This window comes from Diaphorobacter nitroreducens (assembly GCF_002214645.1).
GTDB lineage: Bacteria > Pseudomonadota > Gammaproteobacteria > Burkholderiales > Burkholderiaceae_C > Diaphorobacter > Diaphorobacter nitroreducens.
The window spans coordinates 1,352,155-1,578,623 of sequence record NZ_CP016278.1; the positions used below are offsets into that span (position 1 = coordinate 1,352,155).

Genomic DNA, 226,469 nt, shown 5'->3' on the forward strand with positions numbered 1-226,469 from the left:
TTGACGCTGTACGCATCGCCCCCCGAGGGCACGCCCACGTTGAACCAGCGCGACAGCACGGGCACGCTGCCCAGCGGCTTGTGCACGGAAAGCGCCGGATGCGCCGCGCCCCACGCCCAGCGCTCGGGCTGGTTGCCATAGCGCGCGGCCAGGCGCTGCACGGTGCGCTCCAGCGCCGCGCCGGCATGGGCGGCGCAGCCGTGGGGCGCGCACCACCAGGTGTCGCCGCGCTCCAGCATGCCTTCCAGGCCCGCACGGAAGTCCCGCCGGCCGTAGGTGGCGGCAAAGCGCTCCTCACCCACGCGGGGCACGACCAGTGCGCGCGTGAGCTCGTCGGCCCACACCGACAGGATGAGCGGCGCCGCGCGGTCGGCGCGCATGTCGCCGTCAAAGCCGCGCAGCAGCGCCTGGGCCTGCCGCGCCAGCGGCTGCGAGACCGGAGCCGCCAGCAGATGAGGCAGCAGGCGCAGCGCGGCGGGGGACACCGTGTCGCCCTGTAGTGCGCGCAGGGACGGCAGGTCGTGCAGGCGCCGTGCCTCCAGCTGCTGCTCTATGCGCTGGTAGCGGTAGGGCAAGGCCCAGTAGTGATGAACGACGCGCTGTCCCCCAACCCGACGACTCCACCGGCCGGCGCCGCTGCGCCGGCTTCTGCTTCCGTGCCCTCCACCACACCTGCCAACGCACGCATCATCGCCATCACCAGCGGCAAGGGCGGCGTGGGCAAGACCTTCGTGTCCGCCAACCTGGCGGCCGCCCTCACCCGCCGCGGGCACCGCGTGCTGGTGCTGGACGCCGACCTGGGCCTGGCCAACCTGGACGTGGTGCTGAACCTGCACCCCAAGGTCACGCTGCACGACGTCTTTACCGGCAAGGCCCAATTGGAAGACGCCGTGATCAAGGCACCCGGCGGCTTTTCGGTCCTGCTGGCCGGCTCCGGCATGGTCGAGTACTCGCGCCTCACGCCCGAGGTGCGCAACGAATTCCTCAACGTCATCCACACGCTGGCACCCCGCTTTGACGTGGTGCTGCTGGACACCGGCGCGGGCATCTCGGACGTGGTGCTGTTTTCCGTCTCGCTGGCGCACGAGGTGCTCATCGTCGCGACGCCCGAGCCCACGTCGCTCACCGACGCCTACGCCGCCATCAAGGTGCTGGCCACCCAGCAAAAGCGCCAGCACGTGCGCCTGGTGATCAACCAGGCCGCGCGCCCGGGCGATGGCCGCGCCATCACCGGCCAGCTGCAGCAGGTGCTGGACCGCTTCGTCACCACCGACTCCGGCCGGCCCATGCGGCTGGTGCACATGGGCGACATCCCTGCCGACCTGTCGGTGCGCGACGCGGTCATGCGCCGCCAGCTGCTCACCCTGCACATGCCCGGGTGCCCGGCGGCGCTGGCCATCGCCCAGCTGGCCAGCAAGGTGGACGCGACGCTGCTGTCGATCAGGAACACCTGAGCTTTCTTAGCTCCTGAAAAGATAGCTGCCAGCGCTTGCCGCGCAAGCGCTGGAGCCAATTTTCATATCAATTTTCTGATGATGAGGCCGTGCTACGCCAGCCGCAGGGTGCGGCTGTCGCCCCCGGCCACGCGGAAGCGGTCCACCGTGCCGGCCAGCACCTGGGCCTGCTGGCTCAGCGACTGGGCGGCGGCGTAGGCCTCTTCCACCAGTGCGGCGTTTTGCTGCGTGCCCTGGTCCATCTGGGCCATGGCCTGATTGATCTGGGCGATGCCGGCGCTTTGCTGGGCACTGGCCGTGCTGATCTCGGCCATCATGGCCGTCACGCGCTGCACGCCCTCGACGATCTCGTCCATGGTGGTGCCGGCATTGCGCACCAGGGCCGTGCCCTCGCCCACCTTGGCCACCGAATCATCGATCAGGGCCTTGATCTCCTTGGCGGCGCCGGCGCTGCGCTGCGCCAGGGTGCGCACCTCGGCGGCCACCACGGCAAAGCCGCGACCCTGCTCGCCGGCGCGCGCCGCCTCCACGGCCGCGTTCAGCGCCAGGATGTTGGTCTGGAAGGCGATGGAGTCGATCACGCCGATGATGTCGACGATCTTGCGCGAGGAGGCGTCGATGCCGCCCATGGTCTCCACCACCTGCTGCACCACGGTGCCGCCGCGCTGGGCCACCTGCGAGGCCGCCTGGCCCAGCTCGTTGGCGCGGCGGGCGTTCTCGGCGTTTTGCTGCACCGTGGAGGTAAGCTGCTCCATCGACGCCGCCGTTTCCTGCAGCGCGCTGGCCTGCGCTTCAGTGCGCGAAGACAGGTCGCTGTTGCCCGCGGCGATCTCGGCCGAAGCCGTGGTGATGGAGTTGGTGCTGTCGCGCACCTGGCCGACCAGGGAGGCCAGGCTGTCGCGCATCATGCGCACGGCGTGCAGCAGGCTGGTCTGGTCGCCGGGCCGGGTCTGCACGTCGATGGTGAGGTTGCCCCCCGCGATCTGCTGCACCACCTCGGCCGTGTACTGCGGCTCGCCGCCCAGCTGGCGCGTGAGGGTGCGCAGCATGCCCCAGGCCAGCGCGCACACGGCCAGCAGCAGCGCGGCGCCGATGGACAGCAGCACGGCGGTGTTGCGCCAGAAGGCGCTTTCGATGTCGTCTACGTAGTCGCCGTAGCCGATGATCCAGTCCCAGGGCTGGAAGTGGATGATGGCGTAGAGCTTGTCCACCTCCTGCTTCACGCCCGGGCGCGTGCCCTTGGCCATGACGGTGGCGACTGGCTGCTGCTCGCGCAGCGCCGCGCGGTAGCGCTCGCCGGCGGCGCGGCCGACATTGGCGTCCACGATGCCCACGCGCTTGGGGTTGGGGTGCACGTAGTTCACGTCGTCGCCGTAGCCGCGCACGAAGAAATACTTGTCGTCCTTGTGGAAGCTGGCGATGGCGGCCTTGGCCTGGCGCAGGGCCTCCTCGTGCGACAGCTCGCCGGTTTTCTCGCGGTCATGGGCCTTTTGTGCAGCCGCATGGGCCAGCAGCACCAGGTTGGACAGTTCAGTGGTGCGCTCCTTGAGCAGGGTCTGGCGGAGCGTGGTCACCGCTACCAGGGACAGCACCACCAGGCCCAGCAAGGTGGTGCCGCACAGCAGCAGGATTCGGGTACGGAGCTTCATGGGTTTCTTAGTTCGCATACAGCGATGACGGGAAACCCATTATGTACAAAAATTGTAAAAATGTGTATGGAGTGGAAAATTCCCGTACGCCCTCCACTACCCTGCCTCACGCCGCGCAAGGGCGCCACCGTGCCAGGTCAGTGCGCGTGGCCCCAGTAGATGAGCGCGTCGCGCCCTTCCACCGACAGCGAAACCTGCGCGCCCACGGGCAGCAGCACCTTGGTGGGCACATGGCCGAACGGCAGGTTGGTGAGCACGGGCGCCTTGATCTGCGTGCGCAGCCAGTCCACCAAGCTCTGCAGCTTGAAGCCCTTGTCGTGCGGCGTGAGCTTGTATTCATTGAACTGGCCCAGCACCACGGCCTTTTGCTGGGCCAGCACGCCGGCGTGCAGCAGCTGGGTGAGCAGGCGTTCGACGCGGTAAGGGTGCTCGCCCACGTCCTCCAGGAACAGCACGCCCCCCTTGACCTGCGGGAAGTACGGCGTGCCCACCAACGAGCACAGCACGGCCAGGTTGCCGCCCCACAGGGTGGCCTTCTTCACGTAGATGTCGCGCACGGCGGGCTGGCCGTCGGCGCGGGGTTTCTCGGCGTTCATGCGCCAGCCGCTGCCCTCGCCGTGGCCGGTGAGCAGATCGTCCAGGCAGGCCAGCATGATGTCGTCGGGCTCGCCCGGCACGCCCAGGTCTCCCACCAGCGCCGGGCCGGCCCAGGTGGTGGCACCGGTCTTGGCCAGCAGCGCGGACTGGAAGGCCGTGAAGTCGCTCACGCCCACGAACTGGGTTCCGCGCTCCACCGCCTTGGCCACGGCCTTGTACTGGATGCCCGGCAGGATGCGCGTGAGGCCGTAGCCGCCGCGGCTGATCAGCGCCACGTCGGCGCCGCTGGCGGCCGCGCGGTGGATGGCGGCCAGGCGCGTGGCATCGTCGCCGGCAAACCGCGTGTGGGACGCAAGCGCGTCGGGATCCACCTCCACCTCGTGGCCCATGGCCTGCAGGCGGGCAATGCCGCGCTTGAACGCGGCCTTGTCGCGCACCGCGCCCGAGGGGGAGTAGATGTAGATGTGCCGGGGGCCGTGAGGGTGATCGCAGTGATCGTGGCCGCAGTCGTGGGGGTGGTTAGGCATAGCGGGTGAAGTATTCCATAGCGCGCAGCGCCGAGGCGGCGCTGGCGTCCGGCACGGTGAGGAGCGGCGCGGCATCGGCATCGGCAAAACGGGCAAAGGCGCGCGGCCCGGCGCGATGGCCGGCATCAGGGAACGGCGCGGCGTCGCAGGGCGCGCCACGCCGCACATGCAGCACGCGCACCAGGGGCGCCGACGCCGCATCGGGCAGCAGCGGCGCACCGGGCTGCGCCACCTGCACCACGCCGCGCAAGGCCAGGCGCTGCACCAGCTCGGCCAGCACCTGTCGATGCCAGTCGAGGCGGTGGGCGGCTTCTTTCTTGGGTTTGTCGCTGCGGCCGAAGCCGATCAGGTCCGGCGCTACCACGCGGTGGCCGGCCTGCGCGAAGGCCGCCAACATGGGCTGCCAGCCATGGCTCCAGCCAGGGCTGGCATGCAGCAGCAGCCAGGTGCGGGCGGCGTCGCGTGGGCCTTCGTCCAGGTAGTGCAGGCGCAGGCCGGCCAGCGCGGGCAGATCGCTCACGTAATGCGGCGCGGGGCCGTCCAGATGGGCGAACGCGGCATCGGGCGTGCGCAGCGCGTCCTGGCGCAGCGGGTGGGCGGCCAGTTGCTGCGCCCGCTGGGCGCGGCGGCGGTCGCGGAAGAAGTCGCTGAGCAGCGCACCGCATTCATCGGCCAGCACGCCGCCTTGCACCGCGGTCTGGTGGTTGAGACGCGGCTCGGCGAACAGATTGACCACCGAGCCCGCCGCGCCGGTCTTGGCATCCGCCGCGCCGTAGACCACGCGCGGCAGGCGCGCGTGCAGCATGGCGCCGCTGCACATGGCGCACGGCTCCAGCGTGACGTAGAGCGTGCAGCCGTCGAGCCGGTAGTTGGAGAGCTGCGCCGCGCCGGCGCGCAGCGCGGCCATCTCGGCATGCGCCGTGGGGTCGTGCCCGGCGATGGGGGCATTGCGCCCGGTGGCGATCACCTGCCCATCGCGCACCAGCACGGCGCCCACGGGCACCTCGCCCGCCTGCTGCGCGGCGCGCGCCTGGGCGATGGCCTCGCGCATCCAGTGGGCGTCGTCGGATTCGCTCATCTTTCAATAGCTGCTCGCGCTTGATGGATAAGCGCTAGAGGCCATTTTTGCCATCAATCTTCGGGCAGGGTGCGTGGCTGCTGCATCAGTGCGTCCATCTGCTGCTTCACCTGCTGCTGCACCTGCTGGCTTTGCGCGCGCACCGTGGAGGCAGCGCCCTCCGCCGGCGCCGGCAGCCCCTGCACGGCGGGCGGCACGGCGACGCGCGTGGCGCCCATCTGCTTCTTGACCAGCACGGCCACGAGGGCCAGGGCCAGCAGCAGCCCGATCAGTCCGAATCCTGTACGCACCGCCTGCCCTCCGCGCCGTGGTGGGCGCTTAGCCGAACACGTTGATGAAGACCTGGATGGCCACGGCATTGACCAGGTCGATGAAGAACGCGCCCACCATGGGCACGATCAGGAAAGCCTTGTGCGACGCGCCGTACTGGTTGGTAATGGCCTGCATGTTGGCCACCGCCGTGGGCGTGGCGCCCATGCCGAAGCCGCAATGCCCCGCACAGAGAACGGCCGCATCGTAGTTGCTTCCCATCAGGCGGAAGGTGACGAAGCCCGCGTAGGCCGCCATGACCAGCGTCTGCACGCCCAGGATGATGACCAGCGGACCCGCCAGCCCGGCCAGCTCCCACAGCTTGAGTGACAGCAGCGCGATCGCCAGGTAGACGGACAGCCCGGTGTTGCCGAACACGTCGATGGCGCGGTCGAACACCTCGAAGTTGAAGACGTAGTCCAGCACGTTGCGGATCAGCACGCCCCCGCCCAGCGCCCACACGAAGGTGGGCAGTTGCAGCGCCGTGCCCTTCGTCAACTGGCTCATGAACTCGGCAAAAGCCAGGCAGCCGGCAAACAGGGCCATGGTCTCGATGGCCGCGTCCGCGGTGATCAGGCGCGTCTTGTGCGGGAACTCGAAGTTGGGCGTGCCCGCCTCCAGCGCGCCGGCATCGCCCGTGCCCTGCGGGTGCTTCAGCCCGTGGCGCTGGATCAGCCATTTGGCCAGCGGCCCGCCGATCAGCCCGCCGATGACCAGGCCGAAGGTGGCACAGGCAATGCCCAAGGTGATGGCGCCAGGGATGCCGTGGTCGTTTTCCAGCACCGAGCCCCAGGCCCCGGCCGTGCCGTGTCCGCCCACCAGAGTGATGGAGCCCGCGATCAGGCCGATCAGCGGGTCCAGCCCCAGCGCGGTGGCCAGCGCCACGCCCACGCTGTTCTGCACGCCGATGAACACCACCACGACCAGCAGGAAGACGATCAGCCCCATGCCGCCCTCGCGCAGCTTGAGGAAGTTGGCGCTCAGCCCGATGGAGGAGAAGAACACCAGCATGAAAGCGGTCTGCAGGCCGGTGTCGAACGACGCACGCACGTCGAACGCGGCGTTCAGCCCCAGGAGATGAGCGCCGCCACCAGGCCGCCCGCCACGGGTTCCGGAATGTTGAATTCGCGCAGCCAGCGGATGCGCTGCACGAGGAACTTGCCCACCAGCAGCACGATGGCCGCGAAGATCAGTGTGTAGTAGGTGCTGAACTGTATATCCATGTGATCTCAAAGGAAGAACCACGCCGGCGGACGCAACCCGGCCGTGCCGCTGGCGGTGGAAGCGGCAGGCGCACAAACCACACGCGCGCTAAGCGCCCTGTCCATGAACCATCCGGGAAAACCCGCAATTTTGCCAGACGCGAACCTGCCGCCGGGTACCCCCGCCCCGGCACGGCCGGGCGCAGACCGGGATAATTCACGCCCTATGTCCCTCCTGCCCCACCAGCTCGAACTGCTCTCCCCCGCGCGCGACGCCGACATCGGCATCGAAGCCGTGAACCACGGCGCCGACGCCGTCTACATCGGCGGCCCCGCCTTTGGCGCGCGGGCCACGGCGGGCAACGACATCCGCGACCTGGAGCGGCTCATCCAGCATGCGCACCGTTTCAACAGCCGCATCTTCATCACGCTGAACACCATTCTGCGCGACGACGAGCTGGAGGGCGCCCGCCAGATGGCCTGGCAGGTGTACGAGGCCGGCGCCGACGCGCTCATCATCCAGGACATGGGCCTGCTGGAGCTGGACCTGCCGCCCATCCAGCTGCACGCCAGCACGCAGACCGATATCCGCACGCCCGAGAAGGCGCGCTTTCTGCAGGACGCAGGCCTGTCGCAGATCGTGATTGCGCGCGAGCTGGATCTGCAGCAGATCCAGGCCATTCGCGAAGCCACCGACCCCAGCCGTACCACCATTGAATTCTTCGTGCACGGCGCGCTGTGCGTGGCGTACTCGGGCCAGTGTTTCATCAGCCATGCCCACACCGGGCGCAGCGCCAACCGGGGCGACTGCAACCAGGCCTGCCGCCTGCCCTACGAGGTGCTGGACGGCGCCGGCCGCATCATCGCGCACGAGAAGCACGTGCTGTCGATGAAGGACAACAACCAGAGCGACAACCTGCGCGCGCTGATCGACGCCGGCGTGCGCAGCTTCAAGATCGAGGGCCGCTACAAGGACATGGGTTACGTGAAGAACATCACCGCCCACTACCGCAAGCTGCTGGACGAAATCATCGAGGAGCGCGAGTTCACGGGCGAGCCGCTGGCGCGCTCGTCCAGCGGCCGCACCACCTTCACGTTCGAGCCCGATCCCGACCAGAACTTCAACCGCGAGTTCACCGACTACTTCGTCAACGGCCGCAAGGAGGACATCGGCGCCTTCGACACCCCGAAGACGCCGGGCCGCGCCATCGGCTGGGTGACGCAGATCGGCGACAACTGGTTCGAGCTGGAGGTGAGCGACAAAGCCACCGCACTGCACAACGGCGACGGCCTGTGCTACTACGACCTGCAAAAGGAACTGGTGGGCGTGCACATCAACCGCGCCGAATGCGTGGCGCCCAAGAAGGGCATCTGGCGCGTGTTCCCCAAGAACGAGATCACCGAGTTCAAGGACCTGCGCAAGGGCCTGGAGATCAACCGCAACCGCGACATGGACTGGGTGCGCACGCTGGAGAAGAAATCCAGCGACCGTCGCATCGGCCTGTGGGCCCATCTGGCCGAGACCGCCGACGGCTTTGCGCTCACGCTCACCGACGAAGACGGCTTCGTGGGCAATGCGTCGGTCATCCAGCCCCACCAGCCAGCCACCGATGCGGTCAAGGCCGAGGCCACGCTGCGCGATCAACTCGGGCGCTTTGGCGCCACCCGCTTCGCCGTGCACGCCATGGCGCTGCAGCTCTCGCAGCCGTGGTTCGTGCCCGCATCGGCACTGAACCAGTTGCGCCGTGACGCCGTGGTCGCGCTGGAGGACGCACGCACCGCCGGCTTCGTGCGCCTGCCGCGCGCCGTGCCGGTGCAGCCACCCGTGCCCTTCCCCGAAGACACGCTGACCTACCTGGCCAATGTGTTCAACCACAAGGCGCACGACTTCTACGTGAAGCATGGCGTGAAGGTGATCGACGCCGCGTACGAATCGAAAGAGGAAGAAGGTGAAGTCAGCCTGATGATCACCAAGCACTGCGTGCGCTTCTCCATGAGCCTGTGCCCCAAGCAGGCCAAGGGTGTGATCGGCGTAAAGGGCACCATCAAGGCCGAGCCGCTGCAGCTCATCAACGGCAAGGAAAAGCTCACCCTGCGCTTTGACTGCAAGCCCTGCGAGATGCACGTGGTGGGCAAGATGAAGAAGTCGGTGATGAACCAGCATCTCAAGGACATGCAGGCCCAGCCGCTGCAGTTCTACCGCACGCGACCGGCGCCCACCTCCGCCTGATCCTGGCCTGCTGCCCAAAACATGGGCATCGCGTGCCAGGCCATGACTGGCGCGGCTTCGCGCAGTTGCCCACGGGGTTTTCCACAGCACAGCCCACAGGCTGCGGGGATAACGCAACGCCCGCCCGGCGCCGCGCGGGCGCATATCGACATTGCCAATGCATCGTTGGCCTGTGGAGGGTGGGCCGCCATAATCGCGCGGCTATCTCCGCCCCAGGGCGCCCAGGGGCTCGCACTAGGAAGCGCCCCAGGACGCCGGGCCCCGCCCTCCCCTTCACCCGTAAAGGAAGCACATGCGCATCGAGACATTGGCCGTCCACGCCGGCTATTCGCCCGACCCCACCACCAAGTCCGTGGCCGTGCCCATCTACCAGACGGTGGCCTACGCCTTCGACAGCGCCCAGCACGGCGCGGACCTGTTCGACCTGAAGGTGCCCGGCAACATCTACACGCGCATCATGAACCCCACCACCGACGTGCTGGAAAAGCGCGTCGCGGCGCTGGAGGGCGGCATTGCCGCCGTGGCCGTGGCCTCGGGCATGGCGGCCATCACCTACGCCATCCAGGCCATCGCCGAGGCGGGCGACAACATCGTCAGCGCCAGCACGCTCTATGGCGGCACCTACAACCTGTTTGCCCACACCTTTCCCCAGCAGGGCATCGAGGTGCGTTTTGCCGACGCACGCGATCCCGCCAGCTTCGGCCAGCTGATCGACGCGCGCACCAAGGCCATCTTTGTCGAATCGATCGGCAACCCGCTGGGCAACGTGACCGACATCCGCGCCCTCGCCGACGTGGCCCATGCGCATGGCGTGCCGCTGATCGTGGACAACACCGTGCCCAGCCCCTACCTGCTGCGCCCCATCGAGCACGGCGCCGACATCGTGGTGCACGCCCTGACCAAATACCTGGCCGGCCACGGCAACAGCATGGGTGGCGCCATCGTGGACAGCGGCAAGTTCCCTTGGGCTGAGCACAAGGCACGCTTCAAGCGCCTGAACGAGCCCGACGTGAGCTACCACGGCGTGGTCTACACCGAGGCCCTGGGCCCGGCCGCCTATATCGGCCGCGTACGCGTGGTGCCGCTGCGCAACACGGGCGCTGCCATCTCGCCGCACAACGCCTTCCTGATCCTGCAGGGCATCGAGACGCTGGCGCTGCGCATGGACCGCATTTGCGAGAACACGCAGAAGATCGCCGAGGCGCTGCAGGGCCACCCCAAGGTGGAGTGGGTGCGCTACGCGGGCCTGCCGGACCACCCGGACCATGCCCTGGTGCAGCGCCAGATGAAGGGCCGCGCCTCGGGCATCCTGTCGTTCAGCCTGAAGGCCAGCGGCGACCCGCGCGCCGCCGGTGCGCGCTTCCTGGACGCGCTGCAGCTGTTCACGCGCCTGGTGAACATCGGCGACGCCAAGTCGCTGGCCACGCACCCGGCCTCCACCACGCACCGCCAGCTCAATCCCGAAGAACTGGCCCAGGCGGGCGTGACCGAGGGCATGGTGCGCCTGTCCATCGGCATCGAGCATATCGACGACCTGCTGGCCGACCTGCACCAGGCGCTGGACGCGGTTTAAGCGATTTTCGGCTCTAGCGCTTTCCTGGCAAGCGCTAGTAGCTCCTGATTCAGGAGCATACCCACTGCTCAGCGGGCATCGCGTGCCAGCCGCAGGCCCGTGAACTGCCAGCGCGCCGTGGCGGGAAAGAAGTTGCGGTAGCTGGCACGCACATGGCCGGGCGGCGTGGCGCAGGAGCCGCCGCGCAGCACGTACTGGTTCACCATGAACTTGCCGTTGTACTCGCCCACGGCACCGGGCGCGGGCGCGAAGCCGGGGTACGGGGCGTAGCTGGACTGCGTCCATTCCCAGACCTCGCCGCCCATCGGCTGGAAGGGATCGGCGCCGACCGCCGGTGCCGCGGGGCGGGGATGCAGCCGGCTGCCGTCGTCCAAGACATCGGCATCTGCGGGATGGTCCACGCAGCCCGCGGGCCCGGCACAGGCCGCCGCGGCGGCCACCTCCCACTCGGCTTCCGTGGGCAGGCGCGCGCCGGCCCAGCGGGCAAAGGCATCGGCCTCGTAGTAGGACAGGTGCACCACCGGTTGCGCAGGATGCAGCGGGCGCTCGCCTGATAGCGTGAATTCGCTCCACCCGCCTGGCCCGCCACCTTGGCCGCACTCCCCATCACTGCGCCAGTAGATGGGGTACTCCAGCCCTTGAGCACGCCGCCAGTCCCAGCCCTCGGCCAACCAGTGGGCCGGCTCGCGGTAGCCGCCGGCCTGCACGAAAGCCAGGTACTGCGCGTTGGTCACCGGTCGGGTGGCGATCTCGAAGGGTTGCAGGAAGACGGTGTGGCGCGGCGTCTCGTTGTCGAAGGCGAAGCCCTCGCCATCGTGGCCGATCTGCGCCAGGCCGCCTTCCAGGCGCCGCCACGCGGTGTCTTGTGCCGCAATGGCGTCCGCCACCACGGCCGCGGCTGTGCCCTGGTAGGCCGGCCACAGCGGGTTGCACCAGAGCAGGTGCTTGACGTCGGTGAGGATCAGCTCCTGGTGCTGCTGCTCATGCTGCAGGCCCAGTTCCACCAGCGCCAGCACGTCACCCGGAACTTCGGGCTGCGACAGGAGCTGCTGCATGCGCGCATCCACGTCGGCGCGGTAGGCCCGCACAGTGGCCAGGTCGGGCCGCGTGATCAACCCACGCTGCGGGCGCGGGTGCTGCCGCCCCACGCCGTGGTAGTACGAGTTGAACAGCACGCGGAACGCCGGATCGAATGCTCGGAAGCCGCTCTCGTGCGCCTCCAGGACGAAGGTCTCGAAGAACCAGCTCGTGTGCGCCAGGTGCCATTTGACGGGGCTGGCGTCGGGCATGGACTGGGCGCAGCAGTCCTCGGCCGAGAGGGGCCGCGCCAGCGCCTCGGTGGCCGCGCGCACCGCGGCGTAGCGCAGCGCCATCGAGGGCTGCGACTGCTGCGGCGACGACGGCAGCGTGGGAGTCGAGGGTGGCAAGCGCATGTGGTATCCCCTGGCGGCATCACGCCTGGGCATGCACCAAGGCGAACCAGCCGCGATCGTCCGTCCAGGCCTGCGTGCGCGTGAAACCCGCTTCGTGCAGCAACGCGGTGAAATCCGGCAGCGGGTACTTGTAGCTGTTCTCGGTATGGATGCGCTCGTCCGCCGCAAAGTCGCGCCCGCCGCCCGGCCAGCGCACACGCTGCGGCCCCGCGGCCTCCAGGTGCATCTCGATGCGCGAGGCATGGGGGTTGAAGAAGGCGCGGTGGCGCCACTGCGCGGGCACGAAGTCGCTGCCGACCAGGCGGTTCACGTGGGCCAGCGCGTTGCGGTTGAAGGCCGCGGTCACGCCGGCGGCGTCGTCGTACGCGGCCTCCAGCACGGCCACGTCCTTGGGCAGGTCGAAGCCGATCAGCAGGCCGCCATCGTCCAGCGCCAGTTCGCGCATGTGCCGCAGCAGGGCCAGTGCCTGGGGCGGGTCGAAGTTGCCGATGGACGAGCCAGGGTAGAAGACGAGGCGGCGCGCACCGGGAACGTCCGGCGGCAGGTGCACACCCCGGGTGATGTCCGCGCCCACGGCGCGGGCATGCAGGCCCGGCAGTGCCACACGCAGGCGCGCGATGGCATCCCGCAGGTAGTCGGCGGAGATGTCCACCCCCACGAAGTGCGTGGCCCGTACCAGCGCGCAGAGCTCGCGCGCCTTGTCGCAATTGCCCGCCCCGGGCTCGATCACCACACGCTCCGGGCCTACGGCCTGGGCAATGGCGTGCCCGTGGCGCCGCAGCAAGGCACGCTCGGTACGCGTGGGGTAGTACTCGGGCAGGCGGGTGATGGCCTCGAAGAGTTCCGAGCCCCGCTGGTCGTAGAAATACTTGGGTGAGAGCGCCGCCTGCGGCTGCAACAGGCCGGCCAGGATCTCGCCGCGTTCGGCGGCCGAGGCCACACCCGCGGGCGGCTGCGGCGTTGCCAGGCCGAGGTGGTGAAGGACGCCGTCAAGCCGAGCAAGGGGAGAAACTGCAGACATAGCGCTGCAGCGTAGGCCACCTGCCAACGCGCCCCTGCAGTCCAACGACACCTCTTCAGGTAGGACGTACGCGCGATCTGCAGGGCAATCCACAGTGCACCTCTTGTGCCGGATTGCCCGCTGTGGTTGGCTTTTTCGCCGCCCAGCCAATAAAGGATCAAATCAGGCGGAAGCGCTTGCCCACCAAGCGCAAATAGCTCCTTCAATGAGAGCATCAATTTACCGTCCGCCGAGGATAAAAAAAAGGGCCGGCGCATGCGCCGGCCCACCCCACCATGAAGAACGGAACTTGCGTGCTTAGAAGCGGTAGCCCACGCCCACGCCGAACAGCACCGGGTCAACCTTGAAAGTGCCCACGCCGCGCACGTCGGTGTCGATGTACACCTTCTTCACGTCCACGTTCAGGGACCAGTTCTTGTCCAGCGCATAGTCGAAGCCCACTTGCAGGGCACCGCCCCAGCTGTTGCGCTTCACGTCCAGGCCTGCGGGCAGCTTCACGCTGGAAAAGCGCGTGTAGTTGACACCAGCGCCCACGTACGGCTTGAACGCGCCGAAGTTCGTGAAGTGGTACTGCAGCAGCAGCGAGGGCGGCAGGTGCTTGAGCGAGCCGATCTTGTCGCCGTTCAGGCGCACGTCGTGCTTTTGCGGGTAGGTCAGGACCAGTTCGGCAGCGAGGTTGGGCGTGAAGAAGTACGAGACGTCGACTTCAGGAATCCACTTGTCGTTGATGCTCACACCCGCGTCGCCGGCGGCACCGTTGTTGGCGCTGTCCAGATGCACCGCGCGTGCACGCACCAGCCAGGAACCTTCCGCAACCTGCTGCGCGAAGGCAGCGCCGGAGGTCATCGCACACAGAACGGCCAGGGCCAGAAGATTCTTTTTCATGTTGACTCGATACGTTGGGTTGACCGGGGACGACCCCCGTGCACGTATTAAGCCCACGAGTAATATGGTCAATATTGCTACAGATCAAACCCAGAATCTGTGTGTCTATTCGTATGTGTCTATTTCGTCACAAACGGCGGCATATGGCCTCACTCAATGCGTGCCATTGGCAGCCGCCTTGCCGCGCAGCCGCCCCACCAGCGTCCACACCGCCAGCACCACGGCGCCCGCCACCAAGCCCACCACGGCATTGAGCAGGTTGGTCACCAGCACCGACCACAGTCCGCCCAGCGGCCAACCCTGCACCGCCGCGCCCACGCCCTCGACGGCATGGTGCAGCGCCGGCACGCCATGCACCAGGATGCCCCCGCCGACGAGGAACATGGCTGCGGTGCCGACCACCGACAGCGTCTTCATGAGCCAGGGAGCGGCCGCGACGATGCCGCGGCCCAGGGCCTGTGCCGCGTTGCTGGCCTGGCGGCTGAGCCACAGGCCCAGGTCGTCCAGCTTCACGATGCCCGCCACGAGGCCATAGACCCCCACCGTCATCAGGACGGCGATGCCCGCCAGTACCGCCACTTGCTGCGCAAAAGGCGCGCCCGCGACGGCGCCCAGGGTGATGGCGATGATTTCAGCAGAGAGGATGAAGTCGGTACGCACGGCCGCCTTGATCTTGTCCTTCTCCACCCGCGCCAGGTCCACATTGGGATTGGCGTTGGCCTGCGCATGGATCGCGTGTTGCACGGCATCTTCCTCGGGCGTGTGCAAAAGCTTGTGCGCGAGCTTTTCGCAGCCTTCGAAGCACAGGAAGGCCCCGCCCACCATGAGCAGCGGCGTCACGGCACACGGCGCGAACGCGCTGATGAGCAGCGCCGCCGGCACGAGGATGGCCTTGTTCACCAGGGACCCGCGGGCGACGCCCCACACGACGGGGATCTCGCGCTCTGCCCGCACGCCAGTGACCTGCTGGGCATTGAGCGCCAGGTCGTCGCCCAGCACCCCTGCGGTCTTTTGCGCCGCCACCTTGGTCATGACGGACACGTCGTCGGCCATGGCGGCGCTTTTCTTGGCGGCCACCTTGGTCATGAGGGCCACGTCGTCCAGGATGGTGGCGATGTCGTCAAGCAGGGTCAGAAGGCTGGCGCCGGCCATGGGTGAGTTCCTTTCAAGAAGCCGCCATTCTGAATGAAAACACCCCTAACGCATGTGGGACAAGCGCTGACAGCTATTGTTTTTGTAATAGGCGGGCAGGCGTACCATGGCGGCATGCCCTCTCGCACTGCGTCCTCGCGCCCCGTGCGCACCGCCGCCGCGCTGGCCGCGCTGGTGCTGTCCGCCTGCGCCGGCCCGTCGGCGCGCCTGGGCGTGGGCGTGCCGGTGGGGCCGTTCAGCGTGGGCGTCGGCGTGGGTTCGGGCGGCGTATCAGCCGGGGTGGGCACCGGCGTGGGGCCGGTGGGCGTCGGAGTGGGAGTGCACCCAAGCGGCCAGGTGACTGGCGGCGTGGGCGTGGGCGTCTCGGTTCCCATGGGCGGCGCACACGTCGGAGCCGGCGTGGGCTCATCCACCGTGCTGCACGATCCGTACCGGCCGCCGCAGCCACCCGCGCCGGCGGCGCCGTCTTCCGACGGCCCGCCGATGCAGTGGCGCGATGCGCACGGGCGCATCGTGCCCGAGTGCCAGGTGCGCGGCGGCTGCTAGCCGCGCGCCGCGGCGCCAATCACACCCGCGTCACCCCACCCACTTTCGCGCGTTGCGCCACACGCGCATCCAGGGGCTGAACGCGTCCTTGCCCCCCGTGGCGGCCAGATCGGTCCAGCTCATCTGGATGTTGCGGAACACACGCTCGGGGTGCGGCATCATGGCCGTGAAGCGGCCATCCGCCGTGGTCACGGCCGTGAGCCCGCCGGCGCTGCCATTGGGGTTGAACGGGTAGCGCTCGGTCGGCTGGCCATGGTTGTCCACGAAGCGCATGGCACGCACCACCTTGTCGGCATTGCCACGGTACTGGAAGTTGGCATAGCCCTCGCCGTGCGCGACGGCGATCGGCAGGCGGCTGCCGGCCATGCCCTGAAGGAAGATGCTGGGCGATTCCAGCACTTCGACCATCGACAGGCGCGCCTCGAAGCGGTGGCTCTGGTTGGTGGTGAAGCGCGGCCAGTCCTGCGCGCCAGGGATGATGTCAGCCAGTTCGGCAAACATCTGGCAGCCGTTGCACACGCCCAGGGCGAAGGTGTCGCCACGCGCGAAGAACTGCTGGAACTGGGCCGACAGGCGCTCGTTGAACGTGATGGAGCGCGCCCAGCCGATGCCCGCGCCCAGCGTGTCGCCGTAGCTGAAGCCGCCGCAGGCCACCACGCCAGCAAACTGCGCCAGGTCGGCACGGCCGGTCTGCAGGTCGGTCATGTGCACGTCGAACGCCTCGAAGCCCGCCTCGGTGAAGGTGTAGGCCATTTCCACGTGCGAATTCACGCCCTGCTCGCGCAGCACCGCCACACGCGGGCGCGCGCCAGTGGCGATGTACGGCGCGGCCACGTTGTCCAATGGGTCGAACGTGAGCTGCACGTGCATGCCGGGGTCTGCGGGATCGCCGGCCGCGGCGTGCTCACTGTCAGCGCAGGCGGGGTTGTCGCGCTGCTGGCAGATCTTCCAGCTCACCGCGTCCCACACCTGGTGCAGGTCCGGCAGGCTGGCGCTGAACACGGCCTTGGCATCGCGCCACACCTGCAACTCGCCCTTGCCCGCATCGATGGGCGAGGACAGCGGGCGCGTCTTGCCCACGAAGTGGCTGCAAGTGGACAGTCCGTGCGCGCGCAGCGTCTGCATGACCTCGTTGCGCTCGCTGGTCCTCACCTGCAGCACCACGCCCAGTTCCTCGTTGAACAGCGCGCGCAGCGTGCGCTCCTCGCGCCGGCCGCTGATCTGGGCGCCCCAGTTCTTGCCCTCGCCGCTGTCCATGCGGCTGTCGGTGATGCCGTCGCCCTCGGTGATGAGCATGTCCACGTTCAGCGCCACGCCCACCTGACCGGCAAAGGCCATCTCGGCCACGGTAGCCAGCAGGCCGCCGTCGCCCCGGTCGTGGTAGGCCAGGATCGCACCTTTAGCCCGCAGCGCGTTCACGGCATCCACCAGGGCGATCAGATCCTTGGCGTCGTCCAGGTCGGGCGTCTCGTCGCCGGTCTGGTTCAGCACCTGCCCGAGGATGGAGCCGCCCATGCGCATCTTGCCGCGGCCCAGGTCGATCAGCACGAGGGTCGTGTCCTCTTCCTTGGCGTCGAGCTGCGGCGTGAGCGTGCCGCGCACGTCGGCCAGCGTGGCGAACGCGGTGATGATGAGGCTGACGGGCGAGGTGACCTTCTTGGTCTCGCCGCCCTCGCTCCACTGGGTGCGCATGGACAGGCTGTCCTTGCCCACGGGGATGGAGATGCCCAGCTGCGGGCACAGCTCCATGCCCACGGCCTTCACGGTCTCGTACAGCGCGGCGTCTTCTCCGGGCTCGCCGCAGGCCGCCATCCAGTTGGCCGACAGCTTCACGCGCGGCAGTTCGATGGGTGCCGCCAACAGGTTGGTGATGCTCTCCGCCACCGCCATGCGGCCCGACGCGGGCGCATTGAGCGCCGCCAGCGGCGTGCGTTCGCCCATGGCCATGGCCTCGCCGGCAAAGCCACGGAAGTCGGCCAGCGTCACGGCCGCGTCGGCCACGGGCACCTGCCAGGGGCCCACCATCTGGTCGCGGTGGGTCAGGCCGCCCACGGCGCGGTCGCCGATGGTGATGAGAAAGCGCTTGGACGCCACCGTGGGGTGGGCCAGCACCTCGATCACAGCCTTCTCCAGCGGCAGGCCGTCCACGTTCAGCGGCGCGAAGCTGCGCTGCACGCTGGTCACGTCGCGGTGCATCTTGGGCGGCTTGCCCAGCAGCACATCCATGGGCATGTCCACGGGGTACTTCTGCTCGCCGGATGCGACGGCCGTGTCTTCCAGCACGAGTTGGCGCTCCTCGGTGGCCGTGCCGATGACGGCGAAGGGGCAGCGCTCGCGCTCGCAGAAGGCCGTGAACTGCGCCAGCGACTCGGGCGCGATGGCCAGTACATAGCGCTCCTGGCTCTCGTTGGACCAGATTTCCTTGGGCGCCAGGCCGGACTCCTCCAGCGGCACGGCGCGCAGGTCGAAGCGCGCGCCGCGGCCCGCGTCATTCGTCAGCTCGGGGAAGGCGTTCGACAGGCCGCCCGCGCCCACGTCATGGATGGCCAGGATGGGGTTATCCGCCCCCTGCGCCCAGCAGTGGTTGATGACCTCCTGCGCGCGGCGCTCGATCTCGGGGTTGCCGCGCTGCACGGAGTCGAAGTCCAGCTCCGCCGCGTTGGTGCCCGTGGCCATGGAGCTGGCGGCGCCGCCGCCCATGCCGATGCGCATGCCGGGGCCGCCCAGCTGGATCAGCAGCGTGCCGGCGGGGAACAGGATTTTTTGGGTGAGCCGCGCGTCGATCGTGCCCAGGCCGCCCGCGATCATGATGGGCTTGTGGTAGCCGCGGATGATGGCGCCCTCGCCCGTTCCGACCACCTGCTCGTATTCGCGGAAGTAGCCCGTCAGGTTGGGCCGGCCGAACTCGTTGTTGAACGCGGCGCCGCCCAGCGGCCCCTCGGTCATGATCTGCAGTGGGCTGGCGATGTGCTCGGGCTTGCCCACCTCGCTGCCCCAGAGCTTGGACACGGTGAAGCCCGTCAGGCCCGCCTTGGGCTTGGAGCCGCGGCCGGTAGCGCCCTCGTCGCGGATCTCGCCCCCCGCACCGGTGGCGGCACCGGGGAACGGCGAGATGGCCGTCGGGTGGTTGTGCGTTTCCACCTTCATCAGAACATGGTGGGTTGCACTACGCTTTTGATAGCTTGGAGCGCTTACCTGTTGGGCGAAAGACTCGAATTTGGCGATGAATTGCTCGACCTCACTGCCTTCCATGATGGAGGCGTTGTCGGCATAGGCCACCACGGTATGCTGGGGCGACACGGCTTCGGTGTTGCGGATCATGCCGAACAGGCTCTTGTCCTGCGCCACGCCGTCGATGGTGAACTGGGCGTTGAAGATCTTGTGGCGGCAGTGCTCGCTGTTGGCCTGGGCGAACATCATCAACTCCACGTCGGTGGGGTTGCGCGCCAGGCCTGTGAAGGCGTTGACCAGGTAGTCGATCTCGTCGTCGGCCAGGGCCAGGCCCCAAGCCTTGTTCGCAGCCTCCAGCGCCGCACGCCCGCCCTGCAGCACATCCACGAAGGCCATGGGCTCGGCCTGCAGCTCGGTGAACAGGCGCTGCGCCTCGTCCAGCGTGGTGACCACCGATTCCGTCATGCGGTCGTGCAAGAGCGCCGCAACCTGCTGCAGCTGCTCGGTGCTCAACTCGGGCTTGCCACCCAGCAGGCCGCCCTTGAGGCTGATGCGGTATTCGGTGATGCGCTCGATGCGGCGCACCGCCAGGCCGCAGTTGTGGGCGATGTCCGTGGCCTTGGACGCCCAGGGCGACACCGTGCCCAGGCGCGGAGTGACATACAGCACCATGCCGTCCCGCGGGCCGGCGTATGGGTCGCCGTAGGTCAGCAGCGCGGCCAGGCGCTCGCGCGCGGCGGCATCGGGTGCGGCGTCGCCGGCCACCAGGTGCACGAAGCGCGCCGCAATGCCGTCGATCTTGGGATGAATGGCCGCCAGGGCGGGTTGCAGTTGCTGGGCGCGGAAGGTGCTGAGGGCATTGCCGCCCTCCAGCGGGGTGATGTGCAAGGTCACGGTAGCGGCCTGTGTGGTGGCAGAAAGAGGCGTTTCGCCCGCTGGTTGAGGCAGCCGCTGAATGGGGCCGCCGCGCCGGCAGCGCGTGTTGGTGAGAGCCCGCTATTTTAGCCGGCGGCACCCGCCCTTGCCCGCCCCGCGCCCACAGGGGGCAAAGGCCGATGGGATAATTTGCGCCATGAGCATCACCATCAAAGACGCGCAGGGCATCGCCGGCATGCGCGAGGCCTGCCGCCTGGCGTCCGAAGTGCTGGACTACATTGCCCCACACATCAAGCCCGGCATCACCACCGCAGAGATCGACCGCCTGGGCGCGGAATGCATGGCCGCCCAGGGCACCGTGTCCGCCACCATCGGCTACCAGCCTCCGGGCTACCCGCCCTACCCCGGCCACCTGTGCACCTCGGTCAACCATGTGGTCTGCCACGGCATTCCCAACGACAAGCCGCTCAAGAAGGGCGACATCGTCAATGTGGACGTCACCGTGATCACCAAGGACGGTTGGTATGGCGACAACAGCCGCATGTACCTCATCGGCGAATGCTCCATTGCCGCCAAGCGGCTGTCGCAGCTCACGTTCGAATCCATGTGGCTGGGCATCCAGCAGGTCAAGCCGGGCGCGCGCCTGGGCGACATCGGCCACGCCATCCAGAAGTTCGCCGAGGGCCACGGCCTGTCGGTGGTGCGCGAGTTTTGCGGCCACGGCATCGGCCAGAAATTCCATGAGGACCCGCAGGTGCTGCACTATGGCCGCCCCGGCACGGGCGAGGAGCTGGTGCCCGGCATGACGTTCACCATCGAGCCCATGCTCAACCTGGGCAAGCGCGACATCAAGGAGCTGGGCAAGGACGGCTGGACCATCATCACCAAAGACCACAGTCTGTCGGCGCAGTGGGAACACACCGTGCTCGTGACCGAGACCGGCTACGACGTGCTGACCCTCTCCGCCGGCTCCCCCGCGCTGCCGGCCTTCGTCACCGCCACCACGACCTGAGCCAGGCCGCCGCGCCCAGAGCGCCGCAAGGCATGCACGGTTCTTGCTAAATGTCCTCCATGCCTTCCATCCCCCCCTGCCCCCCGCCACTGCACCGGATCTCGCGCAGCTGCATGCGCTGCGCGACGCCTACCGCCAGGACAAGGCCGCCCTGCTGGCGACCCTGCGCGCGCCCGGAGCGTCCACGCGCGGCGTGCGCAGCCTGCTGCATCGCCTCTCGTCGCTGACCGACGGCCTGCTGTGCCGGCTGTGGGACCGCGCGCAGTTGCCTGAAGGCATGGCGCTGGTCGCCGTGGGGGGCTACGGACGCGCACAGCTGTTCCCTTATTCCGACGTGGACGTGCTGCTGCTGCTGCCGGACGGCATGAGCGTGGCCGCGGGCCATGCAGGTGCGGCGCCCTGCACACCGATCGAGACCTTCATCGGCAGCTGCTGGGACGCGGGGCTGGAGGTTGGGTCCAGCGTGCGCAGCGTGGCCGAATGCCTGAGCGAGGCCGCCGCCGATGTGACGGTGCAGACATCGCTGCTGGAAGCGCGCCTGCTGTGCGGCAACGCCGCGCTGTTCGATGCGTTCCGCCAGCGCTACGACGCGCAGATGGACCCGCGCGCCTTTCTGGTCGCCAAGACGCTGGAGATGCGCCAGCGCCATACGAAGTACGAAAACACCCCCTACGCGCTGGAGCCCAACTGCAAGGAGTCGCCCGGCGGCCTGCGCGACCTGCAGCTCATCCAGTGGGTGGCGCGCGCCGCGGGCCTGGGGCGCAATTGGCGCGAGCTGGCGGCCAGTGGCCTGGCCACACCGTTCGAGGTGCAGCAGATCGAGCGCAACGAGGCGTTGCTGTTCCTGATCCGCGCACGCCTGCATGCGCTGGCCGGCCGGCGCGAAGACCGCCTGGTGTTCGATCTGCAGACCGCCGTGGCCGAGACCTTCGGCTACCGCTCCACCGCACCGGACGGCCAGCGCCTGGCGATGCGTGCCAGCGAGACGCTGATGCGCCGCTACTACTGGGCCGCCAAGGCCGTGTCGCAGCTGTGCCAGATCCTGCTGCTGGGCATCGAGGAGCGACTGAACCCCTCCACGCATGAACTGCGTCCGATCAACCCGCGCTTCTTCGAGAAGGCCGGCATGATCGAAGTGGCCAGCGACGACCTGTACGAAAGAGAACCCCACGCCGTCCTGGAAACCTTCCTGCTCTACGAGACCACCGTAGGGCTCAAGGATCTGTCGGCACGCACGCTGCGAGCGCTCTACAACGCGCGTGGCGTAATGGACAGTGAATTCCGGCGCGACCCCGCGAACCGCGCGCTGTTCATGCAGATCCTGCAGCAGCCCGCAGGCATCACGCACGCCATGCGGCTCATGAACCAGACCTCCGTGCTGGGCCGCTACCTGTGGCCCTTCCGGCGCATCGTGGGGCAGATGCAGCACGACTTGTTCCATGTCTACACGGTGGACCAGCACATCCTGATGGTGCTGCGCAACGTGCGGCGCTTTTTCATGGCAGAGCACGCACATGAATACCCGTCGTGTTCACAGCTCGCCGCAGGCTGGGACAAACCGTGGATTCTCTACATCGCTGCGCTGTTCCACGACATCGGCAAGGGGCGCGGCGGCGACCATTCACAGATCGGCGCGCAGGAAGTGCGGCGCTTTTGCCGCCAGCACGCGGCGCACGGCATCACGCGCGAGGACGCGCGGCTCATTGAATTCCTCGTGGCCGAGCACCTCACCATGAGCCAGGTGGCGCAAAAGCAGGATCTGTCCGACCCCGACGTGATCGCCGCCTTCGCTCGCCGCGTGGGCAACGAGCGCTACCTCACCGCCCTGTACCTGCTCACCGTGGCCGACATCCGCGGCACCAGCCCCAAGGTGTGGAACGCCTGGAAGGGCAAGCTGCTGGAAGACCTGTACCACGCGACGCTGCGCACCCTGGGCGGGCGCGCACCCGACGCCGCCGCCGAGATCGAGGCGCGCAAACGCGAGGCGCTGGTGCTGCTGGCATTGGCCTCTCAGCCCCACGAGGCGCACAAGAAGCTGTGGGATACGCTGGACGTGAGCTATTTCATGCGCCACGAGGCGGCGGACATCGCCTGGCACACCCGCCACCTCTCGCGCCACGTGGGCGCCGGCAAGCCGGTGGTGCGCGCACGCCAGTCGCTGGCGGGTGAAGGCCTGCAGGTGCTGGTGTATGCGCCCGACCGAAGCGACCTGTTCATGCGCATCTGCGGCTACTTCGACCGTGCGGGCTTTTCCATCCTGGATGCGCGCGTGCACACCGCCAACAACGGCCATGCGCTGGACACCTTCCAGGTCGTTGCCTCCAGCCAGCCAGGCGCCTACCGCGAGCTCATTCACATGGTCGAGAACGACCTGCTGCGCGCCATCGAAGACCCGCGGCCCCTGCCCGAGCCTACGCGCAAGCGCGTGTCGCGTCGCGTCAAGAGCTTCCCCATCGCGCCGCGCGTCACGCTGCGCCCTGACGAAAAGGCCCAGCGCTGGCTCATCAGCATTTCCGCCAGCGACCGTGCCGGCCTGCTGTACCTGGTGGCGCGTGTACTCTCGCGCCACGGCCTCAGCGTGCAGTTGGCCAAGGTGAGCACGCTGGGCGAACGGGTGGAGGACGTGTTCCTGGTGCAGGGCCCGGAGATGCAGAACAACGCGCGACAGATCCAGATCGAGACCGAGCTACTGCAGGCGCTGGCCGATCAATGACTATGATTTCGATAGCTGCTTGCGCTTTCCACAAGGGCGCTACAGCCTGATTGAGCGCTCAATCGTCTTCTACCGCACCAATCTCCGGAAACAACACCTCCGTGTAACCGAACTGCGTGAAATCGCGCACGCGCATTGGGTAGAGCTTGCCGATCAGGTGGTCGCACTCGTGCTGCACTACCCGCGCGTGGAAACCTTCCGCCACACGGTCGATGGGCGCGCCCAGCAGGTCGACGCCGCGGTAGTGGATGCGCGCAAAGCGCGGCACCTTGCCGCGCAGGCCCGGCACGGACAGGCAGCCTTCCCAGTCGTCCTCCTCTTCGGCGCCCAGCGGCGTGATCACGGGATTGATGAGCACCGTGGGCGGCACGATGGGGCGGTCGGGGTAGCGCGGGTTGCGCTCGCCGGAGCCGAAGATCACCACCTGCCAATCCTCCCCGATCTGCGGTGCTGCCAGGCCCGCACCGTTCACGGCCTGCATCGTCTCGCGCATGTCGTTCACCAGTTGGTGCAGCGCGGGCGTATCGAATGCGGTAACGGGTTGGGCGACCCGCAACAGTCGCGGGTCGCCCATCTTCAGGATGGTGCGGATGGTCATGGTGGGTCTGCGGGCTGCAGCCGCCAAGCGCAGGGCATGGCGAAAGGCATGGCGGCGTCCCTGCCTTGGAGCATAACGCCCGGCAACACCTGCACAATGGCGGGCATGTCCCCGCCGCCCGAGCCACTGCCGCCCGTCCCTGAGCAAGCGCCCCTGCCAGCGCTGGCGCGCTGGCTCTTGCTGGTGTTTGCCGCACTCTGCCTGGCGCTGGGGGTGATCGGCATCGTCGTGCCGGGCCTGCCCAGTACGGTGTTCATCCTCATGGCGGGCTGGGCGGCCGCGCGCAGTTCGCCGCGCCTGTACCGCTGGCTGTGGTTCCACCCGCTGTTCGGCTCCATGCTGCGCAACTGGGCCAACGGCGGGCGCGTGAGCCGCCATGCGAAGTGGAGCGCCACCTTCCTGATGGCCCTGTGCGCGCTGGTGCTGTGGGTGGTGCATATCCCGCGCTGGGCGTCCATCAGCGCGGTGGTCAGCATGGCCTGCGTACTGGTGTGGCTGTGGCTTCGCCCTGAGCCGCAGCGCTGACATTGCCCTTCGCATCCCTTGCACAGCACAGCGTCAAGGCAGCACTTTTTTATGTATATAATCTAAGTCTTGTTCCTCGATAGCTCAGTCGGTAGAGCGACGGACTGTTAATCCGCAGGTCCCTGGTTCGAGCCCAGGTCGAGGAGCCAAATTCCAAGCCTTGCAATTGCACAAGGCCTGCCAAAAACAAACACCGATCATTCCTCAATAGCTCAGTCGGTAGAGCGCCGGACTGTTAATCCGTAGGTCCCTGGTTCGAGCCCAGGTTGAGGAGCCATTCAAGGCCATTCCAGCATCTGTTGGGATGGCCTTTTTGCTGGGCGCTGACCTTGCGCTAGGGCAAAAAAAACCCGCCGACCAGCGGCGGGCCCAGTCACGCACCCGTGGTTGCCGGGGCGCTTACATGTGGTCGATCATCACCTGCCCGAAGCCCGAGCAGCTCACCTGCGTGGCCCCGTCCATGAGGCGCGCAAAGTCATAGGTCACCTTCTTGCTCTGGATGGCCTTCTCCATGGAACTGATGATCAGGTCGGCCGCCTCGGTCCAGCCCATGTGGCGCAGCATCATCTCGGCCGAGAGGATCTCGGAGCCCGGGTTGACATAGTCCTTTCCCGCGTACTTGGGGGCCGTGCCATGGGTGGCCTCGAACATCGCCACGCTGTCGGACAGGTTGGCACCCGGGGCGATGCCGATGCCGCCCACCTGCGCCGCCAATGCGTCGGAGATGTAGTCGCCATTCAGGTTCAGCGTGGCGATCACGCTGTACTCGGCCGGGCGCAGCAGGATCTGCTGCAGGAAGGCGTCGGCGATGCTGTCCTTGATGGTGATGTCCTTGCCGGTGCGGGGATTCTTGATGCGCATCCACGGGCCGCCGTCGATCAGCTGCGCGCCAAATTCCTGGGCTGCCAGTTCATAGCCCCAGTCACGGAAGCCCCCTTCGGTGAACTTCATGATGTTGCCCTTGTGCACCAGGGTCACGCTGGGCCGGTCGTTGTCGATGGCGTACTGGATGGCCTTGCGCACCAGGCGCTGCGTGCCCTCGCGCGACACCGGCTTGACCCCGATGCCCGACGTTTCAGGAAAGCGGATCTTCTTGACGCCGAACTCCTCCTGCAAGAACTTGATGAGCTTCTTGGCCTTGTCCGACTCGGCCTCGAACTCGATGCCGGCATAGATGTCCTCGGAGTTCTCGCGGAAGATGACCATGTTGGTCTTCTCGGGCTCACGCACCGGCGAAGGCACGCCCTTGAAGTAGCGCACCGGGCGCAGGCAGACGTACAGGTCCAGCTCCTGGCGCAGCGCCACGTTCAGCGAACGGATGCCGCCGCCCACGGGCGTGGTGAGCGGCCCCTTGATGGAAACCACGTAGTCGCGCACGGCATACAGCGTCTCTTCGGGCAGCCACACGTCGGGGCCATAGACCTTGGTGGCCTTCTCGCCGGCATACACCTCCATCCAGTGGATCTTGCGCTGCCCGCCATAAGACTTTGCCACAGCCGCATCCACCACCTTGAGCATCACGGGCGTGATGTCCATGCCCGTGCCGTCGCCCTCGATGAACGGGATGATGGGCTGGTGGGGCACGTTCAGCGACATGTCGGCGTTGACGGTGATCTTCTGGCCCTGGGGCGGAATCTGGATGTGCTGGTAGCTGGTCATGAAGAAGGTCTCCTGTAGGTGCGTGCGCAAGGCGGCCGGTTGCTCGCGCCGGAATGGGGCCCAAAGATTCTAGGGCAAGGCTGCAGGGTGGCCCGCCCCGCAGCGCATGTCGGCCCGGCATGGTGACCCGCGAAGGGTCGCTGTCAACGCGCGCTCCGGGAAGCCGTTGAGACAGGGCGTGCAACAGGCTCCGCGGCCGACGCACGCATCCGTGCCATGCGGCCTGGCCGCCTGGCGTATACCGGTATACCGACCCTTCCAAGGAATTGGCACATATGAAAAAACACCTCGCTATCCTGGCCGGCGGTCTGCTCGCAACGGGGGCCTTCGCGCAAGCGACCCCTGCCACGCCCGCAGTTCCCGCCACCCCGGCCGTTGTGGCCGCCCCCGACACGGCCGCTCCTGCGGCCGCCGCACCGGCTCCGGCCGCCGCCACCAAACCCGCCAAGCTGCGCAACCACCACGCCAAGGCGCCCGCCAAGCACAAGAGCGCCAAGGTCGCCAAGAAGACCGCCAAGCGAAGCAAGACGGCCGCCTGATCGCCGCGGCCACTGCTGAACAGCCCGCTTCGGCGGGCTTTTTGTTGCCTGCTACGCTCCGGGGTTCCGCATTGCCCCTGCCAACCCATGTCTTCCATGCCCATGTTTTCGCTCACCGCACCTGCCATGCCCATCGCGCGCGTGCTGCGCAGCTTTCTGTCTCCCCTGCTGCCATACGGCGTGGCCTTAGGCCTGTGCGCAGCCGCGGCGGCGCAGGGTGTTCCGCAAATGAACCTGCCGCGCGTGGAGTTGCAGGCCGGCATGCACCGCATCGACGCCCAGGTCGCCACCGCGCCGCAGGAGCGCCAAGTCGGCCTGATGCACCGCCGCGACATGCCCATGCACGAGGGCATGCTGTTCGTCTTCGAGCAGCCGGCCACGCAATGCTTCTGGATGCGCAATACGCCGCTGCCGCTCACCGCGGCCTTCGTGGCCGACGACGGCACCATCGTGAACCTGGTGGACATGCAGCCGCTGTCCGAAGAATCGCACTGCTCCAAGCGGCCGGTGCGCTTCGTGCTGGAGATGAACCAGGGCTGGTTCGCCAAGCGCGGGCTGAAGGCGGGCAGCAGGCTCAGCGGAAGACCGTTTGCGCAGCGGTAGCGCGCTATTTATTCAGGAGCTGGCAGCGCTTTCCCCGCAAGGATTTCATGAAATATTTACCTTGAAACCATTGCGTATCAAGCGCGAACAGCTTCATTTTTCATAGCAACCCTGTCCGCGATTGCGAGGGTCCACCCCACCCAAAGGCCGGACAAAAAGAAACCGGCCTCCCCTTGCGGGAAGGCCGGTCACGGCCGGGTGCCAACGGCCGGGATGACACCCAGCCGGTGCTCCGTCAGGCGAGCGCTGCGATGGCCGCGTTGAACGTGGCGCTGGGGCGCATCACGGCGTCCAGCTTGGACACATCGGGCAGGTAGTAGCCACCGATGTCGGCGGGCTTGCCCTGCACCACACGCAGTTCCTCGACGATCTTGGCCTCGTTATCGGCCAGGGTCTTGGCCAACGGAGCGAACTTGGCGGCCAGCGCGGCGTCCTCGGACTGCGCGGCCAGGGCCTGGGCCCAGTACAGCGACAGATAGAACTGGCTGCCGCGGTTGTCGATCTCGCCCACCTTGCGCGAGGGCGACTTGTTCTCGTCCAGCAGCTTGCCGGTGGCCTGGTCCAGCGTCTTGGCCAGCAGCTTGGCGCGGGGGTTGTTTTCCTTCAGGCCCAGGTCTTCCAGCGACACGGCCAGCGCCAGGAATTCCCCCAGCGAGTCCCAGCGCAGGTAGTTCTCTTCGACCAGCTGCTGCACGTGCTTGGGAGCGGAGCCGCCCGCGCCCGTCTCGTACATGCCGCCGCCGGCCATCAGGGGCACGATGGACAGCATCTTGGCGGAGGTGCCCAGTTCCATGATCGGGAACAGGTCGGTCAGGTAGTCGCGCAGGATGTTGCCGGTCACCGAGATGGTGTCCAGGCCACGCGCCACGCGCTCCAGCGTGAAGCGCATTGCACGCACCTGGCTCATGATCTGGATGTTCAGGCCGGTAGTGTCGTGGTCCTTCAGGTACTTCTCGACCTTCTTGATCAGCTCGTTCTCGTGCGGGCGATAGGGGTCCAGCCAGAACACGGCGGGCATGCCGGAGTTGCGCGCGCGGGTCACGGCCAGCTTCACCCAGTCGCGGATCGGAGCGTCCTTGACCTGGCACATACGCCAGATGTCGCCGGTTTCCACGTTCTGCGACAGCAGCACTTCACCCGTGGCGATGTCCACGATGTTGGCCACGCCGTCTTCGGCGATCTCGAAGGTCTTGTCGTGCGAGCCGTATTCCTCGGCCTTCTGCGCCATCAGGCCCACGTTGGGCACGGTGCCCATGGTGCGGGGGTCGAAGTTGCCGTGCCACTTGCAGAAGTTGATCATCTCCTGGTAGATACGGGCGAAGGTCGACTCGGGCATCACGGCCTTGCAGTCGTAAGGCTTGCCGTCGGCGCCCCACATCTTGCCGCCCTGGCGGATCATGGCGGGCATGGAGGCGTCCACGATGATGTCGTTGGGCGAGTGGAAGTTGGTGATGCCCTTGGCGGAGTCCACCATGGCCAGCGCCGGACGGTGCTCCTGGCAGGCGTGCAGGTCGCGGATGATCTCTTCACGCTTGGAAGCCGGCAGCGTCTCGATCTTCTCGTACAACGTGGCCATGCCGTTGTTGACGTTGATGCCCAGCTCGTCAAACAGCGCGCCGTGCTTCTCGAAGGCTTCCTTGTAGTAGATCTTCACGCAGTGACCGAACACGATCGGGTGCGAGACCTTCATCATCGTGGCCTTCACGTGCAGCGAGAACAGGATGCCGGCTTCCTTGCAGTCGGCCAGTTCCTTCTCGTAGAAGGCGCACAGGGCCTTCTTGCTCATGAACATGGAATCGATGATCTCGCCGTCCTTGAGCGCGACCTTTTCCTTCAGCACCACGGTCTTGCCGGACTTCGTCTCCAGCACCATCTTTACGTCGCGGGCCTTGTCCAGGGTCATCGACTTTTCGCCGTGGTAGAAGTCGCCCTCGTGCATGTGGGACACATGCGTCTGGGACCACTGCTTCCACTCGCCCATGGAGTGCGGGTGCTTCTTGGCGTAGTTCTTCACCGCGGCAGGCGCGCGGCGGTCGGAGTTGCCCTCGCGCAGCACCGGGTTCACGGACGAGCCCAGGCATTTGCCATAGCGGGCCTTGATGGCCTTTTCCTCTTCGGTGGTGGGGTTCTCGGGGTAGTCGGGCAGGTTGTAGCCCTTGCCTTGCAGTTCCTTGATGGCGGCGATCAACTGCGCCACGGACGCGCTGATGTTGGGCAGCTTGATGATGTTGACGTCGGGCTCGAGCGTCTTCTTGCCCAGTTCAGCCAGCGTATTGGGTACGCGCTGCTCGGGCGTCAAGAAGTCGGGGAACTCACCCAGGACGCGCGCCGCCACGGAGATGTCGCTCTCGGCCACTTCGATACCGGCCACCGACGCGAAGCTGCGCACGATGGGCAGGAAGGAGGCCGTGGCCAGGCGGGGAGCCTCGTCGGTCAGGGTATAGATGATGGTGGGTTTCTGGGTGCTCATCTCGTCTCTCAGGTAAACAAAACAGAGGTCTTGCGCCGCCGATCCGCGGCCTCGCGCGCAGTCATCCGATGTGACAGCCCGGATTGTGCGCGAGTCGTTGCGCGGAAATCGTGTAATTTGCAATCGAATATCGCATTGCAAAAAATTGACAGAGGAACTGGCACTTTTTTTTGCAAGTCTTCTACAAGACTGTCGTCCCGCTGCCAAATTACCCAGTGAGGCCGTACCCAGTGAGGCCGTACCCAGTGAGGCCGCCACCCGGCCCGTCAAGCCAGACAAAAAAACGGCCCGCAGATTCCTCTGCGGGCCGTTTGTCTTTGGGTCGCTCAACGCCGCAGGGCGCGGCGTTCGCTTTCGGCTCAGGCGAAGTTGGCTTCGGCGAACTTCCAGTTCACCAGCTTGTCCAGGAAGGTCTCGACGAACTTGGGACGCAGGTTGCGGTAGTCGATGTAATAGGCGTGTTCCCATACGTCCACCGTCAGCAGCGCCTTGTCGGCCGTGGTCAGCGGCGTGCCGGCGGCGCCGGTGTTCACGATGTCCACCGTACCGTCGGCCTTCTTGACCAGCCAGGTCCAGCCGGAGCCGAAGTTGCCCACGGCGCTCTTCACGAACGCTTCCTTGAACGCGGCGTAGCTGCCCCACTTGGCATGGATCGCCTGGGCCAGCGCGCCGCTGGGCTCGCCACCGCCGTTGGGGGCCATGCAGTTCCAGAAGAAGGTGTGGTTCCAGATCTGCGCGGCGTTGTTGTAGATACCGCCGGACGACTTCTTGACGATCTCCTCCAGCGTCATGTTCTCGAACTCGGTGCCCTTTTGCAGGTTGTTCAGATTCACCACGTAGGCGTTGTGGTGCTTGCCGTGGTGGTATTCCAGCGTTTCCTGGCTGTAGTGCGGGGCCAGGGCATCAATCGCGTAAGGCAGCGGAGGCAGGGTATGTTCCATGGTCAAGTCCTTCGTGGGTTGGGATGGGGGAGATCGCGGCCACCAGGGCGCGGCGAAGCAACGGGCATTGTAGGAAAGTAATAGCACTCGCCGCTGTAGGCGGGCGGCGACTCCTGCCCTCTGGTACGGGATTGACCCGCGCCGCGTTCACAGCAAGCGGCGCTGCGATACCGTCAGGTCCAGTTCACCCTCGGCCAACTGGGCATGCACGGCGTCGCCCAGGCGCACCTGGGCGGGGCGCGTCACGGGTTGCCCCTGCGCATCGGTCAGCAAGGCATAGCCGCGCTGCAGCACCAGGCGCGGATCCAGCAGTTGCAGCCGCAGCGCCGCGCGCTCCAGGCGCTCTCTGCGCTGCACCAGGCTGCGCTGCACGATTTGAGGAAAATGACTCTGCAGCGCTTGCCCCGCATGCGCAAGCCGCTGCGTTTTCAATAGCAATCCGTGGCGCAGGCGCTGTTCCAGACCGCTCAGCCGCAGTTGCTGCCGCCCCACGAAACCCGAGGGCCGGCCCAGCCGCTGCGCCGCCTGGTCCAGCCGTTGGTGCCGCAGGTCCACCTGGCGCTGTACGCCGTCGGCCAACCGTTGCGCCAGCAGGTCGAGTGCCCCCTGCCACACGGCACGCGGCTGTGCCACCAACTCGGCGGCGGCCGTGGGCGTGGGCGCGCGCAGGTCGGCGCAGAAGTCGGCGATGGTGAAGTCGGTCTCATGCCCCACACCGCTGACCAGCGGCACCGGGCTCTGCACGATGGCGCGGGCCACGCGCTCGTCATTGAACGCCCACAGGTCTTCGATGGAGCCCCCGCCGCGCACCAGCAGGATCACGTCGATGGCTGGCGGCGCCCCGGCATTCAGAGTCAAATCACCGTCCAGCGCCCGCCCCTCCTGCGCAAGCAGATACATTTTTGATAGCGCTTCGGCAATCGATGCCGGCGCCTGCGCCCCCTGCACGAGGGCCGGCACCAGCACCACGGGAATGTGCGGCACGCGCCGGCGCAGTGCCGTCACCACGTCATGCAGTGCTGCAGCGCCCGGCGACGTGACCACGCCGATGCCACGCGGCATGGCCGGCAGCGCGCGCTTGCGCGCCGCGTCGAACAGGCCTTCGGCCTCCAGTTGCGCCTTGAGGCGCATGAACTGCTCGAAGAGCGCCCCCTGCCCCGCGCGCTGCAGGCTGTCGACGATGAGTTGCAGGTCGCCGCGTGCCTCGTACACGCCCAGCCGGCCGCGCACTTCGACCAGTTCGCCGTCGCGCGGGGTGAAATCCAGCACGCCCGCCGCACGGCGGAACATGGCGCAGCGGATCTGACCATTCCCATCCTTCAGCGTGAAGTAGCAGTGCCCGCTGGACGCGCGCGAGAAGCCCGTGATCTCCCCGCGCACCGCGACAGGATTGAACCGCGCCTCCAGCGCATCAGCAATGGCGCGGCATAACGCGCCAACCTCCCAGATTCGCGGCGCCACGCCTGTATCTGCATGCTCAAACACAGGCCGCTCCACGCTTGTAGGCGCACCGGGCCGGTGCACTAGTCCACAGATCCGGGCATCCGGCGCCACGGCGGAGGGCCATGCGCCAACCCGGCCCCATACCACAAGAGTACGTGCAACCCGTTGATTTCAAAGGTTTTTTTGATGCGCAGTTTTTCATCAAACTAAGCAAACCACGTAACGGCGCCGCTTCGCGACGGGTATGCACGTGGTTTCCCACAAAGTTATCCACAGAAAATGTGAGTCTCCCGGGCGACTCTACGTGCCCCGGCCCTGTGCTCCGAACGGGGGTGGCGTAAAGCAGACGATGCGCCCAAAGGCCGGGTTGGAAGCTGCGCCATAATCCCCGCTGCTTTTTACGTGAGCGGAGTGAGAATTGCTGTCGATCATACAAGCCGCGGGCTGGCCGATCTGGCCCCTGATTGCCTGTTCCATCCTGGCGCTGGCGCTGGTTTTTGAGCGCTTCGTCGCACTGAAAACCGCCCGTGTGGCCCCCCCGAAGCTGCTGGACGAGGCCATCTCGGTCTCCTCCAAGTCCATTCCCTCGCCCGACGTGGTGAACCAGCTGGCGCAGAACTCGGCCCTGGGCGAAGTGCTGGCCAGCGGCCTGCGCACGCTCAACAGCAACCCGCAGAGCACCGAGGCCGACGTGCGCGCCGCCATGGAGGGCGCGGGCCGCGCCGTCGCCCACCGGCTGGAGAAGTACCTCAACGCCCTGGCCACCATCGCCTCGGCCGCACCCCTGCTGGGTCTGCTGGGCACGGTGATCGGCATGATCGAGATCTTCGGCTCCCAGGCCGGCACGGGCGCCGTGGGCGCGACGGGCGGCGGCAACCCCGCGCAATTGGCGCACGGCATCTCCATTGCGCTGTACAACACCGCCTTCGGCCTGATCGTGGCCATACCGGCGCTGATCTTCTGGCGCTACTTCCGCAGCCGCGTGGACGCCTACCTGCTGACGCTGGAACTGGCGTCCGAACAATTCGTGCGGCACATCAACCGCCTGCGCAAGTGAGCGGCGCCAGCGCACAGAGGCACGTTTCGCCATGAACTTTCGCCCCCGTCAAAAGGAAGAGCCGGAGATCAACCTGATCCCCTTCATCGACGTGCTGTTGGTGATCCTCATCTTCCTGATGCTGACCACCACCTACAGCAAGTTCACCGAGCTGCAGCTCACCCTGCCCGTAGCGGACGCTCAGCAGTTGCGCGACCACCCCAAGGAAGTCATCGTGGCCGTGGCCGCCGACGGACGCTACGCCATCAACAAGACCACGCTGGAGGGCCGGCAGGTCGACCAGGTGGCGCGTGCGCTGGCCGATGCCGCCACTGCGGGGCCGAACAGCGTGGTCATCATCAGCGCCGACGCATCGGCCCCCCACCAGTCCGTGGTCACGGTGATGGAGGCCGCGCGCCGCGTGGGTCTGTCGCAGATCACCTTTGCCACCCAGTCGTCGGCCACGGCCGGCAAGTAAGCCTGCGCCGATGGCCGCGCCCGGCCGCCCGTCCCCCCTGGCCGAGCGGCTGCGCGGCGCCTGGCAGCACCGTGGCGCGCTGGCCCTGGCGCTGTGGCCGCTGTCGCTGCTGTACGGCGTGCTCACGGCGCTGCGCCGCGCGCTCTATCGCACGGGTCTGCTGCGCAGCGAGCGGCTGCCCGTGCCCGTCATCGTGGTCGGCAACGTGATCGCCGGCGGCGCCGGCAAAACGCCCGTGACCCTGGCCGTGGTGCGCCACCTGCAGGCCCGCGGCTGGCGGCCGGGCGTCATCTCGCGGGGATACGGCCGCGCCACCGTTGACTGCCGCGAAGTGCTGCCCGCCAGCAGCGCGGCCGAGGTGGGCGACGAGCCGCTGCTCATCGCCCGCGCCAGCGGCGCCCCGGTCTTCGTGGCGCGCAGGCGTGCCCAGGCAGGGCGCGCGCTGTTGGCCGCCCACCCCGCCACCAACATCCTGGTTTGCGACGACGGCCTGCAGCACCTGGCCCTGGCGCGCGACCTGGAAGTCTGCGTCTTCAACGACGAAGGCGCCGGCAACGGCTGGCTGCTGCCCGCCGGCCCGCTGCGCGAGCCCTGGCCGCGCGCGGTGGACCTGGTGCTCCACGCCGGCTCCTCGCCCGGTGGGGGCGCGCCGCAATTCGCGCTGTCACGTGAACTCGCCACCCATGCCGTGAATGCCAGCGGGCACCAGCTGCCGCTGGAGCAATTGCAGGGCGAACCCTCGCACGCACTCGCGGCGATCGCGCGGCCGCACGACTTTTTTGCGATGCTGCACGCTAGGGGCATTCAGCCCGAGAGCGAGGAAGCACTGCCCGATCACTATGATTTTTCTAGCTGGAAGCGCCCGTCGAATAAGCGCTTACGGCTGATTTGCACCGAAAAAGACGCCGTCAAGCTCTGGCCCGCGCACCCGGACGCGCTGGCCGTGCCGCTGGCCGTGCGGATCCCGCCGGCCTTCTTCGACGCGCTCGACGCCCGCCTGGCGTCGCTATCATCGTCCGGCCATTGAGGAACACCATGGATCCCAAACTGCTTGAACTGCTGGTCTGCCCCGTCACCAAGGGCCCGCTGACCTACGACCGCGAACGCCAGGAACTCATCTCGCGCAGCGCACGGCTGGCCTATCCCGTGCGCGACGGCATTCCCGTGCTGTTGGAAAACGAGGCCCGCCCCTTGAGCGACGAGGAGCTGGAACAGTGAGTCGCGCCGCACCGTTCACGGTGCTGATACCGGCGCGCCTGGCCTCCACCCGCCTGCCCAACAAGCCCCTGGCCGATATCGCCGGGCTGCCCATGGTGGTGCATGTGGCCCGCCGCGCCAGCCAGAGCGGCGCCCTGCGCTGCGTGGTCGCCGCGGACGACGCGCGCATCGTCCAGGCCTGCCAGGCGCACGGGGTGCAGGCTCTGCTGACGCGGGCCGACCACGCCAGCGGCAGCGATCGCCTGGCCGAGGCCTGCGAGCTGCTGGGCCTAGCGGGCGAAGACATTGTGGTGAACGTACAGGGTGACGAGCCCCTCATCGACCCACGGCTGATCGACGCCGTGGCCGCACTGCTGCATGCGCGCGGCGATGCCAGCATGGGCACCGCCGCGCACGCCATCGACAGCGCGGAGGACTTTGCGAACCCCAACGTGGTGAAGGTGGTGCTGGACGCGCAGGGCCTCGCGCATTACTTCAGCCGCGCCCCCATCCCCCACGCACGCGACCACGCGCCGGGCAGCCTCTGGTGGCAGCCGGGCCAAGCGGGGGTGCCCGTGGGTTTCGCACCGCTGCGGCACATCGGCATCTACAGCTACCGGGCAGGCTTTCTGCGCCGGTTTCCACAGCTGCCAGCGGCGCCGACCGAGCAACTGGAAGCGCTGGAGCAGCTGCGCGCCCTCTGGCACGGCCACCGCATCGCCGTGCACGTGACCGGCAGCGCACCCGGTGCGGGCGTGGACACGCCAGCCGACCTGGAGCGCGTGCGCACCCTCCTGGGCGGCTAGCGCGGCCGTCAGCTTGGCGCATGGCCCGCGTGCTATCCTTGTTCGCAACAAGAGCACCTGTCCCGCGCTGGCGCGCCGACGGCAAGCGTGCCCGCTGATTTCAAAACACTTGAGGACATCCATGAGACTGATTCTGCTCGGCGCTCCCGGCGCCGGAAAGGGTACGCAGGCCGCGTTCATCTGCCAGAAATTCGGCATCCCCCAGATCTCCACCGGCGACATGCTGCGCGCCGCCGTCAAGGCCGGCACGCCGCTGGGCCTGCAGGCCAAGGCCGTCATGGATGCGGGCCAGCTCGTCAGCGACGACCTGATCATCAACCTGGTGAAGGAGCGTATCGCCGAGCCCGACTGTGCCCAGGGTTTCCTGTTCGACGGCTTCCCACGCACCATCCCCCAGGCAGACGCTATGAAAGCCGCGGGCGTGAAGCTCGACTATGTGCTGGAGATCGACGTGCCGTTCGACGCCATCATCGAACGCATGAGCGGCCGCCGCTCCCACCCGGCTTCGGGCCGCACCTATCACGTGAAGTTCAACCCGCCCAAGGTCGAAGGCAAGGACGACGTGACGGGCGAGCCCCTGGTGCAGCGCGAGGACGACAAGGAAGAAACCGTCAAGAAGCGCCTGCAGGTCTACAGCGACCAGACCCGCCCGCTGGTGGACTATTACTCCAGCTGGGCCAAGACCGATCCCGCCAACGCGCCCAAGTACCGTGCCATTCAAGGCACCGGCAGCGTGGAGGAAATCACCCAGCGCGCCCTGACGGCACTGTCAAGCTGACGAACCCGCCGCCGGCGCCCGCCAACGCCCCGCAACGCGGGGCGTTGTGCTGTGTGCCCAGGCAAGCGCCTCGGCCCATGACGGTGCTTATGAATTAGCGGACTGCATCAACTCCAGCAGCAGGCTGACCCGTGCCTTCACAGGGCTCAGCCCATCCGCATCGCGCCAGGACGTACCCGTCAGGTCCATCATCCGCCCCTGCGGGCAGCGCGAAGCCACGCGCACCTGCACCCCGGCCGCCACGGCACGCGCGAGCGCGGCCTCCAGCGCATGGTGCAGCGTGCCATTGCCGGTGGCGGCCACCACGATGCCGCGCACGCCCTTCTCCACCAGCCAGTCCACCAACGCGCCATCCGCGCCGGCGTGGCTGAGGACGATCTCCACGCGTGGCCAGGCTGCATCTGGCAGGATCGGCACCAGCGCGCCATGCGCGGGCTGTTCCACCTGCGGCGCAAGGCCGCGGGCCCAGCGCACGCGCCCCGCTTCCATCCAGCCCAGAGGCCCGGCATCGCCGGAGTCGAACGCGTCCAGCCGCAGCGGGTGCACCTTGCTCACCTCGCGTGCCCCGTGCACCACGCCAGCGGCCGCCATCAGAACCCCCCGCGCTGAGGGATCGGCCGCCAGCGTGACGGCATCCAGCAGGTTCTGCGGCCCGTCCGGCGCGAGCGCCGTGGCCGGACGCATGGCACAGGTCAGTACCACCGGCTTGGCGGTGGTATCGAGCAGGTTGTGCAGCAGCCAGGCGGTTTCCTCGAGCGTATCCGTGCCGTGGGTGATGACGACGCCGGCCACGGCCGGGTCGGCCAGGTGTGCGGCGCAGCGACCGGCCAGGCGCGCCCACACGTCAAAGCCCATGTCCTTGCTGTCCAGCTGCACCACCTGTTCAGCCACCAGCGCGCCGCCCGCGGCCTGCACCAGCCCGGGCACCGCGGCCAGCAATTGCTCCACGCCGATCTGCCCGGCCGTGTAGCCCACGTTCGCGCCTTGCACCGCGGAAGAGCCCGCAATCGTGCCGCCGGTGCCCACAACGACGATTTTTCTTGCAGCTGCCACTTGCATCCCTCCAAAAACTGTTCAAAAATACAGATACTGGATTAAAAAACAGTAACCCACTCAACCACCGACCGCATTGGATCGCACCATGCTCGACAGTCCCAAGCTCACCGCCCGCCAACAGCAGATCCTGGACCTGATCCAGACCGCCATCGCGCGCACCGGCGCCCCGCCCACCCGCGCCGAGATCGCGGCAGAGCTGGGTTTCAAGTCCGCCAACGCGGCCGAGGAGCACCTGCAGGCGCTGGCCCGCAAGGGCGTGATCGAACTGGTCAGCGGCACCTCGCGCGGCATCCGCCTGCGCGGCGAAACCGTGCGCAACATCAATGCGGCGCGCGGCGCCCAGTTCAACCTGCCGATACCCGGCCTGTCGCAGCTCACGCTGCCGCTGGTGGGCCGCGTGGCGGCTGGCTCGCCCATTCTCGCCCAGGAGCATGTGGACCAGACCTATACGGTGGAAGGCAGCCTGTTTGCGCACAAGCCCGACTACCTGCTCAAGGTGCGCGGCATGTCCATGCGCGACGCGGGCATCATGGACGGCGACCTGCTCGCCGTACAGGCAACGCGCGAGGCGCGCAACGGGCAAATCATCGTGGCGCGCCTGGGCGATGACGTCACGGTCAAGCGCCTGCGCCGCACAGGCAGCGCCATCGAACTGCTGCCCGAGAACCCCGACTACCCGGTGATCCGCGTCGAGCCGGGCGAACCTTTCGAGATCGAAGGGCTGGCCGTGGGCCTGATACGCAACACCATGCTCATGTAGTCCGTTGAATGCAGCGCCACCGCAGGTGGCGGGCGTCTGGCAGGCGGTAGCCCGGGCATGCCCCGTAGCTGCGGCATGCCAACCCTGCGGATGCGCGCTTGACGTCCTTGGCAATCCTGCCTGTGTTCCACCTTCATGCCCTGGCATGCCGGAGTCTTCACATGGGATTTGCCCTCTTTGCCTTTGCCACCCTTTCCCGCCCCTTGCGCCGCCTGCGCCGATGGGGACTGGCCGCACGCCATATGTCGCGCGGCGCGGCACCCTCTGCCTGCACCACGCACGGACGCACCGATGCACTCCATGGAGCGACGCCCAACGCCGGCCCTCCCGATAGCCCCGCCGTGGCAGGCATGGCGCAAGAAATTCCGGCCCGCCACCGCGCCTTTGCCATGCCTGCCGCGGATGCGGCCACGCAGCACACAGGTCTGCGGCCTGCGATCTCCACCCGTTCGCTCCCCCTGCGCGTGATCCTGCGCCATGACACCGACGACGCCTGCAAGCTCGTGATTTCCGGCCGCATGGCCGATGTGTGCGCGGAACTGGAGCGCCTGGCCCTGCGCTGACCGCGGGGCACTGCTGCGACCACTTCTGACACTTTTCGAAGGCGTCACGGCCGCAGCGCGTTCATCGCAGGTCCGTTTCTACAATGCACGGCACTTGCAACTGCCCGCCCCCAAGCACGCCATGACCCACGAGTCCCGCCTGGACCGCTTGCTGCGGCAACTGCTGTGGGGCCGGCGCACGGCCGCGCTGGCAACGCTGCGAACCCTGCCCGGCGCGGAATCGGTGCCATTCACAACGCCGGCGGTGTCGTTCGTTCCGTATGCCATCGACTCCACGGCCCAGGTGCTGGTATTGCATGTCAGCGCCCTCGCCGCCCATACCCGCAACCTGCGGCAATCGCCCGCGGTTTCTCTCCTGATCACGGCGCCCGAGGACGCGGCCCAGCCCGTGCATGCGCTGGAGCGCGTTGCCATCCAAGGACAAGCCGTACTGCTTGCGCCCGAGGCAGCCGCCAGCGCGCGCGCCGCCTACCTGCGGCGCTTCCCTGACGCAGCGCCCATGACGGCGCTGGGCGACTTCCAGTTCGTGCAAATCATCCCTTCGGTGGGCCGCCACGTGGCAGGGTTTGGCGCGGCGCGGGATTTATCTGCCGAGGAGCTGAAGGCGCTGCTCACGTCTTGACGCTGGGGCGATCGGCGCCGCCAGCAGTTGGATGGCAAGGGCCGTTCCGCCCAGGCGAGCGCTGGCGGCCGCTAGCCCGGTGCCCGGGAAGGCCACACACAGGTCGCGGCCAGGGCCGGCTGGGTGACGGGTTGGCGGACGCTCGCGGTGCGCGCCAAAGCATGAACGGCCCCGCCCACGGCAGCCGGTGGCGGCACATCTGCCCCGAAGGCCTGTCCCCGCGCGAGAGCCCCTCAAGACACCAGTTGCGACCAGACCTTGTCCAGCCGCTTGCCGCTGACCGGATACGGCGTGCGCAACTCCTGCGCGAAGAAGCTCACGCGCAGTTCCTCCAGCATCCAGCGGTACTCCTGCATGCGGGCGTCCACCTGGCCCTTGCGCTCGGCGACCAGGCGCCAGTACCGCTGCTCCAGCGGCTGCAGTTCCTTGAGCTTGGCGGCATCGCGTGCCGGGTCGGCGCGGTACTTGTCCAGACGCGTGGTGATGGCCTTGAGGTAGCGCGCGTAGTGCTGCAGCTGCGCCCAGGGCGCGGCGGCGATGAAGTGCTTGGGCATCAGGCGCTGCAGCTGCTGTAACGCGTCGGCCGTGGCCTCGGGAGCGTTCTTGGTGTCTTTGATCTTGCGCTGCGTGGCGGCGTATTCGATGAGGATGGCCGCCGCCATGCGCGCCACCTCGTTGGCGATCAGCGTGAGGCGCCCGCGCCCGTCCTGCACACGCTGCTTGAACTGTGCCTCGTTGCTGGGCAGCGGCTCTTGCAGGAAGGCGCGGTCGATGGCCACGTCGATGATTTGTGCGCGCAGCTCCTCCTGCGTGCCCAGCGGCATGAAGGCCACAGCCATCTTCTGCAGATCGGGGATGTTCTTTTCCAGGTACTTGAGCGCGTCCTTGATCTGCAGCGCAAACAGCCGGCGCAGGCCCACGCGGTGGCGCGCGGCGGCGACTTCGGGTTCGTCGAACACCTCGATGCCCACCGCATCGCCGTGGTCGATGAGCGCGGGGAAACCGATCAGCGTCTGGCTACCCTTTGCGATTTCCATCAGCTCGGGCAGTTCGCCAAAGCTCCAATCCTCGTAGCGGGCATCGGCCTTGCGGGCCGCGGGCGCGCCGACGAGTGGTTCTTTTTTTATAGCTGCTGGCGCCCGGTTTTCCTTGGTTTCAGATGGTTTTCCACCGGAATCTGGCTTCTGGTGAGCGCCACCAGCTATCTTTAATGAAGCAAGCGCCTGGAACGCCCCCCGTGCCTTGCTCCCCCACTCCGCCTTGAGCGCGCCCAGGTTGCGTCCCTGGCCGAGCTGGCGGCCGTGCTCATCCGTCACGCGAAAGTTCATGAACAGGTGCGGGCTGAGCATGTCCAGCTTGAAGTCCGCGCGCTTCACGTCGAGCGAGGTTTCATCGCGCACTTGCTTGAGCAGCGTGTCGATCAAGCTGCCCTGGGCCCAACGCTCTTCCTCGGTGAACAGCGACGCCAGCCGCGCAGCACTTTCCGGCAGCGGCACGAAGCGGCTGCGCGGGCGCTGCGGCAGGCTCTTGAGCAGCGCCTGGATCTTGTCCTTGAGCATGCCGGGCACCAGCCATTCCGCACGCTCCTCGCTCACCTGATTCAGCACGAACAGCGGCACAGTGACGGTGACCCCGTCGCGCGCGTCACCAGGGCTGTGCAGGTAGCTGGCCGTGCAGTCCACGCCGCCCAGCTTCACCGTCTTGGGAAAGTTGTCGGTGGTGATGCCCGCGGCCTCATGGCGCATCAGCTCGTCGCGCTTGAGAAGCAGCAGGCCGACGTTCTCCTTGCCGGCACTGCGGAACCACTTGTCGAACGTGGCACCGCTGAACACGTCTTTGGGAATCTGCTGGTCGTAGAAGGCGAAGATCAGCTCGTCGTCCACCAGCACGTCCTGGCGGCGGCTCTTGTGCTCCAGCTCCTGCACCTTGCGCACCAGCTTGAGGTTGGCGCCCAGGAACGGCCAATGCGTCTCCCACTCGCCCTCGACCAGCGCCTGGCGGATGAACAGGTTGCGCGCCTCGTACGGATCCACGCGGCCATAGCTCACGCGGCGGCCGTTGTAGACCACCAGGCCGTAGAGCGTGGCGCGCTCGAGCGCCACCACGTCGGCCTGTTTCTTGGACCAATGCGGGTCCAGCAGCTGCTTCTTGAGCAGATGGCCGCCCACCTCTTCCAGCCATTGCGGTTCGATCGCCGCGATACCGCGGCCGTACAGGCGCGAGGTCTCGACCTGCTCGGCCGCGACGATCCAGCGGCCGGGCTTCTTGGACAGGTGCGCGCCCGGGTGCGGGTGGAACTTGATGCCGTGCGCGCCCAGGTAGGCCTCGCTCTCCTCGGCCTTGTAACCAATGTTGCCCAGCAGGCCCGACAGCATGGACAGGTGCACGGCCTCGTAGCCCGCGGGCTCGGTGTTCACCTGCCACTGGTGCTCCCGCACCACGGTGAGCAGCTGCGAATGGATGTCGCGCCACTCGCGCACGCGGCGGATGTTGATGTAGTTCTGGCGCAGCAACTGCTCCCACTGCCGGTTGCTGAGCTTGTGGGTGGCCTCCTCCGCATCGGCGGGGTGGAACTGCGCCAGGCGCTCCTCGCCTGCGGCCTCCGCTTGCGCGCCGCTGCTGCGCTGGCTCACGGGCAGGAAGGCCGTGTTGCGCGCTTGGGCCGCGGGGGCGGTCTGGGCCGCCATCTCCTTGCGCGTCTTGGCGACGATCTTGCCGCCGCGCGCATCCTGCAGCCACTTCCACAGGCGCAGGTAGCCGGTGAACTCGCTTTTCTCGTCGTCGAACTTGGCATGCTGCTGGTCGGCCTGCTGCTGCGCCTCCAGCGGCCGGTCGCGCACGTCCTGCACGCTGAGGGCCGAGGCAATGACCAGCACCTCGGCCACGGCGCCGCGGGTGCGGGCCTCCAGAATCATGCGGCCCACGCGCGGGTCCAAGGGCAGGCGCGACAGTTCGCGGCCCATGGGCAGCAAATTGCCGCGCTCGTCCACGGCGCCCAACTCCTGCAGCAGTTGATAGCCGTCGGCGATCGCACGGCCCGAGGGCGCCTCGAGGAACGGGAAGTTCACCACGTCGCCCAGGCCCAGCGACTTCATGCGCAGGATGACGCCCGCCAGGGACGAGCGCAGGATTTCGGGGTCGGTGAAGCGGTCGCGCTGGTGGAAGTCCGCCTCGTCGTACAGGCGGATGCAGATGCCGTTGGCCACGCGGCCGCAGCGCCCGGCGCGCTGATTGGCCGCCGCCTGGCTGATGGGCTCCACCAGCAACTGCTCCACCTTGCTACGGAAGGAATAGCGCTTCACGCGCGCCGTACCTGCGTCGATGACGTAACGGATGCCCGGCACAGTGAGCGAGGTCTCGGCCACGTTGGTGGCCAGCACGATGCGCCGGCCGGTGTGGCCGTCGAAGATGCGGTCCTGCTCGGCCTGCGACAGGCGCGAGAACAGAGGGAGTACCTCGGCGTTCCGCAGCACTGGCGAGTGCTGCAGGTGCTTGCGCAGGTGGTCCGCCGCCTCGCGGATCTCGCGCTCGCCGGGCAGGAAGACGAGGATGTCTCCGCCCTTGCCGCCCGCCCACAACTCGTCCACGCCGTCGGCAATGGCATCGTTGAGGTCGAAGTCCTTCTTTTCTTCAAAGGGCTTGTAGCGCATCTCCACGGGATAGGTGCGCCCCGACACCATGATGACCGGCGCCGGACCGGCCTTGCCCTCGAAGTGCTTGGCGAAGCGCTCCGCGTCGATGGTGGCCGATGTCACGACCACCTTCAAATCGGGCCGCTGCGGCAGGATCTGCTTGAGGTAGCCCAGCAGGAAGTCGATATTCAGGCTGCGCTCGTGCGCCTCGTCGATGATGAGCGTGTCGTAGGCCTTGAGCAGCGGATCGGTCTGCGTCTCGGCCAGCAGGATGCCGTCGGTCATCAGCTTGACCGAAGCGCCCTTTTGCAGCGTGTCCTGAAAGCGCACCTTGTAACCCACCACCTCGCCCAAGGGGGTGTTCAGCTCCTCGGCAATGCGCTTGGCCACGCTGCTGGCGGCAATGCGCCGCGGCTGGGTGTGGCCGATCAGGCGCCCGCGCGTGCCCTCGGGCGCATTGCACTTGCCGCGTCCCAGGGCCAGCGCTATTTTTGGCAGTTGCGTGGTCTTGCCCGAGCCCGTCTCGCCGCAGACGATGATGACCTGGTGCTCGGCCATGGCCGCCATGATCTCGTCGCGGCGGCTGGAGACGGGGAGTTGCTCGGGAAAGGTGATCGTGAGGGGCATAGGGGCGGGAATTATCCCAGCCCCCAGGCACCCGTGCCGCACCAGGGTCAGGCGGGGAACATGGCCTCCATCTCCCGGCGCACCCGATAGGCGTGGGTGGTGGTGTCCATCTCCACATCGTCCCAGGACAATGCCTGGCCTTTTGCCACCGGGCGCACCACGCGCGCGCTGTGCGCCAGGCCCAGCGGCAGGCCCCTGAGGCTGCGCGACGTCGCAGCCGGCAGCAGCTTGCCCCAGACGGTGTAGCCGCCCTCGCCATCCAGCAGGTCGCCCGGGCGCAGGTCACGCTTGGCCGTGGCCACCACATCGGCGTTCCAGCCCTGGGGCACGCCGGTGGGCTCGCCGCGCAGCGCCACGCTGGCCACCGACATGCCCACCTCCAGCCCGATGAGGTGCCAGCGCTTGTACAGCGTGAAGTAGCGGCCCGTGGGGTCGGTGTGGGCGTTGTATTCCTCGAAACAGTGGCGGATGTAGTCAGTCTCGCCCTCCACCGTGACCCACACGCCCATGCGGATGTGGTAGGGGATCCGGCGGCCGTCCTTCTCCAGCGACGAGATCACTTCCACCATGCCTTTTTTCTCTAGCACTCCGCCCTCGCCCACCGGGCGCGTGACGTAGGGAATGTCCTCCACACTGGCGGGCGGGTACTGCAGGCCGTTGCTCGGCACGGCCAGGCCCGTGGCGTTGGAGACGGCCGTGCTCTCGATGCTGGGCTTGGACCCGTCCAGGAAGCTGTTGAACATCTTGGGGTTCAGGCCGCCACGCTGCGCCTGCTCGGGCGTCAGGCCGTAGTAGCCCCACACCGTCTCGGGCGTGGATTCGCAGAAATGCGGCAGCCACTTGTGCCCGCGCCCGGCCGCCACCACCGGAAAGCCGCAGGTGCGGGCCCAGTCCACCAGCTCGCAGATCATGGCGGGCTGGTCGCCGTAGGCCAGCGAATAGACCACGCCCGCGGCCTGGGCCTTGCGCGCCAGCAGCGGGCCGCAGAAAGCGTCGGCCTCCACGGTCACGTTCACCACATGCTTGCCGTGGGCGAAGGCGTCGAGAATGTGGTCCACCGCCGCCAGCGGGTTGCCGGTGCATTCGACGATCAGCTCGATCTGCGGGTGGCGCACCAGGGCCTGCCAGTCCTCGGTGATCCAGGTCGTACCGTGCTCCAGCGCCTGCTGGGCAGAGGCGGCCTCCGACTGCTCGGGCGCCCATCCCACGCGCGCCAGGCTGGCGCGGGCGTTGGCCGGCGACAGATCGGCAATGCCCACCAGGTGCACGCCCGGCATGCGCGGCACCTGCGCCAGGTACATGGCGCCGAACTTGCCCGCGCCGATCAGCCCAATGCGGATGGGACGCCCTTGCCGGGCACGCTGCAGCAGTTTCTGGTGAAGGTTCATGGGTATGGCAAACGATGGAAGTGCGCCGCTGCGGCGCGAAACCCCGGCGCCTGCTGGCGCGCGGGCCGGTGGGAATCCCACGGCCACCGTAGCGCAGGGTACGCCCCACGTCTCTTGGGATACGCCCTAGGCCGGGACACCGCCCAGTACCCCACCGCCTGCAAGGCATTGAAAAGGACCGTTATCCTGCGCACGCTCTCGGCCGGCGGGGCGCAACCCCTGTCGCCGCGACCACCCCCACGCCGGCCCCGTACGCCGGTGCTGCTTTCTTCTTTGCATCTCCGGCTTTCCATGGTGTCTCTTGCTGCGTTGGTGATTCCGCTGCTGGCGGTCTGGCTCTGGGGGGCCGTGCGCGGCATGTCGCGCCGGGCGCGCCTGGTGGCCATTGCGCTGACCGCCCTGCTGGGCGTGACACCGGCCCTGCTGCTCAAGCTCTTGCAGACCGGCGCGATGGATTACGCCACGCTGGCCTATCTGCAGGTGCCCGGCGGCTGGGTGTTGGGCACGTTGGTGCTGATCATTGCTTTTCTTCTGGCGCGTGATGGCGCGTGGCTCGCGGCGCGGGCCGCCGCGCTCATGGGCCGGGGCGACACATGGCACCTGCGGCTGCGCGGCAGGCGGTTGACCGGCACCGCCGTGGCACTGGCGCTGGGCGCGGCGGGCTTTGGCACGGCGCAGGGTCTGCAGCCACCCACGGTGCGTGAACAGGTGGTGCACCTGCCGCAATTGCCCGAGGCCCTGGATGGCCTGCGTGTGGCCGTGCTGGCGGATATCCACGCGAGCCCCATCAACCATACCGCCTACGTGCAGAGCGTGGTGGAGCGCACCCACGCGGCGCGGCCCGACCTGATCGTCCTGCCCGGTGACCTGGTGGATGGCGGCGTAGGCAGCAGCGCCGCCTTCGTGGCTCCACTGGCGCAACTGCGCGCACCGCACGGCGTATGGGCCGCGCCCGGCAACCATGAGTACTACGGCGGCTACAACGCCTGGATGGCGGAATTTCGCCGCCTGGGCCTGGGCGTCTTGGCCAACCAGACCCAGGTGCTGCAGGTGAATGGCGCGCGTCTGGCACTGTCCGGCGTGGGCGACCCGGTCTACGGCCGCACCTCTCACCACAATGCCGACCCGCGCGTGCCCGAGGGCGTGCCCCCCGATGTACCCGCGGTGGCCCGGCAGGCGCGCGCGGCGCAGGCCGACTTCCACCTGCTGCTGGCGCACCAGCCCAAGCTCGCACGCGACAACGCCGCGCACGGCGTGGACCTGCAGGTCTCGGGCCACACGCACGGCGGGCTGATCAGCGGCATGGACCGCTGGCTGGTCGCTCCGTTCAACAACGGTTTCGTGCGCGGGCAATACGACGTGGACGGCATGCGCCTGTTCGTGAGCGCGGGCGCGGGCCTGTGGGCCGGCTTCGCAGTGCGGCTGGGCGTGCAGCCCCATATCGACCTGTTGGTGCTGCGCCGTGGCACAGCGTCGTAAGACCGCGCGACGGCCCGGCGCCGTCAAATACTGAATAAGTCGGCACGAGGGTACGCCCTGCGCTGCGAGGGGACGCACCTCGCACGCAAAGCCCCGCCATCACCATCGCGACCGTTATGCAACGCAGCAGGCCGCAGAAAAGGTGGGGCTCACGACACGCGAGGGAACGTGTTCCGCATTGCCTCAGCGCAGCACGGTGAAGTAGCGCTCCAGCGCCTCGCGCTCGGTGCGCGTGCGGTTGACGGGTGCGCCCGCGTCTTCCCAGCCCAGCGCCATGCCGCAGACGACCACCTCGCTGGCAGGCAGGCCCAGCGCGTCGCGCACGACCTGCGGGTAGCTCGCCAGCGCACCAATGGCACAGCTGGCCAGCCCCTGGGACTGCGCGGCCAGCATCAGTCCGTGCAGACACATGCCCAGGTCCATGAAGCCACCTGCGCCGAAACCGCGGTCGATGGTGACGATCAGCGCCACGGGTGCATCAAAGAAGCGGTAGTTGCGCTCGAACTGCGTGGCCCGACCCGCGCCGTCGCCGCGCGCCACACCCAGCGCCCCGTACAGCGCCTGCGCGGCTGCCACCTGGCGTTTGCGCAATGCCAGCGGCATGGGGCGGGGGAAATAGCCATAGTCCTCGGCCTCAGGCACCTGATCGCGCCACGCCTGGCACAGCGCGGCACTCAGGCGTTCGCGCACCGCGCCCTCCACGGCCCAGAAGCGGCCCGGCTGCAGATTGGCCCCGCTGGGCGCCAGCCGCGCCGCAGCCAGCAACCGCTCCAGCAGCACGAGGGGCACGGGCCGCGGCAGGAAGGCGCGCACGGAATGGCGCGCCTGCGCCAGCGTCTCGAAGGCGTCCTGCGCCACAGGCATCGTCAGGGGTTCGGTCATTCTCACTCCGGCATTTCCACCCAGGTGGCCGCACCCAGGCCACCCGCACCCGCAATGCACGCCATGCCGCGCAGCGTGCGGTCGGTGCGGTCGGCACCCTGCCGCTGCGCCATCTGCGCCAGCACGCGCACCAGCGCAATGGCGCCCGATGCACCGATGGGGTGCCCGCGCGCCAGGCCACCCCCGCCCCGGTTGATGGCACCGAGCGGCAAGCCCAGCGCATTGCAGAACGCCAGGCCTTGCGCCGCAAAGGCGTCGTGCAGTTCCAGCGCCTCCAGCGCCGCCCAATCCCAGCCACAGCGTTGCTGCGCGGCGCGTGCCACGTCGACGGCGCAGAGCATGGGCGACTCTGGCGCGCCACCCACGCTGACGCTGCCGCGCCACTGCGCACGCGGCCGCACGCCCCAGCGCGCGCAGGCCGAGGGCGTGGCCAACAGCAGCAGGGCCGCGCCGTCCGCCTTGGGCGACACGGCGACGGTGCTGAGGCTGCAATCCTGGCCGTCCACCGACTGACCGCAGGCCACCGCAGGCATGCGCGCCACACGCGCAGCGCTCAACAGGCGCGGATAGGCGTCGTGCGCCAACCCCCACAGCGGCACGATTTCGTGGGCCATGGCAGCGCGCGCCGCCACGCTGCGCGCGTGGCTGGCCATGGCGTACGCATCCTGGGCGTGGCGCGTGAGCCCCAGGCGCCGCGCGCCGTCCAGCGCGGCCAGCAGCATGTCGGGGTCGCGCGCGGGCCAGGGCGTGAAGGGTGGCCGGTCATAGGGCACGGGTGCCTCCTCCGCCTGCCGAGGCCGGTGCATGCGCAGGGGTGCGCGGCTCCACGCCTCGGCCCCGCCGGCAACCACGACATCGGCCTGGCCCAGCGCCAGCAGACCGCAGGCATGGGTGACGGCATCCAGCCCCGCGCAGCACTGGCTGTCCAGCGTCACGGCGGGAATGCCCTCGGGGAGGCTGGCCGCCAGCGCCAGCATGCGGGCGGGGTTGCCTCCGGCGCCCAGGGCGTTGCCCAGCACCACGGCATCGACGGCCTCGGCCGGCAATCCGGCATCTGCCAGCATGCGCGCCACCAACGGCGCCGCCAGATCGTGCGGCTGGCAGGCCGCGAGCGCCCCGCCGACCGGCGCCACGGGCGTGCGCGCCCAGGCCAATATGGGAATAGCGTTCACCGCCAGCGCTCCAGCGAGGGCGACGGCGCCTGCAGCGCGCGGGCGATGGCTGTGTGGTCGGTCTTGCCGCTGGCCGTCTGCGGCCAGTCGCCCACCCACACCCACCAGTGGCGCGGCGCCTTGTAAGGCTCCAACACCGCGCGGCACCAGGCCGCCAGCTCCAGCGCTCCGGGTGGCGGCGCGTCGCCCTGCCACTGCAGCACCGCCTGCACACGCAGGCCGCGCAGGCCGTCGGCCACACCCTGCAGGCTGGCCTGCGCCACCTGTGGGTGGGCCAGCAGGCGCGCCTCCACTTCCTCAGGGAACAGGTTTTTGCCTTGGGTGACGAGCATGCGGTTCTCGCGACCGCACAGGTGCAGCAAACCGCTGTCGTCCACGTAACCCATGTCGCGCACCGAGAGCCAGTCGCCCTCGCGCAGGGCGGCGGTGCCGTCGGCGGCGTTCACGTAATCCATGAACAGCATGGGACTGCGCACCCAGATCAGCCCCGGCACGCCCTGCGGCAGCGCGGCGCTGCGGGGATCGGGGCCGATGTGCAGGTCCACGTTGCTGAACGGCCGGCCCACGGCCTGGGCCGGTGCGCCCGGCTCTGCATCCATCCACGCGACGTAGCTGGCCTCGGATGCACCGTAGAACTCCACGATGCGTGCGCGCGGGAACAACCGGCGCAGCGCGGGTGTGCGCTCGCGCAGCCAGCGCGCGCCGCTGATCAGCACCAGTTCCACCCCCTCGATAGGTGCCAGTTGCCGCCGCTCGGCCCACTGCAGCATCAGTACAAGCTGGCTGGGCACCGCCACCAGCAAGGGCGCGCCGCCCGCGCGCAGGGTGTCCAGCGCGCGCGGCGCGGAAAAGCGCTCCTGCAGCACCGCGCCAGCGCCCGTCCACAGGCCCAGCAGCGCGCCGAACAGGAACAACGAATGCGACATGCGGCCCGGCGCCAGCACACGCGTGGCCGCCGCGACACCAAAGTCCTGCAGGCTGACGCGAAAGCTCTCCACCCAGGAGCGGTGGTGGCGCATGAAGCCCTTGGGCAGGCCCGTGCTGCCCGAGGTGAAGCCCACGTAGAACGGCGACTGCGGCGTGGCCGCTGCCGGGCCGCCGGAGCCCAGAGGCAGCCGCCCGGCAACCGCCCGGGCCACACCCGCCGGCCACTGGGGATCTCCCATCGCCGCGCAGCGCCCGCTGGCGATCACGCCCAGAAATTCCACCACCCCCTCCAGCGTGCCGGCATCACCGGGCAGCAGCACGGTGGCCGGCGCGCCTTGCGCAACCCAGTAGCGCGCCCGCGCCTGCACACGGTCGTGCAGCGTCGCAAAGTCCCACTGGGTGGTTTCATTGGCCAGCGCCAGGGAGTGCGGCCGCGTGCGGGCCCAGTGCGCCAGGGGGCCATGTACCCACTCGAACAGATCGGGCAGCGCATCGCCCGTCAGCAGTTGCGGCAGGGGCGCCAGCGCCTGCCGCTTGCAAGGGTGGGTGTTCAACGTTCGCGCCCACCAAATGGCCAGTCTGGCAGCGCCTTGGCCACGGTATGCACCACCACCGCGCAGAGCGCGCACTTGACCAGGTCACCGGGCACGAAGACCAGGTCCGCCAGAAAGGCCTTGTCCAGCGGCATCTGCGCCAGCAGCACGAGGCCGGCAATGCCCATGGCGTGCAGGAAGACCAGCCCGCCGAGCACGGAAGCGATGAACGCGCTCGTGGCCGTGCGCAGCGGCGTGCTCTGCGGCAGCACACGCATCAGCGCGCCTGTCACCCCCGCCGCCAGCGCGTAGCCCACCAGGTAGCCGGCCGACGGCGCCATGAACACCCCCAGCCCGCCCCGCCCGCCCGACAGCAGCGGCAGGCCGGCCGCCACGGCCGCCAGGAACAGCAGCATGGACTGAAAGCCCCGGCGCGCGCCCAGCAGGCAGCCGGCCAGCATCACGCCCAGCGACTGCAGTGTGATCGGCACGCCCAGCGGTAGGTCGATCTTGGGAATGAGCCCCATCACGGCCATGAGCGCGGCGAACAGCGCCACCAGCGCCATGGAGTGAGAGGCTTTGCGGGATATGGCAGCAGTCATACAACTCCTTGGGTCGACAAGAAAAAACAGGAATAGTCAGCCGCCCAAACGGGCGTAGAGGGCATCGGCCACACGCTGCGCCCCCTGCAGCATCTGCACGGTGAGCGGCGCGATCAGCCGCAGGCCGCCGGCGCGGCCGGTGCGCAGGCGGTGGGCTTCGTCCAGCTTCTTCCACTGCACGAAAAAATGTTCGGTGAACCGCAGCATCAGCGCCAGTTGCAACGACACGCGCTCCGGCCGCAGGCCAAGGTGCGCCAGGGGCCGCAGCAGCGCATCCAGCACCTGCAGCAAGTCCGTGGGACGCGTGCTCACGGTGAGCGCCACCCCCAGTGTGGAGGCGCAGGCCAGGCGCAGCGCGCTCACCACCGCCACCTCGGGCCGGCCCATCCACAGGTGAAAGCCCGCCACCAGCCCCGCTGCGACGAGCACCGACACGATGAGCCGGCGCGCCACGCGCGTGGCCGGCCCCAGGCTCCACCACAACAGTGCGCACGCCACGCCCGCCGCCGCCAACGCCCCCGGCGCCGACAGCACGAACAGCAACGTGCCCAGCACCGCCATGCCGGCCAGCTTGCACCCCGCGGGCCAGCGGTGCAGCCAGGTGAGGTGTTCGCTGTAGAGGCTACCCATGACGGTGCATCCTTCGCTCAGGCCGCGGCGCGCATATGGGCATGTGGCATGCCCGCCGCGGCGCGGGCCCGCGCCACCTGTTGGGCAACGGCGGCTTCATACGCCGCGCACACATCGTGGCCGCGGCCGTCCGCCTGCACCCGGCCTTCATGCAGCCAGACCACGCGCGGGTAGTCGCGCACATGCTCCAGCACATGGGTGGACACCACCACCTGCCGCCCGCAGGCGGCAATGTCATCGGCCAGCCGTGCCTGCCCCGGCAGGTCCAGGCTGGCGAAGGGTTCGTCCAGCAACAGCGTTCGCGGCCCGGCGAGCAGCAATGCAAGCCAACAAACGTGCTGGCGCTGGCCCTGGCTCAACGCCCCGACCGCGCGCGCGGCCCAGTCGGCAAGGCCCCGTTCGGCCAGGAAGGCGCGGGCGCGCGCCAGCGCATCACGCCGGGACAGGCCCTGTGGTTGCAGGCCCAGGGCGAGTTCCTCTTCCACCGTGGGAAAGATGATTTGATCGTCGGGGTTCTGGAACATCATGCCCACGCGCTGGGCCCGCAATTGCCCTTGCGGCAGTGCCTGCAAATCCTGCCCGTGCGACAGCACCTGGCCGTCGTCGGGCACCTCCAGCGCGCACAACAGCCGCAGCAGGCTGGTCTTGCCTGCGCCGTTGTGGCCGATCAGTCCAATGCGCGGCTCGGCCAGCATGAGATCAAGCCCGTCAAAGACCTGCGTGACACCGCGGCGCAGGCGCACCTGCCGCACTTGCAGCACTGGAGCGTCAGGGGGGTGAGAGGAACAGGAGGGGAGCATGCCAAGAAAGCCAAGCAAATTCGCCGCGGATTCTACGCCCCTTAAAAATCCTTTTCTTTCAGCAAAAAGTATCTATTGCCAATCAATTTCCGCCAATAAGCAGAAAAATCACATCCGCAACCTTCAGCAAAAGAGCACAAAAATTCGGCCCTTTCAACGCAGTTACCTTCAACTGGGCTCATTTGCGACAACCCACCTTCTTCATGCCACCATCTGCATCCTTTATCGCGTCATCTACCGCGAAAAATGATGCATGGTCTATCCCGGAACCGTACATCCAGCGAAGACAATAGGTGTCCTGTTCGCCGCCTCCCGCCCATGAAGACCTCTTCCACCGCTCTTGAACGCCGCAATCTTGGCCTGCTGGTCGCCGCCCAGTCATTGGGTGGCGCCTCGCCCCCCATCATCATTTCGCTCGGGGGCTTGGTGGGCCAGATGCTGTCGAGCACGCCTACCGCCAGCACGCTGCCCGTGAGCCTGTACCAGCTGGGCCTGGCCCTCTCTACCCTGCCCGCGGCATGGCTCATGCACCGCGCGGGCCGCCGCACGGCCTATCTGCTGGGCGCGGTGCTGGGCGTGCTGTCGGGCTTGATCGCGGCCTGGGGCATCAGCCAGTCGGACTTCCTGCTGTTCTGCCTGGGCACGACGCTGGCGGGCTTCTACGGCGCCTGCGTGCAGAGCTACCGCTTCGCCGCGATCGACGCGGTGGGCGACACCACGCGGCACGCCAGCGCCATATCGCGGGTCATGGTGGGCGGGCTGATCGCGGCCATCATTGGCCCGCAGGTGGTGATCTGGACGCGCGACAGCCTGCCCGCCACGCCGTTCGCCGGCAGTTTCTACAGCCAGGCCGCGCTTGCGCTGCTGGCGTTGCCCCTGCTGCTGGCCCTGCGCCTGCCGCCCGCACCGCCGCGTGCCGAGTCGCATGGCGCGCGGCCGCTGTCGCAGATCGCGCGCACGCCGCAGTTCATCGTGGCGGCCATCGCGGGCGTGGTGAGCTATGGGCTGATGGCCTTTCTGATGACGGCCGCTCCCATGGCCATGGTGGGCTGCGGCCACAGCGTGGGCGAAGCCGCTCTGGGCATCCAGTGGCATGTGCTCGCCATGTTCGCACCCAGCTTCTTCACCGGCCGTCTGATCGCCCGTTGGGGCAAGCGCGCCGTAACGGGCCTGGGGCTGGTGCTGATTGCCGCGTCGGGCCTGCTGGCGCTGATGGGACTGGCGCTCACCCATTTCTGGGGTGCTCTGGTGCTGCTGGGCGTGGGCTGGAACTTCGGCTTCATCGGCGCCACGGCCCTGCTGGCCGACTGCCACCGCCCGCCCGAGCGCGCCAAGGTGCAGGCGCTGAACGACTTCCTGGTCTTTGGCACCGTGGCCGTTGCGTCCTTCGGCTCGGGCCAGTTGCTGCACAGCGTCGGCTGGGGCGGCATCAACGCCGGCATGCTGCCCATGGTGGCGGTGGTGCTGGCGCTGCTGGGCTGGCAGAGCCTGCGCCAGCGCTGAGGGGCCGCTACCCGAGGCTGATTACTCCTTTTTTTATAGCTGCCAGCGATTTATCAGTAAGCGCTACAGCACAAAAAATGCCTTGACGCTACGCCCCGTGCGCTACAACGGCAGCCAGCGCCGCCACGCTGCCACGCGCCTGGGCGACGGCACGTCGCGCGCACCCCGGCTGCGCAGCAGTGCGGCCAGCTCACCGCGGCCATGGCGCAGCGCAGCCTGCAGCGGCGTGAGCCCGTCGAACTCCGACAGCAGGTGCGGATCCGCCCCGTGCTCCAGCAGGTAGCGCGCCACCGCATCGTGGCCCTGCACCAGGCTGGCGACGAGCGGCGTGCACAGCACCTCGGGGTGCTGGTAGTTGGGATCCACGCCCGCGCTGATGTGATAGCGCACCCGGGCCAAATCCCCCGCGGAGGCGGCGGCGTACAGGTCTTTCCAGTCTCCGGCGGACATGGGCGCTCCTTTCATCGGGTTCTCATACGGCACTGCCGCGCAATATAGACGCCGCAGTACGCGCGGCACACCGGGGAGCCCCCATGGCAACCGCCCGCCATCGCGATGGACTGGTCCATACTCCCGGCGAGCGGTACCAGCCCGGCGCCGCCTTCTTCAGGAGCATGCGTGCAATCGGCGAGTGAGCAGTGGTTTGACGAGGCGTACTACCAGCGCTACTACTTCGACAAAAAAACCAGCGTGGTGGACCCCGGCCATGCGCAGCGGCTGGGCAGCTTCGTCTGCAGCTATCTGCACTACCTGCGCGTGCCCGTGGCACGGGTGCTGGACGTGGGCTGCGGCATCGGCCTGTGGCGGGACATGGTGCAGCACCACCTGCCCGGCGCGCTCTACCAGGGCGTGGAGTACAGCCCCTACCTGTGCGAGCGTTTCGGGTGGGAGCGCGGCTCGGTGGTGGACTACACGGCGCGCGAGCCTTTCGACTTCGTCATCTGCCAGGGCGTGCTGCCTTACCTGGGCACGCAGGACCTGGCGCGGGCGCTGGACAACCTGGGGCGCCTGTGCCGCGGCGCGCTGTACCTGGAGGCCGTCACGCGCGAGGACTACGAGCGCGACATCATCGACGAAGACCTGACCGACCCGCGCCTGTACCGTCACCGCGCGTCGCTGTACCGCCGCGGCCTTGCGCGGCACTTCATCGACATGGGCGGGGGCCTGTGGCTCAGCCGCCAGGCGCAGGTGCCGCTGTTCGCCCTGGAGGCTCCGGGACAGTAGCAGCACTCATTGATTGATAGCTGCCCGCGCTTGACCGGTGGGCGTCAGACGCAAAAAAGGCCGTGAATCCTCACGGCCTTTTTTGTCACCTATTGCATGCGTTTAGTCCGCCGTAGCGCCCGATGCCTTGACCGCAGCACCCCACTTCTGAATGTCGGCGGCGATCAGCTTGGCAAAGTCGGCCGTGCTCAGGCCATAGGCCTCGGCGCCCAGATCGGAGATCTTCTGCTTCACGTTCTCCTGGGCCAGGATCTCACGCACGTATTTGTTCATGCGCTCGGCCAGGTCCTTGGGCAGGCCCTTGGAGCCGATCATGCCGTACCAGGGCTCGGCCTCGAAGCCAGGGAAGCCCTGCTCCGCCAGCGGCTTCACGCCCGGGAACTTGGGCGAGGCGGTCTTGCTGGTGATGGCCAGCGCCTTGATCTTGCCGGCCTCGATCTGCGGCTTGAGCGGCACGGGGTTGTCGATGGCGTACTGCACTTCGTTGGACATCACGGCCAGCACCAGCGGCGCGGAGCCCTTGTACGGCACGTGCATGGTCTTGGCCTTGGCCTGCATGTGGAACATCTCCACGATCATGTGCTGGGGCGAGCCCGCGCCGGCCGAGCCGAAGTTGATCTTGTCGGCCTTGATGAGCTTGAGCAGCTCGTCCACCGAGTTGATGCCCGAGTTGGCGCCCGTGACCAGCAGGAACGGCGCCTTGGCCAGCGGGGTGATGGGCGTGAGGTCCTTCACCGGGTCGTAGGGCACGTTCTTGTACAGCGTGGGCGAGATCACCACCGGGCTGCTGGAGCCCACCAGGAAGGTGCCGCCGTCGGGCTTGGCGCGGCTCACGTAGGCGGTGGCGATGTTGCCGTTGGCACCGGCCTTGCTTTCCACGATCACGCTGGCAGTGATGCGCTTTTCCAGCTCGTTGGCGATGATGCGCGCCAGCATGTCGCTGGTGCCGCCGGGTGCGTAGGGCTGCACCAGCGTGATGGTCTTGACCGGCCAGGCATCCTTGGCCAGCGCCATCGTGGGTGCGCCTGCGGCCAGGGCCAGGACTGCGCCAGCGGCAAGAACGGTTCTGCGGAACATAAGCTCTCCTTCATTGAAGGCCCTTGTGGGGCCGGTGTACGAGGCCCGCGAAGGGCCGCTTGCAGAAAAGAAAAAGCGTCCGCTGGGGCGAACGCATCATCAGGGTTAACCCTTTGATGGTAACCGGAAAGACAATTTCACCGTCTCCGCCATGGGCCCCGCGTGCCCGCGGTCACGCCACGGTTGCTTGCAGCGGAACTTCGCACTCACCCGAAAGTCATCACCCTGAATTGGTAGCGACATTTGGTAACCCGCCCCCTGTGGACGGCCCCTAGAATCCGACGGCCGGGCGCAGATCCGGCGCGGCACGCAGCGCGTGCCCACGACCGCAGGACCGCTTTCACGGCCTGCCTTACCGACACAGGAGCGAAGGGTGCCGCGCCGTCCTCAGGGACGGCTGGCAGTGTCGACCACTCCCAGCCAGCGCAATGCGGCCAGGCACGGCCTGGGCAGCGCATTGGACTGGTGACAAGCCCATTCTGGGTCGGGATGTGATTGGTGATGAACACAGCGGGCGCCAGGCCTGCCCAGCAATGGAGGTGCCGCGTTTTGGCAGACAAAATGGACAACCCCCGGGTGAACCCCCTCAGCCATGACGGCCGCGCGCCGAGCCTGGCCTACAACAGCGCACTGGACGGACTGCGCGGCGTGGCGATCCTGCTGGTGATCCTGTCGCACGCCCATGCGCCGCTGTTCGACGGCGCGTTCTACGGGGTGGACCTGTTCTTCGTGCTCAGCGGTTTCCTGATCACCTCGTTGCTGCTGCAGGAACTGCAAAGCAACGGCCGGCTGGACTACTGGCGTTTTTACCGCCGCCGCTTCTTCCGCCTGATGCCCGCGCTGGCGCTGTTCCTGGGGGCGTACTGCGTGTTTGCGCCGCTGCTGTGGCCGGACCTCACGGACGTGTATTCCGACGCGCTGGTGTCCCTGTTGTACCTGGCCGACTACGGCATCGCCTTCTTCGACAGCCCCGACACACTGCTGCACATGTGGTCGCTGTCGGTGGAAGAGCACTTCTATCTGGTCTGGCCACCGCTCCTGGTGGTGTTGGCGCGCTTCACGCCGCGCGGCGCGCTGTGGCGCCCGGTGCTGGGCCTGCTGGTGCTGGCGTGGGCCTGGCGCGTGCTGTGGGTGGCGCAGGGCCAGCAGTTCTACGAGATTTTCTTCCGCTTCGACACCCGCGCCACGGGCCTGCTGGCCGGCAGCCTGCTGGCCACGCTGCTGCACGAGCAACCCGCTTGGTTCCAGGCGCTGCGCCAGCGGCTGCACCATTTCATGTGGGTGGTGCTGGCCGTGCCGCTGCTGATGGCCCAGTCCTGGGACGACATGAACGCCATGCTCTGGGGCATGACGGTGGTGGAATGCGCCGCCCTGGTGGTACTGCTGGCGGTGCAGCAGCACCGCGGCGCGCTGCACCAGATGCTGAGTGCACCGGCTCTGATGCTGGTGGGCAAGCTGTCGTACGGCATCTACCTGTGGCACTACCCCGTGGTGCGCTACCTGCGCGCCGACCTGCCGTGGCCGGCCGTGGTGGTGCTGGGCTTCCTGATCTCGGCGGTGCTGGCGGCGCTGTCGTACTACACCGTGGAACGCTGGGCCATGCGCTGGCGCGATGCTCGCCCCGCCCAGCGCAAGCCGGCCCCCGTGCGGACGGCGCGGCCGGCTACCGCACGCGGTTCGCTGGCGCTGTCGGCGCGCGGCGAGCGCTGATGGCTGGGTCGGCGCTATTATTTAAATAGCTGCCCACGCTTTTCCCGCGGTGGATTTCAGAAGAAAACCCTTCGGAAACCATCACAATCAAGCGCGGGCAGCTATTATTTGAGGAGCATTCCTCCTCCCTCCCCGCGCTGCCCGCGGCACGGCGCGCAGCCCGCTACACTGCGGCCTGCGCTTGCTGGCGCCCCTGCCCTGGTACAGGCGCACGGGAAGCCGCGAGCGCTTTTCGTCTCCGCCCCTCTTTTCACCGCTCCACCGCCAACCCTTTGACGCACCGCCCATGTCCACGGTCTTCAACTTCACCTTCGTTCCTTGGTTCCGGTCCGTGGCGCCGTACATCCACAAGTTCCGGCACCAGACCTTCGTGGTGGGCCTGACGGGTGAGGCCATCGCCGCGGGCAAGCTGCAGAGCATCGTGCAGGACCTGGCGATGATCCAGGCCATGGGCGTGAAGATCGTGTTGGTGCATGGCTTTCGCCCGCAGGTCAACGAACAGCTGCACGCCAAGGGGCACGCCCCGCGCTACTCGCACGGCATGCGCGTGACCGATTCCGTGGCGCTGGACTGCGCCCAGGAGGCCGCGGGCCAGCTGCGCTATGAGATCGAGGCCGCCTTCAGCCAGGGCCTGCCCAACACGCCCATGGCGGGCTCGCGCGTGCGCGTGATCTCCGGCAACTTCCTCACGGCGCGGCCCGTGGGCATCGTGGACGGCGTGGACTTCAAGCACTCGGGCCTGGTGCGCAAGGTGGACGTGGAAGGCATCCGCCGCACGCTGGAGTCCGACGCCATGGTGCTCATCTCGCCCTTCGGCTTCTCGCCCACGGGCGAGGCTTTCAACCTGGCCATGGAGGAAGTCGCCACACGCGTGGCCACCGAGCTCAAGGCAGACAAGCTGCTGTTCCTGACCGAAGTGCCGGGCATCCGCATCCAGCCGCTGGAACCCGACGCCGAGGACAACCCCATCGACACCGAACTGCCCCTGGCCGCAGCGCGCCAGCTGCTGGCCCAGTTGCCGCCCGCGCAGCAGCCGACCGATGTGGGTTTTTACCTGCAGCATTGCGTGAGGGCCTGCGAGCACGGCGTGGAGCGCAGCCACATCCTGCCGTTCGCGGTGGACGGCGCGCTGCTGCTGGAGATCTACGTGCACGACGGCATCGGCACCATGGTCATCGACGAAAAGCTGGAAGAGCTGCGCGAAGCCACCATCGACGATGTGGGCGGCATCATCCAGCTCATCGAGCCGTTCGAGCGCGACGGCACGCTGGTCAAGCGCGACCGCACCGAGATCGAGCGCGACATCGCCGCCTACACCGTGATCGAGCACGACGGCGTGATCTTCGGCTGCGCCGCGCTCTACCCCTACCCGGAGGCCGGCACGGCCGAGATGGCCGCCGTCACCGTGTCCCCGCAAAGCCAGGGCACGGGCGACGGCGAGAAGCTGCTCAAGCGCATCGAGCAGCGCGCGCGCATGCTGGGCCTGTCCAGCATCTTCGTGCTGACCACGCGCACCATGCACTGGTTCATCAAGCGGGGCTTTTCGCCCGTGGACCCCGACTGGCTGCCCGACGCACGCAAGCGCAAGTACAACTGGGACCGCAAGAGCCAGGTGCTGGTCAAGAAACTCTGAGCCTCACCCCGCGGCCGCCAGCCATGCGGCCGCCAGCGACCCCACCTCGGCAATCGCCGCGTCGCGCTGCGCGGGCGCAGCGGGGCACTGCGTGAGATAGCACGCCACCACGGCCGGCGCCCCGCCCTCCGGCCACACCACGCCCACGTCGTTGCTGGTGCCGTTGGCGGTGCCGGTCTTCTCGCCGATGCGCCAGCCCGCCGGCATGCCCGCGCGCAGCCGCTTGTCGCCCGTGAGGTTGCCCAGCAACCAGCCCTGCAACCGCGCCCGCGCCTCGCCAGACAGCGCATCGCCCAGCACCAGTTTCTGCACGGTGTGCACCATGGCGCGCGGCGTGGTGGTGTCGCGCAGTTCGCCCGCAGGCACATCGTTGAGCGCGGGCTCGATGCGGTCCAGCCGTGTGTGCGCATCGCCCAGCGTGCGCAGCCAGGCCGTCAGGCCGGCGGGCCCGCCCTGGCGGCGCAGCAGCAGGTTGGCGGCGCTGTTGTCGCTGAGCACCATGGTGGCTTCGCACAACTCGGCCACGGTCATGCCGGCGCCGCCCGCGTGCGGCTCGGTGCGCGGGGAATATTCCACCAGATCCTCCCGGCCATAACGCACGCGTGCATCCAGCCGCTCCAGCCCCTGGTCCGCACGCTGCAGCACCTGGCCGGCCAGCAGCAGCTTGAAAGTGCTGCACAGCGCAAAGCGCTCGTCGCCGCGGTAGGTCGCAAGGGCGTCGGAGCCGGTATCCAGCACGGCCACGCCCAGCCGCCCGCCCACGCGCTGCTCCACCCGGCCCAGCGCGGCCCGCAACTGCTGCGCGACCTGAGCCCTGTTTTCTCGACCCCGGTTTGGGCACACCCCATCACGGGCAGCAGCGCGGCGCCCAGCAACCAGCTTCTTCGGTCCATTGGTTTACCTCGTCATGTGTGGAAAGAAGGCGCCACGATAAGGCGGCACAGGGGGCTTGACCATCGACAATAATCGCCACCAGCCCTTAGAAAAACTTCACCCATGCACCTGCCCCTGAATGCGCTGCGGGCCTTCGAGGCGGCGGCCCGCCACCTGAACCTGACACGCGCCGCGGAGGAACTGCACGTCACCCAGACCGCGGTGAGCCAGCACATCCGCAACCTGGAGGAACGCGTGGGCAAGCCGCTGTTTCGCCGCCTGCCGCGCGGCCTGGCATTGACCGATGAGGGCCGCCAGTTGGTGCCCGTGCTGTCCGACAGCTTTGCGCGCATCGGCCAGGCCCTGCAGCGCCTGGCCGACACCCGCCCGCGCGAGGTGCTGACCGTGGGCGTGGTGGGTACGTTCGCCGTGGGGTGGCTGCTGCCGCGCCTGCGCGCCTTCCATGAAAGCCACCCCTTCGTCGACCTGCGCCTGCTCACGCACAACAACCGCGTGGACCTTGCGGGCGAAGGGCTGGACTGCGCCATCCGCTTCGGCGACGGCGCCTGGCACGGCACCGACGCCGAGCGGCTCATGCCCGCGCCGCTGGCGCCCCTGTGCGCACCAGAAGTGGCTGCGCGCCTGCACGAACCCCTCGACCTGGGCGCCGAGGCCCTGCTGCGCAGCTACCGCACCGACGAGTGGCCCGCATGGTTCGCCGCTGCCCATGCACCCTGCCCCGTGCTGCGCGGCGCGGTGTTCGACTCGTCGCTGACCCTGGCCGAGGCCGCAGCCCAAGGCGCGGGCGTGGCGTTGCTGCCCGTGCGCATGTTAGAGCGCGAACTGCGCCAGGGGCGGTTGGTCCAGCCATTCGCGTGCACGGCAGCGCTGGGCGACTACTGGCTGTGTCGCCTCAAGTCACGCGCCCCGACCGATGCCCTGCAGGCGTTCCGCAACTGGCTGCTGCGCGAGTCCGCGCCGCCGCAGTGATGCCACCCCGCCAGCAAAACCGCATCAAAAAAGCCTTTCAGGCTTATAGGTCAAGCGCCGGCAGCTATAAAACTGGAAGCACCCTGGTTGAAAAAATGCCTGCGCGGCGCAGCCCCGCAATGGGCATAATCGCCGCCATGAACTGGCCCCGCCTCTCGCTCACACTGCGCACCTGGGTGCTGGGCTGGTTCATGGCTTCACTGGGCGTGGCCGTGGCCTCGCCGCTGGTGCACCCACAGTCCCTGCAGCTGGTGTGCTCGGCTTCGGGCGCGGTGATGCTGATGGTCCAAGCGGACGACGGCAGTGTGGGCGCCATGGGCGCGTCCGGTATGGACTGCCCCTTGTGCGCGCCCGCAGGCGCACCGCCCGCCCCCGAAACCGCGGTGGTCGAGCCGCCTCCACCTTTGGCCCATGCGCTGCAGCCCATCGAGGCGGCGCGCATTGCCGCGGCCACCGCCGCGCCGCTGCCGGCGCGCGGCCCTCCCTCGACTCTCTGACCCTGCCGGGCCGCAAGGAGCCTGCTGGCTCCCCAAGCGGCCCTTGCCACGCCCACGCACTGGGTGTGCCTTGCCGCACGAGACAGCACCACCCCCCCGCGCACCACGGGGCGGCGCGCTGCACTCGTCGGCCGTTCTTCCGCAGAGACCGAGAGAGTTTTCACGCATGTTCCGTATCGACATACGCCAGAGCGCCGGCGCGTTCACCTTGGCCGCGCTGGCCGGTGCCGCCTCCGCCCAATCCGCCGACCCGCTGACGCCCACTTTGCCCACCGTGGAGGTAAGCGACGCCACCCAGGCCCCCGGCCTGCTGCCGCTGGACACGCCGGTGGAGACCGGCAGCCGCCTGGGCCTGACCCCGCGCGAGACGCCCGCCAGCGTCACCGTGGTGGACCGCAGCACCATCGAAGCGCGCGGCGCCCAGGACACGCAAGAGGCCCTGCGCGCCATCGCCGGCGTGACGGCCCATGACGCGCCGGGCAGCATCGGCGTGAGCTACCGGGGCTTCAGCAGCGGCTCCATCGCCCAGCTGTTCAACGGCATCAACGTGCAGTACTCGATCGCCGCACGGCCTGTGGACAGCTGGATCTACGACCGTGTGGAGGCCATCGGCGGGCCGTCGAGCTTCCTGTTCGGCTCCGGTGCGGTCGGCGGGTCGATCAACTACCTCACCAAGACACCCGAGCGCTCGGACTTTGCCGAAGGGCAGGTGCGCGTGGGTGCCTACGGCCTCAAGGAGGTCTCACTGGGACTGAACCGGCGCCTGGGCGCCAGCGATGGCACGCCCGCGCGCCACCATGCGCGCCTGGACTTCAACCACCGCGACGCCGGCAGCTGGGTGCGCGGCACCGAGACGCGCGCCACCCAGCTGGCGGCTTCGCTGCTGTCCGATCTGGGCGGCGGCGCGACACATCTGCTGGCCTACGAATGGCAGCATGAGCATGTGGACCGCCCCTACTGGGGCACGCCGCTGCGCACGCCTGCGGTAGGCCGGCTGGGTGTGGACCCTGGCACGCGCTTTCAGAACTACAACAGCACGGACGGCCTGTACGCCCAGCGCGTGCAGTGGCTGCGCTCGGTCACCCAATGGCAGGCCACGCCCACGCTGCAGCTCACCAACACGCTGTACGCCTACAACGCGCTGCGCGACTACCGCAACGTGGAAACCTACCGCTTCAATGCCGCCAATACGCAGGTGGCGCGCAGCGGCGTCCTCCTGCAACGCCACGACCACCAGGTGGTCGGCGAACGCCTGGAGGGCCGCAAACAGGGCACGCTGCTGGGCCGGCGCAGCGACTGGGCCTTCGGCCTGGACGTGAATGTGAACCGGCAAACGCGCTTTCCCAACAGCCTGTCCGGCACGGTGAACACCACCGATCCGTATGACCCGGTGGTGGAGCGCTTCTTCGACATTCCCGGCATGGCTTCGGGCTTCCACGCCGATCGCACCAACAAGGCGACCACCGCCGCCGTGTACCTGGAGAACCGCACAGCCCTCGTGCCCAGGCTGCACCTGGTGACGGCGCTGCGGCACGAGCGCATCTCGCTGGACCTGACCAACCGCCGCGCCGTGACGGCCGCCCTGCCCGCCGCGTTCAGCCGCAGCTACCAGCCGACGACGGGGCGCATGGGCCTGGTGTGGGACATCGTGCCCGGTGCCAACCTCTACGCCCAGTACGCGACGGCGGCCGACCCGCCGTCGGGCGTCCTGTCCACCGCCTCGTTCGCGGACGTGATCAACAACAGCCGCCTCACCAGCGGCCGCCAGGCCGAGGTGGGCGGCAAGCTCGACTTCTGGGACGGCAAGGGCACCACCACGCTGGCGCTCTACAAGATCACACGCAGCAACATCGCCACGCAGGACCCCGATCGCCCCGGGGTGACCGTGCTCGTGGGCGAGCAGTCGGCGCGCGGCGCCGAGATCGCCGTGGGCCTGCGCCCGTCGCCGCGCTGGCAGGTGCAGGCCAACCTCACGCATGTGGATGCGCAGTACGAGCAGTTCGTGCAGGGCGGCGTGTCGCTGGCGGGCAAGACCCCCACGAACACCCCGGCGACGGTGGCCAACCTCTGGCTGGCGTACGCGCTCACGCCCACGCTGCAGGCCAGCGCGGGCGTGCGCCACGTGGGCAAGGTATATGCCGACGCCACCAACACCCAATGGTGTCCTTCCTACACGCTGCTGGACCTGGGCCTGGCGTGGAAGCTGAACCCCACGACCACCCTCACGGGCCGCGTGCGCAATGCCACCGACCGCGTATATGCGGCCAACGTGGGCAGCCAGGCCTATCTGGGCGCGCCGCGCACGCTGGACGTAGCGCTGCACGTGGCTTTCTGAAGCACGGGGTACGCAAGCCATGTCGCACCTCAAACGCTGGATGTTCCTCGCCCACCGCTGGCTGGGTGTGGCGCTGTGCGTGCTGTTCGCGCTGTGGTTCGTCTCCGGCGTGGTGATGATGTACGTGGGCTATCCCAAGCTCACGCCCGCCGAGCGGCTGATGCACCTGCCGCCGCTGCGCGGCGCCGCCGTGGCGCTGGAGCCCGACCAGGCCCTGGCCGCCGCCGGGCTGCAGGGCCCGCTGCGCGACCTGCGGCTGGCCGTGGCCAGCGGCGGGCGGGCGGTGTACCTGGCCACGCCCCAGCCGTTCAAGGCCGCCCCGCCCGGCAACGCACGCCCGCGCGGCGCCCCGGTGGTGATCGACGCCCGCACCGGCGCCGTGCTCACGGCCGTCGACGCGCCACGGGCATTGGCCAGCGCTGCAGCCTACGCGCAGGGTCCGGCCCATGCCGTTCACGAAGGCACGCTGCAGGAAGACGCCTTCACCCACTCCCGCGCGCTGGACATGCACCGGCCCCTGCACCGCGTGCGCCTGGGCGATGCACACGACACGGTGCTTTACATCTCCGGCACGACCGGCGAGGTGGTGCGCGATGCCACACGCACCGAGCGCCAATGGAACTACGCGGGCGCGTGGCTGCACTGGCTGTACCCGCTGCGCGGCGGCCTGGTGGACCGCTACTGGGCGGACATCGTCAATGCGCTGTCGCTGCTGGGTATCGCCGCAGTGGTCACAGGCGGCGTGATCGGCATCCTTCGCTGGCGCTTCGCGGGCACCTACCGCAGCGGCCGGCGTACGCCGTTCCCGTCCGCATGGGCGCGCTGGCATCACGTGGCGGGCCTGCTGTTCATGGTCGTCACGCTCGCGTGGATCTTCAGCGGCCTGATGTCCATGAACCCCTGGCGCATCTTCGACAGCGGCGCACCCGCTCTGCGCACCAACGCCATGCACGGCGGGCCCCTGCAGCTGCCGCACGCAGGCGCACCCGTGGCCGCCCTGCTACAGGCTGCGTCCACCGACACGCGCGAACTACGCTGGACACGCACCGCCGGCCATACGCTGGTGCAGGCGTTGCCCGCCTCTGGCCCGCCCACGGTGCTGGACGCGCATACCGCCCTGCCCCACGCATGGCAGCCGGGCGAGCTGGAAGCCGCCGCAGCCCGGCTGGTCGATGCGCCGCTGCAGCGCGTCGAGACCCTGCGCGCGTACGACGCCTACTACTACACGCGGGACGCCCACACCATGACCGGCGGCACCGACAAACCGCTGCCCGTGCTGCGGCTGGTGTTCGGCGACCCGCACGCCAGCTGGGTGCACCTGGACCCACACACGGGCGCAGTGCTGGGTCGGCTGGACCGGCACCGCCGCACCTCGCGCTGGCTGTTCGGCCTGCTGCACAGCTGGGACTGGCTGCCGCTGCTGCAGCGCCGGCCGTTGTGGGACGTGCTGCTGGTGGCGCTGAGTGTGGGCGGCACGGTGATCAGCCTGAGCGGCGTCGTGCTGGGCTGGCGGCGCGTACGGCGCAAGCTGGGCTGGCGTACACCTGCCGCACCCCAGGCCCCGATGCGGTGATGGACAGCGCTGCATACTCGGGCGCATGCCCGCCACGTCTGCCCTGCCCGTTCTGTATTCGTTTCGCCGCTGCCCCTATGCCATCCGCGCGCGCATGGCGCTGGCGGTGAGCGGCCAGCGCTGCGAACTGCGCGAAGTGGTGCTGCGCGACAAGCCCGCGGCGCTGCTGGCCGTATCGCCCCAAGCCACGGTGCCCGTGCTGGTGCTGCCGGGGCAGGTGCTGGAGCACAGCCTGGACATCATGCGATGGGCCTTGGCGGCCCATGACCCGCACGGCTGGCTCATCCCCGGCCGGGGCGACCTGGGCGCCATGCTGGAGCTCATCGCGCAGTGCGATGGTCCGTTCAAGCGGGCGCTGGACCGTTGCAAGTACCCCAACCGCTACCCCGACGCCAGCCCGGCGGACGAACGGGCCGCCGCCCATGCCTGGCTGCGGGTGCTGGAACAGCGCCTGGCCTTGGAGCCGGGCGGGCACCTCTTCGGCCCACGCGCCGCCTTGGCCGACATGGCCATCGCGCCCTTCGTGCGCCAGTTCGCCGGCATCGACGACGCGCAGTGGCAGGCCGCACCCTGGCCGCACCTGCGCGCATGGCTGGTGCGCTGGCAGCAGTCGCCGCTGTTCCTGGGCGTCATGCACAAGTACGAGACCTGGAAGCCCGGCGCGCCGCCCGTGGTCTTCCCACCCACAACCGCGTGAGATGGGTTGGAGACGGGGTGAAGACGAGGTGAAGCGCCGCGGGGCGCCCGAAGGCGCCCCGCGAGAGGTCAAAAAAGACGCGTAGTTATGCCCGGGCCAGCGTGTCCGGCGCGCCGCGCCCGCCGCGCACCAACAGCACCAGCAGCAGCACGGCAAACACCAAGAACCAGACAAACGACCAGTTGGCGATGGAGCCGCCGAGGAACGTCCAGTCCACCGCCGTGCAGTCGCCCGAGCCGCGGAAGATCATGGGGATGGCGCGGCTGATGGGGTAGTTCTCGATCATTCCGTAGAAGTCGCGCCCGCAAGTGGCGATCTCTGGCGGGTACCACTGCAGCCAGCTCTGGCGCGCGGCCGTGAAGCCGCCAAAACCCGCTGCTGCCAGCGCCAGCACCGTCCAACCCATCCACCAGCCTTTTGTGCCTCTAGCGCTTGCCAGTCCTGCGAAGACCGCTACACCTATGAGAGCATAGCGCTGCACGATGCACATCGGGCAAGGCTCCAGTCCCACCACATGCTGCAGGTACATGCCGAAGGCCAGCATGGCCACGCAGGCGGCACTGATCAGCGCCAGGATGCGGCGCGGGGCGGTATCAATCCAGTTCAACAACACTTTTTGTTTTCCTTGCAGGGAGCGGCGTCCGCATCCGCTCCCTTGGCAGGCAGCGGCGCTCAGATGCCGGCGGCTTCGTCCAGAAACACCTTGGCGCGCCGCGGTGTCACCACCAGCGTCTCGCCCTCACGCAGCCCCATCTCGTGGAATTGCTGCGCCGGAATCTGCGCTTCGATCAACGCGTCCGAGGGCGCATTGTCCGCCGATTGGGTATCGCCCTCGGGGATTAGTTCCAGCCGCGCGATCGGCCCCACCACGATGGCGCGCGCCAACTGCACCACGATGCCGCGCGGGCGCCCGTGCGCGTCCAGCGCCTGGCCGGGGGAATAGCGCTCCACGTCCAGGTCGTGCGGGCGCACGTAGGCGAACGCGCGCGCATCGTCGGCATGCTGGGCCTCGGGGCTTTCCAGCTGCATACCGTCGTCCAGGTACACCCGGCCGTCGTTGGCGCGGCCCTTGAACAGGTTCACGTCGCCCAAAAAGCCATAGACGAAGGGGCTGGCAGGGTTGTCCCACACCTGCTGGGGCGTGCCCTGCTGCTCGATGCGTCCCTGGTTGATGACGACCACGCGGTCGGCCACTTCCAGCGCCTCCTCCTGGTCGTGCGTGACGAAGATGCTGGTCACGTGCAGCTCGTCATGCAAACGGCGCAGCCAGCGGCGAAGCTCCTTGCGCACCTTGGCATCCAGCGCGCCGAAGGGCTCGTCCAGCAGCAGCACCTTGGGCTCCACGGCCAGCGCGCGCGCCAGGGCGATACGCTGGCGCTGCCCGCCCGAAAGCTGGGAGGGATAGCGGTCGGCGATCCAGTCCAGCTGCACGAGCTTGAGCAGGCTCATCACCTTCTCCTTGATCTGCGCTTCGGACGGCCGCTCCTTGCGCGGCTTCATGCGCAGGCCGAAGGCCACGTTGTCGAACACCGTCATGTGCCGAAACAGCGCGTAGTGCTGGAACACGAAGCCTACGCCGCGCTCGCGCACGTGCACGTCGGTCGTGTCCTCGCCGCTGAAGTGGATGCTGCCCACGTCGGGGGTCTCCAGCCCCGCGATGATGCGCAAGAGCGTGGTCTTGCCGCAGCCCGAGGGGCCCAGGAGCGCGATGAGTTCGCCCGACTGGATGTCCAGGCTGACGTCGCGCAGCGCCTGGAAGTCGCCGAACTGCTTGCTGACGTTGCGGATTTCAATGCTCATGTGTTCGTCCTTCAGCGCGGCGCGCCGGGCGCGGGCGCAGGCCGCTCGGGCGGCAGCGCGGCCGCGGCCTTCATTTCCTGTTCGCTCTTCCATTCGGCCACCGACTTGATGACCAGCGTGACCAATGCCAGCAGCGCCAGCAGCGAGGCGGCTGCGAACGCGGCCACCGATTGGTATTCGTTGTAGAGGATCTCCACGTGCAGCGGGATGGTGTTGGTCTGGCCGCGGATGTGGCCCGACACCACCGACACCGCGCCGAACTCGCCCATCGCCCGGGCATTGCACAGGATCACGCCGTACAGCAGGCCCCACTTGATGTTGGGCAGCGTCACGTGCCAGAAGGTCTGCCAGCCGCTCGCGCCCAGCACCACCGCCGCCTGCTCCTCGTCGTTGCCCTGCGCCTGCATCAGCGGGATCAGTTCACGCGCGATGAACGGGAACGTGACGAACACGGTGGCCAGCACGATGCCCGGCACGGCGAAGATGATCTTGATGTCGTGCGCCGCCAGCCAGGGCCCCAGCCAGCCGTTGGCGCCGAACACCAGCACGTACATCAGGCCCGCCACCACGGGCGAGATGGAGAACGGCAGATCGATCAGCGTGGTCAAGAAGGCCTTGCCCTTGAACTCGTACTTGGCGATGCACCACGCCGCGGCGATGCCGAACACCAGGTTCAGCGGCACGGCGATCACGGCCGTGAGCAGCGTGAGCTGGATGGCGGACCAGGCGTCGGGCTCGCGCAGGCCCTCCAGGTAGGCATTCACACCCTTGCGCAGCGCCTCGGTGAACACGGCGGCCAGCGGCAACACCAGGAACAGCAGCAGGAACACCATGGCAAGGCCAATCAGCGCCCACTGGATCCAGCGCGCCTCGGTCGTTCCGGCCTGCGCGCGCCGCACGGTATGGGTGTTCGCGGCGCTCATGCGGGTGCTCCTGCGTGGCGGCGCTGCCAGGCCTGCAAGGCGTTGATGACCAGCAGAAGGACGAAAGAGATCACCAGCATCACCACCGCCACGGCAGTGGCGCCTGCGTAGTCGTACTGCTCCAGCTTGCCGATGATGATCAGCGGCGTGATTTCAGACACCATGGGCATGTTGCCGGCGATGAAGATGACGGAGCCGTACTCGCCCACGGCACGCGCGAACGCCATGGCAAAGCCGGTGAGCAGCGCGGGCATGATGGCCGGCAGGATCACATGGCGAAAGATCTGCCAACGCGTGGCGCCCAGGCTGGTGGCCGCTTCTTCCAACTCTTTCTCGCTGTCTTCCAGCACCGGCTGCACCGTGCGCACCACGAACGGCAGGCCGATGAAAATCAGCGCAATCACAATGCCGTTGGGGTTGAATGCGAGCTGGATGCCCAGCGGCTCCAGGTACTGCCCCACCCAGCCATTGCCCGCGAGCAGTGCGGTGAGCGAAATACCGGCAACCGCCGTGGGCAGCGCGAACGGCAGGTCCACCAGCGCATCCACGATCTTCTTGCCCGGGAACTTGTAGCGCACCAGCACCCAGGCGATGAGCAAGCCGAACACCAAGTTCACGCAGGCGGCGATGAACGAGGCACCGAACGTGAGGCGGTACGACGCCAGCACGCGCGGCGACGCCACCGCTTCCCAGAACTGCGGCCAGGTCATGGTGAACGTCTTGAGCAGCAGCGCCAGCAGCGGGATCAGCACGATGATGCTCAGGTAAAACAGCGTGTAGCCCAGCGTGAGGCCAAAGCCGGGCAATACCCTCTTGGCTCGCCTGGGGGCGCTTTTCTTGCCACTCATATGGAGTTATCCGTTATTCGCCGCCGGTCAAAAGCCGGTGCGGCCCACGCCCGCAGGCACCGCGCTTGCATGCGCGGGCACCGCCACCCAACCCGGGCAGTCATGGCGGGGTGAAGGCGCCAGGCGGCTCAGGGGCGTGTTCACTGCTTACTTGCCAGGCGTGTAGAGCTTGTCGAACTGACCGCCGTCGTTGAAGTGCACCTTCTGCGCCTCGGTCAGCGAGCCAAAGTACTTGGCCACCGTGAACTGCTGGATGGGCTTGAACAGGTCGGCATGCTTCTTGAGCACCGCCTCGGAGCGCGGGCGGATCGCGTGCTTGGCGGCGATTTCCTGCGCTTCATCCGAGTACAGGTAGTCGAGGTAGGCCTTGGCCAGCTCGCCCGTGCCCTTCTTGGCGACCGTGCGCTCCACGATGGCCACGGGGTTCTCGGCCGTCACGCTCACCGAGGGATAGACCGCGTCCACCTTGCCCTTGCCGAACTCACGCTCCACCGACACCACCTCCGACTCGAACGTGATCAGCACGTCCCCAATGTTGCGCTGCAGGAAGGTGGCCGTGGCATCACGCCCACCCTTGGCCAGCACGGGCACGTTCTTGTAGAGCTTGCCCACGAACTCCGCCGCCTGGGCGTCGCTGCCGCCCTTCTCGCGCACCGAGCCCCAGGCGCCCAGGTAGGCGTAACGGCCGTTGCCACCGGTCTTGGGGTTCACCACCACCACCTTCACATCGGGGCGGATCAGGTCGTTCCAGTCCTTGATGTTCTTGGGATTGCCGTGGCGCACCAGGAACAGCATGGTGGAGGTGGTGGGCGATGCGTCATGCGGGAATTTCTTGGCCCAGTCCTTGGCCACCACGCCGTTGTCCGCGAGGAACTGCACGTCGGTGGTGGTGTTGAAGGTGACCACGTCGGCGGCCAGGCCATCGTTCACGGCGCGCGCCTGGGCGCTGGAGCCTCCATGGGCCTGGTCCACCTTGATGTCCACGCCCTTGGTTTTCTTGTAGTAGGCAATGAAGGCCTGGTTGTAGTCCTTGTAGAACTCGCGCGCCACGTCATAGGAGACGTTCAGCAGCGCATTGGCCTGGGCCGAGGCCAGCCCGCTGGCCGCCAGGGCCAGCGTGGCGAGAAGGGTCTTGAGCTTGGTTGCCGGGGTCATGGGAGCGCCTCCACGTTGCAGGAAATCATGCATTGTGGAGAGCGCAGGTTAAAACTCAAAAGAATATATTTTTGTAAATTTATCCACAGATGAGCATATGTAATGCCATCTGGCACACAGGCTCCCGGCACCGCCATGGAAAGTCAAATTGGTCTCTAGCCCTTATGCGATAAGCGCTACCAGCTATCAAAAGCAAAGCGCCCTTACATCGATCCCCCACTGGGGATCAAGCCGCACCGCCCATGCATCCCGCGCTCTTGCGTACAGCACGCACCGCCGCATCAGCGGGGCAGTGCCGCGCCGGCCGTGGCCGTGTCGCCCCGCTCGCAGACCGCGGCGGAATGGCCGGGCACGGTTTCACCCAGGAAGTCCAGAAAGCTGCGCACCGCCGGCGATAAGCCGCGCCGCGACGCAAACACCGCATGCACCACGCTGCGCGGCTGCGTCCACTGGGGCAGCAGGTGCACCAGCCGGCCCTCCTGCAATTCCGACATGCACATGTAGTCCGGCATCCAGCACAGGCCCGTGCCCGCCAACGCGGCGAATTTGAGCGTCAGCAGGTCGTCGGCCACGTAGCGCGGCGTGAAGTGCACGGTTTCCTCGCGCCCCTCGGGGCCGATCAGGCGCAGGCTGGCGCGCCCGTCGGCCGCGGACATGGCCAGCGTGTCCAGCAGCGCCAGGTCGCGCAGCGAGGTGGGCGTGCCCTGGCGCCGCAGTTGCTCGGGGCTGGCCACCAGCAGCAGGCGCACCTCGTCCAGGCGCTTGACCACCATGCTGCCGCTGTCCTCCAGCGTGGGGCGCACGCGCAGCGCCACGTCCACGCCCTCTTCCACCACGTTCACCACGCGGTTGGTGACCTGCATCTCCAGGCGCACCTGGGGATGGCGCTGCAGGAACTGCGGCATCAGCTCGGCCACCACCGTCTGCGCCAGCGTCACCGGGCAGGTCACGCGCACGGTGCCGCGCGGTTCGGTCTGTACCTGGTCCACCGTGTCCTGCGCTGCCTGGGCCGAATCACGCATGGCCTGGCAATGGCGCAGGTAGGCCTCGCCCACCTCGGTGAGCGACAGCGTGCGCGTGGTGCGCTGCAGCAGGCGCACGCCCAGGCGCGCTTCCAGCTCGGCCACGCGGCGCGACAGGCGCGACTTCGGGATCCCCAGCGCCCGGCCCGCCGCGGCAAAGCCGCCGCGCTCGGCCACCTCGGCGAAATAAAGCATGTCGTTCAGATCCTGCATCGCGCGCCTTTCGTTCCAAATTCAGAACAATCTATCGCATCACCGCCTGCTTATCAAACATTCGGTCCAAAACGACAATCTATCCATCGCCCCATTGCGGGTTTGTCCCTATCCCCAGGAGATTTCCATGCAACTGCTGCACATCGATTCCGCCATCACCGGTGACCAGTCCGTCTCGCGCCAGCTCACGGCGCAGATCGTCGAGGCCTGGAAGGCCAGCCATCCCGCCACCCAGGTGAGCTACCTGGACCTGGTGGCCGACGCGCCTGCGCACTTCACAATGGATGCGATGGCACCGCGCACCGGCCAGACCGACGGCCTGAGCGAGGCGCAGCAGCGCGAGAACGCCGTGTCCGAGCGGCTGGTGAGCCAGTTCCTGGCGGCCGACGTGGTGGTGATCGGCGCACCGTTCTACAACTTCGCCATCCCCACGCAGCTCAAGGCCTGGATCGACCGCATCGCCCAGCCCGGCCGCACCTTCCAGTACACCGCCAACGGCCCCGAGGGCCTGGCCAAGGGCAAGACGGTGATCGTGGCGTCGAGCCGCGGCGGCGTGTATTCCACCAGCGAAGGCGGCCGCGCCATGGAGCACCAGGAAAGCTACCTGCAGACCGTGCTGGGCTTCTTCGGTGTGACCGACGTGCGCTTCGTGCGCGCCGAGGGCGTGGCCATGGGTGGCGATGCCAAGGCCCAGGCCCTGGCCGCCGCCGCCCAGGCGATCGAGGCCCACGTAAAGGCCCATGCCGCCAACCAGGACCGCGTCAGCCAGGCCGCCTGATCGGCCCCGGCGCCTCGCCAAACAAAACCCGCCTCCGGCCATGCCGGGGCGGGTTTTTTCATATCAAAATGGGCTCTAACCCTTGATAGTCAAGCGCAAACAGCTATCTATCGATAGCAACTGTCAGCCGTTGTGGCGCTTGACCCAGGCGATGTACCGGTCCATCCAGCGCTGCAAGAAGTCCTTGCTGCCCTCGCCGATGGTGCCGTCTTCGTTGAACAGGCCGTCCTTGGCATGGATGAATGCCTCGGGCTGGCCCAGTGTGGGCATGTCCAGGTAGGCCAGCACATTGCGCAGATGCTGCTGCGCCATCGCCGTGCCCATGGCGCCGATGGAAACGCCGATCACACCCGCGGGCTTGCCCGCCCAGGCGCTCTGGCCATAGGGGCGCGATGCGTTGTCGAGGGCGTTCTTGAGCACGCCGGGGATGGAGCGGTTGTATTCCGCCGTGACGAACAGCACGCCCTGCGACCCGGCGATCTCCTTCTTGAGTCGTTGCACGGACTCGGCCTGCTGGCCGTCGTCATCCTGGTTGTACAGCGGCAGGTCGTCGATGCGCACCTGGTGGAATTCGCAGTCCGCGGGCGCCATGCGCGCCAGCGCATGGGCCAGCTTGCGGTTGAACGAATCCTTGCGAAGGCTGCCGACGACGACGGCAATGCGGTAGTGGCTCATACGGACCCTTTCTGGCAGAGGTAGGCGCCGCGCAGCGCCATCGCCGTGGCGGGCGGCCGGACCATCTTACGGGCCGTCGCGGAACGCTGCTGTCAGACAAGCGGCGGTCACGGCACCGGGGCCGGGGCCCGTCGAGGCCCACCGCCGCGCGCCATCACCAGCCTGCCAGCACCGAGCCCTTGAATTGCGTTTCGATGAAGCGGCGGATCTCCTCGCTCTGGTAGGCCTTGACCAGTTGCGCCACCCAGGGCTTGTTCTTGTCGGCCTCACGCACCACGAGCAGGTTGACGTAGGGGCCGTCCGGGCTTTCCTGCGCGATGGAATCGGTCTTGGGGTTCAGGCCGGCGGAGATGGCGAAGTTGGTGTTGATGGCCGAGGCGTCCAGGTCGTCCAGCGAGCGCGGCAGCTGCGCGGCGTCCAGCTCCACGAACTTGAGCTTCTTCGGGTTGCCCACCACGTCCAGCGGCGTGGCCTTCAGGCCTGCGCCGTCCTTGAGCTTGATGAGGCCCTGCGCCTGCAGCAGCAGCAGCACGCGGCCGCCGTTGGTGGGGTCGTTGGGAATGCCGAAGCGCGCGCCTTCCTTCAGGTCGGCCAGCTTCTTGACCTTCTTGGAATACAGGCCGATGGGGAAGTTGACGGTGCTGGCCGCCACGGCGAACTTGTAGCCACGGTCCTTGATCTGCGCATCCAGGTAGGGCTTGTGCTGGTAGCTGTTGGCGTCCAGGTCGCCGGCGGCCAGGGCCGCGTTGGGCTGCACATAGTCGCTGAACTCCACCACCTGGATCTTCAGGCCCTGCTGTTCGGCCACTTTTTTGACCTGCTCGAAGATCTGCGCGTGCGGGCCCGCCGTCACGCCGATCTTCAGCGGCTTGTCCTGCGCCAGGGCGTGGCCCGAGAGGCCGGCGGCCATTGCCAGGGCCAGGGTCGATTGGAGCAGGGAGCGCTTGGAAATCACGGGAAACCTTTCATACCGTTACAGGGAGAGCCGGCATCGTAGCCCCTGCGGCGCGCCCTCCGAACGATTACTTTTCCATATCCAAAGAACCCGCACACATGAAGAGCACCCGGACAGCAGAGCACGTGCGAAGGTGAAAGGCCGCGCATTCTCCACCGCCCCGGGAAGGCCGCGGCGGCGCCCCGTCAGCCCTTGAGCGCCACGTTGTTGAGCTTGTCCAACCGCGCGGGCCAGCCGCCCTCCTCGGCCGACTGCAGCAGGATGCGCGTCCAGGCGATCCAGGCGTCCCACTGCACGCGCTTGTCCCAGGCATTGCCCCAGGCGCTGAAGGCCTGCAGCGCCCCGCGTGCGGCGCACGCCGCGTCGTGCGCGCGGCCGGCCGACAGGTACAGCTGTGCCAGCACCATCTGCGGCTCGCCCACCCAGGGGTTCAGGCGCACGGCCTGCTCCAGCGTGGCCGTGGCGCCGTCCAGGTCCACCAGCGGCTGCGCCAACTGGATCACCGACCAATACAGGGCCGTGGCGGCCGCCTCGTCCTGCGCTGTCAGGCCCTGGCTGCAGTGGTCGAACACGGGCGGCAGCGGCAACTGCCCGCGCAGCCCGGGGTGCTGCAACGCCAGGCCCAGCGCCGCGATCTGGCTGACCATGCGGGACGTGGGGCGCATGGGTCCGGGCCACAGCGACGCTGCCCAGTGCACGGCCTGTGGGCGCGAAGGATCGACGGCGGGAAAGCGCGAGTAGATGTCGTCCTGCCAGCTGAACCACTGCTCGATCGTGTCGGCCATGCTGACGATGGTGAAAGCCGCCACCTCGTAGGGTGCGAGGTGCACGGTCTGGCGCGGTGCGGGGCCATTCTTCTCCACGACCAGCGAGCCGTCGGCCTGCAGCTCGCCGGCCAGCACCTTTTGCACGAACTGCGCGCGGCTCATGGTGCAGAACAGGTACACCAGGTGCTCGGCGCTCTCGCCCACCAGCGCCTGCAGGCGGCCGCGCTCGCTGGCTGCGTCGAACTTCACCAGGTCGACGAAGGCATTGCCGTACACGCTGTGCAGCAGCCCGAGCAGACGCACGTCCCGGGGCTGGCCCCACAGCGCCAGCGACCGGGCCACGCCCACCAGGTGATGGCGGAAGGTTCCGGCCTTGTGCCAGTCTTGCCCCACACCGCGCGCCAGCACCATGGGCAGCACGGGAGCCAGATCGGCATCGTGGGCCAGCCATTCATCGTCCAGCAGGGACTGGGCGCGCTGGAACAGCGCGTCATCCGGTGGCGCAAAGGCGGGCAGTGCGGACATGGCGGGGTCTCCTTCGTGGTAGTGGCTTTGCCATCGAGTATCGGCCAAGCCGCCCGCACACGCAGGTCTTCTGTCAAAACAGCCCGCAGCGCCCGCTGCACAAGCGCCAAAAGCTATCAAATCAGGAGCTTACACATCCCGTGTGTGCGCCCCTGTCCTGCATCAGCGGTGCGACAGGCGGCGCACGGCCCAGTCACCCAGGCTCTGGATGGCCTGCACGAAGAAGATCAGGATGACCACCACGGCCAGCATGATGTCGGGCAGGAAGCGCTGGTAGCCGTAGCGGATGCCCAGGTCGCCCAGCCCGCCGCCGCCGATGGCCCCGGCCATGGCCGAGTAGCCCGTGAGGCTCACGAAGCTGATGGTCAGGCCCGCCACGATGCCCGGCAGGGCCTCGGGCAGCAGCACCTTCCACACGATCTGGCCGGTGGTGGCGCCCATGGACTGCGCGGCCTCCACCAGGCCGTTGTCGACCTCGCGCAGCGCCGTCTCCACCAGCCGCGCCACGAACGGCGCCGCGGCGATGGTCAGCGGCACCACGGCCGCCCAGGTGCCGATGGACGATCCGGTGATGAAGCGCGTGAACGGGATGATGGCCACCAGCAGGATGATGAACGGCGTGGAGCGCACGGCATTCACGATCCAGCCCACGATCTTGTTGGCGGGGCCGTTCTCCAGCACGCCGCCCGCATCCGTGAGGCGCAAGAACACACCCAGCGGTATGCCCACCAAGCCGCCAACGATGCCGGACACGCCGACCATGATGATCGTCTCCCACAGCGAGGTGACGAACAGCTCCAGCATCATTTCAGAAAAGTTCTCGAACATCGCCCGCCCCTCAGCCTGTCACTTCCACGGTGCGCACCACCACGCCGTTGGCACGCAGATAGTCGATGGCCGCGCCGATGCGCGCCATGTTGCCGCTGGCGTACACCGCCAGCGAACCGAAGGTCTGGTCCTGGATCTCGTCGATCTGGCCATGCAGGATGGACAGGTCCAGTCCCAGCTCGCGGATCAGGTGCGACAGGATCGGCTCGTAGGCATGCTCGCCCGCATACGACAGGCGCAACAGCTGGCCGCTCGCGCCCGGCTCCAGCCGCGCGGCCAGGCTGCGCACGCGCGCCAGCACCCCGGCGGGCAGCTCCTGGGGCACGATCTCGTCGATCAGGCTCTTGGTGATGTCCTGCTGCGGGCGGGTGAACACGTCGACCACCGGGCCCATCTCCACGATGCGGCCCGCGTCGATCACGGCCACACGGTCGGCAATCTGCTTGATGACCTGCATCTGGTGCGTGATCAGCACCACCGTCACGCCCATTTCGCGGTTCACCTGGCGCAGCAGGTCCAGGATGGAACGGGTTGTCTCGGGGTCCAGCGCGCTGGTGGCCTCGTCGGACAGCAGCACCTTCGGGTTGCTGGCCAGCGCGCGCGCAATACCCACGCGCTGCTTTTGCCCGCCCGAGATCTGGGCCGGGTAGCGGTCGGCCAGGTGCGCCAGGCCTACCAGGTCCAGCAGCGGGTCGATGCGCTTCTTGATCTCGGCCCGCGGCATGCCCGCCAGCTCCAGCGGCAGCGCGGCGTTGTCGAACACCGTGCGCGACGACAGCAGGTTGAAGTGCTGGAACACCATGCCGATCTCGCGGCGCGCGGCGCGCAGGTCGGCGTCGGACAGTTGGGTCATGTCGCGCCCCGCCACCATCACCTGTCCCGACGTGGGGCGGTTGAGCAGGTTGATGACGCGGACCAGCGAACTCTTGCCCGCGCCCGAACGGCCGATGATGCCGAACACCTCGCCCGGCGTGACATGCAGGTCGATGCCGCGCAGGGCTTCGACGGGGCCCTGCGGGCCCGGGTAGATCTGGGTGATACCCCGAAGGTCAATCATGAAATGCAATGCAAAGCGCGCGCAGGCTGCCCTCTCAGGGATGGCCAGCCGCGGCGGGTGAAGATCAGAACAGCGGGTGAATGTAATTGTTCGTTATGAAAAACCCAACGAACAAAAAGTAGGCACATAAGACGGCCCCGTTATGAGGCGTGCTTCAGCGAGCCGGGCGCTGCCCCTGTCGGGCGGCAGTGCCACGCAGTAGCGGAGCACAGGGGCGATTTTAGGTGACGGGGCAAATCCCCGGCCGGCGTGCGCCTGCGCCTGGGGAAGGAGCACGCGCAACTGCAGCCGTCCGGCCAGGGCGAATGGCAACCGGTGCCAGCCCGCCCAGCGATGCGCAAGACTCGCCTACCACCGACAGCACAAGCGTATGGCGCGCCACCTATCCACGGCTGCGTGGCGCGTGGGGTCTAGCGCCGGCGGCCTGCATGGGGCCCCTCGCCCACCGTACCATTCACCGTTCCCGACACGCCCCGCTGCCGGCTCCCCGTCGCCGCCGCGCCGCACCGCGCGGGCTTTCTCCCTCCACCTATGCAAGAACGCTCCTGGTCTCCCGTTGTTTGGATTGGCTATGCCATGTGCGTCGGCGTCATGGGCACGGCGCTGGCCAGCCCGCTGTACCCGCTCTACCAGCAGGCCTGGGGGCTCAAGCCCAGCGACATCACGCATCTCTTCGTGGTGTACATGTTCGGCGCGCTCACCAGCCTGCTGTTTCTGGGGCGGCTCACGCAGCGCCACGGCTTCCTGGCCATCCTGCGCACGGGCCTCGCGCTGATGACCGCGGGCGTGGTCCTGTCAGCCCTGGCGTGGAATGTGCCCGTCTTCATGCTGGCGCGGCTCATGATCGGGCTGGCGTCGGGAATGATCACCACCTCGGCCTCCATCGGCATGGTGCAGGCCCGCCCCGGGCGTGATCCACGGCGCACGGCCGCACTGACCACCGTGGCGATGACGCTGGGCTTCGGCCTGGGGCCGCTCGTGGGCGGCTTGATGGCCCAGTGGGTGCCCCACCCGCTGGTCACCGCCTACGTGCCCACGGCGGCCATGGGCCTGCTGGCGGTGTATGCGCTGCACCAACTGCGCGGGCTGCCCACAGGGGGAACGCGGGACGATGCCCTGCCGCCCGGCACCTGGCGCGGCGTGATCGCGCAGTGGATGCCGCGGCTCACACCGCCGCCACGCCTGCGCCGGCGCCAGTTCTGGCTGGCGAGCATGGGCGCCTTCAGCGCCTTCGGCATGTTCAGCCTGTACTCATCGCTCGCGCCCAGCTTCATGCAGGAGATCGTGCCCTGGCATGGGCCGGCCGTGAGCGGACTGTCGATCGCGATGATCCTGTTCCTGTCGTCCGCGTTCCAGTTCATGGTGCGCAACTGGCGCACCAAGCGCGTGGCCCTGGCCAGCGGCTGCGCGCTGGTGCTGTGCAACCTGCTGCTCATGGCGACCACGCTCACCGGCGCCACGCTCACCGGCGCCACGCTGGTGTTTGGCGCGGCGGTGATCGCCACGGCCTTCGGCCATGGGCTGGCCAATGTGGCGGGCATGGGCGTGGTGGCCAAGCTCACCACGCCCGAAGAGCGCGGCGGCCTGCTGTCGTCCTACCTGATCGTGGGATACCTGGGCACCATCGTGCCCATCCTGGGCATGGGCTGGCTATCGGACCACGTGGGTCTGAACCGCGGCTTGCTGGTGTTCTGCGGCGCCATGGCCCTGCTGAGCGCCGTGGTCACCGCGCTGGGCATGCGCACCGCGGAGATCCCCGTGCCGCAGCAGCACCTTTAACCGCTGGTGTCAGCGCCAGCCGATCAGCAGGATGGCGATGTTGACCAGCAGTCCCGCGCCCCACACGAGGCTGCGCGCCGTGGGCATGTCGCCCACGTACATGGTGATGTAGGACACGCGCAGCATCACGAACAGGAAGGCCAGCAGGTCCAGCATCATCTGCGGCGCGCCCAACTGGTGCGCGATGATGACCGCGCCGATGAAGAACGGCAGCGCCTCGAAGCTGTTGGCCTGCGCCGCATTGGCACGGGCGCGCCAGCCGGTCTGGCGCGCCAGCCACGCACGCGGGTCGTGGTTGTCGCTGCCGCGAAAGCCCCCCCGCTTGGCCAGCAGCGCGCAAGCCATGGGCAGCAGCGCCGCAATCAGCACGCACCAGTAGGCCACGGTGAAGCGGGCCACATGCATTGTTGTGTTCATTTTTGCAGTGTTTTTGGCCTCCAGCGCTTATCCAACAAGCGCTAGCAGCTATTGTTTTTGATATTCAGCGCCGATCCGCCAGCGCATGAGCGATGGTGCCCAGGTCCACGTATTCCAGCTCGCTGCCCACGGGCACGCCCCGCGCCAGGCGCGTGACGTGCACGCCGCGGCGCTTGAGCGCCTCGCCGATCGCGTGGGCCGTGGCCTCTCCCTCGGCCGTGAAGCTGGTGGCCAGGATCACCTCCTGCACCACGCCGTCGCTGGCGCGCTCCAGCAGGTTGTGCACACCGATGTCGCGCGGCCCCACCCCATCCAGCGGCGACAGCCGCCCCATGAGCACGAAGTACAGCCCCTTGAACGCCGCGGTGCGCTCCATCGCGGCCTGGTCGGCGGGCGTCTCCACCACGCACAGGCGGGTGGCGTCGCGCGCCGGGTCCAGGCAGGTCTCGCACACCGCGCCCTCGGTGAAGGTGTGGCAGCGCTCGCAATGGCGTACCTGCGTTGCCGCCTGCGCCAGCGCCTGCGACAGCATCTGCGCTCCGGCGCGGTCATGCTGCAGCAGATGGAACGCCATGCGCTGCGCCGACTTCACGCCCACACCGGGCAGGCGCCGCAGGGCCTGGATCAGTGCGTCAAGGGAGCTGGTGTCGGACATGAAGAATGGATTTCGGAGTGCACACGCCGCCCCCAAGGGCGTAGCGAGCGCCTGCCAGGCGAGGCGGACGGAGCACAGCAACCGGAACGTACTTGCCTAGTACGTGAGGATTGCGAGCACCGCCCCACGACGCATGGCCGGCGCGCAGTAGCCTGCCCTCAGAAGGGGAATTTCATGCCGCCGGGAAGGCCTGGCATGCCGGCCGTGATCTTGGCCATCTTCTCCGCCGAGGTTTCCTCGGCCTTGCGCACCGCGGCGTTGAAAGCGGCGGCCACCAGGTCTTCCAGCATGTCCTTGTCGTCGGCCAGCAGGCTGGGGTCGATGGTCACGCGCTTGACGTCGTGCTTGCAGGTCATCAGCACCTTCACCAGGCCGGCGCCGGATTCGCCTTCGACCTCGATGTTGGCCAGATCGTCCTGGGCCTTCTTCAGGTTGTCCTGCATGGCCTGGGCCTGCTTCATGAGGCCGGCGAGCTGTCCCTTGTTGAACATGGATGGTTTCCTTTGCGTTTCAAAAATGGTTATGCAGGCTTGATGCTGCCCGGCACGATTTTCGCCCCGAAATCACGCATCAGTTGCTGCACGTAGGGGTCGTTGTGGACGATCTCCTCGGCAACGCGCTGGCGTTCGGCCGCGGCGTGCGCGTTGCGGCGCGCGGGGCTGTCGATCACCACACCCACCTCCACGCTGATCTGGCGCGCATGGCCCGCGGCCTCCAGCGCTGCGCGCAGGCGCTCGCGCGCCGTGGGCTGGTTGAGCGACTCCCGCTCCACGCGCAGCAGCCAATGGTCCGGGTCACGCGCCACCAGTTGCGACTGCAGCGCCAGTTCGCGCACCAGGGCGGTGATGGCCTCCTGGGCAATGAGCTGCTGCACGGTGGCATGCCAGACATCGCCCTCCTCCGTGCGCACCAGCCGCGCGGGTGCCGGGGCCGCCGATGGCAGGGGCTGCAGGCGCGCGCCGGGTTCCGGCGCGGTACGCACGGGTATTGCTACCGTTTCAGGAGCTGCTTGCGCTGTATGGGCGGGCGCTAGAGGTGTTTTTTGCCTTAGATCCTCAGGGGAGCGTACGGGCAGACGCACAGGCGCTGCGGCCCGTACGGGCGCCTGGGCCGCGTCGCCGGCTTCCCACGGGGGCGATTCGCGGTCGCCCGCGTCCAACGCGTCCTGCACGGCCTGGTTCACATCGTCCGGCGTGGCTTGCGCCCGCGTGGGCGCTGCCGATGCGGCGGGCCGGGTGGGCGCGGCAGTCGCGCAGTCCATCGCGGGCGCCGCGATAGGAGCCGGGTGCACCGACACCGGCGGCGGTGCAGGAGCCCGGTCCGCGGCGGCCGACACAGCCTGCGGTGCCTGGACTACCGGGGTATCGGCCGGCGCATGGGCCGACGGCGCTGCGGCTTCAGGCCGCGTCAGAGTTTTTTTTTCCGCCGAGGCAGCCGCGCCGCCTTCCGAAGCCGCCGGCTTGAACGCCAACAGGCGCAGCAGCACCATGGTCAGCGCGGCATATTCATCGGGCGCCAGACCCAGATCGGCGCGGCCGTGCAGGCAGATGCTGTACAGCAGCTGCGTCTCGTCGGCCGGCAGGGCGGCAGACAGGCGCGCAACCTCTGCCGCCTCAGGGTCGCTGGCGTCCGCGGCCGCAGCCATCTGCGGAACGGCCTGCAGCACGGCCATGCGCTGCAGCACGGCGCTCATGTCCTCCAGCGTGGAGGCGGCGGACAGGCCGTTGATGCGCAGGGTGTCCGCCGTCTCGACCACCGTGCGGCCATCGCCCTGCGCCAGCGCGTCGATCAGACGGAACACATGGCTGCGGTCCACGCTGCCCAGCATCTGGCGCACAGCGGCTTCCTGCAATTGGCCGCTGCCGAAGGCAATCGCCTGGTCGGTCAGGCTGAGCGCGTCGCGCATGGAACCGCGCGCTGCGCGGGCCAGCAGCCGCAGGGCCTGCGGCTCGGCGGGCACGTTCTCGGCGGCGAGCACGCGGGTGAGGTGCTCCAGCACCGTCTCGGGCGCCATGGGCCGCAGGTTGAACTGCAGGCAGCGCGAGAGCACCGTGACCGGCACCTTCTGTGGATCGGTGGTGGCCAGCACGAACTTGAGGTATTCCGGCGGCTCCTCCAGCGTCTTGAGCATGGCGTTGAACGCCGTGTTCGTGAGCATGTGCACTTCGTCGATCATGAAGACCTTGAAGCGCCCTTGCACCGGCTTGTAGACGGCCTGCTCCAGCAGCCCCTGCACCTCGTCCACGCCGCGGTTGGAGGCGGCATCCAGCTCGGTGTAGTCAGGAAACCGGCCGCTGTCGATGTCGGTACAGGCCGGGCACACGCCGCAGGGCGTGGCAGTGATGCCGCCTTGGCCGTCCGGACCCTGGCAATTGAGCGACTTGGCCAGGATGCGCGAGACCGTGGTTTTGCCCACGCCGCGCGTGCCGGTGAACAGGTAGGCGTGGTGCAGCCGCTGCTGCGTGAGCGCGTTGGAGAGCGCCTGCACCACGTGCTCCTGCCCCACCATCTCAGAGAAGGTCTTGGGACGGTATTTGCGGGCGAGCACAAGATAGGACATGGGGCGTGATTCTATGTGCGGGCCAGACACGCAGCGCCTAAGCCGCTTGCTACTGTGTCTATGCCTGCAGCCACCAACGCAAGCACAGGAGGGTTCCCAAGACACCGCCGCTGCCGATCCGCCGACGCAGCAGCAAGCCCTACCTGCGGCCCTGGATCTGCGTGCGCGTGACTACCCCGAGCCAGACGGTTACTCGCTGCCCAGCACGCCCGAGTTTGGCGCCATCGGCGTGCAACTGGAGGGCGACTCACGCTTGCTGCTGCGCGTCCGGCGCGGCGGCCCCATGCTGTACTACCGGGCAAAGTTCTGACGGGCCACGGGCAGAGCGTGGTTCGTCGTACAATCACAGGCGACGGGCCTCCCCGCATGGTGAAGCGGCCAACCGGGTCAGGTGGGGAACCAAGCAGCCCTAACTGTGGAGCCAGTGCCGGGGGTAAGGCTCGTCACCTTCTTCTTTCCTTTCCCCTTCTTTTTTTTGCGTCGCCTGAGCGCTTTGCGTTTCATCGGGCGGTTGCGGCGTTGCCTGCACATGAACGGCATGCGTCAGCTCCGTCCTACAGCGACACAAGCACGGCGATCGCGACAAGCATGTGCCCGCGGTCCATACTGCGCACCAGGAGTTCTCGCCACCGATCCACTTTCTTGCTGTCCCGTGCCGCCATGCTGTCTGCCATGTCCGCGCTGCTTGCAAGTCATCTGCTCCGGCCGCTGCCACGGCCGGCCATGGATTGGGGCATTGTGTGCCTGCTGTGCCTGTGCGCGGCATTTCCCGCCCGGGGCGATGAGAGCCTGGCAGACGGCGCTGCGGCCGCATTGCGAGAGGCTCAGGATGAGCCTTCTTCCGCCGCCTTCACGCAGAACACCGCCACCTACCCCGACCTGAACGGCAGCGATCTTCCGCGCACAGCATTCGGCAACAGCGTTCAGTACACGGACATCACCCGTTGGCTCACGCCGCTGCAAGCTTCCCGCCTGGGGCTGACGCTGGGCGTGGTGGTTCCGTCGGACGGCGCGGCCCGCGCAGGATCCGTCAGCCCTGCCTACCCGCCAGGCACCCCGCTGGCTTACGACCTGGGTCTGCGCTGGCGATCACAGTTGCAGCCGCGCGTACGGCTGGACCTGCAGGCCTGGGCCCGCACCCACCCGCACACGGGCCTGCACGACGCCATGGGCATGATCTGGGGTCGCGACCAGGGCAGCAACTTTGGCACCCGTCTGGAGGTGCAATGGTCCGCATCGCGCACGCGCGGTCTGGTCCCCGAGCTGGGCGCCATCGGCGTGCAGTTGCAAGGCGATGCGCGGCTGGTGCTGCGCGCCCGCCGCGGCGGGCCCATGGTGTATTACCGCGCGAAGTTTTGACCGCGCGCTCATGCAACGCTCTGGGTTGACGCCGACCTTCTTGCAATGATCGCAGAGCATGCCCTAAAGCGGCGCCCCTGCTGTACTACGCCTGCGTTGCCAGCCAGTGCGCGGCACCCGCCCCTGCCGCACGCCCGGTGGCATAGCACGCAGTCAACAGATAACCCCCGGTGGGCGCCTCCCAGTCCAGCATCTCGCCCGCGCAGAAAACCCCGGGCATGGTGCGCAGCATGAGGCGCGTATCCAGCGCTTCGAAGGCCACGCCGCCGGCCGTGCTGATGGCCTCATCCAATGGGCGTGCTGCCACCACGGTGATGGGCAAGGCCTTGATGGCATGGGCCAGCGCCATCGGGTCGGACATACCATCCTTGCCCAGTTGTTCGTAGAGGACGGCGGTTTTGATGCCGTCCAGGCCCAGCCGGCTCTTGAGGTGGGTGGAAAGGCTGCGCGAGCCGCGCGGGTGGCGGACCTCGGCCAGCACGCGCTCGGGCGTGTGGTCTGGCAGCAAGTCCAGGTGGAAGGTGGCGTGACCGTGTGCCACGATCTCGTCGCGCAGCAGGCTGGAGACCGCATAAACCAGGCTGCCTTCCACGCCCGTGGCCGTGGCCACGAATTCCCCGCGCCGCTCAAAGCGCCGGCCCTGGCTGTCGGTGAAGGACAGCACCACCGACTTGAAGGGCTGGCCCGCGAAGCGCTCGACGAAATGCGGCGTCCAGCCGACGGCGGGCGCGCCCCGGCCGATGAGCTCCAGAAAGAACTCTCGCCGCGTCTCGCCCACGGGCGCATCCACGCGCGGTACGTCGAAACCGCAGTTGGACGGCGCCAGCGGCGCTACAGGCACGCCGCGCTGCGCCAGCAGCGGCGCCCAGGTACCGTCCGAGCCCAGACGGCCCCAGCTGCCGCCGCCCAGGGCCAGCACGACGGCGCGCGCCCTTACCCGCACCTCTCCCGCCGGCGCGGCAAAGCGCAGCACAGGCGGCGTGATGCCATTCAATGCGTCGGCCCAGCCCATCCAACGATGGCGCATGTGCAGCTGCACCCCCTGCCCGCGCAAGCGGTGCAGCCAGGCACGCAGAAGCGGCGCGGCTTTCATGTCCTTGGGGAACACCCGGCCCGACGTACCGACGAAGGTCTGCGCGCCCAAGGCATCAGCCCACGCGCGCAAGTCCTCGGGGCCAAAGTCTCGCAGCCAGGGCGTCAGCGCCTGCTGGCGATCGCCATAGCGCGCCATGAAGGCCGCCAGCGGTTCGGAATGCGTGAGGTTCAGCCCACCCCTGCCCGCCAGCAGGAACTTGCGTCCCACCGAAGGCATGGCGTCGAACACCTGCACGCTCAGGCCCGCCGCTGCTGCGGTCTCGGCGGCCATCAGGCCAGCCGGCCCCGCGCCAATCACGGCGATCTCGCAAGATCGCAGATCCGTATCCATCATGGTGTTGCTTTCATCAACCCACACGCCGCAGCAGGCGCACGTGCATGGGCCGCACGAAGTGCGCTCCCTCCATCGTGCAATGCGGCGCGAAGGCCGCCGCCACGCGCTCGCGCAAGCGCGCGTCGATGCGGTGGTCGGCAAAGGTGGGGTTCATCATCCGCCGCTCAAACTGGGCGAAGTCCTCGAAATGCACAGGCATGTCGAATCGCCGTTGCGCCACCTGCTCCCAGGTGCCGCGGACAGCCAGCGCGCGGTCCAGCGCCGCCTGCGCAGCGGCGCGCACGATGCCTTCGTCGTTGTACAGGCGCACGATCTCGTTGAGCGCGCCTTCGTAGACCGGCTCCGAAACGTACAGATGCCCGCCGGGACGCAGCACGCGCGCCACTTCGGTCAGCGCCTGGTCCATCGCATCCAGCGGCACGTGGTGCAGGGACTTGAGCATCAGCGCCAGGTCGAACTGCGCGTCATCGCATGCAATGGCCTGCGCACCACCCACGGCAAAGCGCATGCGCGGCGGCGTGTCCTGCAGGTTGAGTGCGTGCTGCCGGAGGTCCACTTCCAGTCCCAGATACCGCATGTCCGGCCAACGCTGCAGCATCTGCCGCGCCATGCGCGCACCGCCGCATCCGAGTTCGATGACGCGCGTGCCGGGGGTTGGCAGCAACTCGACCAGGACATCCAGTTCATCAGGGACGAGGGTGTGGTTCATGGGTCATCGATCAATCGGCAGAATCAACCGATGGTACCTACCCCTGCGCACGACGCGGGGTATTCCCGTACGCCGGCCACAGGCCCGGCGCCTGCCCACCCGGTCAGAACAGCACGCCCTGCCCTGGCGCGTCCACGACCACCAGCCTCCCATCGCCCGTCAAGAAAGCCGCGCCCACCCGCTCGCCCGGAAACTGCGCTCCCACCGCTTCGCGGTACAGGCGCAGCTGGGCCATCAGCTGCGGCTGGCGCTCGGGCGCGGTGGCACTTTTGTAGTCCAGCACCCACCAGCGCGCACCCTCACGCGGCTGGCGCAGCCGCACCAGGCGGTCCAGACGCAGACCCTGGCCCTGGTACACCAGCGGCGCTTCGTTGAGGGCCTGCTCCACGTGATCGGGGTTCCACGCCCAGGCACCCTCGCCCTGCAGAATGCTCCGCGCCATCGCTGCGGCCTGTGCGGCAGCCTCCGCCGTGATGTCGAAGTCGCGCGCCAGCTGCGCCAGCCGCCGCGCGGGCCACACGCCGCCCGCCCGCAAGGCGCCGACCACGCCCGCCTGCTCCAGCAACTGGTGCATGGCCTCGCCCTGGCGCGACTGCGGGGTGGAGACGGGAGCACCCGCCGCAGCGGCTTGTGCCCCCGGCGCAGCCCCCGCATACGGCGGAAGCTGCGGCAACGCGACGGCGGCATCGTCAGCCACATCGCCCAATGGCGCGGCGGGCGGCACTGGCGCGTCCTGCAGGGACTCGGCCAGCCGGTTCCACCAACTGCCGGGCGCGGCCGTGCTGGACTGCACTGCCGACAAGGCCAGGCAATGCTTGGCGCGTGTCATGGCCACATAGAGGGTGTTGAGCTCCTCGCGCTGGCGCTCCGCCAGTTCCGCCGCCAGCAGGTCCACCGCACTGGGCGGCGGGTTGGATTCGCTGGCCAGAAAGACAAAGCGCAGCGGGGCGGCCTGCTCGCCCGGCCAGTCGACCAGCGCGCCCATGGTCTCGGCCTTCTGCGCGCGCGCATCGGTGTCCAGCAGCAGCACGCTGTGCGCCTCCAGCCCTTTGGCGCCGTGGATGGTGAGCAGGCGCACGGCCTGCGCCTCCACGCGGCCGGGTGCGCGCATGCCCGGGCGCTTCATGGCGCGCACGAAGGCATAGGCCGTGAGGTACCGTCCCCCGCCCTGCTGCAGCGCCGCGGCCAGCAAAGCGCGCAGGTTGGCCAGCACGCCCGCACGCTGCGAGGCGGGAGCCGCGGCGGCAAAGCGCGCGGGCACGTCGCCGTGTTCGTAGATGGCATGCAGTGCATCGTGGGGGGGCGTGTTTCCACCCATCGCTTGTATTGAGCCAAAACAGGCGCCAGCGCTTGCAAGTCGGGCGGTAGCAGCTCACTTTTTTGAAGTACGTCGAACCAGCTGCACGGGGATCCTTCTGCGGCCGTCTGGCGTACCCGCAGCGCAATCTGCACCAGCGCGTCATCCGTCAGGCCGAACAGCGGCGAGCGCAGCGCACGCGCCAGCGAAAGGTCATGCCCCGGTGAGACCAGCGCATCCAGCAGCGCGACGATGTCCTGCACCTCGGGCGCCTCGCCCAGCTCGGCCTTCTCGGGCTGCACGCAGGGCACGTGCAGCGCGCGCAGGGCCTCCTGCAGGGAGGCCAGCCGGTCGCGCTTGCGCGCGAGCACCATGATCTCCTGCGGCTGCACGCCCGCGGCGATCTGCGCCGCCACCCATTGCGCAGCCTGCGCGCATTCGCGCATGCGCAGGGTTTCCTCGGCTTCATGGCGCGGCTGGGTCAGAGTGTCGCGCCACTCGGGGGCAGTGGCCGCGACGGCATCACCCCCGTCAGGCGCCGTGATCGGGGGCAGGCGCAGCAGTTGCCCCGGGTCGCGCGATTCGGTGGTGTGGTCGCGAAAGCCCGCGTACTCACCCTGCGCCTGCGCCGCCTGCATGGCCTGGTTCACCGCTGCGATCACGCCGATGGCGTTGCGCCGCGTGTGGTCGCAGGCCAGCAGGTCGCCCCCCAGCCCCTCGCGTACGAAGGCCTGGGCGGCCTTGAAGACCTGCGGCTCGGCGCGGCGAAAGCGGTAGATGCTCTGCTTGGGGTCACCGACGATGAACACGCTGGGCGGCTGCTGGCCGCCGCCCGCGCCCGCGTAACCGGCCAGCCAGGCATGCAGCGCCTGCCACTGCAGTGGGTTGGTGTCCTGGAACTCATCCACCAGCAGGTGGCGCACGCGCGCGTCCAGCCGCTCCTGCACCCAGCCCGAGAGGATGGGGTCGGACAGCATGACCAGCGCCGTGCGCTCCACGTCGTTCATGTCCACCCAGCCGCGCTCGCGCTTGAGCTGGGCGAACTGCGCGATGAGCGCACGCGCTAGCCGCGCCATGCGCTGCTGGTGCAGCCAGGCCTCGTGCTGGCGGAGCGCGGCGCACAGGCGCTGCAGTTCGCCCTCGGCCTCCTGCGCGGCGGCGAACTTCTCCAGATTCTTGGACAGGCGATCCTCGCTGGCCACGAAGAAGGCCTTGCGCAGCGTGTCCAGACGCTGGCCCAGGTCGTCGCACAGCCAGGCGTCGATCACCGCGTTGGCGGCCTTCTGCGGCGTCTTGTTCGCCTGCGCCCCCAGCACCTGGGCCCAGGCATGCCAGCGCTGGCGCGCTGCGTCGCTGGCCAGCGCATCGGCCGGATGGTGCAAGCCGGCAAGGTCCGCGAACTGCGTGCCGAAATGCGGGATCGATGCGTCCACCACGCCCGCCTCGTCGGCCAGCGCGAACTCCACGCGCTTGGCCAGCGCGCCTTCGAGCGCCTTGTGCGTCTGCGAGCGGCCGTGATGTGCTACGCAGGCTTCGTAATCCGCGCGCAGCGCGGCGTCCTGCGCCACGGCGGCGAGGTAGGGGCGCCAGACCTCGCGCACTGCCTCGGCGTCATCCTCCAGCAAGTCGTAATGGGCGGGCAGGCCCTGCTGCTCCAGCACCGCCAGCGGCGCCGTGCCCAGCAGCGCCGCAAACCAGCTGTGAAAGGTGCGTATCTGCACGGGGCGGCCCGCGTCCAGCGTCTGACGGTATAGTTTTTGTAGCTGCTCGCGCTTGTCCAGAGCGCGCTGCGGCCCGATTCCTCTTGCAATCAGCTCCTTTTCCAGATCAGGCAGCGGCTTGGCCGCAAACTCCTGCAGCCATTCCTGCAGGCGCTGGCGCATTTCGCCCGCGGCCTTCTTGGTGAAGGTGATGGCCAGGATCTCGTGCGGCGCACAGCCGTCCAGCAGCGCGCGCAGCATGCGCGAGACCAGCATCCAGGTCTTGCCGGCGCCGGCGCAGGCCTCCACGGCCACGCTGCGCTGCGGGTCACAGGCAATGGCGTAGAAGGCCTCCCGCGTGACCGGTTGGCCGTTGTGTTCGTAGGCGGCTTGCGCGGCAGCTTCACTCATTCCAGAAATCCTTGCGGCACAGACCGCGCGCGGCGCACCATTCGCACACGCTGCCCTCGCCCAACGCGGGCAGCGGCGCGCCGGCGGCAATGCGCTGCATGTCGTGCGTGATGCCGTCCAGCAGCAGGTCGCGCAGGTGCACCACGTCGTCCTGCTCGTGCAGCCGGGTTTCGCCGCGCTCACCCACATTCACGTACGCGGCCCGCAAGGTGTCGTCCTGCAGCAATGCGGCATAGAAGGCGAGCTGCGTGTCCTCGGACCCGGCCTTGATGCGCCCGCGCGTGAGGGCGTCGCTCTCGGTCTTGTAGTCGATCACCAGCGCCAGGGGTTCGCCGCCGCCCTGCGGACGCACGGCGTCCACACGGTCCAGTGTGCCGACCAGTTCCAGCGCGCCCAGCGGCTGGCGCGCGCGCAGCTCGGCCTGGCGAAAACAGGCGCCAGCGGCTTCGTGCTTGCCCAGCCATTCCAGATAGCCGGCGCGCAGCGCGGGCCAGCCCGAGGCGTAGGGCAGGAAGTCGCCCTCCTGCAGCCCCAGCTCGCGCGTAGCGCGCGCAGCCGCCTCGTCCATGAGCGCCGTGCGCGCCGCGGCGTCGCCCGTGGGCGCGTCCTGCAACGCCTCATGGAAGTGCTGCAGCACGGCATGCAGCCAGGTGCCGAAGTCACGTTTGTCCAGCCCGGCGTCCAGTTCGTCGTCTTCCTGCAGCTGCAGTTGGCGCAGCGCGAAGAAGCGGTAGGGACAGTGGCGCAGGTCGGAATATGCCGAGGACGACAGCCGCTGCACCGGCAGCTGCGCGCCCACCGGCAGCGGACGCGCCGTGGGTGCCACGGGCACGCTGCGCGTCACCCGGGGATCGGCACCGTCCGTGCCGGTTCCGTCCAGCCGAAGCGCCTGGACCAGCGGACTCGGCAGGAGGGGTTCGCCCCCCTCGTCACCCACGCGCCACAGGAGGTCGACACGCGCAATACGCAGGGCCTGCCGCCAGGCGGCGCGCTGCGCGGCGGCCAACAGGTCGCGCGTGGGCAGCCCCAGTCCCTCGCGCTGTGCCTGCGTCCAGGGGCCGGGCGGTTCAGGCGCGGCCTGCAGGCGTTTTTCATCGCAGCCGGGCAGCACCAGCGCAGCGAACGGGCGCGCCAGCAGCTGCGGCAGGGGCAGAACCACCACGGGTGCATCGTCCACATAGGCCGGTCGATAGCGCGCGCATTCCAGCACCTCCCCTACCCAGCGCGTGAAGTCCGCCAGCGCCATGCGCGCACCGGCCCCGTCCATGTCCTGCAGATCGTCCTGCAGGCCCTCGGGCAGGCGCAGCTCGGCCAGCACGCGCGCACCGGCCTCGTCCTGCTGCAGCCCGTCCCACAGGCCGCAGTCCTGCAGCAGCACGCGCAGCGACTGCAACCACTGGGCCAGCGGCCGCGCGGCCCGCAGCTGCGCGCGCCAGGCCTGTACCTGGTCCGCCAACGCGGCCTCGGCCGGGCGCCGCTCAGCCAACGCCTGCAGTTGCGTCGCCGCGCCGCTCCAATGCCGGGCGCCCGCACGGCGCAGCCAGTGCTCCAGCGCGCGCAGTGCGGCCCCATCCACCGCGGGCGACTGCTTGAGCCAGTCGAGCACGGCATCGGCGGTGGCATCCCAGGCACAGGCCTGCAGCACCGCCATCAGTCGCGCCGCGGCGTGGGTGGTGGAGAGCAGCCAGCCGTTTTCGTCGTGCACTGCCACGCCTGCGCCGCCGAGCAAGGCACTGATGCGGCGGGTGAGCGCGCGGTCGTTGGCCACCAGTGCCACGGGCGCCTGTCCCTGCGCCAGGTGCTGCAGCACACAGGCGGCGGCACGCTGGGCCTCGTCCTCGGCATCGGGCACGGCATGCAAGGTTGGCACGCCGGCCTTCCTGCCGTCCATCACCTGCGGCAGGTCCACGACAAGGCCCGCCTCCCCCCAGTGCCGTGCCAGCGTGCGGGCCAGGGGGTCGGGTTGGAAGCCCTGCACCACCACCAGCAGCGGCACGGCCGCACGCACGCCAGACTCGAACAGCACATCCCCCACGTGGCGCGAGGCCAGCACCCATTCCAGGGCGATGCGCGCTGCGGCGGCCTCCAGCCGGAGCGCGCCACCGTCGCCCGCCGCCGGCAGCAGGGCGCGCGCCGACTCGCCCCAGTCAGGGCGCCGGTCAGGAGCCACGGCCGCTGCCACCACCGCCAACTGCGCGGCCATCTCCAGCAGCGGACCGCTGAGGACTTCGCGGTGCGCGGCAAGACCGGCGCGGTCGAGCAATGCACGTGCAGTGACCGCATCGCGCGCCATATCGCCCGCGTACTCGCTGCCCTCCGCCAGAGGCGCGCCCAGCTGGGCAGCCCAGTTGCGCGTGGTCTCGAAGCGCGGCGCGAAACCCTGCGGGTAGGCGCGCTGCCATTGCCGGCGCGCCTCGCCCATGAGCTGGGCGTACGGCACCAGCACCACGGTGGCCGCCAGGTGCGCGCCGCGCTGCGCGGCCGCTGAGCGCACCTGCTCGAAAACCGCGCACCACCCCGCGCTGCACGCCGCGGCGTGATCGTCTTTTGCTATGGGTGTCATAGCGTTACAAGCACCGGCCATATGAGGATGCGGGGATTCGGTTTCTGTCACAATGACTGGACTTTATACGTACCGGCATCGCCCACTGCTCACACAAGGAACCAAGGAACGCGCCATGGCCAGCGAACTCATCAAACATCTCTCCGACGCCAGCTTTGAAGCCGACGTGCTGAAAGCCGGCACTCCGGTGCTGGTGGACTACTGGGCCGAGTGGTGCGGCCCCTGCAAGATGATCGCCCCCATCCTGGACGAGGTGGCTGGCGCCTACCAGGGCAAGCTCACCATCGCCAAGATGAACGTGGACGAGAACCGCGAGATTCCCGCCAAGTTCGGCATCCGCGGCATTCCCACGCTGATGCTGTTCAAGAACGGTGAACTCGCCGCCACCAAGGTAGGCGCCATGAGCAAGGCCCAGCTCACCGCCTTCATCGACCAGCAATTGGCCTGATTCCCTTCTTGCCGGCCGCCCTGCGCGGCCGGCAGTCTTCCGAGGTGCGCAGCACCCGGGCAACCTGCGAATAGCGCAGAACTTTTCCTGTCATAATTCGCGCTGATCGCCTCGCCGCACGTGCACCCAGCGGCCGGCTCCGGATCACAGGCTCGCCAAGTCCGCCATCACCCATGGCCCGCACGAAACGCAGCCCTTCCCCTCACACAGACATTTCCACTCCGTCCAGGAGTCACTCCATGCACCTTAACGAACTCAAGGCACTGCACGTGTCTGAAGTCCTCAAGCAGGCCGAAGACCTGGAAATCGAAAACGGCGGCCGCATGCGCAAGCAGGAGCTGATGTTCGCCATCATCAAGAAGCGTGCAAAAGCCGGCGAGCAGATTTTTGCCGACGGCGTGCTTGAGATCTTGCCCGACGGCTTCGGCTTCCTGCGCAGCCCCGACACCAGCTACACCGCGAGCACCGACGACATCTATATCAGTCCGAGCCAGGTGCGCCGCTTCAACCTGCACACCGGCGACATGATCGAAGGCGAGGTGCGCACGCCCAAGGACGGCGAGCGTTACTTCGCGCTGACCAAGCTTGACTCCGTCAACGGCGGCCCGCCGGAGCAGAACAAGCACAAGGTGATGTTCGAGAACCTCACGCCGCTGTTCCCCAAGGAGCAGATGCGGCTGGAGCGCGAGATCAAGGGCGAGGAGAACATCACCGGCCGCATCATCGACATCATCGCCCCCATCGGCCGCGGCCAGCGCGCGCTGATCGTCGCGCCTCCGAAGAGCGGCAAGACGGTGATGATGCAGCACATCGCCCATGCCATCACGGCCAACAACCCCGATGTGCACCTGATGGTGCTGCTGGTGGACGAGCGCCCCGAGGAAGTGACCGAGATGCAGCGCTCGGTCAAGGGCGAAATCATTGCATCGACCTTCGACGAGCCCGCCGCACGCCACGTGCATGTGGCCGAGATGGTGATCGAGCGCGCCAAGCGCCTCGTGGAACTGAAAAAGGACGTGGTGATCCTGCTGGACTCCATCACCCGCCTGGCCCGCGCCTACAACAACGTGGTGCCCTCCAGCGGGAAGGTGCTCTCCGGCGGCGTGGACTCCAACGCTCTGCAACGCCCCAAGCGCTTCTTCGGCGCGGCGCGCAAGGTCGAGGAAGGTGGCTCGCTGACCATCATTGCGACGGCGCTGGTCGATACCGGCAGCCGCATGGACGAAGTGATCTTTGAAGAATTCAAGGGCACGGGCAACTGCGAAATCCACCTGAGCCGCCGCCTCTACGAAAAGCGCGTGTTCCCGGCCATCGAGCTCAACAAGAGCGGCACGCGCCGAGAGGAACTGCTGCTGGCACCCGAGATCCTGCAGAAGACGCGCATCCTGCGCCAGTTCATGTACAACATGGACGAGATCGAGTCCATGGAACTCATGATCAAGAAGATGAAGGAAACCAAGACCAACGTGGAGTTCTTCGAGGCCATGCGCCGCGGCGGCTGACCTGGTCTGCTCCACCGCTTTGCCCAGCCCCGCCTTCGTGCGGGGCTTTTTCATGGCCGCCCATTGCCCCTCGCTGCGTGCAGGCGTGACTCCCCGCCCACCGCTCACTTGATTCGCCTCAAGACACTGCGCGACGCGCCGGCCCATACTGGCTGTCATCTCATTTCGATAGCATGGTGGCCCGCAATGGGGCGCCCAACGGACCGGGCGCTGCGAACGAAATTGCGGATTACCATCGCCGGCCTGCGTATGCCCTTCGCCCTCCCCGCCCTCGTATCGCCCCTTGACAGCCCAGCGCTGCGCACGGGTCTGCTCGGGATCTGCGTCACAGTCGCCGGATGCATGGCAGGGGTGCGAACGGACGTGCCCTCCCCTGCGCTGCTGCCCGCCGCATGGCCCGCGCCACCCGTCGCCTTCGATGACGGCACCGTCAGCGGTGACGACCAGGCCGAGTGGGGCATGTTCTACCGCGACCCCACACTGCAAGGCCTGGTGCGCCAGGCGCTCGAGAACAACCGCGACCTGCGCCTGGCAATGCTGCGCGTGGACGAGGCGCGCGCCGCCCTGGGCCTGCAGTCCGCCGATCGCTGGCCGACCCTGGCCGTGGGCAGCAGCCACACCCGCGCCCGCGTGCCGGGGGACCTGAACGTGGCCGGCCGCGCCGTCACCACCGGCGAGCACCGCGTGGGCCTCGCCATCAGCAACTGGGAGCTGGATCTGTGGGGCCGCGTGCGCAGCCTGGAGGCGGCAGCGCAGCAGGCCTACTTCGCCTCCGCCGAAGGCAGCCGCGCCGCCCAAGCCGCATTGGTGAACCAGGTGGCACGCAACTACCTCGCATGGCGCGAAACGCAGGAACGCATCGCGCTGACAGAAGACACCATCGCCACGCGCCGCGAGAGCCTGCGCATCTTCGGGCGCCGCCACGCGGCCGGCGCCATCTCGCGCCTGGCGCTGACGCAGGTGGAATCTCTGCTGTACCAGGCCGAATCCATCGGCACCCAGCTCGCGCAGCAGCAGGCACTGCAGGCCCATGCGCTGGCGCAGCTCGTGGGCGTACCGTGGGATGCGCTGGCCCTGGCGCCGCCCCAGGCTGCCGTCGCCCTTCCCACCGTGCCCGCGGGATTGCCCTCCGACCTGCTGCTGCGCCGCCCCGACATTGCCGCCGCCGAGCACACCCTGCACGCCGCCAACGCCCGCGTACAAGCCGCGCGCGCAGCGTTCTTTCCGCGCATCGCCCTGACCACGAGTGCGGGCACCGCCAGCGCGCACCTGGACGGCCTGTTCGACAGCGGCAGCCGCGCCTGGACGTTCGCTCCCAGCGTCTCTCTGCCGCTCTTCGACGGCGGGCGCCTGCAGTCCAACCTGGATCTGAGCGCCGCACGCCAGAACATCGCCGTGGCCGACTACGAAAAGACCGTGCAGACGGCCTTCCGCGAAGTGTCAGATGCGTTGGCCACGCGCGCCACGGCAGCGCGCCAGATCACGCTGCAGCAGGCCCAGCGCGACGCCTTGCATGAACGCGCACGTTTGGCGCAACTGCGCTACGACCACGGCGCCACGCCCTACTTCGAAGTGCTGGATGCCCAGCGCGACCTGCTGGCCGCCGAGCAGCAACTCGTGCAAGCACGCTATGCGCTACAGGCAGCACACATCTCCGTCTATGCCGCGCTGGGCGGCGGCGCGCCCGCGCGCTGACAACCCAACGGGACCCTCGCATGACCATTCCCAAGAAAATCCTCATCGCCGCAGCCGCAATCGCTGCCATCGCCGCACTGGGCGGCTACGCCTGGCTGCAGTGGAAGGACACGCAGCAGAACGCCGGCCTTGTGGGCGGCAACGGGCGCATCGAGGCCACCGAGGTGGACGTGGCCACCAAGTACGCCGGCCGCGTAGCCGAGATCCTGGTGCAGGAAGGCGACTTCGTGCAGGCCGGCCAGCCACTGGCACGCATGCAGGTGGACAGCCTGCTGGCCCAGCAGCGCGAGGCCGAGGCCAGCCGCGACCGCGCCCTGCAGGCCGTGGCCTCCGCGCGCGCCCAGGTGGCACTGCGCGAGAGCGAGCACACGGCCGCCCAGGCCCTGATCGCCCAGCGCGAGGCCGACCTGGACGCCGCTCAGCGCCGCGCGGCACGGTCGGAGACGCTGGCGCGCGAGGGCGCATCCTCCGAGCAGGAACTGGACGACGACCGGGCCCGCGTGCGCAGCGCACAGGCCGCGCTGAAGGCCACGCAGGCACAGGCGCAGGCCGCGGGCGCGGCCATCGTTGCCGCGCGCACCCAGGTGGCCGGCGCCGAATCGGCGGTAAAAGCCGCCGATGCGACCGTGCAGCGCATCAACGCCGACCTGGCCGACAGCGAACTCGCCGCCCCGCGCGATGGCCGCGTGCAGCTGCGCCTGGCCCAGCCCGGTGAAGTGCTGGGCGGCGGCGGCAAGCTGCTGAACCTGGTGGATCTGACCGACGTGTACATGAGCTTCTTCCTGCCCGAGACCGTGGCCGGCCGCGTGGCGCTGGGAACCGAGGTGCGCATCGTGCTCGACGCCGCACCGCAGTATGTGATCCCGGCCAAGGTGTCGTTCGTCGCCAGCACGGCGCAGTTCACGCCCAAGACCGTGGAGACGGCCAGCGAGCGGCAAAAGCTCATGTTCCGCGTGCGCGCGCGCATCGCACCCGAGCTGCTGCGCAAGCACATCACGCAGGTGAAGACCGGCCTGCCCGGCCAGGCCTGGATCAAGCTGGACGAGGGCCGCGACTGGCCGGCGCACCTGCACAACGTCGTGGCCCCCTGACGGACCGTGACGCCCGGCTGCTCCATGCCCCAGCACCTTGAGACCGTCACCCCCGTGGCCCGGCTGCGGGACGTGCAAATGCGCTACGGCGCGGCCCAGGCCCTGCGCGGCATCACGCTGGACATACCGACCGGCCGCATGGTGGGCCTGATCGGGCCGGACGGCGTGGGCAAATCCAGCCTGCTGGCGTTGATGGCCGGCGCGCGCGCACTGCAGCAGGGCAGCGTGCAGGTGCTGGGCGGCGACATGGCGCGCAAGGCGCACCGCGACGCGATCTGCCCGCGCATCGCCTACATGCCGCAGGGCCTGGGCAAGAACCTCTACCCCACGCTGTCGGTCGAGGAGAACCTGCAGTTCTTCGCGCGCCTGTTCGGCCACGGCGCGGCCGAACGGCGCAGGCGCATTGACGACCTCACGCGCAGTACAGGCCTGTACCCCTTCCTCGCGCGGCCCGCGGGCAAGCTCTCGGGCGGCATGAAGCAAAAGCTGGGGCTGTGCTGCGCGCTGATCCATGACCCTGACCTGCTGATCCTGGACGAGCCCACCACCGGCGTCGACCCGCTCGCACGCGCGCAGTTCTGGGAACTGATCGCCCGCATCCGCACCGAGCGCGCGCACATGAGCGTGATCGTCGCCACCGCCTACATGGACGAGGCGCAGCGCTTCGACTGGCTGGTGGCCATGGACGATGGCGCCGTTCTTGCCACGGGCACACCGCAAGAGCTGCTGCAGCGTGCTGGCGTCGACACCCTGGAGGAAGCCTTCATCGCCCTGCTGCCCGAAGCCAGGAAGCGCGGCCACAGCCCGGTCGTGATTCCACCGCTGCCGACCAACGGCGAGGACGACATTGCCATCGAGGCGCAGGGCCTGACCATGCGCTTTGGCGACTTCGTGGCCGTGGACCAGGTGAGCTTTCGCATCCGACGCGGCGAGATCTTCGGCTTTCTGGGCTCCAACGGCTGCGGCAAGTCCACCACCATGAAGATGCTCACCGGATTGCTGCCTGCGTCGGAGGGCCGTGCCTGGCTGTTCGGGCAGGCGGTGGACCCACACGACATGGCCACGCGCCGGCGCGTGGGCTACATGTCGCAGGCGTTCTCGTTGTATGGCGAGCTGACGGTGGAGCAGAACCTGGTGCTGCACGCGCGCCTGTTCCATGTGCCGGAAGAACAGGTGACAGCGCGCGTGGACGAGATGCTGCAGCGCTTTGCCCTGCAGGACGAGCGTGCCACCCTGCCCGCCAACCTGCCGCTGGGCATGCGCCAGCGCCTGTCGCTGGCCGTGGCCATGGTGCACCGGCCCGAGTTGCTGATCCTGGACGAGCCCACCTCCGGCGTGGACCCGGTGGCGCGCGACGCCTTCTGGCGCCTGCTGGTCGAACTGTCGCGCCGCGACCGTGTGACGATCTTCATCTCCACCCACTTCATGAACGAGGCCGAGCGCTGCGACCGCATGTCCATGATGCACGCGGGCCGGGTGCTGGACAGCGACACGCCGGCCGCGCTGATGGCGCGGCGCGGCGCCCAGACGCTGGAGCAGGCGTTCATCGGCTACCTGCTGGAGGCCGCCGGCGAGCCCGCGGTCGATGACAGCGCTATAAAAACAGGAGCTTCCAGCGCTGAATCGACGGTCGTATCAAAGGCAAAAGAGTTTGAAACACCCGCAAATCAAGCGGCAGCAGCTCCTGAAATAGAAGCACCCCGGCACCGCGCCTTCAGCCTGCAGCGCATGCTGAGCTACATGTGGCGCGAGTCGCTGGAGCTGCGCCGCGACCCGGTGCGCGCCACGCTGGCACTGGCGGGCTCGCTGATCCTGATGTTCGTGATCGGCTACGGCATCAACATGGATGTGGAGAACCTGCGCTACGCCCTGCTCGACCGCGACCAGACCACGCTGAGCCAGAGCTATGCCAACGCGCTCTCGGGATCGCGCTATTTCATCGAGCAACCGCCGCTGTCGGACCATGCCGAGCTGGACCGGCGCATGCGAAGCGGCGAGCTGTCGCTGGCCATCGAGATCCCCAGCGGCTTTGCCCGCGACGTGCTGCGCGGCAAGAACGTGGAGATCGGCGCCTGGGTGGACGGCGCCATGCCCATGCGCGCGGAGACCGTGCGCGGCTATGTGCAAGGCATGCACCAGCATTGGCTGGCCGCGCAACTGCACGAGCGCACGGGGCAGCGCCTGGCCAGCAGCGTGACCGTGCAATCGCGCTACCGCTACAACCCCGACGTGCGCAGCCTGCCCGCCATGGTGCCGGCGGTGATTCCGCTCTTGATGCTCATGCTGCCGGCGATGCTCACGGCGCTGGCCGTGGTGCGCGAGAAGGAGATGGGCTCCATCCTCAACCTGTACGTGACACCCGTCACACGCACCGAATTCCTGCTGGGCAAGCAACTGCCCTACGTTTTGCTGGCCATGCTGAACTTCCTGCTCATGTGCCTGCTGGCGGTGACCGTGTTCGGCGTGCCCATCACCGGCAGCTTTGCCACGCTGGCGCTGGCAGCGCTGGTGTTCTCCGTCACCTCCACCGGCATGGGCCTGCTGGCCAGCAGCGTCACGCGCAGCCAGATCGCAGCCATGTTCTTCGCACTCATCGGCACGCTGATACCGGCGGTGCAGTTCTCGGGCCTGATCGATCCCGTCTCGTCGCTGGAGGGCAGCGGCCGCCTCATCGGCTCGGTCTACCCGGCCACGTACATGTTCATGATCAGCCGTGGTGTCTTCAGCAAGGGACTGGGCCTGGCCGACCTGCAGGGAGCGCTGCTGCCGCTGCTGGCGTCGGTGCCCGTGGTCATGCTGGGCGCGATTGCGCTGCTGAAGAAGCAGGAGCGCTGACCAATGCCCGGCTCCTCCTCATCCGTGCGCCTGCACCTGCTCAACATCTACCGCCTGGGCGTGAAGGAGTTGTGGAGCCTGCTGCGCGACCCGACCATGCTGGTGCTGATCGTGTATGTGTTCACGCTGTCGGTGTACGCCGCCGCCACGGCCATGCCCGAAATCCTGCACAAGGCGCCGATCGCGATCGTGGACGAGGACCAGTCGCAACTGTCGCAGCGCATCGTTTCGGCCTTTTACCCGCCGCAGTTCAACACGCCGGCGCTCATCACCGCGCGCGAGATGGATGCGGGCATGGACGCGGGGCACTACACCTTCGTGCTCAACATCCCGCCCGACTTCCAGCGCGACGTGCTCGCGGGCCGGGCAGCGGAAGTACAGCTGAACGTGGACGCCACGCGCATGAGCCAGGCCTTCAGCGGCAATGCCTACGTGCAGCAGATCGTACTGAGCGAGGTCAGCGAGTTCGTGCAACGCTACCGCGGCACCGCAGCCCCACCCGTGGATCTGGCGCTGCGCATGCGCTTCAACCCCGCGCTGGACAAGGCATGGTTCGGCAGCCTGATGGAAATCATCAACAGCGTGACCATGCTGTCCATCATCCTCACGGGCGCGGCGCTGATCCGCGAGCGCGAGCACGGCACCATCGAGCACCTGCTGGTCATGCCCGTCACGCCCACCGAGATCATGCTGGCCAAGGTCTGGTCCATGGCGCTGGTGGTGCTGCTGGCGGCCACGACGTCGCTGGTCCTGGTGGTGCAGGGGCTGCTGCGCGTGCCCATTGGCGGCTCACTGGGGCTCTTCCTGGCCGGGGCGGCGTTGCACCTGTTCGCCACCACCTCCATGGGCATCTTCATGGCCACGGTGGCGCGCAGCATGCCGCAGTTCGGGCTGCTCATGGTGCTCACGCTCATCCCGCTGGAGATGCTGTCGGGCGGCACCACGCCGCGCGAGAGCATGCCGGCGCTGGTGCAGGACCTGATGCTGGCGGCCCCCACCACGCACTTCGTGGAGCTGGGCCAGGCCATCTTGTACCGCGGCGCAGGCATGGACGTGGTGTGGCCGCAGTTCCTGGCATTGGCGGGCATCGGCTCGGTCCTGTTCGCCCTGTCGCTGGCGCGCTTTCGCCGCACCATCAGCAGCATGGCCTAGCACCGCTGAATCAGCTTGTGCGATAATTGCGGGCTTTTTTGCGGAAAGTACACTGGAATAGGCTGGTGCGGCTCCCGCTGACTTGAGGAAGAAGATCATGAAAGAAGGCATCCACCCCAATTACCGCGAAGTGCTGTTCGTTGACCTGTCCAACGGCTTCAAGTTCGTGACCCGTTCCTGCGTGAACACGAAGGAAACCGAAACCTTCGAAGGCAAGGAATACCCCCTGTACAAGCTGGACACGTCCTCCGAATCGCACCCCTTCTACACCGGCACGCAAAAGTCGGTGGACAACATGGGCGGCCGCGTGGAGCGTTTCCGCAACCGCTTCGGCAAGACCGCAGCGAAGTAAGCAGCAAGGCCTGCCCCGTGCAGGCCCGTGCAGGCAGGTGGCGAACCCATTCGCCGCACCTGCACACACTAGGCAGCCCGGCTTCTCCGCGCTGCCTTTTTTATTGCGCACTCCGCTATCCTCGGCCCAACGCCATTTCCCCCCGTCCGCGTGATACACCCGACCCCCGCCATCGTTGCCCAGAGCGCCGTGCGCCCGCTGCCGCGTTGGGCCTTGCTGCTGCTGTGCCTGGCCTATGCCGTTCCCGGCTTCGTGGGGCGCGACCCGTGGCGCAATGCGGACATCGCCTCGTTCGGCTACATGCGCGAACTGGCCCTCGGGCGCACCTCCTGGATGGACCCGCTGCTGGTGGGCGCGCCGCCGGATGGCGACGGACTGCTGCCCTACTGGCTGGGCGCGTGGGCCATCCAGGCGCTGGACGGCTGGCTGCCGGCGGAGCTTGCCGCGCGCCTGCCGTTCGTCGCGCTGCTGCTGCTGACCCTGGCGGCCACCTGGTACAGCGTGTACTACCTGGCGCGCAGCCCCGGCGCACAGCCCGTGGCCTTTGCCTTCGGCGGCGAGGCGCAGCCCGCCGACTATGCCCGCGCCATGGCCGATGCCGGCCTGCTGGCCTTCATCGCCTGCCTGGGACTGGCCCAGCTGTCGCATGAAACCACGAGCTACCTCACCCAGCTGTGCTGCACCGCGCTGCTGTTTTACGCTGGCTCCGCAATGCCTTGGCGCACGGCGTGGCCCACCTTCACCGCCATTGCCGGTCTGCTGGGGCTGGTGCTCAGCGGCGCCCCCACGCTCGCAGTGCTGCTGGGCCTGGGCTGTGCCTGGCTAGTGGCCTGCACGCGCGGCGCGACACTGCGCAACCGCGCAGTGGCAGCGGGCGTGCTGCTGGCCGCCACAGTGGCCGCTGCCGCGCTGGCGCTGCAGTTGGACCTATGGCGCTGGCGCATCGTGCGCTTTGAAGATCTGAAACAGTGGCAAAGCCTGGTGCGCCTGTTCATCTGGTTCAGCTGGCCCGCCTGGCCCCTCACGCTGTGGACGCTGTGGCGCTGGCGGCAGCAGATCCTCAGCCGCGAATGGCACCGGCACCTGTTACTGCCGCTGTGGTTTGCCCTCGTGGCCGTGACAGCCACACTGACCACCCAGCCGGCCGACCGCGCACTGCTGCTGGGCCTGCCCGCCCTGGCGGCGCTGGCCGCCTTTGCGCTGCCGACGCTGCGGCGCAGCATCGCAGCGCTGATCGACTGGTTCACCCTGCTGTTCTTCAGCGCCTCGGCCATCGGTATCTGGGTGGTGTGGCTGGCGGTGCAGACGGGGGTGCCGGCCAAGCCCGCGGCCAACGTGGCCAAGCTGGCGCCCGGCTACGTGCCGTCGTTCTCGCTGTTGGCCTTCGGCGTGGCGCTGGCCGCCACGGCTGCGTGGTGTCTGCTGGTGGTCTGGCGCGCGGCACGCAACCGCCCCGCCATCTGGCGCAGCCTGGTGTTGCCCGCGGGTGGCGCCACGCTGGGCTGGCTGCTCATGATGACCTTGTGGCTGCCGCTGCTGAACTATGGCCGCAGCTTCGCACCCCAGGTGGCGGGTGTTGCCGCAGCCATCACCGACCGCGACAGCTGCGTGGTCGGCTACGGGCTGAACCGTGCGCAGTTGGCCGCGCTGCTGCACCATGGGCAGCTGCACATGGTGCCCACCGAACAGCTGGCGCAGTGCGACTGGGTCATCGCAGACGCCTCCGCCGCACCGCTGGTGAGCGCGTTGCTGCCCCCGGCGCAGTGGCAGGAGATGGCGAGCGTCAGCCGCCCCACGGACCGCGGCGACCGCATGCTGGTGCTGCGCCGCACGGCCCGCAAGCGCTGATGTCCGAGCTGTCCACCATTGCACGGCACGCACTCACCGTGCTGGCCGGGCAGCTTGCGGTGATGGCCTTCGGGGTCACCGACACCATCGTTGCCGGACGCCATTCGCAGGAGTCCCTGGCCGCCCTCTCCATCGGCTCAGCCGTGTTCGTGAGCGTGTACGTGGCGCTCATGGGTGTGTTGCAGGCCTTGCTGCCCATCTGGGCCGAGCAGCGCGGCGCAAACGCACAGGCCGGCATGGGCGCCAGCGTGCGCCAGTCGCTGTACCTGTGGGCGGGTGCCGCGGTGCTGGGCATGGCCGTGCTGCTGTCGCCAGGCCCGCTCCTGCAATGGACCGAGGTGCCGCCGGCGCTGCGCGGCGAGGTGCAGGCCTACCTGGCCATCCTCGCGTTCGGCCTGCCGCCTGCATTGCTGTTTCGCATCTACAGTACCCTCAACCAGGCTTTGGGGCACCCGCAGCTCGTCACCTGGCTGCAGGTCGGCTCGCTGGCGGTCAAAGTGCCGCTCTCGGTCTGGTTCACCTTCGGCGGTGCCGGGCTGGCGCCGCAGGGTGCCGCAGGCTGCGCGTGGGCCACGGTGGCCGTGAACTACGGCCTGATGCTGCTGGGCTGGTGGATGCTGCGTCACCACACGATGTACGGCCCGCTGCGGCTGTGGCGCCCGTTGGAGCGGCCCGACCCCGCGCAGATCGCGCGCTTTCTGCGGCTGGGCCTGCCAGCGGGTTTGTCCATCCTGGTGGAGGTGACCTCCTTCACGCTGATGGCGCTGTTCATCGCACGCCAGGGGACTTTGGCCTCGGCTGCGCACCAGATCGCTTCCAACCTCGCCGCCGTGCTCTACATGGTGCCTTTGTCGCTGGCCATTGCCGCAAGCGCCCGCGTGAGCTTCTGGCGTGGCGCGGGGAACGAGCACCAGGCCGCTGCCGTCGCCTTGAAGGGTTTTTGGCTTGCAGCGCTTATGGGATGTGCGCTAGCAGCTATATTATTAATAGCAAAAGATACGATCACGGCCTTGTACTCCACCAGCGCGGAAGTCGTCGCCATGGCAGGCGCGCTGGCAGTATGGGTGGCCGCCTACCATGTGGCGGATGCCCTGCAGACGCTGTGCATCTTCGTGCTGCGCAGCTACCGCATCACGCTGGCGCCATTGGCGGTCTATTGCGTGTTGCTGTGGGGCGTGGGACTGTATGGAGGCTACGTGTTGGCCTACCGCGGCCTGGCGGGTTGGGGGCCGATGCATTCCCCTTCGCCTTTTTGGGCCGCCAGCGCTGCCGCTCTAGGCGCGACGGCGTTGATTTTCACGGCCCTGCTGCTGGGCGTGCTCAGACTGCAGACACGCCGGGCGGCTCCGCCGCTACCGCAGGAACCCCACCGCTGAGGCTGCGCGGCGGCGTCCGCAGGCGCGACGGCGGAAACACCACCGTGAACGTCGAGCCCTGCCCCACCACGCTGGCCACCTGCAGCGCTGCGCCATGGCGCTGCACCACATGCTTCACGATGGCAAGTCCGAGGCCCGTGCCGCCCGTATCGCGCGAGCGGCTGCGGTCCACGCGGTAAAAACGCTCGGTGATGCGCGGCAGGTGTTCCGGCTCAATGCCAGGCCCTGAGTCGCGCACCATGAAACGGGCGCTGCCATCAGGCTCTACGTCCCACGCCACGGTGATGCTGCCTCCGGGTGGCGTGTAGCGCACGGCGTTGTTGACCAGGTTGGCCAGGGCGCTTTGCAGCTCGGCCGCATTGCCGGCCACCTGCCCGGCCGCCTGCGCTGCTTCGGCCGTGGGGAACGTGATCTGGTGGGCCTTGCCGGGCTGGTTCTGCGTCAGCAGGGCGGAGAGCGCGCGCCCCTCGTCCTCGCAGCGGCGCAGCAACGTCGAGACCGCGACCCATTCGTGCATGCTGGGCGGAGGGCTTCCCTCCAGGCGCGACAGCGTCAGCAGGTCTTGCACCAGGTTCTGCATGCGCACGGCCTGCTGCGACATCATGCGCAGGTAGCGCGCACGCTCCTCGTTGCTGAGCTGCAGGGTCTGCAGGGTTTCGACAAAGCCCATCAGTACGGTGAGCGGGGTGCGGATCTCATGCGACACGTTGGCGACGAAGTCGCGCCGCATGGCCTCGGCCTGCTCCAGCGCCGTCACGTCGCGTGACAGCAGCAGCTTGCGGCCATCGCCATACGGGTGCAGGTGCACCGATACGCGCACCGGCCGCGAGGGCGTGCTGGCGCGTCCTGGCAGCACCACGTCGCGCGTGTAGTCCTTGGACGCGTAGTAGGTACTGAAGTCCGGGTCCCGCACGAGGTTGCCGATGGATTGCTGCGCATCACGCTCCGCATCCAGGCCAAAGTGCTCCTCGGCCATCTGGTTGCACCATTCGATATGGCCTTCGGCATCCAGCAGCATCACGCCATTGGGCGATGCCTGCAGCGCCTGGAGGATTTCCTGCAGGCGCGCATCGCCAGCCTGCGCCTTCAACTGGCCCTGGCGCACCAGGCGCCTCGCGCGGTCTGCTGCCTCCCCCCACAGGCCGCTCAGGCGTGGCGTTTGCGTGGGGTCTCCCTGGCGCAACCAGTTCAGCACGCGCGCGCCGCGCCACAGATCCCAGGCAAACCACAACCATGCGGCGAAACAGGCGCCGATGCCTGCACCCCAGGGGCCCGCCTGCCACCAGCCCAGCGCACCGCCGATCAGTTGGCACAGCAGAAAGAAAAAGAAGCGCAGGAGCATGGCCGCAGGGCTCAGGTCAACAACAAAAAAGCGCCCGCATCATCTCCGGGCGCCTGAAAAAACACGGGGGCGTCGGGCACCCGCCATCACGCCCGCATGAGTGTCTGCGGCTGCGCGGTGAGCCGGTATCCCGCTCCACGCACGGTCTCCACCATGGCGCCGCCTACCCCCAGCGCTTCACGCAAGCGTTTCACGTGCACGTCCACCGTACGCTCCTCGATGAAGACGTGGTCCCCCCAAATCTTGTCGAGCAGTTGCGCGCGGCTGTGCACGCGCTCCGGGTGCTTCATCAGGTAGTGCAGCAGCTTGAACTCTGTCGGCCCGACCTTGAGCTGCTGGCCCTGGTAGCTGACGCGATGCGTGGCCGCATCCAGCACCAGTTCACCAATAGAGACGCTGTCGCTGACTTGCTCGGGCGCACGCCGGCGCAGCACGGCGCGGATGCGCGCCAGCAGTTCCTGCGTGGAAAACGGCTTGGTGATGTAGTCGTCGGCGCCGGCATCCAGCCCTGCCACCTTGTCGGGCTCGTCACCACGCGCCGTCAGCATGAGGATCGGGATCTGCTTGGTGCGGCTGTCGGCACGCCACTTGCGTGCCAGTTGCAGGCCACTTTGGCCCGGCAGCATCCAGTCCAGCAAGATGACATCGGGCAGCACCGCGTCCAGCTCGCGCTGCGCCGACTCGCCGTCTTCCGCCCAGATGGGCTGAAAGCCATTGTGGCGCAGGTTCACGGCCACCAATTCTGCGATGGGGGACTCGTCCTCGACGATGAGTACCCGGGGAAGCTTCTTCATCGGTTCACCGCCTTTCTCAGGCCACGGCCGACTCGATCTCGTCCAGCGCAGTGTGGCGCACGTCCTTGCCCTTGACGAGATAGATGATCAGCTCGGCCACGTTCTTGGAATGGTCGCCGATGCGCTCGATGGCCTTGGCCAGGAACAGCAGGTCCAGGCTGGCGGAGATGGTGCGCGGGTCTTCCACCATGTAGGTGATGAGCTTGCGCACGAAACCGTCGAACTCCCGGTCGATGAGATCGTCTTCCTTCAGGATGGCAACAGCGGCCTTGGTGTCCAGGCGGGCAAACGCATCCAGCGCCTTGCGCAGGAGCCCCGAAGCCAGGTCGGCCGCGACGCGCAGGTCGCTGGACGGTAGCGAACGGGCGGCCCCGCTTTCGATGATGGACTTGACCATGCGCGCCATGCGCGTGGCCTCGTCACCCATGCGCTCCAGATTGGCGATGGCCTTGGAGAACGCCATCAGCAGGCGCAGGTCGCGTGCGGTGGGCTGGCGGCGCGCGATGACGGAGGCCAACTCGTGGTCGATCTCGACCTCCATGACGTTCACGCGGCGCTCCAACTGCTCCACCTGCTCCACGGCTTCCAGGTTGAAGTGGGAAAGCGCATAGATAGCCTGGCGGATCTGCGACTCCACCAAGCCGCCCAGTTCCATAACGCGGGAGGAAATGTTGTTCAGTTCGCTGTCGAACTGTGAAGAAAGATGTTTGTCTGCCATGTCCCGTACCTCCATCAGCCGAAGCGGCCCGTGATGTAGTCCTCTGTCTCCTTGCGCTGCGGCTTGAAGAACATCTGCTCGGTGTCGCCGAACTCCACCAGATCGCCCAGATACATATAGGCGGTGTAGTCACTGCAGCGCGCCGCCTGCTGCATGTTGTGCGTGACGATGACCACGGTGTAGTCGTCTTTCAGTTCAGCGATCAATTCCTCAATCTTGGCGGTCGAGATGGGGTCCAGCGCCGAGCAGGGCTCGTCGAGCAACAACACTTCCGGCTTGATGGCGATGCCGCGTGCGATGCACAGGCGCTGCTGCTGGCCGCCGGACAGGCCCGCGCCGCTCTGGTCCAGCTTGTCCTTGACCTCATTCCACAAGGCCGCCTTGCGCAGCGCCCATTCCACGCGGTCGTCCATGTCGCTCGCGCTCAGGCTCTCGAAAAGCTTCACGCCAAAGGCGATGTTGTCGTAGATTGACATGGGAAACGGCGTGGGCTTCTGGAACACCATGCCCACCTTGGCGCGGATCAGCGCCACGTCCTGCTTGCTGGTGAGCAGGTTCTCGCCGTCGAGGATGATCTGCCCCTCGGCGCGCTGTTCGGGATACAACTCGAACATGCGGTTGAAGGTGCGCAGCAGCGTGGATTTGCCGCAGCCCGACGGTCCGATGAAGGCGGTGACCTTCTTCTCGGGAATGTCGAGGTTGATGCTCTTGAGGGCATGGAACTTCCCGTAATAGAAGTTCAGGTCACGGACCGTGATCTTGGATTGCACGGGCGCGGAGGTCTTGGTGGAGGGCATGAATGTCTTCCGGAAGCAATTGTTACTTTTGGCGCGTGACCACGCGGGCCAGGATGTTCAGGCCCAGCACCGCAAGGGTGATGAGGAACACGCCAGCCCAGGCGAGTTGCTGCCAGTTCTCATAGGGGCTCATGGCGAACTTGAAGATGGTCACCGGCAAGCTGGCCATGGGCTTGGACAGGTCGCCATTCCAGAACTGGTTGTTCAGTGCAGTGAACAGCAGGGGCGCCGTCTCGCCTGCGATGCGTGCCACCGCCAGCAATATGCCGGTGATCACGCCGGCGCGGGCCGCCCGCAGCGTCACCATGGTGATGACCTTCCATTTGGGCGTGCCCAGGGCGTAGGCCGCCTCGCGCAGACTGGCCGGAACGAGGATCAGCATGTTTTCGGTGGTGCGGATCACCACGGGGATGACGATGAGCGCCAAGGCCATGATCCCGGCGTAGGCCGAGAAGCTCTTGAACTGGGCGACCACCACGGCATAGACGAACAAGCCGATCACGATGCTGGGTGCGGACAGGAGGATGTCGTTCACAAAGCGCGTCGTGGATGCCAGCCAGCCGCGTGCGTCGTATTCCGCAAGGTAGACGCCCGCCATGATGCCGATGGGCGTGCCCACGAACGTCGCCAGCAGCACCATGACGAAGGAACCGAAGATCGCGTTCGCGATACCACCGGCTTCGTTGGGCGGGGGAGTCATCTGCGTGAACAGCGCCACGCTCAGCCCGCCCACGCCCAGCCGGATGGTTTCCCACAGGATCCAGACCAGCCAGAACACGCCAAACGCCATGGCCAGAAGCGACAGCGTCAATGCGATCTGGTTCAGGCGCTTGCGCGACGCATAGCGCGCCTGGCGCACCTGGGCCAGCTCGGCCGCGGAGATGAGTTTTTGCGACGTGCTCATGCGCGCGCCCCTTCGTTTTTCTTGAGGCGCGCCAGCAGCAGCTTGGACAAGGCCAGCACCACGAAAGTGATGAAGAAGAGCACCAGTCCCAGATAGATCAACGACGCCTGGTGCAGGCCCTCGCCGGCTTCGGCAAATTCGTTGGCCAGCGCGGAGGTGATGCTGTTGGCCGCCTCGAACACGGACAGTGAATTGAGCTGGTTCATATTGCCGATCACGAAGGTGACGGCCATGGTCTCGCCCAGCGCACGGCCCAGCCCCAGCATGATGCCGCCCAGGACACCGGACTTGGTATAGGGCAGCACCACCTTCCACACCACCTCCCAAGTAGTGGAGCCCAGGCCGTAGGCGGACTCCTTGAGCAGCGCGGGAGTGACTTCAAACACATCGCGCATGACCGACGCGATGAAGGGGATGATCATGATGGCCAGGATGATGCCGGCCGACAGAATGCCGATACCCACGGGCGGCCCCGACACCAGCGCGCCAAGGTAAGGCACGCCGTGGAACAGCGACTGCAGCGGCTGCTGCACATAAGTGGCAAGAATGGGGCCAAACACCATCAGGCCCCACATGCCGTAGACGATCGAAGGCACAGCCGCCAGCAGTTCGATGGCAGTTCCCAGCGGACGCTTGAGCCATGCAGGGGAAAGCTCCGTCAGAAACAGCGCAATGCCGAAACTGACCGGTACGGCGATCAGCAGCGCGATGATGGAGGTCGTCAGGGTGCCGTAGACCATCACCAGGCCGCCGTACTCGTTCTGCACGGGATCCCAGACGCTGCTCGTCAGGAAGCCCAGACCGTACTGCTGGATCGATGGCCAGGCACCGTGCACGAGCGACGCCATGATGCCCAGCAAAAGCGCCAGGGTCAGCACGGCCGCGCCGCGCGCCAACCAGCCGAAGATGCGATCGGCAATCACGCCGGAAAACAGGGTGGTACGGGGCGGGGGTGAACCCCTGGATGCGCCAACAGCCGCATCAAGCGGCGGGGCCTCGTGGACGGGCATGGTACTGGACACGTCTGATTGCCTTGTAAAACAGGGGAACCGGTGGCCCACCCGGGAGGGCGGACCACCGTCTCAGCTTACTTCAGGGCGATGGATTTGCCCGAAGTGTCCTTGATCTCGCCCCACGACTTCATGATCACGGCCTTCACATTTTCCGGCATGGCCACATAGTCCAGGTCAGAGGCGGTCTTGTCGCCCGACTTGTATGCCCACTCGAAGAACTTCAGTGCCGTAGCAGCCTGCACCGGCTTGTCCTGCGACTTCTGCATCAAGATGAAGGTGGCCGAGGTGAGCGGCCATGCATCCTTGCCGGGCTGGTTCGTCAGGATCTGGTAGAAGCTCTTGGTCCACTCCGCACCCGCGGCGGCGGCCTTGAAGGTGGCCTCATCAGGCGACACGAAGTTGCCAGCGCTGTTCTGCATCTGCGCGAACGTCAGCTTGTTTTGCTTCACGTAGGCGTACTCCACGTAGCCGATGGAGTTGGGCAGGCGTCCCACGAACGCGGCCACGCCTTCGTTGCCCTTGCCGCCCGCGCCGGTGGGCCAGTTCACGGCAGTGCCTTCGCCCACCTTGGCCTTCCACTCGGCGTTCACCTTGCTCAGGTAGTTGGTAAAACCGAAGGTGGTGCCGGAGCCATCGGCACGGCGCACCGGGGCGATGGCGGCATCAGGCAGGTTCAGGCCCGGGTTCAAGGCCTTGATGGCTTCGTCGTTCCACTTGGTGATCTTGCCCAGATAGATGTCGCCGAGCAGTTGGCCGTTGAGCTTGAGTTGGCCGGGCTGAATACCCTTGATGTTCACCACGGGAACGATACCGCCGATCACGGTAGGGAACTGCACGAGCCCCTTCTTGGCCAATTCTTCGTCTTTCAGGGGCGCATCGGAAGCGCCGAAATCAACCGTCTTGGCCTCGATCTGACGCAGACCGGCGCCCGAGCCGACGGACTGGTAGTTGATCTTGACGCCCGTGGCCTTGTTGTAGTCGGCCGCCCACTTGGAATACAGGGGTGCAGGGAAGCTGGCGCCAGCGCCCGTTGCTTCCTGCTGTGCCCAGGCGCCAGAAAACGCGCCCATTGCCACAACACCAGACACCAGAACGCGAATCGCGGAGAGTTTCATGGAAGAGACCTCTTGGTTGAAAAAACTCAATGCCGCGACTCTAGAAGCCGTTTGTGACATCACCGTGACATTCATTCTTGACCGTCATACACCGTCCGCAGCGCTGCCCCACTTCCTTGTCACGGAACTGTCGCACGGGGAACGTACGCTCCCGCCACCGACAACAGTCGGTAACAAACACACCTCTACGGGAGAACCACATGTTCCGTCGCCTGACTCTTCAAACCACCCTGGTCCTCGCGATCGTCGCGACCCTGGGCGCCTGCTCTACCCCCGCGTCTGCCCCTAACACGGTGGGCGGCGTGGTTGCCAAGACCAAGAACCTCAGCACCTTCAACCAATTGGTCGCCGACGCAGGCATGGCAGCCACGCTGAACGGCTCCGGCCCCTACACGGTTTTCGCCCCCAGCGATGCAGCCTTCCAGGCGCTTCCTGCGAAGACGCGCGACGCCCTCAAGAACGACAAGGAACAGCTGAAGGCCGTGCTGAGCTACCACATCGTGCCGGCCCACGTCACCGCAAGCGCCAAGGCCGGCAAGCTGAAGACCCTGCAGGGCTCGGACATTGCTCTGGCACGCGCCGCAGACTTTGTGACCGTGGAGGACGCCCTGGTGGAACAGGCCGACCTGAAGGCGGGCAACGGTGTCGTGCACGTGATTGATCGCGTGCTGGTGCCTCCCCGCAAGAAGTAAGCCGCTCCACGCCAACCTGTCCTTCCAGACCATGCATCCTCCCCTTTCTTGCAGCCTGCGATTGCAGCGGCGCGCCCTGTTGAAGGCGGCGGGCGCTGCCTGCGCCATCGGCGCAGCGGCATATGCGCCCGTCACGCGGGCGCAGGAGCAACGCGCTCTCGCAGTCACACAGATCGTGGATCTGTCGCCACAGAACCAGGACGTCAGCCGCGACTTCCTGATCGGGTCCCGGGCTGCATGGACGGACCTGAACGCTCGTGGCGGCGGCATTCGCGGCCGCTCCGTCCAGCATGTGGTGGTGGAGACCGACGGGTCGGCTGCCGCGGTTCGCACGGCCTGGAAGGCGGCACACGACAACGCCGCGTGTGTGGCATTGTCCGGGTGCGTGGGGGACAGCACGGCGGCCGCCATCGCCACCCTTCAGACGGGCGAGGCCGCACTGGCCCACCTGGCACCGTGGCTCTTGCGGCAATGGAAGGACGACAGCGACACCGTCTTTCCCATCTTTCCCAATTACCGGGCCCAGATGACCCATGCCATTCGCTCTCTCGCGGTCATGGGAGTGCAACAGGCAGGTGCGGTCTACGCCAATGCGACACTCCAGCAGCAGTTGCAGGGTCTGGTCACCGAAGTGGGCAAGGCCATGGGGTTGCGCATCCAGCCCCTCTCGCCCCAGGAGCAACGCGGAATTCCCCCCGCCATCGTGCTGTTCATCGGGGGCACTCCGGAGCTTCACGAATATGTAAGACATCTGACCCTGCCCCAGGGCCGGCAATGCTATGTAGTGGCCCTTGCCGATGCGAATCTGCAGGTGCTGGCACAGTTGGGTGGCATTCCGCGCGGCATTTCCGTCATCGCCACGCAACCGGTTCCCTTGGTGTCGCACGGCATGTCCATCGTACGCAACTACCGCGAGGTCATGGCCAAGCTCTACGACGAGCCCCCCTCGCCCCAGGGGCTGGCGGGCTTCATCGCCGCACGGTATACCGCAGAGGTGCTGCAGTCGGTGGCCGGGCCAGTCACACGCGCCAGCGTTCTCGCCGCGTTGCGTAAACGTGTGGAAATCCAGGTCGGCGGCTACCTGGTGGCCTACGAAGACAGACGCCTGGCCAATACCCACGTCACACAAAGCATGCTCACGGCCGACGGACGCATCGTGGGCTGAGACGTGGCCGCCCTGCAGTCGTTTTCTCCCCGGCGCCGATGCTATGCTGCACCGCTGGAAAACCTGCGCACAGCGTGCATCCCCATGCAAGATGGAATACTGCTGGCAGCCGTGGATCTGGGCTCCAATAGCTTTCGCCTGGAAATCGGCCGCCTCGAACACGGGCAGATCCGCCGTGTCGAATACCTGAAAGAAACCGTTCGCCAGGGCGGCGGCCTCGATGAGGACCGCAACCTCACGCAGGACGCCATGCAGCGTGGCTGGGATTGCCTTGCCCGGTTTGCAGAGCGGCTTGCGGGTTTTCCAGCCGCTCATGTCCGTGCGGTGGCGACGCAAACCTTGCGCGAGGCACGCAACCGGGAAGAATTCATTACCCGAGGAAGCCGGATTCTGGGCTTTCCCATCGACGTCGTATCCGGGCCTGAAGAGGCGCGGCTCATCTACCAGGGCGTGGCAAGACTGCTGCCGCAATCCGACGAAAAGCGCCTGGTCGTGGACATCGGCGGTCGCTCGACGGAATTGATTCTGGGGCAGCAGTTCACGCCAGGTACCGTGGCGTCCTACCGCGTGGGCAGCGTGGCTTGGTCTGCCCGCTACTTCGCTGACGGTTCCTTCACGCGCCACGCTTTCGAAGCCGCTGAAATCGCCGCCAAGGCCGTGCTGGACGAGGCGATGGACAGTTACCGGCGCCAGACGTGGGATGTGGCTTATGGCTCATCAGGCACCGTCGGGGCCGTTGGCTCCATCCTTGCTGCCGCTGGCGGTGAGGAGGGTGTGATCCGCCGGGAGGGCCTCGACTGGCTGCAGGACCAGCTGATGCGTGCACGCCATGTAGACCGCCTGCGATTGGACGGCCTCAAGGACGACCGCAAGGCGGTGATTGGAGGGGGCGTCAGCATCGTGCGTGCGATCTTTGATCTGCTGGATATCGAACGCATGACCGTGGCGCAAGGCGCTCTGCGCCAAGGTGCCCTCTACGATCTTCTGGACCGCGACCAGCCCGAAACGGATTTGCGCTCAGCTACCGTGCGCTCGCTCATGCATCGTTTTACGGTGGACCACGCCCATGCCGAGCGCGTTGCCGAACTGGCCTGCCGCCTGTTCCGCGAGGCTTCCCCGCAAGGCAGCGAACGTGCCGCCCGCAAGCTCGGCTGGGCCGCCTGCCTGCACGAGATCGGATGCCGCATTTCACACAGCGACTACCACCATCACGGCGCCTACATCCTGGACCATACGGATGCAGCCGGCTTTGCCTTGCCCGAACTGCACCATCTGGGGCTCCTGGTGCTGGGCCACCGGGGGAAGGTGCGCAAGCTGGAAGCCGCGAATCTCGCCGATCCGGTCTTTGCCTTGCAGCTCATGTGCCTGCGCGCAGCAGTGGCCCTCTGCCACGCGCGGCGCCCTCCAGACGTAGAAGGTATCCATCTGCAGGTGGAAGGCCGCCGCTGTACCGTGCAGTCGCGCACCGGCTGGGCAGCGGCCTATCCGCAGTCTGCACACCTGCTGCGGGAAGAATCCGATGCCTGGCAAAAAACGCCATGGGAATTCGTGACCGAGCTTTCTTGATGTGATGGCGCCGCAACATAAAACGATATAAACTGTTTATATCGTTTTTCAATCAGGCAAGATATATGGCACGAACTCCCGCTACCGACACAGCGGCCCCGGCCGCGCAGGCCCCGGCTCCAGCTCCGGCAAAAGATCTGGCAACAGAAGCGCCAGCGGCTTCGCCGAAGAGGTCGCCGGCAAAGCCTTCCAAGGCACACGTAAAAGCGCCCCTCAAAGCGGCCACCAAGGCGGCGCCATCTGTGGCCGACAAAGAAAAAGACATGAAGGCCAAGAAGCCCAAGCTGGTGCGCGATAGCTTCACCATCCCGAAGGACGAGTACGCCGTCATCGAAACGCTGAAGGAACGCACGGCCCGCTTGTCGACACCTGCCAAGAAGAGCGAGTTACTGCGGGCCGGCCTCAAGGTATTGTCGCAACTGGACGATGCCACCCTGCAAAAGGCAATGCAGTCCATACCCGCAATCAAGACCGGGCGCCCTAAGTCGGACAAGAAATAGTCTGCTTTGCAAGGCAGGTTGGAAGATCGCCTGCCCTGTCCTGCGCTCCAGCTACAGGAATTCGGGCGATTGCACCGCAAGCAGGATGGTCTCGCTGGCATCCTGTCGTTGCCGATGGCGCAGCCACCACACAGCTCCCTTGCGGATGGAACATTCATCGGCACGCAATCCCAGGAGCCGCGCCACCGTTTGCCCCAGCATTGGCTGATGGCCCACTACCAGCACTGCCCCCCGCGAACGCGGCCACTGGGCCAGTTCCAGTAGCTCATCCGGTTGTCCGCCGGGCAACAGTTCTGCACGCAGCTTGTATTTGCGGCCCAGTGCTTTTGCGGTCTGCTCAGTACGCCGTGCGGGGCTGGCAAGCACGCGCAATCCGTCGGGCAGTTGGCGATCGAGCCACACCGCCATGCGCGCCGCCTGTTTTTCGCCACGCTGCGTCAGCGGCCGGTCCAGGTCGTCTTCGTTCTCACCGGCATTTTCCGCCTCGGCATGGCGCCAAAGTATGAGATCCGTCATGCGCTTTCTTTCCGGGGCACGGGCGCAGCTACGGGGGCGTAGCGCGCCATCAGGGCATTTTGGGCTCCCGCGCCATCCAGCACATGCGGCGCGCGGGAATAACTGCCATCGCTCTCCAGGCTCCACGCATCACGGTTGTCGTGCAGGTAGGCCACAAGGCATTCGTCAATGATGCGCTGGCGCAGCTTTTTGTCCGTCACCGGCCACGCCAGTTCCACGCGGCGCAGCATGTTGCGGTTCATCCAATCAGCGCTGGACAGGTAAAGGTCTTCCCGCGTACCGCTGCGGAAGTAAAACACGCGCGTGTGCTCCAGGAAGCGACCGATGACGGAACGCACCCGGATGTTCTCCGTGGCGCCCGCCACCTGTGCGGGGAGGATGCATGCGCCGCGCACGATGAGGTCCACGCTTGCGCCACGCTGGCCCGCACGGATGAGCGCCTGCACCAATGCCTCATCGGTCAGCGCGTTCATCTTGGCGACGATGCGGCCGCCCTCGCCGCGCTCAGCCGCCAGCCCTGCCTGCTCGATTTGCTCCAACAGGAACGGGTGCAGGTCGAAGGGCGCCATGACCAACTGCTTCAACGGTGGCAGCCGGTTCTGATTGGCCAGATGGTCAAAGACGAGATCCATGTCCGCCGTCAGGTCCGCATCCGCCGTCAGATAGCTTAGATCGGTGTAGAGCCGGGCCGTGCGTGGGTTGTAATTGCCAGTGGACAGGTGCCCGTAGCGCCGCAGGCGCCCTCCTTCGCGGCGCGTCACCAAGAGCATCTTGGCATGGGTCTTCAAGCCCACGACGCCATACACCACCTGCGCGCCGATGGACTCCAGCGCTTCGGCCCAGTTGATGTTGGCCTCCTCGTCAAAGCGTGCCTTCAGTTCCACGACTGCCGTCACCTCCTTGCCGCGACGCACCGCCTCACGCAGGAGCTCCATGAGTTCCGAATCCGAGCCCGTGCGATAGATAGTTTGCTTGATGGCCAGCACCTGCGGATCGTTGACCGCTTCGCGCAGGAATGCCAGCACTCCGTCAAAACTCTCGAAAGGCTGGTGGATGAGCAGGTCTCTGCGGCGCAGCTCCGCCATGATGGAGCTGGAGCGCGGCAATTGCACTGGCCATGCCGCGCGCCACGCAGGGAACAGCAAGGCTGGCACATTAATCAGTTCCACCATCTGCACCAACCGCACCAAGTTGACGGGGCCATGCACCCGATACAGCGCCGCGGCAGGCAGAGCGAACTGGGATTGCAGGAATTCGGCCAGAAATCGCGAGCAACCGGAAGAAACCTCCAGGCGCACCGCTTGACCGAAGTGCCGCTGCTGCAGTCCCTGCCGCAGGGCGGTGCGCAGGTTGCGCACGTCTTCCTCATCCACAGCGAGGTCCGAGTGACGGGTGACGCGGAACTGCGAAAATTCGTACACCTCGCGGCCCGGAAACAGGTCCGCCAGGTGCGTGCGGATGATACTGGAGAGGCTGACGAACTGCATGCCCGTGGGCGCCACATGTGCGGGCAGGCGCATGATGCGCGGCAATACGCGCGGCACTTTGACAATGGCGATCTCGTTTTCACGCCCGAAGGCATCGCTGCCGCGCAGGCGCACGATGAAGTTCAGGGATTTGTTCGCCACTTGGGGAAATGGGTGCGCCGGATCCAACCCCACCGGAATGAGCAGCGGGCGCACATCGCGCTGGAAATACTCACGCACCCACCGCCGCTGCGCCGCCGTGCGCTCGCCATGCGAGACCATGCGTATGCCCTGCGCGGCAAACGCGGGAATCAGCGAATGGTTGTACAGGGCGTATTGCCGCTCGACCAGATCGTGGGCTTTGCGTGCCAGCGCCTCAAACGAATGCAGGCTGTAGCCTTGCTTGGCTTCACCACCGTCCGCCGCGGCAAGATGGGCAGCGGCACGTACTTCGAAGAACTCATCAAGGTTGGAAGAAACGATGCACAGGTAGCGCAACCGCTCCAGCAGCGGCACGTCTTCCCGCATCGCCCAGTCCAGCACCCGTTCATTGAAAGCGAGAATGCTGTGGTCACGGTCCAGCAACGGCACGGCACGCACCGGAGCGGGCAGAGCGGCGGTGCCCTCCTCCCTTTCCACTTCAACATCCGGCTTCTCCTCAATCTGACGAGAAACAGCGGACGAGGTCACAGGAGAGGACATGGGAGTACACAGAAGAAAGAGTGACCACCAGTATTTGCGATGCCAATGACAAATTCATGACACTGACTTGTTTCTGTCACGCGTATACGGAATCCCCTTCATTCAAGGGGTGTCCGTCAATGCCCCAGGAAGTGCTTGCGATAACGGGGCGGGAGATCCGTCAGGCGCATCAGCATGGGCAGATCGGCCGTGTTGAAATCCGGGTCCCAGGCAGGCGCTCCCAGAATCTTGGCACCCAGGCGCAAATAGCCCTTGATCAACGCTGGCGGCTCCACATCCTTGCTGCTGTCCAGGTGCTCGACAGGCAGCGGCAAGCGGGGCAAGACATGGTATTCGATGGGCGCGAGATGCGTCTGGCGCAACTGGTGCCAGATGCTCGCGGCCACGTCGCCCGTGACAATGCCGCCGTGCAGCATCGGGATGCTGGCGCAGCCGATCATCGTGTCCAGCCGGTTGCGGGCCATGAAGTCCGCCAGTGCGCCCCACAGCGCAAGAATGACGCCGCCATGGCGATGGTCGGGGTGAACGCAACTGCGGCCCAGTTCCACCATGCGCTCACGCAGGCCGCGCAGGCGTGTCAGGTCGAACTCGGTATCGCTATACGTGCTGCCCACGCGCTGGGCCTGCGCAGGCGTCAAGACCCGGTAGGTGCCGATCACTTGCCGCGACTGCGTGTCGCGCACCAGCAGATGCTCACAGTAGTCGTCAAAGAGGTCCACATCATGGCCGGGCAGCGCGGTCTGCAGACGTGCGCCCATTTCCGAGGCAAATACATCGAATCTCAACCGCTGCGCTTCACGGACTTCATCGAGATGCCGCGCCCAGGCCACCTCCACACCGCCGTGCGGCGCTGCACCGTGGCCCACACCTTCCGTGCTGCGTGGGCGGTGAAGTGACCCCCTGGGAAGGGTCCCGGGGCTCAAGGGCATGGTGGGGTTCGGCAAGTCGCTCATTGGGCACTCCTGATGTCGCAAGGACCACGCGTGCCTGCCCGAAGATGCCGGAGCACCGCATTCCTTGGACATGACTGTGCATACGGCCCGTGACGGCGCGGTGTCGCCTTCGTGGCGACTTTGTGTCATGGGACTAACCCTGCCAAAAGAGATGGCCGAAAACGCCCCGCCGCGATACAATTTGCTACAAATCAGGATTTCCAACGTCACCATCTTCGGACTGCTGTCCATGTCGCATCCGTCCACCGCCCTGGCGCAGGACCCAGGGCAGGTTTCTCCCGGGGCGATGCAGCGCGTCCTGCGCGAACAGCAGACCTTGCTGGACAGCGCGGGTGTCGGGATCGTGTTCATTCGCAACCGCGCTTTGGTGCGGTGCAACCAGCGCTGCGCCGAGATCTTCGGGTTACCCTCGCCCGAAGACGCGATTGGCCGAAGCAGCGAAGCCCTGCACCCAAGCCGGGGAGCGTTCCGCGAACTCGGCCGCGCCGCTTATCCGACCCTCGCGCGTGGTCAGGCGTATCGCACGGAGCGCCAGCTGAAACGCTGCGACGGCCAACTGTTCTGGGCGCACCTCACCGGGCGATTGATCAACTCCCGGGACAGCCGCGAAGGGTCCATCTGGATCATCGACGACATCGATGAGCAAAAGCGTGCTCAGGCGCAGTTGCAGGCGGCCTTGTGGGAAAAGCAGGTGCTGTTCGACAGTGCCATGGTGGGCATCGTCTTCCTGCAAGAGCGGCGCATGACACGGTGCAACCGCCATTTCGAGCAGATCCTGGGGTACGGCCCGGGCGAACTGGCAGGGTCCTCGTCGCGGCGGTGGTATTTGAGCGATGAAGACTGGCACGAAGCCGGGGTGCGCTGCTATGCGCCGCTGGTGCAGGGACAGGCCTTCGAAGGCCAGATGGTCTTGCGCACCCGCGATGGGCGCGCCATTGAATGTGAGGTACGCAGCAAGGCCGTCGATCCGTCAAATGTCGCGCAGGGCTCCATCTGGATCGTGATGGATGTGAGCGAGCGATTGCGCATTCAGAGGCAGCTCGCGGACATGCATGGCGAGTTGGAGCAGCAAGTGCGCGACCGCACGCGCGAGTTGCAGGAGACAGTGGGCAACCTGCACCGCGAGATCCAGGACCGTCAACGCGACCAGGAACGTATCTACTGGATGGCGCACTACGACGCCCTCACCGAACTGCCCAACCGCGTCCTTCTGGCCGAGCGCGGTCAGGACGCGATCCGCCACGCGCAAGAGTCCGGTGCGCCCCTGGCCGTGATGTTCCTGGACTTGGACAACTTCAAGCACGTGAACGACTCGCTGGGCCATCGCATCGGCGATGCACTGTTGGTGGAAATCGCACAGCGCCTGCGCACCACGGTGCGGCAAAGGGACACCGTGGCGCGCCTAGGGGGTGACGAGTTCGTGCTCCTGCTACCCGGCGCCAACGCGCAAGGCGCCGCGCGGGTGGCGGCCAAGATGCAGGAAGCAGCCCTGCAGCCCGTGCACATCCAGCACCATGAATTGTCGCTGGCCCTGTCCATGGGGATTGCGCTCTTTCCTGAGCATGGGAGCGATTTCGAGACCCTGATCCAGTCGGCCGATACCGCGATGTACCGCGCCAAGGCGGACGGACGCAACAGCTTCCGGTTCTTCACGCCCACGATGCAGGCGCAGTCGGCCCGAGCGCTGCAGTTGACCAACGCGCTGCGGCGGGCTTTGGAGCGCAACCAGTTGTCGCTGCATTACCAACCCCAGGTGTCCATAGCGACGGGCAGGGTCTGCGGCGTGGAGGCGCTGCTGCGCTGGCATCACCCAGAATTGGGCGCGGTATCGCCGGCAGAATTCATTCCGGTGGCAGAAGACACTGGGCAAATCCTGCCCATTGGCGAGTGGGTGCTGCGCACGGCGCTGGCGCAGTTGCGCACCTGGCATAGCCAGGGACTTCCGGCCCTGACGATGGCAGTGAATCTGTCCGCCGTGCAGTTCCGCCAGCCGCAGTTGCTGGAGCTGGTGGACCGGCTCCTCGCCGAGTACGGAGTGCAGCCCCACCTGCTGGAGCTGGAGCTGACCGAGAACGTGGCCGTCGCGGACCCCCACGCCGCGATCGCGACGATGGACCAGCTCCACGCCAAAGGCGTGCGCCTGTCGATGGATGACTTTGGTACCGGCTATTCGTCGCTGAGCCATCTCAAGCGATTCCAGATCTACCGGCTGAAGATCGACCAGTCCTTCGTGCGCGACCTGGACCATGACGGCAACGACCGCGCCATCGTCAGCGCCATCATCCGCATGGCGCAGGCGCTGGGCATGCGCACCACGGCCGAGGGGGTAGAAACCGCCCATCAACTGACGTTCCTGCGCGAACAGGGCTGTGATGAAGCCCAGGGTTTCTATTTCAGCCGGCCCCTGGGGGCCCCGCATCTGCAGCAGTATCTGCTGCAGCGCCCTGCCTGAATGAACACTCAAAAGTGCCTGTAGCGCCCGTCTATCAAGCGCAAGCAGCTACAGCAACAATAGCAAATCAGCCCGCACGCGCCGCGTCTGCCATGCGTTGTGCGCAGCGGTTCGCCTGCTCGGCCTCACGTGCCTCCACCATCACGCGCAACAGTGGCTCCGTGCCGCTGGCGCGTACCAGCACGCGGCCATGGGCGCCCAGTTCAGCCTCTGCGTCGCGGATGGCATCCGCGAGCACAGGGTTGGTTTTCCAGTCCTGTCCCGGGTTCAAGCGTACGTTGAGCAACACCTGGGGAAACAACGGCACGTCCGCGAGCAGCTGTGCCAGCGTTTTGCCGCTGCGCACGCACGCCTGCAACACCTGCAACGCGCTGATCAGGCCATCGCCCGTGGTGTGCCGGTCCAGCGCGAGCAGGTGGCCCGAGCCCTCCCCGCCCAACAGCCAATGCTGGCGCTGGAGTTCTTCCAGCACATAGCGGTCCCCTACCTTGGCGCGCATGAATTTCACGCCGCGCCGCTGCAGAGCCTCTTCCACGGCCATGTTGGTCATCAAGGTGCCGACCACGCCGGGCACATGCTCGTCGCGCGCCAGCCGGGCGGCGACCATCACGTAGAGCAGTTCGTCACCGTTGAAAAGCCGCCCCGCCGCATCCACCATTTGCACGCGGTCCGCGTCGCCGTCCAGCGCAATGCCGTAGTCAGCATGGTTGGCACGCACGGCTCGCACCAGCGCGTCCGGATGCGTGGCGCCCACCTGATCGTTGATGTTGAGCCCATCGGGCGCGCACCCGATCGCCAGCACCTCGGCCCCCAGTTCATGGAACACCTTGGGCGCGATGTGATAAGCCGCGCCATGTGCGGCATCCACGACGATCTTCAGGCCCCGCAGCGTGAGGTCGTTGGCAAAAGTGCTCTTGCAGAATTCGATGTAACGGCCGGCGGCGTCATCCAGCCGTCGCGTCTTGCCCAGCGATGCGGAATCGGCCCACACGGGCGGTTGCTCCAGGGCGGCTTCCACCTCTTCTTCCCATGCGTCGGGCAGCTTGGTGCCTTGCGCACTGAAGAACTTGATGCCGTTGTCGGGGTAGGGATTGTGGCTGGCGCTGATGACCACGCCCAGGCTCGCACGCTGGGCACGCGTGAGGTAGGCCACGCCCGGCGTGGGCAGCGGCCCCAGCAGCACGACATCCACACCCGCCGAGTTGAAGCCCGATTCCAGCGCGCTTTCCAGCATGTAGCCGGAGATGCGCGTGTCCTTGCCGATGAGCACCGTGGGACGCTCCTGCGTGCGGCGCAGCACACGCCCTACCGCATGTGCCAAGCGCAGCGCGAAGTCGGGGTGATGGGCGACTGCCCCACCGTGCCGCGGATGCCATCGGTGCCGAAATACTTGCGGGTCATGAAATTCCTTGGTTACTGGGAAATGGCGGCGCCGGTGTCCTGCTGCCGCATCGCGCTCCACACCGCCAGCGCCGCCACGGTCTCGCGTACGTCATGCACACGCACCACCCGCGCACCGCGCTCCACGGCAAGCACGGCCGCGGCAACGCTTGGTGCCATGCGTTCGTGCACAGGTAGGCCAGTGACGGAACCGATGGACGATTTGCGCGACCAGCCGGCCAGCAACGGGTAGCCTAAGGCCAGGAGCTCGGGCTGGCGGGCCAGCAGGGCGAAATTTTGCTCGACTGTCTTGCCGAACCCAATGCCATAGTCGAGTACGATGCGGGCCTTTTCCACGCCCAGCGCTCGCAGTTCCTGCGCTGAGCGCTCCAAAAAATAGAGCACTGACGGCACCACATCTTCCTCCATGGGCGTGGCCTGCATGGTCTGCGGGTCCCGGTGCATATGCATCAGGCACACGCCGCAGCGCGGATGGGCGGCGACGATCCCGGCCGCACCTGGCTGGCGCAACGCCCAGATGTCGTTGACGATGTCCGCCCCCAGGTCCAGCACCGCCTGCATGACCTGGGGCTTGTAGGTGTCGACCGAGACCGGCACCCCCAGGCGCACCGCCTCCGCCACCAGCGGCACGACGCGCGCCAGCTCTTGCTCCAGCGGCACCGCCGGGCTACCCGGGCGCGTGGATTCGCCGCCGATGTCCAGGATATCCGCGCCATCCTTGATCAGCTGCTCGCAGTGCCGCAACGCTCCCCGCGTATCAACATGCCGGCCGCCGTCTGAGAAGGAATCTGGGGTGACGTTTACGATCCCCATGACCTGGGGACGCGTGAGGTCCACGTCGAAACGTGTGGTTTGCCAGCGCATGCGTGAGTGAGTGAGAGCCGTGAAATACAGAAAACGGGGCGCGAGGCCCCGTTCTTCATGCCAAACCGCTGTCAGGCGGCGGAGGGCGCCGGGTCCGGCTTGACGGCCGGAGTGCCGCCGCTGGAACCATCACCACCCGAAGGAGGGGTGCGCGGCGTCCAGTCCTTGGGCGGGCGAGGCGCCCGGCCGGCCATGATGTCGTCCAGCTGTTCGGCATCGATGGTTTCCCACTCCAGCATGGCCTTCGCCATGGCGTGCATCTTGTCCTGGTTCTCTTCGATCAGGCGGCGTGCCAATCCGTACTGCTCGTCGATGATGCGACGCACCTCGGCATCCACCTTCTGCATGGTTTCTTCGGAGATATTGGTGGTCTTGGTCACCGAACGGCCCAGGAACACTTCGCCTTCGTTCTCCGCGTACACCATGGGCCCCAGGGCCTCGCTCATGCCGTAGCGCATCACCATGTCGCGCGCGATGGACGTGGCGCGTTCGAAGTCATTGCTGGCGCCCGTGGTCATCTGGTTCATGAACACTTCTTCGGCGATGCGCCCGCCGAACAGCATGGCGATCTGGTTCAGCATGTACTCCTTGTCGTAGGAGTAGCGGTCCTTCTCGGGCAGGCTCATGGTCACGCCCAGCGCGCGGCCGCGCGGAATGATGGTGACCTTGTGCACCGGGTCGCACTTCGGCAGCAACTTGCCGATCAGCGCATGGCCTGCTTCGTGGTAGGCCGTGTTGCGGCGCTCTTCCTCGGGCATGACCATGGTCTTGCGCTCGGGGCCCATGATGATCTTGTCCTTGGCCTTCTCGAAGTCCTGCATCTCCACGGTGCGCGCATTGCGCCGTGCAGCCATCAACGCTGCTTCGTTGCACAGGTTGGCCAAGTCTGCGCCGGACATGCCGGGCGTTCCGCGCGCGATGATGGCGGGGTTCACGTCCTGACCCACCGGGATCTTGCGCATGTGCACGCCCAGGATCTGCTCACGCCCACGGATATCAGGCAGCGTCACATAGACCTGGCGGTCGAAACGGCCGGGGCGCAGCAAGGCGGCGTCCAGGATGTCAGGACGGTTGGTGGCGGCCACCACAATCACGCCCAGGTTCGTCTCGAAGCCGTCCATCTCGACGAGCATCTGGTTCAGTGTCTGCTCGCGCTCGTCATTGCCACCGCCCAGGCCAGCGCCACGCTGACGACCCACAGCGTCGATCTCATCGATGAAGATGATGCAGGGGGCGTTTTTCTTGGCGTTCTCGAACATGTCGCGTACACGCGCCGCACCCACGCCAACGAACATTTCCACGAAGTCGGAGCCCGAGATGCTGAAGAACGGTACCTTGGCCTCGCCCGCAATGGACTTGGCCAGCAGCGTCTTGCCGGTGCCGGGTGGGCCGACCAGCAGCAAACCGCGCGGAATGCGGCCGCCCAATTTCTGGAATTTCTGCGGGTCCTTCAGGAAGTCGACCACTTCCTTCACCTCTTCCTTGGCCTCGTCGCAGCCCGCCACGTCCGCGAAGGTGACAGTGTTGTTGTTCTCGTCCAGCATGCGCGCCTTCGATTTGCCGAAGCTGAAGGCACCACCCTTGCCGCCGCCCTGCATCTGGCGCATGAAGTACACCCACACGCCGATCAGCAGAAGCATCGGGCCCCAGCTGACCAGCAGGGTCATGAGCAGCGAGCCTTCTTCGCGCGGCTTGACGTCGAACTTGACGTTGTTGTTGATCAGATCGCCCACGAGGCCGCGGTCGAGGTAGGTGGCCGTGGTGCGGATGCGGCGGTCATCATTGGTGACCGCCACGATCTCGGTGCCGCCCTGCGCTTCCTGAATGGTCGCGCTCTTGATGCGGTTGCTGCGCACCTCTTCCAGGAATTCCGAATAGCCGATGGTTCCGGCGCCCGCGCCCGCACGGGTGTCAAATTGTTTGAACACCGTAAAGAGCACCATGGCAATGACCAGCCAGACGGCGACTTTTGAAAACCACTGATTGTTCAAGCGGAACTCCAGATTCAGAAGTGGGAGGCCGGCCACGACACTGTCATGGAAACGTCCTAACGCAATTGGGGTTCATTTTAGGCGTTTCAACCCGCCAGCACCGCCCATTAACCCCGGCACAGGCCATGGTCAAGGCGCTGCGGTCAACCTTGACGCTTGAGCCCCATGCCCACCAGAAAGGTCTCCGATGATTTGTCGCGCGAGGCCTTGGGCTTCATCGGCTTGACCACGCGAAAGGTGTCCTTGAAGAGTTGCACCAGCTGGGAGTAACCGCTGCCGTGGAACAGCTTCACAACCAGTGCCCCCTCAGGCTTCAGATGGTGCACGGCAAAGTCCACCGCCAGCTCGATCAGGTGCGCGATACGCACGGCATCCACCGACTCCACGCCCGACAGATTGGGCGCCATATCCGACACCACCACATCCACGGGCCGCCCTTGCACGGCCTCCTGCAAGCGTGCCAGCACCTCATCCTCCCGAAAATCCCCCTGTAAAAAGGTGACGCCTTCAATCGGCTCCATCGGCAGAATGTCCAGCGCGATGATGACGCCGTTGAGTTGCCCCACGGCAGCCCCGTCCGGCGACAACCGCCGGCGCACATACTGGCTCCAGGCCCCCGGAGACGACCCGAGATCCACCACCACATGGCCGGGCTTGATCAGCCCGAGCTGCTCGTCGATCTCTTTGAGCTTGTAGGCGGCGCGTGCGCGGTAGCCCTCCTTCTGGGCGAGCTTGACGTAGGTGTCGTTGACATGGTCGTGGAGCCACGCCTTGTTCACCTTCTTGCTTTTGGTCTGGGCTTTCATGGATAGATCGGTGCGCCGCCCCGGATCGGGGGACAGCAGTATGCCGGCCATTGCCGGGGCGTTGAGATAATACGGGTATGCCTCAAATTCAACTGACTCCCGCCGAGCGCCGGGAACACCGCGCCAATGCCCACCATCTGGACCCCGTGGTCCTGATCGGTGGCGACGGACTTACGGCCGCCGTTCAAAAGGAGATCGATGCCGCACTCAAGGCCCATGGCCTCATCAAGGTGCGCGTCTTCAACGACGACCGCGCCGCACGCGAGGAGATGTATCAGCAACTGGCCGATGCGCTGAACGCCGCACCCATCCAGCATATCGGCAAGCTGCTGGTGCTGTGGCGGCCCATTCCTGCGAAAGAGAAAGCCATCGACGAAGACCGCATGCCCGGTCCCCGCGACGTGAAGGTACTCAAGTTCAGCAAGCGCGGCGGCCAGCGCCCCGAGGTCAAGCAACTGCGTGTGCTGGGTAACCAGCGTCTGACGCCTGGCGGGCAGATCAAGCGTGCCAAGCCCAAGCAGAAGTCGGTGAAAAAACGCCAGGCCGATTGACCCTAGATCCCATGAACGCACCGCAGCCGCAGCAGCACCAGCGCCACATCCTTTGCATGAAGTGGGGCACGAAATATGGCCCCGAGTACGTCAACCGTCTTTACGCCATGGTGCGCCGCCACCTGAGTGGCGAGTTCAACTTCGTCTGCCTCACGGACGACGATGCAGGCATACGCCCCGAGGTGCAGTGCCTGCCCATCCCGCCGCTGAATCTGCAACTGGCCCCCGGCCAGCGGGACGGCGCCTGGAAAAAGCTCACGACCTTCGAGGCCGACCTGCACGGCCTGCGCGGCACAGCGCTGTTCCTCGACCTCGACGTGGTGATCGTGGGCGGGCTGGATCCCTTCTTCGAGCAGCCGGGTGAATTTCTCATCATCCACGACTACCCCCGTTTCTGGCGCTTTGGCCAGCGGATCACGGGCAACTCCTCGGTCTACCGCTTTGAACTGGGCGCGCATGCCGATGTGCTGGCGTACTTCCGCACGCACATCGACGAGGTGCAGGCCAGCTATCGCAACGAGCAGGCCTTTCTGTCACGCTTCCTGCATGCCCAGGGCAAGCTGTCGTACTGGCCTGAAGGCTGGTGCCCGAGCTTCAAGTACGACGGCATTCCCGTGTGGCCGAGCAACTACTGGCGCGAGCCCTTCGTGCCCGAAGGCGCACGCATCATGATCTTCCACGGCGAATGCAATCCGCCGGATGCGCTGGAGGGACGGCGCAACAAGCGCTTTCACCACATCCAGCCCGCACGCTGGGTGGCGCGCCACTGGCACGAATGACGGACGAGGTAGCCCCGCCATGAAGCGGGGCGGACAGGAACCGTCAGCGCCAAGGCGCCGGTTAGGCCGTCGGAACGCCGTGCAACTGCCGGCCCGTCAATCGCGTGAGGATCGCCAAGGGGCTCGCTTCCCGGTCATACGCATGCGACGCGGGCAGGTGCAATGTCTGCTCCAGCATGTATTGGCCGGACATGACCGCATGCGTGGCTTGGTCCGAAAAGCACACCCATACCGAACCCGCAGGAAACGGCACCGTTTCCTGCGGACTGGTGCGCTGGTACTCCAGGTCGCCCTTCATGCCGTCGTGCAGTTGCAGCATCAGGTGGTCGTACTCGCTGCGAAAGGACTTGGTCACACGCAGCGCCTGCAGCACCTTGGCCTGCCACGCCGAATACGGCTTGGCGCGTGGCAGGAACTTACGCGCCATGGCTTCGAAGGGCTCACCCACGCGCCACACACGGGGCGCCCCGTCGGGGTTGACGTTGGCAAACACGCGCAGGATGCGTTCGCCATAGTTGGGACGCGAGGGAAACGCATCCACGTGCAGCCGCCGGTCGTCGGCCCGCCAGGATTGCTGGCGGCTTTCCACCTGCATCGGCCGGTAGCTGGTGGGGGCCAGTCGCAGCGCAGAGGTGTAATGCGGCAGCAGCGCCTCGATCAAGCCCAGCGCCTGCGCCCGAAAGCGCGTGATCATGGCCGTCAACTGCGCCTGGGTGGCAGCGTCGCCCACCGCGCCCTTCAGGCTGCCGTCGACATTCAGGCTGATGTTGCGCGCACCAGGGTCGCGGATGTCAGGCCGCAGCAGGGCGCGCTCTTCAGGCTGCACCTCGAAGGCGAGGTTGGGAAAGAACAGCACCTTGCCGCCCTCCAGCGCAGCGCGCCAGGCGTCGGTCCCCGGTACCGACCAATCACGGGATTCGATGCGTACGACCTGGGATTCCATGCTCGCTCACCCTCCTTGCCTGGCAGTTTTCCACAACGTGATGCCCGCGCAGAGCCATTGCACCAGATACATGGCACTGCCCACGCTGTGCCACAGCCGCAGGTTCTGGCGCGCCACGATGCGCGGCGCCACGCCATATTGCACCAGCAAGGCCAGCAGCAGGCCGAGGATCACAAAAACCATAGCTGCTCGCGCCCACTGTTCCTCGTTTCCGCGTGTTTTCTTTTGGAAAGTACCAACAGACAAGCGCAACACGCTATCGAAATATAAGTCTGCGCCTCGAACAAACGGGCTGCCATCTGCCCCGCCATACTCGGCGTGGGCAGGTAGACGAACAGCATCGGCACGGCCACGAAGCCCATGGCCGTGAGGCTACCCCACCACAGGGCCGCAGCCAGCACGGGCAGGCGTTCGCGCATGGCGTGCACCCTCAGATGTAGCTGACGGCCACCACTTCGTAGCGCCGCACGCCCCCAGGCGCCTGCACCTCGGCCGTGTCGCCCTCTTCCTTGCCGATGAGCGCGCGCGCGATCGGGCTGGAAACATTGATCAGGCCGTGCTTCAAGTCGGCTTCGTCCTCGCCCACGATCTGGTACTTCACGGCGTCGCCCGTGTCCTCGTCCTCCAGCTCCACCGTGGCGCCGAAGACCACGCGACCGCCAGCGTCCAGCGCCGAGGGGTCGATGATCTGGGCCGCCGACAGCTTGCCTTCGATCTCCATGATGCGGCCTTCGATGAAGCCCTGGCGGTCCTTGGCGGCTTCGTACTCGGCGTTCTCGCTCAGATCGCCCTGCGCGCGCGCCTCCGCAATGGCGCTGATTACGGCGGGCCGCTCGACGGTCTTGAGGCGGTGCAGTTCCTCCTTGAGTTTCTCTGCGCCGCGCTTGGTGATGGGAATGGTGGCCATGGGTCAGTCTCCAGATTCCAGATGCAAAAAGCAAACCGCCGCGCGTTGCCGCGCGGCGGTCTCACAAATCAAGGGCGATTATGCCGCGTTTGCCGCGGCGGTCATCCCCTAAAACCCGGTGCCGCGCTCAGGCTGCAGCCGCCAGGCGGGCGTGCAGTTCCTGCACCGAATACACGTCCAGGTTGTCGAGGTGCTTCATGCCTTCCACGGCCGCCTCGGCGCCGAAAATGGTCGTGAAGGTGGTCACGCGCGCCAGCAGCGAGCTGGTGCGGATCGCGCGCGAATCGGCAATCGCGTTGCGGCGCTCCTCCACCGTGTTGATGACCATGGCGATCTCGTCGTTCTTGATCATGTCCACGATGTGCGGGCGGCCTTCGGTCACTTTGTTAACCACCTGTACCGGCACGCCGGCGGCCTCGATGGCCGCGGCCGTTCCCTTGGTGGCCAGCAGCTCGAAGCCCATGGCCTCCAGGTCGCGGGCAATCGCCACCGCGCGCTGCTTGTCGGCGTTCTTCACGGTGAGGAACACCTTGCCCGAGCGCGGCAGGCGCGTACCCGCACCCAGTTGGCTCTTGACGAAGGCCTCGCCAAAGGTCTTGCCCACGCCCATGACTTCGCCGGTGGACTTCATCTCGGGGCCCAGAATGGTGTCCACGCCCGGGAACTTGACGAAGGGGAACACGGCCTCTTTCACGCTGAAGTACGGCGGCGTGACTTCCTTGGTGATGCCCTGGCTGGCCAGAGTCTGGCCGGCCATGCAGCGCGCCGCCACCTTGGCCAACTGGATGCCCGTGGCCTTGCTGACGAACGGCACCGTGCGCGAGGCGCGCGGGTTCACTTCCAGCACGTAGATCACATCACCGTCGTCGGTTTCCTGAATTGCGAACTGCACGTTCATCAGGCCCACCACGTTCAGGCCATGGGCCATGGCCGTGGTCTGGCGCTTGATCTCGGCCACCGTCTCGGCCTTCAGGTAGTACGGCGGCAGCGAACAGGCGGAGTCGCCCGAGTGCACGCCAGCCTGTTCGATGTGCTCCATCACGCCGCCGATGAACACGGCACCGGAGGCATCGCGCACACAATCCACATCGCACTCGATGGCATTGGAGAGGAAGCGATCCAGCAGCACGGGCGAATCGTTGCTTACCTTGACGGCTTCGCGCATGTAGCGTTCCAAGTCGCGCTGCTCATGCACGATCTCCATGGCACGGCCGCCCAGCACGTAGCTGGGGCGCACCACCAGCGGGTAGCCCAGGGCAGCGGCCTTCTCCAGCGCCTCGGGTTCGGTACGCGCAGTGGCATTGGGCGGCTGGCGCAGGCCCAGGTCGCCCAGCAGCTTCTGGAAACGCTCGCGGTCCTCGGCGGCGTCGATCATGTCGGGGGTGGTGCCAATGATCGGCACGCCAGCGGCCTCCAGGCCCAGCGCCAGCTTCAGTGGCGTCTGGCCGCCGTACTGCACGATCACGCCCTCGGGCTTTTCCTTGTCCACGATCTCCAGCACGTCTTCCAGCGTCAGCGGTTCGAAGTACAGGCGATCCGACGTGTCGTAGTCGGTCGAGACAGTCTCGGGGTTGCAGTTGACCATGATGGTCTCGTACCCGTCCTCACGCATGGCGAGGGCCGCATGCACGCAGCAGTAGTCGAACTCGATGCCCTGGCCGATGCGGTTGGGGCCGCCACCCAGCACCATGATCTTCTTCTTGTTGGTGGGCTCGGCTTCGCATTCGTCCTCATAGGTCGAATACATGTAGGCGGTATTGGTGGCGAATTCGGCGGCGCAGGTATCCACGCGCTTGTACACCGGGCGCACATTCAGCGCATGGCGCGCTTCGCGCACAGCCTTCTCGTTGGTTTTGAGCAGCTTGGCCAGGCGGCGGTCGGAGAAGCCCTTCTTCTTGAGAGCGCGCAACGTGTCCGCATCCAGCGAGGCCAGCGCGCCCTCGCCCTTCTCGGCCGTGAGTTGGTCCAGGTCGAGTTCGATCTTCACGATCTCCTCGATCTGCACGAGGAACCACTTGTCGATTTTGGTGAGGTCATGCACCTCGTCCACCGACAGGCCCATGGCGAACGCGTCACCCACGTACCAGATGCGCTCAGGTCCCGGCTCGCCCAGCTCCTTCTCGAGCAGTTCGCGGTCCTGGGTCTTCTCATTCATGCCATCCACACCCACCTCCAGGCCGCGCAACGCCTTCTGGAAGGACTCCTGGAAAGTGCGGCCCATGGCCATCACCTCGCCTACGGACTTCATCTGCGTGGTCAGGCGGCTGTCGGCCGCTGGGAATTTCTCGAACGCAAAACGCGGGATCTTGGTGACGACGTAGTCGATGGAGGGCTCGAACGACGCAGGTGTGGCGCCGCCGGTGATCTCGTTCTTCAGTTCATCGAGCGTATAGCCCACGGCCAGCTTGGCAGCGACCTTGGCGATCGGGAAGCCCGTGGCCTTGGAGGCCAGCGCCGACGAACGCGACACGCGAGGGTTCATCTCGATCACGATCATGCGGCCGTCCTTCGGGTTCACCGAGAACTGCACGTTGGAGCCGCCCGTGTCTACACCGATCTCGCGCAGCACTGCCAGGCTGGCGTTGCGCATGATCTGGTATTCCTTGTCGGTCAGCGTCTGCGCGGGTGCCACGGTGATCGAGTCGCCCGTGTGCACGCCCATCGGGTCCAGGTTCTCGATCGAGCACACGATGATGCAGTTGTCCGCCTTGTCACGCACGACCTCCATCTCGTACTCCTTCCAGCCGAGCAGCGACTCTTCGATCAGCAGCTCGTTGGTGGGCGAGGCTTCCAGGCCGCGCTTGCAGATGGTTTCGAATTCTTCCGGGTTGTAGGCGATCCCGCCGCCCGTGCCGCCCAGCGTAAAGCTGGGCCGGATCACGGTGGGGAAGCCCACGTTCTTCTGCACGGCCCAGGCCTCGTCCATGCTGTGGGCGATGCCGGAGCGCGCCGACCCAAGGCCGATGCGGGTCATCGCATCCTTGAACTTCAGGCGGTCTTCGGCCTTGTCGATGGCCTCGGGCGTCGCGCCGATCAGTTCGACCTTGTACTTGTGCAGCACGCCGTTGCGCCACAGGTCCAGCGCGCAGTTCAGCGCGGTCTGGCCGCCCATGGTCGGCAGGATGGCGTCGGGGCGCTCCTTGGCGATGATCTTCTCGACCGTCTGCCAGGTGATGGGCTCGATGTAGGTGACGTCGGCCGTGGCCGGGTCGGTCATGATCGTCGCGGGGTTGCTGTTGATCAGGATGACCTTGTAGCCCTCCTCGCGCAGCGCCTTGCAGGCCTGCACGCCCGAGTAGTCGAACTCGCAGGCCTGGCCGATGATGATCGGGCCGGCGCCGATGATGAGGATGCTTTTGATGTCTGTGCGTTTTGGCATGGTATGTCTGTCAATCGGTCGCTGGGGCGGAGGCTGGGGCGGCAGACACCGCTGCGGGGCGCCGCGTATTCAGCCTGTCCAGCAGCGCCTGGGCCCGCTCGGCGGGGAGGTTCTTTTGCATCAGCTGCAGCAGGCCGTCGCCCTGAACCAGGGGTCGCAACACTTCGGCCTCTGCCTCGTAGAACGTCACGTCCCACTCCTGCATGGCCTCTGCGAAGGTCGCATCGTCCCAGGTCTTGCCCTTGGCGATCAGCGTGACCAGGGGCATGGCCTTGTTCTCGACGAAAGACTTCTTGTAGGGCTTTTGCTGCCAGCGTTCGGTGAACCACTCGCGGTGCATTGGAGGCAATGTCAGCACGCGCTTGTGAATGGCTTTCTCAAGCGCTGCAGCCGGGAAGCTGAAGAGTTTCATGGCGCCGGTTTCCTTTTGGGCTTACTGGGCCTTGGCGGCCTGCATCAGAGTGGTGAAGCGGTCGAACAGGTAGGCAATGTCGTGCGGACCGGGTGACGCCTCGGGGTGCCCCTGGAAGCAGAAGGCCGGCTTGTCCTTGTGCTCCAGGCCCTGCAGCGTGCCGTCGAACAGGCTGATGTGCGTGGCGCGCAAGGTGGCCGGCAGCGATGCCATGTCCACCGCGAAACCGTGATTCTGGCTGGTGATGCTTACCCGGCCGCTGTCCAAGTCCTTCACAGGGTGGTTTGCGCCATGGTGGCTGTTGTCCATCTTGAAAGTCCTGGCGCCACTGGCCAGCGCCATGATCTGGTGGCCCAGGCAGATGCCGAAGGTAGGTACGCCGCTGTCGATGATCTGCTTGACTGCCGTGATCGCGTAGTCGCAGGCCGCCGGGTCGCCCGGGCCGTTGGACAGGAACACGCCATCGGGATTCATGGCCAGCACCTCTGCCGCCGAGGTCTGCGCGGGCACCACGGTGAGCCTGCAGCCGCGTTCGGCCAGCATGCGCAGGATGTTCAGCTTCACGCCATAGTCATAGGCCACGACGTGAAAGCGCGGGGCCGTCTGCGTGCCGTAGCCTTCGCCCAGCTTCCACTCAGTCTGGTCCCAGGCGTACGCGGCACGCGTGGTCACGACCTTGGCCAGATCCAGCCCGTTCATGTTGGGCGCCGCCTTCGCCGCGGCCACGGCTTCGTCGATGCGCGCCTGGGTCACAGCCTCGCCAGCCGCCAATCCGACGATGGCGCCATTTTGCGCGCCCTGAGTGCGCAGCAGGCGGGTCAGTTTGCGGGTGTCGATGTTGGCGATGGCTACCGTCTTGGCACGCACGAGGTACTCGGGCAGCGTCTCGGTCATGCGGAAGTTGCTGGCCAGCAGCGGCAGGTCCTTGATGATGAGGCCTGCGGCGTGGACTTTTTCAGCCTCGATATCCTCTGCGTTGACGCCGTAGTTGCCGATGTGCGGATACGTCAGGGTGACGATCTGCTGGCAGTAGCTGGGGTCCGTGAGAATTTCCTGGTAGCCGGTGATGGCGGTATTGAAGACCACTTCGCCGACCGTGGTGCCGGCGGCACCGATCGAGTTACCGATAAAGACCGTGCCGTCTGCGAGCGCCAGGATGGCGGGCGGGAAGGTTCCCTTGAGAGACAAAAGCACTGGGTTCTCCGATGGTTTACGGGTCGCCCGGGAGCCGCAGGAACGGCGATGTTCCTGAAGGCTACTGCTTGTTGAAAATTGCTTTGGATGCGGCCGGGCGACTTGTTTGCGGGAAAGCCTCTCATTGTAGCGCGAGAGGCGCATGCCCACTGCGCACAGGACATTGGTCCCGCCAAGGATCCAAACGCGCCAAAGAAGAAAGGGACCACCGTTTTCACAGTGGTCCCTTTGACATAAATGGTCGGCGTGGCGGGATTCGAACTCGCGACCCCTTGCACCCCATGCAAGTGCGCTACCAGGCTGCGCTACACGCCGACAAGACTTGGATTCTATACCGAAAAATCAGGCCGTAAGAAGAAGTGCGCGAATTTCTTCCAATTCTTTTCGCAGGGTCGCCGCATTCAAGGGAATCGCCTGCGCGACGCTCATCTCCTCGTTCGCACCCTGCGCGGGTACAGCCGTTTCCAGGCCGTCCGCATGCGGCGCACCACCATCGCGCAGGGCCTTGTCCGCATGGGCCAGCTCCTGCAGCCGGTTGCGCGCACCGCTGATGGTGAAGCCTTGGTCATACAGCAGGTCGCGAATGCGGCGGATCATCAGCACCTCATGGTGCTGGTAATAGCGCCGGTTGCCGCGCCGCTTCATGGGGCGCAACTGCGTGAATTCCTGTTCCCAGTAGCGCAGGACATGGGGTTTGACGCCACAGAGCTCCGCCACTTCACCAATCGTGAAATAGCGTTTGGCCGGAATGGGTGGCAGCAAGGTGCTCATGGGAATGGCGCAAAAAACGGGCAGGACTGTGGAGCGTACTGCAGCCCCTTACCGGCGGCCAGGATCTCTGGGCCAAAAACACCGGTTCGGGTCAACTACTTCAAGCTTTGTCCTGCCCCTGGATCTGCTCCTTGAGTTTGGTGCTGGCATGAAAGGTCACCACGCGTCGCGCCTTGATGGGGATGGCTTCGCCGGTGCGCGGGTTACGCCCCGGGCGCGGCGCCTTGGTGCGGATCTGGAAATTGCCAAACCCTGACAGCTTCACGTCCTGGCCGTCGACCAGGCTTTGCACGATCAGGTCGAAGAAGGCGTCCACCATGTCCTTGGACTCGCGCTTGTTCAGGCCGATGTGCTCGAACAGCAGATCCGCCAGCTGCGCTTTGGTCAGCGCAGGCGATTCCAGACTTTCCACGGCGAACTCCACCGGTCCTGGCTCCATCCCCAGAGTCATCGCAACCTCGCTCCTGTGTGGGTACCCAGCGCCTGCAGCACCGATTGCACTGCGGCTTCGATCTCAGCGTCCGTCAACGCGGCGGCGTCGCTGCCCAGCGTCAGGCGAATGGCCAGGCTCTTCTCGCCCTGCGCCAGAGCGCCCGCCGGCACGGCCTCGCCCGCACGCTGCGGCTGGGGCCGGAAGACATCGAACAGCACCGCGGAGCGCAGCAGATCGCCCGCCAGTGCACCGCCAATGGCGCGCATCACCTCATCGTGCGAGACCCGCTCGGCCACAACCACGGCAATGTCCCGCTCCACCAACTGGCGCTTGGCCACGGGGCGAAAGCCCGGCACCTTGCGCTGTAGCACGGCGTCCAGCTCCAGTTCAAACATCATCGGCGCAGCCGGCAGGTCCCAGGACTGGCGCCATTGCGGATGCAATTCGCCCACAAAGCCGATGGGGTGACCCTCCAGCAGCACGCGCGCGCAGCGGCCCGGGTGCAGTGCCGGATGCGCTGCTGGCTCGAACGTGGGGCGCAGCGGCGCGAGCAGCGCTTCCACATCACCCTTGGCATCGTAGAAGTCCACCGCCTTGTCCTTGCGGCCCCACTGCAGCGCATCGGCCGCACCATAGGCCAGGCCCGCGACCCGCATCGGCTGCGCGAAGCCTTCCACCGTGCGGTCGGTGTTCTGCACGCTCGCATCACGCAGGAACACCCGCCCCAGCTCGAACACGCGCACGCGGCCGGCCTTGCGGTCCAGGTTGAACTTGAGCACCTGCAGCAAAGAGCCCAGCAGCGACGAGCGCATGACGCTCAGGTGGCTGGCGATGGGGTTGAGCAGCTTGATCGGCGCGGCGTTGCCGGCCAGTTCCTTTTCCCAATGCTCTTCGACAAAGCTGAAGTTGATGGTCTCCTGGTAGCCCAATGCCGCCAGTTCACGGCGCACCGCGAAGCTGCTGCGGCGCGATTCTGCGCGCAGCTTGGGCGTGATCGGCGCCAGCGGCGGGGTGGTGGGCAGGTTGTTGTAGCCCACCACGCGCGCCACTTCCTCGATCAGGTCTTCCTCCAGGCGCAGGTCGAAGCGGAATGACGGTGGCGTGACCGTCACGGCACCCTCTTCCTCCTGCAGCGGCAGGCCCAGGCGCCTCAGCGCATCCACGCACTGCGCCTGCGTGAGCGGCATGCCGATCACCTTGGCCGCACGCGCGATGCGCATGCGCACCGGTGTTTGCGCGGGCATGTTGACGCGCTGATCATCAATGGGAGCGCATGCCGTCTCTGGCGTACCGCAAATATCGACGATCAGCTGCGTGATGCGCTCGATGTGCTCCACGGTCAGCTCGGGATCCACGCCGCGCTCGAAGCGATGGCCGGCGTCGGTGGAGAAGTTGTAGCGGCGCGAACGCCCTGCCACGGCCTCTGGCCACCAGAAGGCCGCCTCGACGTAGATGTTGCGCGTGTCATCCGACACAGCCGTGGCGTCACCACCCATGATGCCGGCAAGCGACTCCACCTCGCGCTCGTCGGCGATCACGCCCACCTTCTCATCGACGGTGACGGTGTTGCCGTTGAGCAGCTTGAGTTGTTCGCCGGCCTTGCCCCAGCGCACTTCCAGGCCGCCATGGATCTTGTCCAGGTCGAAGATGTGCGACGGGCGGCCGAACTCGAACATCACGTAGTTGGAGATGTCCACCAGCGGCGAGACACTGCGCTGGCCGCAGCGCGCCAGGCGGTCCACCATCCACTGCGGTGTGGCGGCCTGGGTATTGACGTTGCGCACGACGCGGCCGGAGAAGCGCCCGCACAGGTCAGGCGCGCTCACGCGCACGGGCAAGCGGTCATCGATCGCGGTGGTCATGGCGGGGAACTGCGGCGCCTTCAGCGGCGCGCCCGTCAGCGCGGACACCTCGCGCGCGATGCCGTAGACACTCAGGCAATGCGCCAGGTTGGGTGTGAGCTTGAGCGTGAACAGCGTGTCGTCCAGGTTCAGGTACTGGCGGATGTTCTGGCCCAGCGGCGCGTCGGCCGGTAGTTCCAGCAGGCCGCCATGGTCCTCCGACAGTTTCAGCTCGCGCGCCGAGCACAGCATGCCAAAGCTCTCCACACCGCGCAGCTTGCCCACCTTGATGAGGAACGGCTTGCCATCCTCGCCGGGCGGCAGCTCCGCGCCCACCATGGCGCATGGCACCTTGATGCCCACGCGGGCATTGGGCGCGCCACAGACGATGGTCAGCGGCTCGCCCTGCCCCACATCCACCTGGCACACGCGCAGGCGGTCGGCATTGGGGTGCTGCTGGGCATCCTTGATCTCGCCGACGACGATCTTCGTGAACGGCGGCGCCACGGGCTGCAGCTCTTCGACCTCCAGCCCTGCCATCGTCAGGGTGTCGGCCAGTTCTTGGGTGGTGAGCGGAGGGTTGCAGAACTCGCGCAACCAGGATTCGGGGAATTGCATAGTCAGACTTCTTTGGCGTGCTCTTGAAAAGAGAGCTGCTAGCGCTTGCTACCTATTGTTTTCCATATGAAAACATATTGAAAGTTAGGCTTAACAAGCGCTGGCAGCTCACTTTTTTGCATTACTGGAACTGCGACAGGAAACGGATGTCGCCGTCGAAGAACAGGCGCAGGTCGTTCACGCCGTAGCGCAGCATGGTCAGCCGGTCCGGCCCCATGCCGAAGGCAAAGCCGATGAAGCGTTCGGGGTCCAGCCCCATGTTGCGCACCACGTTGGGGTGCACCTGGCCGGAGCCCGCCACCTCCAGCCACTTGCCGGCCAACGGGCCCGACTGGAACTGGATATCGATCTCGGCGCTGGGCTCGGTGAAAGGGAAGAAGCTGGGGCGAAAGCGCAGCACCAGGTCGTCGCTTTCAAAGAAGGTCTTGCAGAAGTCCGTGAACACGACCTTCAGGTCCTTGAAGCTCACGTTCTCGCCGATCCACAGGCCTTCACATTGGTGGAACATGGGCGAGTGCGTGGCGTCGGAGTCTACGCGGTAGGTGCGGCCCGGAGCGATCACGCGGATCTCGGGCATGGCCTGGCCGGCGTCGATCAGGCCACGGTGTTTCTTCACATGCTGCACGGCGTAGCGCACCTGCATCGGGCTGGTGTGCGTGCGCAGCAGGTTGGGGGCTTCGGGTGTGCCGCCTTCCACGTAGAAGGTGTCGTGCATGGACCGGGCGGGGTGGTCCTCGGGCGTGTTCAGCGCCGTGAAGTTGAACCAGTCGGTCTCGATCTCGGGGCCGTCCGCCACCTCGAAGCCCATCGAACCGAAGATCCGCTCGATGCGCTCCAGCGTCAGCGACACGGGATGCAGGCCGCCGCGGCCGCGCTGGCGGCCCGGCAGCGTCACATCCAGCGCCTCGGCCTTGAGCTGTGCCTGCAGCTCGGCGTCCGCCAGCTCCTGGCGGCGTGCGGCGAGCGCTGCCTCCACGGCCTGCTTGGCCACGTTGATGGCGGCGCCGCGGGTTTTCTTCTCCTCGGGCGAGAGCTGCGCCATGCCCTTCATGAGCTCTGTCAGGCGGCCTGACTTGCCCAGGAACTGCGCCTTGGCGTTCTCCAGTTCGGCAGGGGTTGCGGAACGCGCGAACGACTCGCGCGCGCTCGTCACCAAGGAATCCAACTCGTTCATATCGACTCTTGAAAAAGAAACAAGGGCTAGTGCCTTTTCAAGCCCTAGCCCTTGTTGTTTGCGCGCTAGTAGCTATAAAATTTATAGCTACCAATCGTGAACTCAAGCAGCCAGCTTGGCCTTGACTTGCTCCACGATGCTGCCAAAGGCAGCCTTGTCATGCACCGCGAGGTCGGCCAGCATCTTGCGGTCGATCTCGATGGATGCCTTCTTCAGGCCGTTGGCGAACTGGCTGTAGGTCAGGCCCAGTTCACGGGCAGCGGCGTTGATACGGGCGATCCACAACTGGCGGAACACGCGCTTCTTGGTGCGGCGGTCACGGTAGGCATATTGCCCCGCCTTCATCACCGCCTGCTTGGCGATGCGGAAGACGTTACCGCGGCGACCACGGAAGCCCTTGGCAAGGGCGAGGACCTTCTTGTGACGGGCGCGGGCCGTTACACCACGTTTGACGCGAGGCATGTGTTTTCTCCTTGTTCGTCAGTTGATTACAGGCCAGCGGAGGGCAGCATCTTTGCGATGGAACCCATATCGCCTTCATGCACGTTCACAATGCCACGCAGGTGGCGCTTGTTCTTCGTGGTCTTCTTGGTCAGGATGTGGCGCTTGAAAGCTTGGCCACGCTTGACCGTACCGCCTGGACGAACGCGAAAACGCTTCTTCGCGCTGCTCTTGGTCTTCATCTTGGGCATGTGAATGCTCCTGTTGGTTGTGCTCGTGAGGCGTTTGCACACCGCTGTGCAACCTTGTTGGCCCCGAGCCACTTTTTCAAACGACGCGCCTTGCGGCGCGCCGTGCGGCGGCACTTGCATGCCGCCTATCGGCCGGCACCCTTTCTTAGGGGGCGCCCGCCAAATCTCCTTGCTTACGCAGCGTTGTCGCCAGCGGCGGGAGCGCTTTCGGCGGCAGATTTACCTGCCGGCTTCTTGCGGGCCGGCGCGATCATCATGATCATCTGGCGGCCTTCCAGCTTGGGAAACTGCTCCACCAAAATGGTGTCGCCCAGGTCATCCCTCAAGCGGTTGAGCAATGCCAGGCCCAGCTCCTGGTGCGTGATCTCGCGGCCACGGAAGCGCAGCGTGATCTTGCACTTATCGCCCTCCGCCAGAAAACGGCGGATGTTGCGCAGCTTGATGTTGTAGTCGCCATCGTCCGTACCAGGGCGAAACTTGACTTCCTTGATCTCGATGACCGTTTGCTTGGCCTTGGCCTCGGCCGCCTTCTTCTGCTCCTGATACTTGAACTTGCCGTAGTCCATCAGGCGGCAGACCGGGGGATTAGCCGTGGCTGCAATTTCAACCAAGTCCACATCCAGCTCGCCCGCCATGCGCAGGGCCTCTTGCAGGCTGACGATGCCCAGGGGCTCGTTGTCCGGACCGGACAGGCGCACTTCAGGCGCCATGATTTCACGGTTCAGTCGATGCTTGCGCTCCTCGCGCTGGCGACGGTCACGAAATTCGGTAGCGATGGCTCTCACCTTCAATTAAAAAGCTACGAAAAGCGTAGCAGCTTACGCACCAGGGATGCGCTTCAAGCGATGATTCAGACTTTGGAGGCAATGTCCTGCGCGATCAGATCGACGAATGCGTCGAGGGACATCACGCCGAGGTCTTTGTTACCCCGGGCACGCACTGCCACAGCCCCTGCAGCCTTTTCCTTGTCGCCGGCGACGAGGATGTAGGGCAGCTTTTGCAGCGAATGCTCCCGTATTTTATACGTAATCTTCTCGTTACGCAGATCAGTCACCACCCTAAGGCCTTGATTCGGCAACGCTTTTTGCAGCTTTGCGGCGATTTCACGACAGTAATCGGACTGTGCATCGGTGATATTGAGCACCGCCACCTGTACGGGCGCAAGCCATACGGGCAAGGCCCCGGCGTGTTCTTCGATCAGGATGCCGATGAAGCGCTCCAGGCTGCCCACGATGGCGCGGTGCAGCATCACCGGCCGATGGCGCCCGCCATCCTCGCCCACGTACTCTGCATCCAGCCGCTCGGGCATCGAGAAGTCCACCTGCATGGTGCCGCACTGCCACTGCCGTCCGATCGCGTCCTTGAGCGTGTACTCGATCTTCGGGCCATAGAAGGCGCCATCGCCGGGAGCGATCTCGAATTCGCAACCCGACGCGCGCAGGCTTTCCATCAGCGCATGCTCGGCCTTGTCCCAGCTCTCGTCGGAACCGATGCGTGCCTCGGGGCGCGTGGCCACCTTGTAGATGATGTTGTGGAAGCCGAAGTCCTTGTAGACCTTTTGCAGCAACGCTGTGTAAGCTGTGCATTCGGCCAGGATGTGGTCTTCCGTGCAGAAGATGTGACCATCGTCCTGCGTGAAACCGCGCACGCGCATGATGCCGTGCAGGCCACCCGTGGGCTCGTTGCGGTGGCACTGGCCGAACTCGCCGTAGCGCAGCGGCAGGTCGCGGTAGCTCTTGATGCCCTGCTTGAAGATCAGGATATGGCCCGGGCAGTTCATCGGCTTGAGAGCGTAGTCGCGCTTCTCGCTCTCAGTGGTGAACATGTTGTCGCGGTACTTGTCCCAGTGTCCCGTTTTCTCCCACAGCGTCTTGTCCAGGATCTGCGGGCCCTTGACCTCCTGGTAGCCGTTGTCGCGGTACACGCGGCGCATGTACTGCTCCACCTCCTGCCACAGCGTCCAGCCCTTGGGGTGCCAGAACACGGTACCAGGCGAATGCTCGTCGATGTGGAACAGGTCAAGCTCACGGCCCAGCTTGCGGTGGTCGCGCTTCTCGGCCTCTTCCAGCATGTGCAGGTACTGCTGCAGTTCTTCCTTCGTGGCCCATGCCGTGCCATAGACGCGCTGGAGCATCTCGTTGCGGTGGTCGCCGCGCCAATAGGCTCCCGCCACCTTCATGAGCTTGAAGAACTTGAGCTTGCCGGTGCTGGGCACGTGTGGGCCACGGCACAGGTCTTCAAAGCCGCCCTCGCGGTACAGGCTCACGTCCTCATTCGTCGGGATGCTGGCAATGATCTCGGCCTTGTAGTGTTCGCCCAGGCCCTTGAAGTACTTCACCGCTTCGTCCCGAGGCAATACACGGCGCACCACTGGTTCATCCTTCGCAGCCAGTTCCGCCATGCGCTTTTCAATGGCGGCCAAGTCTTCCGGCGTAAACGGACGCTTGTACGAGAAGTCGTAATAGAAGCCGTTTTCGATCACCGGCCCGATGGTCACCTGCGCATCGGGAAACAGTTCCTTGACCGCATAGGCCAGCAAGTGGGCCGTGGAGTGGCGGATCACCTCCAGGCCGTCGGCATCCTTGGCCGTCACGATGGACAGCGGGCTGTCTTGCGTGATCCGGTAGCTGGTATCCACCACCTTGTCCCCGATCTTGCCGGCGAGCGCTGCTTTGGCCAGGCCCGAACCGATGGAGGCAGCCACCTCCGCCACAGTCACGGGACCAGCAAACTCTCGCTGGGAACCGTCGGGAAGCGTAATGTGAATCATGGAAATCCTTATCGAGTCTTTTTCGGTAGGTGAGCTGCGCTTGACTTGGGTTCAGAAAGCAAAAAGCGCGGTACAGGTCCGCGCTTTTATGGGGGCGAGAGAAATCTCGTGCAGGCGCGAACGGCCAGCCTCAGCGGCTGGAACAGATCTCCGTCGTAGTTCGCGGTGTCATAACCAGATTGCCTTTCTCGCCCTTGTTGGTGAACAGATATGGCATTTTACCCTGCAGCAATAGAAAAGCCCGAGGCGGGGGCCCCGGGCTTCTCGCATCAACCAAGAAGATCAGTGGAACTGCTCTTCTTCAGTGGAGCCGGTCAGCGCCTTCACGCTCGAAGAACCACCCTGGATCACGGTGGTCACGTCGTCGAAATAGCCTGCGCCCACCTCCTGCTGGTGCGACACGAAGGTGTAGCCCTGCTCACGTGCGGCGAACTCGGGCTCCTGCACCATGTTCACGTAGTGCTTCATGCCTTCGCCTCGGGCATAAGCATGGGCGAACTGGAACGTGTTGTACCAGTTGATGTGGATGCCGGCCAGTGTGATGAACTGGTACTTGTAGCCGAGTGCGGACAGCTCGTCCTGGAACTTGGCGATGGTCTTCTCGTCCAGGTTTTTCTTCCAGTTGAAGGACGGCGAGCAGTTGTACGACAGCAGCTTGCCGGGGCACTTCGCATGCACGGCCTGGGCGAACTCGCGGGCAAAACCCAGGTCGGGCGTGCCGGTCTCGCACCACACCAGGTCGGCGTAGGGGGCGTAGGCCACACCGCGGCTGATGGCTTGCTCCAGACCATTCTTCACGCGATAGAAGCCTTCCTGCGTACGCTCGCCCGTCAAGAACGGCTTGTCGTTGGCGTCGTGGTCGCTGGTGATCAGGTTGGCGGCCTCGGCATCGGTGCGGGCCAGCACGATGGTGGGCACGCCCATCACGTCGGCAGCGAAGCGGGCAGCGATCAGCTTTTCGATGGCTTCTTGTGTGGGCACGAGGACCTTGCCACCCATGTGCCCGCACTTCTTCACAGCAGCCAGTTGGTCTTCGAAGTGCACGCCGGCCGCGCCAGCGGCAATCATGTTCTTCATCAGTTCGAAGGCGTTCAGCACACCGCCGAAGCCGGCTTCGGCGTCGGCCACGATGGGCAGGAAGTAGTCGATGAATTCCTTGTCGCCGGGATTGATACCGCGGCCCCACTGGATCTCGTCGGCACGCTTGAAGGTGTTGTTGATGCGGCGCACCATCGTGGGCACCGAGTCATAGGCATACAGCGACTGGTCGGGGTACATGGTCTCGCTGGTGTTGCCGTCAGCGGCCACCTGCCAGCCCGACAGGTACACGGCTTCCAGGCCCGCCTTGGCTTGCTGCATGGCTTGGCCGGCGCTGATGGCACCGAAGGCATTCACATAGCCCTTCTTGGCGCCGCCATTGATCTTGTCCCACAGCTTCTCTGCGCCACGCTTGGCCAGCGTGTATTCGGGCTGGAGGCTGCCGCGCAGACGCACCACATCGGCGGCTGTGTAGCCGCGCTTCACGCTCTTCCAGCGGGGATTCTGGGCCCAGTCCTTTTCCAGGGCTGCGATTTGCTGCTCACGGCTCAGTTGTGCGTTCAGGGAATCTGGCATGTTGCTCTCCAAGAGATGAAGGAATGGGCGGGTACCGCTCCCGGGACCCTTGGACACAACTTTAAGTCTTCTATAAGACCACATCAATCTCTTATGTCTTATATAAGAGATAAATTTAAGTCATAAAAATCAATGGCTTATGCGCTCTATATCTCTATATGAAAATTCATTTCTCGTATCGAGAAATTTTTCCGCAACGCAACAAACAAAATTTTCGCAATGAGAAATTAGACTTTCTCCATGCGAAATAGGAAGTCTGGTGAGTTCCTTTCCATGAGTGCCCCGCGCTCATGCATGATGGAGCCTCCGTTCGGAATCTTCATCAGATGCCAAACCGCCCCACCGCGTACCTTTGCCTGGCGCTCAGCATGATGCTGGTGGGTGCCTACGTGGCGCTCTCCAAGCCGCTGGCCGCGGCGTTCCCCGTGCTTTTGCTGGCGTGGTTGCGTTTCGGTATCGGCGCAATGGCCATGCTCGGATGGTTGAAGAAGCCGCACCAGGAGCCACCTCTGACGCGGCAGACCCAAGGCCTGCTTTTTCTGCAGTCGCTGCTGGGCAACTTTCTGTTCACCGTTTGCATGATCTACGGCGTGAGCCTCACCAGCGCGACCTCTGCCGGGGTGATCATGGCGACCATCCCCGCATGTGTGGCGGTCATGAGCTGGCTGTTCCTGCGTGAACAGGTGGAGACCCGCACCTGGGTGGCGGTGGCCTGCGCAGTGGCGGGTATTGTGCTGTTTGCGCTATCCAAACCAGAGCACTCTGCACACGCCAGCAATGCCCTACAGCCCGAAAATGCCCAAAACTTGCAATGGCTGGGCTATGCCCTGCTGTTGGCCGCATCGCTGTGCGAGGCCGCCTATTCCGTCATCGGCAAGAAGCTCACCGGCGCGCTGGGGCCACGGCGCATCACGGCGCTGATCAACCTGTGGGGCTTCATGCTCTCGATGCCTTTCGGGCTGTATTTCGCCCTGTACTTCGACTTCACGGCCGTACGCTGGCCCACTTGGTTGCTGCTGGTGTTCTACGCCATGGCAGCATGCATGTGGAGCGTGTGGCTGTGGATGACCGGCCTGAAGACCGTCCCCGCCGCGCAGAGTGGCGTATTCACCGTGCTGCTGCCGGTGAGCGCAGCGCTGGTGGGTGTGCTGGCGCTGGGCGAGCGCTTCACGACCATGCAGTTCATGGCCTTTGGCATCGCACTGGCCAGCGTCGTACTGGCCACGATGCCCGCACGGCTGCCGTGGCGCACGGGCCGCGACATGCGCGCCTGACAGGCGACGTTACAGCGCGCGGTCGCTGATCACAATGCCGTCGGCATCCGCATACAGCCAGTCGCCCGGCCGCACCCACACGCCCTGTACCTGCACCGCCACGTCAGAAAGCCCTTCGCCCCGCTTTTCGGTGGGCAACGGCATGAGTGCGAGTGCGCGGATACCCACTCGCTCGGCATTCAGTTCTGCCACGTCGCGCACGCAACCATTCACGACGATACCGGCCCAGCCATTGCGCGCCGCGCTGGCTGCCAGATTGCCCCCCACCAGCGCGCGACGCAGCGAAGCTCCACCGTCCACCACCAACACGCGCCCGTTGCCCGGCGAATCCACGGCCGCCTTGACGAGCGTGTTGTCCTCGAAGCACTTCACCGTGCTCACGGGGCCGCTGAAAGCGGGCAGCGCTCCGTAGCTCTGGAACACGGGCGGCAGCACGCGGAACGCGCCACTGTCGTCACCCTTGTGGGCGTCGCAGAGATCGCAGGTGCTGATGGCCGGGGTCGGGTGTGCGGACATGGAAGGGAAGCCTTTCTGTGCATAAAGAAGATGGTGCGCCGCAGCAAGCTGCGGTGGCGCATTCTCGAGCGTGCCGGCGGTTGGCCGCCAGAGCAACAAATCGAGGCAAAAAAGAGGCAGCTCGCCTTGGAAACCGGTTTTTTTCCCAGTAGCATCACCGCTGCCAGTGGAGCTGCGGCGTTCGCTGGTGACATATTTCATTTCCAACAAGGAACAACCCAACATGGCAACTGCAAAGACCGCGTCCGCAGCACCCGCAAAGAAGCGCACCCCCAACGCCGCTTTCATGAAGCCCCTGACCCCCAGCCCCGCTCTGGCGGCCGTGGTCGGCGCCACCCCGCTGCCGCGCACGGAGATCATCAGCAAGCTGTGGGTATACATCAAGGCGCACAACCTGCAGGACGCCTCCAACAAGCGCATGATCAACGCGGATGCCAAGCTCAAGGAAGTGTTTGGCAAGCCCCAGGTCTCGATGTTCGAGATGGCCGGCCTGATTGGCAAGCACGTCAAGTAATCTGCCCTGCCAGGCACTCTTCGAGAGCCAGGCGAACAAAAACCGGCATGCGCATGCCGGTTTTTTTTCGCCTGCAAGGCACTCGGCAATGGTTTCTTACACGGCAGTGGGGCCAAGGACTGCAAATGCGATGAATTCGCATTTATAATCAATTCATCGTCCATAGCCAGCCACGACTGCCTGCACCATGATCGTCTGTGTTTGCCACCGCGTTTCCGACCGGGAGATTGCACGCCATGCGCGCGCAGGTATGAGCTTCGATGAGATTCAGTTCGAGTTGGGCGTCGCCACCCAGTGCGGCCGCTGCGAAGACTGTGCCCGCGACGTCGTGGCGCAGTGCTGCGCATCGCAGCCGGTGGCCGCCCTGTACAAGGACACCGATCCCACAGCCGTCCAGCTTGCCACCCTCATCCCGGAAGGCAAGGCATGCAACTGTTCTACGCGCTCGCAGGAAGTCTGATCATCGTCATATGCTCGGTCTGGTGGATCCTGCATAAATAGACCGCCTATTCAAGGCTTTTTTGGCCTTCCGAACAAGCTGGACAAGCGCCAGCAGCTATCATTTTTATGTCCTCTGACCGATACGGCTCCCCCGGGGGCTTGAGCCGCAATGCCGTGATCGCAGGCTCCGTGGTGGTGCTGCACGTGGCCGGCCTGTGGGCCCTGCAATCGGGTCTGGTGCGCAAGGCGGCGGAGATCGTCATCCCTGCTGAGGTGTTGAGCGAATTCATCGCGCCTCCGGCCCCACCGGCCCCACCGGCCCCTCCCGCTCCGCCGCCGCCCAAACCAGCCCCGGCGCCGCCCAAACCCGTGGCGCCCAAGCCGCGCCCCGCTCCCATGCCCGTGGCGGTCCCCGACCCGACACCCGCCCCCGCCGCGCCCACGGGCGTCGTTGAGCCTCAGCCCCCGGCCCCGCCGGTTGCGGCCGCGCCCGTCGCCGCACCGGCGGCCCCCGCGGCTCCACTGGCGCCGGCCGCACCCAGCATCGAGTTGCCCTCCAGCGACGCGAGCTACCTGAACAACCCCAAGCCCGTCTACCCCGCCGTGAGCAAGCGGCTGGGAGAACAAGGCAAAGTGATGCTGCGCGTGCTCATCGGCACCGACGGACTGCCGCAGAAAGTAGAAGTCAAGCAGTCCAGCGGTTTCGAGCGCCTGGACCGCCAGGCCATCGACGCCGTCATGCGCTGGCGCTTCGTACCCGGCAAGCGCAACGGCGTGCCAGAAGCCATGTGGAATCTGGTCCCGATCAATTTCGTTCTCCAACAATAAGTCTCGCAGGAGTTTTCATGGAATCGCATTTCGGCATTGCCAATGTCTGGGTACAGGGCGACTTCGTCACCCGTGCCGTCGCTGTGCTGCTCATCGGCATGTCGCTGGCATCGTGGATCGTCATCATCATCAAGGCGCTGGACATCCTGAAGTTCAAGAAACACGCCCGCCAGGCACGCGACTTCTGGCACAGCGAAGACTTCGCCGCCGGCCTGACCAAGCTGGGGGCCGACCCGAGCAACCCCTTCCGCCACCTCGCCTTGGAAGGCCGCGAAGCCACGCAGCACCACCGCAACACGCAGGCCCATCTGCATGACAGCCTGGACGTGAGCGACTGGGTCACGCGCTGCCTGCGCAACTGCATCGACGAGTTCACGGCGCGCGTGCAGTCGGGCCTGGCCATCCTGGCCTCCGTGGGCTCCACGGCGCCATTCATCGGCCTCTTCGGCACCGTGTGGGGTATCTACCATGCGCTGGTGGCCATCGGCGCCTCGGGCCAGTCGACCATCGACAAGGTGGCCGGCCCGATCGGCGAGGCGCTGATCATGACCGCGCTGGGCCTGGCCGTGGCCATTCCCGCCGTGCTGGGATACAACGCCCTGGTGCGGGGCAACAAATCCATCCTGCACAGCCTCAACAGCTTTGCGCACGATCTGCACGCCTACTTCGTCACCGGCGCGCGCGTTTCGGTACACGGCGAGGCAGCCAAGGTGCTGCCCATCAAGAAAGGCTGATGCGCCATGGCTTTCGGAACCCAGGACGATGCCGACGAGGTGATGAACGAAATCAACATGACGCCGCTGGTGGACGTCATGCTGGTGCTGCTCATCATCTTCATCATCACCGTGCCGGTGATGAAGCACGCGGTGCCGGTGGACCTGCCGCGTGCGTCCAACGAGCGCGAAATCATCAAGCCCGAAACCATCCGCCTGTCGGTGACGGCCGACGGCAAGTACCACTGGAACGAGACCACGATCGGCGACGACGAGCTGGAGCCGCGCCTGCAGGCCGAGGCCCGCAAGGACCCGCAGCCGGACCTGCACATCCGCGGCGACAAGGACGTGCGCTACGAGCGCGTGGCGCAGGCGATGTCGGCGGCCCAACGCGCGGGCGTGCGCAAGATCGGCTTCGTGACCGACCCGGCACCCTGACGTATCACGGCCGCGCCGGCGCGCCGGCCTTCACAGCTGCCGCCCCACGGGCGGCACAGCGGCGTCGCCAGCGCCACCTCCGGGGGCTGCCTCTTGCATCTGGATACGAATCGACAGGAAATTTTCAGCCCGGATGCTTGATCTTTAATTGAGAATGGTTATCATTTGATCACCGTAACGCACCGAGACTTCACCATGCATGCCAGCCTGACCGCACCGTCCGCACTGACCGCGCCCCGCATGTTCGCAGTGCCCGCCGATTCCAGCCCGGCGTCCCACGCCGAAGGCCGCGCCGTCGACAGCAGCACTCTGCTGCGCGGCCAGAAGGCCGTGGCCATCGTGCACAACGGCGCCGTCTACCGGCTGCAGGCCACCAAACTCGGCAAGCTGATCCTGACCAAGTAAGTTTCATCGTGGGGCGACTCCAGGACCTCGGTCCGAAGGGTCGTATTGGCCAGCCAACGGGCATGCCCGCGTAGCCAGGCTTTTTTTCCCTGCACACCCATGAAAAAACCGGCCCACGCGCCGGTTTTTCTGTTGGAACCCAATATGTTTTTGGTCCCTAGCGCCCTTCCAACAAGCGCTAGCAGCTATCAAAACAATAGCAATCCAGTCCCGATGAGTGCTTACAGCCCGATCGCCGCAATCCCCGCGCGCGCAATCTGCGCGTCCTCATGGGACTTCACGCCGCTCACGCCCACGGCGCCCAGGCACTGGCCGTTCTTCATGATGGGTACGCCGCCTTCCAGCATGCCCTGCAGCGCAGGCACGCTCAGGAAGGCCGTGCGGCCGCCGTTGATCACGTCTTCATAGCCCTTGCTCTCGCGGCGGCCCAAGGCGGCCGTGTGGGCCTTGGCCGGCGCGATGTGCGCGGACACCGCTGCCGCCCCGTCCAGGCGCTGCAGCCACAGCAGATGCCCGCCGTCGTCCACGATGGCGATGGTCACGGCCCACTGGTTCTTCAGGGCCTCGGCCTCGGCGGCGGCGGCGATCAGCTTGACGTCGGAGAGTTCAAGTTCGGGTTTGGTCTTCATGAGGCAGTCCTGCAGGAGGTGGGTGGATGCGCCCGGCCAGCCGGCAGGGCGCGCAACGGGAAAACGAAAAGCATAGTGCCAGCGGACCCGCCCAGTGCCCCGCCGCAGGGCAAAAGAATGCAACCCATAAAGTACGGGATGGTGCGCGGGTATTGCATTCGGCGCCAAAAGCCACCACCTAGAATCATTCGGGTCTGCGCTGTGCAGGCCAATCAGGAGAGAAACCAGATGAACCCAGAAATCACCAGTGTCGGCTCCGCGGGCTATGGCATCTCGCAGGAGCAGCGCCACCGCGTGCTGCGCAACACGTACTGGCTGCTGGCGCTCAGCCTGCTGCCCACCGTGCTGGGCGCCTGGATCGGCGTGGCCACGGGCATCACGCAGTCGCTGCGCGGCGGCCTGGGGCTGATCGTGTTCCTCGGCGGCGCCTTCGGCTTCATGTTCGCCATCGAGAAGACCAAGCGCTCGGCCGCGGGCGTGCCGGTGCTGCTGGCCTTCACCTTCTTCATGGGCCTGATGCTGTCGCGCCTGATCGGCATGGTGCTGGGCTTCAAGAACGGCACCGACCTCATCATGACGGCCTTCGCCGGCACGGCGGGCGTGTTCTTCGTCATGGCCAGCCTGGCCAGCGTCATCAAGCGCGACCTGTCGGGCATGGGCAAGTGGCTGTTCGTGGGCGCGCTGGTGCTCATGGTGGGCGCCATCATCAACGTGTTCGTGGGCTCGTCGGCCGGCATGATGGCCATCTCGGTGGCGGCGATCGGCATCTTCAGCGCCTACATGCTGTACGACCTGAAGCAGATCCTGGACGGCGGCGAGACCAACTACATCAGCGCCACACTGGCGCTGTACCTGGACATCTTCAATGTGTTCCAGAGCCTGCTGGCCCTGCTGGGCATCATGGGCGGCGAGCGCGACTGAACGGCCTTCCCACCGCACATGCGTCGCAAGGCCCCGATTTCCGGGGCCTTTTTCACGTCCGCCCTTGGCTGACAGCCTCAACTTGACGGCACGCCTGCCGATAACCCCTGTACATGCTGCCTCGCCACCACCCCCTCCTTGCCGCCGGCGCTCGCGCCGCCCTGATCGCTGCCGCGCTGCTGCCGCTGGCGGGTTGTGAGATTCCCGGCATGGGGCCGGACCCGCGCGTGGCCCAGCGTGAGGCCGAGGCCAAGGCCATCGGTGGCGCCTGCCGGCATGCGCTGCGCGGGCTGGAAGACTGCTTCACGCTGAACCCCAAGGCCCCGAAGGCACAGGTGTTCGCGGGCTGGAAAGACATGGATCTGTACATGCGCGAGAACAAGATCGAGGGCACGGCCTCGGTGCTCACGCAGTTGGAGAAAAAGCCCGCCAGTCGCCGCGCAAGCGACGAAGAGGCGGACCTGCAGACCGAGGGCCGCACCTCCCGCAACCGCAGCTGATGCTATCCAAACGATAGCTGCTGGCGCTTGCTAGACAAGCGCCTCTGGCCAAAAACGACTTAAGCCACCGCGGGCGTCAGCCCCGCTCGAACACTGCCATGCTCTCCACATGGGCCGTGTGCGGAAACATGTTGACCACCCCCGCCGCCACGCAGCGGTAGCCCGCCTGGTGCACCAGCAGGCCCGCGTCCCGCGCCAGCGTGGCGGGGTTGCAGCTCACGTAGACGATGCGCTGGGGGGGCTGCCAGCCTTCGTGCCCAGCGGGCAGCGGCGGCGCGTCCTCGGCACCGATGCGCGCCTGGTGAATGTCCGCCAGCGCCTTGGACAGGGCGAACGCCCCCTCGCGCGGCGGGTCCACCAGCCATTTGTCGGAGGCGCCATCGGCAATGAGCATCTCGGGCGTCATCTCGAACAGGTTACGCGCTACAAAGCTGGTAGCTGCCAGCGCAGATCCATCCTGCCTTTGGGCCTGATTTGACTGGTAATTTTCGCGCGAACGCGCCACCAGCGCCTCACTGCCCTCGATGCCCAGCACCTCGCGCGCCTGGGTGGCGATGGGCAGCGTGAAGTTGCCCAGGCCGCAGAACCAGTCGATCACGCGCTCGTCCTTGCGCGCGTCCAGCAGGCGCAGCGCGCGCGTGACCAGCACGCGGTTGATGTGCGGGTTGACCTGCGTGAAGTCGGTGGGTTTGAAGGGCATGGTGATGCCGAAGTCGGGCAGCCCATAGGCAAGCGGCTCGCCGCCCTCGTCCAGCAGATGCACCGTGTCCGGCCCCTTGGGCTGCAGCCACCATTGCACGCCATGCACGGCGGCAAAGGCGCGCAACTTGTCTTTGTCCTCCGGGGACAGCGGCTCCAGGTGGCGCAGCACCAGCGCCGTGACCGTATCGCCGCAGGCCAGCTCGATCTGCGGGCAGGTGTCGCGTGCGGCCATGCTGCCGATCAGGGCGCGCAGCGGCATCAGCATGGCGTCCACATGCGGCGGCAGGATCTTGCAGGTCTCCATGTCGGCGATGTAGCGGCTCTTGCGCTCGTGAAAGCCCACGAGCACCTTGTCCTTCTTGGGCACGTAGCGCACGGACAGGCGCGCGCGGTAGCGGTAGCCCCAGGCAGGGCCTTCAATGGGGCGCAGGATGGTCTCGGCCTTCACTTTCCCCAGGTGCCAGAGGTTGTCTTCCAGCACGCGCTGTTTCACGGCCACCTGGGCCGCCACGTGCAGATGCTGCATCTTGCAGCCGCCGCAGGCGCCCGCGTGCAGGCCGAAGTGCGGGCAGCCGGGCTGTACGCGCTGGCTGGACTGGCGGTGGACTTCCGTGAGGCTGGCCTGCTCCCAGTTGTTCTTCTTGCGGTGGGTGTTGGCGCTGACCAGCTCGGTGGGCAGTGCGCCGTCGATGAACACCACCTTGCCATCGGGCTTGCGCGCGACGCCTTGGGCGTCCATGTCCATGGCGGTGACTTCGAGCCAGCCGGGGGGAAGATCCGTGGAGGTGGGCGGTGGTGGGCTGAATTCTGTGGGGTCGCTCATGCCCCGATTGTCTCAGGCCGGCCCACCCCTGCCGCCGCGCGGGCGGCTTTCAGCTGCGGCTGGCGCGCGGCGCACGGGGCGCGGTGGGGGCGCCTGCAGCGGCATCCTTGCGGACCGCAGCCACATTGGAAGGCAGGCGGTTGACTTCCACCTCGCAGCCATAGTTGTTCAAGGAAAACACCAGCGTGCCGCCGGGCGCGACCTGGGGCAAGGTTTCGTGCAGGTTGCGCGACAGGTCCACAGGGGGGGTCTGCGAGCGGTAGATGACCTGCTGGTCTGCGCCATAGATCACGTAGCAAGTAGCCCACGCGCCCGGTGCAAACAGTCCGGCAATCATGGCGGCGGCGGAGGCCGTGGCAAAGCGAATGGCTCGCATGAGGGTTCCCTTCCTTCTTGTGCTGTGAATGCGGCGCATTATTGCGGAGTTTGCGCCCGCCCCGGTAAGCGGCTGTTCCCGGCCCCGTGTTGACGGTTTCATGGAACTTTTGCTGCGGCCCTGCGTTGAAAGAGGCAATGCGCCCCCTGAGCCACCTTGAAGAGAGCGACTGCATCGCCCGCGCCCAGCGCGGCGAGGTCGCGGCGTTCTCCGAACTGGTGGCCCGCTACCAGGACCGCATCTACCGTTTTTTGTTCCGCATGACGCGCTCGCAGGAGGATGCGCGCGAACTCGCCCAGGAGACTTTCTTGAACGCCTACCAGGCACTGCCCCGCTGGCGGCCGGACGCACAACTGTCCACCTGGCTGTTTCGCATCGCGCGCAACCAGGCGTTGGACCTGTTGCGCCGCGCGCAGCGTGTCGCGTTCGTGGAACTGGACGAGACCCTGTCCGAGCAGATGCCGGCGGACACGCCCACGCCCGAGGCTGCACTGCAGGCCCGCCAGCGCATCGAAGCGCTGGAAGGCGCGCTGCAGCGGCTCTCGGTGGAGCACCGCGAGATCCTGCTGCTGCGCGACATCGAAGACATGGCCTACGAGGACATCGCCGAGGTGCTGGGCATCAGCCTGGGCACCGTCAAATCCCGCATTGCCCGCGCACGCGCCGGGCTGCTGCAACTCATGCCACGCTGAACGCAAGGAGCCGCCATGAACTGCCCTCGCACCGAAGACCTTTCCGCTTTGATCGACCATGCGCTGCCCGCGCATGTGCAGGTCGCGCTGCAGCAGCACCTGCACGCCTGCCCCCTGTGCAGCCAGCACCTTGCCGCATTGCAGGCGCAGCGCCAGCAATTGCTGGCCCTGCCCTCGCCCGCACTGGGCTTCGACCTGGCGGCGCAACTGCAGGACCGCCTGGCGCAGGACCTGGCGCAACGACCCACCCGGTCCCGGCGCACCGGCTGGAACCTGCTGGGCTGGATGCCCACGGGCCTCGCCGCGGGGGCCGCGCTGGTGTCCGGCGTCTGGCTGGGGGGGCTGCTGCTGGGCACGGGCGCGGCCCTTCCGGCTGCCAGCCCTGCCATGGCGCGCGTGTTCGACCCTGTGCCACCAGGCGGGCTGTGCGCCGCCGCCGAAATCTGCCGTTTGCCGAGAACCCTGCCATGAAAAACCCTGCCTGGATTCGCACCCTGCTGGCGATCTCGCTGGCGCTCAACCTGGGCGTGGTTGCCGCACTGGTGCTGCGCCCTGCGCCGGACACGGTGCCCGAGGGCGGCGCGCCTCCCGTGGTCCACCTGCCCGAGTATCTGAAGCTCACCCCCGAACAGCGCGCGCGCTGGGAAGGCATGGAAACCCCCTTCCTCCATGACCTGTCGTCCAACTGGAGTGACATACGCCGCCACCGCGAAGCCCTGGTGCGCCACATCTTTGCTGATGCACCAGAGCGCACCGCCATTGACGCCGAGCAGGCCGCCATCGCCCGCCTGCAGGCCGCGCAGCAACAGCGCGTGATTGACCAACTCTTGGCCGAGCGCGCCATGCTGGACGACGCCCAGCGCACGCGGCTGCTGCAATTGCTGCTGACCCGCTATGCAGAAGAAGCCACCGAGGAGGAAATGCTGCACCGCAAGTGAACGCCGAGATGAGAGAAGGAAAAGGTGCAAATGAGATGGAACATTGAGGCGCCCCCTTCGTTGAAGTAGGCAAGGCAGCCATACATTCCCTTGAGCGGCTGCCTTGATGGTTCAACTTTTCAACGGAGCATTCTCATGAACACCTTCACCGCACTGCTGCTGTCCGCCGCCCTGACTTCCCCGCTGGCCGTTTACGCCGCCGACGCACACAACCATGGCGGCAGTGCCGAAACCCACCAACTGCAGCTCAACGCCGGCAAGAAGTGGGAAACCGACGCGCCGCTGCGCAAGGCCATGACGGCCGTGCGCGGATCGGTCACGCAGATCCTGCCCACCGCCCACTCGGGCAAGGCCACTCCGGCCGATTACGACGCCTTCGCCAACACCGTCAACCAGCAGGTCGCCTACATGGTGGAGAACTGCAAGCTGCCGCCCGCCGCCGATGCACAGCTGCACATCATCGTGGCCGACCTGATGACCGGTGCCGAGGCCGCGCAAGGCAAGCACGGCGAGGACAAGCGCGCCGAGGGCGTGGTCAAGGTGGCCCAGGCCTCCAATACCTACGGCAAGTACTTCAGCCACAGCGGCTGGAAGGCCATCCCGCTGTCCCACTAAGGGGCACACCGCAAGTACCGGAGGGGCGGCTGCACACCCCGGTGCATGCCAGCCCCCTTCCAAGCATTCATCTGCTATGAGCGCCCCTTTGCGCCCCCCTGCGCAAGGGCGGGATATGCACGCTCCGGCAAACCAACACAGGATATTGAACATGACGGGTCGCCGACTTCCCCTTTTCTCCGTGATCGCAAGCGTGGCTGCCGTCGCAGCACTCGGTCTGCCAACGATGGCATCTGCCGGCTACTGGCACTCTGCCAACAACGAAGCGGGCGTGGTCGTTCACCCCGAGCACTTCAAGAGTGATCGGACCCGTGAGCAAGTCGGGGCAGAAACCGAGACCGCAGTGCGACAGGACCGCCTGTCCTATGGGGAAAGCAGCTTTCCGGAACCGGCACCCTCAACGGCTTCGACCAGGACCCGCCAGCAGGTGATCGATGCGATGCGCAACGAAACTTCGGCACAACACAGGGAACGCCAATCGCTGTACCCGGCGGGCTGATGGAAAACACAACGCCCGCACGACGCGGGCGTTGCGTCTTCCGTACCGAGGGGCTTCAACCCAGGTACAGGTGGTTGGAGTGCTTGACCTCTTCCATCACCGCGTAGGTGCGCGTCTCGCGCACGCCGGGCAACTGCCACAACACGGCGCCGGCGAACTGGCGGTAGGCATTCATATCGGCGCAGCGCGTCTTGAGCAGGTAGTCGAAACCGCCGGCCACCATGTGGCATTCCATAACCTCGGGATGCACCTGCACCGCGGCCTTGAACTGGTCGAACACGTTGGGCGTAGTGCGGTCCAGCAGCACCTCCACGAACACCAGCATGCCCGCGCCCAGCTTGAGGGGATTGAGCCGCGCCTCATACCCCAGGATGTAGCCTTCGCGCGTGAGCCGCTGCACGCGCGCGAGCACGGCAGTGGGCGACAGCGCCACGGTCTCTGCCAGCTTGAGGTTGGAGATGCGCCCATCGTCTTGCAGGATCTTCAATATCCTGCGATCGATGCGATCCAGATCAGTGGGAAATTGGCCGGTCATTGAGCAAAGATTCGGTGGTGCTTGCCGATTTTAGTGATTCATTCGCCATTCACCCAAGGATGATGCGACCCCATGTCAAACGCCGCCCCCCACGCCGCCCCTTTCTCCCCTCGCCCTCGCGACACCGACCCGCTGCGCCTGGCGGTCACCCAGGCTTGCCGCCCGCCCGAGCCTGAGGCACTGGCGCCGCTGCTGGCGCAGGCGCGCCTGCCCGCTGCCATGGCGCAGGACATCCAGGCGCGTGCGCTGCGCCTGGCACAAGGGCTGCGCCAGCGCGAACATGCCAGCGGCCGGTCCGGCCTGGTACAGGGGCTGCTGCAGCAGTTCGCGCTGTCCTCGCAAGAAGGCGTGGCGCTGATGTGCCTGGCCGAAGCGCTGCTGCGCATTCCCGACGCGGCCACGCGCGACGCGCTGATCCGCGACAAGATCGGTACGGGCGACTGGGCCGCGCACCTGGGCAAGAGCCCGTCGCTGTTCGTCAATGCGGCCACCTGGGGCCTGCTGCTCACCGGACGGCTGGTGACCACGCACAGCGAAGGGGGCTTGAAGGATGCGCTACGCCGCATCACCGCACGCGGCGGAGAGCCGCTGATCCGCAAGGGCGTGGACGTCGCCATGCGCATGATGGGCGAGCAGTTCGTCACCGGCGAGACCATCGAACAGGCGCTGGGCAAGGCGCGCACCCTGGAGGCACGCGGCTTCCGTTATTCCTACGACATGCTGGGCGAGGCCGCGCTCACGGGGCACGACGCCGACCGCTACATGCAGTCCTATGTGGATGCCATCCACGCCATCGGCCGCGCCAGCGCGGGCCGCGGCGTGTACGAAGGGCCCGGCATTTCCATCAAGCTCAGCGCGCTGCACCCGCGCTACGCCCGCGCGCAGTGGCAGCGCGTGATGGACGAGCTGTACCCGCGCGTGCTGCAACTGGCGGAACTGGCGCGCGGCTATGACATCGGCCTGAACATCGACGCCGAAGAGGCCGACCGGCTGGAACTGTCGCTGGACCTGCTGGAACGCCTGTGCCATGCGCCGTCCCTCGCGGGCTTCAAGGGCATCGGCTTCGTGATCCAGGCCTACCAAAAGCGCTGCCCGCGCGTGATCGACTACTGCATCGATCTGGCGCGCCGCAGCGGCCACCGCCTGATGATCCGGCTGGTCAAGGGCGCGTACTGGGACAGCGAGATCAAGCGCGCCCAGGTCGATGGCCTGGCGGACTACCCCGTGTACACGCGCAAGGCGCACACCGATATTTCCTACATCGCCTGCGCACGCAAGCTGCTGGCCGCGCCCGACGCGGTGTACCCCCAGTTCGCCACGCACAACGCGCAGACGCTGGCCACCATCTATGAGCTGGCGGGCCCCGCGGACTATCGCCCCGGCCAGTACGAGTTCCAGTGCCTGCACGGCATGGGCGAGCCGCTGTACGAGCAGGTGGTGCCCGAGCGCCCCTGCCGCATCTACGCCCCGGTGGGTACGCATGAAACGCTGCTGGCGTACCTGGTGCGCCGCCTGCTAGAAAACGGCGCCAACACCTCGTTCGTGAACCGCGTGGCCGACGCCACGCTGCCGCTGGAGGCGCTGATCGACAACCCCGTGGATACGGTGGATGCCGAGGCCCGCGCGGAAGGCGGCGCCGGCCTGCCGCACCCGCGCATCGCGCTGCCCCCGCAGCTCTACGGCCCGGCGCGTGCCAATTCGCAGGGCCTGGACCTGGCGGCCGAGCCCACGCTGCAGTGCGTGGCCGACGCGCTGGCCGCCAGCGCCGCCACGCCGCTGGAAGCCACACCCCTCATCGCCGCCGGCGCTCCCGCCGGCCCGCGCGCCCCGGTGCGCAACCCTGCCGATGCCACCGATGTAGTCGGGCAGGTGCAAGAAGCCACCACCGCCGATGTGGACGCCGCGCTGCGGGCTGCCGCCGCGGCGCAGCCCGCCTGGGCTGCCACGCCACCCGCAGAACGTGCACGGCTGCTGCGCGCCGCGGCCGATGGGCTGGAACGCGATATGCCCGCCCTGCTGGCCCTGCTGATGCGCGAAGCCGGCAAGACCTGCACCAACGCCGTGGCCGAAGTGCGCGAGGCGGTGGACTTCCTGCGCTACTACGCGGCGCAGGTGGATGGGCATTTCGACAACGCCACCCACCCACCGCTGGGGCCGGTCACCTGCATCAGCCCCTGGAACTTCCCGCTGGCCATCTTCATGGGCCAGGTGGCCGCCGCACTGGCCGCGGGCAACGTGGTGCTGGCCAAGCCGGCAGAGCAGACGCCCCTCATTGCCTGCCAGGCCGTGCGCCTGCTGCACCAGGCCGGCGTGCCCGCCGCCGCCGTGCAGCTGCTGCCCGGCCGCGGCGAGACGGTGGGCGCAGCGCTGGTGGGCGACGCGCGGGTGATGGGCGTGATGTTCACCGGCTCCACCGAGGTGGCGCGGCTGCTGCAGCGCAGCCTGGCCGCACGGCTGGACGCCAGCGGCCGGCCCATTCCGCTGATCGCAGAGACCGGTGGACAGAACGCATTGATCGTGGACTCCTCCGCCCTGCTGGAGCAGGTGGTCGCGGACGTGCTCACCTCGGCCTTCGACAGCGCGGGCCAGCGCTGCTCCGCCCTGCGCGTGCTGTGCGTGCAGCGCGACTGCGCGGACCGCCTGCTGGAGATGCTGCGCGGCGCCATGCAGGAACTGCGCATGGGCAACCCCACGCAACTGGCGGTGGACGTAGGCCCGGTGATCGACGAGGAGGCGCGCGCCACGATCGCGCGCCACATCGAGCGCCTGCGCGCCAGCGGCCGGCCGGTGTTCCAAAGCCATGCCGGTGGGCAGGGCACGGCGCATGGCACCTTCGTGCCGCCCACGCTGATCGAGCTGAACAGCATCACCGAGTTGGAGCGCGAGGTCTTCGGCCCCGTGCTGCACGTAGTGCGCTACGAGCGCGGCGAGCTGGACGCGCTGCTCGCGCAGATCAGCGCCACGGGCTACGGCCTCACCCAGGGTCTGCACACCCGCATCGACGAAACCGTGGCCCAGGTGCTGGCCCACAGCACGGCCGGCAACGTCTATGTGAACCGCAACATGGTGGGCGCCGTGGTCGGCGTGCAGCCTTTCGGCGGCGAGGGCCTGTCGGGCACGGGCCCCAAGGCAGGCGGCCCGCTGTATCTGTTGCGTCTGCTGTCGCGCCACCCGGCCAACGCCACGCACGGCGCGCTGGCGGCGACGGCCGTGCAGGTGCCCGACGCCAGCGCACAGCCCGCGCTGCTCGCCCCGCTGTCGGCGCTGGAGCACTGGGCCCAGGCGCAAGGCAACGCAGCGCTGGCACAGGCCTGCGCGGCCCAGGCGCAGGCCAGTTGCGCGGGCCTGGCCTGCACCCTGCCCGGCCCCACCGGCGAGCGCAACACCTATCGGCTGCTGCCGCGCGAACGCGTGCTGTGCCTGGCCGACACGGACGAGGCGCTGCTGCTGCAGTTGAGCGCGGTGCTGGCCGCGGGCGCGCTTGCGCTCTGGCCGCAGGACGCGCAGGCCCTGTGCGCCACGCTGCCGCGCGAGGTGCAGGCGCGCATCGCCCTGGTGTCCGACTGGCGCGGCGATGGCCTGGGCTACGACGCCGTGCTGCACAGCGGCAGCCCGGAAACGCGCCGCGTGGAATGCCAGCGCGTGGCCCTGCGTCCCGGTCCCATCGTGGGCGTGACGGCGGTGGACGGCCCCGCCGATGCGCTGCAGGCGCCCTTGCGCCTGTTGCTGGAGCGCGCGGTCAGCATCAACACCACGGCGGCAGGCGGCAATGCCAGCCTGATGACCATGGCGTGACGTCAGGGATAATCGGCCTCTAGCGCTTATCCATCAAGCGTCAACAGCTATATAAACAATAGCAATCAATCCGCCAGCGGCCATTCGCCCAGCGCCTCGTAAGGGCCGGGCGAGCCGCGCAGGTTGTGCAGCAGCACGAAGCGGCGCACCGTCCATTCCAGCGGCGGCACGGGTTGCTCGGGCACGGCCTGGCGGCTGTAGCACAGCGTCATGTGCGGGGTGATGTGCGGCGCAGGGGGCACGCCGTCCAGCCCCCGCACCTGCGACCACAGCGCCGCGTGCAGCGCCTCGTACAACGCGATGAAGCCCTGCTGCCCGTCGGCGGGGCCGCAGAGCACGCAGGGCCGCTTGGCCTGCGGCGCGCGGCGAAAGCTCAACACCCGATCGAACCGCAACGAGAACGCCCTCGCCCGCACCTGCTGCGCCGCGTCGCGCGCCCACTGCAGATGCCGGGGCGACAACGCATGCTCCCACCCCAGCGACAGCAGCGTGGCGTGCAGGCGCTGCGCGCGTACCTGCGCCTGCAGGTCGTGCCGCGCAATCAGCGTCTGCGCCAGATCGGCCGCAGCCTGCGCCGCCCCGGGCTCGGGCAGCACGGCAAAAAAAAGATGGTGGTTGGGGCGTGGCGCATCGGGCTCCACGCCGGCGAGCGGCAGTTGGTGAGCGTCCATGCGCCCCACTGTAGCGCCGCCCCTTGCCTTTGTGGGTAACAGGCACTCCGCCGGCGCGGGCAATAACCGATATTTTTAATCGGAATGGCGGCAATTGAGGCACGTCGCCTCACCGCCCATTCATCGGCAATTTTCGGATTTTGGTACCCAGGATGGCATTCGTATCCCCAAGCCCAGAAGGCTGACTTCCCGCGGGGCCCGGAACCCGCACGCATGGCCGTTTTGCGGCCGCTCCACATTCCATACGCAATTGCTCGGGATTATTTAATATTTCATTAATTTTCAATTAATAAAATAAAAAAGTTTAGCCAAAATAATCCAATAAGAATATCAACAAATTCATTTGACGTTAATCAAATAGATAATCGAGATGCGGGGAGAATAATGCATCTACGCAGTAAATATTCAAAGTATTTATGTCAAAAAGTACCCCCTCCCCCACCGCCTGCGCCGCGCCGCAACCCGGCAAGCGCACCTTCCTGCAAGAACTCGTCGGCCTGGCCACCGCCTTTGGCCTGGCCGGCGCCAGCCAGGCCGCCACACCCTTCGCGCCGGGCCAGCCGCCGCGCCGCCCCGGCATGGAGGGCAAGCGCTTCGGCATGCTGGTGGACCTGCGCAAGTGCATCGGCTGCCAGGCCTGCACGGTGAGCTGCTCGGTGGAAAACCAGCCGCCCATCGGCCAGTTCCGCACTACGGTGCTGCAGTACGAGATCAACAAGGACGACGGCAGCGCGCCCGCCATGGTCAGCCTGCCGCGCCTGTGCAACCACTGCGAGGAGCCGCCCTGCGTGCCCGTGTGCCCGGTGCAGGCCACCTTCCAGCGCACCGACGGCATCGTGCTGGTGGACAACGAGCGCTGCGTGGGCTGCGGCTACTGCGTGCAGGCCTGCCCGTACGACGCGCGCTTCATCAACCACGAGACGCAGACGGCCGACAAGTGCACCTTTTGCGAGCACCGCCTGGAGGCCGGCCTGCTGCCCGCCTGCGTGGAGAGCTGCGTGGGCGGCGCGCGCGTGATCGGCGACCTGAACGACCAGGGCAGCGAGATCAACCGCCGCATGGCCGAGCACAAGGAAGAGATCAAGGTGCTCAAGCCCGGCATGAACACTGCGCCGCGCGTGTTCTACATCGGCCTGCCCGATGCGTTCGTCAACGGCGTGGACGGCCAGGCCAGCGTGCGCCTGCTGTCCGACCACTGAACCCCAAGGAGCGCACCATGCAAATCATCGAACTCCTGACCCCGCACTACGAGGCGGCCTGGCTGCCCTGGGCCGTGCAGTACTTCTTTCTGGTCGGCGTGGCCACCGGCGCCGCCATCCTGGCCGCGCTGTGCGCCTGGGGCAAAGACGGCGGCACGCTGCAGCGCCTGCTGCCCGCGGCCGTGCTGACGCTGGCCGTCAGCGCCATCGCCGCCCCCGTGTCGCTGTTGGCCGACCTGCACCAGCCCGCGCGCTTCTGGCACTTCTATGCGCATTTCACGCCCTGGTCGTGGATGTCGGTCGGCGCGCTGCTGCTGCCGGTGTTCGTCACGCTCAGCGTGGCCATGTGCGCCGCCTGGTGGCTGGGCAAGACCGGCTGGATGCGCCTGCTGGCGCCCCTGCTCGTGCTCTCTGCGCTCACCATTTCGGTCTATACCGGCGCCGAGATGATGGTGGTGCGCTCGCGCCCGCTGTGGAACACGCTGTGGGTGCCCGTCAACCTGGCACTGACCGGCTGGCTGGCCACCGTGGGCGCGGCCTTCGTGCTGGAGCGCTTCCTGCCCGCCGCGCTGCGCCCCGGTACTGAAGCGCTGCAGACGCTGCGCGGCATGGGCCTGGCGCTGGCCGGCGCGCTGCTGGTGGTGGCGCTGGCCTGGGCCGCGAGCGGCTTGGGCGGCGACAGCCCCTCGTTCAACGCCGCGCTGCGCCTGTGGAACGACTTCCCCGTGTGGCGCCTGACGATGATCAGCTCGGCCATCGGCGGTGCCACCGTGCTGGGCGCGCTGCTGCGCGGGCGCCACCGCCTGCATGCCAAGGGCTACACGCTGGTGCTGGGCCTGGGGCTGGCGGCAGCCGCCTGGGCCTTCCGCTGGGCGCTGTTCATGGGTGTGCAGGGCGTGCCCAAGTTCGGCGCCGGCCTGTACCTGTACCACATGCCCCTGGGCGGCGACGGGCTGCTGGGCATGGTGGGTGTGGCAGGCCTGTGCGTGGCACTGGTCGGGCTGGCGAGCTGGGCGCTGGAGCTGTTCCCGGCCCGCAGCGCGCCCGCAGCCCGCGCTGCTTGAAATTCATAGGCAAATAGGCTTCTAACCCAATACCAGCAAGCGCTAGCAGCTATCAAACTTGGGTTGATACGTGCTGGCGCTGCACGTGAAAGTGCAGACCATGACGGACAAGAAATCGCTTCCTTCCCCCGACACCGAGAACACCCCTGACACCAACCGCCGCCGCATGCTGCTGCGCGGTGGTGCCGTGGCCGGTGGCCTGGCCGCTTTTGCGGCGGGCTATGGTGAGACCGTGGCCAAAGGCGCCAAAGGCCTGATCCATGGCACCTCGGGCACGGCGACCAAGAGCGCCACGCGTGGCAATTCGCTCACGCCCGAGTTCCGCATCGACCCCGTGACCGGCCAGCTCACCACCCAGCCGGGCCAGGTGGTCAGCCCCAGCAGCTGCCTGGGCTGCTGGACGCAGTGCGGCGTGCGTGTGCGCGTGGATACCGAGCACAACAAAATCATCCGCATCGCCGGCAACCCCTACCACCCGCTGGCCACCACGCACCACGCACCCATGGAAACGCCCGTGCGCGAGGTGTACGCCCTGCTGGGCGGCGACAACGGCCTGGAAGGCCGCGCCACCAGCTGCGCGCGCGGCTCGGCCATGCTGGAGCACCAGACCGCGGCCCACCGCGTGCTCACCCCGCTCAAGCGCGTGGGCCCGCGCGGCTCCGGCCAGTGGAAGAGCATCTCGCTGGAACAACTGGTCAAGGAAATCTGCGAGGGCGGCGACCTGTTCGGCGAAGGCCACGTGGACGGCCTGGCCGCCATCCGCGACGTGCAGACGCTGATCGACCCCGAGAACCCCGAGTACGGCCCCAAGGCCAACCAGCTGCTGGTGACCGACGCCTCCAACGAAGGCCGCACCCCGCTCATCAACCGCTTTGCGCGCCAGTCCTTCGGCACGGTGAACGTGTCCAACCACGGCGCCTACTGCGGCCAGACCTACCGCGTGGGCACGGCGGCGGCCCTGGGCAATATCCCCGGCATGCCGCACGGCAAGCCGGACTGGAAGAACTCGCGCTTCGGCCTGTTCCTGGGCACGGCGCCGGCGCAGTCCGGCAACCCGTTCCAGCGCATGGGGCGCGAGCTGGCAGAGGCCCGCTCGCGCGACGACAACACCTACCGCTACGTGGTGGTGTCGCCCGTGCTGCCCATGTCGTCCAGCCACGCGGCCGGCGACAACAACCGCTGGCTGCCCATCAAGCCCGCCACCGACCTGGCGCTGGCCATGGCGCTGATCCGCTGGATCATCGACAACGAGCGCTACGACGCCAAGTACCTCACCCAGCCCGGCCCGGCCGCCATGGCCGCCGCCGGTGAGGCCAGCTGGAGCAACGCCACCCACCTGCTCATCAACGACCCCAAGCACCCGCGCTACGGCCAGTTCCTGCGCGGCGCCGACCTGGGCCTGCCCATGCCCGAGCCGGTGGACGAGAAGACCCCGGCCGAAGACGTGTACGTGGTGCAGGTGGCCGACGGCCAGGGTGGCTTCAAGCTGGTGCCCCACACCGTGGCCCAGCCGGCCGAGCTGGTGGTAGAGCGCGAATTCACGCCCCTGAAGGCCGCGGGCGCCACCGAGGAGTCCGCGCCGATCGCCGTGTGCACCTCGTTCGTCAAGCTGCGCGAGGAAGCGCGCCGCAAGACGCTGCAGGAATACTCCGACCTGTGCGGCGTGCCGGTGAAAGACATCGAAGACCTGGCGCGCGAATTCACCAGCCATGGCAAGCAGGCCGTGGCCAACTCGCACGGCGGCACCATGAGCGGCGCGGGCTTCTACACCGCCTACGCCATCGCCATGCTGAACAACCTGATCGGCAACCTGAACGTCAAGGGCGGCTGGGTGCTGGACGCTGGCCCGTTCGGCCCCTTCGGCCCCGGCCCGCGCTACAACTTTGCGCAGTTCGAGGGCGCGGTCAAAGCCACGGGCGTGGCGCTGTCGCGCACGCGCTTTCCGTATGAAAAGACCAGCGAGTTCAAGCGCAAGAAAGAAGCCGGCCAGAACCCCTACCCCGCCAAGGCACCGTGGTACCCGGCGCCCGGGGGCCTCTCCAGCGAAATGCTGGCCGCGGGCCTGCTGGGCTACCCCTACCCGGTGAAGGCGTGGATCAACCACATGAGCAACCCGGTGTACGCCATCTGCGGCTTTGAGAACACGCTGGTCAGCGCCATCAAGGACCCGAAGAAGCTGCCGCTGTTCATCTCGGTCGATCCGTTCATCAACGAGACCTCGGCCCTGGCCGACTACATCGTGCCCGACACCGTCACGTACGAAAGCTGGGGCATCGGCGCCCCCTGGGCCGACGTGATCGCCAAGAGCAGCACCGTGCGCTGGCCCACCGTGGAGGCCGCCACCGCCAAGACGGCCGACGGCAAGCCGGTGAGCTTTGAGAGCTTCGTCTTTGCCGTGGCCAAGCAGCTGCAGCTGCCCGGCTTTGGCAAGGGCGCGATGAGCACCAAGGACGGCGAGCCGCTCGACCTGGAAAGCGCCGAAGACTTCTACCTGCGCGGCATGTGCAACATCGCCTACCAGGCCGGCAAGCCCGTGCCCGAAGCCAGCGACGACGACATCGCCCTCACCGGCGTAACCCGCTGGATGCCCGAGGTGGAAAAGCGCCTCAAGCCCGAGGAAGTGCGCCGCGTGGCCATGGTGATGAGCCGTGGCGGGCGCTTCGACAAGATCGAAGACGCCTGGAAGGGCGAGCAGATCAAGGCCGCCTACAAGTTCCCCGTGCAGCTGTGGCACGAAGGCCTGGCCAAGATGCGCCACTCCATGACCGGCGAGCGCTACGTGGGCTGCCCCACCTGGTTCCCCACCCGCTTTGCCGACGGCAGCAGCATGCGCGAGCGCTTCACCGAGCAGGACTGGCCGCTGACCATGAGCAGCTACAAGTCCAACCTGATGAGCAGCATGTCGATCGCCGCCTCACGCCTGCGCCAGGTGCACCCGCACAACCCCATCAGCCTGAACAAGGACGATGCGGCCAAGCTGGGCATCGCCAACGGCGACCGCATCGAGGTCAGCACCCCGGGCGCCAAGCTGCAGGGCGTGGCCCTGGTGCGCAGCGGCATCGCCCAGGGCGCCCTGGCCATCGAATACGGCTACGGCCACAAGCAGCTGGGCGCCGCCGTCCATACCGTGGACGGCAAGCCCATGGCCCACAACCCGCAGCACGGCAACGGCGTGAACCTGAACGCGCTGGGCTTTGCCGACCCCACCCGTCCCGCCAAGGACAACGTGTGGATCGACTGGGTGTCGGGGGCTGTGGTGCGGCAGGGGTTGCCGGTGAAGGTGCGGAAGGTGTGATGCCTGGCGGGTGCTGAGCACCGGGCGCTTGCGGGCGCGGGTGCACTGAATGGAAAAGCCCATCGCAACTGCGATGGGCTTTTTTTATCAGCGGCGGCTTTCGACCCTGAGCCGCCATCCAGCTAGAAGCTTCAAAGCCGTCATTCAGCCATGCTGCATGTTCAACGCCAAGGAGTCCAACGGGCTGGAGGTGCCTCCGGCTGCGACTTTAAGGACATGGGTATAGATCATCGTCGTGCTCACGTCCGAGTGCCCCAGCAACTCCTGCACCGTGCGAATGTCGGTGCCCGACTGCAACAAGTGTGTGGCGAAGCTGTGGCGCAAGGTGTGCACCGAAACGGGTTTGCAAATGCCCGCCTGTGCAACGGCCTTCTTCAGTGCGCGCTGTAATCGCTCCTCGTAGAGGTGATGGCGTTGCCACACACCTGTGCGCGGGTCCACAGACAGGGATGAAGCGGGGAACACCCAGAACCATCCCCAACGTTGTCCCATGCCGGGATATTTTGTCTCCAGTGCATGCGGAACGTCCACGCCACCGCGCTGCGCTTGCCGGTCTTGCTCCCACAGCGCGCGCGCAGCAAGCACCTGTTGGTGCAGCTCGGCTGCCAAGCTGCGCGGCAGCATTACGACCCGATCCTTGTCGCCCTTGGCTTGGCGTACCACGACCACCCCACGATCAAAATCCAGGTCCTTGACCCTCAAGCGCAGGCCTTCCATCAGCCGCATGCCGGTGCCGTACAGCAGGCGGGCCAGCAAGGCCATATCGGCCGGCAACGCCGATAGCAGAGCCGCCACCTCGGCCACCGTCAAAACCGAGGGAATGCGCTTGGGCGTGCGCGGGCGCTGCACGCCATCGAGCCATGGCAGGTCCGTGCCCAACACCTCGCGGTAGAGGAATAGCAGTGCGCTCAACGCCTGGTTGTGCGTGGCAGCCGCCACCCGCCGCTCGTTGGCCAACATGGCGAGAAAACCTTCGATTTCCAGCTGCCCCATGTCTCGCGGATGCCGCAAGCCGTGCCATTTCACGAACATGCGCACCCACTGCACGTAAGCCTGCTCGGTGCGCAGGCTATAGTGTTTGTAACGAATTCGCTCACGGACCTGATCCAGCAACCGTGTGGCGCGCAACACAGGAGGGGATGCGGGTTTCATGGCTGAATTTAGTACTGTATTTTCATACAGCATACGCGCCGTCAAGCTAGGCTACAAGCCCCTTTCTGCGTTCATTTCGTGCCAATTTAGACCGCAAGCGCCAGATATGGCCTGCGGCTTGGTGCGGTCTACATTACGTTAGTCCCATCACCCGCTTTATGCGCGCAGCTACTTGTTCCAGCGCTCGGCCCTGTTCCAAGTGCTTTCAAGCCTTTTTGGCCTTTAGCGCTTGTGCAGCAAGCGCCACTAGCTATCATTCTTGCAGCGCTGCGCCGCTTTCGTGGCCCAGCGCTTTTTCGTGGGCTGCGTGCGTCTTCAAGTCCAGGCGCTCCCTTTTGGCCTTCGGGTCTAACTCTGCAGTCAAGCGGACTGGCCTACGGCCAGCCGCTTACTTTGGCCGTTAGGCCTCTTCAAATGAGCAATCGCAGTTGGGCCATTAGTTTATTGGGTGTAGGTATTTTTGCTTCGGCGGCGAGCCTGTACTTTGCATACCAAGCGGGATGTGCCGGCGACCTAAAAGGCGGAACATTAGGCGATCCGCAGCAAGCGCTTCACTACGAAGGTCTGTCTACAGAATCGATGCTCCTAACGCTATTCTGTTTTGCTGCGTTACCTATCCTTGCACCGTTCAAAGGCACAGCCAAGCGGGCTCTAGCATCCACTGCCATTTTTCTAATTGCCCTGGTTGTGCTTATCCTCGGTGGCATACAAGCAGAAATCACAGGAGTTCAGCAATGCTTCTAAGGTCAGTGTTCGGCCAGAGCTTCGCATCTGCTAGCAGCCTAACCAGTTGGTCAAGCCGACGCCCACAAGCTCCGCTTGCGGGTGCCCTCCGCACTTCGTGCTCCGGCGCGGCTTACCGCGAGCGTTGGGTGTCTTTATGACTACAGTGGTTCTTTATGGCGGAACGGGCAAATACACCGGAGCCAGCGCGTTCGAGTGGCATAGCCCCGAAGTCGGAAGCGTGCACAAGTTCATCCTCTTCATGGCCCACGTGGGAGACGAGGCCCAGCACGAGGAAGCAGTCCGCGAACTGGAGAAGTTCGGGTTCACGGACTTGGAAGTCGGGCAAGGCAAACCAATCGCCGTTGAGGTCCTGAACGAACCTCAAATGCAGGTCTTTCAGAAGCACTACGAAGGCGCTCTCGCTAAGGGTTCGTCAATCGTCTGGTATCCGTAGGCAGGGTGGACATGTCGCCGCCCAACCCATCATTCCAGCGGACCGCCGCCGGCGGCCGCTGAACTCAAACGTTAGGCGTCTCACCAAAGGCGTAGCGAATGTCTCTAGCAATATCTCTAAACGACTCGATTGGCGAAGCGGAGGTTCTGTCTCTGTACGAGGCAAACGCTTGGTCCTCTGCGGAGAAGCCGCAGCAGCTCCTTGCGGCGCTTCGAAACTCGCACGCTCTTGTGACTGCGCGAGTAGAGGGTCGATTGGTCGGTCTCGGGAATGCGATTTCAGACGGGCACTTGGTCGTTTACTTTCCGCACATGCTGGTGCATCCGAAGTATCAGCGGCGAGGTGTTGGTCGAGCGATGATGGGCGCTCTCATGGAGAGGTATGCGGGCTTTCATCAACAGATGCTCACCGCCGATGGAGATGCTGTTGAGTTCTACAAGTCGATGGGGTTCGAGCGCGCTGGCAGAACCGAGCCCATGTGGGTGTACGCGGGCAATGAGCACTGAGCCGCATTCGCCTAACCATTCCATCGAGCGGATGTCCAACCGGCTGCGCCGGTCGGCCACCGCTCATGTCAAACGTTAGGCCTCTTCAAATGAGCAATCGCAGTTGGGCCATTAGTTTATTGGGTGTAGGTATTTTTGCTTCGGCGGCGAGCCTGTACTTTGCATACCAAGCGGGATGTGCCGGCGACCTAAAAGGCGGAACATTAGGCGATCCGCAGCAAGCGCTTCACTACGAAGGTCTGTCTACAGAATCGATGCTCCTAACGCTATTCTGTTTTGCTGCGTTACCTATCCTTGCACCGTTCAAAGGCACAGCCAAGCGGGCTCTAGCATCCACTGCCATTTTTCTAATTGCCTTGGTTGTGCTTATCCTCGGTGGCATACAAGCAGAAATCACAGGAGTTCAGCAATGCTTCTAAGGTCAGTGTTCGGCCAGAGCTTCGCATCTGCTAGCAGCCTAACCAGTTGGTCAAGCCGACGCCCACAAGCTCCGCTTGCGGGTGCCCTCCGCACTTCGTGCTCCGGCGCGGCTTACCGCGAGCGTTAGCGATCATGGTTGCCTATTTGCGAGTTGCATCTTTGCTGTCCGGAATCGCTGTGGCCGGGGCTTGGCCTTTCATGCTTTTCGCCCTCGCCGCGAGCAGCGGAGACTTGGAAGGACTGCCAGTTTCCACGTTCACTGATCCGCTTGCCTACACTATCCCTATGGCTGCTGGAAATCTCATCATTGGGCTGCCCAAATTGGTGTCCGGTGAAAAGACCCCGGGCTTCCGCGTTGTTGGAGGGGTACTGCTTATTGTCACTACCGCGTCACTCATAGTGATTGCAGCCGTTATGACGCCAAAAGCCACCTTCTCCTGGCCGGTTTTGTTGTGGGCTGCATTTCAGATTGTCTTGTTTGCTTTTTTCGTTTGGCCGGCGCGCCGGTTCAAGATCGCTAACCCGCCGCTCCAGAGGGACGCGCCGCAAGCGGCGCGCCCCTGAGCTAGCACGTTAGGCTGCACAAATTGAGTTCGTGGCCATTCGGCAGTCGTCAGTCAAAGAACGTATGAATATTCGCTCAGTGCTTATCGTCGTCGCTATCGTTGTCGGCCTGGCTCTCGGGCCAAGTGCACTTAGCTCCGCAGCCGCAGCACAGCCACCAGTTCGCTGGAACGATCTCGCGTTCATCCTTGTGGGTAGTGCTATCGCCGTGTTTCTCGTCCTGGCCTTCCAAGTGCTCCTTCGCAACTACAAGGCCTTCACCTATGGCTGGTCAGCCTTCGCACTCCTCGCCATTAACGTAGTGGCAACCGGCATTTCCGCCCTCGCCACCTCAGTTCTCACGGGCGGCATCCAGCCCCACTCGCTTATGTTCTTGGTCGTAGGCGCTGGCATGTCCCTGGCAGTCGTGCTGCTACGGGCCGCATTCAGAGGCAGGCTGCAAGGTGCCGTCTAACCCTTCCATCGAGAGGACGTCACAAGGGCTGCGCCCTTGCGCCGCCTCTCATGTCAAACGTTAGAGCTCATGAAAAACATCCAAGTCATCGACGGCGCTGACAACTGCGTGTACGACATCTTCGCGGCGACAGAAGAGGAGTTCCATCTCATCTTTCCGGCGGGGCAGGATGTAGCGTTCATTGACGAAGTCATGAAGAGCGGCCCTGCAGAGGTGCTAGACGCTGCGTTCTCAAGAATTTGGCAGCGTCGCGTGAGAAAGTCCGAAGCCTTGGGCATCCATGGACTCCTCTTCTACGAGCTTGAACACAAGAAGCAGTACTACGCCACTCGTCGAGATGAGGAGGCATCGAACCCCAATGGTTCTAAGCTTCGGGCGTAGACGCCCTAACCCATCATTCCAGCGGACCGCCTTCGGCGGCCGCTGAACTCAAACGTTAGGTGCGCATGAGATATCTGCTGTTCCTGTTTGCCCTTCCCCTCGCAGCACACGCGGAGGTGATGGATAAGGAACCTTCACTGCTGTCCATAGTGCTTAGCGCGCTGATGGCCACCGCCATCGCATACTTGTGCGCTCGCTGGAAGCCGTGGTTACTTGTCTTGGTGCTTCCCGCGGCGGGCCTTTGGCTTGGCGCAACTGCAGTCGAAACGCTGGATCCGTTTGTCGGCCCCGCGATCACCCGGGAGGCGGGTCGCTGGTACCTTGCCGCACCATGGGCCGGGCTGGTCAGTGTTCTGGCAGGCACGGCGCTGGGCTTGTGGCGGCGTCGCTGCTCACCTAACAGTTCGTCCAAACCGACGCCGCTTCGCGGCGCGGCTTAACTCAGGTGTTAGGCATTGCATATGGCGACATCTCAAGCCACGATGGATTTTCTGCTAGACCAGCTTGCAGGTTTAGCCAATGTGAGCACGAAGAAAATGTTTGGCGAGTATTGCCTTTACTTAGCTGGCAAACCCGTTGCTTTGGTCTGCGATGACCAGTTGTATCTCAAACCAACGAGTGCAGGCCGAGGCATGGTGGAACAAGTAATCGAAGGTGCCCCATATCCTGGTGCAAAACCTCATCTGCTCATCACCGCCGACCTCTGGGAAGATCGAGACTGGCTCAATCAATTAATTCAGGCTACAGGCAATGAACTTCCGCTACTGAAGCCAAAAAAGAAAAATGCCTAACATCCCGTTCCAGAGGGACGCTACGCCGGCAAGCCGGCTCCGCGCCCCTGAACTTTCACGTTAGCGCTCATGAAGCAGCGATCCATAGCCACCGTAGAAGAAGCGATTGCGCTTGAGCATGCCGTTGCTAGCTCTGCGGAGCGGGCGCTTGCCCAAGTCATTGAGCTTCATGATCCAGCCGACGCGCTCCGCACGCTTTGGGAAATGAAATTCCGCCCCATTGGCTGCGATCCTCTCAATTCCGAAACTCCGCTCAATCTCATCGAGCAGCTAAATCAAACATTTACGTACATCGCATCAGCGCGCGCTGTAGTCACGCTGTTCGAACTTCATCCGCATCTGGCGCCTTTCACGCTCAATCTGGGCAACATCGGCGGGTCGGACATAGAGTCCGGTTTGGCCGGGGAGCTGGCATGCGAAGTATTCGCCGCTGTCAGTACGTCAAACAATCAGAAGCTCAACAAGGACTTGGCTAAAGTCGCTGCAACCGGCGCAGAACATAAGTACGTGTTCTTTATGTGCCCCGGGTTCAACGCCGGGCGTCAACCTAAGCTGGAGCGGGTTCCGGGCGTGCAGGTTTGGGCGGTCGGTGAGCGGCATGAGCGCTAACAATTCGTCCAAGCCGACGCCGCTTCGCGGCTCGGCTTAACTCAGGTGTTGGGCGTCATGAACTCGGGGCCACAAGTCACCTTCACCACGGATTTCTTCAAACCCATCGCGGGTGAGGAGGAAGAAACCAATCCTGGCCGCTACGGCAAAGCACTGGCGCAGTGGCTTGCCCAGCAACTCAAAGAGCGAGGCGTATCTGCTGAGGGTGTCATCCCAGAGGATTTCGGGTGGGTCGTTATGGTCTCGCGCAAACCGTTCTTGCTCTGGCTTGGTTGCGGCAATACTGACGGGAGCACAACAGAGTGGTCAGTGTTTCCTGTCGCTGAAATGTCAGCGCTTCAGCGCATATTCAAACGCACAAACCCCGCGCCTGAAATTGAAAAACTGAAGGCGCACCTTTCAGCGCTTGTGCTGTCAATTCCGGGAGTAACCAATGTCGTTTGGGAATAAACGCCCAACAAGGCGCTCAACAGGGACGCCCTACAGCATGCTTTGCTTGCTTCCGGGCGCCCGTTAGCTTTGACGTTAGCCATTACCCACCATGCGCTTCGTTGTCATCGCTCTTGCCCTGATTGCAATTCCGTGTGGACTTGGTTTTGCGTACAAACATACGCTTTACTGGACACAATCGGGTAATTGTTCCCCCTGTAACCCGGAGCTTTTCCATCAATCGCTAATGCTGGGAGGTTCCTTTGCCGTCTGCAATCTCCTTATTTGGCTAGGAATTTCCTCGGATTTTGCGGATGGAGAAGGCCTCTTCGGCAAGCTTCGCAGCATTGCTCAACGTACTCTCGTTTGGGCTGTTGGTGCCCTTGTTGCTTGCTTCGCGCTTATTGGCCTCGCCGTTCTACCTGTTGTCACGGTCATCGCAGCTTTGTTCTACTCGGTTGCTCTAACGCGGCACCTCCTGGAGCGCCAAGGTGGCTAACCCGGCGGTCAAGCCGCCCCGCCTACGGCGGGCGGCTTACCTTGTTCGTTGAGCGACCGCTTCCCCCTGCCGTCGCTGGCAGCTTATGGCCGCAAGCTATCCCCCACAGCCTTTGATGCGGAGTATTTGCTCCGCGTTTCCTGCGCATTTCACTGAAAAATCAGCTCTACCTTCAAGCTGGTTCGGAGAATCAAACCCTCCGGATTTATCAGCCAAATTAGCCGCTACGGCGCTGTAGATAGGCGCTAATAGCTACTACATTCATAGCACCCAGCGCCGTTCGGTATCACGGGCACGCATGCTGGCCCACATCCGAACCAAGCCCCTCACCCCACCCGCCACCACCGTGGCAACAACGCGCGCACCTCGCCACGCTGAAACCGGTCGTCCATCAGCACCACCACGCCCCGGTCATGTTCGGTGCGAATCACCCGGCCGGCGGCCTGCACCACCTTGCGCAGGCCGGGGTACAGGTAGGTGCAGGCGTAGCCCTGGCCGGGGCCCATCACCTCGTCCAGCGCATATTGCATGGCGTCGTTCACCGCGTTCACTTGCGGCAGGCCCAGCGTGGCGATGAAAGCGCCGATGAGGCGGGTGCCGGGCAGGTCCACGCCTTCGGCAAAGGCGCCGCCCAGCACGGCCAGGCCCACGCCCTGGCCGCCCTCGGTAAAGCGGGCGAGGAAGGCGGCGCGGCTGGCGTCGTCCATCTCGCGCGTTTGCTGCCATTGGGGCACCTGTGGGTGGCGCTGGGCCAGGGTGGCGGCCACGCGCTGCAGATAGTCGAAGCTGCTGGCAAAGCACAGGTAGTTGCCGGGCTGGTGCGCGTACTGCGCGGCCACCAGGTCGGCGATGGGGGCGAGCGAGGCCTCGCGGTCGCGCCAGCGGGTGGAGATGTGCGGGGCCACGCGCACCTGCAACTGGTGGGCGGCAAAGGGGGCGGCCACGTCCAGCCAGACGGTGTCGGGCGGCAGGCCCAGCAGGTCGCGGTAGAACTGCGGCGGGCTGAGCGTGCCCGAGAACAGCACCGTAGCCTGCGCCGCGGCGTGGCGCGCGGCCAGGTGCGGCGCGGGCATGACGTTGCGGATGCACAGCGTGGTGGCGGGTGTACGGGCCCGGCCGCTGCGGCTGCGCGGTGGCGTGGCGGTGCGCTGCAGGTCGAACAGCGCATGCGGGCCGAACTGCTCGGCCAGGGCCTGGAAGTGCAGCAGCGACCAGTAGAACACCAGCACCGCGTCGCCCGGCGGCAGGGGTTGGTCGGCCTGGGCCTCGGCCATGGCGCCCACGGCACGCTGCACCGCGCCCAGCAGCGCGGGCGGTACGGTGGCGTGGGCCTGGTAGGTGGGCGTGGCGGCGAGGGGGTGCGCGGGTGCGGTGGCGCCGGTGTGCAGTGCGCCGGGTGCGCCCGGCGTGTCAGCGTCTTCTACGCTCTGGCCCAGGGTCTTGCCCAGCGCATTCCACTGGCGGTGCAGGGCGTCGAGCGCCTTCTTCACGGGGCCGGTGGCGGCCTGGCGTGCGGCGGCCAGCTCGAAGGGCGAGAGCGGCGCGGTGTACATGCTGCGTGCGCGCTCCAGCAGGTTGTGGGCCTCGTCCACCAGCACGGCCACGCGCCAGCCCTGCTGCTGCGTGAGGGCGTACAGCATGGCGGCGCTGTCGTAGTAGTAGTGGTAGTCGGCCACCACCACGTCGGCCCAGCGCACCAGCTCTTGCGACAGGTAGTAGGGGCAGATGCCGTGCTGCAGCGCCACGCCGCGCACGGCGGGCGCATCCCACGGCGCGGGTTGCTGCACGGCGGCGGCGCGGGCGGCGGGCAGCCGGTCAAAGAAGCCGCGCGCCAGCGGGCAGGCATCGCCATGGCAGGCGCTGCCGGGGTGTTCGCAGGTCTTGTCGCGCGCGTGCAGGTCCAGCACGCGCAGCGGCGTGCCGGGCGCGTGGGGTGCCAGCGCGCCCTGCAATTGGGTCAGCGCGTGCAGCGCCAGGCCGTGGCCCGTGCCCTTGGCGGTGAGGAAAAACAGCTTGTCCAGCCCGCTGGGTGCGCGGGGCGCGCTCTCTTTTTTGACGGTTTCCGTATCCCCGTTGGGCACCGCATCGGTGGCGGCGCCGGATGCGGCAGCGGCCGGCGCCGGCCCGCCCTGCCCTGGCGCGGCTATCGCCGGGGGCACCATCGCCGGGGGCGCCATAGCCGGGGGCGCCATCGCCGGGGGCGCCATAGCCGGGGGCGCCATAGCCTTGAGCAGCGGGAACAGCGTGCCCAGGGTCTTACCGATGCCGGTGGGCGCCTGGGCCAGCAGGCAGCGCCCGGCGGGGGCGCTGGCGCCCTCTGCGTTGGGGTGTGCGGTGCGGTACACGGCCACGGCCAGCTCGCGCTGCCCGGCGCGGAATGCGGGCAGCGGAAAGCGCAGCCGCGCCAGGGCGGCGTTGCGCTGCTGGCGGTGCGCGGCCTCGCTGTGCGCCCAGGCCAGGTAGCGCTGGCACTGCGTGGCAAAGAACGCCTGCAGCGCGGCGGCGGTGTGTTCCTGCACCAGCACGGTCTCGGCATGGGTGGTGGCGTGCACGTAGACCAGCGCAAGCTTGAGCCCCGCCAACCCGCGCGCCTGGCACAGCAGGTGGCCGTACACCTGGGCCTGGGCCCAGTGCAGCGCGCGGTGGTGGGGGCGCACGCTGTCCAGCGTGCCGCGGTAGGTCTTGATTTCTTCGAGCTGGCCCAGCGCCGCGTTCCAGCCATCGGCACGGCCGCGCACCGTCAGGTGGTCGTACGTGCCGGTCAGCGGCACCTCGGCCTCGTAGCCTGCGCCGCGGCGCTGCTGCACCGCGCGGTGGCCTTCCATGCCTTCGAGTGCGCTGGGGGCGGGGGTGAAGCGCAGGTCCAGGTCGCCCGTGCGGGCCGTGAACTCGCACAGCGCGCGCACGGCCACGACGTGGGAGCGCGGGGCGGGCGTCATGCCGGGCCGCACCACTGCACGTGGCACACCTGCACCGGAATGCCCTGCGCCACGCAGTACGCCAACCAGCGGATCTGGTTGTCCTGCAGCTTGTCGCCGGGGGCCTTCACCTCCACCAGCGCATAGCGCTCGGCCCCGGGCGGGCGGCCGGGCCAGAAGCGCACCAGGTCGGGCAGGCCGGTGCGGTTGGCCTGCACGTCGCACAGCAGCCGGGCAAACAGCCGCTCCAGGTGCGCGGGCGGAATGCAGTCCAGCGCCAGCGCCAGCAGCTCGGCGCTCAACGCACCCCAGGCCACGAAGGGCGACTGGGTGCCGTGCTTCTCTTCAAAGCGCTGCACGATGGTGGCGCGGTAGCGGCCGTCGTGCAGCTCGGCCAGGCAGGCGTTGAACAGGGCCTGGCGGCGCGCCACGAAGTCGGGCGCGGCCAAGTCGGCCGGCCCGCTCTGGAAGGGGTGGAAGAACGCGCCGGGCAGCGGCGCAAAGATGGCCGGCCAGCACAGCAGGCCGAACAGCGCGTTGACGAGCGTGTTCTCCACATAAAACACCGGCGCCTCCGCGCAGTGCCAGTGCGCGCGCAGCGCGTGCTCCACCGACTGGGGCGGCGTGGGCGCGGGCAGTTCCACGTCCATGCGCAGCGCGGCCACGGCCGGGGCCAGCGCGGGCCGGCGCGGCCCGCCGCCCTGCCCCAGGCTGCGGCGCAGGCGCGGCAGCATGCGCGCCACGCGCTGGTGTTCTTCTTCACTTTCAGGAGCAGCCAGCGCTTGATGGGCAAGGGCTAGAGCCTGATCGGAGCATTGCATGCGCTCCAGCACGCGGATCTGGCGGTGGCGCGCACCAGGGGCGCGGCTGGCGGCGTAGGCCTGTGCGGCCAGCGGCCAGTCGTGCGCACGCTCGCAGGCCTGGCCCACGCGCAGCAGGACCCGCGCGCGGCGCTGCTCCAGCCACGGCGTAGCGCTGTGCGCGGCGGCCAGGGCCTGCAGCAGCGCAGCGGCATCGGCGCCCTCCGCGTCCAGCGCCTGGCGGCAGGCGCTGAGGGCGAGGTAGGTGTCCACATCGGCTGGGCTCTGGAACGGGCGCGAGGCAGCGTCCAGCGGCACGGCCTCGTAGCGGAACACGCCCAGGTCGGCCAGCACGAACTCCGCCCAGCTCTGGTGCAGGTTGCCGAAGAACATGAGCCGCAAGCGCTCGCAGCGCGCGCCCACCGTCACCTGCCACACGGGCTCGTCGGCATGCGGGTGCCAGGCGGCGTAGGGCTGCCGCAGGTCAGCGCGGTCGGCCAGGGCCTGCAGCATCTCGGCCTTGCGCATGGTGGGGTGCAGCGCAGTGCCCTGCAAAATCTGTAGCAGCTCGCGCTTGGTGTGCAAGGCAAACAGCTCCAAAAGACCCAGGGGCGCATCGGCGCAAAGCCAGCCCCGCGACAGCAGCGGCGCGGCGGCGTCGCGCGTGTCGGGAATCTCGTCATAGGCCAGCTTGCTCGCGCGAAACCACGGCCCGCGCCGCATCACCATGCGCACCAGCAGGGCCTGTGCGGCCTGGGGCAGTTGCCGAAAGTCGGTGAGGAACTGCAGGTCGTCCACACCGAGCAGGTCGCCATAGCGCGTGTGCAGCCAGTCCAGCGCACGCTGGAAGTTGTGCAGGTAGTAAAAGCGGTGCGGTGCGGGCGCAGGGCCGGGCTGCGGCATACAAAAGACTGTGCGTTTATACAGTCAATGATACCGGCGCAGCGGGTGCGCCGTTAATGTGGGGATAACGCGCCGTTCCTAGAATGCGGGCTTTTGCCAAGCGGGCCGCATGCACATCCTGATCGTCGAAGACAACGCGCTTGTGGCCAGCGGCATCCAGGCCGGGCTGGAGCTGCACGGCTTCACCAGCGACACCGCGGGCAGCGTGGCGCAGGCGCAGGCCCACATGACCAGCCGCCAGTTCGATGCCTGCGTGCTGGACTTAGGCCTGCCCGATGGCGACGGCATCAGCCTGCTGCGCCAGTGGCGCGCCAAGGGGTTGGCGCTGCCGGTGCTGATCCTTACCGCGCGCAGCACCATCGAGGACAAGGTGGCCGGCTTTCAGACCGGCACCGACGACTACCTGACCAAACCCTTCGACCTGCAGGAGCTGGTGCTGCGCCTGCGCGCCCTGCTGCGCCGCGCGGGCGGGCGCACCAGCGACCTGCTGGCGCTGGGCGACTGCCAGGTCAACATGGCCACCGGCGAAGTCACGCGCAACGGCGTGGCGATAGACATCTCGCGCCGCGAATGGGCGCTGCTGCAGGCCCTGCTGCAGGCGCACGGGCGCGTGCTGAGCGCGGCGCAGCTGCATGACAGCCTGTACGGCCTGGACCAGGACGTGGGCAGCAACACCGTGAACGTACACGTGCACCATCTGCGCAAGAAGCTGGGCGCCGATGTGATCGACACCGTGCGCGGCCTGGGCTTTCGGCTGGGCACTCGGTACTGCGGCGGTGCGGCATGACGGCACGACCTATGCAAAGCCTGCGGGTTCGGCTGGTGCTGGGCCTGAGCCTGACCATTTGCCTGGTCTGGAGCGGCGTGGCGATCTGGCAGTTCATCAACATGCAGCGCGAGCTGCGCACGCTGCTGGACGACCGCCTCATCGCATCGGCCCGGATGGTGGTGGGCATCGTGCAGCAGTTCCAGCAGGCCGAGCTGGCGGCAGCGCCGCGCGCCAGCAACGATGCGCTGCTGTCGGTCATTGGCCGCGATGGCGTGGCCTGCGAGGTGAGCCTGGTGCGCAGCGAAGTGGACATCCTGCCCATCGCGCGCACCAACAACATCCCGGACATGGCCTCTGCCGGCAGCGCGGGCTTTGGCCAGATCACCAAGGGCGGCAAGCAGTGGCGCACCTATGTGCTGGAGGACAAGGGGGTGCGCGTGGCCACCGCCGACCGGCTGGATGTGCGCGACCAATTGGTGCAGACCTTCGTGCGCACGCTGGTGCTGCCCTTCGTGCTGGCACTTGCCGTCATCCTGCTGCTGACCTGGTGGATGGGCACGCGCAGCCTGCGCCCGCTGCAGCGCCTGCGCGAGGAGCTGGTGCAGCGCCCACCCCACGACCCCACGCCCGTGCAGTCGGGCCGCGACGTCAAGGAACTGGCCCCGCTGGTGGACAGCCTGAACCAGTTGCTGGCGCGCATGGACGCCAGCATGGAACACGAGCGCCGCTGGACCGCCGACGCGGCGCATGAGCTGCGCACGCCGCTCACCGCCATCAAGACCCATGTGCAGGTGGCGCAGCTGACACTTGCCGCGGGCAACAACAACGCCAGCCCCGACAAGGCCGCCAACGCACTGCGCCAGGCCGGCGAAGGCATCGACCACATGCACGCCACGCTGGAGCAACTGCTGCAGCTTGCACGCGTGGAAAGCGCCAGCGCGGGAGAGTCGCGCGCCACCGTGGGCACCGGCATCGCGCAGGCCTTCCGCCTGGCCTGCAGCCAGTCCCTGCAGCGTGCCGAGAACGAGGGCATTCAGTTGCCCTCCCCACCGCTGGACGCGGCAGAAATACCCGCCGACCCGGCAGCCTGGCAGGCAATACAGCTACCGCTGCCCCCCGCGCTGCTGGCCTGCGCCATCACCAACCTGATCGACAACGCGCTGCGCCATCACCAGGGCCCCGCCCCTGTGAGTGCCACGCTGCGCTGGCAATCCGATGCTGCCGGCCCGGGCACGGTGGAAGTCTGTGTGCGCGACGAAGGCCCCGGCCTGACCCCTGCGGAGTGCGAGCAAGCGCTGCGGCGTTTCTGGCGCAAGTCCAGCTCCTCGCCCGGCAGCGGCCTGGGCCTGACGATCGTGCGCCGCATCGCCGAAAGCGCCCATGGCACGCTGACGCTGGAGCCGGCCGAGCCCGGCCTGGGGGCGCGGCTGTGCCTTCCGGCGCTGGCGGTGACCTCTTCGGCGGCAAAGGACTGAGGCCGCCGTGGACCGCGTGCTGCACCTGGGCCCACTGGTCCTGCCGTGGATGTTGCTGGTGCTCCTGGGCGCCTGGCAGTTGGGCACGATGGTGCATGAGCGACTGGCCGCACGGCGTGGCCTGACGGCCGGCCCGGATGGCTGGCGGCTGCCCCTGGTCGCACTGATCGCGGCGCGGCTGGGCTTCGTGGCGGGCTACGCGGACCTGTATGCCGGCACCCCTACCGCGGTGCTCGACATCCGCGACGGCGGGTGGTCGCCCTGGGCGGGCCTGGGCGCCGCGCTGCTCTATGTCGCGCTGCTGTGGCTGCGCCGCAGCCCATGGCGGCAGAGCGCCACGGCAGGGCTGGCCACATTCGCCGGCGTATGGCTGCTGGGTTGGGGCGTGCTGCAGGCTACGGCACCGCGCGAGCAGGCCACCCTGCCCTCATGGCAAGGCGTGGCGCTGGATGCGCGCACGGTCGCCCTGCCAGAGCTGAAGGGGCAGCCCGTGGTGGTGAACCTGTGGGCCAGTTGGTGCCCGCCCTGCCGGCGCGAGATGCCCGTCATGCTGCAGGCGCGCGAGGCGCAGTCGCCCCAGTCGCAGGTGCGTTTTCTGTGGGTGAACCAGGGGGAGCCGCCCGAGACAGTCGCCCGGTTTGCGGCGCAGCAGCGCCTGCCGGCCGCCGATGTGCTGCTGGACTCAGCGGGCCAGCTGGGTAGCGCGCTAGGCCACAAAGCCCTGCCCACCACCCTGTTCTATGACCGCCAGGGCCGCCTGGCCGCAGTGCGCGTGGGCGAGCTGTCGGCTGCCACGCTGGCCCAACACCTCGCGCTCATCAGCGGCCACTCCGCTCCTTAGCAACCCGGCCCAGTGGCGCAAAGAGGTGCGCCGCCGGCATCACGACACGCCCTGCGGCGCGCCAGCCCCTTTCAGGAACGCATTGATGGGCAGCTGGATATAGGTACGCCCATCGTCCTGCGCGGGCGGCAGCTTGCCGGCGCGCACATTGACCTGCACCGAAGGCAGGATGAGCGTGGGCATCGCCAGTGTGGCGTCCCGCGCGGTGCGCATCTGCACGAACGCGGCCTCGGTCACGCCCTCGTGCACATGGATGTTGCCGCTGCGTTGCTCTGCCACGGTGCTGACCCAGGCAGGTGCGCGGTTCTCGGGCGGATAGTCGTGGCACATGTGCAGTCGGGTGTGTGCGGGCAGCGCCAGCAGGCGCTGGATGGAGCGGTACAGCGTGGCGGCGTCACCGCCCGGGAAGTCCGCGCGGGCCGTACCCACGTCGGGCATGAACAGCGTGTCGCCCACGAACACGTCGTCACCCACGCGGTAGGCCATGTCGGCAGGCGTGTGGCCGGGCACATGCAGCGCCGTCAGCTCCAGGCCGCCAACATGGAAAGTCTCGCCGTCCTCGAACAGGTGGTCGAACTGGCTGCCGTCGGGCAGGAAGCTGCGCTCGAAATGGAACACGCTGCGAAAGAGCTGCTGTACCGCGCGGATGTGCGCGCCGATGGCGACCTTGCCGCCGAGGTGGTGGCGTATGTGCTGCGCGCCCGAGAGATGGTCGGCGTGTGCGTGGGTTTCCAGGATCCACTGCACCTGCCAGCCCTGGAGGCGCACGTATTCAATGATGCGATCCGATGAGGCGCTGGTCAGCGTGCCGGACTTCGGCTCGAAATCCAGCACGGGGTCGATCACTGCCGCTTGGCCGGCGTCGGTGTCTGCGAGCACATAGCTCACGGTGCCCGTCACGGGGTCGAAGAAGGGCTCGATATGCATGGAGGCGTGGGGCATGAAGGTCCTTTCGCAATGAAGACGGAAGTGCCGAAGCAGCACCACCAACCAACAACAGTTTATTTTTTGATATATTATATGAAAACATATTGTTTTGCACCTCCATCATGATTAACGACGCCACGACCCTGGACCTGCCCGCCATGCGCGCCCATGCGGGCGAAGCCGTGACCATGCTCAAGCTGCTGGGCAACGAAGACCGGCTCATGCTGCTGTGCCAGCTGACCGAAGGCGAGCGCACCGTGGGTGAGCTGGAGCAGCTCACCGGCATCGGCCAGCCCACGCTGTCGCAGCAGTTGGGCGTATTGCGCCGCGACGGGCTGGTGCAAACCCGCCGTGAAGGCAAATTCATCTGGTACCAACTGGCGGACGACCGCGCACTGCAGCTGATGCAGGCCATCCATCGCCTTTTCTGCAAGCAAGGAGCTTGATCCCATGACCATCCTCTGGAATTCGTTCACCCCCTGGTCATCGCTGGCCGGCGGCATGCTGATCGGCCTGGCCGCGGCGCTGCTGATCGTGCTGCTGGGGCGCATCGCCGGCATCAGCGGCATCGTGGGCGCACTGCTGCAGCGCAGCAGCTGGGCCAGCGTTGCCAACTGGGGCTGGCGTGCGGCCTTCGTGATCGGCATGGTGGCGGCGCCATTGGTCTGGCAGCTCATCGCCCCCCTGCCACCCATGGAGATGCCCAGCAACCCGCTGGTCATCGTGCTGGCCGGCCTGCTGGTCGGTTTTGGCACCCGGCTGGGATCGGGCTGTACCAGCGGCCATGGCGTGTGCGGGCTGTCGCGCCTGTCGCTGCGCTCCCTGGCCGCCACCCTGACCTTCATCGGTGCCGGCGCCGCCACGGTGTTCGTGGTGCGTCACGTGCTGGCCTGACCCCATCTCAAGGAGAAACAACATGGCTTCTGCCATCGCATCACTGCTCGCCGGTCTCGTCTTCGGGCTGGGCCTGATCCTGTCGGGCATGGGCAATCCCGCAAAAGTACAGAACTTCCTGGACTTCTTCGGCGCCTGGGACCCTTCGCTCGCATTCGTCATGGGGGGCGCCATTCTTGTGGGCCTGGTGGCGTTCACCTGGGCCCGCAAGCGCAAGACCTCGCTGCTGGGAGACCCCATGCAGCTGCCCTCCTCCACCGCGGTGGACAAACGCCTGCTGACCGGCGCGGCGCTGTTCGGCATCGGCTGGGGCCTGGCGGGGTTCTGCCCCGGCCCGGCCGTGATGAACCTGGGGACGCTGCGCGGCGAGGTCTGGCTGTTCGTGGCCGCCATGCTGGCGGGGATGCAGCTGCAACACTTCTGGGATCGCCGCACGCGCTCCTGAAAAAATAGCTGGCAGCGCTTGTCATTGGCTGAATTCATTGCAATAACGCATTGAAAACCAATACCAGCAAGCGCTATAAGCTCCTTAATTCATAGCGATGCACATGGACTCCCTGTTGTTTCTCCTCACCGCAGCGCTGCCGTTGCTGTACCTTGTGCGGCACTGGGCGTGGGCACCTTCCGCCACACGCGCCCATACACGGTTGCGGCAGGAATGGTTTACCGCCATTGCGCAGCACAAGGGCACCGAAGTGCTGGGGGTCCAGACGCTACGCAACTCGCTCATGTCCTGCACCATGACGGCGACCACCGCCACCCTGGCCTTCATGGGCGGGCTCACGCTCACCCAGGGCCACTGGCCGTCGCAGTGGTGGCACCACGGTTTTCCACCGTTGGGCACCGACCAGGGGTTGGCCTTCTGGAACGCGTTCGCCGTGCTGGTGCTGCTGGCACTGGCATTTCTGACCTCGATGCTGGCGGCGCGCAACTACCACCACGCTGGCTTCGTGGCGGGCATGCCCGTGGAGTCCGCGGCGCGCCGGTCATGGCAGTCCCTGGGCGAGCGCAGTCTGATGCGCGCGGGCCTGTACTACAGCCAGTCACTGCGCCTCATGATCTGGGCGGTGCCGCTGGCGCTGTTCTACATCCACAGCCTGCTGGGCGCCGCCGTTGCGGTGGCGCTGTTCGTGTCTATGTGGGGCTGGCTGGACGTGGACCGCTGATGCCCTATTTGCCGCCGCCCAGCCGGTCCATCAAGCCGCCGCGAGAGCTGTCGGGGTTTGCCACCTGGCCGCTGGCGGACTCCACGGCAGTGACAAAGTAGCTCATCGCCTCGACGGCCTTGCTGCGCTCTTCACCGCTGTTGAGCGTCTCATCCACGCTGCGCCCATCCGCCGTATAGACCCGCACCCAGCTGCGCGGCGTGTAGGCGATCTGGTCCACCAGCCGCAAGGGCACATCGAACGCCGTGGCGGGGTAGCCCAGCGCAGCGGCCTCGGCGCGCGAACGCGACCGCACGCGCACCGCCTGCCCGCCCCCCAAATGGAAGTCCGCGCCCGTGACCTCCGCCGCCTGATGGGGCAGGCCCACGGTGAGCACCGCCTGCGCCGGCTTCGCAGCGCTCCACGCCGCCGCCAGCACTGGGCACTGGGGCCGGGAGCACGCGGCACTCGCGGGCGCCACCGTCACGGTCTTTTTCCCTTCGGATTCGCCTTGCTGAATCTGCGGCACCAGCGTTTGCTGGCTGGCACAGCCCGCCAACACCAACGCTCCAAACGCACCCGCCCGCCAGAATTTCATGGATTCACTCCCGCATAGAAAACCGCATGGTGCCATGCCCGCGGGCGAGATGCGGCAACCCTCGGGATCCTTCATGGGCCCGCTCCCGGAACAAGGCATCCGTGCCTACCGGCTCCGGCGTCGCTATTGCACGCTCTGCGCCAACGCGACGGCACGCGATGCGGCGCGCGGCTTTCACCGAGGCGCGCAGGAGGCGATTCGCCACCACACTGCCGGGCATTACCGCCCCCAGCAGGTCCGCCGACGGATTGCATGGCAGCCACCATGGCCGGGCTTACCACCAGTGCCCACCTTGCTAGGTCAGGGCCTGGATCGTTTGCTGGCCCGCGCATCACCTGGCAGGCAACGCACTGAGGCCCGCCACCCCGCTTCGCGCATGGCCGCAAGCCGGCCGGCCAAGGAGTTGCGGGTCACGATGTGGGGGACGTCGCCTCCCTCATGGCTTTGGCGAGCCCATGGTTGCCGCGGGACTCCAGTCCTTGAATCGCGCCCTCGCGGTCTTGCTCGCCGTGGTGCTGGTTCAGCTTGCGCTTTCCTTCCAGTCGCCCGAGACGGATCTCAATGCCCACGATATGCCGCAGTTGCTCATCCAGGTAGTCTGTGGGCGCATCGCCCATCTTCCACGGCTGTGCCTGCCCCGCCTCATGCTGGCGCGTTAGCAAGGCGACCACCCTGCGAACGAATTTCACATCGTCGCGGACATGAATCGTTCCGTGGGCATGGACAACCTCGTAGTTCCAGGTAGGCACGCGCCGATGCGTCTCCTGTTTACCGGGATACCAGTTGGGAGAGATATAACCTTCGACGCCGCGGAAGACGACAAGCACTTGATTGCCGTCGCGTACCTCCCGCCAGATGGGATTGGCACGCGCCACATGCGCCAGCAGCATGTCGCCATCCAGAAAAAATGGAAGGTGGTTGGCCTCCAAACCGGCGGAAGTGTGTGTCACCAGCATGCCCAGCGCGTTCTCGCGGACGATGCGGTGAAGCTCCCCGAGCCGGGACTCGGCGAATTGTGCAGGTAGGTACATAAAGCGCGTGGTGGAAAAAGTTGCCGGAAGCCTTTCAAGCCAGGCGTCCGTTTGGCGCCTATCCAAACCCGCTGCGCAAAGGATGGACAGGCCCCATAAGGCTAGCAGCCTCATCGTCAACACTAACGTGATGGGCGCTTCAAATGTGCGAGCGCCTGTCCAAATCCAGCGACTATGGGGCTAGCTGCTCCCGCAAGGTTGCCAATATTTCTTCAGACAGCGCCGGGTCGCCTGCCGCCGTGGCGCGGGCGAGAACCAATGCCCCAACCATGCTGCTGAGAGTCGCGATAGTCCGGGCACGCTTGGCCCCGTCATTACCCGGGAGCACGCTCATAAAGCGCTGGATGTTGCGCTCCACCCCCTGCGCAAAAACCTTTGACATCTCAGGCCCCGCTCTTGCAGCATCCGCTGCCAATGCCGCAGCAGGGCAACCCTCTCCAGGGTGATCGCGGTGGTTCACAGAAAGGTAGCCATGCACCAGCGCACGGAGTCTGGTTTCAGGCGCACCTTCCGCCTCCCGAGGCTCCCATCCGTCTAGCGGCGTGATCGTCCACTCAAATGCACGCAGGCACGCCTCGCGCGCGAGCGCATCCTTGGACTCAAAGTGTCGGTACAGCCCGCCGTGCGTCAAGCCTGCATCGCGTGTGATCTCGGCCACGCCCACGCCATCCAGGCCCTTTTCCCGATAAAGGCGCGCAGCGGCATCCACGATTCCTTCGCGATTCTCGGCGGCCTGTGCTTTGCTCACTTTCATGCATTAGATGATACCCATCATCAAAACTCACTTATGATGATAAAGATCATCAATAAATCACGCTCAACGCTTCGCAGGAGCTGGATTTCACAGTGGAAGGTGCAGCATGGATCGTCGGGTCGTCATCACTGGCTTGGGCTTGGTATCTCCTTTGGGGTGCAATGTGGAGGTGGCCTGGCAACGACTGCTGGCTGGCCAGTCTGGGATCCGCACCCTGGATGCAGCCGTGGGTGAAGGCACGGGTGTCTCCATCGCTGGACGGGTGCCAAGCCAGGAAGAGGATCCGCAAGCCGGGTGGAACGCAGAAGCTGTCGTCTCGGCGAAGGAGCTACGTCGCATGGACCGCTTCATCGCCTTTGCGTTGGGCGCGGCAGACCAAGCTCTGGCACACGCACGGTGGACCCATCCAAGCGTTGAGCAGCAAGAGCGCGCTGCGACCATCATCGGCTCCGGCGTGGGCGGCTTTAGCACCATCGCAGAAGCGGTGCGCACGACGGATGGCAAGGGGCCGCAGCGCTTGTCGCCTTTCACCGTACCCGCTTTCCTGGCCAATTTGGCGGCCGGACAGGTGTCGATCCGGCACCGGCTCAAGGGTCCGTTGGGTGCTCCGGTGACGGCCTGTGCGGCCAGCATTCAAGCCATTGGCGATGCAGCACGGCTGATCCGCAATGACGAAGCGGATATGGCGCTCTGCGGCGGCAGCGAAGCCACCATTGACCGGGTTGCGCTGGGCAGCTTTGCCGCCGCGAAAGCAGTAACGACCTACAGTGACGGCGATCCCGCAAAGGCTTCGCGCCCCTTTGACCTGGCTCGGAACGGCTTTGTCATGGCCGAGGGTGCGGGCCTATTGGTGCTGGAGGTCCTGGATCATGCATTGGCGCGTGGTGCCACGCCGCTGGCCGAGATCGTGGGCTACGGCACCTCCGCCGATGCATACCATGTCACCTCCGGGCCGGAGGATGGCTCTGGCGCCGCACGATCAATGCGCGCCGCGTTGCGCCAGGCACAGCTGCAGCCTTGGGATATTCAACACCTGAATGCGCACGCGACCTCCACTCTCGTGGGCGACCGAGGCGAGTTGGCAGCCATTCGACAAGTGTTTGGAGCCGGCTCTGGCCCATCCATTACAGCCACCAAATCCGCCGTGGGTCACATGCTGGGAGCCGCTGGCGGGGCCGCTGCGATCTTTACTGTATTGGCATTGCGCGACCAAATGGCGCCACCTGTGCTCAATCTAGAACATCCAGATCCATTGGCCGACGGCCTGGATCTGATCGCTGCGAGTGCGCGTGCCCATGCCATAGAGCACGCCATGCTCAACGGATTTGGTTTTGGCGGTGTGAATGCGTCTCTGGTTCTGAAGAGATTTACAGCCTTACCCATATCTTGACCAGAAGCCTCAATAGACAACATCACACATGCCACGTCAATGAGGTTTTGCAGCACGTTGGGTAAGTGCCTCTCCGTCCCCGCAAGCAACGATTGCACTGAATCACCAAAGCCTGGGATGGCGCGCTGAACCCCGTGGCTTGAAGCGTTACCGGGCCGCTCTTCGCGGCCTTTTTGCGCTTGCAGCGCGACAAGCGATCTGATGCACAGCCTGAGGTCTCAAGGGCACGTCCCAAAGACTTCCCGCACATTGCGCAAAAAAAGCCCGCGAGCATGCGCTCGCGGGCGTATCCATTTACGCGAAAACAATCCACAAATCCACAAGGTAGCCACGTAGCCACCTCGTGCGGAACTTCTTCCAAGGTTCCTAGCACAAATTTTGCATAAAGCAAAATTTGGCCAAACGTCAAATAAACCATAACGTGGCCAGATGGCCACTTTATGCCTTACGCCACAGGTTCTCCAGAGTGTGGCGGTGTCTTGAGTGGTGGAGCTGGCGGGAATTGAACCCGCGTCCGCAAGCCTTCTTCGGGCAGATCTACATGTTTAGTGCTCTGTTTTCATTCTTGCATCTCACGTCGCGCAGGCACACGCTACGCAAGATGCCAGCACCCTTGAATCTCGTGCCACGCCAAGGTGCCCGGCATGCCACCAGCTGATGTAAATTCCCTTGCAGCCGGGAGGCCTTGCGGCCCCCTTGCCCAGCCCATCAGCGTGCTGTTGCAAGGCTCACCGGTATTTAAGCGGCGAGTGCGAAACGTTCGTCGTTTGCAGTTAGTTTAGTGAATGGAGATTTACGAGCGTCACTCAAGCTCGACATGCACCGCTCCGATTCCGAACCCACGTCGAAACCGGGACAGCCCCTTGGATGACTATTTTAGTCCAGGCCCATCAATTTCAAGAGGTCAAGGGGGGAATAAATCTCTGCATCCGCGCCCCAACTCTTCGGGGAGGCGCCCGAGCCAAGATAGCCGTACATGGCCACCACGGTTTTCATGCCTGCAGCTTGCCCTGCCTGAATATCTCTTTCGTCGTCACCGACGTAAATGCACTCGTGCGGCTCCAGCCCCAGGCGCCGTGCAGCCTCCCACAAAGGCTCTGGGTGAGGCTTGGAATACGCAGTGGTGTCTCCGCTGACGATGGCCCTCGCATTGGCGAAAAGCGCCACGCGCTGGGCGATGAGCGAGGTAAAACGCTCCACTTTATTGGTCACCACACCCCATTTCAACGGACGATGCTCAAGAGTAGCCACCAATTCCTGGATGCCAGGAAACAATGCCGTTTGGTCGTGGATGCATTGCTCGTAGTTGGTGAAAAACTCTTCCCTCAAGCCGGGAAAGTCCGGATGGTCCGGCGTGATACCGAATGCCACCGACAACATACCCCTCGCGCCCGCGCCGGCCAGGGGGCGATAGGCCTCCAGCGGCAGCGAAGGGAGCCCGCGGACGGACCGCAACTGGTCCGCAGCAAAGCCCAGGTCAGGCGCACTGTCGATCAAGGTGCCATCCAGGTCGAACAACACCCCTCGCACAGCCGTGAAAGACACCTCGCTCATGCAGTTGGCCGCCTGGTAGCGAACAGGTAATTCACATCGGTATCCCCGCTCAGCCAATAGCGGCCGGTTACGGGGTTGTACTGCATGCCGCGCGTATGCAACACATCAAGGCCCGCCTGGCGGCATGCGGATGCCAGCTCACTAGGGCGGATGAATTTGGCGTACTCATGCGTTCCCTGGGGCAGCATCTTGAGCAGGTATTCCGCCCCCACGATCGCCAACGCAAAGGCCTTCGCATTCCGGTTGATCGTAGAGAAGAACACCCATCCGCCTGGCTTGACGAGGCGCGCGCATGCGGCCACGACCGACTGGGGATCGGGCACATGCTCCAGCATCTCCATGCAGGTGACCGTGTCGAACGACCCAGGACACTCGTTTGCCAACTCCTCGACGCTGATCTCCCGGTACTGTACGCGCGGCGTTTCCGCCTCCAGGGCATGGAGCCGCGCCACGCGCAATGCCTTGGACGCCAGGTCGATCCCCGTGACTTCTGCCCCCTTGCGGGCCATGGAGTCCGACAGAATTCCCCCGCCGCACCCCACGTCGAGAACCTTGCGCCCTTCCAGAGGCGAGAGTTGATTGATCCAATCCAGCCGCAACGGATTGATTTGGTGCAGCGGACGGAATTCGCTGTCGGGGTCCCACCAGCGATGGGCCAGTTCCGAAAACTTGGCCAATTCAGCGGGATCGGCGTTTACAGAAACAGTCATGTTTTCATTGTCCCATCTGCAACGAGCAAGGCATAAAAAAAGCCCCGTTGCCGGGGCTTTTTTGTGACCGATGGATCGATCAGTTGGCGCGGGTACCAACCACTTCGATTTCCACACGGCGGTTCTTGGCGCGACCTTCCTTGGTCTTGTTGTCCGCCACGGGCTGCTTTTCGCCCTTGCCTTCGGTGTAGACGCGGTTCTTTTCGATGCCCTTGGACACCAAGTAAGCCTTCACGGCTTCAGCGCGACGCACGGACAGCTTCTGGTTGTATGCGTCGGTACCGATGGAGTCGGTGTGACCCACGGCAATGATCACTTCCAGGTTGATGCCCTTGACCTTGGAAACCAGGTCGTCCAACTTGGCCTTGCCTTCGGGCTTGAGGACGGACTTGTCGAAGTCGAAGAAAGCGTCGGCTGCATAGGTCACCTTGCTAGCGATAGCAGGTGCGGGGGCAGGAGCGGCAGGAGCTGCGGCTGCAGGAGCGGGTGCAGCTGCGGGAGCAGGAGCAGCAGCCTTCACCAGAGCGCCGTCGCAACCTTCGGCAGCGGTTGCGGGGGTCCAGTTGGCGTCGCGCCAGCACAGTTCATTCGTGCCGTTCTTCCAGACCAGCTCACCCGAGCCGTTTTGCCAGTTATCGATGACCTTACCGCCGTCTGCCGCCTTCACTTGAGCAACAGCCGAGGTAGCAAGCACAGCAGAGGCCAACAACATCGCCACTTTGTTCAGTTTCTTCATGGTTCTCCTCTTGGGGAAAAAGCCGCAGCCGCGCTGCGAATCAGGGACGTCGTCAGTGACCATCACCAAAAACGTTGAATTGATTGTGCCATACGTAACAAGGCCGGGGCTGCTTTGACGAGGTGCAAACCGTAGGACAAAAGCGCAATCCCGGGGATGTGTTGCTCAGCTACTACAGGGCGTTGCACCTAAAATGGCCGCTTCCTGCCGCCACCCCTCCGTCGACATGACCCAGTTTGCCAAAGAAACCCTGCCCATCAGTCTCGAAGAGGAGATGCGGCGCAGTTACCTGGATTACGCGATGAGCGTGATCGTCGGGCGCGCCCTGCCCGACGCGCGGGATGGCCTGAAGCCTGTGCACCGGCGCGTGCTGTTTGCCATGCACGAGCTCAACAACGATTGGAACCGGCCTTATAAGAAGTCCGCCCGTATCGTCGGTGACGTGATCGGTAAGTACCACCCCCACGGCGACATCGCGGTATACGACACGATCGTGCGCATGGCGCAAGACTTCTCTCTGCGCCACATGCTGGTGGACGGCCAGGGCAACTTCGGCTCGGTGGACGGCGACAGCGCCGCGGCAATGCGCTATACCGAAATCCGCCTGTCAAAAATAGCGCACGAGATGCTGGCGGACATCGACAAGGAAACGGTCGATTTCGGTCCGAACTACGACGGCAGCGAGAAGGAACCGCTGGTGCTGCCGAGTAAGCTGCCCAACCTGCTGGTCAACGGATCGGCCGGCATCGCGGTGGGCATGGCAACCAACATCCCGCCGCACAACCTCAATGAGGTGGTGGATGCCTGTTTGCACCTGCTGCGCCAGCCTGACGCGACGGTGGATGAACTCATGGAGATCATCCCCGCGCCCGACTTCCCCACGGCCGGCATCATCTACGGCATCAACGGGGTCAAGGAAGGCTACCGCACGGGCCGCGGCAAGGTGGTGATGCGCGCCAAGTGCCACTTCGAGGACATCGACAAGGGCCAGCGCCAGGCCATCATCGTTGACGAGCTGCCCTACCAGGTCAACAAGAAGACGCTACAGGAACGCATGGCCGAGCTGGTGCACGAGAAGAAGCTCGAAGGCATCAGCCACATCCAGGACGAGTCGGACAAGTCCGGCATGCGCCTGGTGATCGAACTCAAGCGCGGCGAAGTACCCGAGGTGGTGCTCAACAACCTGTACAAGCAGACCCAGTTGCAAGACACCTTTGGCATGAACATGGTGGCGCTGGTGGACGGCCAGCCCAAGCTGTGCAACCTCAAGGACCTGATCGAGGTCTTCCTGCAGCACCGCCGTGAAGTGGTCACGCGCCGTACGGTGTTCGAGCTGCGCAAGGCCCGCGAGCGCGGCCACGTGCTGGAAGGCCTGGCCGTGGCGCTGGCCAACATCGACGAGTTCATCCGCATCATCCGTGAGTCGCCCACGCCGCCCGTGGCCAAGGCCGAACTGATGGCGCGTTCCTGGGACAGCCAGCTGGTGCGCGAGATGCTCACGCGCACGCGCGCCGATGGCGGCGTGGTCAACGCGGACGACTACCGCCCCGAAGGGCTGGAACGCGAGTTCGGCATGCAGGATGGCGGCCTGTACCGCCTGTCGGACACGCAGGCCCAGGAAATCCTGCAGATGCGCCTGCAGCGCCTGACGGGCCTGGAGCAGGACAAGATCGTGGCCGAGTACAAGGACGTCATGTCGGTCATCGAGGACCTGCTGGACATTCTGGCCAAGCCCGCGCGCGTGTCCACGATCATCGGCGAAGAGCTTTCCACGCTGCGCCAGGAGTTCGGCCAGTCCAAGGTGGGTGCGCGCCGCAGCACCATCGAGCACAGCGCCCAGGACCTGTCCACCGAGGACCTGATCACGCCCACCGACATGGTGGTCACGCTGTCGCACACCGGCTATATCAAGAGCCAGCCACTGTCCGAGTACCGCGCGCAAAAGCGCGGCGGGCGCGGCAAGCAGGCGGCGGCGACCAAGGAAGACGACTGGATCGACCAGCTCTTCATTGCCAATACGCACGACTACATCTTGTGCTTTTCCAACCGCGGCCGGCTGTATTGGCTCAAGGTGTGGGAAGTGCCCTCCGGCTCGCGCAACTCGCGCGGGCGCCCCATCGTCAACATGTTCCCGCTGGCCGAGGGCGAAAAAATCAACGTCGTGCTGCCCCTGACGGGTGGCATGCGCACCTTCCCCGCCGACCACTATGTGTTCATGGCGACCAGCATGGGCACGGTGAAGAAGACCGCACTGGATGAGTTCAGCAACCCCCGCAAGGGCGGCATCATCGCGGTGAATCTGGATGATGGCGACTACCTCATCGGCGCGGCGCTGACCGACGGTCAGCACGACGTGATGCTGTTCTCCGACGGCGGCAAGGCCGTGCGCTTCGACGAGAACGACGTGCGGCCGCTGGGCCGCCAGGCGCGCGGCGTGCGCGGCATGATGCTGGAGGACGGCCAGAGCGTGATCGCCATGCTGGTGGCTGAGGATGAGAACCAGAGCGTGCTCACCGCCACCGAGAACGGCTACGGCAAGCGCACGAGCATCGTCGAGTACACCCGCCATGGGCGCGGCACCAAGGGCATGATCGCCATCCAGCAAAGCGAGCGCAACGGCAAGGTCGTGGCCGCCACGCTGGTGCATGCCGACGACGAGATCATGCTGATCACCGATACCGGCGTGCTGGTGCGCACCCGCGTGTCCGAGATCCGCGAACTGGGCCGCGCCACGCAGGGCGTGACGCTGATCTCGCTGGACGAAGGCGCCAAGCTCAGCGGACTGCAGCGCATCGTGGAGAACGACGCGAACGCCGCCGATCTCGATGCAGCCGACGCCCCACCGCCCGCTGACGCCTGAAACCGCTTCCGAAACGATAGCTGCCAGCGCTTGACTGACAAGCGCTGGCAGCACATTTGACCCATGACCATGAATCGCCCTTACAACTTCTCGGCCGGTCCGGCCGCCATCCCTGAGGAAGTGCTGCAGCAGGCCGCCGCCGAGATGCTGGACTGGCACGGCAGCGGCATGGGCGTGATGGAGATGAGTCACCGCGGCAAGGAGTTCATCGCGATCTACGAGCAGGCCGAAGCCGACCTGCGCGAGCTGCTGGCGGTGCCGCCGGAGTTCAAGATCCTGTTCATGCAGGGCGGTGGCTTGGCGGAGAACGCCATCGTGCCGCTGAACCTCTCGCGCGCAGCCACCGTGGACTTCGTGGTCACCGGCAGCTGGAGCCAGAAGTCGCGCAAGGAGGCAGCCAAATACGCCGCCGAGGTGCGCACCGCGGCCTCCGGCGAAGAGAGCCACTTCACCACCCTGCCCGACCCGGCCGGCTGGCAGCTGAGCCGCGGCGCCAGCTACGTGCACATCTGCAGCAACGAGACCATCCACGGCGTGGAATTCCAGGAGCTGCCCGACCTGCGCGCCCTGGGCAGCGATGCGCCACTGGTGATCGATTTCTCCTCTCACGTGGCGTCGCGCCCCGTCGACTGGAGCCGCGTGGGCCTGGCCTTCGGCGGCGCGCAGAAGAATCTGGGCCCGGCAGGCCTGACGCTGGTGGTGGTGCGCGAGGATCTGCTGGGCCACGCCCTGCCCGCCTGCCCCAGCGCCTTCGATTACAAGATCGTGGCCGAGAACCACTCCATGTTCAACACGCCCCCCACCTGGGGCATCTACATGGCCGGCCTCACCTTCCAGTGGCTCAAGCGCCAGCGCGAGGGCGCGGCCAGCGGCGTGGCCGCGATGGAGCAGCGCAACATCGCCAAGGCGCGGCTGCTGTACGACTTCATCGACCAGTCGCAGTTCTACGTGAACAAGGTGGCGGCCAACTGCCGCTCGCGCATGAACATCCCCTTCTTCCTGCGCGATGAGTCGCGCAACGACGCCTTCCTGGCCGGCGCCAAGGAGCGCGGCCTGCTGCAGCTCAAGGGCCACAAGTCCGTGGGCGGCATGCGCGCCAGCATCTACAACGCCATGCCTCTGGCGGGCGTGGAGGCGCTGGTGGACTATCTGCAGGACTTCGAACGCACCGCTGCCTGAAGCCACGGCACGGCCCTTTCATAAAAATGTGAGCTGTTCGCGCTTGATGTATTTGGGTTTGAGATAGTTTCTCCACTCAAACACAGAACAGACAAGCGCGGACAGCTATCAAATCCATGGCAGACAACGCTTCAAGCCCCACACCCCAGGCCAGCCCCGCGCTGGCCGATCTGCGCGTGCAGATCGATTCGCTGGACCACCAGCTGCTGCAGCTTCTCAACCAGCGCGCCCGCGTGGCCGAGCAGGTGGGCGAGCTGAAGAAGCGCGAGGGCACGCCCTACTTCCGCCCCGACCGCGTCGCCCAGGTGATCGAGAAGATCACCAACGCCAACCCCGGACCGCTCAAGAGCGCACACGTGTCCGCCATCTGGCGCGAGATCATGTCGGCCTGCCTGGCGCTGGAATCGCCCCAGCGCGTGGCCGTGCTGGGCCCCGAGGGCACGTTCTGCGAGCAGGCAGCCATCGAGTACTTCGGCGGCGCGGCCGACCTGATGTACTGCAACAGCTTCGACGAGGTGTTTCACGCCACGGCCGCGGGCAGCGCGCAGTACGGCGTGGTGGGCGTGGAGAATTCCAACGAGGGCGTGGTCACGCGCTCGCTGGACATGTTCCTGCACACCCCCTGCCATGTGGTTGGAGAGGTCAGCCTGCTGGTGCGCCACAACCTGCTGCGCTCCACCAACAGCGCCGAGAACATCGAGGCCGTGTTGGCCCATCCCCAGGCGCTGGCACAGTGCCAGGGCTGGCTGTCCAAGCACCTGCCCCACGCAGAGCGCCGGCCCGTGTCCAGCAATGCCGAAGGCGCACGCCTGGCCGCCACCAACCCGGCGTGGGCCGGCATCTCCAGCGAGCGCGCCGCGCAGCAGTTCGGCCTGCATGTGGTGGCCCACGCCATCCAGGACGACGCCTACAACCGCACGCGCTTTGCCGTGATCTGCCTGCCGCACACGCTGGCCACGCCCGCGCCCACGGGGCGGGACTGCACCAGCCTCATCATCTCGGTGCCCAACCGTCCCGGCGCGGTGCACGACCTGCTGGTACCCCTGAAGAAGCACGGCGTGTCCATGACGCGCTTTGAATCCCGCCCCGCGCGCACCGGACAGTGGGAGTACTACTTCTACATCGACATCGAAGGCCACCCCGCCCAGCCCAACGTGGCTGCCGCGCTGGCCGAGCTGCAGCAGCTGTGCGCCTTCTACAAGGTGCTGGGCACCTACCCCGTTCCGGCGTGAGGGGGCAGCATGTTTGAACAACTGGGACTGATCGGCTGCGGCCTCATGGGCGGCTCCTTCGCCCTGGCATTGAAGAAGGCGGGGCTGGTCAAGCGCGTCGTGGGCTACAGCAAGTCGCCCTCCACCACCGATCGGGCGCGCCAGCTCGGCGTGATCGACGTTGAGGCGCCCTCCGCGCTGCTGGCCGCCGCGGGTGCCGACATCGTGCTGCTGGCCGTTCCCGTGGCCGCGACCGAATCCACCTTGAAGGCCATCAAGCATCTGGTCACGCCGCAGATGCTGCTCATGGACGTGGGCTCCACCAAGGCCGACGTGGTGCAGGCCGCGCGCCGCGCGCTGCGTGACCAGATCGGCTCGTTCGTGCCGGCGCACCCGATCACAGGGCGCGAGGTGTCGGGCGTGGAACATGCCGACGTCGACCTGTATACCGGCCGCCAGGTGATCCTGACCCCCACCGAACGCACCCTCACCGCCCAGCTGCACCGCGCGGAGGACGTGTGGCGCGCCCTGGGCTGCCACGTGAGCAGCATGTCGCCCGAGGCGCACGACGCCAGCTTCGCGGCCGTGAGCCATCTGCCGCACATGCTCGCGTTCGCCATGATCTCGGGCATCACCGCGCAGCCCAACGCGGACGAACTGCTCGCACTGGCCGGACCCGGCTTTCGCGACTTCACCCGCATCGCCGCCAGCGACCCCAAGATGTGGCGTGACATCCTGCGCGCCAACCGCGACGAGGTGCTGGCCCAGTCGCGCGTGTTCAAGCAGGCACTGCAGACGCTAGAGGAGGCCATGCAGGCCGACAACGACCAGGCGCTGGAAGACCTCATCACGCTCGCCAGTCACACCCGCGCGCACTGGCGCATGGGCGCGCCCCGCAAGCACAAGGACCACTGATGTTCTCCACCGCGTTCATCGACCTGCCGCCCCTGGCCAGCGTGCAGGGCAGCGTGCAGCTGCCGGGCTCCAAGAGCATCTCCAACCGCGTGCTGCTGCTGGCCGCGTTGAGCCAGGGCACGACCGAGGTGCGCGACCTGCTGGCCTCCGACGACACGCGCGTGATGCTGGATGCGCTGCGCCAGCTCGGCTGCACGGTCGACGAAGCCGGTGGCGGCACCGTGCGCATCACGGGTTTGGGGTCTTCCACGCCGCCCTCGCCCACGCAGCTCTTCATGGGCAACGCCGGCACGGCCATGCGCCCGCTCACCGCGGCACTCGCGCTGCTGGGCGGCGAGTACGAACTGTCGGGCGTGCCGCGCATGCACGAGCGTCCCATTGGCGACCTGGTGGACGCCCTGCGCCAGCTCGGCTGCCGCATCGACTACCTGGGCAACCAAGGCTTTCCGCCGCTGCGCATCGCCCACGCGGGCGGCCTGCCGCCGCTGCAGTTGCAGGCGCCGATCCGCGTGCGCGGCGACGTGTCCAGCCAGTTCCTCACCGCGCTGCTGATGGCGCTGCCGCTGGTGGCCCGGCAGCAGGACGTGGTGATCGAAGTCGTGGGTGAGCTGATCTCCAAGCCCTACATCCACATCACGCTGGAGTTGCTGGCGCGCTTTGGCATCGCCGTGCGGCATGAGCAGTGGCAGCGCTTCACCATTCCCGCGGGCAGCCGCTACCAATCGCCGGGGCTGATCCATGTGGAGGCGGATGCATCATCTGCTAGCTATTTCATAGCTGCTGGCGCAATCGCTGCGGGCGCTAACGGCCAAAAAGGCATCAAGATCCTGGGCGTCGGACTGGACTCGATCCAGGGCGACATCCGCTTCGTCGAGGCGGCGCAGGCCATGGGCGCACGCGTCACCGGCGGCCCCAATTGGCTGGAGGTGGCCTGCGACACCTGGCCGCTCAAGGCGATCGACCTGGACTGCAACCACATCCCCGATGCAGCGATGACCCTCGCCGTCATGGCGCTGTATGCGCGGGGCACGACCGTATTGCGCAACATCGCAAGCTGGCGCGTCAAGGAAACCGACCGCATTGCCGCCATGACCTGCGAGCTGCGCAAGCTGGGCGCCACGGTGGAGGAAGGCGCGGACTACCTGCGCGTGACGCCACCCGCCCAGTCCGGCGACTGGCGCGCCGCCAGCATCCACACCTACGACGACCACCGCGTGGCCATGTGCTTTTCGCTGGCGGCCTTCAACCCGGCCGGACTGCCCGTGCGCATCGAAGACCCCAAGTGCGTCGCCAAGACCTTCCCGGATTACTTCGAGGCCCTGTTCCAGGTGGCGCAGACCGACGCGGACCGCATCCCCGTGATCTGCATCGACGGCCCCACGGCCTCGGGCAAGGGCACGGTGGCCGCTGCCGTGGCGCGTGCGCTGGGCTACCACTTCCTGGATTCGGGGGCGCTGTACCGCGTCACCGCCCTCGCGGCGACCCGTGCGGGCCTGGAGATCAGCCCCGACAACGAGCCGCGCATCGCCGAACTGGCGCGGCAACTGCCCGTGCGCTTCGCGGGCAACCGCATCTGGCTGGGCGAGGAAGACGTTACCGACGCCATCCGCACCGAGCAGGCCGGCATGAACGCCTCGCGCGTGTCGGCGCTGCCGGCGGTGCGCGGCGCCCTGGTCGCGCTGCAGCATGGCTTTCGCCGCCTGCCGGGCCTGGTGGCCGACGGGCGCGACATGGGCACGGTGATCTTCCCGCAGGCACCGCTCAAGGTCTTCCTCACGGCCAGCGCCGCCTGCCGGGCCGAGCGCCGCTATAAGCAGTTGATTTCCAAGGGAATTTCGGCTAATATCGCCGACCTTCGCGCAGACTTGGAAGCGCGGGACGCGCGGGACGCAAACCGCAGTGCCTCGCCCCTGAAGCCCGCGCAGGACGCCCTGGTACTGGACAACTCCGAGCACACGATCGACGAGGCCGTGATGCAGGTGATTGACTGGTGGCAGGCTCGCCAGCCGTTCGGCGCGTAAGTGCTGACGGCCGGTACATGGCCCACACGGCTCCCGCCGCGCCCTGACTGCGCACTGGCCGTGTGGTTCTTACAACCTCAACCCCGCGGTGTGATGCCGCACAACCTCCGCAGGCAGTCTTAGAAACGAAGGCAATGGTGCCCTCGGAAACCTGCATGCGGGCAAGGAACTACATGTCTGAATCTTTTGCCGCCCTTTTTGAAGAGTCGTTGACACGCACCGAAATGCGTCCCGGCGAAGTCATCACCGCTGAAGTCGTGCGCGTGGAGCACAACTTCGTCGTGGTGAACGCTGGCCTGAAGTCGGAAGCCTATGTGCCGATCGACGAATTCAAGAACGACCAGGGCGAGATCGAAGTCCAAGTGGGCGACTTCGTGTCCGTGGCCATCGGCTCCATCGAAAACGGCTACGGCGACACCATCCTGTCGCGCGACACCGCCAAGCGTCTGGCCTCCTGGCTGTCGCTGGAGAAGGCGCTGGAATCCGGCGAATTCGTGACCGGCACGACCTCCGGCAAGGTCAAGGGCGGCCTGACGGTGCTGGTCAACGGCATCCGCGCCTTCCTGCCCGGATCGCTGATCGACACCCGTCCCGTCAAGGACCTGACTCCGTACGAAAACAAGACCCTGGAGTTCAAGGTCATCAAGCTGGACCGCAAGCGCAACAACGTGGTGCTGAGCCGCCGCGCCGTGGTGGAAGCCTCCATGGGCGAAGAGCGCGCCAAGCTGATGGAAACGCTGAAGGAAGGCGCCATCGTCAACGGCGTGGTCAAGAACATCACCGAATACGGTGCGTTCGTGGACCTGGGCGGCATCGATGGCCTGCTGCACATCACCGACATGGCATGGCGCCGCGTGCGCCACCCCTCCGAGGTAGTCACCGCCGGCCAGGAAATCACGGCCAAGATCCTCAAGTTCGACACCGAGAAGAACCGCGTCTCGCTGGGCCTCAAGCAAATGGGCGACGACCCGTGGCTGGGCGTATCGCGCCGCTACCCCTCGGGCACGCGCCTGTTCGGCAAGGTCACGAACATCGCCGACTACGGCGCGTTCGTCGAGCTGGAGCCCGGCATCGAAGGCCTGGTGCACGTCTCCGAAATGGACTGGACCAATAAGAACGTGGCTCCTTCCAAGCTCGTGTCGCTGGGTGACGAAGTCGAAGTCATGGTCCTGGAGATCGACGAAGACAAGCGCCGCATCAGCCTGGGCATGAAGCAGTGCAAGGCCAACCCCTGGCAAGAATTCGCGCAGGACACCAAGCGCGGCGACCGCGTCAAGGGCCCGATCAAGTCGATCACCGACTTCGGCGTGTTCGTGGGCCTGGCTGCCGGCATCGACGGCCTGGTGCACCTGTCCGACCTGTCGTGGAACGAACCCGGCGAAGCCGCTGTTCGCAACTACAAGAAGGGCCAGGAAGTCGAAGCCATCGTGCTGGCTGTGGACGTGGACCGCGAGCGCATCTCCCTGGGCATCAAGCAGCTCGATGGCGACCCGTTCACCACCTTCGTGACGGTGAACGACAAGGGCCAGACGGTGACCGGCAAGGTCAAGACCGTGGACGCCCGTGGCGCCGAGATCGATCTGGGCGAAGACATCGTGGGCTACCTGCGCGCCTCGGAAATCTCCCGCGACCGCGTGGAAGATGCCCGCAACGTGCTGAAGGAAGGCGACGAAGTCACGGCCGTGGTGGTGAACGTGGATCGCAAGACCCGCAACATCCAGCTGTCCATCAAGCAAAAGGACATGGTTGACCAGCAGGAAGCCATGGCGCACCTGTCGGCCCAGTCCGCGAAGGAAAACGCCGGTACCACCAGCCTGGGCGCCCTGCTGCGCGCCAAGCTGGACAACTCCGACAAGTAATCCGTCGCGGCCTGCCCTGCAGGCGCCGGTGTGCCTCCACCTGCGGGTGGCGGCACACCACACACAGCGGGCGCTCTGGTAGCGCCCGCTGTCACATCAACCTCCGCCCGAATGCCGTCCCATGACCCGATCTGACCTCGTCGAAGAACTGGCTGCCCGCTTTGGGCAGCTCACCCAGCGCGACGCCGAATACGCCGTCAAGACCATTCTGGACGCCGTGAGCGATGCACTGGTGCGCGGGCACCGCATCGAGATCCGCGGCTTTGGCAGCTTCTCGGTCAACCGCCGCCCCCCGCGCATGGGCCGCAATCCGCGCAGCGGCGAGGCGGTGCATATCCCCGAAAAGCGCGTTCCCCACTTCAAGCCCGGCAAGGCACTGCGCGAAACCGTGGACCAGCGCACCGCTGAACTGCAGGGCGTACAGGCGCAATAAAACCATAGCTGTTCACGCTTGCTGGGCAGGCGCTAGAGCCGTTTTTGGCTTGAGGCCAACGGATGGCCTGCCGCCTACCGCTCAGGCCGCTACGCTGCCCGTAGAATCTCGCCACCACTGGGGAGATGCATGAAATACCTCCTGTGGCTGCTCAAGGCAGCCATTTTTTTTACCCTGTTCGCGTTCGCGCTGAACAACCAGCAGGACGCCACGGTGTACTTTTTCTTCGGCACGCAGTGGACGGCACCGGCCGTGCTGATCGTGCTGACGGCCTTCGCGCTTGGCGTGGCCGTGGGCGTGCTGGGCATGGTGCCGCGCTGGTGGCGCCACCGCAGCGCTGCGCGCCGCGCGCACCAGGCCTTGCCGCACCCCGCCGCACCCGCCGCCGCATCCTCTGCCGCATCTCCGGCGGCGGCCGACCCCGCCCTGCCGCAGCCACCCATCCATGGAATTTGACCTGAGCTGGATCTTCCTGGGGCTGCCGCTGGCCTTCGGGCTGGGGTGGTTCGCCTCGCGTTTCGACCTGCGGCAGATGCGCGAGGAGAACCGCCGCGCACCCAAGGCTTACTTCAAGGGCCTGAACTACCTTCTCAACGAGCAGCAAGACCAGGCCATCGACGCCTTCATCGAGGCGGTGCAGAACGACCCTGACACCACCGAACTGCACTTCGCCCTGGGCAACCTGTTTCGCCGCCGCGGCGAGTACAACCGCGCCGTGCGGGTGCACGAGCACCTGCTGTCGCGCGGCGACCTGAGCCGCGCCGACCGCGAGCGCGCACAGCATGCACTGGCGCTGGACTTCCTCAAGGCAGGCCTGCTCGACCGCGCGGAAGACGCACTGCGCCGCCTGGAGGGCAGCGCCTTCGAGGGCCAGGCACGCATGGCCCTGCTGGCCATCTACGAGCGTTCGCGCGACTGGCCACAGGCGTCGGACATTGCACGGCGCATGCACGATGCGCAGCAGGGCGACTTCAGCACCCGGCTGGCGCACTACCTGTGCGAGCAGGCGCTGGCGCTGGCAGCCCATGGCGAACTGCCCGCCGCCCAGGCGCTGCTGGAGCAGGCCCTGGCCACGGCGCCCCAGGCGCCGCGCGCGCGCATCGAGCTGGCGCGGCTGCAGCAGCGCCAGGGCCAGCCCGAAGCGGCCTTCGACACCCTGCAAGCGCTCGCCCAGGCCGCACCCGCCGCGCTGCCGCTGGCCGCACCGCTGCTGGTGGAGACCGCCACCGCCACGGGACAAGCGCCGCAGGCCCAGGCGCTGCTGCAGCACCACTACGAGGACATGCCATCCCTGGATCTGCTGGAAGCCGTGGTGGCGCTGGAGGCTGCCAACGCGGACACTGCGGCCGTCGGGCGCGAATGGTACGTGCGCCACCTGGAGCGCGAGCCCTCCCTGGTCGCCGCGACGAAGTGGCTGGCAGGCGAGACGCTGACCCATGAGCAGTTCCACCCGCAAATCCAGCGCGCGCTGGAGCAAGCGGCAAAGCCGCTCACGCGCTACCGCTGCGCAGCCTGCGGGTTCGAGGCACGCCAGCACTTCTGGCAATGCCCGGGCTGCCAGACCTGGGACAGTTATCCGGCACGGCGCGTCGAGGAGCTGTAGCCGTGCGCATGCCTGCGGCCCTGCGGCATGCGAGCGTAGCGCTTGTGCTGCTGCATGCTGCCGTCGCGCTGGCCGGCGTGGACGTGAACCACGCACGCGAAGCGGACCTGGATGGCGTCAGGGGCATCGGGCCGGCGATGTCGTCGCGCATCCTGGCAGAGCGGGCACGCGGGCCCTTCCAGGACTGGAGCGACCTGATCGCACGCGTGAAGGGCATCGGCCCCGCGGCCGCCGCTCGGCTGTCGGCGCAGGGGCTCACCGTCAATGGCGCCGCCTATCCAGCCGTAGCAACGCCCGCGGGCGCGCCTGCAGCCTCCGGCGCGGGGGTCGGCGACAGCCCCTCCTCACGCTGACACACACCGGTAGCCGCGCGCCATAACGCGCTGGACAGCAGCGTATTCGCCGCCACTTGCTCGGGTTTTCATAGCACGCGGGAAAGGGCGACGCCCTAGAATCAGACGCTGATGCCTCTGACCCTCCTCATTCTTCTTCCCTTTGTGGGCAGCTTGCTGGCGGCCGTGCTGCCCGCGAATGCGCGCAATACCGAGTCCACGCTCGCGGGCCTGGTCGCGCTGTTTTGCACGGTGCAAACGGCGCTGTACTTCCCCCAGATCGCCGAAGCGGGCGTGTTGCGCGAGGAGATCACCTGGTTGCCTGCGCTGGGCCTGAACCTGGTCATCCGCATGGACGGGTTCGCCTGGATGTTCAGCATGCTGGTGTTCGGCATCGGCACGCTGGTGGTGCTGTATGCGCGCTACTACATGTCGCCGGCGGACCCGGTGCCGCGCTTTTTCTCGTTCTTTCTGGCTTTCATGGGCGCCATGGCCGGCGTGGTGCTGTCTGGCAACATCATCCAACTGGTGTTCTTCTGGGAGCTCACCAGCCTGTTCTCGTTCCTGCTCATCGGCTACTGGCACCACCGTGAAGACGCCCGTCGGGGCGCGCGCATGGCCCTCACCGTGACGGGCGCGGGCGGACTGTGCCTGCTGGCCGGCATGCTGGTGCTGGGCCACATCGTGGGCAGCTATGACCTGGACCGCGTGCTGGGCGCAGCCGAGCTGGTGCGCGACCACCCCATGTACCTCACGGCGCTGGTACTGGTGCTGCTGGGGGCGTTCACCAAGAGTGCGCAGTTTCCGTTCCACTTCTGGCTGCCCAACGCCATGGCTGCGCCCACGCCCGTGTCGTCGTACCTGCACTCGGCCACCATGGTGAAGGCGGGCGTCTTCCTGCTGGCACGGCTGTGGCCCGTCATGGGCGGCACCGAGCCGTGGTTCTGGCTGGTGGGCGGCGCGGGCCTGGCCACGCTGCTCATCGGCGGCTACGCGGCCATGTTTCAGAACGACCTCAAGGGCCTGCTGGCGTATTCCACGATCTCGCACCTGGGCCTGATCACGCTGCTGCTGGGCCTCAACAGCTCGCTGGCCGCCGTGGCCGCCGTGTTCCACATCATGAACCACGCCACGTTCAAGGCGTCGCTGTTCATGGCCGCGGGCATCATCGACCACGAAAGCGGCACGCGGGACATACGGCGCCTCTCGGGCCTGCGGCGCATGATGCCCGTCACCGCCACGCTGGCCACGGTCGCCAGCGCCGCCATGGCGGGCGTGCCGCTGCTCAACGGCTTCCTGTCCAAGGAGATGTTCTTCGCGGAGACGGTGTTCTTCGACGCTGCGCCGGCCGTGGCCCAGATACTGCCGATCGCGGCCACCGTCGCGGGCATGTTCAGCGTGGCCTATTCGCTGCGCTTCATCGTCGATGTGTTCTGGGGCCCCCCCGCCACCGATCTGCCGCATGAGCCCCATGAGCCGCCGCACTGGATGCGCGTGCCGGTGGAGTTGCTGGTCTGCGCCTGCCTGGTGGTGGGCGTGCTGCCCGCGTGGTCGATCGGCCAGTACCTGAATGCCGCGGCGCTGCCGGTGGTGGGGGGCGAACTGCCGGCCTTCAGCCTGGCGGTCTGGCACGGCTTCAACACGCCCTTCATGATGAGCCTGGTGGCGCTGGTCGGCGGCACCGCCCTGTACATGGTGTTGCGCTGGGAGCGCAAGCAAGGCCGCATCAACGCCGCCCCACTGATGCACCGCGTCAGCGGACGCGGCGTGTTCGAGGCAGTGCTGGTGCAGATCACGCGCTGGGGGCACAGCGGGCGGCGCCTGCTGTCCACGCGCCGCCTGCAGTGGCAGATGCTGTGGCTGGTGCTCGTCACGCTCGTGGGCGCCGCCATGCCGCTGTACACACGCGGCTTGCAGTTGGGAGATCGGGGCACGCTGCCGCTGTCGCCCGCTTTCGTGCTGATCTGGGCGTTGGGCATGGTCTGCGCCGTGGCCTCGGCCTGGCAGGCCAAGTACCACCGCCTGGCCGCGCTGACCCTCATGGGCGGTGCAGGGCTGTGCGTCTGCATCACCTTCCTGTGGTTCTCCGCGCCGGACCTCGCACTCACCCAGCTGGCCGTGGAACTGGTCACCACCATCCTGATCCTGCTGGGCCTGCGCTGGCTGCCCAAGCGCGACGAAAGCCTGCCCGCCTCGCCCGCCAGCGCCGCGCTGGCGCGCACGCGGCGCGTGCGCGACCTGTTGCTGGCCGTCGCCGCGGGCGGCGGCATGGCGTGGCTGGCATTTGCCATGATGAGCCGCCCCTTCGCGCAGAGCACCTCCACGTTCTTCCTGGAGCGCGCCCTCACCGAGGGCGGCGGCACCAACGTGGTCAACGTCATGCTGGTGGACTTCCGCGGGTTCGACACGTTCGGCGAGATCGTGGTGCTGGGCATCGTGGCGCTCACGGTGTATGCGCTGTTGCGGCGCTTTCGCCCCGCGGTGGAGACCATGGACCTGCCCGAGCAGCAGCGCTACCTGCCGGCCGATCTACAGACCGACCTGCTGAACCCGCGCAACGCCACCGACACGGCCGTCGGTTACCTGATGGTGCCCGCGGTGCTGGTGCGGCTGCTGCTGCCGTTCTCGGCCCTGGTGGCCTTCTACCTCTTCATGCGCGGGCACAACCAGCCGGGCGGCGGCTTCGTGGCAGGCCTGGTGTTCTCGGTGGGGCTGGTGCTGCAGTACATCATTTCGGGCACATCGTGGGTCGAGGCGCACCTGCCCCTGTATCCGCGGCGCTGGATTGCCTCCGGCCTGCTGCTGGCGCTGGGCACCGGACTGGGCGCCGTGGCGCTGGGCTATCCGTTCCTTACCAGCCACACCGCGCACCTGCACCTGCCGCTGATCGGGGACCTCCACGTGGCCAGCGCCATGTTCTTCGACATGGGCGTCTTCGCGCTCGTCGTCGGCTCCACGCTGCTCATCCTTACGGCCATCGCCCACCAGTCGGTGCGCAGCCACCGTTACCACGCCCGTCTCATGGAAGAAGAACAACAAGCGGCCAGCGAGCAAGCAGCCGTCCCGGCCACACAAGGAGCCGTCTGATGGAAATCGTGCTGGCTCTGTCCATCGGCGTGCTCACGGGCTCGGGCGTCTGGCTGCTACTGCGCCCCCGCACCTTCCAGGTCATCATGGGCCTGTCGCTGCTGTCGTATGCCGTGAATCTGTTCATCTTCAGCATGGGTCGCCTGGGCCTGGCCGTGGACAAGGAGCCCGTGCTCGTGCCCGGCGTGCCGCAGGATCTGCAGCATTACGCGGACCCCATGCCCCAGGCGCTGGTGCTCACCGCCATCGTGATCGGCTTTGCCATGACCGCACTGTTCCTCGTCGTGCTGCTGGCTTCGCGGGGCATGTCGGGCACCGACCACGTGGACGGCTCGCACTCGCGTGAAACGCAGGAGATGCCATGAGCCGCATCGCGGAGCTGACCTCCCTGCTCATGCCGCACCTGATGCTGGCGCCCATCGGGCTGCCGATGCTCACGGCCGCTTTGCTGCTCACCATGAAGGAAGAGCAGCAGCGCCTGAAGCTGGGCCTGAACATCCTGTCCACCCTGCTCGGGCTGCTGGTGGCCGTGGCGCTGCTGCTGTGGTCGCACGAATCTGGAGCGCCCGCGACCATGGGTGTGTACCTGCCGGGCAACTGGCCGGCGCCGTTCGGCATCGTGCTGGTGCTGGACCGGCTCTCGGCCATGATGCTGCTGCTGACGGGCTTCGTGGCGCTGTGCTCCATCGTGTTCGCCGGTGCGCGCTGGCACCGCGCCGGCGTGCACTACCACACGCTGTTCCAGTTACAGCTCATGGGGCTGGGGGGCGCCTTCCTCACGGGCGACCTGTTCAACCTGTTCGTTTTCTTCGAGATCCTGCTGGCAGCCTCGTACGGCCTGCTGCTGCACGGCGCCGGCCGCACGCGCGTGCAGGCCGGCCTGCACTACATCGCCATCAACCTGGCGGCGTCCTCGCTGTTCCTGATCGGCGCGTCCATGCTGTACGGCATCACGGGCACGCTCAACATGGCCGACCTGGCGCAGGCCATCCCGCAGGTGTCGGCCGCCGACCGGGGATTGTTGCACTCAGCGGCCGCCATCCTGGCCACGGCGTTTCTCATCAAGGCGGCTGTGTGGCCCCTGAACTTCTGGCTGGTGCCGGCCTACAGCGCGGCCACGGCGCCCGTGGGTGCGCTGTTCGCCCTGATGACCAAGGTGGGCATCTACACGCTGCTGCGCCTGTGGACGCTGATGTTCAGCAGCGAGGCCGGTCCCTCCTCCCTGTTCGGCAGCCTGTGGCTGATCGGCGGCGGCATGGTCACCATGGCCTTCGGCGCCATCGGCATGATGGCCTCGCAGCGCCTCACCCACCTGGCCGGTCATGCGGCCGTGCTGTCGTCGGGCACGCTGCTGGCGGCAGCAGGCTTCGGGCAGAACGCGCTCACTGCCGGGCTGCTGTACTACCTGCCCAGCTCCACGCTGGCCGTGAGCGCGCTGTTCCTGCTGGCCGACCTCATCGACCGCTGGCGCAACGATGGCGCGTCGCTGGCGCCTTACGAACTGGACGACGTGGCCCCCTTCCTCACCCCCGAGCTAATGCCCACCACCGGCCTGAACCTGGACGAGGACGAGGAAGTGCTGGTCGGCCGCGTCATCCCCGCCGCGGCCGCGTTTCTGGGTCTGGCCTACATGGCCTGTACGCTGGTGATTGCGGGCCTACCGCCGCTGTCCGGCTTCATCGGCAAGTTCGCGATGCTGACGGCGCTGATAAACCCGCTGGGGCTCGGCTCCTCGGCCGGCACCCAGCCCGGCCTGCCGGGCTGGACGTTGATCGCGCTGATGATCGCCACCGGCCTGCTGGCGCTGCTGGCGCTCACGCGCTCGGGCATACGCCACTTCTGGGCCGCGCACGACCGCCCCACGCCCCAGTTGCGCGTGATGGAGGGGCTGCCCATCGCCATACTGCTCGGGGCCTGCGTGGCGCTCACCCTGCAGGCCAACGGCGTGATGCGTTTCACCGAAGCAACGGCCAACGGGCTGCATGCGCCGGGCACGTATGTACGCGCCGTGATGACGGCCGCGCCCATTCCCGGCCCCACCACGACGCCGACGCCTGAGCGCGCGGAAAGCTCTGCCACCACGAAGGCCGCGCCATGATGAAGAAGCTTCTGCCCGCCCCGCTGGTCTCCCTGGGTTTGTTCGTGATGTGGCTGCTGCTCAACCACACCACCAGCATCGGCCACGTCCTGCTGGCACTGGTACTTGCGTGGGGCCTGCCGGTGCTGTTCAGCGAACTGCGCCCGCAGAAGGTGCGCGTGCGCCACCTCGGCACGATCATCCGGCTGTGCTTCACGGTGATGGTGGACACCACGCGGTCCAACCTTGCCGTGCTGCGCTTTCTGCTGCTGCCGTCGCAGCGCCGCCACCCGCCGGACTTCGTCAAGATTCCGCTGGAACTGCGCGACCCCAACGCCCTCGCCGTACTGGCCATGATCGTGTGCATCACCCCTGGCACCTCCTGGGCCGAGCTGTCGCTGGACCGCAGCCTGCTGATGCTGCATGTGCTGGAGGTGGACGATGCGCAGGCCATCATCGACCACGTCAAGGCGAGCTACGAGCGCCCGCTGATGGAGATTTTCGAATGACCGGTTCCGTACTGTCCTGGGCGCTGCCCATCGCCATGTTCCTGCTGGCCGCGGCCATGGTGCTGTGCCTGGTGCGCCTGCTCAAGGGCCCCGCCGCGCAGGACCGCGTGCTGGCGCTGGACTGCATGTACCTCAACGGCATGCTGCTCATGCTGGTACTGGGCATCTACTACGGCAGCACCAACTACTTCGAGGCCGCCATGTTGATCGCACTGCTGGGCTTCGTCAGCTCCACGGCCATGGCCAAGTTCCTGCTGCGCGGGGAGGTGATCGAATGAGCGACGCACTGCCGCTGTGGCTGGACATCGTGCTGTCCGCGCTGGTGCTGTGCGGCGCGGCCATCGCGTTCATGGGGTCACTGGGGCTGCTGCGCCTGGCCACCTACTTCGAGCGCGTGCACGCACCCTCCATCATCGCCACCATGGGCTGCTGGTGCATCATGCATGCCACGCTGGTGTACTTCTCCGTGACGGGCAACGGCCTGGCGCTGCATGCGCTGCTGATTGCCCTGTTCATCGCCATCACCGTGCCCGTGACCAACATCTTCCTGATGCGCGCCGCGCTGTTTCGCGCGCGCCGCGCGGGCGAGAAGGTGCCGCCCAGCCTCAGCCGCGTGGCGGACAGCAGCACGCTCGATTCGTGATTTGCTACTGAAAATATAGCTAATAGCACTTGACCAGCAAGCGCTAGAGCCGTATTTCGTTCAAAACCACTCAGCGGCCACCAAAGCCACCACCGCCCGGCGTGTGGATCTCGAACACATCCCCCGCTTCCATTTGCGCCTGCCCGATGTGCTGCAGCGGCTCCGCCCGGCCGTCCGCACGCACGACGCGGTTGACGCCGGGCATGCCCGGCTGCCCGCCCGCCATGCCGAAGGCGCCGTGCACCCGGCCGTTGGACAGAATGCTCGCGGTCATGGGCTCCAGGAAGCGGATGCGGCGCACGCCGCCGTCGCCGCCCTTCCAGCGGCCGCCGCCGCCCGAACCGGCGCGGATGGCGTAACTCTCCAGCCGCACGGGGAAGCGGAACTCCAGCACCTCCGGATCGGTCAGGCGTGAATTGGTCATGTGCGTCTGCACCACGCTCGTGCCATCAAAGCCCCCCACCATCGCGCCCGCGTCGTCGAACTGGCCGCCCGCCCCGCTGCCGCCCGAGATGGTCTCGTAATACTGGTAGCGCGCGTTGCCGAAGGTGAAGTTGTTCATCGTGCACTGGCTGGCCGCCGACACGCCCAAGGCGCCCAGCAGCGCGTTGGTGATGCAGCTGGAGGTCTCCACGTTGCCCGCCACCACCGATGCCGGCGGGTTGGGGTTGAGCATGGAGCCCGGCGGAATGATGACCTGCAGGGGCTTGAGACACCCGGCGTTGAGCGGAATGTCGTCCTCCACCAGCGAGCGGAAGACGTAGAGCACCGCGGCCATGCACACCGCCGTGGGCGCATTGAAGTTGTTGGACTGCTGCGAGCTGGTGCCGGTGAAGTCGATCACCGCACTGCGCGTGGCCGCGTCAATGCGCACGGCCACGGTGATCTGCGCGCCGTTGTCCAGCGGCAAGGTGAAATGCCCGTCCTGCACGCGCGCGGCCAACCGCGTGATGGCGCGGCGCACGGACTCCTCGGCGTTGTCCTGCACATGCTGCATATAGGCCTGCACCACGCTCAGGCCGAAGTGCTCCACCATGCGGCGCAGCTCCTGCACGCCCTTCTCGTTGGCGGCGATCTGCGCCTTCAGGTCGGCCAGGTTCTGCTGCGGGTTGCGGCTGGGGTACTCGCCACTCTCCAGCAGCGCAATCATCTCGGCCTCGCGCAGCACGCCGGCATCCACCAGCTTCACGTTGTCGATCTGCACGCCCTCTTCCTCGATGCGTGTGGAAAACGGCGGCATCGACCCCGGCGTGGTGCCCCCCACGTCCGCATGGTGGCCGCGGCTGCCCACGTAGAAGGTGGGCACGGCCGCTTCACCGTGGTCGTCGCCGATGTAGACCGGCGTGATCACGGTGATGTCCGGCAGGTGCGTGCCGCCATGGTAGGGGTCGTTCAGCACGAACACGTCGCCGCGCCGCATGTGGCCGCGGTTGCGTGCGATCACGGTACGGATGCTCTCGCCCATGGATCCCAGGTGCACCGGCATGTGGGGCGCGTTGGCAATCAGTTGGCCCTCGGCGTCGAACAGCGCGCAGCTGAAGTCCAGCCGCTCCTTGATGTTCACCGAGTACGCGGTGTTCTGCAGCTGCAGCCCCATCTGCTCGGCAATGTTCATGAACAGGTTGTTGAACACCTCCAGCAGCACCGGATCCACCTGCGTGCCCGCGGCATGGCGCTGGGTGCGCGGCAGGTGGCGGCGCAGCACCAGATGGTCCAGGGACGTGAGCCGTGCCTGCCAGCCCGGCTCTACCACCGTGGTAGCGTTCTTCTCGGCAATGATGGCCGGGCCCTGCAGCAGGTCGCCGGGGCGCATGTCTTCGCGCACCACCAGCGCGGCGTCGTGCCAGGCCGGTGTACCGTCCGTGCCCACGGTGAACATGCGCACGGTGTCGCGCCGCGGCACTTCGCGCTCGGGCTGCAGATCCTGCGCATGCTCGACCGGCGCATCGCCCGCCACCACGGCTTCCACCGACACCGCCTCCACCATCAGTGCCTTGCCCTGCATGAGGAAGGCAAACCGCTGGCGGTACGCGGCCTCGAAGCCCCGAGTGATGGCCTGGAGGTCGCCAAAGGGCACGGCCAGCGCTGAATCGGTACCCTCGTAACGCACATGCACGCGCCGTCGCACGACGATGTCGCCGCCCGAGAGGCGCTCTTGCGCCATCTCGGCCTCGGCGGCCTCGGCCAGTGCATCCAGCGTGGCGGTGATGCCGGGCAGCGCCTCGGGTGTGAGGCGTGCCTCTACCGCCTTCTCACGCATCACGTTCTGGTCGGCCAGCCCCATGCCGTAGGCCGACAGCACGCCCGCCAGCGGATGCACCAGCACCTGCTGCATGCCCAGCGCATCGGCCACCAGGCAGGCGTGCTGGCCGCCCGCGCCGCCAAAGCACTGCAGCGTGTAGCGCGTGACGTCGTAGCCGCGCGCCACGGAGATCTTCTTGATGGCGTTGGCCATCTGCTGCACCGCGATCTGGATGAAGCCATGCGCGCAGGCCTCGGGCGTCAGCGCGGCTGCGCCATCCGCCGCGCCTGCGGTCTGGCCCGCCAGCGCCGCAAAACGCTCGCGCACCACGGCCGCGTCCAGCGGCTCGTCGGCACCATGGCCGAACACACGCGGGAAGTACGCGGGCTGGATCTTGCCCACCATCACGTTGGCATCGGTCACGGCCAGCGGGCCGCCGCGGCGGTAACTGGCGGGACCGGGGTTGGCGCCGGCGCTTTGGGGACCTACGCGGAAACGGGCGCCGTCGAACTCCAGGATGGAACCGCCGCCCGCGGCCACCGTGTGAATGCTCATCATGGGCGCACGCATGCGCACGCCCGCCACCTGGGTCTCGAACTCGCGCTCGAACTCACCCGCAAAATGGCTCACGTCGGTGGACGTGCCGCCCATGTCGAAACCGATCACGCGCACCGGCGGCTGCGTGGCGGCCGCACCGCCCCTTGGCGCTGCCTCGGCCTGCGCCGCAATCTGCGCCGTGCGCGCCATGCCCACGATGCCGCCGGCCGGCCCGGAGAGGATGGCGTCCTTGCCCTGGAAGCGGTGCGCATCCGTGAGCCCCCCCGAGGACTGCATGAAATACAGCGGCACGCCCGGCATCTCGGCCTCCACTTGCTGCACGTAGCGCCGCAGGATGGGCGACAGGTACGCGTCCACCACGGTGGTGTCGCCCCGGCTCACGAACTTCATCAGCGGGCTGGTGCCGTGCGAAGTGCTGACCTGCGTGAACCCGGCAGCCAGCGCCAGGCGGGCGGCTGCTTCCTCATGCGCGGGATAGCGGTAGCCGTGCATGAACACGATGGCCACGCTGCGCAGGCCCGCGTCATAAGCGGCCCACAAACGCTCCTTCAGGTGGTCTTCCTCCAGCGGCTGTACCACCTCGCCGTGCGCGCCCATGCGCTCCTGCGCCTCGATGACGCGGCTGTACAGCAGTTGCGGCAGCACGATGTGCCGGTCGAAGATGCGCGGGCGGTTCTGGTAGGCGATGCGCAGCGCGTCCTTGAAGCCACGCGTGGTAACCAGCAGCGTGGGTTCCCCCTTGCGCTCCAACAGCGCGTTGGTGGCCACGGTGGTGCCCATCTTCACGCACTCCACCAATTCAGGCGTCACGGCCTCGCCCGGCGCCAGCCCCAGCAGGTGGCGGATGCCCGCCACCGCCGCATCGCGGTACTGCTCGGGGTTCTCGGAGAGCAGCTTGTGCGTCACCAGGCTGCCGTCGGGGCGCCGGCCCACGATATCGGTGAACGTACCCCCCCGATCCACCCAGAACTGCCAGAGTTTCTTTGCCATACCCGTTTCCTTTGTGTGCCGCGTGTGAAACATTGCGGAGAAAGAACCCACAATTTACCGATAATTTATCTGCAAGCCTGCATGATCCATACCGGATATTCACCACCCCGCCCACGCATATGACCCAACCGCCCGCCGCCACAGGTTCCCGGCTGCTTGACCTGCCACTGGAGCGCACGCTGCACGCCTGGGTACAGCGCTTTGGCGAGCCGCGCTGGCGCGGATGTCACGTGGAAGGCTGGGTGTTCGAAAGCCAGGCCGCGCGCCTTGCTGCGGCGCAGCAGCTGGCAGCCGCAGGCGTGCATGCCCGCTTTCACAGTGCCTACAAGCCGCTGGTACAGCATTTCATGGACCACGTGGATTGCACCCAAGTGGTGCAGGCCCGCGTGCGCTACCCGCTGGCGGCGCACGGGCCTGCACAGCGCTTTCGGTTGGAGGCCTATCCGCTCGCCGCCCTGCTGGGGGGCAGCATCTTGCACATGGAGCCCCACGACGACGCCAGTGGCGGCTACCACGTGGAACTGGAACTGCGCGACGGCACCCGCACCGTGCAGCACGTGCACGCACCCAACCGCGTACACACCGACATGACGGGCGCCACGGTGCTCTCGCCCACCGGCTGGCTGCGCGTGGGCACACAGGAAGGCGCTGCCGACCTGATCGACACCGCCGTATGCACCGACTACGAGCAGGCCTTCGCCGCGGCGGTGCAGGCGGTGCGCGGTCACGCGTGGCCGGACCATGAGCCGTACTTCGACCGCCTACTGCTGCGCGTGGACCTGCCGGGCTACGAGCAGCCCGTGGGCGCCACCGGCGAGACCATAAGCACCCTGGAGGCGCTGCACGAGGACCTGTACTTCACGCTGCTGGAGTTCTTCCAACAGCACAGCGGCCGCCCCGTGGGCGACCGCCGGTTGCAGCCCGGGCAGATCGTGCCCGACGTGCGCGCGGGCGACGGCGCTCCGCACGTGCAGGTGGACCTGCTGCCCTTCGCGGCGTGCGCCGACGACCTGCCAGCCCACCCAACGGCCCACGCCCCGGACAGTTTGGCGACGCTGGCCGAGTCCCCTGCCCCTGATCGCATCACCCAGACCCTGCACGCCTGGCCCGCGCAACGTTTCAGTGTCCGGTCACGCCAGGGACGCACCGTATGGGGGCAGTACCACGCGGGCACGCAGGCACCGGTGTTCATCAGCGCGGGCCAGCATGCCAACGAGACATCGGGCATCGTGGGCGCGCTGCGCGCCGCCGAAGTGCTGCAGGCGCAACCCGGCGCGCACTTCGCGCTGATCGCGCTGGAGAACCCCGACGGCTACGCTCTGCACCGCGCGCTGTGCGCCCGCCACCCAGGCCACATGCACCATGCCGCGCGCTACACGGCGCTGGGCGACGATGTGGAATACCGTGACCGCGCGCCGCTCTACGAGCGCGAGGCCCGCCAGACCGCGCTGGCGCTGTCGGGCGCGCAACTGCATGTGAACCTGCATGGCTACCCCGCGCATGAGTGGACGCGACCGCTGTCGGGCTATGTGCCGCGTGGATTCGAGCAGTGGATGCTGCCCAAGGGGTTCTTCCTCATCCTGCGCTACCACGCCGGGTGGCAGTTGCCCGCGCGTGCGCTGCTGGAGGCCGTGTGCGCGCGCCTGCGGCAGGTGCCGGGCCTGGCGGATTTCAACGCACGCCAGCGGGCCCTCTACGAGCACCACGCGGGCCCGCTACCCTTCGAGGTGCTGGATGGCATCGCCTGTATGCAGTCGCAGACGTCGCACGATGCGCCGGTGACGCTGATCACCGAGTTCCCCGACGAGACGGTGCACGGCGACGCCTTCCGCTTTGCGCACACGGTGCAGATGCACACCGCCCTGGCCGCCGTGCAGGCCTGGCAGGACATTGCCACACACCTGCCATCGCCCGTCGGAACTTCAAGGCCAACAGGCCTCTAGCGCTTTACCGACAAGCGCTAACAGCTATCAAATAAATAGCGTTTTTCACATGGACGCCGCGGCACGGGCCGCCTGGTCGTACATGCCGGACAGCACGCGCAGCAGGCGCGCCAGCTCGCCAATGTCGCGGTTCAGGCCGTCGTCGGCATTCAGCGCATCGATCAGGCAGCTCTCGCGGATCTCACGGTAGCGCTGCACATGGGCGCGGCCCGCCTCGGTGGCGGCGTAGGTCACGTCCTTGCCGTTCTTGCTGGAGGCCACCACGCCCAGCGCCAGCAGCTTCTTGAGCGAGTAGTTCACCACGTGCGTGTCTTCCACGTTCATGATGAAGCAGATGTCGGCCAGCCGCTTGTCGCGCGCGCGGTGCGTCACATGGTGCAGCACCACCACGTCCAGCGGCGTGAGGTCGCGCAGACCGGCCGCGGCCATGCAGTGCACCACCCAGCGGTGGAACGCATTGCCCGCGACGATGAGGCCGAACTCGAACTCGCTCATCTCCGCACTGCGGTCCGACACCAGGTGCGCGGACGACACGATGGGCCCGCGCGCCTTGGCGGCCTTGCCCACCTTGGCAGTGGCAGCGGGGGCCGGGGACTTGGGTCTGGCGGCTGCGGTCATGGTTTCACTCCGAGGACTGCGCCAAAAGCGACAGACGGCATTGGCATGGGATGTGCATGTCGATTGATTGTAGGGAGCAGCCCGATGATTTGCCGGCAATTTATCGACATTCAGGTGAATCACCTAGGCCGTTTCCCTGTGGCCCCCGCTACAGTGAACGCGCTGAGCCCCCTCTCTTCTCAACCCTTGCGGAGACCCCCGAGATGAAGCGTCGAAACCTTGCCGCCGTTGCACTGGCTGCCCTCACCGGCCTGTGCGCCCCCGCCCTGCATGCCCAGACCAAGTGGGACCTGGCCGCCGCCTACCCGGCCACCAATTTCCACACGGAGAACCTGGCGCAGTTCATCAGCGACGTGGACAAGGGGTCAGGAGGCAAGCTCAAGATCACGCTGCATGCCAACGCCGCACTGTTCAAGGCGCCCGAGATCAAGCGCGCCGTGCAGGGCGCGCAGGCGCAGCTCGGCGAGATCCTGCTCGCCAACTTCCAGAACGAATGGCAGATCTTCGGCGTGGACGGCCTGCCCTTCCTGGCCGACAGCTACGACGCGTCGATGAAGCTGTACAAGGCGCAAAAGCCGTTCCTGGAGAAGAAGCTGGCCGAGCAAGGCATGGTGCTGCTGTACGCCGTGGCCTGGCCGCCACAGGGCATCTACACCAAGAAGCCCGTGAACAACGCCGCCGACCTGAAGGGCATCAAGTGGCGCGCCTACAGCCCCGCCACCGCGCGCATCGCCGAGCTGGTGGGCGCGCAGCCGGTGACGGTGCAGGCCGCCGAGTTCTCGCAAGCGCTCGCCACCGGCGTGGTGGAGTCCACCATGACCTCGGGCGCGACGGGCGTGGACAGCAAGCTCTACGAGCACCTCAAGTATTACTACGACACCCAGGCCTGGCTACCCAAGAACGCGCTCATCATGAACAAGAAGGCGTTCGATGCGCTGGACAAGCCCGTGCAGGAAGCCGTGCTCAAGGCCGCCGCCGACGCGGAGACCCGCGGCTGGGCCGCCAGCCGCCGCGTGAACGAGGACACGTTGGCCAAGCTCAAGGCCGAGGGCATGCAGGTAGTGCCGCCCAGCAGCCAGCTGAAGGCCGACATGGCCAAGGTGGGCGACACCATGCTCAAGGAATGGCTGGACAAGGCCGGGCCCGACGGCAAGGCGCTGATCGACGCCTACCGCAAGTAACACCTCCCCGCCCAGAGAGCCTCCACGCGCCAGACCACGATGCGACGCCTGTTGAACTTCCTCTATGACGGCGCCGCCGCGCTGGCGGCGCTGTGCATGGTGGCGCTTCTGTGCGCCGTGCTGCTGTCCATCGTGAGCCGGCAGCTCAGCTTCCATGTACCGGGCATCGACGCCTATGCGGGCTACCTCATGGCGGCTGCGGGCTTTCTGGCGCTGGCGCATACCCTCAAGCGCGGCGAGCACATCCGCGTGACGCTGGTGCTGAGCGCCCTCAAGGGGCGCGCGCACCAGGCGCTGGAGCTGTTCGCGCTGGCCCTGGGCACGCTGCTGGCCGTGCTGTTCGCGTACTACAGCGTGCGGCTGGCCTGGCAGTCGCATGCGTTCAACGACATCTCCACCAGCAGCGACGCCACGCCGCTGTGGCTGCCGCAGCTGTCCATGGGCGTAGGCGCGATGGTGATGGCGATTGCCTTCGTGGACGAACTGGTGCTGCAGCTCCTGGGCCGGCGGGCGGGCGCCACGCCGGGCGAAGCCCTGCGCAACGAATGACCGGAAGACGCCTTCATGAGTGACCTTGCCATCACCGGCCTGTTGATCCTGTCGCTGTTCCTGATCCTGGGCAGCGGCGTGTGGATCGGGCTCACGCTCTCGGGCGTGGCCTGGATCGGCATGCAATTGTTTTCCTCGCGCCCCGCGGGCGACGCCATGGCGGTGACCATCTGGGGCTCCTCGTCGAGCTGGACGCTCACCGCCCTGCCCCTCTTCATCTGGATGGGCGAGATCCTGTTTCGCACGCGGCTGTCGCAAGACATGTTCAAGGGCCTGGCCCCGTGGGTGCAGGGCCTGCCCGGGCGGCTGCTGCACACCAACGTGGTGGGCTGCACCATCTTTGCCGCCGTGTCGGGGTCCAGCGCCGCCACCTGCGCCACCATCGGCAAGATGACGCTGCCCGAGCTCACGCGCCGCGGCTACCCCGAGAAGATGGTCATCGGCACGCTGGCCGGCGCCAGCACGCTGGGCCTGCTGATCCCGCCCTCGATCATCATGATCGTCTACGGCGTGACGGCCGAGGTATCGATCTCCAAGCTGTTCATTGCCGGCGTGCTGCCCGGGGTGCTGCTGGCCGCGCTGTTCTCGGGCTACATCATGTTCTGGGCATTGCGCCACCCCGACCAGGTCCCAGCGGCCGATCGGCAGATGGGCCTGCTGGACAAGCTGCGCGAATCGCGCGCGCTGATTCCCGTGGTGCTGCTCATCGCCGCGGTGCTGGGCTCCATCTACACGGGCATCGCCACCGCCACCGAGGCCGCCGCCGTGGGGGTGGTGGGCTCGCTGGTGCTGTCCGCGGCGCAGGGGTCGCTGAACTGGGCGAGCTTTCGCGACGCGCTCATGGGCGCCACGCGGCTGTACTGCATGATCGCGCTGATCCTCGCGGGCGCGGCCTTCCTCACGCTGGCCATGGGCTACATCGGCCTGCCGCGGCACCTGGCGGAATGGATCTCTTCGCTGGGGCTGAGCCAGGCGCAACTGGTGGTTGCGCTGGCCGTGTTCTACATCGTGCTGGGCTGCTTCCTGGACGGCATCTCCATGGTGGTGCTCACCATGGGCGTGCTGATGCCCACGGTGAACGCAGCGGGCATCGACCCCATCTGGTTCGGCATCTTCGTCGTGCTGGTGGTGGAGATGGCGCAGATCACCCCACCCGTGGGCTTCAACCTGTTCGTGCTGCAGGGCATGACGGGCAAGCAGCTACCGTGGATCGCCCGCGTGGCCGCTCCCATGTTCCTGCTGATGTGCGCGGCCGTCACGCTGATCTATGTGTTTCCGGGCATCGTGACCTGGCTCCCGCAGCAAATGACGGCGCGCTGACGAGGCCGCCGCCGCTCGGCAGCGCCTCCCTACAATGCGCCGATGTTCCACGTTCTTGCCATCTGCGCCGGTGCCTGCGCCGGCGCGCTCGCGCGCTGGCGGCTGGGCCTGTGGCTCAACACGCAGGGCGCGCTGCTGCCCTGGGGCACGCTCGCGGCCAACCTCATCGGCGGCTACCTCATCGGCCTGTGCCTGGCGCTGTTCCAGGCACTGCCGCAGTTGGACCCGGTCTGGCGCGCGCTGCTCATCACGGGCTTTTTGGGGGCGCTGACCACCTTCTCCACCTTCTCGGCCGAAGTGGTCGGGCTGCTGCAGCAGCAGCGCCTGGCGCAGGCCCTGGGCCTGTGTGCGCTGCATGTGGCCGGCTCGCTGTGCATGACCTGGGCCGGGCTGCACAGCCTGCCCTGGCTGTGGGCGGGCGCGCGGCAAGGCGTTTGATCACTATTAATTTAATAGCTGCTAGCGCTTGATACATAAGCGCTACAGGCCATTTTCATTAGAATCCCCTCGCTACACTGCGCACCCCGGCGACTGCCCCACAGACAGCCGCCTCCACTGAAAAATCATCCATGCAAGCCAATACCGACCTCCAAGACAGCCGCCTGGCGCATGCCTGGGCCGAGCTGCACAACTACGCCGTTGCCGGCAATCCGCTGCACGCCGAGGCCTACCGCCTCGCCTTCGCCGACCCCGAGTTCATGTTGCGCCGCGAGACGCGCGGCATCCGCTTTCAACTGGAACTGCTGAAGCCCGACCTGGGCCAGACGGCGCAGGGCATCGAGCACACCGTCGTGGTGTACGGCAGCGCACGCTTCATCTCGCCCGAAGCGGCCGAGCAGCAACTGGCCGATGCACGCGCCAGCGGCGATACCGAGCGCATTGCGCGCGCCGAGCGTGCGGTGAAGAACGCCTATTACTACGACCAGGCCCGCCAGTTCGCGCGCCTGGTGGCCGAGTACAGCGAGAGCCGCCCGCCCGCCGAGCGTCTGTACATCTGCACCGGCGGCGGGCCGGGCATCATGGAGGCGGCCAACCGCGGCGCACACGACGCAGGGGCGCTCAACGTGGGCCTCAACATCTCGTTGCCGCACGAGCAAAGCGGCAACCGTTTCATCTCGCCCTCGCTGTCGTTCAAGTTCCACTATTTCGCGCTGCGCAAAATGCACTTCATGATGCGCGCCAAGGCCCTGGTGCTGTTCCCTGGCGGCTTCGGCACGCTGGACGAACTGTTCGAGGTGCTCACGCTGGTGCAGACGGGCAAGGCCAAGCCCGTGCCCATCGTGCTGTTCGGCGTGGCCTTCTGGAAGAAGCTGATCAACTTCGAGGCGCTCGTGGAGCAAGGCACGATCTCGCCCGAGGACCTCCAGCTGTTCCACTACACCGACGACCCAGCCGAGGCCTGGAGCATCATCCGCACGTTCTACGAACTCTGACCGCGCACCAGCGGCGCGGCGCCCCGTGCGGACCGCCTTGACAGTCCAGGCCTGTCAGGGATGCGGCGGAGGGGCTGGCGCCTCGCCGCGCAGCCGCCAGGCCACGCGCGCACCCAGCCCCACAGTGGCGCCCACGGCCCAGAACAGGCCACTCAGCCCTACCAGCGCGCTCGCGGTGCCAAACAGCAGCGGCATCACCACGCTGGAGCCGTTGATCGCCATCAGCCGCAGACCCAGCGCCTCGCCATGGCGGTGCGCGGGCGTGAGTTGGTGCAGCATGCTCATGATCATGGGCTGCACCGAGCCCAGCGCGAACCCCAGCAGCACCGAGCACGCTCCCAGCGTCACGGCCGTCGGCAGCAGCGGATAGACCGCGAACAGCAGTGCCGTCGCCACCATGGCGCCGGTGACCACGGTGGATTCGCGCAGCCGGTCGGCCACCAGCGGCATGAGCACGCGGATCACCGCGGCGGCAATCGCAAACGCGCCGAGGATGGAGCCGATCACCGAGGCCGACAGCCCCCGCTCATGCCCCAGCAGCGGCACTACGAAGGTGTGTACGTCCCAGCACGACGACAGCAGCCAGTTCACGATGAGCAGCCGCCGAAAGCCGGGCTCGGCCAGCAGGTCCCAGGCCCGCGCGCGCGTGCCGTCCTCCGCGGCCACCACTGGCGGCATCTCCTGCGTGCCGCGCACCCAGAACCAGGTGGCCAGCGGCAATACGGCCATGAGCGCGAAGGCCGCGCGAAAGCCCATGGTCGCGCCCGCCTGCGCACCCGCGTGATCGATCAGCAGCCCCGCGCAGAACGGGCCCACGAAGTTGGACACCGCCGGCCCGATGGCCAGCCAGCTGAAGACCTGACGCAGTTGCGTGCCGCCGTGCGCGGCGCGGCCCACGTGGCGTTGCAAGGCGATCGTGGCAGCCCCCGTGGCGCCACCGGTGAGCAGTGCCGCAACGCACAGCACCGCAAACGTCGGCCACACCAGCGCCGCGCCGGCACCCAGGACGGCCGCGACGACCGCGTGGCGCACCGGGCGCTTGAGCCCATGGCGGTCGGCATAGCGCCCCGCGGGCAGCGCCAGGAACACCTGCGTGAGCGCGAACAGCGCCAGCAGCACGCCCACGGCCGCCGCGCTGTAGCCCTCGCGCAGCGCCAGCAGCGGCGCGGCCATGCGCATGCCCGCCATGCTGGCGTGGATGCAGATCTGGCCGGCGATCAGCCGCGCAAGCGCCAGATTCAAGTCACTCGCCTTCGTCTTCGATCAGCAGGTCCGGCAAGGGTGCGCCCGCTGCATCGCCCTGCCCCGCCGCCGGCTCCGGCGCGGGCAGCTCCTGCACGCCGCGCAGCTTGCGCTGGATGGCACGTGTGCGCACATCCACCTGCTCGAACTTCTTGGCCGCCGCGTCGATGGACTTGCGCGTAGCCTCCACCACGTCGCCGAACTTGGCGAACTCGGTCTTCACCTGGCCCAGCACGCTCCACACCTCGGACGAGCGCTTCTCGATGGCCAGCGTCTTGAAGCCCATCTGCAGGCTGCTGAGCATGGCCGCCAGATTGGCAGGCCCGGTGATCATCACGCGGCAATCGTTCTGCACCGCCTCGACCAGCCCGGGACGGCGCATGACTTCGGCAAATAGCCCTTCGGTGGGCAGGTAGAGCACCGCGAAGTCGGTGGTGTATGGCGGCGCCACGTATTTGCTGAAGATCTTCTTGGCCTCCAGGCGGATGGAGGATTCGAAGGCGTTGCCCGCCGCTGCGATGGCCCCCTTGTCCGCCGTGTCCTGCGCGTCCAGCAGGCGCTGGTAGTGCTCCACGGGGTACTTGGAGTCGATGGGCAGCCACACGGGCTGCTCGTCGCTCTTGCCCGGCAGGCGGATGGCAAACTCCACCAGGTCGTCGCTGCCCGGCATGGTCTTGACGTTGCGGGCGAACTGCTCGGGCGTGAGCACGTTGTCGATGATCGCGCCCAGCTGCATTTCGCCCCAGGTGCCGCGCGTCTTCACGTTGGTCATCACGCGCTTCAGGTCTCCCACGCTGCCGGCCAGCGTCTGCATCTCGCCCAGGCCCTTGTGCACCTGCTCCAGCCGGTCGCTCACCAGCTTGAAGGACTCGCCCAGGCGCTGCTCCAGCGTGGCGTGCAGCTTTTCGTCCACGGTGCGGCGCATCTCCTCCAGCTTGGCGGCGTTATCGCCCTGGATGGCGGCCAGGCGCTCGTTGAGCGCGCCGCGCAGCGCCTCGGCATTGTTCTGGCTGCTGGCGACCAGGCCGGACAGCTGCTGCCCCATGGACTCCTGCAGGGCGGAGAACTGGCTGCGCAACTGGTGCGTGGTGCCTTCCAGCTGGTCGCGCAGCGCGCCCGACATGGTGCCCAACTGGCCCTGGATGTCGCCCTTGAGCGAGTCCAGCGTGCCGCGCGTCGTGCCGCTCAGCGCCTCAAAGCGCTCCTGGATGCGCTGGCCGAAGAGCTGCGTGCTCTCGGCCATGGCGTCGCGCGACTTCAGGCTGTCGGCCGCCAGCGCCTGCGCTGTCTGGCTCAGCTCGGCACGAAAGGCGGCCAGCGCATCCGCCTGCTCCTTGCGGGCTACGGCCGCATCGGCGCGCGCCTGCGCCAGGTGTTGCTCCAGACGCGACTGCAGCGCGGCAAAGGACGCCTGCAGCTCGCCGCGGCTGGTGCGCGACTCCTGCGCCGCCAGCGCCAGCCGCTCGTCCAGCAGGGCCTGCGTGGTCTGGGTGAACCCGCGCAGTTGCTGGGCCATGGCATCCAGCGCTCCGTCATTCTTGGCCACGGCCAGCTGCGTGGCCTGCACCGCAGATTCCAGCGACTGCAGGCGCGCCAGCCATTCGGGCGGCAGGTCCACGCGCGGGCGGCGCAACAGCAGCACCGCCAGCAACGCCACGGTGAGCACCAGCAACGCCAGTGCGGCGGTCATTTCGAATGTCATTCTTGAACTATCAAAACAATAGCTGCTAGCGCTTGCCCATCAAGCGCCAGAGGCCAATTTCATTCACACCTTGGCGGGCGTGTTCACGGGAGTGAGGGCGCCGCGCCCGTCGAAGAACGCCACCAGGTTGTCCGCCGCCAGTTGCGCCATGGCGAGCCGCGTGGGCACGGTGGCGCTGGCGATGTGCGGGGTGAGCACCACGTTGGGCACCTCCAGCAACGCGGGGTGCACCACGGGCTCACCTTCAAATACGTCCAGTCCCGCGGCAGCGATGCGGCGCTCCTTGAGCGCCTGGGCCAGCGCCGCGTCATCCACGATGCCGCCGCGCGCGATGTTGATCAGCGTGGCCGTGGGCTTCATGCGCGCGATCTCGGCCGCGCCGATGGCGTGGTGCGACTCGGGCGTGTAGGGCAGCACCAGCACCAGGTGGTCGGCCTGGGCCAGCAACTCGTCCTTGCCCACGTAACGCGCCTTGCATTCGGCCTCCAGCGCGGGCGACAGGCGCGAGCGGTTGTGGTAGATCACGTTCATGCCAAAGCCATGCGCCCCACGCTTGGCAATGCCCTGTCCGATGCGGCCCATCCCAAGGATGCCCAAGGTGCTGCCATGCACCTCGCAGCCGGCGAACATGTCGTAGCTCCAGCGCGTCCACTGGCCGGCGCGCAGGTAATGCTCGCTCTCCGTGATGCGCCGCGCCGTGGCCATGAGCAGCGCAAAGCCGAAATCGGCCGTGGTCTCGGTCAGCACGTCGGGCGTGTTGGTGCCCTGCACGCCGGCGGCGGTCATCGCGGCGATGTCGAAGTTGTTGTAGCCCACCGTCATGTTGGCCGCGATGCGCAACTGCGGGCAGGCGGCCAGCAGCTCGGCGTTCACCGGCTGGGTGCCGGTGAGCAACGCGCCGTCCTTGCCCTGCAGCCGCTCGATGAGCTCGGCCTGCGTCCACAGGTTGTCGTCCTGGTTGGCATACACCTCGAAATGCTGCGTCAGGCGCTCAATGACCTCGGGGAAGATCTTGCGCGCGACGAGGATGTGGGGCTTGGACATGGGAAGTGCTCCTTTCGGTCAGGTGTCGGCAGCCTGAACGCGCGGCCGTGCCGAGGCACCCCGCGGTTCAGGCCCGGGCTCATTGCAACCAGATGAAGGTCATCACGACGAACAGCGGCACCAGGATGCCGCACGACCACAGCATGTAGCCGAAGAAGCTGGGCATCTTCACGCCGCGATCCTCCGCAATCGCCTTGACCATGAGGTTGGGCGCGTTGCCGATGTAGGTGTTGGCGCCCATGAACACGGCGCCCGCCGAGATGGCGGCCAGCGTGGCGGCATGCGTGGTCATCAGCGTGGCCGCTTCGCCGCCGGCCGTGTTGAAGAACACCAGGTAGGTGGGCGCGTTGTCCAGGAACGAGCTGAGCAGGCCGGTGGCCCAGAAGTACATCGCAGGATCGGGCGAACCGTCGAGCCGCGTGACGGCGGAGACGATGGCGCCGAAAGGCCCGTTCACGCCGGCCTTGAGCATGGCAATGACGGGAATGATGGTCAGGAAGATGCCCGCGAACAGCTTGGCCACCTCCTGCATCGGGCCCCAGCCGAACTGGTTGTCTGCATGCACTTGCCGCGGCGTCAGCGCCAGCGATGCCACGGTCACCGCGATCAGCCCCGCATCGCGCACCAGGCCGGGCAGGCCCAGCGGCGTGCCGGCGATCACCCATTCCACGGGCGACTTCCAAATGCCGCTGAGCAGCACCAGCCCCACCACGGCCAGCAGCAGCACGAAATTGATCTTGCCGTCAAAACCCAGCGCGGCCGGTGCCGAATCGGGGGTGGGATCGGCCGCGCCCAACTCGCCCGCCTGTCGGTAGTACCAGCTGTCCAGTACATAGAACAGCACCAGCAGCACGCCGATGAGGAACAGCGTTTCCGGAAACACGTGCGCGGCCGTCCAAAAGAAGTCCACGCCCTTGAGGAAGCCCAGGAACAGCGGCGGATCGCCCAGCGGCGTGAGCGAGCCGCCGGCGTTGGAGACGATGAAGATGAAGAACACCACCACGTGCGCCACATGCTTGCGGTTGTCGTTTGCGCGGATCAGCGGACGGATCAGCAGCATGGACGCGCCCGTGGTGCCCATGAAGCTGGCCAGCACCGCGCCCACGGCGAGAAAGCCGGCATTCAGGGCCGGGCTGCCGTGCAGGTTGCCCCGGATATAGATACCACCGGCCACGGTGAACAGCGCCGTGAGAAGGATCACGAAGGGCAGGTATTCCGCGACCAGCGCATGCGCGAAGCCCGCCGCCGCCACGCCGGGGC

General features: G+C 66.7%; 203 protein-coding genes, 3 tRNA genes, 2 other RNA genes and 4 pseudogenes (2 of these 212 only partly in view). 112 read left to right on the forward strand and 100 right to left on the reverse strand.

The window, feature by feature from the left end; genetic code table 11:
* Positions 1-575: the 5' portion of a penicillin acylase family protein gene (locus BA022_RS06295; protein WP_335583078.1), read on the reverse strand. It extends 244 nt beyond the left edge of the window; only the first 575 of its 819 coding nucleotides appear in the window; the start codon lies at positions 573-575; the stop codon falls past the left edge of the window.
* Positions 576-587: 12 nt separating this feature from the next.
* On the opposite strand from BA022_RS06295, the gene BA022_RS06300 reads away from it, so the two are divergent.
* Complete coding sequence (locus BA022_RS06300; protein WP_088886923.1) at positions 588-1,454, forward strand: MinD/ParA family protein; 867 nt, start codon at positions 588-590, stop codon at positions 1,452-1,454.
* A 92-nt stretch (positions 1,455-1,546) separates the two neighbouring features.
* Here BA022_RS06300 and BA022_RS06305 read toward each other — a convergent pair whose 3' ends face one another.
* The 5 genes and pseudogenes from BA022_RS06305 to gltS form a co-directional block, all read right to left on the reverse strand.
* Positions 1,547-3,103, reverse strand: coding sequence for a methyl-accepting chemotaxis protein (locus BA022_RS06305; RefSeq protein WP_088886924.1), 1,557 nt, complete (start codon positions 3,101-3,103; stop codon positions 1,547-1,549).
* A 137-nt stretch (positions 3,104-3,240) separates the two neighbouring features.
* The gene (locus BA022_RS06310; RefSeq protein ID WP_088886925.1) at positions 3,241-4,227 is read right to left on the reverse strand and encodes an LD-carboxypeptidase; all 987 of its coding nucleotides are present in this window, start codon (positions 4,225-4,227) and stop codon (positions 3,241-3,243) included.
* The gene (gene tadA / locus BA022_RS06315; RefSeq protein ID WP_088886926.1) at positions 4,220-5,305 is read right to left on the reverse strand and encodes a tRNA adenosine(34) deaminase TadA; all 1,086 of its coding nucleotides are present in this window, start codon (positions 5,303-5,305) and stop codon (positions 4,220-4,222) included. The genes BA022_RS06310 and tadA overlap by 8 nt, the downstream gene beginning before the upstream one ends.
* Positions 5,306-5,358: 53 nt before the next feature.
* Positions 5,359-5,595, reverse strand: coding sequence for a hypothetical protein (locus BA022_RS06320; RefSeq protein WP_015913150.1), 237 nt, complete (start codon positions 5,593-5,595; stop codon positions 5,359-5,361).
* Positions 5,596-5,623: 28 nt separating this feature from the next.
* Positions 5,624-6,837 (reverse strand): annotated as a pseudogene (gene gltS, locus BA022_RS06325) (sodium/glutamate symporter).
* 205 nt (positions 6,838-7,042) lie between these two features.
* Here gltS and BA022_RS06330 point away from each other — a divergent pair.
* Complete coding sequence (locus BA022_RS06330; protein ID WP_088886927.1) at positions 7,043-9,046, forward strand: peptidase U32 family protein; 2,004 nt, start codon at positions 7,043-7,045, stop codon at positions 9,044-9,046.
* A 292-nt stretch (positions 9,047-9,338) separates the two neighbouring features.
* Positions 9,339-10,619: an O-acetylhomoserine aminocarboxypropyltransferase/cysteine synthase family protein gene (locus BA022_RS06335; RefSeq protein WP_088886928.1), complete on the forward strand. Its 1,281-nt coding sequence runs from the start codon at positions 9,339-9,341 to the stop codon at positions 10,617-10,619.
* A 68-nt stretch (positions 10,620-10,687) separates the two neighbouring features.
* Here BA022_RS06335 and egtB read toward each other — a convergent pair whose 3' ends face one another.
* The 4 genes from egtB to BA022_RS06355 all read right to left on the reverse strand — a co-directional run bounded on the left by egtB (position 10,688) and on the right by BA022_RS06355 (position 15,110).
* Positions 10,688-12,052 carry an ergothioneine biosynthesis protein EgtB gene (egtB, locus tag BA022_RS06340; RefSeq protein WP_088886929.1) on the reverse strand — a complete coding sequence of 455 codons (1,365 nt, stop codon included), beginning with the start codon at positions 12,050-12,052 and terminating at the stop codon, positions 10,688-10,690.
* 19 nt (positions 12,053-12,071) lie between these two features.
* On the reverse strand, positions 12,072-13,073 hold the full coding sequence (egtD, locus tag BA022_RS06345; RefSeq protein WP_088886930.1) for an L-histidine N(alpha)-methyltransferase: 1,002 nt from the start codon (positions 13,071-13,073) through the stop codon (positions 12,072-12,074).
* Positions 13,074-13,370: 297 nt separating this feature from the next.
* Complete coding sequence (locus tag BA022_RS06350) at positions 13,371-13,958, reverse strand: OmpW/AlkL family protein (protein ID WP_011805496.1); 588 nt, start codon at positions 13,956-13,958, stop codon at positions 13,371-13,373.
* 153 nt (positions 13,959-14,111) lie between these two features.
* The gene (locus tag BA022_RS06355) at positions 14,112-15,110 is read right to left on the reverse strand and encodes a DUF808 domain-containing protein (protein ID WP_088886931.1); all 999 of its coding nucleotides are present in this window, start codon (positions 15,108-15,110) and stop codon (positions 14,112-14,114) included.
* Between the two features lie 114 nt (positions 15,111-15,224).
* On the opposite strand from BA022_RS06355, the gene BA022_RS06360 reads away from it, so the two are divergent.
* A complete protein-coding gene (locus tag BA022_RS06360) occupies positions 15,225-15,656 on the forward strand; it encodes a hypothetical protein (RefSeq protein ID WP_088886932.1) in 432 nt (143 codons plus the stop codon).
* A gap of 30 nt (positions 15,657-15,686) precedes the next feature.
* Here BA022_RS06360 and purL read toward each other — a convergent pair whose 3' ends face one another.
* A complete protein-coding gene (gene purL / locus BA022_RS06365; RefSeq protein WP_088886933.1) occupies positions 15,687-19,721 on the reverse strand; it encodes a phosphoribosylformylglycinamidine synthase in 4,035 nt (1,344 codons plus the stop codon).
* A 178-nt stretch (positions 19,722-19,899) separates the two neighbouring features.
* On the opposite strand from purL, the gene map reads away from it, so the two are divergent.
* Both map and BA022_RS06375 read left to right on the forward strand, forming a co-directional pair.
* On the forward strand, positions 19,900-20,715 hold the full coding sequence (gene map / locus BA022_RS06370; RefSeq protein ID WP_011805500.1) for a type I methionyl aminopeptidase: 816 nt from the start codon (positions 19,900-19,902) through the stop codon (positions 20,713-20,715).
* A gap of 43 nt (positions 20,716-20,758) precedes the next feature.
* On the forward strand, positions 20,759-23,428 hold the full coding sequence (locus BA022_RS06375; protein ID WP_148665135.1) for a [protein-PII] uridylyltransferase: 2,670 nt from the start codon (positions 20,759-20,761) through the stop codon (positions 23,426-23,428).
* A 58-nt stretch (positions 23,429-23,486) separates the two neighbouring features.
* Here BA022_RS06375 and def read toward each other — a convergent pair whose 3' ends face one another.
* Positions 23,487-24,026, reverse strand: a complete 540-nt coding sequence (gene def, locus BA022_RS06380; RefSeq protein WP_088886934.1) for a peptide deformylase — start codon at positions 24,024-24,026, stop codon at positions 23,487-23,489.
* 105 nt (positions 24,027-24,131) lie between these two features.
* Here def and BA022_RS06385 point away from each other — a divergent pair, with 105 nt between their 5' ends.
* From BA022_RS06385 to BA022_RS06395, 3 genes are all read left to right on the forward strand, one after another.
* Positions 24,132-24,551 (forward strand): YbaN family protein, encoded by a 420-nt coding sequence (locus tag BA022_RS06385; RefSeq protein WP_015913141.1) that lies wholly within the window; start codon positions 24,132-24,134, stop codon positions 24,549-24,551.
* A gap of 73 nt (positions 24,552-24,624) precedes the next feature.
* A tRNA-Asn gene (locus BA022_RS06390) sits at positions 24,625-24,700 on the forward strand.
* 52 nt (positions 24,701-24,752) lie between these two features.
* Positions 24,753-24,828 (forward strand) — tRNA-Asn (locus tag BA022_RS06395).
* 122 nt (positions 24,829-24,950) lie between these two features.
* On the opposite strand, the gene icd is transcribed toward BA022_RS06395, so the two are convergent.
* Positions 24,951-26,210 (reverse strand): NADP-dependent isocitrate dehydrogenase, encoded by a 1,260-nt coding sequence (gene icd / locus BA022_RS06400; RefSeq protein ID WP_088888531.1) that lies wholly within the window; start codon positions 26,208-26,210, stop codon positions 24,951-24,953.
* A gap of 275 nt (positions 26,211-26,485) precedes the next feature.
* On the opposite strand from icd, the gene BA022_RS06405 reads away from it, so the two are divergent.
* Both BA022_RS06405 and BA022_RS06410 read left to right on the forward strand, forming a co-directional pair.
* Positions 26,486-26,749 carry a hypothetical protein gene (locus tag BA022_RS06405; RefSeq protein ID WP_088886935.1) on the forward strand — a complete coding sequence of 88 codons (264 nt, stop codon included), beginning with the start codon at positions 26,486-26,488 and terminating at the stop codon, positions 26,747-26,749.
* Between the two features lie 96 nt (positions 26,750-26,845).
* A complete protein-coding gene (locus BA022_RS06410; protein WP_187306063.1) occupies positions 26,846-27,352 on the forward strand; it encodes a DUF192 domain-containing protein in 507 nt (168 codons plus the stop codon).
* A gap of 235 nt (positions 27,353-27,587) precedes the next feature.
* Here BA022_RS06410 and BA022_RS06415 read toward each other — a convergent pair whose 3' ends face one another.
* The 3 genes from BA022_RS06415 to xseA all read right to left on the reverse strand — a co-directional run bounded on the left by BA022_RS06415 (position 27,588) and on the right by xseA (position 32,248).
* Positions 27,588-29,822, reverse strand: coding sequence for an NADP-dependent isocitrate dehydrogenase (locus BA022_RS06415; protein WP_088886936.1), 2,235 nt, complete (start codon positions 29,820-29,822; stop codon positions 27,588-27,590).
* Positions 29,823-30,181: 359 nt separating this feature from the next.
* Positions 30,182-30,763: a superoxide dismutase gene (locus tag BA022_RS19460; RefSeq protein WP_135147742.1), complete on the reverse strand. Its 582-nt coding sequence runs from the start codon at positions 30,761-30,763 to the stop codon at positions 30,182-30,184.
* Positions 30,764-30,910: 147 nt separating this feature from the next.
* Positions 30,911-32,248, reverse strand: a complete 1,338-nt coding sequence (gene xseA, locus BA022_RS19465) for an exodeoxyribonuclease VII large subunit (RefSeq protein WP_228403730.1) — start codon at positions 32,246-32,248, stop codon at positions 30,911-30,913.
* Positions 32,249-32,624: 376 nt separating this feature from the next.
* Here xseA and BA022_RS06425 point away from each other — a divergent pair, with 376 nt between their 5' ends.
* The 6 genes from BA022_RS06425 to adk all read left to right on the forward strand — a co-directional run bounded on the left by BA022_RS06425 (position 32,625) and on the right by adk (position 36,501).
* The gene (locus tag BA022_RS06425; protein WP_011805510.1) at positions 32,625-33,263 is read left to right on the forward strand and encodes a MotA/TolQ/ExbB proton channel family protein; all 639 of its coding nucleotides are present in this window, start codon (positions 32,625-32,627) and stop codon (positions 33,261-33,263) included.
* Positions 33,264-33,294: 31 nt separating this feature from the next.
* Positions 33,295-33,720, forward strand: a complete 426-nt coding sequence (locus BA022_RS06430) for an ExbD/TolR family protein (RefSeq protein ID WP_011805511.1) — start codon at positions 33,295-33,297, stop codon at positions 33,718-33,720.
* 10 nt (positions 33,721-33,730) lie between these two features.
* Complete coding sequence (gene lpxK / locus BA022_RS06435) at positions 33,731-34,747, forward strand: tetraacyldisaccharide 4'-kinase (RefSeq protein ID WP_088886937.1); 1,017 nt, start codon at positions 33,731-33,733, stop codon at positions 34,745-34,747.
* An 8-nt stretch (positions 34,748-34,755) separates the two neighbouring features.
* Positions 34,756-34,938: a Trm112 family protein gene (locus BA022_RS06440; protein ID WP_011805513.1), complete on the forward strand. Its 183-nt coding sequence runs from the start codon at positions 34,756-34,758 to the stop codon at positions 34,936-34,938.
* Positions 34,935-35,723 carry a 3-deoxy-manno-octulosonate cytidylyltransferase gene (gene kdsB / locus BA022_RS06445; RefSeq protein ID WP_088886938.1) on the forward strand — a complete coding sequence of 263 codons (789 nt, stop codon included), beginning with the start codon at positions 34,935-34,937 and terminating at the stop codon, positions 35,721-35,723. The genes BA022_RS06440 and kdsB overlap by 4 nt, the downstream gene beginning before the upstream one ends.
* A 121-nt stretch (positions 35,724-35,844) precedes the next feature.
* On the forward strand, positions 35,845-36,501 hold the full coding sequence (gene adk / locus BA022_RS06450; protein WP_011805515.1) for an adenylate kinase: 657 nt from the start codon (positions 35,845-35,847) through the stop codon (positions 36,499-36,501).
* Between the two features lie 87 nt (positions 36,502-36,588).
* Here the strand turns inward: adk and BA022_RS06455 are convergent, their stop codons facing one another.
* A complete protein-coding gene (locus tag BA022_RS06455) occupies positions 36,589-37,560 on the reverse strand; it encodes an asparaginase (RefSeq protein ID WP_088886939.1) in 972 nt (323 codons plus the stop codon).
* An 82-nt stretch (positions 37,561-37,642) separates the two neighbouring features.
* Between BA022_RS06455 and lexA the strand changes: the two genes are divergently transcribed.
* The 3 genes from lexA to BA022_RS06470 all read left to right on the forward strand — a co-directional run bounded on the left by lexA (position 37,643) and on the right by BA022_RS06470 (position 39,502).
* Positions 37,643-38,317: a transcriptional repressor LexA gene (lexA, locus tag BA022_RS06460; RefSeq protein WP_011805517.1), complete on the forward strand. Its 675-nt coding sequence runs from the start codon at positions 37,643-37,645 to the stop codon at positions 38,315-38,317.
* Positions 38,318-38,478: 161 nt separating this feature from the next.
* A complete protein-coding gene (locus BA022_RS06465; RefSeq protein WP_088886940.1) occupies positions 38,479-38,880 on the forward strand; it encodes a hypothetical protein in 402 nt (133 codons plus the stop codon).
* 121 nt (positions 38,881-39,001) lie between these two features.
* A complete protein-coding gene (locus tag BA022_RS06470) occupies positions 39,002-39,502 on the forward strand; it encodes a pyridoxamine 5'-phosphate oxidase family protein (protein WP_088888533.1) in 501 nt (166 codons plus the stop codon).
* A gap of 233 nt (positions 39,503-39,735) precedes the next feature.
* On the opposite strand, the gene hrpA is transcribed toward BA022_RS06470, so the two are convergent.
* Both hrpA and BA022_RS06480 read right to left on the reverse strand, forming a co-directional pair.
* The gene (gene hrpA / locus BA022_RS06475; protein ID WP_088886941.1) at positions 39,736-43,761 is read right to left on the reverse strand and encodes an ATP-dependent RNA helicase HrpA; all 4,026 of its coding nucleotides are present in this window, start codon (positions 43,759-43,761) and stop codon (positions 39,736-39,738) included.
* A 47-nt stretch (positions 43,762-43,808) separates the two neighbouring features.
* Positions 43,809-45,149 (reverse strand): NAD(P)H-dependent oxidoreductase, encoded by a 1,341-nt coding sequence (locus BA022_RS06480; RefSeq protein WP_088886942.1) that lies wholly within the window; start codon positions 45,147-45,149, stop codon positions 43,809-43,811.
* A 291-nt stretch (positions 45,150-45,440) separates the two neighbouring features.
* Between BA022_RS06480 and BA022_RS06485 the strand changes: the two genes are divergently transcribed.
* Positions 45,441-46,628 carry a metallophosphoesterase gene (locus BA022_RS06485; RefSeq protein ID WP_088886943.1) on the forward strand — a complete coding sequence of 396 codons (1,188 nt, stop codon included), beginning with the start codon at positions 45,441-45,443 and terminating at the stop codon, positions 46,626-46,628.
* A 183-nt stretch (positions 46,629-46,811) separates the two neighbouring features.
* Here BA022_RS06485 and BA022_RS06490 read toward each other — a convergent pair whose 3' ends face one another.
* The 6 genes from BA022_RS06490 to BA022_RS06515 are packed head-to-tail and all read right to left on the reverse strand — an operon-like array spanning position 46,812 to position 52,174.
* Positions 46,812-47,510 (reverse strand): nitroreductase, encoded by a 699-nt coding sequence (locus BA022_RS06490; protein ID WP_088886944.1) that lies wholly within the window; start codon positions 47,508-47,510, stop codon positions 46,812-46,814.
* A gap of 2 nt (positions 47,511-47,512) precedes the next feature.
* Entirely contained in the window at positions 47,513-48,682 is a 1,170-nt protein-coding gene (locus tag BA022_RS06495; protein ID WP_088886945.1) for a thiolase family protein, read from the reverse strand.
* Positions 48,679-50,163, reverse strand: a complete 1,485-nt coding sequence (locus BA022_RS06500) for an AMP-binding protein (protein ID WP_088886946.1) — start codon at positions 50,161-50,163, stop codon at positions 48,679-48,681. Before BA022_RS06500 ends, BA022_RS06495 begins: the two co-directional genes overlap by 4 nt.
* Positions 50,160-50,744 carry a biotin transporter BioY gene (locus BA022_RS06505; RefSeq protein ID WP_088886947.1) on the reverse strand — a complete coding sequence of 195 codons (585 nt, stop codon included), beginning with the start codon at positions 50,742-50,744 and terminating at the stop codon, positions 50,160-50,162. The genes BA022_RS06500 and BA022_RS06505 overlap by 4 nt, the downstream gene beginning before the upstream one ends.
* Before the next feature lie 36 nt (positions 50,745-50,780).
* Positions 50,781-51,374 carry a CbiQ family ECF transporter T component gene (locus BA022_RS06510; protein ID WP_088886948.1) on the reverse strand — a complete coding sequence of 198 codons (594 nt, stop codon included), beginning with the start codon at positions 51,372-51,374 and terminating at the stop codon, positions 50,781-50,783.
* Between the two features lie 17 nt (positions 51,375-51,391).
* A complete protein-coding gene (locus BA022_RS06515) occupies positions 51,392-52,174 on the reverse strand; it encodes an energy-coupling factor ABC transporter ATP-binding protein (RefSeq protein WP_088886949.1) in 783 nt (260 codons plus the stop codon).
* A 318-nt stretch (positions 52,175-52,492) separates the two neighbouring features.
* Between BA022_RS06515 and BA022_RS06520 the strand changes: the two genes are divergently transcribed.
* Positions 52,493-53,677, forward strand: coding sequence for an MFS transporter (locus BA022_RS06520; RefSeq protein WP_088886950.1), 1,185 nt, complete (start codon positions 52,493-52,495; stop codon positions 53,675-53,677).
* Between the two features lie 102 nt (positions 53,678-53,779).
* Here BA022_RS06520 and BA022_RS06525 read toward each other — a convergent pair whose 3' ends face one another.
* Positions 53,780-54,127, reverse strand: a complete 348-nt coding sequence (locus BA022_RS06525; RefSeq protein ID WP_088888534.1) for an ankyrin repeat domain-containing protein — start codon at positions 54,125-54,127, stop codon at positions 53,780-53,782.
* Between the two features lie 168 nt (positions 54,128-54,295).
* On the opposite strand from BA022_RS06525, the gene BA022_RS06530 reads away from it, so the two are divergent.
* A complete protein-coding gene (locus BA022_RS06530; RefSeq protein ID WP_041836007.1) occupies positions 54,296-54,901 on the forward strand; it encodes a class I SAM-dependent methyltransferase in 606 nt (201 codons plus the stop codon).
* 102 nt (positions 54,902-55,003) lie between these two features.
* On the opposite strand, the gene BA022_RS06535 is transcribed toward BA022_RS06530, so the two are convergent.
* Complete coding sequence (locus tag BA022_RS06535) at positions 55,004-55,978, reverse strand: Bug family tripartite tricarboxylate transporter substrate binding protein (RefSeq protein WP_011805532.1); 975 nt, start codon at positions 55,976-55,978, stop codon at positions 55,004-55,006.
* 561 nt (positions 55,979-56,539) lie between these two features.
* Here BA022_RS06535 and BA022_RS06540 point away from each other — a divergent pair.
* Together BA022_RS06540 and argA are read left to right on the forward strand one after the other, a co-directional pair.
* The gene (locus BA022_RS06540; RefSeq protein ID WP_088886951.1) at positions 56,540-57,688 is read left to right on the forward strand and encodes an acyltransferase family protein; all 1,149 of its coding nucleotides are present in this window, start codon (positions 56,540-56,542) and stop codon (positions 57,686-57,688) included.
* Between the two features lie 286 nt (positions 57,689-57,974).
* The gene (gene argA / locus BA022_RS06545; RefSeq protein ID WP_015913105.1) at positions 57,975-59,321 is read left to right on the forward strand and encodes an amino-acid N-acetyltransferase; all 1,347 of its coding nucleotides are present in this window, start codon (positions 57,975-57,977) and stop codon (positions 59,319-59,321) included.
* A 3-nt stretch (positions 59,322-59,324) separates the two neighbouring features.
* Here the strand turns inward: argA and bla are convergent, their stop codons facing one another.
* Entirely contained in the window at positions 59,325-60,164 is an 840-nt protein-coding gene (gene bla / locus BA022_RS06550) for a class A beta-lactamase (protein WP_418236139.1), read from the reverse strand.
* A 153-nt stretch (positions 60,165-60,317) separates the two neighbouring features.
* Here bla and BA022_RS06555 point away from each other — a divergent pair, with 153 nt between their 5' ends.
* The 5 genes from BA022_RS06555 (at position 60,318) to BA022_RS06575 (ending at position 66,286) form a co-directional block, all read left to right on the forward strand.
* Entirely contained in the window at positions 60,318-61,184 is an 867-nt protein-coding gene (locus BA022_RS06555; RefSeq protein WP_088886952.1) for a LysR family transcriptional regulator, read from the forward strand.
* Between the two features lie 137 nt (positions 61,185-61,321).
* A complete protein-coding gene (locus tag BA022_RS06560; protein ID WP_228403732.1) occupies positions 61,322-61,681 on the forward strand; it encodes a DUF2946 family protein in 360 nt (119 codons plus the stop codon).
* Positions 61,682-61,847: 166 nt separating this feature from the next.
* Positions 61,848-64,016: a TonB-dependent receptor gene (locus BA022_RS06565; RefSeq protein WP_088886954.1), complete on the forward strand. Its 2,169-nt coding sequence runs from the start codon at positions 61,848-61,850 to the stop codon at positions 64,014-64,016.
* A gap of 19 nt (positions 64,017-64,035) precedes the next feature.
* Complete coding sequence (locus tag BA022_RS06570; protein ID WP_088886955.1) at positions 64,036-65,589, forward strand: PepSY-associated TM helix domain-containing protein; 1,554 nt, start codon at positions 64,036-64,038, stop codon at positions 65,587-65,589.
* A gap of 25 nt (positions 65,590-65,614) precedes the next feature.
* Positions 65,615-66,286, forward strand: coding sequence for a glutathione S-transferase (locus BA022_RS06575; protein WP_088886956.1), 672 nt, complete (start codon positions 65,615-65,617; stop codon positions 66,284-66,286).
* 85 nt (positions 66,287-66,371) lie between these two features.
* Here BA022_RS06575 and BA022_RS06580 read toward each other — a convergent pair whose 3' ends face one another.
* From BA022_RS06580 to BA022_RS06605, 6 genes are all read right to left on the reverse strand, one after another.
* Positions 66,372-66,899 (reverse strand): disulfide bond formation protein B, encoded by a 528-nt coding sequence (locus BA022_RS06580; protein ID WP_088886957.1) that lies wholly within the window; start codon positions 66,897-66,899, stop codon positions 66,372-66,374.
* Between the two features lie 59 nt (positions 66,900-66,958).
* A complete protein-coding gene (locus tag BA022_RS06585; protein ID WP_011805541.1) occupies positions 66,959-68,086 on the reverse strand; it encodes a sulfate/molybdate ABC transporter ATP-binding protein in 1,128 nt (375 codons plus the stop codon).
* Positions 68,087-68,097: 11 nt separating this feature from the next.
* Entirely contained in the window at positions 68,098-69,009 is a 912-nt protein-coding gene (cysW, locus tag BA022_RS06590) for a sulfate ABC transporter permease subunit CysW (protein WP_088886958.1), read from the reverse strand.
* Complete coding sequence (gene cysT, locus BA022_RS06595) at positions 69,006-69,857, reverse strand: sulfate ABC transporter permease subunit CysT (protein ID WP_011805543.1); 852 nt, start codon at positions 69,855-69,857, stop codon at positions 69,006-69,008. The genes cysW and cysT overlap by 4 nt, the downstream gene beginning before the upstream one ends.
* 147 nt (positions 69,858-70,004) lie before the next feature.
* Positions 70,005-71,012: a sulfate ABC transporter substrate-binding protein gene (locus BA022_RS06600; RefSeq protein WP_088888535.1), complete on the reverse strand. Its 1,008-nt coding sequence runs from the start codon at positions 71,010-71,012 to the stop codon at positions 70,005-70,007.
* Between the two features lie 281 nt (positions 71,013-71,293).
* Positions 71,294-72,247 (reverse strand): LysR family transcriptional regulator, encoded by a 954-nt coding sequence (locus tag BA022_RS06605; protein WP_015913095.1) that lies wholly within the window; start codon positions 72,245-72,247, stop codon positions 71,294-71,296.
* 127 nt (positions 72,248-72,374) lie between these two features.
* Between BA022_RS06605 and BA022_RS06610 the strand changes: the two genes are divergently transcribed.
* Positions 72,375-73,025: an FMN-dependent NADH-azoreductase gene (locus BA022_RS06610; RefSeq protein WP_015913094.1), complete on the forward strand. Its 651-nt coding sequence runs from the start codon at positions 72,375-72,377 to the stop codon at positions 73,023-73,025.
* Positions 73,026-73,148: 123 nt separating this feature from the next.
* Here the strand turns inward: BA022_RS06610 and BA022_RS06615 are convergent, their stop codons facing one another.
* From BA022_RS06615 to BA022_RS06635, 5 genes are all read right to left on the reverse strand, one after another.
* Entirely contained in the window at positions 73,149-73,700 is a 552-nt protein-coding gene (locus BA022_RS06615; protein ID WP_011805547.1) for an NADPH-dependent FMN reductase, read from the reverse strand.
* Positions 73,701-73,854: 154 nt separating this feature from the next.
* On the reverse strand, positions 73,855-74,655 hold the full coding sequence (locus tag BA022_RS06620; RefSeq protein ID WP_088886959.1) for a MetQ/NlpA family ABC transporter substrate-binding protein: 801 nt from the start codon (positions 74,653-74,655) through the stop codon (positions 73,855-73,857).
* 185 nt (positions 74,656-74,840) lie between these two features.
* On the reverse strand, positions 74,841-75,947 hold the full coding sequence (locus BA022_RS06625; protein WP_088886960.1) for a DUF6817 domain-containing protein: 1,107 nt from the start codon (positions 75,945-75,947) through the stop codon (positions 74,841-74,843).
* Between the two features lie 162 nt (positions 75,948-76,109).
* Complete coding sequence (locus BA022_RS06630; protein ID WP_011805550.1) at positions 76,110-76,775, reverse strand: methionine ABC transporter permease; 666 nt, start codon at positions 76,773-76,775, stop codon at positions 76,110-76,112.
* Between the two features lie 10 nt (positions 76,776-76,785).
* Positions 76,786-77,832 (reverse strand): methionine ABC transporter ATP-binding protein, encoded by a 1,047-nt coding sequence (locus BA022_RS06635; protein WP_088886961.1) that lies wholly within the window; start codon positions 77,830-77,832, stop codon positions 76,786-76,788.
* Between the two features lie 576 nt (positions 77,833-78,408).
* Between BA022_RS06635 and BA022_RS06640 the strand changes: the two genes are divergently transcribed.
* Positions 78,409-79,611 (forward strand): MFS transporter, encoded by a 1,203-nt coding sequence (locus BA022_RS06640; RefSeq protein ID WP_088886962.1) that lies wholly within the window; start codon positions 78,409-78,411, stop codon positions 79,609-79,611.
* A 9-nt stretch (positions 79,612-79,620) separates the two neighbouring features.
* Here the strand turns inward: BA022_RS06640 and BA022_RS06645 are convergent, their stop codons facing one another.
* From BA022_RS06645 to dnaX, 4 genes are all read right to left on the reverse strand, one after another.
* On the reverse strand, positions 79,621-80,028 hold the full coding sequence (locus BA022_RS06645) for an MAPEG family protein (RefSeq protein ID WP_011805553.1): 408 nt from the start codon (positions 80,026-80,028) through the stop codon (positions 79,621-79,623).
* 64 nt (positions 80,029-80,092) lie between these two features.
* Positions 80,093-80,683 (reverse strand): recombination mediator RecR, encoded by a 591-nt coding sequence (gene recR / locus BA022_RS06650; protein ID WP_015913090.1) that lies wholly within the window; start codon positions 80,681-80,683, stop codon positions 80,093-80,095.
* Positions 80,684-80,841: 158 nt separating this feature from the next.
* Positions 80,842-81,174, reverse strand: coding sequence for a YbaB/EbfC family nucleoid-associated protein (locus BA022_RS06655; protein WP_011805555.1), 333 nt, complete (start codon positions 81,172-81,174; stop codon positions 80,842-80,844).
* A gap of 29 nt (positions 81,175-81,203) precedes the next feature.
* Entirely contained in the window at positions 81,204-83,243 is a 2,040-nt protein-coding gene (dnaX, locus tag BA022_RS06660) for a DNA polymerase III subunit gamma/tau (protein ID WP_088886963.1), read from the reverse strand.
* 46 nt (positions 83,244-83,289) lie between these two features.
* On the opposite strand from dnaX, the gene BA022_RS06665 reads away from it, so the two are divergent.
* The 3 genes from BA022_RS06665 to BA022_RS06675 all read left to right on the forward strand — a co-directional run bounded on the left by BA022_RS06665 (position 83,290) and on the right by BA022_RS06675 (position 84,602).
* Complete coding sequence (locus BA022_RS06665; protein ID WP_088886964.1) at positions 83,290-83,553, forward strand: hypothetical protein; 264 nt, start codon at positions 83,290-83,292, stop codon at positions 83,551-83,553.
* A 41-nt stretch (positions 83,554-83,594) separates the two neighbouring features.
* Positions 83,595-83,691: signal recognition particle sRNA small type (ffs, locus tag BA022_RS06670), an RNA gene on the forward strand.
* 275 nt (positions 83,692-83,966) lie between these two features.
* Positions 83,967-84,602, forward strand: coding sequence for a hypothetical protein (locus BA022_RS06675; RefSeq protein WP_228403734.1), 636 nt, complete (start codon positions 83,967-83,969; stop codon positions 84,600-84,602).
* Positions 84,603-84,687: 85 nt separating this feature from the next.
* On the opposite strand, the gene BA022_RS06680 is transcribed toward BA022_RS06675, so the two are convergent.
* The 4 genes and pseudogenes from BA022_RS06680 to BA022_RS06695 form a co-directional block, all read right to left on the reverse strand.
* Positions 84,688-86,031: a TIGR03862 family flavoprotein gene (locus BA022_RS06680; RefSeq protein WP_088888536.1), complete on the reverse strand. Its 1,344-nt coding sequence runs from the start codon at positions 86,029-86,031 to the stop codon at positions 84,688-84,690.
* A gap of 13 nt (positions 86,032-86,044) precedes the next feature.
* On the reverse strand, positions 86,045-86,740 hold the full coding sequence (locus BA022_RS06685) for a class I SAM-dependent methyltransferase (protein ID WP_088886966.1): 696 nt from the start codon (positions 86,738-86,740) through the stop codon (positions 86,045-86,047).
* A gap of 103 nt (positions 86,741-86,843) precedes the next feature.
* Positions 86,844-90,148: pseudogene (locus tag BA022_RS06690) on the reverse strand (UvrD-helicase domain-containing protein).
* The gene (locus BA022_RS06695) at positions 90,141-92,711 is read right to left on the reverse strand and encodes a PD-(D/E)XK nuclease family protein (RefSeq protein WP_088886967.1); all 2,571 of its coding nucleotides are present in this window, start codon (positions 92,709-92,711) and stop codon (positions 90,141-90,143) included. The pseudogene BA022_RS06690 and the gene BA022_RS06695 overlap by 8 nt, the downstream one beginning before the upstream one ends.
* 115 nt (positions 92,712-92,826) lie before the next feature.
* On the opposite strand from BA022_RS06695, the gene trxA reads away from it, so the two are divergent.
* The 9 genes from trxA to BA022_RS06740 all read left to right on the forward strand — a co-directional run bounded on the left by trxA (position 92,827) and on the right by BA022_RS06740 (position 105,010).
* Entirely contained in the window at positions 92,827-93,159 is a 333-nt protein-coding gene (gene trxA, locus BA022_RS06700; RefSeq protein ID WP_011805563.1) for a thioredoxin TrxA, read from the forward strand.
* A 239-nt stretch (positions 93,160-93,398) separates the two neighbouring features.
* Positions 93,399-94,661: a transcription termination factor Rho gene (gene rho, locus BA022_RS06705; RefSeq protein ID WP_011805564.1), complete on the forward strand. Its 1,263-nt coding sequence runs from the start codon at positions 93,399-93,401 to the stop codon at positions 94,659-94,661.
* A 342-nt stretch (positions 94,662-95,003) separates the two neighbouring features.
* Positions 95,004-96,356 carry an efflux transporter outer membrane subunit gene (locus BA022_RS06710; RefSeq protein ID WP_236884908.1) on the forward strand — a complete coding sequence of 451 codons (1,353 nt, stop codon included), beginning with the start codon at positions 95,004-95,006 and terminating at the stop codon, positions 96,354-96,356.
* Positions 96,357-96,376: 20 nt separating this feature from the next.
* Positions 96,377-97,447 (forward strand): HlyD family secretion protein, encoded by a 1,071-nt coding sequence (locus BA022_RS06715; protein ID WP_088886969.1) that lies wholly within the window; start codon positions 96,377-96,379, stop codon positions 97,445-97,447.
* Positions 97,448-97,471: 24 nt separating this feature from the next.
* Complete coding sequence (gene rbbA / locus BA022_RS06720) at positions 97,472-100,282, forward strand: ribosome-associated ATPase/putative transporter RbbA (RefSeq protein WP_088886970.1); 2,811 nt, start codon at positions 97,472-97,474, stop codon at positions 100,280-100,282.
* A 3-nt stretch (positions 100,283-100,285) separates the two neighbouring features.
* A complete protein-coding gene (locus BA022_RS06725; protein WP_011805568.1) occupies positions 100,286-101,434 on the forward strand; it encodes an ABC transporter permease in 1,149 nt (382 codons plus the stop codon).
* Between the two features lie 97 nt (positions 101,435-101,531).
* Positions 101,532-101,786, forward strand: a complete 255-nt coding sequence (locus tag BA022_RS06730; RefSeq protein WP_011805569.1) for a type B 50S ribosomal protein L31 — start codon at positions 101,532-101,534, stop codon at positions 101,784-101,786.
* 150 nt (positions 101,787-101,936) lie between these two features.
* Positions 101,937-103,634 carry a hypothetical protein gene (locus BA022_RS06735; protein ID WP_088886971.1) on the forward strand — a complete coding sequence of 566 codons (1,698 nt, stop codon included), beginning with the start codon at positions 101,937-101,939 and terminating at the stop codon, positions 103,632-103,634.
* Positions 103,634-105,010, forward strand: coding sequence for an MATE family efflux transporter (locus BA022_RS06740; protein WP_088886972.1), 1,377 nt, complete (start codon positions 103,634-103,636; stop codon positions 105,008-105,010). Before BA022_RS06735 ends, BA022_RS06740 begins: the two co-directional genes overlap by 1 nt.
* Here BA022_RS06740 and phoR read toward each other — a convergent pair.
* From phoR to pstS, 7 genes are all read right to left on the reverse strand, one after another.
* Positions 104,955-106,352: a phosphate regulon sensor histidine kinase PhoR gene (gene phoR / locus BA022_RS06745; protein WP_088886973.1), complete on the reverse strand. Its 1,398-nt coding sequence runs from the start codon at positions 106,350-106,352 to the stop codon at positions 104,955-104,957. The two genes, BA022_RS06740 and phoR, sit on opposite strands and share 56 nt — an antisense overlap.
* 86 nt (positions 106,353-106,438) lie before the next feature.
* Entirely contained in the window at positions 106,439-107,146 is a 708-nt protein-coding gene (gene phoB, locus BA022_RS06750) for a phosphate regulon transcriptional regulator PhoB (protein WP_011805573.1), read from the reverse strand.
* A gap of 16 nt (positions 107,147-107,162) precedes the next feature.
* Entirely contained in the window at positions 107,163-107,864 is a 702-nt protein-coding gene (gene phoU / locus BA022_RS06755) for a phosphate signaling complex protein PhoU (RefSeq protein WP_088888537.1), read from the reverse strand.
* 14 nt (positions 107,865-107,878) lie between these two features.
* Positions 107,879-108,661: a phosphate ABC transporter ATP-binding protein PstB gene (pstB, locus tag BA022_RS06760; RefSeq protein ID WP_011805575.1), complete on the reverse strand. Its 783-nt coding sequence runs from the start codon at positions 108,659-108,661 to the stop codon at positions 107,879-107,881.
* 22 nt (positions 108,662-108,683) lie between these two features.
* The gene (pstA, locus tag BA022_RS06765; RefSeq protein ID WP_011805576.1) at positions 108,684-109,565 is read right to left on the reverse strand and encodes a phosphate ABC transporter permease PstA; all 882 of its coding nucleotides are present in this window, start codon (positions 109,563-109,565) and stop codon (positions 108,684-108,686) included.
* A complete protein-coding gene (pstC, locus tag BA022_RS06770) occupies positions 109,562-110,575 on the reverse strand; it encodes a phosphate ABC transporter permease subunit PstC (protein WP_011805577.1) in 1,014 nt (337 codons plus the stop codon). Before pstC ends, pstA begins: the two co-directional genes overlap by 4 nt.
* Before the next feature lie 77 nt (positions 110,576-110,652).
* Positions 110,653-111,693 (reverse strand): phosphate ABC transporter substrate-binding protein PstS, encoded by a 1,041-nt coding sequence (gene pstS, locus BA022_RS06775; protein ID WP_088886974.1) that lies wholly within the window; start codon positions 111,691-111,693, stop codon positions 110,653-110,655.
* Positions 111,694-111,893: 200 nt separating this feature from the next.
* On the opposite strand from pstS, the gene BA022_RS06780 reads away from it, so the two are divergent.
* The 4 genes from BA022_RS06780 (at position 111,894) to BA022_RS06795 (ending at position 115,616) form a co-directional block, all read left to right on the forward strand.
* Positions 111,894-112,385 (forward strand): fasciclin domain-containing protein, encoded by a 492-nt coding sequence (locus tag BA022_RS06780; protein WP_088886975.1) that lies wholly within the window; start codon positions 111,894-111,896, stop codon positions 112,383-112,385.
* A 31-nt stretch (positions 112,386-112,416) separates the two neighbouring features.
* A complete protein-coding gene (locus BA022_RS06785) occupies positions 112,417-113,550 on the forward strand; it encodes an ABC transporter substrate-binding protein (protein WP_088886976.1) in 1,134 nt (377 codons plus the stop codon).
* A gap of 84 nt (positions 113,551-113,634) precedes the next feature.
* Entirely contained in the window at positions 113,635-115,116 is a 1,482-nt protein-coding gene (locus tag BA022_RS06790; protein WP_011805581.1) for a Ppx/GppA phosphatase family protein, read from the forward strand.
* Positions 115,117-115,181: 65 nt separating this feature from the next.
* Complete coding sequence (locus tag BA022_RS06795; protein WP_041838820.1) at positions 115,182-115,616, forward strand: hypothetical protein; 435 nt, start codon at positions 115,182-115,184, stop codon at positions 115,614-115,616.
* Between the two features lie 51 nt (positions 115,617-115,667).
* On the opposite strand, the gene BA022_RS06800 is transcribed toward BA022_RS06795, so the two are convergent.
* From BA022_RS06800 to BA022_RS06810, 3 genes are all read right to left on the reverse strand, one after another.
* Complete coding sequence (locus tag BA022_RS06800; protein WP_011805583.1) at positions 115,668-116,132, reverse strand: SixA phosphatase family protein; 465 nt, start codon at positions 116,130-116,132, stop codon at positions 115,668-115,670.
* Positions 116,129-118,300: a polyphosphate kinase 1 gene (gene ppk1, locus BA022_RS06805; protein WP_088886977.1), complete on the reverse strand. Its 2,172-nt coding sequence runs from the start codon at positions 118,298-118,300 to the stop codon at positions 116,129-116,131. The genes BA022_RS06800 and ppk1 overlap by 4 nt, the downstream gene beginning before the upstream one ends.
* Before the next feature lie 116 nt (positions 118,301-118,416).
* Complete coding sequence (locus BA022_RS06810) at positions 118,417-119,253, reverse strand: GNAT family N-acetyltransferase (protein WP_088886978.1); 837 nt, start codon at positions 119,251-119,253, stop codon at positions 118,417-118,419.
* Positions 119,254-119,482: 229 nt separating this feature from the next.
* Here BA022_RS06810 and BA022_RS06815 point away from each other — a divergent pair, with 229 nt between their 5' ends.
* Positions 119,483-121,705: an EAL domain-containing protein gene (locus tag BA022_RS06815; RefSeq protein ID WP_088888538.1), complete on the forward strand. Its 2,223-nt coding sequence runs from the start codon at positions 119,483-119,485 to the stop codon at positions 121,703-121,705.
* Positions 121,706-121,772: 67 nt separating this feature from the next.
* On the opposite strand, the pseudogene glmM reads toward BA022_RS06815, so the two are convergent.
* From glmM to BA022_RS06835, 4 genes and pseudogenes are all read right to left on the reverse strand, one after another.
* Positions 121,773-123,106: pseudogene (glmM, locus tag BA022_RS06820) on the reverse strand (phosphoglucosamine mutase).
* A 12-nt stretch (positions 123,107-123,118) separates the two neighbouring features.
* The gene (gene folP, locus BA022_RS06825; RefSeq protein ID WP_088886979.1) at positions 123,119-123,970 is read right to left on the reverse strand and encodes a dihydropteroate synthase; all 852 of its coding nucleotides are present in this window, start codon (positions 123,968-123,970) and stop codon (positions 123,119-123,121) included.
* A 71-nt stretch (positions 123,971-124,041) separates the two neighbouring features.
* Positions 124,042-125,961 carry an ATP-dependent zinc metalloprotease FtsH gene (gene ftsH, locus BA022_RS06830; protein ID WP_088888539.1) on the reverse strand — a complete coding sequence of 640 codons (1,920 nt, stop codon included), beginning with the start codon at positions 125,959-125,961 and terminating at the stop codon, positions 124,042-124,044.
* 143 nt (positions 125,962-126,104) lie between these two features.
* Entirely contained in the window at positions 126,105-126,767 is a 663-nt protein-coding gene (locus BA022_RS06835; RefSeq protein WP_088888540.1) for an RlmE family RNA methyltransferase, read from the reverse strand.
* A gap of 77 nt (positions 126,768-126,844) precedes the next feature.
* Between BA022_RS06835 and BA022_RS06840 the strand changes: the two genes are divergently transcribed.
* Both BA022_RS06840 and BA022_RS06845 read left to right on the forward strand, forming a co-directional pair.
* Positions 126,845-127,318 carry a YhbY family RNA-binding protein gene (locus tag BA022_RS06840; protein WP_011805591.1) on the forward strand — a complete coding sequence of 158 codons (474 nt, stop codon included), beginning with the start codon at positions 126,845-126,847 and terminating at the stop codon, positions 127,316-127,318.
* Positions 127,319-127,329: 11 nt separating this feature from the next.
* The gene (locus BA022_RS06845) at positions 127,330-128,097 is read left to right on the forward strand and encodes a glycosyltransferase (protein WP_088886980.1); all 768 of its coding nucleotides are present in this window, start codon (positions 127,330-127,332) and stop codon (positions 128,095-128,097) included.
* A gap of 61 nt (positions 128,098-128,158) precedes the next feature.
* Here BA022_RS06845 and BA022_RS06850 read toward each other — a convergent pair whose 3' ends face one another.
* The 16 genes and pseudogenes from BA022_RS06850 to aceA all read right to left on the reverse strand — a co-directional run bounded on the left by BA022_RS06850 (position 128,159) and on the right by aceA (position 144,845).
* Positions 128,159-129,040 (reverse strand): Kdo hydroxylase family protein, encoded by an 882-nt coding sequence (locus BA022_RS06850; protein ID WP_088886981.1) that lies wholly within the window; start codon positions 129,038-129,040, stop codon positions 128,159-128,161.
* 6 nt (positions 129,041-129,046) lie between these two features.
* A pseudogene (locus BA022_RS06855) lies at positions 129,047-129,459 on the reverse strand (DUF4149 domain-containing protein).
* Positions 129,460-129,470: 11 nt separating this feature from the next.
* A complete protein-coding gene (greA, locus tag BA022_RS06860; RefSeq protein WP_011805595.1) occupies positions 129,471-129,947 on the reverse strand; it encodes a transcription elongation factor GreA in 477 nt (158 codons plus the stop codon).
* Between the two features lie 127 nt (positions 129,948-130,074).
* The gene (gene carB, locus BA022_RS06865; RefSeq protein WP_088886982.1) at positions 130,075-133,326 is read right to left on the reverse strand and encodes a carbamoyl-phosphate synthase large subunit; all 3,252 of its coding nucleotides are present in this window, start codon (positions 133,324-133,326) and stop codon (positions 130,075-130,077) included.
* A gap of 10 nt (positions 133,327-133,336) precedes the next feature.
* Positions 133,337-133,738, reverse strand: a complete 402-nt coding sequence (locus tag BA022_RS06870) for a hypothetical protein (RefSeq protein ID WP_011805597.1) — start codon at positions 133,736-133,738, stop codon at positions 133,337-133,339.
* 21 nt (positions 133,739-133,759) lie between these two features.
* Complete coding sequence (gene carA, locus BA022_RS06875) at positions 133,760-134,932, reverse strand: glutamine-hydrolyzing carbamoyl-phosphate synthase small subunit (RefSeq protein WP_187306024.1); 1,173 nt, start codon at positions 134,930-134,932, stop codon at positions 133,760-133,762.
* A gap of 238 nt (positions 134,933-135,170) precedes the next feature.
* Positions 135,171-135,247: transfer RNA gene (locus BA022_RS06880), tRNA-Pro, on the reverse strand.
* Positions 135,248-135,274: 27 nt separating this feature from the next.
* Positions 135,275-135,703: a MerR family transcriptional regulator gene (locus BA022_RS06885; RefSeq protein ID WP_088886984.1), complete on the reverse strand. Its 429-nt coding sequence runs from the start codon at positions 135,701-135,703 to the stop codon at positions 135,275-135,277.
* A gap of 100 nt (positions 135,704-135,803) precedes the next feature.
* A complete protein-coding gene (locus BA022_RS06890; RefSeq protein ID WP_011805600.1) occupies positions 135,804-136,154 on the reverse strand; it encodes an integration host factor subunit alpha in 351 nt (116 codons plus the stop codon).
* Positions 136,151-138,595, reverse strand: coding sequence for a phenylalanine--tRNA ligase subunit beta (pheT, locus tag BA022_RS06895; RefSeq protein ID WP_088886985.1), 2,445 nt, complete (start codon positions 138,593-138,595; stop codon positions 136,151-136,153). Before pheT ends, BA022_RS06890 begins: the two co-directional genes overlap by 4 nt.
* 121 nt (positions 138,596-138,716) lie before the next feature.
* Positions 138,717-139,769 carry a phenylalanine--tRNA ligase subunit alpha gene (gene pheS, locus BA022_RS06900; RefSeq protein ID WP_011805602.1) on the reverse strand — a complete coding sequence of 351 codons (1,053 nt, stop codon included), beginning with the start codon at positions 139,767-139,769 and terminating at the stop codon, positions 138,717-138,719.
* Between the two features lie 102 nt (positions 139,770-139,871).
* Positions 139,872-140,231, reverse strand: a complete 360-nt coding sequence (gene rplT, locus BA022_RS06905) for a 50S ribosomal protein L20 (RefSeq protein WP_005795139.1) — start codon at positions 140,229-140,231, stop codon at positions 139,872-139,874.
* A gap of 26 nt (positions 140,232-140,257) precedes the next feature.
* Positions 140,258-140,461, reverse strand: coding sequence for a 50S ribosomal protein L35 (gene rpmI / locus BA022_RS06910; protein ID WP_011805603.1), 204 nt, complete (start codon positions 140,459-140,461; stop codon positions 140,258-140,260).
* 173 nt (positions 140,462-140,634) lie between these two features.
* Positions 140,635-141,246: a translation initiation factor IF-3 gene (gene infC / locus BA022_RS06915; protein WP_088888541.1), complete on the reverse strand. Its 612-nt coding sequence runs from the start codon at positions 141,244-141,246 to the stop codon at positions 140,635-140,637.
* Positions 141,247-141,311: 65 nt separating this feature from the next.
* Positions 141,312-143,231, reverse strand: a complete 1,920-nt coding sequence (gene thrS, locus BA022_RS06920; protein WP_088886986.1) for a threonine--tRNA ligase — start codon at positions 143,229-143,231, stop codon at positions 141,312-141,314.
* Between the two features lie 282 nt (positions 143,232-143,513).
* Complete coding sequence (aceA, locus tag BA022_RS06925; protein WP_015913044.1) at positions 143,514-144,845, reverse strand: isocitrate lyase; 1,332 nt, start codon at positions 144,843-144,845, stop codon at positions 143,514-143,516.
* 326 nt (positions 144,846-145,171) lie between these two features.
* On the opposite strand from aceA, the gene BA022_RS06930 reads away from it, so the two are divergent.
* A complete protein-coding gene (locus BA022_RS06930) occupies positions 145,172-146,119 on the forward strand; it encodes a DMT family transporter (protein ID WP_187306025.1) in 948 nt (315 codons plus the stop codon).
* A 9-nt stretch (positions 146,120-146,128) separates the two neighbouring features.
* Here the strand turns inward: BA022_RS06930 and rraA are convergent, their stop codons facing one another.
* Complete coding sequence (gene rraA, locus BA022_RS06935) at positions 146,129-146,635, reverse strand: ribonuclease E activity regulator RraA (RefSeq protein WP_088886988.1); 507 nt, start codon at positions 146,633-146,635, stop codon at positions 146,129-146,131.
* A gap of 223 nt (positions 146,636-146,858) precedes the next feature.
* On the opposite strand from rraA, the gene BA022_RS06940 reads away from it, so the two are divergent.
* From BA022_RS06940 to hemP, 6 genes are all read left to right on the forward strand, one after another.
* The gene (locus tag BA022_RS06940; protein ID WP_011805609.1) at positions 146,859-147,149 is read left to right on the forward strand and encodes an SWIB/MDM2 domain-containing protein; all 291 of its coding nucleotides are present in this window, start codon (positions 146,859-146,861) and stop codon (positions 147,147-147,149) included.
* Between the two features lie 187 nt (positions 147,150-147,336).
* The gene (locus tag BA022_RS06945) at positions 147,337-147,609 is read left to right on the forward strand and encodes a (2Fe-2S)-binding protein (RefSeq protein WP_011805610.1); all 273 of its coding nucleotides are present in this window, start codon (positions 147,337-147,339) and stop codon (positions 147,607-147,609) included.
* A gap of 107 nt (positions 147,610-147,716) precedes the next feature.
* Positions 147,717-148,418 carry an energy transducer TonB gene (locus tag BA022_RS06950; protein ID WP_088886989.1) on the forward strand — a complete coding sequence of 234 codons (702 nt, stop codon included), beginning with the start codon at positions 147,717-147,719 and terminating at the stop codon, positions 148,416-148,418.
* A 17-nt stretch (positions 148,419-148,435) separates the two neighbouring features.
* Positions 148,436-149,152: a MotA/TolQ/ExbB proton channel family protein gene (locus BA022_RS06955; RefSeq protein ID WP_088886990.1), complete on the forward strand. Its 717-nt coding sequence runs from the start codon at positions 148,436-148,438 to the stop codon at positions 149,150-149,152.
* Positions 149,153-149,158: 6 nt separating this feature from the next.
* On the forward strand, positions 149,159-149,569 hold the full coding sequence (locus BA022_RS06960; protein WP_011805613.1) for an ExbD/TolR family protein: 411 nt from the start codon (positions 149,159-149,161) through the stop codon (positions 149,567-149,569).
* A 195-nt stretch (positions 149,570-149,764) separates the two neighbouring features.
* A complete protein-coding gene (gene hemP, locus BA022_RS06965) occupies positions 149,765-149,974 on the forward strand; it encodes a hemin uptake protein HemP (RefSeq protein WP_011805614.1) in 210 nt (69 codons plus the stop codon).
* Between the two features lie 221 nt (positions 149,975-150,195).
* Here hemP and BA022_RS06970 read toward each other — a convergent pair whose 3' ends face one another.
* Complete coding sequence (locus BA022_RS06970; protein ID WP_088886991.1) at positions 150,196-150,603, reverse strand: GlcG/HbpS family heme-binding protein; 408 nt, start codon at positions 150,601-150,603, stop codon at positions 150,196-150,198.
* A gap of 228 nt (positions 150,604-150,831) precedes the next feature.
* Here BA022_RS06970 and BA022_RS06975 point away from each other — a divergent pair, with 228 nt between their 5' ends.
* Together BA022_RS06975 and BA022_RS06980 are read left to right on the forward strand one after the other, a co-directional pair.
* A complete protein-coding gene (locus tag BA022_RS06975; protein WP_011805616.1) occupies positions 150,832-151,524 on the forward strand; it encodes a Bax inhibitor-1/YccA family protein in 693 nt (230 codons plus the stop codon).
* A 113-nt stretch (positions 151,525-151,637) separates the two neighbouring features.
* Positions 151,638-152,024: a hypothetical protein gene (locus BA022_RS06980; protein ID WP_088886992.1), complete on the forward strand. Its 387-nt coding sequence runs from the start codon at positions 151,638-151,640 to the stop codon at positions 152,022-152,024.
* A gap of 76 nt (positions 152,025-152,100) precedes the next feature.
* On the opposite strand, the gene rlmD is transcribed toward BA022_RS06980, so the two are convergent.
* Positions 152,101-153,549, reverse strand: a complete 1,449-nt coding sequence (gene rlmD, locus BA022_RS06985) for a 23S rRNA (uracil(1939)-C(5))-methyltransferase RlmD (protein WP_088886993.1) — start codon at positions 153,547-153,549, stop codon at positions 152,101-152,103.
* Positions 153,550-153,598: 49 nt separating this feature from the next.
* Positions 153,599-153,925: a hypothetical protein gene (locus BA022_RS06990; RefSeq protein ID WP_015913035.1), complete on the reverse strand. Its 327-nt coding sequence runs from the start codon at positions 153,923-153,925 to the stop codon at positions 153,599-153,601.
* A 137-nt stretch (positions 153,926-154,062) separates the two neighbouring features.
* Here BA022_RS06990 and BA022_RS06995 point away from each other — a divergent pair, with 137 nt between their 5' ends.
* The 5 genes from BA022_RS06995 to BA022_RS07015 all read left to right on the forward strand — a co-directional run bounded on the left by BA022_RS06995 (position 154,063) and on the right by BA022_RS07015 (position 156,669).
* Complete coding sequence (locus tag BA022_RS06995) at positions 154,063-154,617, forward strand: sigma-70 family RNA polymerase sigma factor (protein ID WP_088886994.1); 555 nt, start codon at positions 154,063-154,065, stop codon at positions 154,615-154,617.
* A 15-nt stretch (positions 154,618-154,632) separates the two neighbouring features.
* Complete coding sequence (locus tag BA022_RS07000; protein ID WP_088886995.1) at positions 154,633-155,088, forward strand: anti-sigma factor family protein; 456 nt, start codon at positions 154,633-154,635, stop codon at positions 155,086-155,088.
* A complete protein-coding gene (locus BA022_RS07005; protein WP_015913032.1) occupies positions 155,085-155,555 on the forward strand; it encodes a periplasmic heavy metal sensor in 471 nt (156 codons plus the stop codon). The genes BA022_RS07000 and BA022_RS07005 overlap by 4 nt, the downstream gene beginning before the upstream one ends.
* Before the next feature lie 135 nt (positions 155,556-155,690).
* The gene (locus BA022_RS07010) at positions 155,691-156,170 is read left to right on the forward strand and encodes a hypothetical protein (protein ID WP_088886996.1); all 480 of its coding nucleotides are present in this window, start codon (positions 155,691-155,693) and stop codon (positions 156,168-156,170) included.
* Positions 156,171-156,321: 151 nt separating this feature from the next.
* Positions 156,322-156,669: a DUF4148 domain-containing protein gene (locus BA022_RS07015; protein WP_088886997.1), complete on the forward strand. Its 348-nt coding sequence runs from the start codon at positions 156,322-156,324 to the stop codon at positions 156,667-156,669.
* Between the two features lie 55 nt (positions 156,670-156,724).
* On the opposite strand, the gene BA022_RS07020 is transcribed toward BA022_RS07015, so the two are convergent.
* Positions 156,725-157,204, reverse strand: a complete 480-nt coding sequence (locus BA022_RS07020; RefSeq protein ID WP_011805624.1) for an Lrp/AsnC ligand binding domain-containing protein — start codon at positions 157,202-157,204, stop codon at positions 156,725-156,727.
* A gap of 72 nt (positions 157,205-157,276) precedes the next feature.
* On the opposite strand from BA022_RS07020, the gene putA reads away from it, so the two are divergent.
* Complete coding sequence (putA, locus tag BA022_RS07025; protein ID WP_088886998.1) at positions 157,277-160,999, forward strand: trifunctional transcriptional regulator/proline dehydrogenase/L-glutamate gamma-semialdehyde dehydrogenase; 3,723 nt, start codon at positions 157,277-157,279, stop codon at positions 160,997-160,999.
* Between the two features lie 65 nt (positions 161,000-161,064).
* Here the strand turns inward: putA and BA022_RS07030 are convergent, their stop codons facing one another.
* On the reverse strand, positions 161,065-161,670 hold the full coding sequence (locus BA022_RS07030) for a 2'-5' RNA ligase family protein (RefSeq protein ID WP_088886999.1): 606 nt from the start codon (positions 161,668-161,670) through the stop codon (positions 161,065-161,067).
* 416 nt (positions 161,671-162,086) lie between these two features.
* Between BA022_RS07030 and dsrO the strand changes: the two genes are divergently transcribed.
* The 3 genes from dsrO (at position 162,087) to BA022_RS07045 (ending at position 167,228) form a co-directional block, all read left to right on the forward strand.
* A complete protein-coding gene (gene dsrO / locus BA022_RS07035; RefSeq protein WP_088887000.1) occupies positions 162,087-162,869 on the forward strand; it encodes a sulfate reduction electron transfer complex DsrMKJOP subunit DsrO in 783 nt (260 codons plus the stop codon).
* A gap of 17 nt (positions 162,870-162,886) precedes the next feature.
* Entirely contained in the window at positions 162,887-163,933 is a 1,047-nt protein-coding gene (gene nrfD, locus BA022_RS07040; RefSeq protein WP_088887001.1) for an NrfD/PsrC family molybdoenzyme membrane anchor subunit, read from the forward strand.
* Between the two features lie 100 nt (positions 163,934-164,033).
* On the forward strand, positions 164,034-167,228 hold the full coding sequence (locus BA022_RS07045) for a tetrathionate reductase subunit A (RefSeq protein WP_088888542.1): 3,195 nt from the start codon (positions 164,034-164,036) through the stop codon (positions 167,226-167,228).
* 144 nt (positions 167,229-167,372) lie between these two features.
* Here BA022_RS07045 and BA022_RS07050 read toward each other — a convergent pair whose 3' ends face one another.
* Positions 167,373-168,380: an integron integrase gene (locus BA022_RS07050; protein WP_088887002.1), complete on the reverse strand. Its 1,008-nt coding sequence runs from the start codon at positions 168,378-168,380 to the stop codon at positions 167,373-167,375.
* 158 nt (positions 168,381-168,538) lie between these two features.
* On the opposite strand from BA022_RS07050, the gene BA022_RS07055 reads away from it, so the two are divergent.
* From BA022_RS07055 to BA022_RS19105, 13 genes are all read left to right on the forward strand, one after another.
* Positions 168,539-168,784 carry a DUF1010 domain-containing protein gene (locus BA022_RS07055; RefSeq protein ID WP_088887003.1) on the forward strand — a complete coding sequence of 82 codons (246 nt, stop codon included), beginning with the start codon at positions 168,539-168,541 and terminating at the stop codon, positions 168,782-168,784.
* Positions 168,785-168,794: 10 nt separating this feature from the next.
* Entirely contained in the window at positions 168,795-169,124 is a 330-nt protein-coding gene (locus BA022_RS19090) for a hypothetical protein (RefSeq protein ID WP_148665139.1), read from the forward strand.
* Positions 169,125-169,260: 136 nt separating this feature from the next.
* Positions 169,261-169,560 carry a hypothetical protein gene (locus BA022_RS07060; RefSeq protein ID WP_148665140.1) on the forward strand — a complete coding sequence of 100 codons (300 nt, stop codon included), beginning with the start codon at positions 169,261-169,263 and terminating at the stop codon, positions 169,558-169,560.
* A gap of 98 nt (positions 169,561-169,658) precedes the next feature.
* The gene (locus tag BA022_RS07065) at positions 169,659-170,066 is read left to right on the forward strand and encodes a GNAT family N-acetyltransferase (protein WP_088887005.1); all 408 of its coding nucleotides are present in this window, start codon (positions 169,659-169,661) and stop codon (positions 170,064-170,066) included.
* Positions 170,067-170,155: 89 nt separating this feature from the next.
* Positions 170,156-170,485 (forward strand): hypothetical protein, encoded by a 330-nt coding sequence (locus BA022_RS19095; protein WP_148665139.1) that lies wholly within the window; start codon positions 170,156-170,158, stop codon positions 170,483-170,485.
* 199 nt (positions 170,486-170,684) lie between these two features.
* Positions 170,685-171,050: a hypothetical protein gene (locus tag BA022_RS07070; RefSeq protein ID WP_088887006.1), complete on the forward strand. Its 366-nt coding sequence runs from the start codon at positions 170,685-170,687 to the stop codon at positions 171,048-171,050.
* A gap of 64 nt (positions 171,051-171,114) precedes the next feature.
* On the forward strand, positions 171,115-171,504 hold the full coding sequence (locus BA022_RS07075; protein WP_148665142.1) for a hypothetical protein: 390 nt from the start codon (positions 171,115-171,117) through the stop codon (positions 171,502-171,504).
* A gap of 69 nt (positions 171,505-171,573) precedes the next feature.
* Positions 171,574-171,885, forward strand: a complete 312-nt coding sequence (locus BA022_RS07080; protein ID WP_088887008.1) for a hypothetical protein — start codon at positions 171,574-171,576, stop codon at positions 171,883-171,885.
* 65 nt (positions 171,886-171,950) lie between these two features.
* Positions 171,951-172,325, forward strand: coding sequence for a hypothetical protein (locus tag BA022_RS19100; protein WP_148665143.1), 375 nt, complete (start codon positions 171,951-171,953; stop codon positions 172,323-172,325).
* A gap of 21 nt (positions 172,326-172,346) precedes the next feature.
* Positions 172,347-172,676, forward strand: coding sequence for a TfoX/Sxy family protein (locus BA022_RS07085; RefSeq protein ID WP_088887009.1), 330 nt, complete (start codon positions 172,347-172,349; stop codon positions 172,674-172,676).
* Between the two features lie 69 nt (positions 172,677-172,745).
* Positions 172,746-173,285 carry a hypothetical protein gene (locus BA022_RS07090; protein WP_088887010.1) on the forward strand — a complete coding sequence of 180 codons (540 nt, stop codon included), beginning with the start codon at positions 172,746-172,748 and terminating at the stop codon, positions 173,283-173,285.
* 57 nt (positions 173,286-173,342) lie between these two features.
* On the forward strand, positions 173,343-173,735 hold the full coding sequence (locus tag BA022_RS07095) for a hypothetical protein (protein WP_088887011.1): 393 nt from the start codon (positions 173,343-173,345) through the stop codon (positions 173,733-173,735).
* A 91-nt stretch (positions 173,736-173,826) separates the two neighbouring features.
* Positions 173,827-174,213, forward strand: coding sequence for a hypothetical protein (locus BA022_RS19105; protein ID WP_148665144.1), 387 nt, complete (start codon positions 173,827-173,829; stop codon positions 174,211-174,213).
* Positions 174,214-174,539: 326 nt separating this feature from the next.
* Here BA022_RS19105 and BA022_RS07100 read toward each other — a convergent pair whose 3' ends face one another.
* Positions 174,540-177,152 (reverse strand): helicase C-terminal domain-containing protein, encoded by a 2,613-nt coding sequence (locus tag BA022_RS07100; protein WP_088888543.1) that lies wholly within the window; start codon positions 177,150-177,152, stop codon positions 174,540-174,542.
* Positions 177,149-178,834: a VRR-NUC domain-containing protein gene (locus tag BA022_RS07105; RefSeq protein WP_088887012.1), complete on the reverse strand. Its 1,686-nt coding sequence runs from the start codon at positions 178,832-178,834 to the stop codon at positions 177,149-177,151. The genes BA022_RS07100 and BA022_RS07105 overlap by 4 nt, the downstream gene beginning before the upstream one ends.
* Before the next feature lie 109 nt (positions 178,835-178,943).
* Here BA022_RS07105 and BA022_RS07110 point away from each other — a divergent pair, with 109 nt between their 5' ends.
* From BA022_RS07110 to BA022_RS07120, 3 genes are read left to right on the forward strand one after another with little or no spacing between them, the layout of a single operon-like run.
* The gene (locus tag BA022_RS07110) at positions 178,944-179,621 is read left to right on the forward strand and encodes a response regulator (RefSeq protein ID WP_088887013.1); all 678 of its coding nucleotides are present in this window, start codon (positions 178,944-178,946) and stop codon (positions 179,619-179,621) included.
* On the forward strand, positions 179,618-181,078 hold the full coding sequence (locus BA022_RS07115; protein WP_088887014.1) for an ATP-binding protein: 1,461 nt from the start codon (positions 179,618-179,620) through the stop codon (positions 181,076-181,078). The genes BA022_RS07110 and BA022_RS07115 overlap by 4 nt, the downstream gene beginning before the upstream one ends.
* Before the next feature lie 7 nt (positions 181,079-181,085).
* On the forward strand, positions 181,086-181,919 hold the full coding sequence (locus BA022_RS07120) for a TlpA disulfide reductase family protein (protein WP_088887015.1): 834 nt from the start codon (positions 181,086-181,088) through the stop codon (positions 181,917-181,919).
* A gap of 39 nt (positions 181,920-181,958) precedes the next feature.
* On the opposite strand, the gene BA022_RS07125 is transcribed toward BA022_RS07120, so the two are convergent.
* Complete coding sequence (locus BA022_RS07125) at positions 181,959-182,861, reverse strand: MBL fold metallo-hydrolase (RefSeq protein ID WP_088887016.1); 903 nt, start codon at positions 182,859-182,861, stop codon at positions 181,959-181,961.
* Between the two features lie 107 nt (positions 182,862-182,968).
* On the opposite strand from BA022_RS07125, the gene BA022_RS07130 reads away from it, so the two are divergent.
* The 4 genes from BA022_RS07130 (at position 182,969) to BA022_RS07145 (ending at position 184,906) form a co-directional block, all read left to right on the forward strand.
* Positions 182,969-183,292, forward strand: a complete 324-nt coding sequence (locus tag BA022_RS07130; protein ID WP_011805640.1) for an ArsR/SmtB family transcription factor — start codon at positions 182,969-182,971, stop codon at positions 183,290-183,292.
* 4 nt (positions 183,293-183,296) lie between these two features.
* Positions 183,297-183,740 (forward strand): YeeE/YedE family protein, encoded by a 444-nt coding sequence (locus tag BA022_RS07135; RefSeq protein ID WP_011805641.1) that lies wholly within the window; start codon positions 183,297-183,299, stop codon positions 183,738-183,740.
* Between the two features lie 22 nt (positions 183,741-183,762).
* Positions 183,763-184,185 (forward strand): YeeE/YedE family protein, encoded by a 423-nt coding sequence (locus BA022_RS07140; protein ID WP_088887017.1) that lies wholly within the window; start codon positions 183,763-183,765, stop codon positions 184,183-184,185.
* Between the two features lie 103 nt (positions 184,186-184,288).
* On the forward strand, positions 184,289-184,906 hold the full coding sequence (locus BA022_RS07145; protein WP_228403738.1) for a DUF599 family protein: 618 nt from the start codon (positions 184,289-184,291) through the stop codon (positions 184,904-184,906).
* Between the two features lie 4 nt (positions 184,907-184,910).
* Here the strand turns inward: BA022_RS07145 and BA022_RS07150 are convergent, their stop codons facing one another.
* From BA022_RS07150 to BA022_RS07160, 3 genes are all read right to left on the reverse strand, one after another.
* On the reverse strand, positions 184,911-185,483 hold the full coding sequence (locus tag BA022_RS07150) for a hypothetical protein (RefSeq protein ID WP_088887019.1): 573 nt from the start codon (positions 185,481-185,483) through the stop codon (positions 184,911-184,913).
* 410 nt (positions 185,484-185,893) lie between these two features.
* The gene (locus tag BA022_RS07155) at positions 185,894-186,514 is read right to left on the reverse strand and encodes an FMN-binding negative transcriptional regulator (RefSeq protein WP_088888544.1); all 621 of its coding nucleotides are present in this window, start codon (positions 186,512-186,514) and stop codon (positions 185,894-185,896) included.
* Between the two features lie 172 nt (positions 186,515-186,686).
* Positions 186,687-187,268, reverse strand: a complete 582-nt coding sequence (locus BA022_RS07160; protein WP_088887020.1) for a TetR/AcrR family transcriptional regulator — start codon at positions 187,266-187,268, stop codon at positions 186,687-186,689.
* 106 nt (positions 187,269-187,374) lie between these two features.
* Here BA022_RS07160 and fabF point away from each other — a divergent pair, with 106 nt between their 5' ends.
* On the forward strand, positions 187,375-188,658 hold the full coding sequence (gene fabF / locus BA022_RS07165) for a beta-ketoacyl-ACP synthase II (protein ID WP_088887021.1): 1,284 nt from the start codon (positions 187,375-187,377) through the stop codon (positions 188,656-188,658).
* Between the two features lie 484 nt (positions 188,659-189,142).
* Here fabF and ssrA read toward each other — a convergent pair.
* The 4 genes from ssrA to ompA all read right to left on the reverse strand — a co-directional run bounded on the left by ssrA (position 189,143) and on the right by ompA (position 191,658).
* Positions 189,143-189,521: a transfer-messenger RNA gene (ssrA, locus tag BA022_RS07170) on the reverse strand.
* Positions 189,522-189,534: 13 nt separating this feature from the next.
* On the reverse strand, positions 189,535-190,212 hold the full coding sequence (locus tag BA022_RS07175; protein WP_088887022.1) for an HAD family hydrolase: 678 nt from the start codon (positions 190,210-190,212) through the stop codon (positions 189,535-189,537).
* Positions 190,209-190,922, reverse strand: a complete 714-nt coding sequence (gene ubiG / locus BA022_RS07180) for a bifunctional 2-polyprenyl-6-hydroxyphenol methylase/3-demethylubiquinol 3-O-methyltransferase UbiG (protein ID WP_011805662.1) — start codon at positions 190,920-190,922, stop codon at positions 190,209-190,211. The genes BA022_RS07175 and ubiG overlap by 4 nt, the downstream gene beginning before the upstream one ends.
* A 79-nt stretch (positions 190,923-191,001) precedes the next feature.
* Positions 191,002-191,658: an outer membrane protein OmpA gene (gene ompA, locus BA022_RS07185; RefSeq protein WP_011805663.1), complete on the reverse strand. Its 657-nt coding sequence runs from the start codon at positions 191,656-191,658 to the stop codon at positions 191,002-191,004.
* 226 nt (positions 191,659-191,884) lie between these two features.
* Between ompA and gyrA the strand changes: the two genes are divergently transcribed.
* The 16 genes from gyrA to BA022_RS07265 all read left to right on the forward strand — a co-directional run bounded on the left by gyrA (position 191,885) and on the right by BA022_RS07265 (position 210,387).
* The gene (gene gyrA / locus BA022_RS07190) at positions 191,885-194,518 is read left to right on the forward strand and encodes a DNA gyrase subunit A (protein WP_088887023.1); all 2,634 of its coding nucleotides are present in this window, start codon (positions 191,885-191,887) and stop codon (positions 194,516-194,518) included.
* A gap of 69 nt (positions 194,519-194,587) precedes the next feature.
* Positions 194,588-195,697: a 3-phosphoserine/phosphohydroxythreonine transaminase gene (gene serC / locus BA022_RS07195; protein ID WP_088888545.1), complete on the forward strand. Its 1,110-nt coding sequence runs from the start codon at positions 194,588-194,590 to the stop codon at positions 195,695-195,697.
* Between the two features lie 116 nt (positions 195,698-195,813).
* Positions 195,814-196,929 (forward strand): prephenate dehydratase, encoded by a 1,116-nt coding sequence (pheA, locus tag BA022_RS07200; RefSeq protein ID WP_088887024.1) that lies wholly within the window; start codon positions 195,814-195,816, stop codon positions 196,927-196,929.
* A 9-nt stretch (positions 196,930-196,938) separates the two neighbouring features.
* Positions 196,939-197,823 (forward strand): prephenate dehydrogenase, encoded by an 885-nt coding sequence (locus tag BA022_RS07205; protein ID WP_015913006.1) that lies wholly within the window; start codon positions 196,939-196,941, stop codon positions 197,821-197,823.
* Entirely contained in the window at positions 197,823-199,844 is a 2,022-nt protein-coding gene (locus BA022_RS07210; RefSeq protein WP_088887025.1) for a bifunctional 3-phosphoshikimate 1-carboxyvinyltransferase/cytidylate kinase, read from the forward strand. Before BA022_RS07205 ends, BA022_RS07210 begins: the two co-directional genes overlap by 1 nt.
* 173 nt (positions 199,845-200,017) lie before the next feature.
* A complete protein-coding gene (rpsA, locus tag BA022_RS07215) occupies positions 200,018-201,703 on the forward strand; it encodes a 30S ribosomal protein S1 (protein WP_236884909.1) in 1,686 nt (561 codons plus the stop codon).
* 121 nt (positions 201,704-201,824) lie between these two features.
* A complete protein-coding gene (locus BA022_RS07220) occupies positions 201,825-202,136 on the forward strand; it encodes an integration host factor subunit beta (protein WP_011805670.1) in 312 nt (103 codons plus the stop codon).
* A 129-nt stretch (positions 202,137-202,265) separates the two neighbouring features.
* Complete coding sequence (locus tag BA022_RS07225; protein ID WP_088887026.1) at positions 202,266-202,592, forward strand: LapA family protein; 327 nt, start codon at positions 202,266-202,268, stop codon at positions 202,590-202,592.
* Complete coding sequence (lapB, locus tag BA022_RS07230; protein ID WP_088887027.1) at positions 202,582-203,739, forward strand: lipopolysaccharide assembly protein LapB; 1,158 nt, start codon at positions 202,582-202,584, stop codon at positions 203,737-203,739. The genes BA022_RS07225 and lapB overlap by 11 nt, the downstream gene beginning before the upstream one ends.
* A gap of 8 nt (positions 203,740-203,747) precedes the next feature.
* On the forward strand, positions 203,748-204,092 hold the full coding sequence (locus BA022_RS07235; RefSeq protein WP_088888547.1) for a ComEA family DNA-binding protein: 345 nt from the start codon (positions 203,748-203,750) through the stop codon (positions 204,090-204,092).
* A gap of 111 nt (positions 204,093-204,203) precedes the next feature.
* Positions 204,204-207,158: a monovalent cation/H+ antiporter subunit A gene (locus tag BA022_RS07240; protein WP_088887028.1), complete on the forward strand. Its 2,955-nt coding sequence runs from the start codon at positions 204,204-204,206 to the stop codon at positions 207,156-207,158.
* The gene (locus BA022_RS07245; RefSeq protein WP_011805675.1) at positions 207,158-207,523 is read left to right on the forward strand and encodes a Na+/H+ antiporter subunit C; all 366 of its coding nucleotides are present in this window, start codon (positions 207,158-207,160) and stop codon (positions 207,521-207,523) included. The genes BA022_RS07240 and BA022_RS07245 overlap by 1 nt, the downstream gene beginning before the upstream one ends.
* Complete coding sequence (locus BA022_RS07250) at positions 207,520-209,256, forward strand: monovalent cation/H+ antiporter subunit D (RefSeq protein WP_088887029.1); 1,737 nt, start codon at positions 207,520-207,522, stop codon at positions 209,254-209,256. Before BA022_RS07245 ends, BA022_RS07250 begins: the two co-directional genes overlap by 4 nt.
* The gene (locus BA022_RS07255; RefSeq protein ID WP_015912998.1) at positions 209,253-209,744 is read left to right on the forward strand and encodes a Na+/H+ antiporter subunit E; all 492 of its coding nucleotides are present in this window, start codon (positions 209,253-209,255) and stop codon (positions 209,742-209,744) included. Before BA022_RS07250 ends, BA022_RS07255 begins: the two co-directional genes overlap by 4 nt.
* Entirely contained in the window at positions 209,741-210,022 is a 282-nt protein-coding gene (locus BA022_RS07260) for a K+/H+ antiporter subunit F (protein ID WP_011805678.1), read from the forward strand. Before BA022_RS07255 ends, BA022_RS07260 begins: the two co-directional genes overlap by 4 nt.
* Positions 210,019-210,387 (forward strand): monovalent cation/H(+) antiporter subunit G, encoded by a 369-nt coding sequence (locus BA022_RS07265; protein WP_011805679.1) that lies wholly within the window; start codon positions 210,019-210,021, stop codon positions 210,385-210,387. Before BA022_RS07260 ends, BA022_RS07265 begins: the two co-directional genes overlap by 4 nt.
* A gap of 70 nt (positions 210,388-210,457) precedes the next feature.
* Here BA022_RS07265 and BA022_RS07270 read toward each other — a convergent pair whose 3' ends face one another.
* Positions 210,458-214,177, reverse strand: a complete 3,720-nt coding sequence (locus tag BA022_RS07270) for a hydantoinase B/oxoprolinase family protein (RefSeq protein ID WP_088887030.1) — start codon at positions 214,175-214,177, stop codon at positions 210,458-210,460.
* A gap of 119 nt (positions 214,178-214,296) precedes the next feature.
* Here BA022_RS07270 and BA022_RS07275 point away from each other — a divergent pair, with 119 nt between their 5' ends.
* Complete coding sequence (locus BA022_RS07275; protein ID WP_088887031.1) at positions 214,297-216,120, forward strand: M14 family metallopeptidase; 1,824 nt, start codon at positions 214,297-214,299, stop codon at positions 216,118-216,120.
* A gap of 45 nt (positions 216,121-216,165) precedes the next feature.
* On the opposite strand, the gene BA022_RS07280 is transcribed toward BA022_RS07275, so the two are convergent.
* Positions 216,166-216,738: a winged helix DNA-binding protein gene (locus tag BA022_RS07280; protein ID WP_015912995.1), complete on the reverse strand. Its 573-nt coding sequence runs from the start codon at positions 216,736-216,738 to the stop codon at positions 216,166-216,168.
* 203 nt (positions 216,739-216,941) lie between these two features.
* On the opposite strand from BA022_RS07280, the gene BA022_RS07285 reads away from it, so the two are divergent.
* The 5 genes from BA022_RS07285 (at position 216,942) to BA022_RS07305 (ending at position 221,221) form a co-directional block, all read left to right on the forward strand.
* Positions 216,942-217,919 (forward strand): TRAP transporter substrate-binding protein, encoded by a 978-nt coding sequence (locus tag BA022_RS07285; RefSeq protein WP_015912994.1) that lies wholly within the window; start codon positions 216,942-216,944, stop codon positions 217,917-217,919.
* Positions 217,920-217,958: 39 nt separating this feature from the next.
* Positions 217,959-218,468: a TRAP transporter small permease gene (locus BA022_RS07290; RefSeq protein ID WP_015912993.1), complete on the forward strand. Its 510-nt coding sequence runs from the start codon at positions 217,959-217,961 to the stop codon at positions 218,466-218,468.
* A 15-nt stretch (positions 218,469-218,483) separates the two neighbouring features.
* Positions 218,484-219,788, forward strand: coding sequence for a TRAP transporter large permease (locus BA022_RS07295; protein WP_088887032.1), 1,305 nt, complete (start codon positions 218,484-218,486; stop codon positions 219,786-219,788).
* Positions 219,789-219,830: 42 nt separating this feature from the next.
* Positions 219,831-220,226: a fluoride efflux transporter CrcB gene (gene crcB / locus BA022_RS07300; RefSeq protein ID WP_011805686.1), complete on the forward strand. Its 396-nt coding sequence runs from the start codon at positions 219,831-219,833 to the stop codon at positions 220,224-220,226.
* 131 nt (positions 220,227-220,357) lie between these two features.
* Complete coding sequence (locus BA022_RS07305; protein WP_015912990.1) at positions 220,358-221,221, forward strand: LOG family protein; 864 nt, start codon at positions 220,358-220,360, stop codon at positions 221,219-221,221.
* Between the two features lie 54 nt (positions 221,222-221,275).
* Here the strand turns inward: BA022_RS07305 and BA022_RS07310 are convergent, their stop codons facing one another.
* The 4 genes from BA022_RS07310 to BA022_RS07325 form a co-directional block, all read right to left on the reverse strand.
* Positions 221,276-222,463 carry an MFS transporter gene (locus BA022_RS07310; RefSeq protein WP_088887033.1) on the reverse strand — a complete coding sequence of 396 codons (1,188 nt, stop codon included), beginning with the start codon at positions 222,461-222,463 and terminating at the stop codon, positions 221,276-221,278.
* Between the two features lies 1 nt (position 222,464).
* The gene (locus tag BA022_RS07315; protein WP_088887034.1) at positions 222,465-224,165 is read right to left on the reverse strand and encodes a DNA recombination protein RmuC; all 1,701 of its coding nucleotides are present in this window, start codon (positions 224,163-224,165) and stop codon (positions 222,465-222,467) included.
* A 63-nt stretch (positions 224,166-224,228) separates the two neighbouring features.
* Positions 224,229-225,209: a 2-hydroxyacid dehydrogenase gene (locus BA022_RS07320; RefSeq protein WP_088887035.1), complete on the reverse strand. Its 981-nt coding sequence runs from the start codon at positions 225,207-225,209 to the stop codon at positions 224,229-224,231.
* A gap of 79 nt (positions 225,210-225,288) precedes the next feature.
* Positions 225,289-226,469 carry the 3' portion of a sodium:proton antiporter gene (locus BA022_RS07325; RefSeq protein ID WP_088887036.1) on the reverse strand. It continues 235 nt past the right edge of the window, so the window shows 1,181 of its 1,416 coding nt (coding positions 236-1,416); its start codon lies beyond the right edge, outside the window; its stop codon occupies positions 225,289-225,291.

Excerpts from the sequence above, each read along its gene's own strand:
- BA022_RS06300 (WP_088886923.1), top strand. The coding sequence starts at position 588 with ATGAACGACGCGCTGTCCCCCAACCCGACGACTCCACCGGCCGGCGCC.
- BA022_RS06305 (WP_088886924.1), bottom strand. The coding sequence starts at position 3,103 with ATGAAGCTCCGTACCCGAATCCTGCTGCTGTGCGGCACCACCTTGCTG.
- BA022_RS06310 (WP_088886925.1), bottom strand. The coding sequence starts at position 4,227 with ATGCCTAACCACCCCCACGACTGCGGCCACGATCACTGCGATCACCCT.
- tadA (WP_088886926.1), bottom strand. The coding sequence starts at position 5,305 with ATGAGCGAATCCGACGACGCCCACTGGATGCGCGAGGCCATCGCCCAG.
- BA022_RS06330 (WP_088886927.1), top strand. The coding sequence starts at position 7,043 with ATGTCCCTCCTGCCCCACCAGCTCGAACTGCTCTCCCCCGCGCGCGAC.
- BA022_RS06335 (WP_088886928.1), top strand. The coding sequence starts at position 9,339 with ATGCGCATCGAGACATTGGCCGTCCACGCCGGCTATTCGCCCGACCCC.
- egtB (WP_088886929.1), bottom strand. The coding sequence starts at position 12,052 with ATGCGCTTGCCACCCTCGACTCCCACGCTGCCGTCGTCGCCGCAGCAG.
- egtD (WP_088886930.1), bottom strand. The coding sequence starts at position 13,073 with ATGTCTGCAGTTTCTCCCCTTGCTCGGCTTGACGGCGTCCTTCACCAC.
- BA022_RS06350 (WP_011805496.1), bottom strand. The coding sequence starts at position 13,958 with ATGAAAAAGAATCTTCTGGCCCTGGCCGTTCTGTGTGCGATGACCTCC.
- BA022_RS06355 (WP_088886931.1), bottom strand. The coding sequence starts at position 15,110 with ATGGCCGGCGCCAGCCTTCTGACCCTGCTTGACGACATCGCCACCATC.
- BA022_RS06360 (WP_088886932.1), top strand. The coding sequence starts at position 15,225 with ATGCCCTCTCGCACTGCGTCCTCGCGCCCCGTGCGCACCGCCGCCGCG.
- map (WP_011805500.1), top strand. The coding sequence starts at position 19,900 with ATGAGCATCACCATCAAAGACGCGCAGGGCATCGCCGGCATGCGCGAG.
- def (WP_088886934.1), bottom strand. The coding sequence starts at position 24,026 with ATGACCATCCGCACCATCCTGAAGATGGGCGACCCGCGACTGTTGCGG.
- BA022_RS06385 (WP_015913141.1), top strand. The coding sequence starts at position 24,132 with ATGTCCCCGCCGCCCGAGCCACTGCCGCCCGTCCCTGAGCAAGCGCCC.
- icd (WP_088888531.1), bottom strand. The coding sequence starts at position 26,210 with ATGACCAGCTACCAGCACATCCAGATTCCGCCCCAGGGCCAGAAGATC.
- BA022_RS06405 (WP_088886935.1), top strand. The coding sequence starts at position 26,486 with ATGAAAAAACACCTCGCTATCCTGGCCGGCGGTCTGCTCGCAACGGGG.
- BA022_RS06410 (WP_187306063.1), top strand. The coding sequence starts at position 26,846 with ATGCCCATGTTTTCGCTCACCGCACCTGCCATGCCCATCGCGCGCGTG.
- BA022_RS06415 (WP_088886936.1), bottom strand. The coding sequence starts at position 29,822 with ATGAGCACCCAGAAACCCACCATCATCTATACCCTGACCGACGAGGCT.
- BA022_RS19460 (WP_135147742.1), bottom strand. The coding sequence starts at position 30,763 with ATGGAACATACCCTGCCTCCGCTGCCTTACGCGATTGATGCCCTGGCC.
- BA022_RS06430 (WP_011805511.1), top strand. The coding sequence starts at position 33,295 with ATGAACTTTCGCCCCCGTCAAAAGGAAGAGCCGGAGATCAACCTGATC.
- lpxK (WP_088886937.1), top strand. The coding sequence starts at position 33,731 with ATGGCCGCGCCCGGCCGCCCGTCCCCCCTGGCCGAGCGGCTGCGCGGC.
- BA022_RS06440 (WP_011805513.1), top strand. The coding sequence starts at position 34,756 with ATGGATCCCAAACTGCTTGAACTGCTGGTCTGCCCCGTCACCAAGGGC.
- adk (WP_011805515.1), top strand. The coding sequence starts at position 35,845 with ATGAGACTGATTCTGCTCGGCGCTCCCGGCGCCGGAAAGGGTACGCAG.
- BA022_RS06455 (WP_088886939.1), bottom strand. The coding sequence starts at position 37,560 with ATGCAAGTGGCAGCTGCAAGAAAAATCGTCGTTGTGGGCACCGGCGGC.
- lexA (WP_011805517.1), top strand. The coding sequence starts at position 37,643 with ATGCTCGACAGTCCCAAGCTCACCGCCCGCCAACAGCAGATCCTGGAC.
- BA022_RS06465 (WP_088886940.1), top strand. The coding sequence starts at position 38,479 with ATGGGATTTGCCCTCTTTGCCTTTGCCACCCTTTCCCGCCCCTTGCGC.
- BA022_RS06470 (WP_088888533.1), top strand. The coding sequence starts at position 39,002 with ATGACCCACGAGTCCCGCCTGGACCGCTTGCTGCGGCAACTGCTGTGG.
- hrpA (WP_088886941.1), bottom strand. The coding sequence starts at position 43,761 with ATGCCCCTCACGATCACCTTTCCCGAGCAACTCCCCGTCTCCAGCCGC.
- BA022_RS06480 (WP_088886942.1), bottom strand. The coding sequence starts at position 45,149 with ATGAACCTTCACCAGAAACTGCTGCAGCGTGCCCGGCAAGGGCGTCCC.
- BA022_RS06485 (WP_088886943.1), top strand. The coding sequence starts at position 45,441 with ATGGTGTCTCTTGCTGCGTTGGTGATTCCGCTGCTGGCGGTCTGGCTC.
- BA022_RS06490 (WP_088886944.1), bottom strand. The coding sequence starts at position 47,510 with ATGACCGAACCCCTGACGATGCCTGTGGCGCAGGACGCCTTCGAGACG.
- BA022_RS06505 (WP_088886947.1), bottom strand. The coding sequence starts at position 50,744 with ATGACTGCTGCCATATCCCGCAAAGCCTCTCACTCCATGGCGCTGGTG.
- BA022_RS06510 (WP_088886948.1), bottom strand. The coding sequence starts at position 51,374 with ATGGGTAGCCTCTACAGCGAACACCTCACCTGGCTGCACCGCTGGCCC.
- BA022_RS06515 (WP_088886949.1), bottom strand. The coding sequence starts at position 52,174 with ATGCTCCCCTCCTGTTCCTCTCACCCCCCTGACGCTCCAGTGCTGCAA.
- BA022_RS06520 (WP_088886950.1), top strand. The coding sequence starts at position 52,493 with ATGAAGACCTCTTCCACCGCTCTTGAACGCCGCAATCTTGGCCTGCTG.
- BA022_RS06525 (WP_088888534.1), bottom strand. The coding sequence starts at position 54,127 with ATGTCCGCCGGAGACTGGAAAGACCTGTACGCCGCCGCCTCCGCGGGG.
- BA022_RS06535 (WP_011805532.1), bottom strand. The coding sequence starts at position 55,978 with ATGTTCCGCAGAACCGTTCTTGCCGCTGGCGCAGTCCTGGCCCTGGCC.
- BA022_RS06540 (WP_088886951.1), top strand. The coding sequence starts at position 56,540 with ATGGACAACCCCCGGGTGAACCCCCTCAGCCATGACGGCCGCGCGCCG.
- argA (WP_015913105.1), top strand. The coding sequence starts at position 57,975 with ATGTCCACGGTCTTCAACTTCACCTTCGTTCCTTGGTTCCGGTCCGTG.
- BA022_RS06555 (WP_088886952.1), top strand. The coding sequence starts at position 60,318 with ATGCACCTGCCCCTGAATGCGCTGCGGGCCTTCGAGGCGGCGGCCCGC.
- BA022_RS06560 (WP_228403732.1), top strand. The coding sequence starts at position 61,322 with ATGAACTGGCCCCGCCTCTCGCTCACACTGCGCACCTGGGTGCTGGGC.
- BA022_RS06565 (WP_088886954.1), top strand. The coding sequence starts at position 61,848 with ATGTTCCGTATCGACATACGCCAGAGCGCCGGCGCGTTCACCTTGGCC.
- BA022_RS06570 (WP_088886955.1), top strand. The coding sequence starts at position 64,036 with ATGTCGCACCTCAAACGCTGGATGTTCCTCGCCCACCGCTGGCTGGGT.
- BA022_RS06575 (WP_088886956.1), top strand. The coding sequence starts at position 65,615 with ATGCCCGCCACGTCTGCCCTGCCCGTTCTGTATTCGTTTCGCCGCTGC.
- BA022_RS06585 (WP_011805541.1), bottom strand. The coding sequence starts at position 68,086 with ATGAGCATTGAAATCCGCAACGTCAGCAAGCAGTTCGGCGACTTCCAG.
- cysW (WP_088886958.1), bottom strand. The coding sequence starts at position 69,009 with ATGAGCGCCGCGAACACCCATACCGTGCGGCGCGCGCAGGCCGGAACG.
- cysT (WP_011805543.1), bottom strand. The coding sequence starts at position 69,857 with ATGAGTGGCAAGAAAAGCGCCCCCAGGCGAGCCAAGAGGGTATTGCCC.
- BA022_RS06600 (WP_088888535.1), bottom strand. The coding sequence starts at position 71,012 with ATGACCCCGGCAACCAAGCTCAAGACCCTTCTCGCCACGCTGGCCCTG.
- BA022_RS06605 (WP_015913095.1), bottom strand. The coding sequence starts at position 72,247 with ATGCAGGATCTGAACGACATGCTTTATTTCGCCGAGGTGGCCGAGCGC.
- BA022_RS06610 (WP_015913094.1), top strand. The coding sequence starts at position 72,375 with ATGCAACTGCTGCACATCGATTCCGCCATCACCGGTGACCAGTCCGTC.
- BA022_RS06615 (WP_011805547.1), bottom strand. The coding sequence starts at position 73,700 with ATGAGCCACTACCGCATTGCCGTCGTCGTCGGCAGCCTTCGCAAGGAT.
- BA022_RS06625 (WP_088886960.1), bottom strand. The coding sequence starts at position 75,947 with ATGTCCGCACTGCCCGCCTTTGCGCCACCGGATGACGCGCTGTTCCAG.
- BA022_RS06630 (WP_011805550.1), bottom strand. The coding sequence starts at position 76,775 with ATGTTCGAGAACTTTTCTGAAATGATGCTGGAGCTGTTCGTCACCTCG.
- BA022_RS06635 (WP_088886961.1), bottom strand. The coding sequence starts at position 77,832 with ATGATTGACCTTCGGGGTATCACCCAGATCTACCCGGGCCCGCAGGGC.
- BA022_RS06640 (WP_088886962.1), top strand. The coding sequence starts at position 78,409 with ATGTGCGTCGGCGTCATGGGCACGGCGCTGGCCAGCCCGCTGTACCCG.
- BA022_RS06645 (WP_011805553.1), bottom strand. The coding sequence starts at position 80,028 with ATGAACACAACAATGCATGTGGCCCGCTTCACCGTGGCCTACTGGTGC.
- recR (WP_015913090.1), bottom strand. The coding sequence starts at position 80,683 with ATGTCCGACACCAGCTCCCTTGACGCACTGATCCAGGCCCTGCGGCGC.
- BA022_RS06655 (WP_011805555.1), bottom strand. The coding sequence starts at position 81,174 with ATGTTCAACAAGGGACAGCTCGCCGGCCTCATGAAGCAGGCCCAGGCC.
- dnaX (WP_088886963.1), bottom strand. The coding sequence starts at position 83,243 with ATGTCCTATCTTGTGCTCGCCCGCAAATACCGTCCCAAGACCTTCTCT.
- BA022_RS06675 (WP_228403734.1), top strand. The coding sequence starts at position 83,967 with ATGGATTGGGGCATTGTGTGCCTGCTGTGCCTGTGCGCGGCATTTCCC.
- BA022_RS06680 (WP_088888536.1), bottom strand. The coding sequence starts at position 86,031 with ATGATGGATACGGATCTGCGATCTTGCGAGATCGCCGTGATTGGCGCG.
- BA022_RS06685 (WP_088886966.1), bottom strand. The coding sequence starts at position 86,740 with ATGAACCACACCCTCGTCCCTGATGAACTGGATGTCCTGGTCGAGTTG.
- BA022_RS06695 (WP_088886967.1), bottom strand. The coding sequence starts at position 92,711 with ATGACACCCATAGCAAAAGACGATCACGCCGCGGCGTGCAGCGCGGGG.
- trxA (WP_011805563.1), top strand. The coding sequence starts at position 92,827 with ATGGCCAGCGAACTCATCAAACATCTCTCCGACGCCAGCTTTGAAGCC.
- rho (WP_011805564.1), top strand. The coding sequence starts at position 93,399 with ATGCACCTTAACGAACTCAAGGCACTGCACGTGTCTGAAGTCCTCAAG.
- BA022_RS06710 (WP_236884908.1), top strand. The coding sequence starts at position 95,004 with ATGGCAGGGGTGCGAACGGACGTGCCCTCCCCTGCGCTGCTGCCCGCC.
- BA022_RS06715 (WP_088886969.1), top strand. The coding sequence starts at position 96,377 with ATGACCATTCCCAAGAAAATCCTCATCGCCGCAGCCGCAATCGCTGCC.
- rbbA (WP_088886970.1), top strand. The coding sequence starts at position 97,472 with ATGCCCCAGCACCTTGAGACCGTCACCCCCGTGGCCCGGCTGCGGGAC.
- BA022_RS06725 (WP_011805568.1), top strand. The coding sequence starts at position 100,286 with ATGCCCGGCTCCTCCTCATCCGTGCGCCTGCACCTGCTCAACATCTAC.
- BA022_RS06730 (WP_011805569.1), top strand. The coding sequence starts at position 101,532 with ATGAAAGAAGGCATCCACCCCAATTACCGCGAAGTGCTGTTCGTTGAC.
- BA022_RS06740 (WP_088886972.1), top strand. The coding sequence starts at position 103,634 with ATGTCCGAGCTGTCCACCATTGCACGGCACGCACTCACCGTGCTGGCC.
- phoR (WP_088886973.1), bottom strand. The coding sequence starts at position 106,352 with ATGCTCCTGCGCTTCTTTTTCTTTCTGCTGTGCCAACTGATCGGCGGT.
- phoB (WP_011805573.1), bottom strand. The coding sequence starts at position 107,146 with ATGAAGAAGCTTCCCCGGGTACTCATCGTCGAGGACGAGTCCCCCATC.
- phoU (WP_088888537.1), bottom strand. The coding sequence starts at position 107,864 with ATGGCAGACAAACATCTTTCTTCACAGTTCGACAGCGAACTGAACAAC.
- pstB (WP_011805575.1), bottom strand. The coding sequence starts at position 108,661 with ATGCCCTCCACCAAGACCTCCGCGCCCGTGCAATCCAAGATCACGGTC.
- pstA (WP_011805576.1), bottom strand. The coding sequence starts at position 109,565 with ATGAGCACGTCGCAAAAACTCATCTCCGCGGCCGAGCTGGCCCAGGTG.
- pstC (WP_011805577.1), bottom strand. The coding sequence starts at position 110,575 with ATGCCCGTCCACGAGGCCCCGCCGCTTGATGCGGCTGTTGGCGCATCC.
- pstS (WP_088886974.1), bottom strand. The coding sequence starts at position 111,693 with ATGAAACTCTCCGCGATTCGCGTTCTGGTGTCTGGTGTTGTGGCAATG.
- BA022_RS06780 (WP_088886975.1), top strand. The coding sequence starts at position 111,894 with ATGTTCCGTCGCCTGACTCTTCAAACCACCCTGGTCCTCGCGATCGTC.
- BA022_RS06785 (WP_088886976.1), top strand. The coding sequence starts at position 112,417 with ATGCATCCTCCCCTTTCTTGCAGCCTGCGATTGCAGCGGCGCGCCCTG.
- BA022_RS06790 (WP_011805581.1), top strand. The coding sequence starts at position 113,635 with ATGCAAGATGGAATACTGCTGGCAGCCGTGGATCTGGGCTCCAATAGC.
- BA022_RS06795 (WP_041838820.1), top strand. The coding sequence starts at position 115,182 with ATGGCACGAACTCCCGCTACCGACACAGCGGCCCCGGCCGCGCAGGCC.
- BA022_RS06800 (WP_011805583.1), bottom strand. The coding sequence starts at position 116,132 with ATGACGGATCTCATACTTTGGCGCCATGCCGAGGCGGAAAATGCCGGT.
- ppk1 (WP_088886977.1), bottom strand. The coding sequence starts at position 118,300 with ATGTCCTCTCCTGTGACCTCGTCCGCTGTTTCTCGTCAGATTGAGGAG.
- BA022_RS06810 (WP_088886978.1), bottom strand. The coding sequence starts at position 119,253 with ATGAGCGACTTGCCGAACCCCACCATGCCCTTGAGCCCCGGGACCCTT.
- BA022_RS06815 (WP_088888538.1), top strand. The coding sequence starts at position 119,483 with ATGTCGCATCCGTCCACCGCCCTGGCGCAGGACCCAGGGCAGGTTTCT.
- folP (WP_088886979.1), bottom strand. The coding sequence starts at position 123,970 with ATGCGCTGGCAAACCACACGTTTCGACGTGGACCTCACGCGTCCCCAG.
- BA022_RS06835 (WP_088888540.1), bottom strand. The coding sequence starts at position 126,767 with ATGAAAGCCCAGACCAAAAGCAAGAAGGTGAACAAGGCGTGGCTCCAC.
- BA022_RS06840 (WP_011805591.1), top strand. The coding sequence starts at position 126,845 with ATGCCTCAAATTCAACTGACTCCCGCCGAGCGCCGGGAACACCGCGCC.
- BA022_RS06845 (WP_088886980.1), top strand. The coding sequence starts at position 127,330 with ATGAACGCACCGCAGCCGCAGCAGCACCAGCGCCACATCCTTTGCATG.
- BA022_RS06850 (WP_088886981.1), bottom strand. The coding sequence starts at position 129,040 with ATGGAATCCCAGGTCGTACGCATCGAATCCCGTGATTGGTCGGTACCG.
- greA (WP_011805595.1), bottom strand. The coding sequence starts at position 129,947 with ATGGCCACCATTCCCATCACCAAGCGCGGCGCAGAGAAACTCAAGGAG.
- carB (WP_088886982.1), bottom strand. The coding sequence starts at position 133,326 with ATGCCAAAACGCACAGACATCAAAAGCATCCTCATCATCGGCGCCGGC.
- BA022_RS06870 (WP_011805597.1), bottom strand. The coding sequence starts at position 133,738 with ATGAAACTCTTCAGCTTCCCGGCTGCAGCGCTTGAGAAAGCCATTCAC.
- BA022_RS06885 (WP_088886984.1), bottom strand. The coding sequence starts at position 135,703 with ATGAGCACCTTGCTGCCACCCATTCCGGCCAAACGCTATTTCACGATT.
- BA022_RS06890 (WP_011805600.1), bottom strand. The coding sequence starts at position 136,154 with ATGACTCTGGGGATGGAGCCAGGACCGGTGGAGTTCGCCGTGGAAAGT.
- pheT (WP_088886985.1), bottom strand. The coding sequence starts at position 138,595 with ATGCAATTCCCCGAATCCTGGTTGCGCGAGTTCTGCAACCCTCCGCTC.
- pheS (WP_011805602.1), bottom strand. The coding sequence starts at position 139,769 with ATGAACGAGTTGGATTCCTTGGTGACGAGCGCGCGCGAGTCGTTCGCG.
- rplT (WP_005795139.1), bottom strand. The coding sequence starts at position 140,231 with ATGCCTCGCGTCAAACGTGGTGTAACGGCCCGCGCCCGTCACAAGAAG.
- rpmI (WP_011805603.1), bottom strand. The coding sequence starts at position 140,461 with ATGCCCAAGATGAAGACCAAGAGCAGCGCGAAGAAGCGTTTTCGCGTT.
- thrS (WP_088886986.1), bottom strand. The coding sequence starts at position 143,231 with ATGATTCACATTACGCTTCCCGACGGTTCCCAGCGAGAGTTTGCTGGT.
- aceA (WP_015913044.1), bottom strand. The coding sequence starts at position 144,845 with ATGCCAGATTCCCTGAACGCACAACTGAGCCGTGAGCAGCAAATCGCA.
- BA022_RS06930 (WP_187306025.1), top strand. The coding sequence starts at position 145,172 with ATGCCAAACCGCCCCACCGCGTACCTTTGCCTGGCGCTCAGCATGATG.
- rraA (WP_088886988.1), bottom strand. The coding sequence starts at position 146,635 with ATGTCCGCACACCCGACCCCGGCCATCAGCACCTGCGATCTCTGCGAC.
- BA022_RS06940 (WP_011805609.1), top strand. The coding sequence starts at position 146,859 with ATGGCAACTGCAAAGACCGCGTCCGCAGCACCCGCAAAGAAGCGCACC.
- BA022_RS06945 (WP_011805610.1), top strand. The coding sequence starts at position 147,337 with ATGATCGTCTGTGTTTGCCACCGCGTTTCCGACCGGGAGATTGCACGC.
- BA022_RS06950 (WP_088886989.1), top strand. The coding sequence starts at position 147,717 with ATGTCCTCTGACCGATACGGCTCCCCCGGGGGCTTGAGCCGCAATGCC.
- BA022_RS06955 (WP_088886990.1), top strand. The coding sequence starts at position 148,436 with ATGGAATCGCATTTCGGCATTGCCAATGTCTGGGTACAGGGCGACTTC.
- BA022_RS06960 (WP_011805613.1), top strand. The coding sequence starts at position 149,159 with ATGGCTTTCGGAACCCAGGACGATGCCGACGAGGTGATGAACGAAATC.
- hemP (WP_011805614.1), top strand. The coding sequence starts at position 149,765 with ATGCATGCCAGCCTGACCGCACCGTCCGCACTGACCGCGCCCCGCATG.
- BA022_RS06970 (WP_088886991.1), bottom strand. The coding sequence starts at position 150,603 with ATGAAGACCAAACCCGAACTTGAACTCTCCGACGTCAAGCTGATCGCC.
- BA022_RS06975 (WP_011805616.1), top strand. The coding sequence starts at position 150,832 with ATGAACCCAGAAATCACCAGTGTCGGCTCCGCGGGCTATGGCATCTCG.
- BA022_RS06980 (WP_088886992.1), top strand. The coding sequence starts at position 151,638 with ATGCTGCCTCGCCACCACCCCCTCCTTGCCGCCGGCGCTCGCGCCGCC.
- rlmD (WP_088886993.1), bottom strand. The coding sequence starts at position 153,549 with ATGAGCGACCCCACAGAATTCAGCCCACCACCGCCCACCTCCACGGAT.
- BA022_RS06990 (WP_015913035.1), bottom strand. The coding sequence starts at position 153,925 with ATGCGAGCCATTCGCTTTGCCACGGCCTCCGCCGCCGCCATGATTGCC.
- BA022_RS06995 (WP_088886994.1), top strand. The coding sequence starts at position 154,063 with ATGCGCCCCCTGAGCCACCTTGAAGAGAGCGACTGCATCGCCCGCGCC.
- BA022_RS07000 (WP_088886995.1), top strand. The coding sequence starts at position 154,633 with ATGAACTGCCCTCGCACCGAAGACCTTTCCGCTTTGATCGACCATGCG.
- BA022_RS07005 (WP_015913032.1), top strand. The coding sequence starts at position 155,085 with ATGAAAAACCCTGCCTGGATTCGCACCCTGCTGGCGATCTCGCTGGCG.
- BA022_RS07010 (WP_088886996.1), top strand. The coding sequence starts at position 155,691 with ATGAACACCTTCACCGCACTGCTGCTGTCCGCCGCCCTGACTTCCCCG.
- BA022_RS07015 (WP_088886997.1), top strand. The coding sequence starts at position 156,322 with ATGACGGGTCGCCGACTTCCCCTTTTCTCCGTGATCGCAAGCGTGGCT.
- BA022_RS07020 (WP_011805624.1), bottom strand. The coding sequence starts at position 157,204 with ATGACCGGCCAATTTCCCACTGATCTGGATCGCATCGATCGCAGGATA.
- putA (WP_088886998.1), top strand. The coding sequence starts at position 157,277 with ATGTCAAACGCCGCCCCCCACGCCGCCCCTTTCTCCCCTCGCCCTCGC.
- BA022_RS07030 (WP_088886999.1), bottom strand. The coding sequence starts at position 161,670 with ATGGACGCTCACCAACTGCCGCTCGCCGGCGTGGAGCCCGATGCGCCA.
- dsrO (WP_088887000.1), top strand. The coding sequence starts at position 162,087 with ATGTCAAAAAGTACCCCCTCCCCCACCGCCTGCGCCGCGCCGCAACCC.
- nrfD (WP_088887001.1), top strand. The coding sequence starts at position 162,887 with ATGCAAATCATCGAACTCCTGACCCCGCACTACGAGGCGGCCTGGCTG.
- BA022_RS07045 (WP_088888542.1), top strand. The coding sequence starts at position 164,034 with ATGACGGACAAGAAATCGCTTCCTTCCCCCGACACCGAGAACACCCCT.
- BA022_RS07050 (WP_088887002.1), bottom strand. The coding sequence starts at position 168,380 with ATGAAACCCGCATCCCCTCCTGTGTTGCGCGCCACACGGTTGCTGGAT.
- BA022_RS07055 (WP_088887003.1), top strand. The coding sequence starts at position 168,539 with ATGCGCGCAGCTACTTGTTCCAGCGCTCGGCCCTGTTCCAAGTGCTTT.
- BA022_RS19090 (WP_148665139.1), top strand. The coding sequence starts at position 168,795 with ATGAGCAATCGCAGTTGGGCCATTAGTTTATTGGGTGTAGGTATTTTT.
- BA022_RS07060 (WP_148665140.1), top strand. The coding sequence starts at position 169,261 with ATGACTACAGTGGTTCTTTATGGCGGAACGGGCAAATACACCGGAGCC.
- BA022_RS07065 (WP_088887005.1), top strand. The coding sequence starts at position 169,659 with ATGTCTCTAGCAATATCTCTAAACGACTCGATTGGCGAAGCGGAGGTT.
- BA022_RS19095 (WP_148665139.1), top strand. The coding sequence starts at position 170,156 with ATGAGCAATCGCAGTTGGGCCATTAGTTTATTGGGTGTAGGTATTTTT.
- BA022_RS07070 (WP_088887006.1), top strand. The coding sequence starts at position 170,685 with ATGCTTTTCGCCCTCGCCGCGAGCAGCGGAGACTTGGAAGGACTGCCA.
- BA022_RS07075 (WP_148665142.1), top strand. The coding sequence starts at position 171,115 with ATGAATATTCGCTCAGTGCTTATCGTCGTCGCTATCGTTGTCGGCCTG.
- BA022_RS07080 (WP_088887008.1), top strand. The coding sequence starts at position 171,574 with ATGAAAAACATCCAAGTCATCGACGGCGCTGACAACTGCGTGTACGAC.
- BA022_RS19100 (WP_148665143.1), top strand. The coding sequence starts at position 171,951 with ATGAGATATCTGCTGTTCCTGTTTGCCCTTCCCCTCGCAGCACACGCG.
- BA022_RS07085 (WP_088887009.1), top strand. The coding sequence starts at position 172,347 with ATGGCGACATCTCAAGCCACGATGGATTTTCTGCTAGACCAGCTTGCA.
- BA022_RS07090 (WP_088887010.1), top strand. The coding sequence starts at position 172,746 with ATGAAGCAGCGATCCATAGCCACCGTAGAAGAAGCGATTGCGCTTGAG.
- BA022_RS07095 (WP_088887011.1), top strand. The coding sequence starts at position 173,343 with ATGAACTCGGGGCCACAAGTCACCTTCACCACGGATTTCTTCAAACCC.
- BA022_RS19105 (WP_148665144.1), top strand. The coding sequence starts at position 173,827 with ATGCGCTTCGTTGTCATCGCTCTTGCCCTGATTGCAATTCCGTGTGGA.
- BA022_RS07100 (WP_088888543.1), bottom strand. The coding sequence starts at position 177,152 with ATGACGCCCGCCCCGCGCTCCCACGTCGTGGCCGTGCGCGCGCTGTGC.
- BA022_RS07105 (WP_088887012.1), bottom strand. The coding sequence starts at position 178,834 with ATGCCGCAGCCCGGCCCTGCGCCCGCACCGCACCGCTTTTACTACCTG.
- BA022_RS07110 (WP_088887013.1), top strand. The coding sequence starts at position 178,944 with ATGCACATCCTGATCGTCGAAGACAACGCGCTTGTGGCCAGCGGCATC.
- BA022_RS07115 (WP_088887014.1), top strand. The coding sequence starts at position 179,618 with ATGACGGCACGACCTATGCAAAGCCTGCGGGTTCGGCTGGTGCTGGGC.
- BA022_RS07125 (WP_088887016.1), bottom strand. The coding sequence starts at position 182,861 with ATGCCCCACGCCTCCATGCATATCGAGCCCTTCTTCGACCCCGTGACG.
- BA022_RS07130 (WP_011805640.1), top strand. The coding sequence starts at position 182,969 with ATGATTAACGACGCCACGACCCTGGACCTGCCCGCCATGCGCGCCCAT.
- BA022_RS07135 (WP_011805641.1), top strand. The coding sequence starts at position 183,297 with ATGACCATCCTCTGGAATTCGTTCACCCCCTGGTCATCGCTGGCCGGC.
- BA022_RS07140 (WP_088887017.1), top strand. The coding sequence starts at position 183,763 with ATGGCTTCTGCCATCGCATCACTGCTCGCCGGTCTCGTCTTCGGGCTG.
- BA022_RS07145 (WP_228403738.1), top strand. The coding sequence starts at position 184,289 with ATGGACTCCCTGTTGTTTCTCCTCACCGCAGCGCTGCCGTTGCTGTAC.
- BA022_RS07150 (WP_088887019.1), bottom strand. The coding sequence starts at position 185,483 with ATGAAATTCTGGCGGGCGGGTGCGTTTGGAGCGTTGGTGTTGGCGGGC.
- BA022_RS07155 (WP_088888544.1), bottom strand. The coding sequence starts at position 186,514 with ATGTACCTACCTGCACAATTCGCCGAGTCCCGGCTCGGGGAGCTTCAC.
- BA022_RS07160 (WP_088887020.1), bottom strand. The coding sequence starts at position 187,268 with ATGAAAGTGAGCAAAGCACAGGCCGCCGAGAATCGCGAAGGAATCGTG.
- fabF (WP_088887021.1), top strand. The coding sequence starts at position 187,375 with ATGGATCGTCGGGTCGTCATCACTGGCTTGGGCTTGGTATCTCCTTTG.
- BA022_RS07175 (WP_088887022.1), bottom strand. The coding sequence starts at position 190,212 with ATGAGCGAGGTGTCTTTCACGGCTGTGCGAGGGGTGTTGTTCGACCTG.
- ubiG (WP_011805662.1), bottom strand. The coding sequence starts at position 190,922 with ATGACTGTTTCTGTAAACGCCGATCCCGCTGAATTGGCCAAGTTTTCG.
- ompA (WP_011805663.1), bottom strand. The coding sequence starts at position 191,658 with ATGAAGAAACTGAACAAAGTGGCGATGTTGTTGGCCTCTGCTGTGCTT.
- gyrA (WP_088887023.1), top strand. The coding sequence starts at position 191,885 with ATGACCCAGTTTGCCAAAGAAACCCTGCCCATCAGTCTCGAAGAGGAG.
- serC (WP_088888545.1), top strand. The coding sequence starts at position 194,588 with ATGAATCGCCCTTACAACTTCTCGGCCGGTCCGGCCGCCATCCCTGAG.
- pheA (WP_088887024.1), top strand. The coding sequence starts at position 195,814 with ATGGCAGACAACGCTTCAAGCCCCACACCCCAGGCCAGCCCCGCGCTG.
- BA022_RS07205 (WP_015913006.1), top strand. The coding sequence starts at position 196,939 with ATGTTTGAACAACTGGGACTGATCGGCTGCGGCCTCATGGGCGGCTCC.
- BA022_RS07210 (WP_088887025.1), top strand. The coding sequence starts at position 197,823 with ATGTTCTCCACCGCGTTCATCGACCTGCCGCCCCTGGCCAGCGTGCAG.
- rpsA (WP_236884909.1), top strand. The coding sequence starts at position 200,018 with ATGTCTGAATCTTTTGCCGCCCTTTTTGAAGAGTCGTTGACACGCACC.
- BA022_RS07220 (WP_011805670.1), top strand. The coding sequence starts at position 201,825 with ATGACCCGATCTGACCTCGTCGAAGAACTGGCTGCCCGCTTTGGGCAG.
- BA022_RS07225 (WP_088887026.1), top strand. The coding sequence starts at position 202,266 with ATGAAATACCTCCTGTGGCTGCTCAAGGCAGCCATTTTTTTTACCCTG.
- lapB (WP_088887027.1), top strand. The coding sequence starts at position 202,582 with ATGGAATTTGACCTGAGCTGGATCTTCCTGGGGCTGCCGCTGGCCTTC.
- BA022_RS07235 (WP_088888547.1), top strand. The coding sequence starts at position 203,748 with ATGCCTGCGGCCCTGCGGCATGCGAGCGTAGCGCTTGTGCTGCTGCAT.
- BA022_RS07240 (WP_088887028.1), top strand. The coding sequence starts at position 204,204 with ATGCCTCTGACCCTCCTCATTCTTCTTCCCTTTGTGGGCAGCTTGCTG.
- BA022_RS07245 (WP_011805675.1), top strand. The coding sequence starts at position 207,158 with ATGGAAATCGTGCTGGCTCTGTCCATCGGCGTGCTCACGGGCTCGGGC.
- BA022_RS07250 (WP_088887029.1), top strand. The coding sequence starts at position 207,520 with ATGAGCCGCATCGCGGAGCTGACCTCCCTGCTCATGCCGCACCTGATG.
- BA022_RS07255 (WP_015912998.1), top strand. The coding sequence starts at position 209,253 with ATGATGAAGAAGCTTCTGCCCGCCCCGCTGGTCTCCCTGGGTTTGTTC.
- BA022_RS07260 (WP_011805678.1), top strand. The coding sequence starts at position 209,741 with ATGACCGGTTCCGTACTGTCCTGGGCGCTGCCCATCGCCATGTTCCTG.
- BA022_RS07265 (WP_011805679.1), top strand. The coding sequence starts at position 210,019 with ATGAGCGACGCACTGCCGCTGTGGCTGGACATCGTGCTGTCCGCGCTG.
- BA022_RS07270 (WP_088887030.1), bottom strand. The coding sequence starts at position 214,177 with ATGGCAAAGAAACTCTGGCAGTTCTGGGTGGATCGGGGGGGTACGTTC.
- BA022_RS07275 (WP_088887031.1), top strand. The coding sequence starts at position 214,297 with ATGACCCAACCGCCCGCCGCCACAGGTTCCCGGCTGCTTGACCTGCCA.
- BA022_RS07280 (WP_015912995.1), bottom strand. The coding sequence starts at position 216,738 with ATGACCGCAGCCGCCAGACCCAAGTCCCCGGCCCCCGCTGCCACTGCC.
- BA022_RS07285 (WP_015912994.1), top strand. The coding sequence starts at position 216,942 with ATGAAGCGTCGAAACCTTGCCGCCGTTGCACTGGCTGCCCTCACCGGC.
- BA022_RS07290 (WP_015912993.1), top strand. The coding sequence starts at position 217,959 with ATGCGACGCCTGTTGAACTTCCTCTATGACGGCGCCGCCGCGCTGGCG.
- BA022_RS07295 (WP_088887032.1), top strand. The coding sequence starts at position 218,484 with ATGAGTGACCTTGCCATCACCGGCCTGTTGATCCTGTCGCTGTTCCTG.
- crcB (WP_011805686.1), top strand. The coding sequence starts at position 219,831 with ATGTTCCACGTTCTTGCCATCTGCGCCGGTGCCTGCGCCGGCGCGCTC.
- BA022_RS07305 (WP_015912990.1), top strand. The coding sequence starts at position 220,358 with ATGCAAGCCAATACCGACCTCCAAGACAGCCGCCTGGCGCATGCCTGG.
- BA022_RS07315 (WP_088887034.1), bottom strand. The coding sequence starts at position 224,165 with ATGACATTCGAAATGACCGCCGCACTGGCGTTGCTGGTGCTCACCGTG.
- BA022_RS07320 (WP_088887035.1), bottom strand. The coding sequence starts at position 225,209 with ATGTCCAAGCCCCACATCCTCGTCGCGCGCAAGATCTTCCCCGAGGTC.